This window comes from Allobosea sp., from assembly GCF_051860145.1.
Lineage (GTDB): Bacteria > Pseudomonadota > Alphaproteobacteria > Rhizobiales > Beijerinckiaceae > Allobosea.
The window spans coordinates 111,395-313,666 of the sequence record NZ_JBHYEM010000001.1 but is presented as its reverse complement, the minus strand read 5'-3'; the positions used below and the strand labels follow the sequence as shown (position 1 = coordinate 313,666).

The window sequence follows — 202,272 nt, the reverse complement described above, 5'->3', positions numbered from 1 at the left end:
CCTTCAGCGTTTCGACGCCGTAGCGCGCCACCAGGTCGTCGAGCCCGCGCCGGCCGAGCGCGAAGACATTGGTCATCGCCGCGAGATCGCCGAGCAGTTGCTGCGGCAGGCGGACATTGGCGGTGATCATCGCCACGACCGCCTCGTTGCGCCGCCCCTCCTCGTAGAGGCGCAGCGGCGGGATGATGATGCCTTCCTGGTGAATCTCGCGCGCCGTCGGGGCCCAGCCGCCGGGCACGCTGCCGCCCATGTCCATCCAGTGGCCGGTATTGGCGAAGAGCGCCAGCAGCTTGCCGTCGACGAAATGCGGCGAGACCAGCACCACGTCGTTGAGATGCGTGCCGCTGAGATAGGGATCGTTGGTGATCCAGATGTCGCCCGGCCGGAAGCCGCCTGCCTTCTCGGCGATCGGGATCAGCCGCTGCACGGTGAACTGCATGTTGGCCAGGAACATCGGCAGGCCGTAGCCGCCCTGCGCGATCGTCTCGCCCGTCACCGGGTCGTAGAGGCCATGCGCGCAGTCGTTGGTCTCGGAGATGATCGGCGAGAGCGCCGCCCGGATGAGATGCAGGTCCATCTCGTCGGCGATCTGTTCGAGGGCGCCGCGAACCACGGCAAGCGTCACCGGATCCATGTCAGGCCACCTCGATCAGGATGTTGCCGAAGGCGTCGACGCGCGCGGCCATGCCGGGCTCGACGACGCTGGTGGTGTCCGCCTGCTCGATGATGGCAGGACCATCGAAGGTCATGCCGGGCGCCAGGTCGGCCCGGTCATAGATCGGCGTGGCGCGCCAGCCGCCGAAATAGACCTCCCGGCTTGCCCTCAGTGGCGCGGGCCGCCGCTCCAGCGGGCTCGGCGAGCCGACCGGCTTGGCGCGCACGCCCAGCACCGCGGTCTTGAGGCCGACGAGCACGACGGGGATCTCGCCCAGGATGTTGCCGTATTCGAGCCGGTAGGCCTCCTCGAAGGCCTGCACCATGCGGGCATGGTCCCAGGACGGGTCGACGGCCGTGCGCAAGGTGTGGATCTGGCCGAGATAGGACATCTCGGCCGCGTGGGTGGCGGCGACGGAGTCGAGCTGCGTGCCGCTGCCGGCGAGGCGGGCCTCGCCATCCTCGCGCTGGCCGAGGAGCACGTCCCGGATGAAGCCGGGTGCGATCTCCGACAGGGGCGTCTCGACGGTCTGGGACAAATCGTAGCGCAGGTCGGCGACGGCGCAGCCCAGCGCGCAGAGCACGCCCGGATGAGGCGGCAGCAGCATGGTGCGGATGCCGACCTCGCGCATGATCGCGGCGCCATGCAGCGGACCGGCCCCGCCGAAGGCGACGAGCGCGAAGCTGCGTGGATCATGGCCCTGCTCGACCGTGAGCAGGCGCGTGCGCCGCGCCATCACATGGTTGATGATGGTCAGGATGGCTTCGGCCGTCTCTTCCACGCCGAGGCCGAGCGGCTCGCCCAGCCCCGCCATCGCGGCGCGGGCGCCCTCGATGTCGAGCCGTGCCAGATGCTTCATGCCGATCGGATGGTCGGCGTTGATCCGGCCGAGCACCGCATTGGCGTCGGTGACGGTCGGCTCCTTGCCGCCGCGGCCGAAGCAGACCGGGCCAGGCACGGCGCCGGCGCTGCGCGGCCCCACCTGGAGCGTGCCGCCGCGGTCGAGATAGGCGATCGAGCCGCCGCCGGCGCCGATGGTGTGCACGTCGATCATCGGCAGGCGCAGCGGGATGCGGAAGTCGAGCTCGGTGGTTTCGGCAATGCGCGGCGCGCCGTTGACCACCACGGCGACGTCGTAGCTGGTGCCGCCCATGTCGCCGGTGATGACATGGCTGAAGCCGGCTTCGGCGGCGAGCCTGGCCGCCGCCATCACGCCTGCGGCGGGGCCGGAGCGAACGATGTTGGCGGCGCGCTCCTGCAATTGCCCGAGCGGGATGAGCCCGCCATTCGACTGCATCACCAGGGTCTGGTGGCCGAAGCCGAGCTCGCCGAGCTTGCCGGCGAGATTGCGGGCGTAGCGGGAGACCAGGGGCTGCAGATAGGCCTGGACCGTGGCGGTGCTGGTCCGCTCGAACTCGTAATACTCGCGCACCACGTCGCTGGAGATCACGATCTCCCAGTCCGGGTTGGCGGCCTGGACGATCTCCCGGGCCCGCCGCTCATGGGCCGGGTTGGCATAGGCGTGCAGGAAGGAGATGACGATCGCATCGACCTCCTCCATCGCCAGGGCGGCCGCGAGCCGCGCGAGGCCGGCCTCGTCGAGCGGCGTCAGCACCGTTCCGCGATGGTCGAGGCGCTCCGCCACCTCCCAGCGCATCTCGCGCGGGATCAGCGGCTGCTGCACGCCGGTGAGGCCATACATGCGCTGCCGGTCGCGGCGGCCGAGCTCGAGGATGTCGCGGAAGCCCTGCGTGGTGATCAGCGCGCAACGCGCCCCGCGACGCTCGATCACGGCATTGGTCGCGATCGTGGTGCCGTGCAGGATCACGTCGAGCGAGGCCGGCGCGCCCTCGGCCGCCTGCAGCGCGTCGATCAGGCCGCGGCTCGGGTCGTCGGGGGTCGAGGGCACCTTGAGCACGGCGTCCACGCTCACCCCGTCGCCGGAATAGAACAGGTCGGTGAAGGTTCCGCCGACATCGATGCCCACGATCCCGCCCATCTCAGTGCTCCGTCCTGGAGAGGCGCGGAAGGGCCGCGGCGATGGCGGCGTCGTCCCAGCCGAGGCGCGCCTTCAGCACGGCGGCCGTATCGGAGCCGAGCTCGTGGCTCGGCTCCAGCTGGCGGCGCGGGACGCCGGCATAGCGCAGCGGCGAGTTCTGGACGACGATGCGGCCGAGCGTCGGATGGTCCTGCCATTGCAGCGATCCGCGCGCATGCATGTTGGGATCGTTCACGACCTCCTCGAGATCGCGCACCGGGGCGCAGGGCACCTTGCTCGCCATCAGCGTCTGGAACGCCTCTTCCTTGGTGCGGCGGCTGGTCCAGTCGGAGACGAGGGCATCGACCTCGTCCATGGCGGCGACGCGCTGCTTCAGGCTGCCGAAGCGCGGGTCGTCGGCGAGCTCCGGCCGGCCCATCGTGCGGACCAGCGAGCGCCAGTGGACGTCGCCGACGCAGATGATCGCGAGCCAGCCGTCGCTGGTCGGGTAGACGTTGTAGGGCGCCTCGGCGAGGCCGCCATGGCGGTTGCCGGTGCGCGGCGGCGGCGAATTCTCGACGCCGCGCTGGCCCCAATACATGCCGAGGCTGGAGCTGAGCGCCGGGTAGACGGCATCCTGCATCGCGACCTCGAGCCGGCGGGCGGTGCCGGTGCGCTCGCGCTCGAACAGCGCCGTCGCGATGGCGCCGTAGAGATGGACGCCGGCGAAGAAGTCGCAGAGCGCCGGGCCGGCCTTGACCGGCGGCCGGTCGGGATAGCCGGTCGTGCTCATCACCCCGGCCATCGCCTGGACGGTGAGGTCCATCGCCGGGTAGCTTTTGTAGGGGCCGTCGCTGCCGAAGCCGGAGCTGCAGGCATAGATCAGCCGCGGGTTCAGCGCCTGCAAGGCATCGGCGCCGAGTTCGAGGCGCTCCATCGTGCCCGGTGCGTAATTCTCGACCAGCACGTCGGCCTCGCGCACGAGGTCGCGCAGGACGGCCTTGCCCTCGGCGCTCTTGAGATCGAGCACCATGCATTGCTTGCAGCCGTTGAGCATCGCGAAGGGCAACGCAGCGCCGCCGACCACGCCGCGCCGGCGCAGGGGCTCGCCGCCCGGCGGCTCGATCTTGATGACGGTCGCGCCCGCCGCCGCCATCAGGAAGGTGGCATAGGGGCCGTTATAGATCTGGCTCAGATCGATCACGACGATGCCGTCGAGCGGCTGCCGCGTCGGATCGGGCTGGTGGTCGACTGCGCTCACGACGCGCGCCCCTGTCTGGCCTGGCGGCGGAAGGCGGACCAGCGATGGACCGGCCACATGTCCTGGTCCTCGCCATGGCCGGGCTTGCCGTTGATCGTCCAGGCGATCAGGCCGTTGCTGTCGATGAAGCTGTGGCGGTTGATGACGATGCCGCTCATGCGCTCGCCGACGGCGAGGAGATCGCGGCCGAACTCGTCCTTGGCCTCGATGGTGATGCGGGTGACCCAGCCCTGCTCGGGGTCGCGCTCGACGATGCGGCGGCCCGAGACGAGATCGCTGATCTTGCCATCGCGGATCATGAAGCCATAGGCGACCGGGTCGGCCTCGTCGTTCCATTTGGTGACAGCCAGGAAGGCGTCGTCGGGCGAGGCGATGCCGGTGACATAGGCGCTCTTGCCCGGCCGGTGCTCGGGACGCGGCCCCCAGCTGCGGTCGCGGATGGCGTAGCAGTCGATCGGGATCGTCTCGCCATGCAGCACGATCTCGCCGGTGACCCGGCCGAACTGGTCGAAATGGTTGAGGTTCTTGAAGGAGGAATCGCCCTTGCGCAGCGGGCGCGCCGGCATCACCGCATCGAATTGCAGGTCGAGCTTGAGCAGGTCCGCATCCTCGAAGCCGAGCCTGTAGCGCGTCAGCGGCTCGAGAGCCTTGATGCTGACGCCAGTGGGCAGCGTGATGTCGGTGAGGTCCTGGTCCTTCGGCAGGCGCAGGGCCGTGTAGTTGGCGGAGTAGGGCACCTCCCAGGGTACAGAGGCGGTCTCGTCCCAGACCCAGCAGCCGCCGGCGATGGTGCCGATATTCGGCCGCGCCATGCTGTAGAGCCAGCCGCCGAGCTTGCGCTCTGGCTTGCAGAAGGCGAACCAGGCCGTCTCCGTCTCCCACCAGCGATCGCTCATCTGGTCGAAATGGAAGCTGTCATCCTTGGCCGTGAAGGGCGTGGCGAGGGCGGCGTCAGACATGGGCGGTTCCGGTATCGGTCAGAGGGGGGAAATCACGGTCGGCGAGGCCGCCGGAGGACGAAGCTGCAAGCTCGGCGTCGCGCGCCGCGCTGCCGGCGAAGAAGGCGAGCGCGGTCGCAAACGGCACGCGGCCTTCGCGCAGGGCTGTACTGAGCGCGGCGCGACCGGCCTCCACCGTCCTGGGGCGGGCGCCGACCACGTCGGCGAGAGCGGCGAGTTCGGTATCCTCGACGACCTGGCCGAAGCGATCGCATTCGCGCAGGTATTTCACGACCTTGGCGGTGTTCTTGGCCGCAGCCACGACGGCCGGATCGTCGCTGACCGCGGCGATGTCGTGCCGGAGCTCGCGCAGCACATAGTCGAACAGGCTGCTGCGCTCGGTGTCGGGCGCCTGCAGGCGGGGCTGTGGCGCCAGCGTTGTGGCCGTCGCCTCGGCGAGTGCCGTCACCAGCAGCCGCCGGTTCAATGCCCGCGAGACGATCGAGTTGCCCGGCAGACCGGTCACGTTGCGGTGGCGGATGATCACGACGCGGGTCGAGACGAAGACGCGGTGATAGCGGATGCGGTCGAGATCCGGCGCTGTCCCCATCGCCGCGCCATATTCATGGATGCGGGCGACGAAATCCGGCACCGGCTCCATCACGCAGCGCATCGAGAACCAGGCCAGATCCTCCATCGGGTCGCCGGGATGGGCGAGCTCCCAGTCGAGCAGGGCGGTGAGATGACCCTCATCGAACAGGAAGTTGCCGGGCCCGGCATCGCCATGGACGAGCACGGGGCGCCCGGGCGGGTCCGGGACATTGGCATCGAGCCAGCTCAATGCGAGGTCGATCAGCGGGTCCTGCCGGCCGGTCTCTTCATACATGCCGCGCCAGGTCGCGAGTTCCCGGCGCACGCAGTCCGCTATTGTCGAGGACGCATCGAGGCCGGGAATCTCGAGACCCGTGACGGGCGTCCTGTGGAGCGTCGCCAGCGCCTCGACGAATTCGCGGGCGATGGTCTCGCGCGCCTGCTCGTCCTTGACCCGGCGATAATCGGCGCGGCCCGGCGCCCGCTCGGTGAGGATGGCCTGGCTGTCCGGGTGGATGGCGATGAGCTTGGGGGCGGGGACGCCGCTGCCTCGCAGCGCGCGGTAGAATTCCGCCTCGCGCCAGACGGTATAGGGCTCCGCCGAGGGCGGCCGCGGCGGCTGGTAGCGCAAATAGAGCTCGGCCTGCGCGCCGGCCGGCGAACGAACGTCGACCGCCCAGGACCGGCAGCGATTGCCGCCGCTGATCTGCTGCCAGGTCGTGACCGAGCCGCCGGTCTCGCCCTCGATCCACGCGCGCAGCTCGTCCGGGCTTGCCGGCCGTCCTGCGGCGGTTCGATGCGATGCGACCGGCCGATGATCCGGCTCTTTGTCCACCTTGGCGCGTCCCTTCCCTTGATCGCCGCCACGATAAGAGGCTCGACAAGCCGGTGCAACTAAATTATCAGACCAATGAAAAGAACGATGAATTGAGGAACGCAGCGGATGGCAGGTCTCTATTTCGACGAGCTGAGTGTCGGACAGCTGTTCCGGCACGAGATCCGCCGCACCGTCACGGAGGCGGACAATGTCTGGTTCAGCGCCGTCACGCATAACCCGGCCTATCTGCATCTCGACGAGGAGTACTGCCGTACCCAGACCGAGTTCGGTCAGCGGCTGGTCAACAGCGCCTTCACGCTCGGCCTGATGGTCGGCATCTCGGTCGGCGACACCACGCTGGGGACGGCGGTGGCCAATCTCGGCTGGGACGAGGTGCGATTTCCCAAGCCGATCTTCCATGGCGACACGATCCGGGTCGAGACCGAGGTGCTCGAGCTGCGCGAGAGCCGGTCGCGCCCCGAGGCCGGCATCGTCGTGTTCCTGCATCGCGCCTATAACCAGCGCGACGAGCTCGTCGCGCATTGCAAGCGCTCCGGCCTGCAGCGGCGGAGGCCACAGGCATGAGCCTGCGCTCCTTCCTCTTCGTCCCCGGGGACAGCGAGAAGAAGCTCGCCAAGGGTGCGGGTGCCGGCGCCGATGCGCTGATCCTCGACCTGGAGGATTCGGTCGCGCCCGCCCGCAAGGCGCTGGCGCGAGACATGGTGCGCGACTATCTCGCAGCGCCTCGCTCCGGCACGCCCGAGCTCTGGGTGCGGGTGAATCCGCTGGCCGACGGCGGCCTCGACGATCTGGTCTGCGTCGTGCGGGCCGCCCCGGACGGGATCGTGGTCCCGAAGGTCGATGGGCCCGCCGATCTGGTGCGGGTCGGCCATTTCCTCGATGCGCTGGAGAAGCGGGACGGCATCGGCAAGGAGATCCGCCTGCTGCCGGTCGCGACCGAAACGCCGAGGGCCCCGTTCGGGCTGGCGCATTACCACGACACGCCGTTGCCGCGGCTCTACGGGCTGACCTGGGGCGCCGAAGACCTCAGCACGGCGCTGGGTGCCAGCACCAACCGGGATCCCGAAGGCCGCTGGGCCTTCACCTACCGCATGGTGCGCTCGCATTGCCTGCTTGCGGCCAAGGCCTGCGGCGTGGCCGCGATCGAGACGCTCTATGCCGATTTCCGCGACGATGCCGGCCTGCGCGCCGACTGTGTCGAGGCGTCGCGCGAAGGGTTCACCGGGCGCATCGCCATCCATCCCGACCAGGTCGCCAGCATCAACGAGGCGTTCTCGCCGTCGCAGGCCGAGATCGCTCATGCGGAGCGCGTCGTCGGCGTCTTCTCGGCGAGCCCCGGCATCGGCGTCGTCGGGCTCGACGGCAAGATGCTCGACATCCCGCATCTCCGGCAGGCCGAGCAGGTTCTGGCGCGGGCGGCCGCGATCGCCGCCCGGCGCGGAACGCCGGTATGACGCTGATCGGCGCCCCTGCCATCCGGACGGGCACGGCATGCCGGGTCGGCGACCCCGCCGATCTCGTCAGGCTGCTGTCGCCGGGAGAGCGCATCCATTTGCCGGGGTCCGGGGCGGAAGTGCCGGCGCTGGTCGAGGCGCTCTGCGCCGGTGACGCGCCGCCCTTGAACGTGACCGGAAGCTTCGTGCCGGGCATCAATCCGACGCCACTGGAGCGCTTCCCGCAGGGCGCGAGCTATACGAGCAGCTTCGCCCACCCGGCGGCGCCGGGCTTGCAGACCGGGGCGCGCTTCCGGCATCTGCCGATGTCCTATGGCGGCTTCGCCTCCTATCTCGCGAGCCAGTCCTTCGATGTCGGGGTGGTGCATGTCTCGCCGCCCGACGCGCGCGGCATGTGCTCGCTCGGCGTCGCCGTCGAGTTCACGCCGATCGCGCTGCGCAACTGCCGGCGCATCTTCGCGGTGGTCAATCCGCGCATGCCGCGGATTGCCGGCGCCGAGACCTTCGACCTCGCGCGCGCCGACGTCGTTGCGGAGACCGATGCGCCCTTGCGCGAATATGATGTCGGCGCGCCCACGGCACTGGCCTCGCGCATTGCCGAACGCGTCGCCGGCTTCGTCGATGACGGCGCGACGCTGCAGGTCGGCCTCGGCAAGACCCCCGATGCACTGATGCACAAGCTTGCGGACCGCCGCCGCCTGCGGTTGCATTCGGGCATGCTGTCGGACGCGACGCGCCTCCTGGCCGAGAGCGGCAGCCTGGATCCGGCATGGCGCCATATGAGCTGCGTTCATGTCGGCACGGCCGCCTATTACGACTGGCTCGCCGGGCGCGGCGAGTTCCGGGTCAGCGCCTGCGACGTGACCCACGCCCCCGCGACGCTGGCCGGCCTGCGCAAGCTGGTGGCCGTGAACTCGGCGCTCAGCGTCGACCTGTTCGGCCAGGCCAATCTCGAGATGCTCGACGGCCGGATGGTCAGCAGCGTCGGCGGCGCGGCGGATTTCGCCCATGCGGCAAGCCTCAGCGCCGATGGCGTCAGCATCATCGCGCTGCCGGCGACGGCGGGTCGCAACGGCGTCTCCCGTATCGTTCCGCGGCTGGACGGCGTCTGCTCGCTGCCCCGTCATGCGGTCGATGTCGTGATCACCGAGCACGGCGCGGCCGACCTGCGCGGCGCGAGCGTGATGGAGCGCGCCGAGCGCCTGATCGCCATCGCTGCGCCCGCGCATCGCGGTGCGCTTCAGGATTGCTGGAAGGATATCGCAGCCCGCCTGTGAGCTGCGCAGACAACGAGGGACTAAGGACATGAAACGCGCCGAGAAAGTCATCATCAGCTGCGCCATCACGGGGTCGATCCACACCCCCAGCATGTCGCCGCATCTGCCGGTGACGCCGGACCAGATCGCCGAGGGCGCCATCGGCGCGGGCAAGGCCGGCGCCGCCATCCTGCACCTGCATGCGCGCGATCCGCAGACCGGCCGCCCGACCCAGAATCCGGAGGTCTTCAAGCAGTTCCTGCCGGCGATCAGGCAGGGCTGCGACGCCATCGTCAACATCACCACCGGCGGCGGGCTGGGCATGACGCTGGACGAGCGCCTGGCGGCGGCGAAATGGGCGCAGCCCGAGATCGCCTCGATGAACATGGGCTCGTTCAACTTCAACATCTCGGGCGCGAGCGGGCGCATCGCCTCGTTCAAGAACGAGTGGGAGAAGCCCTATCTGGAGATGACCAAGGACTTCATCCTCTCCAACACCTTCAGCCAGATCGAGCGCGGCATGACCGAGCTCGGCGACCTCGGCACGCGCTTCGAGTTCGAATGCTACGATGTCGGCCACCTCTACAACCTGGCCCATTTCGCCGAGCGCGGCTTGGTCAAGCCGCCTTTCTTCGTGCAGGCGATCTTCGGCATCCTCGGGGGTATCGGGCCGGAGCCCGAGAACCTGATGCACATGAAGGCGACGGCCGACCGGCTGTTCGGCAACGACTACTATCTCTCGATCCTCGCGGCGGGCCGTCACCAGCTCCCCTTCGTCACCATGGGGGCGATCCTCGGCGGCAATGTCCGCGTCGGACTGGAGGACAACCTCTATCTCGGCAAGGGCCAACTCGCGCCGTCCAACGCCGACCAGGTCGCCAAGATCCGCCGCATCCTCGAGGAGCTCTCGCTCGAGATCGCCACGCCCGACGACGCCCGCCGCATGCTCGGCACCAAGGGCGCGGCCAACGTCGCCTTCTGAGGAGATCCCGATGCCGACCGACATCCCCGCCTATTCGACGCCGGGCGAGAACCGCCAGGTCCTGCTGACGAGCCGCCCTGCCGGCGTGCCGCAGGCCAGCGACTTCACGCTCGCCAGCAGCCCGGTGCCCAGGCCCGGCCCGGGCGAGTTCCTGGTCCGAACCATCTATCTCTCCGTCGATCCGGCGCAGCGCGGCTGGGCCTCGGCCGAGGCGAATTATTCCGCGCCGGTGCCGCTAGGGGGCCCGATGCGGGCTCTCGCCGTCGCCGTCGTGGTCGAGAGCCGGCATCCCGACTTCACCAAGGGCCAGTTCCTCTATGGCTGGTTCGGCTGGCAGGATTATGCAGTCGCGACGCCGCAGCAGGTGATCCTGCGCGCCACGCAGGACCTGCCGCTGACCGCCTTCGGCAGCCTGCTCGGCATCAACGGCATCACCGCCTATCTCGGCTTGACCGAACTCGGCCGCCCGAAATCCGGCGACACGCTGGTGGTCTCGACCGCGGCCGGCTCGGTCGGCAGCTTCGTCGGGCAGATCGGCAAGAGCCTGGGCTGCCGCTGCGTCGGTCTCACGGGCGACGACCGCAAGGTCGCGCTGTGCAAGGAGCGCTATGGCTACGAGGTCGCACTCAACTACAAATCCGGCGGGCTCGACGAGGCCGTGGCTGCGGCCGCGCCGGACGGCATCAACGTCTATTTTGACAATACCGGCGGCACGATCCTCGACACGGTCCTGCGCCGCATGGCGGTGGCGGGGCGGATCGTCCAGTGCGGCACGGCCTCGATCGGATCGTGGAACCCACCACCGTCCGGGCCGCGCAACGAGCGCGAGATCCTGACGCGGCGGCTCGTCTGGAGCGGCTTCGTCATCTTCGACCATATGTCGCGTTACGGCGAAGCCGCCGACGAGCTGGCGCGGCTCTGCCGGGCCGGAATCCTGAGCTTCGACATCGACCTGGCCGAGGGCATCGAGCAGGCGCCGGGCGCGATCGCCTCGCTCTATGCCGGCGAGAACCTCGGCAAGAAGCTGATCTATGTCGGCTGATCGCCGACACATCCCGGAGAGCGCAATGGATATCCAGCTCAGCGAAGACCAGAAGGCCATCGACGCGAGCGTGCGCCAGATCTGCGCCGAGTTCGACGATGACTATTGGACGCGCTGCGAGGAGGAGAGCACCTTCCCGACCGAATATTACGATCTGATGGCGCAGAATGGCTGGCTCGGCATCACCATGCCCGAGGAGGTCGGCGGCGCGGGGCTCGGCGTCACCGAGGCCGCGATCATGATGCATGCGGCGACATCGAGCGGCGGCGGCTATTCGGCGGCCTCCGCCATCCATATCAACCTGTTCGGCCCGCATTCCATCGTCGTGCATGGTTCGCCGGAGCAGAAGCAGCGCTGGCTCGTGCCGCTGGTCAAGGGCGAGCAGAAGGCCTGTTTCGGCGTCACCGAGCCCGATGCCGGGCTCGACACCACCAGCATCAAGACCTTCGCCAAGAAGCAGCCGGGCGGCTATCTCGTCCATGGCCGCAAGATGTGGACCTCGACCGGGCAGGTCGCCGACAAGATCCTGCTTCTGACCCGCACCACGGCGAAGGAGGACAGCAGGAAGCCGACCCAGGGCATGACGCTGTTCTACACCGACCTCGACCGGGCCAAATGCGAGGTGCGCCGCATCCGCAAGATGGGCCGCAACGCGGTCGACTCGAACGCGGTCTTCATCGATGGGCTCTTCATCCCGGAAGAGGATCGCATCGGCGAGGAGGGCAGGGGTTTCGAATACCTGCTCGACAGCCTCAATCCCGAGCGCATCCTGGTCGGCATCGAAGCGGTCGGGCTGGGCCGCGACGCGCTGAATCGCGCCGCCCAATACGCCAAGGACCGCGTCGTGTTCGGCCGGCCGATCGGCAAGAACCAGGGCATCCAGCATCCCCTGGCGGAAGCCTGGACCTATCTCGAATCGGCTTACTGGATGCTGATGCGTGCCGCCTGGCTCTACGATAACGGCCAGCCCTGCGGGGCGGAGGCGAATGCCGGCAAGTTCCTCGGCGCCCGCGCGGCGTTCGATGCTGCGACCAAGGCCGTGATGACCCATGGCGGCATGGGCTATGCCCGCGAATACCAGGTCGAGCGGCTGTTCCGGGAAGCGATCCTGCCGCGGATCGCCCCGGTGACCGAGCAGCTCATCCTGTCCTTCATCGCCGAGCGGGTGCTGGGCCTGCCCAAATCCTACTGACGGCAAGAGCCGGGTCGTCTGCGCAGGCCAGGTCGGCGCTCACGGCGCCAGAACGGGCCGGTGCCGATCATCCCTGTCACCCGCGGTCGGCCTGCGGATCGAGCCAGTCGCGCAGCCAGTCGCCAAGCAGGTTGACGCCGAGGACCGTGAGCATCAGCGCGATGCCCGGCAGTGTGATGATCCACCAGGCGCTGGCGATATAGGTTCGCCCGTCGGCGAGCATCCGGCCCCAGCTCGGCGAGGGCGGCTGTATGCCGAGGCCGAGGAAGCTGAGGCCCGCCTCGAGGACGATGGTGCGCGCCAGTTCCAGCGTCGCCACCACCAGGATCGGGGTGAGGATGTTGGGCAGGATGTGGCGGGCGAGGATGCGCAGATGGCTCGCCCCGATCGAGCGGGCCGCCTGGATGAACTCGCGCTCGCGGACGGTCAGAACCTGGCCGCGCACGATGCGGGCGTAGCGGACCCAGCTCGTCAGCGCCAGCACGGCGATCAGGTTGTGCAGGCTGGGGCCCAGCGCGGCGACGACGAGCAGCGCCAGCAGCATCAGCGGAAAGGCGAGCTGGATGTCGACGAGCCGCATCAGGATGCGGTCGCTCCAGCCGCCGAAATAGCCGGCGATGAGGCCCAGGAAGACGCCGATGATGCCGCCGAGGATCACCGCCGAGCCGGCCACCATTAGCGTGACGCGGCTGCCGGTGACGATGCGGCTGAGAATGTCGCGGCCGAGCTGGTCGGTGCCGAAGGGATGCGGGCCCAGGCTCGTCCAGGAGATCGTCGGCGCCAGCATCCGGGCGCGCAGATCGCCGCGCACCGGGTCCGGCAGGCCGAGCCAGGGGCCGGCAAGGGTGAGCCCGATCAGGACGAGGATCAGCACGCCGCCGAGGATGCCGAGCCAGTTCCGGCGCTGGCGGCGAAGCATCGCACGAAGGCTCATGCCGAATGCCCGATGCGCGGGTCGATCAGCGTGTAGAGCAGGTCGACCAGCAGGTTGATGGCGACGAAGATCGTCGCGACCACCGCCACGCCCGCCTGCACGACCGGGAAGTCCTTGGTCTCGATCGCCTGCACGATCAGCCGGCCGACGCCGGGCCAGCCGAACACCGTCTCCGTCACGGCCGCGCCGCCGAGCAGCTCGCCGGCGAGGATGCCGATCATCGTCACCACCGGGATCAGCGAATTGCGCCCGACATGCCAGGTGAAGACCTGGCGTGGCGGCAGGCCCTTCGCCCGGGCGGTGCGGACATAGTCGTCGCGCATCACGTCGAGCATCGAGGAGCGCAGCAGGCGGGCGATGCTGGCCGTGGTGAAGCAGGCGAGCGTCAGGGCCGGCAGGACGAGATTCTGCCAGGAACCGTAGCCGCCGGTCGGCAGCCAGCCGAGATGCACGGCGAAATACAGGATCAGCATGATGCCGAGCCAGAAGGACGGCGTCGCCTGGCCGAGCAGGGCGACCAGCAGGACGAAGGCCTCGAGCACCGTGCCGCGATAGATTGCCGCCAGCGCCCCGGCCAGGCCGCCGATCAGCACGCCGATGACGAGGGCCGAGCCGGCGAGCAGGGCCGTCGCCGGCAGGCGCTCCAGCACCACCGAGAGCGCGGGGCGGCCATATTGGAAGGACTGGCCGAATTCGCCGCGCAGGATGTTGAACAGGAAGGTCAGGTATTGCTGCAGCACCGGCTGGTCGAGGCCGAGCTGAACCCGCAGCTCCTGCAGCTGGTCCTCGTTGGCGCCGATCGGCAGCAACAGCACGGCGGGGTCGCCGAGCAGGCGCGAGACCACGAAGACGACGGTGACGACGCCCCAGATCGCGATCAGGCCTTCGCCCAGCCGCGTTGCGAAATGTTGGGTCGTTTTCGAGGTGCCACCCATCGCGCGCGACGCTTCCTCAGAGCTCGAGGCCGTAGATCTCGGCGGCCGCCTGCCGCGAGATGCGCTCCTCGCGCAGGTCGCGCTCGACCAGCGCCCGGTCGCGCTTCCGGGGATCGCCGAAGCCGCCGCCGCCGGCCGCGACCATGCCGACCGACTGGCCGGGCTGGAGCATGCCGACCCGGCGCTCCAGCGGCTGCGCGCCCGGCGAGAGCTCGACGCGGGCCGTGCTGCCCGGCTCGCCGCCGAACAGGCCGAAGGGCGGCACGATGCTGTTGGTGCCGCCGGCCGAGATGCGCGCGACATGGTCGAGCATCCGCACGCGGCGGCGCAGCGTCATGCCGCCGCGGAACTCGCCGGCACCGCCGGAATCCTGAACCAGCTCGTAGCATTCGACCATCACCGGATGCTCCGTCTCCAGCGCTTCGATCGGCAGGTTGGCGGTGTTGGTCGTATTGACCTGCACGCCGTCGAGCCCGTCCTTGTGGGCGCGCGCGCCCATGCCGCCGCCATGCATCTCGTTATAGACGTAGAAGCGGCCGGTGCGCGGATGGATGCCGCTGGTGGTCAGGAGCGTGCCGCCGGTCGAGGCGGCGGCGACGCGGTCCGGCACGATCTGGGCCATGGCCGCGAAGATCATGTCGACCAGACGCTGGCCGATATCGGTGCGGCTGTAGACCGCGGCCGGCGGCGTCGAATTCAGGACGCTGCCGAGCGGGGCCGAGACATGGATCGGCCGGTGGAACCCGGCATTGGCGGGCACGTCGGGGTCGACGATGCCCTTGACCGCGAAATAGACCGTCGCCAGCAGCGCCGTGTAGACCATGTTGATCGGCGCGCGCACCTGCGGCGGCGCATCGGGGAAGTCGATCGCGATCTCGTCGCCCTTGACCTCGATCACGACCTGCAGATCCAGCACGCCGTCGATCAGGTTGCTGTCGAAGTCGTGGCGGAAGCGATAGGTGCCGTCAGGGATCGTGGCGATGCCGGCGCGCGTGCGCCGCTCGGTATAGTCGAGCACCTGGGCGCCGGCGGCGCTGACCGTGTCGCGGCCATATTTGTCGCAGAGCGCCTGGTAGCGCTGCACGCCGAGGCGGTTGGCCGCCATCTGCGCCCGGAAATCGTTGATGCGCTCGCGCGGAACCTGGCAGTTCAGCAGGATCAGCGCCATCAGGTCGTCTTGCAGCACGCCCTCGCGATAGAGCCGGACGGGCGGGATGCGCAGGCCTTCCTGGAAGATATGGGCATGGCCGCGGTCGACGAAGTCCGAATGGTGGGCGAGGTTCGTCACCCAGGCGACGAGCTCGCCGCCATGGAAGATCGGCTCCATGAAGACGATGTCGTTGAGATGCGTGCCGCCGCCGGTATAGGCGTCGTTGCCGACGAAGACGTCGCCGGGCTTCACGCTCGCAAGGTCGTGGTTCTTGAAGACGTGCTCGGCGATGCCGAGCAGCGAGCCGAGATGGACCGGGATGTGCTCGGCCTGGGCGATCGTGCGCCCCTGCGCATCGAAGAGCGCGGTCGAGCAGTCCTGGCGCTCCTTGATGTTGGTCGAATAGGCGGCGCGGATGATCGCCTTGCCCATCTCCTCGACGATCGTCGTCAGGGCGCTGCCGATGACCTCGACCGTGATCGGGTCCAGCGTCGGGGTCTTGACGGTGTCCAGCATGGTCAGCCCTCGATGATCAGGTTGAGATAGGCGTCGACCGTCGCGGTCTGGCCGGGCAGGACGAGCGTGGTCGAATCCATCTGGTCGAGGATCGCCGGGCCTGGGACGCGATGGCCGGGGCCGAGCTGCTGGCGGTCATAGATCGGGCAAAGCGTGAAGCCGCCGGCCTCGGGCAGCCAGACCTCGCGCCTGTCGACGATCGCGGCTTCGGCCGGCCCCGTCGCCGGAGCCTGGGGCTTCAGGTCGACCTTGGGCACGAGACCGACGGCCTCGACGCGCAGCGTCGTGACCTGGACCGGCTCTTCGGCGGCGATATAGCCGTAGACCTGTTTGTGGGCCCGCTCGAAATCGGCGCGCAGCCCGGCGATGGCTGCCGCATCGATCGCGCCGCTCGGGCAGGGCACGGTGAGCTCATAGCCCTGGCCGCCATAGCGCATGTCGATCGAGCGGATGACAGAGCGCCGCTCGGCCGCAATCGCCTCCTGCTCGAACCATTCGGCGGCGCGCAGCTCCAGCCCGGCATAGCCCTGCTCGATGCTGCTCGCGCCGTCGAGGCTCAAGGGCAGCAGGCGGGTGAGCGAAAGGTTGGTGCGCAGGTCGGTGAGCAGCAGGCCGAGCGCGCACATGATGCCGGGATATTTCGGCACGACGAGGCGCGGGATGTCGAGCTCGCGGGCGAGGCGGGCGGCGTGGATCGGTCCCGCGCCGCCGAAGCCCAGCATGGCGTAGTCGCGTGGATCATAGCCGCGCTCGACCGAGATCACGCGGATCGCCTTGGCCATGTTGGCGATGACGACGCTGATGATGCCTTGCGCCGTCTCCATCAGATCCATGCCCAGCCGGTCGGCAAGGCGGCCGATAGCGGCCCTGGCGCGGGCCTGGTCGATCTTCATGCGGCCATTGAGGAGATGGGTCGGATTGAGCACCTGGAGCACGACATTGGCGTCCGTGACGGTCGGCTCCTCGTTGCCGCGTCCATAGCAGACCGGCCCGGGATCGGCAGCGGCCGAGCGCGGGCCGACCTTGAGCAGGCCGCCGGCATCGATCGCGGCGATCGAGCCGCCACCGGCGCCGACCGTGTGGATGTCGAGCATCGGCAGCTTCAGCGGATAGCCGTGCACGGTGGCATCGTTCGACATTTGCGGCCGGCCGCGATCGATCAGCGAGACATCCGTCGAGGTCCCGCCCATGTCGAAGGTGATGAGGTTGTCGAAGCCGGCGAGCCGGCCGACCGAGAGCGCGCCGATGACGCCGGCGGCAGGCCCCGACAGCACGGTGCGGGCCGGGAAGTTCTGCGCCACCTCCGAGGAGATCACGCCACCATTGGATTGCGTCAGATGCGGGCGGGCCGCGATGCCGATCTCGGCCAGGCGCGGCTGCAGCCGCGACAGGTAGGACTTCATGATCGGCCCGAGATAGGCGTTCACGACCGTGGTCGAGAGCCGCTCATATTCGCGGAATTCGGGCGCGACCTCATGCGAGATGCTGACGAAGGCGTCCGGCATCTCCTCGGCCAGGATCTCCTTGACGCGCTTCTCGTGAGCCGGCTCGACGAAGGAGAACAGGAAGCAGACAGCGACCGAGGTGATGCCCTCGGACCTGAGCTTGCGGGCGGCGGCGCGCACCTCGTCCTCGTCGAGCGGCGTCAGGATGCTGCCGTCGAAGAGCACGCGCTCGGAGACCTCCAGCCGCTTGTCGCGGCTCGCCAGGATGCGCGGCTTCTCGGTCTGGAGATCGTAGAGCGAATCGCGCTTCTGACGGCGCAGCTCCAGCACGTCGCGGAAGCCCTTGGTGGTGATCAGGCCGGTCTCGGCGCCGCGGCCGACGATCAGCGCATTGGTCGCGACCGTGGTGCCATGCCCGAAATAGACGACATCGACGTCGCCGCCCGCGACCTTCGCGACTTCCCCCACGCCCTGCTCGACGCCGCCGGCGATGCCGAGCGAGGGATCCTGCGGTGTGGACGACACCTTCCAGACATGGATGTCGCCATTGCTCTCGTCGAACATGCAGACATCGGTGAAGGTGCCGCCGGAATCGACGCCGACGCGCAGCCTGATGGCGGATTGGTCCTGAACGGTCATGAGGTGGTCGCGATCCGGTTCGGTCGATGAGAGGCAAAGAGGCCGTGCGGCGGGCGTTTAGCCCGCCTCGCTCCATGCCCGGCGGTTGGCTTCAGCGCGGCTTGATGTCGATGGCGCGGACCCAGTCGTCGCCACGCGCCTGCCAGTCGATCGCCTTCGACTGCGCGTAGGTGATCGGCGTGAAGAACAGGAAGACCGAGGGCGAGGCCTCGCAGAGTTCCTTGGTCAGTTCCTTGTAGAGCGCCGTCCGCTTCGCCGGGTCGTTGGTCGAGCGGGCCTCCTTGGCGCGGGCCGTGAAGGCGTCGTTGTCCCAATAGGCCTGGGGATTCTCCTTCTCCCAGAAATTGAGCAGGCCGCCGGCATCGAGCGTCGGCCAGCCCAAGCCGAAATAGGCGGCGTCGCCGAGATTCTTGGCGACGATGTACTTGTTCATCCAGGCGCCGAACTCGATCTCGCGCAGATTGACCGTGACGCCGATCTCGCCGAGCTGCGAGGCGACGACCTGGGCGATGTCGGAGGCTTGGAGATAGCGCCCCGTCGGAATCTCCAGCTCCATGGTCAGGCCCTTGGCGAAGCCGGCCTCGGCCAGGAGCTTCTTGGCCTGCGCGGGATCATAGGGCACCGGCTTGAGGTCGGGATTGTAGCCGAAATAGGCCGGGGAGAGCGGCTGGCAGTGACTGATCTCGCTCAGGCCGTTGAGCAGGCCGTCATTGATGGCGGTCCGGTCGATGCCGTGGTTGAGCGCGCGCCAGAGCTTGGGATTGTCCTTGAAGGGCGGGCGCTTGGCGTTGAGCTTGAGGAACATGCCGCGCGTGCCCGGGACGGCGCTCGCCTCGGCCCGGCCGCTATCCTTGATGCGTGCGATCTCGGAGGTCGGAAAGGCGGTGATGAGGTCGATATCGCCGGCCAGCAGGGCCGAGATCCGCGAGGAATCCTCCGGCATCATGCGGAAGGTCACGGTGTCGAAGGCAGGCTTCTCGCCCCAGTAGTCCTTGCGTGCCTTGAGTTCGACCCGGTCGCCGCTGGCGAAGCGCACCAGCTCGTAGGGGCCGCTGCCGAGCGCCGTGACCGACGGATTGTTCTCGGCCGTCCATTTCGGCGGCATCAGCAGGAACATCGACATCTGGTCGGGCATGTCGGGATAGGCGGTCTTGGTGGCGAACTCGACGACCGTCGGCGAGATGACCTTGACCTCGCTGATCGAGGCGAACCAGGGCTTGTTGCGCGCGCCCGTCTTGGGGTCGAGCACGCGCTCGACATTCCATTTCACCGCCTCGGCATCGAGTTTCTCGCCATTCGAGAAGGTCACGCCCTCGCGCAAGGTGAAGCGCCAGGCATTGTCGCCGATCGGCTCCCATTTCGTCGCGAGCCCGGGCCGGAGCTTCATGTCCGGGCCACGGTCGACCAGCGGCGTATAGATATGGGCGGCGACGCTGAGATCGGTGCCGACCGTCGTCGATTTGTCGGGGTCGAGCGTGTTGACGTTGCTCGGCAGCGCGATGCGCAGGTCGCGGGCAGCGGCGTCGCCGGGGCCGAGGAGGACGCCGCACAGGGTCAGTGCCAGCACTGAGGCGCCGAGCTTGGAAGACAGGTTGTTGAACATGACGATCCCCTTGACCTGATTTTGGCGCCAATCTTGAATTCGTGATTGGCATCTGTCAATATCCTTTGCGCGCCACGCTCTGCCCAACGACTGGGCAGGACTGTCATGGCCGCCCCGGCTTGCGTCCGGCACAGGTTCCGGCGCAGAAGGATTTTCAGGCGATGCCCCTCGGAATCGCGTCGGATATGGAACAGGAAGGGCGCGGGATACGGTCGATGAGCGTCGACGACAGGACAAAGCTGACCAGCGGCGGTGCGAGTGCGGGCAGGGCGCGCCAGCTCGCCGCACTGATCGAGAGGGATATCAGCACCGGCCGCCTCAGCGCCGGATCCTGGCTGAAGCAGGTCGACCTGGAGGCGCAGTACGGCGCCTCGCGCCTCGATATCCGCCAGGCGCTCGACCGGCTGGAGGAGAAGGGCTTCGTCAAGCTCGAAACCAATCGCGGCTACCGCGTCGAGGAGTTCGACAGCGCCCGTTTCCGCAATGTCGTCTCGATCCGCGCGATCCTGGAGGTGGCGGCGGCCGAGGAGGTGATGAAGCATATCGACGATGCCGGGCTCGCGCGTCTCGACCATCAGGCCGGCCGGTTTGCCGAGGCCGTCGCCTCCGGCACGGTCGTCCAGCAGGAGGAGACCAACCGCGCCTTCCATTCGGTCATGCTCGAGTTCTGCCCCAACCGCGATCTCGTCGCGATGATCTTCGATCTGCGCAGCCGCGTGCCGGTCACGCTGACGCGCGAGAAGAACACGGCGACGCTGCTCGCGCAGACCGCGCGCGACCATTACGACATCGTCGAGCGGCTGCGGCAGCGCGACAAGCCCGGCCTGACGGCCGTCGTCCGGCGGCATGTGCTGGCCGGCCTCGAGATCATCTGAGCCGGAACGGGGATTTCCAATGCGCGTCGCGATCATAGGTTCGGGCGGGATCGGGCGCGGCTATGCCGCCTATCTGGCCGGCCAGGGCCACCAGCCGGTGATCTGGTCCCCGAGCGGCGCCGCGCTTGCCGATTTCGCCGGCAATGCGCCGCTGACGGTCACGGGCAAGATCGAGGGCTCGCTGCCGCTCGCTGTCGCGCCCGACTGCGCCGGGGCCGTCGACGGGGCGGAGGTCGTCATCGTCGCGGTCCAGGCCAATGGCTTCAAGCCTGCGCTCGACGAGCTCGCGCGGCATCTCGGCGCCGGCCAGGCGGTGATCATCAGCGCGCATTGTTCCTTCGCCGCGCTCTACCTGCATCGGCTGCTGGTCGAGCGTGGGCTCGATCTGCCGATCGCCGCCTGGGCGACGACGGCCCTGACCGCGCGCAAGAGCGGGCCGCGCAGCGTCCACATCTCCGGCATCCGGGCGAAGCTCGACGTGGCGACGCTCCCGGCGCGGCTGGCCGGGCAGGGGCTCGGCATTTGCAGGGCGCTGTTCGGCGACCGTTTCGAGCCGCGCGAGGACGTGCTCGCGATCATGCTGAGCAATCTCAACCCGCCGGCCCATATGGCCAACATGCTCGGCAACCTGACCCGCGCCGAGAAGGGCGAGGACTGGCCGAATTACGGCTCCATCACGCAAGGCGTCGGGCGCATCGTCGATGCCATGGATGTCGAGCGTCTGACGCTGGCGAAGGCCTTCGGCCTTTCCGTGCGCAGCGTGCAGGACCATTATGTGCATTCATTCGGGGTCGCGCCCGGCCCGGTCGGCGAGATGGCGGCCGCGGTCTATGCGACGCGGCCGGAGCTGCTCGGCCCCAAGACGCTCGACACCCGCTTCATCACCGAGGACGTGCCCTTCGGCCTCGTGCCGCTGGAGCTGCTCGGCGCGGTGGCCGGCGTGGCTATGCCGCTGCATCAGGCGGGCATCGCGCTGTTCGATGCGATCTGCGGCCGCGATTTCAGGGCCGAGAACGATATCCTGCCCGCGCTCGCCCTCGGTTCACTCGATCCTGCGGCGCTGCATCGGCTGCTCCGCGACGGCTGCTGACCGGCTGACCTTGAGACGGGCATCGCTTGCTGCCGAGTCTTCACGACCTTCGGCCTCGTGCGGTTTCCGATCAATCCGTCATCGCGAGCGAAGCGACGCGATCCAGGGCGCTCGACGGCCCTGGATTGCTTCGTTGGCGAAGCCTCCTCGCAATGACAGCCTATTCTGAGCAGAAAGCTCAGCCAGCTCAGCGAGGCAGCTCGCCGCGCCGCGCCGTTGCCAGCACGCCCGCCACGGCCTCGTCGGAAAGGCCGTAATCGGCCTTGGCCATCTCGGCGGAAATGTAGCCGAGCGCCAGGTCGCGCTCGACGCTGCGCTGGTCCCGTTCGCCGGGCGCGCCGTAGCCCGCGCCGCCGGGAAAGGCCATGACGACCTTGCGGCCTTGCGGCACGAACTGCTTGCCCTTGCCCTTCATCTTCGTGCCATCGTCGAGCGCGATGGTGGTCGGCGCGCCGGCGCCGCCGCCGCGGCGGCCGCGAGCCGGGTGATGGACGCGGTCGAACATCGCCTGGATGTCGAATTCGTATCCCGCCCAGGCGCCAACCTCCATGTGCTGGCCGAGCCCGCCGCGATGGCGGCCGGTTCCGCCGGAATCGGGCCTGAGCTCCTTGCGCCACACGATGACCGGCCCGACCTGCTCGGTCGCCTCGACCGGCATCGTCATCACGCCCGACGGGAAGGCCGTCGCGCTCATGCCGTCGAGCGACGGGCGCGCGCCCGAGCCTCCCGAATTGAAGGTCAAGACTTCGGCGCGAACAGCGTCCTCGGGAGCGGGCCCGTCGCTGCGCGGACGCAGCGAGACCTGGAAGTTGCAGAGGCTGCCCGCACCTTCGGCGGGAACCACGCCGGGCAGGATCTTGTCGAGCGCGTCATAGATCGTGTCGGGCACCATGTGCCCGATGATGTGGCGCAGCGCGACGGGCGCCGGCCATAGCGCGTTCACGATCGTATGGTCCGGCGCGACGATCCGGAAGGGCTCCAGCGACGCGGCATTGTTCGGAATCTCGGGCGCGATCGCGCATTTCAGCGCGTAGCAGGTATAGGCCTTGGTATAGACGAGCGGCACGTTGATGCCGTTCTTGTCGACGCCCGACGTCCCCGCCCAGTCGCAGAGCACGCCGTCCGGCTCGATCGAGATCTTCACGTGCAAATCGATGGGCCGGCTATAGCCGTCGATCCGCATATGGCCTTCGGCCTGCGCCCGCGGCAGCGCCGCGATCTTGTCCAGCGTCGCCTGCCGCGAGTTCGTCAGGATGAACTCCGAGATGCCGGCGAGATCGGCGAGCCTGAACTCGACCATCATGTCGATCAGGCGGCGATGCCCGATCTCGTTGCAGGTCGCCAGCGCATAGATATCGCCGACGAGCTGGTCCGGCTCGCGGACATTGCCGCGAATGATCGTGACGAGCGTCTCGTTCACGGTCCCACGGTCGACGAACTTCATGATCGGAACATGAAGCCCTTCCTCGTAGACCGAATTGCCGTCGGCTCCGAAGCCGCGGCCGCCGACATCGACGACATGCGCCGTGCAGGCGAAGAAGCCGACGAGGCGGCTCTGGTGGAAGGACGGGCTGACGATGGTGATGTCGTGCAGGTGACCGGTGCCCTCCCAGGGGTTGTTGGTGATGTAGACGTCGCCCTCGCAGATGTTCTCCCGCCCGATCCGGCGGATGAAATGCGCAACGGCATCGGCCATGGCGTTGACATGGCCCGGCGTGCCGGTCACGGCCTGCGCCAGCATCTCGCCCTTCTCGTTATAGACGCCGGCGGAGAGGTCGCCGGCCTCGCGCACCGAGGTCGAGAAGGAGGTGCGGATCAGCGCCTGCGCCTGTTCCTCGACGACCGAGATCAGGCGGTTCCACATCACCTGATAGGCGACTTTCGAGATCTCAGACATGAGCCACCTCCTTCCGGTCCGCCTTGTGCGGGGCGGGTGATTGTTCCTCCAGGCGGATATCGATGCAGCCGTCGTTCAGCGTGACGGCCACCCGGCTCGAGGGCAGGACGATGGTGGTCTCCTCCTCCGTGACCACGGCCGGACCGCGGAGAGCGCTGCCGGCCGGCAGGTCCGCGCGATCATAGGCGTCGGCCTCGACCTGCCGTCCAAGCCCGGCATCGAAGATCCTGCGCGCAGCTTGAGACGATGCTGCCCGCGTCCCGCTGAGTGCCTCGACCGCCGTCACCGGCGTCGGCGGGGTATGAGCGTTGACCGACCATACCGTGATCTCGGCCTCGAGGCCCTTCACCGTGCGGCCGAACAGATTGACGTATTCCCGCTCGAAGCGCTGCAGGATGACGGTGGGATCGGCGGCGCGCGCCTCTTCCGGCGTCAGCGTCACCGGGATTTCCCAGCCCTGGCCGGCATAGCGCATATAGATCTTGTATTCGGTCAGGATCTCGCCCTCCCAGCCGCAGGAGCGGACGACGCGAGTCGCCTCCTCCTCCATCTCGTCGAAGAGCCGCGTCACGCGCTGCGTGTCGAACCGCGCCAGCCGCATGAACAACGTCCGGTTCGCCTCGAAACTGAACGGCGCCCGCAGGAAGCCGATGGCGGAGCCGACGCCGGCGCCGGGCGGCACCAGGCAGCGCGAGATGCCGAGCTTTTCGCAAAGCCGGCCGGCATGCAGGGGAGCGGCTCCGCCGAAGGCGATCATCGTATAGTCCGACAGGTCCTCGCCGTTCTCGACGGCATGGACGCGGGCCGCATTGGCCATGTTCTCGTCGACGACCTCGGCGACGCCCCAGGCGCTTTCCAGGGCATCCATGCCCAGCCTGCCGCCGATCTCTGCTTCGAGCGCGCTGGCGGATTCGTCCGAAAACAGCGGGATCGTCCCGCCCGCGAAATTCTGCGGGTCGATCTTGCCGAGGATGACGTCGGCATCCGTGACGGCCGGGCGCTTGCCGCCACGGCCGTAGCAGGCCGGTCCCGGCTCGGATCCGGCGCTTTCCGGCCCGACCCTGATCTGGTTCATCGAGTCGACATGGGCGAGGCTGCCGCCGCCGGCGCCGATCTCGACCATGTCGATCACCGGAATCGAGATCGGCATGCCGGAGCCCTTCTTGAACCGGTAGGTCCGGGCCACCTCGAAGACGCGTGCGGTCTTGGGAGTGTAGTTCTTGATCAGGCAGATCTTCGCCGTCGTCCCGCCCATGTCGAAGGAGAGCACCTTCTTCAGCCCGTGCCGGGCCGCGATATCGGCCGCGAAGACCGCGCCGCCCGCGGGGCCGGATTCGACCAGGCGCACCGGAAACTCCGAGGCGCTTTCCAGCGAGATGATGCCGCCGCCCGAATGCATCAGGAAGATCGGGCAGGAGGCTCCCTCATCCGCGAGCCGCCCCTTGAGCCGCACGAGATAGCTCTTCATCAGCGGCTTGATGAAGGCGTTGGCGATCGTCGTGTTGAAGCGCTCGTATTCGCGCATCTGCGGCGAGACTTCCGAGGACAGCGAGATCATCACGCCGGGCAGCCGCTCAGCGAGCACGTCGTGGATCATCCGCTCATGCGCGTCGTTGACGTAGGAGTGGAGCAGCCCGACGGCGACGCTATCGTAGCCGGCCTCGCGCAATTCCTCGGCGAGCGCCTCGACCTCGGTGCGCTCGAGCGGCACGAGCACCTGCCCGCGCGCGTCCATGCGCTCCTTCACAGTATAGCGCCGGTTCCTCGGCAGCAGGGGCTCGGGCAGCGTCAGGTTCAGGTCGTATTGTTCGAAGCGGCTCTCGGTCCGCATCTCGATGACGTCGCGAAAGCCCTCGGTGGTGATGAGGGCGGTCTTCGCGCCGCGCCGCTCGATCAGCGCGTTGGTCGCCAGCGTCGTGCCATGGATGATCTGCCCGATGGTCGAAGCGGCGATGCCGGCCTTGGAGCAGACGCGGTGCATCCCTTCGACGATGGCGTCTTCCGGCGCGGCATAGGTGGTCAGGACCTTGGTCGAGAACCTCTGCCCCTCCTGCTCGAGCACGACATCCGTGAAAGTTCCGCCGATGTCGACGCCCAGGCGGCCCCCGAAAATGGACATGGCTGCTTCGCCTCCGTTGCTTGATCGAGGGAGGATAGAAATGGGCGTCTATGTCGTCGAATTATTATTATCTATGCTATTCGATACAGATTATTTATCGAGAGCCAGGCCATCGCGACGCGTCAGTGATGCCGGGCGGCACGGTCCCCCGCGAGCTCCGCCGAGCGCTTGAGCAGGAAACTGGCCGGCGTGTGGGCGAAGGAGGCCGTGAAGACGAGCGCGCTCGGCTTCCACGCATACGGGATCTCGATCAGCTCCCCGGAGGCGAGCGGCTTTTCCACCAGCGTATACGGCAAAGGCGCGATCCCGAGGCCATCGATGGTCATTTGAAGGCAGGCCGACAGGCTGCTCGACGGCACGATCCGCACGGGCTTTTCCCAGAGCTCGCGGAAATGCGCGGAAAGCTCGACGAAATGGCGCGTGTTGCGGGCATGGGTGAGGATCGTGTGGGCGGCCAATGTCGCGATGTCGGAGCCGGAGGGTGCGAGCCGGGGCGAAGCGACCCAGACATAAGGAACCGAGCCGAGGTCGGCATTGCTGATGTTGAAGTTCGAGATCGGGCCATTCAGGAGGCACAGGTCCAGCGCCCTCGAAACGAGCTCCTCCCTGAGGTTGATCGTGAGATCGACCTTCAGCTCGACATCCACGTTCGGAAAGACCTGCCGCAGGTCGAGCAGGTAGTCGCGCAGCCAGGTCTGCGCGATGAGCTCGGCGACGCCGAGCCGAAGGATGCCGACCTGCTGGTCCGAGCGGATGGATTGCTGCGAGAATTCCTCCGAAGCGATGAGAACCCGTTCGGCATGGGCCAGCAGGGAATGCCCGATCGGCGTCAGCGCGACCGAGCCCGAGTCGCGATAGAACAGCCTCACGCCCAGCACCGACTCGAGTTGCGAGATGCGCACCGAGATATTGGGTTGCGTCGTGTTCAGGCGCTCTGCCGTCCCTCTGAAGCTGCCGAGCTTGGCCACCCAGACGAAGCTTTCGAGCTGCTTCAGGGTCCAGTTCGGCATCACCCCTCCAAAGAGACATCAGGCGGCGCGCAAATGTTGAGCCGTCGCCACTCTTGATAAAGAAAATGCATTGCGAAAACAGCAAAATTCAATTGGCAGCTATCGAAAGAACACGTTGGACTGCTGTTAGCCGGCCTTGGCGCCCTGGCCGGGCCACCAAGTGAGAGAACCCGTGCGGATTCCAGTCCGTTCCGAGGCAAAAAAGAGGGAAACGATGAACCGCAGAACTCTGATTGCAGCCGCCGTCTTTGCGACGAGTGTCGCCTTGACCGTGCCCGCTTTCGCCCAGACGAGCTGGACGATGGCCTCCGGCTATCCCGAGAGCAGCTTCTTCACCCAGAACATCCGGCAGATGATCAAGGAGATCGAGGAGAAGAGCGGCGGCAAGCTCAAGATCGACCTGCGCTCCAATGACAGCCTGATCAAGCTCGATGCGATCAAGCGTGCCGTTCAGTCGGGCCAGATCCAGATCGGCGAGATCCGTCTCGGCGTCTATGGCAACGAAGCGGCCATGTACAATCTCGACAACATCCCCGGTGTCGCGACGACCTACGATCAGGCCACCAAGCTGACCGAGGCCCAGCGCCCGTTCTTCGATGCGATGTTCAAGAAGAACGGCCTGCGCGCCATCACCTATGTCGCCTGGCCGGGCCAAGGCTTCTACACCAGGCAGCCCCTGGCCGCGCTTGCGGATCTGAAGGGCCAGAAACTGCGCATCTATTCGAAGCAGACGCAGATCATGGGCGAGAAGCTCGGCATGGAAGCCCTGATCCTGCCGTTCGCGGAAGTGCCCCAGGCCTTCTCGACCGGCATGATCCAGTCGCTCTGGACCAGCGCCCAGACCGGGACCGACGTCCAGATCTGGGACTATGTCAAGCACTTCACCTATACCGGCACGATGCACAACAAGAACGCGATCCTCCTTAACGAGCGCGCCTTCCGCCAGCTCGACGAGGCGACGCAGAAGGTCGTGCTCGAAGCCGGAGAGGCCGCCACCAAGCGTGGCTGGGACCTGTCCAAGAAGGCCAGCGAGGAACGCGAGAGCGTTCTCAAGAGCCATGGCGTGACGATCGCTCAATCGCCCAAGGACGTGCTCGACGCCATCGAGGGCGCCGGCAAGGGCATGGTGGCCGAATGGCTGAGCGCCGCGACTGCCGAGGAGAAGGCCGTCTACGAGACCTATCAGAAGAGCCTCAAGTAAAACCGGCCTTCGCGAGACGTCCGTCTTGAGCAACCACGGTCAGCGGGGGGTGTCCGGCATGCGGCGGACTCTGGATAGATTCTACGAGGCCTGCGGCTATCTGGCCGCGGCCTTCATGATCGGCATCGCAGTTGCGATCGTGGCTCAGATCGTCGCGCGCATGCGCGGCGTGACGCTCGACGCCACGGAGGCGGCCGGACTGTGCCTGGCGGCATCGACCTTCTTCGGCCTCGCCCATACCTTCAGGCGCGGCGCGCATGTGCGCATCAATCTGATCGTCGACAGACTGCCGGTCCGGTTTCGGCGCGGCGTCGAGATCTTCAACTGCCTGCTCGGCGGGGTCGTGGTCTCGTTCCTCGCCTGGCATGTCAGCCAGTTGGCGATTCAGTCCTACCAGTACAACGACATCAGCCCCGGGCTGCTGGCCATGCCCTTCTGGATTCCGCAGACGGGCGTCGCCGTGGGCGTGATCGCTTTCGCGGTCGCGCTCGTCGACGAATTGTTCTGGCTGCTCACCGGCGGTCGGCCGCGCTACGAGGCGCCCGACGAGATCGGCCTCGACAAGCCCGTGGCATAGGGAACGCGTGATGGATCCGATCGTTCTCGCCTCGCTGGTTCTCGCCGGCTCGCTGCTCCTGCTGCTGGCAAGCGGCGTCTGGGTTGCCCTGTCACTGCTGACCGTCGGCATGGTGCTGATGGGCCTCTTCACCACCGCTCCGATGGGGTCGCTGATCGCCTCGACCCTGTGGGACTCGAGCTGGGGCTGGGCCCTGACCTCGCTGCCGCTCTTCATCTGGATGGGCGAGATCCTGTTCCGCTCGAAATTGTCCTCGGACATGTTCCAGGGCCTGGCGCCCTGGGTGTCGCGGCTGCCGGGGCGCCTCCTGCATGTCAACGTGCTGGGCTGCGGAATCATGGCGGCGGTCGCTGGCTCCTCGGCCGTGACCTGCGCCACGATCGGGCGGATCAGCGTGCCGGAGCTGGAGAAGCGGCATTATCCGCTCAACATGACGATCGGCACCTTGGCCGGCTCCGGCACGCTCGGCCTGCTGATCCCGCCTTCGATCATCATGATCGTCTATGGCGTGACGGCCGAGGTCTCGATCGCCCGGCTGTTCATCGCCGGCGTCCTGCCCGGTCTGCTCCTGATGTGCCTCTTCATGGGCTACACGGCGATCTGGAGCATGCTCAATCCGGACAAGATGCCGCCTGCGGACCCGCCGGTGCCCTTCCTGGAGAAGGTCTACCGGTCGCGGCGGCTGATCCCGGTCGCGCTCCTGATCGGCTCCGTGGTCGGCTCGATCTATGGCGGCATCGCAACGCCGACCGAAGCCGCGACCATCGGCGTGATCGGCGCGCTCATCCTCGCCGCCGTCGGCGGCGGGCTCAGCCGCAAGAGCTTCATGGAAAGCCTGATGGCGGCCATGCGCACCTCCTGCATGATCTCCTTCATCATCGCCTGCGCGGCTTGCCTGACGATCGCCGTCGCTTTCGTCGACATCCCGCGCTCTCTCGCGAGCTGGGTCGATGCGATGCAGCTTTCGCCCTATGCGCTGCTGGCGGTGCTCGCGATCTTCATGCTGATCCTGGGCTGCTTCCTCGAGGGCATCTCGATCATCGTGCTGACCTCCTCGGTGATGCTGCCGATGGTGCAGGCCGCGGGAATCGACCTCTTGTGGTTCGGCATCTTCGTGGTGGTCCTGATCGAGGCCGCGCAGATCACCCCGCCCGTCGGCTTCAACCTCTTCGTGCTTCAAAGCATCACGGGCAAGGATATCCTGACCGTGACGAAGGCCGCGATCCCTTACTTCTTCGTGCTGATGCTGCTGCTGGTCCTGATCACGGTCTTCCCGCAGATCGTCACGGCGCTGCCGAAGATGATGACGAGCTGATCGGCCGGACAACGAGGCCGCAAGGGAGGAGCCGGCCGCGCCTCCCGCGGAGCAACGTGCCGTTGATCCCGACATGCGGATCGTCGGTTTGAGCCTGAACTTGCTCGCGTCGTCGCGAACGTGATTATGTTCGGGCAGATGGCTGACAATCGTCCTGGGCCGCATGTGGTGATCGTCGGAGCCGGCTTCGGCGGCCTCGAGGCGGCACGCGATCTCGCGAGCGCGCCGGTGTCGATCACGATCGTCGATCGGCGCAACCATCACCTGTTCCAGCCCTTGCTCTACCAGGTTGCGACGGCTTCGCTTGCGACATCGGAGATCGCGTGGCCGATCCGCTCGCTGCTTCACAGGCACAAGAACGTCACGACCCTGCTCGGCAGCGTCGTCGGCGTGGATGTCCAGGAGAAGCAGGTCCTGCTGGACGGCGAGGAGCCGGTCCCTTTCGACACGCTGATCCTGGCGACGGGCGCCCGCCACGCCTATTTCGGGCATGACGAATGGGAGCCGCATGCGCCCGGCCTGAAGACGCTCGAGGACGCGACCAGGATCAGGCGGCGCATCCTGGCCGCATTCGAGCAGGCCGAATGGGAGACGAGTGAGGCCGAACGCGCAAAGTTCCTCACCTTCGTGATCATTGGCGCTGGGCCGACCGGCGTGGAGCTCGCCGGCACGATCGCGGAACTCGCCCATGACACGTTGCGCGGCGATTTCCGCAAATTCGACACGCGCAGCGCGCGCGTCGTCCTCATCGAGGCCGGGCCCCGGATTCTCTCCGGTTTCAGCGAGGATCTCTCGGCCTACGCGCAGCGGGCGCTGACGCGTCTCGGGGTCGAGATCAAGCTGGGACACGCCGTTTCCAAATGCGGCGAGGCCGGCGTCGAGCTCGGTGGGGAGTTTCTCCCGGCCAAGACGATCCTCTGGGCGGCCGGAGTCGCTGCGTCCGCCGCCGCGGATTGGCTGCACGTGCCGGCCGATCGCGCAGGCCGGGTTCTCGTGGAGCCCGATCTCACGGTGCCGGGACATCCCGACATCTTCGTGGTCGGCGACACCGCTCATGTCGAAGGCGCGGACGGCAAGCTCGTTCCCGGCATAGCGCCGGCGGCCAAGCAGGAGGGCCGCTATGCTGCCCGTGTGATCAAGGCGCGGCTGCGGGGCGCTGCCGCGCCACAGCCCTTCGCCTACAAGAACGCCGGCAATCTTGCGACGATCGGCAAGCGCGCCGCCATTGTCGATTTCGGCTGGATCAAGCTGAAGGGCCGCCTGGCCTGGTGGGCCTGGGGCATCGCCCATATCTACTTCCTGATCGGTCTGCGCAACCGCCTGACCGTCGCCCTCAACTGGCTCTGGATCTATATCAGCGGCCACCGCAGCGCTCGCCTCATCACGCAAGGCGACACGAGGAAGGGCAAGGAGCCGACCTAGAGCCGGCCTAAGCGGGCGGAGCTGCCGTCGAAGCCCTGACGACGATGCCCAACGGCTCCAGCCGTTCCCGCTCCTGCTGCAAGTCGAACTCGATGCTGTCGATCAGCCGGTGCGTGGCGCGCTGGCCGAGGCTTTCGAACGGGTATTGGACGGCCGTGATCGCCGGCACCTGCATCGTCGCGAGCGGCCCGTCGAGCAGGGCGATGACCGAGAGGTCGCGCGGCACGGACAGCCCCATCTGCCGGGCCGCCGCGATGATGCCCGCGGCGACGATGGTGTTCGCCGCGCAGACGGCGGTTGGTCGCGTGCCGGCTGCCGCGACGATGCGCTCGAAGGCCGCGCCCGCTTCGGCCCAGCCATAATTGCACTCGCCGACCATGCTGGCCTCGAAGGGCAGGCCCGCCGCGGCGAGCCCGGCCCTGAAGCCATCGAGGCGCTTGCGCCCGGCATATTGGTGGAGCGGCCCCGAAACATGGCACAGGCTGCGATGGCCGAGCGCCGTGAGATGCTCCACGGCCTGGGCCGTGCCCGTCTCGTAATCGACGATGATCGAGTCGTTGCGCTCGTCGAGCTCGCGGTTGACCAGGACATAGCGGATCGACTGACGGCGCAGCCCCGCGACCAAGCTCGGGTCGCTGACCGTGGTGAGCAGGATGCCGTCGACGCGGTTGCCCTCGATCAGGCGGCGATAGAGCTCGGTATCGGGCTGGTCCTTGTCGGCCAGCGAGATGAAGAGGGAATAGCCCCGCTCGATCGCCGCCTTCTGCGCGCTGCGGATGATCGTGCCGAAGGCCGGGTTGTCGATCTCGGGAACCACGATCCCGATCATGTGCGAGCGCTTCAGGCGCAGCGCGCGAGCCCGGACATCCGGCCGGTAGCCGAGCTGTTCGGCGGCATCGAGGATGCGCTGGCGCGTCTCGCCCCGGACCGCGAGCGTCGCTTCCCCGCTCATCACCCGCGACACGGTCGATTTCGCGACGCCGGCGAGGGCGGCGACATCGTCGAGCCGTGGCACCGGTGCGGCCTTGTCCATCCAGCAGAATCCTCGCCTGTCGCGAATTCCCGGCAGCGGGCCTCGCCGCGACGAGGAAGTGCACGGCTCGCGCCCGCTTGACAAGGTCGGGTTCTAGCACATAGCGTTAAGGAAATCGATTTCCTAAATCGATTTCCCAAGCCAATCGCGAGACGAGCCCATGCATCTGCTTCCTGGCGTCCTCCTGCGCCGCGATCCCGCGGCGGATGTCGCGCCCGTCGTCTTCGACGTGCCTCGCAGCGGCACCTGGTACCCGTGCGACTTCCGGCCGGACGCGCCGTTCCAGGATGTGCATCGCTCGGTCTCGATGCATCTGGGCGAGCTCTACGACGTCGTTCCGCAGAGCGGCGCGACCTTGCTCTACGCGCTCTTCCCCAATGCCTATGCGGATGCCAACCGGCACGAGACCGATGTCGATCCCGAACTGCTCGCCGATGAATGGCAGGGCCCGGGCGTGCTTGCGCCGACCGTCAAGTCGAAGCTCGGCATCGGCCTGATCCACAGCCTGGCCGGCGACGGGCCGCTCTATCAGCGCAAGCTCGCCGCCGCCGATATCCGCAACCGGATCGAGAACTACTTCCTGCCCTATCACGACGAGCTGGCGCGCATCATCGCCGCCCATCGCGCCGCCGCGGGCGTCAGCTACCATGTCAGCTGCCACAGCATGGCCTCGATCGGCGGCCGTTCGACGCTCGATCGCGGCGAGCAGCGCTCCGATTTCGACATCGGCGACCTCAATGGCGCGAGCTGCGACCCGGAATTCTCCGAGCTCGTCGTCTCGACGCTCCGCGGGTTCGGCTACAAGGTCACCGCGAACTTCCATTACGCCGGCGCCGAATGCATCCGCCGGCATTCCGATCCCGCAGCCGGCCGCCACAGCCTGCAGATCGAGCTCAATCGCAAGCTCTACATGAACGAGGCCGAGTTCACGAAGACGGCCGGCTTCGCCGAGGTGCAGACGGCGATCGTGACGCTCGCCGGCGCCATTCGCGACTATGCAACGGCCAAACGCCGGGCGTGAGCCGGCGATACGGCTTTCAAGAAAAGAACGGGGATCATCATGAGATCATGGCTCGGTATCGCCCTGTCGGCGTCCTGCCTCGCATTCGCCAGCCCGGTCTGGGCCCAGCCGAAGGATGCGCTGGTCGCGACGCTCAACAGCAACGTCAACCATCTCTATCCCGGCCGCGGCACCACGGCCGAGGAATACAATGTCGCCGTCCTGCTCTTCAACGGCCTGGTCCGCATTACCGAGGACCTGAAGCTCGAGCCGGAGCTCGCGACCTCCTGGTCCGCCAATGCCGATGCGACGGAATGGACCTTCAAGCTCAGGGAGGGCGTCAAGTTCCATAACGGCAAGCCCTTCACCGCGGAGGACGTGGTCCACACCTTCGCCTGGCTCGCCGACCCGCAGCTGGCCTCGCGCGCCCGCTCCACGGCCGAGATGGTCAAGGCCATCGAGACGCCCGATCCGCACACCGTCAAATTCGTGCTCAAGGAATCCTACGGATCCTGGCCGGAGATGCTGATCGAGCGCCATCTGAAGATCGTCCCGGCCGGCGTCACCATGGAGCAGATGTCGGTGAAGCCGGTCGGCACCGGGCCCTTCATGTTCGAATCCTATACGCCCGGCGACAAGCTGACCGCGACGAAGAACCCGGATTATTGGGAACAGGGCCTGCCCAAGCTGAACCGCGTGACCTTCCGGGTCATGCCCGAGGACGCGGCGAAGATCGCGGCGCTCAATGCCGGCGACATCGACATCCTCTGGAACGTTCCGCTCGAGGCCATTGGTGAGCTCTCGGCCTCCAAGGCCCTCAAGGTCGACGCCGTTCCCACCGGAACCTGGGACGGCATCGTCATGAACAACGAGCTCAAGCCCTTCAACGACGTGCGCGTCCGCCGCGCGGTCCTGAAGGCGCTCGACAAGCCAAAACTCGTCCAGTTCGCGCTGTTCGGCCAGGGCGCCGCGACGCATACGCCGATCCCGCCGAACCACCCGTTCTTCGACAGCTCCCTGCCGCTGACGCCGGACATCGCCGGCGCGCGCAAGCTCCTGGCCGAGGCCGGTTATCCCAAGGGCTTCGAGATCACGCTCAACGCGCCCGTCGGCCGCCCGACCCGCGAGCGCGCCGCGGTGGCGCTGCAGCAGATGCTCCGGCCGGCCGGGATCAACGTCAAGCTCGAGCGCGTGCCCTATAGCCGCTGGGGCGCGACCGTCGCCGGCAAGGCGCCCTTCTACATGGACGGCTATCTCTCGCGCCCGACCATCGATACCTCGACCTATCCCTGGTACCACAGCAGCGGCTCCTGGAATAACCAGATGTGGCACTTCAAGAGCGAGCGCATCGACGCGGTGCTCGACAAGGCCAGGCGCACGACCTCGCCCGACGAGCAGAAGGAGCTCTATCGCCAGTTCCAGGGCTATGCGCTCGAGGATGTGCCGGGCGTGGTGATGTATGTCATCAACTTCGCCACCGCCTACAAGACCGGCCTGAAGGGCTACCGCACCCATCCCTATTCCTGGATGGATCTGCGCCAGGCGCATTTCGAATAGCGCTGCCCGCTAACGAGCGATTGCCCGATCCATGACCGGCTATGTGCTGAAGCGGCTGCTCTCCATCGTCCTGACGATGGCGGTGATGTCCGTCCTGATCTTCTGGATCACGCAGGTGATGCCGGGCAATGTCGCCTATATGATCCTCGGCGACTTCGCCTCGGCCGAGGACGTCGCCACGCTGGAGGCGAAGCTCGGCCTCAACGACCCGGCCTATGTGCAATATCTGCGCTGGGCCAGCGGGCTATTGCATGGCGACCTTGGCCGCTCGCTGGTGATGGACCGGCCGATCGCGCCCATCCTCTGGGACGCCGTTGGCAAGTCGGCGATCCTGGCCGGGATCTCGATCGGCCTCGTCGCCCTGCTCGGCATCTGGCTCGGCGTCTATGCCGGCGTTCGCCATGGCAAGACGGCCGACCACGTCGTCTCCGTCACCACCTATGTCAACATTGCGGTGCCGGAATTCCTCTGGGCCATCGTCATCATCATGATCTTCGCCGGCTATCTCAACTGGTTCCCGGCCACCGGCTACAGCGATCTCTCGAACGGCGTCGGGGCCTGGGCGCGCCACCTGATCCTGCCGATCTTCACGCTGGTGACCGGCCTGATGGCGCATGTCTCGCGGCTCACGCGCTCGAGCATGATCGACACGATGCAGAGCCAGTATGTCCGCGCCGCCCGGGCGCGCGGCCTGCCCGAGAGCCTGGTCATCCGCCGTCACGCGCTGCCGAACGCATTGCTGCCGACCATCACGGTGCTGGCGATCGATGTCGGCATCATGATGGGCGGCATCGTCGTGGTCGAGACGATCTTCTCCTATCCGGGGCTCGGCCGGCTCTTGATGTTCGCGATCCAGAACATGGACGTGCCGCTCCTGCAGGCCTGCATGATGGTGATCACCTTCGTCTATGCCGCATCGAACCTCGTCGCGGACCTGCTCTACGCCTTCCTCAATCCCAGGGTCCGCTATGGCCGAAGCAGCAATGACTGACGCCCCGCGCCGCCGCCGGCGGGTGCCGCTGAGCCTCGTCTTCGGGGCGGGGCTGCTGGCGGCCATCATCGTCCTGGCGCTCGCCGGACCGGCGCTCTCGCCCTACGATCTCGACGCCATGCAGCTCGATGTCAGGCTCGCCCCGCCGAGCGCCGCCCATTGGCTCGGCACCGACGAATTCGGGCGCGACGTGCTGAGCCGCATCCTGAACGGCGCGCAGACCTCGCTTGTCATGGGCTTTGGCGCGACGCTGGTCAGCCTCGCCTTCGGCGTGCCGCTCGGGCTCGTCGCCGGCTATTACCGCGGCGTCGTCGACGAGACGATCATGCGCGTCGTCGACATCATGATCTCGCTGCCGCCGATCATCCTCGGCCTGCTGATCCTGTCGGTGACCTCGCCGAGCCTGTGGAAGACGGTCCTGGCCGTCGGCTTCGTCTATATCCCGATCATCACGCGCCTGACCCGCAGCGTCACGCTGGAGGTCGCGGGCGAGGAATATATCCAGGCGGCGGAGGCCCGGGTCGAGAGCGGCTGGTACATCCTCTTCCACGAGATCCTGCCCAATGCCTGGCCGCCGATCATCGTCGAATCGGCCCTGCGCGTGACCTTCGCCATGCTGCTCGCGGCGGCGCTCAGCTTCCTTGGGCTCGGCGTCCAGCCGCCGGCCTCGGACTGGGGCCTGATGATCGCCGAGGCCCGGCCCTTCATCAATTCCGCGCCCTGGATCGCCTGCGCGGCCGGCGCGGCGCTTTGCGTCACGGTGATCGCGATCAACCTGTTCGGTGACGGCTTGCGCGAGGCGCTCGATCCGCGCCTGTCGAGGAAGCGCTGATGTCCGCGCCTGCGCTCGAGGTCAAAGGCCTCTCGGTCAGCTTCGCCGCCGATGGCGGCCGCACCCGCGTCCTCCATGAGGTCGACATGACGGTCGGGCGCGGCCGCGCGCTCGGCGTCGTCGGCGAGTCGGGCTCGGGCAAGAGCACAGCGGCGCTCGCGGTCCTCGGCCTGCTCGACAAGAACGCGGCCGTCGACGCCGGCCATGTCCTGCTCGACGGCGAGGATCTCTATGCCAAGAGCGACGAGGAGCGCCGGGCGCTGCGCGGCGGCAAGGTCAGCATCGTCTTCCAGGACCCCTTCACCACGCTCAACCCAGCGATCCGGGTCGGCAAGCAGATCGCCGAGCCGCTGATCATGCATCGCGGCATGAGCGAGGCGCAGGCGCGGGCGGAGACGCTGAAGCTCTTGTCCGAGGTCGGCATTCCCGATCCCGCCCGCATGGCCGCGAGCTATCCGCATCAGCTCTCCGGCGGCATGAAGCAGCGCGCGCTGATCGCCAGCGCGCTCGCCTGCGAACCCGACCTCCTCATCCTCGATGAGCCGACCACCGCGCTCGACGTCACCGTCGAGGCGCAGATCCTCGATCTGCTCGACGAGCTGCGTCGGAAACGCGACCTCTCGCTGCTCTTCATCAGCCATAATCTCGGCGTCGTCTCGCGCATCTGCGACGATATCTGCGTGCTCTATGCCGGTCGCGTGGTGGAGCAGGGGCGGACCGACACCGTCCTCTCGCAGCCGCGCCATCCCTACACCAAGGGGCTGCTGGCCTCGCTGCCGGCGCTCTCAGTCGAACGCCGCCGGCTCGAGCCGATCCCGGGACGCCTGCCCGACGCGCGCGTCGTCCCGGCCGGCTGCGTCTTCGCTCCGCGCTGCCATTTTGCCACAGCGCGCTGCGAGGCCGAGCCGCAGCAGCTCCTGGCGCAGGACAACGGCAGCCGAAGCCGCTGCTGGCGCTCGGCCGAGCTCGCCGGCACGGCCTGGCGCAGCGGGGAGGCCGCGGCGATCCTGCTCCGGCCCTCGCCCCCTGCCGACGCGGTCAAGCTGATCGAGGCGCAGGAGATCGAGCGGACCTTCCGCAGCGGCGGGCCGCTCGACGGCCTGTCCTTGCGCTTCGACGGCTGGAAGCCGCGGCTGAGCTTCGGGCAGGCGCCGTTCCGGGCCGTCGACAAGGTCTCGCTGACCATCCATGCCGGCGAGATCGTCGGGCTGGTCGGCGAAAGCGGTTCGGGCAAGACCACGCTGGGGCGCTGCCTGATCGATCTGGTCTCGCCGAGCGCGGGCGAGGTCCGGATCGATGGCGAGAAGCTGCTGAGCGCCTCGCGGCGACGCAAGCGCGAGCTGCTCCGCAACGCGCAGATCATCTTCCAGAATCCGGATTCCTCGCTCAACCCGCGCAAGCCCGTGCGCGAGATCCTGGCGCGGCCGCTCGAGCTCCTCGGCCTCGACAAGGCCGCCCGCGAGCGCCGCGTGCACGAGCTGCTCGACCTCGTCAGGCTCGACGCCCGCTATGCCGAGCGCTACCCGCATGAGATGAGCGGCGGCGAGAAGCAGCGCATCGGCATCGCCCGGGCGCTCGCGACCAAGCCGCAATTCATCGTTTGCGACGAGGCCGTCTCGGCGCTGGACGTGTCGGTGCAGGCCTCGATCCTCAATCTCCTGCTCGATCTGCGCGACGAGTTCGGCCTGGCCTATCTCTTCATCACCCATGACCTCTCGGTCGTGTCCTACGTCTCCGACCGCATCTGCGTCATGCGTCGCGGCGAGATCGTCGAACAGGGCCGCACCGAGGCGATCCTCGAACGGCCTGCGCATCCCTACACCGCGTCCTTGCTGGCGGCGGTGCCGAGGGTTCGTCAGCTCGAATCCGGCGTTTCGGCGTCGTAGCCTGACGCCCTCATCGCCGCCGCTGCCGCCTGCGCCGCGAGCCGGGGCGCCTGCGGAGCATCTTCACCAGCATCACGACAAAGGGGAGCAGCATATTGGCAGCGTTCGGTTGTGGAATGTCCTGCGCCCGATCCTTCCGCCTCTCGGCGGCGGCCTTGTGGCGAGACACCACACCGACCGTGGCGCCCGCGCGGCGATTTTGCGCGCGATCGCGAGCCCTGCGCTGACGCCGATGCCACCATCCCCCCGCGTTCCTTCCAGCCGCGCCCGATCCTTGTTGTAATGGGCCCGGCGGCGACTCGGCCGCGGGGAGGAACGATAATGGCCAAAGGCCTGCGCAAGGGGCTGACCAGCTATGGCGACGAGGGTTTTGCGCTGTTCCTGCGCAAGGCCTTCATCAAGGCGATGGGCTATTCCGACGACGCGCTGGAGCGCCCGATCGTCGGCATCACCAACACCTTCAGCGACTACAATCCCTGCCACGGCAACGCGCCGGCCCTGATCGAGGCGGTGAAGCGCGGTGTCATGCTCTCGGGCGCCATGCCGATGGTGTTCCCCACCATCTCGATCCATGAAAGCTTCGCCCACCCGACCTCGATGTTCCTGCGCAACCTGATGGCGATGGACACCGAGGAGATGATCCGGGCCCAGCCGATGGATGCGGTCGTCGTCATTGGCGGCTGCGACAAGACGTTGCCGGCGCAGATCATGGCAGCCGCGAGCGCCGACCTGCCGACCGTGGTGGTGCCGGTCGGCCCGATGGTGGTTGGCCACCACAAGGGCGAGGAGCTCGGCGCTTGCACCGATTGCCGGCGGCTCTGGAGCGCGCACCGCGCCGGCGAGATCGACGAGGCCGAAATCGACACGGTCAACGGCCGCCTGGCGCCCTCGGTCGGGACCTGCATGGTGATGGGCACGGCTTCGACCATGGCCTGCATCACCGAGACGCTTGGCCTGTCGCTGCCGATGAGCGCGACGATTCCCGCCCCCCATGCCGAGCGCATCCGGCTGGCCGAGGCGAGCGGCGCGGCCGCCGCGCGCCTGGCGGTTTCCGGCGGCCCGCGCCCCAGCGAGCTGCTGACGCCGCGCGCCTTCCGCAATGCGGCGGTGGTCATGCAGGCGATCGGCGGCTCGACCAACGGCGTCATCCACCTGACCGCGATCGCCAACCGCACGCCGCATCGCTTCGACCTCGCCATGCTCGACGAGATCGGCCGCGAGGTCCCTGTCCTGGTCGACCTCAAGCCCTCCGGCGCGCATTACATGGAGCATTTCCACCATGCCGGCGGCGTGCCCAGGCTGCTCGCCCAGCTCGGCGAGCTGATCGATCTCGACGCCGGCACGGTCACTGGGGGCACGTTGCGCGATGTCGTCGCCACAGCCGAGGAGGTGCCGGGGCAGGATGTCATCCGGCCGCGATCCGCACCGATCAAGCCCGAGGGCTCGATGGCGGTGCTCTACGGCAATCTCGCGCCGGGTGGCGCCGTCATCAAGCAGGCGGCCGCTTCCGCGAGGCTGCTGCAGCATACCGGCCGGGCGCTGGTGTTCGATTCGGTCGTCGACATGGCGGCCCGGATCGACGATCCCGATCTCGAGGTTTCCGCCGATGACGTCCTCGTGCTGCGCAATACCGGCCCGAAAGGCGCGCCGGGTATGCCGGAGGCCGGCTACTTGCCGATCCCGAAGAAGCTCGGCCGCCAGGGCGTCAAGGACATGGTCCGGATCTCGGATGCTCGGATGAGCGGCACGGCCTTCGGCACCATCGTGCTGCATATCACGCCGGAATCCGCGATAGGCGGCCCGCTGGCGCTGGTTCAGAGCGGCGACCTGATTCGCCTCGATCTCGCCGGCCGCCGCATCGAACTCCTGATCGAGGAGAGCGAGTTCGCGCGCCGTCGCGCCGCGTTGCAGTCCGCATCATCTCCGCCGCTGCCGGCCCGCGGCTATGCGCGCCTGTTCCAGCAGACCGTGACGCAGGCCGACGAGGGCTGCGATTTCGACTTCATGGTCCGGCCGCGCGGCGAGACACCCTGACTCGCCGCGATCTCGCCGCCGCGGGGTATCTCGCCGCCTTCAGGCGCCGAGGAACTTGAAATGGCCGAAGCCGCGATAGGACGATTCCAGGATGTCGACGCCGCCGCGCTCGCGCAGCGTCTCGGCGACCGCGAGACCGAGCGCGACCGCGCGCCCGGGCTCGTCGTCATCGGCAGCGACGAGCTTCTGCCGGCCATCGATCGAGGTGATCTGCGCATGCAGCGCCAGGCGTCCGTCCTTCCAGGTCGTCGCCGCGCCGACGGGCAGGCTGCAGCCCGCGCCGAGCGCGTGCAGCATCGTCCGCTCGCAATCGACCTCGGCGCGGATCCTGGGATCCTCGATCTCTTTCAGCAGCGCCAGGAGCTGCGCGTCGTCGTCCCTGGCCTGGATGCCGAGCGCGCCCTGCCCGACGGCATGGGGGAAGAGCTGCGGGTCGAGCAGCTCGAAGGTCGCTTTCGCCAGTCCGAGGCGCTGCAGCCCGGCCTGCGCCAGGATGACCGCGTCGAGACCGTCCTCTCCGTCGATCTTGGCGAGCCGGGGGCCGACATTGCCCCTGATCGGCACCACCTCGACATCGGGCCGCAGGCTCAGGATCTGCGCGCGCCGGCGCAGGGAACCGGTGCCGACCCGCGCGCCCTGGCGCAAGTCGTTCAGGGCCGCGCCGCACAGGACGTCGCGGGGATCCTCGCGTTCCGGCACGGCCGCCAGGACGAGGCCCTCCCGCAGCGTCGTCGGCAGGTCCTTCAGCGAATGCACGACGATGTCGACCTCGCGGGAGACGAGCTGCTCCTCATGCTCGGTCGAGAACACGCCGATGATGCCGAACTGGTGGAACTCGGAGACGCGGTCGCGGTCGGCCATGGTCGCGATCGGATGCAGCGAGAACTCGGCCTCGGGATGCTTCGCCTTGATCAGCCCCATGACATAATTGGTCTGTGCCATCGCGAGGGGGCTGCGCCGCGTGCCGATCTTGAGATGCATCGGAAACTCTGTCCAGGCTGGAAGCTGCCAGCCTCCGTTGATGAGCGCCGCTCTATATCAGGGCTGGCCCCGCACCGCGAGTGCGGCGTTGCATCGCTCCATCTTGGCAGGCGCGGCTGTCCGATTGACAGCCCGGAGCCTGCTCCTCTACCATCCCATAATAGCGTGCCTTATTCCATAATAATGAAATATCAGGAAAGGGAAACGCTGACCTTGGCAGGAGGAGAATGCGACATGCGGGACGTTGTCGAAAGCAAGCGAAATCTCATCAAGGGTGGCCTGATCGGCGGGCTTGCCCTGGCCGCGGCGGCGAGCTCGGCCCGGCAGGCTGCGGCGCAGTCCGCCCCGACCAGCCTGCTGCGCACGGTCCTCGATCGCGGCAAGCTGATCGTCGGCACTGGCTCGACCAATGCGCCCTGGCATTTCGAGGACGAGAAGGGCCAGCTCGTCGGCATGGACATCACCATGGGGCGCATCCTGGCCAAGGGCCTGTTCGACGATGACAAGAAGGTCGAGTTCGTTCGCCAGGACGCGGCCCAGCGCATCCCCAACATCAATACCGGCAAGGTCGACATCGTCATCCAGTTCATGACCATGTCGCCGGCGCGCGCACAGCTGATCGCGTTCTCCCGGCCCTATTACATCGAGGGCATCGCGCTGCTGACCCGCCCCGACAGCGAGAAGAAAACCTTCGACAGCCTGCTCAAGGCCGGCTCCTCCACGCGCGTCTCGATCCTTCAGAACGTCGATGCCGAGGCGTCGGTGAAGAAGGTCCTGCCGCAGGCCAACGTGATGCAGCTCGACAGTCAGGCCAACGTCATCCTGGCGCTCGATTCCAAGCGCGTCGACGCCGCCGCCGTCGATCTGTCGACCGTGTGGTGGCTGGCGAAGCGGCACCCGGACAAATACGCCGATGCCGGCAAGTCGTGGAACTCGATGCTCTACGGCGCCGGCATGCGCCAGGGCGATCCGGACTGGGTGCGCTTCGTCGACACGACCTTCGGCATCGCGATCTACGGTCACCAGAACGAGATCTACGACGCGGCGATCAACGATTATTTCGGCCTGAAGCCGCCCGTGCGCGAACCGGGCCTGCCGCGCTTCTGACGGCAGCGATCCGCCGCCGCCCCGATCGACCGGCGCGCGCCGCAAGCGCGCCGTGAGGTCGAGGCGGCGCTTGCTTGTCCCGCGAGGCAGCACTTCGGCATGGCCAATTATCACTTCAACTTCGCGATCGTCTGGCGCTACGCCTCAAAACTGTTCGAGGGGCTGCTGCTCAGCATCGAGCTCGCGGCTGCGACGATCGCGATCGGCATGGCGATCGGCCTGGTTCTCGCGCTGATCGAGCTCGACGGCCCGCGCTGGGCGAAGCCGCTGATCAGGGCCTATGTCGAGTTCATCCGCAACGTGCCGCTGCTGCTGCTAGTCTATCTCGTCTTCTACGGCGTGCCGAGCGCGATCGACCTGCAATATGACGCCACCACCTCCTTCGTGGCGACGCTCGCGATCTATTCCGGCGCCTATCTGGTCGAGATCCTGCGCGCCGGGCTGGAGGCGGTGCCGCGAGGCCTGATCGAAGCCGGCAAGGCGATCGGCCTGACGCCGGCGGGCGTGCTCGTCCATGTCCGGCTGCCGACGGCCTTGCGCATCGCCCTGCCGTCGCTATCGAACACCTATGTCTCGCTGTTCAAGGACACTTCGATCGCCTCGGCGATCGCCGTGCCCGAGCTGGCCTATGGCATGCGCTGGATCGAGACCCAGACCTTCCGCACGGTCGAGGTCTATCTGCTCGCAACCCCGATCTATCTCGTCACCAGCTACGCCATCCTGCTGCTGCTGCGGCTGGCCGAGCGCCGCTACGCGATCGCGCGGTGAGGCCATGACGCTCTTCCTGCAAACCATGCCCTTCCTGCTCGACGGCCTGCGCATCACGCTGCTGGTCTCGGTCAGCGTCGTCCTGCTCTCGCTGGTGATTGGCATCCCGCTCGGGCTCGCCCTGGTCTTCGGGCCGCTCTGGGCGCGTTTTCCGATCCGGCTCTACGCCGATTTCGTCCGCGGCGTGCCGATCCTGGTGCTGCTCTATTTCGTCTATTACGGGCTGCCGGCGATCAAGGTGAACCTGCCCAGCCTCACCGCCGCGATCGTGGCGCTGACCGCCTTCAAGACGGCCCAGATCATCGAGATCACCCGCGGCGCCTTCCAGTCGATCCCGGTCGGGCAGACCGAGGCGGCGAAGACGATCGGGCTCGGCCTCTTCGACCGCTTCGTCTACGTGCTCGCGCCCCAGGCGGTGCGGCGCTTCCTGCCGCCTTTCGTCAACAGCGTCGTCGACACGATCAAGGGCTCGTCGCTGGTCTCGCTGCTCGGCATCGTCGATCTGATGCTCTCGCTGCAGCAGGTGATCGGGCGGACCCATGTCGCGCTGCCGCTCTATGTCATGGGCGCGCTGATGTATTTCGCCATCAATTTCCCGCTCTCGGTCCTCAGCCGGCGGCTCGAGAAACGCTTCATCTGAGCGGAAGGATGATCATGGCCGAGTCCACGTCCGAACCGGTGATCCGCATTGCGGGCGTCACGAAATCCTTCGGCTCCCATCAGGTGCTGAAGGGCATCGATCTCGATGTCGCCAAAGGGCAGGTGATCGCCATCATCGGCCCCTCCGGCAGCGGCAAGACCACGCTGCTGCGCTGCATCAACTTCCTCGAGGAGTATGACGGCGGCTCGATCCGGATCGACGGCGTCGAGGTCGGCTATACCGAGGCCGGCGGGCGTCGCCGCCGGCGCAGCGACCGCGAGCTTGCCGGCATCCGCGTCGATGCCGCCATGGTCTTCCAGCAGTTCAACCTCTTCCCGCATCTCACGGCGGCGCAGAACGTCATGCTCGGGCTGGTCAAGTCGCGCAGGAAGAGCAAGGCCGAGGCGCGGCAGATCGCCGAGAAATGGCTGGCGCGGGTCGGGTTGTCCGCCAAGCTCGACGCGATGCCCGCACAGCTCTCCGGCGGCCAGCAGCAGCGTGTCGGCATCGCCCGCGCCGTCGCGATGGAGCCGAAGGTGCTGCTGCTCGATGAGATCACCTCGGCGCTCGATCCCGAGCTCGTCGGCGAGGTGCTGGCCGTCGTCCAGGAGCTCGCTGCCGAGGGGCGGACCATGATCCTCGTCACCCATGAAATGGCCTTCGCGCGCGAGGTCGCCGACCGCGTCGTCTTTACCGATCAGGGCCATGTCGTGATCGACGCGCCGCCGAAGGCCGTGTTCGACGAGCAGCCGAGCGAGCGCCTGCGGGCGTTCCTGTCGCGCTTCGCCGGCTTCCGGGCTGCGACCTGATCCCGTTCCTTAGCCCAGCCTTCCCGTCACACTGTCATGTCGAGTTCGCCGATGTCTTCCCCCTCCGATGAAGCCGGATCGCCTTATGAGAGGCTGGCCAGGCTCGGCCTCGAATTGCCGCAGGTGCCGGAGCCGATCGGCAATTTCACCACCCATGTCCAGGAGGGGCAGCTCGTCTATCTCTCCGGCCAGGGCCCGACCCATGCCGACGGGCGCCTGCATGCCGGCAAGGTCGGCGCCGATGTCAGCGTCACGGAGGCCTATCAGCACGCGCAGCTGACCGGGCTCAACCTGATCGCGGTGCTGCACGCGGCGCTCGGCGACCTCTCGCGGGTGCGCCGCATCGTCAAGGTGCTCGGCATGGTCAATGCCGCGCCGGATTTCTGCGATCACCCGGCCGTCATCAACGGCTGTTCGGACCTCTTCCTCGCGGTCTTCGGCGAGGCCGGGCGCCATGCCCGCTCGGCGGTAGGCTTCGGCTCGCTGCCGCGTCAGATCACCGTCGAGATCGAAGCCGTCATCGCCGTCTCATGAGCCTATTGCCGGAAATTCCAGCCCAGGCTCGCTTCGATGCGGCGGGCCGCGCCGCGCACCGCGTCGCCGAAGCGCGCCGGATCCTCGATCACGCGGAACTCCGGCAGCACGACGGAGATGGTGATGACGCAATTGCCGTCATTGTCGCGGACCGGGGATGCGACGCAGGCCACGGCATAGTCGGATTCGCCTGCCTGGACGGCGAGGCCGGCGGCCAGCGCCTCGCTCGACTGCTCCGCGAGCAAAGCGGGGTCGATCGTCGCCTTGCCCGTCGGCGAGCTCTTGGCGCAGCGACGGAACAGCGCGACGCGCTCGTCGAAATCGAGATGGGCGACGAGGAGCCGGCCCGAGGCCGTCCAGTTCAGCGGCACGCGCGTGCCGACGCGCGAGGTCACCTTGAAATGGCCCGGTCCCTCGGCCATCGCCTCGACGACCATCATGTCGCCGTCGCGCCCGCAGATCTGCACGGTCTCGCCGACCTCGCGGCAGAGCACATGCATCTCATGCGTCGCGATCGTGATCGTCTCCAGATCGCGGGCATAGGCCAGGCCGTAATGGTACAGCTTGGGGCCGAGCCAGACCGCGCTGCCGTTACGGGACAACAGGTCCCGGGCGACCAGTTCGTCGATGATGGCGTAGACCGTGGAGAGCGGCGCGCCCACGGCATGGGCGATGTCGTAGCCGGTCGTCGGCCGCCCCGTCTCCTGGAGATAGTCGAAGATCTGGATCGAGCGCTCGATGCCGCTGACCCGGGCCCGGCGCGGCTTCTCGGCCATCGGCGCGGACGGCACCCGAATCTCGCTGTCCTTCATTGGCCCGCTCCTTGTCCTGCGATTGCGCAGACCGATTATCGTAACCGCGCTCCCGGAGGAACGCCATGAACAAGCCAGACATCCGCGACGCGCTCGGCCTGCGGCCGGTCATCAACGTATCAGGCACGATGACCGCGCTCGGCGCCTCCATCGTCGTGCCGGAGGCGATCGCCGCGATGGCGGCCGTCCTGCCGCATTTCGTCGAGGTCGACGAGCTTCAGAAACAGGCGAGCAAGGTGATCGCCCGGCTCTGCGGGGCGCAAGCGGGTTTCGTGACGGCGTCCTGCTCGGCCGGCATCACGCTCGCCGTTGCCGGCGCGATGACCGGGGACGACCTCCTGGCGGTGGAGCGCCTTCCGGACGCGACCGGCCTGAAGGACGAGGTCCTGATCATGACGGGGCATATGGTGAGCTATGGCGCTCCTGTCGAGCAGGGCATCAGGCTCGCCGGCGCGAAGGTGGTGCCGGTCGGGCAGGCGACCAGCGCGCGTGCCTATCAGCTCGAGGGTGCGATCAGCGAGCGCACCGCCGCGGCGGTCTATGTCGTCTCGCATCACACCGTCCAGTACGGGCAGATCCCGCTCGACGAATTCGCCGCGATCTGCCGGGCGCGCGGGGTTCCGGTCATCGTCGACGCGGCCTCGGAATATGACCTCGAGGGTTTCCTGGCGGCGGGCGCCGATATCGCGCTCTATTCCTCGCACAAGTTCCTCGGCGGGCCGACGGGCGGCATCGTCGCCGGTCGCAAGGACCTGGTGCGCGCCGCCTTCCTCCAGAATGGCGGCATCGGCCGCGGCATGAAGGTCGGCAAGGAGAGCGTCGTCGGCACGATCGCGGCGCTGGAGGCCTGGGAGCGGCGCGACCATGCCGGCATCCGCGAGCGCGAAAGCGCGGCGCTGGCGCTCTGGCGCGACCGGCTGGCCGACAGGCCGGGCGTGCGCGCCGAGATCGTGCCGGACCCGACCGACAATCCGCTCGACCGGTTGATGGTCTCGGTCGAGCCGCAGGAGGCCCATATCACCGCCTGGGACCTGGCCGACGCTCTCGCTCGCGGAAAGCCGCCCGTCATCGTGCGCGACCATGAGGTCGAGCACGGCTTCTTCTATCTCGATCCCTGCAATCTCCATCCCGGCCAGGAGAAGCAGGTCGCCGACCGGCTCGCTGAAGAGCTCGATGCGGCCCGCCGCAGCAACGAGGTCATCGCCACGCCCCTGCAGGACCGGCGCAACCGCCGGCGCGCCTATCTGAAGCGCTGGCCCGATTGAGGTTGGCGGGGCTCAGACCGCCTGCCTGACGAAATGGCCGGCCGCGACCTCGACCAGTGCCTCGGCCGGCGGCGTCCAGTCGAGCTTGCGGATCGGGCTCGGGATCTCGTCGATGGCGAGCTCGCGGCGTAGCCCGCGCCGCGCCGGGTCCGGTACCGGCACGGCCGAGAGCAGCTTGCGCGTATAGGGATGCTGCGGATCGGCGAAGACGGCCTCGCGCGGGCCGAGCTCGACGATCTCGCCGAGATACATCACGGCGACGCGGTGGCTGACCCGCTCGACCACCGCCATGTCGTGCGAGATGAAGAGATAGGCGAGGCCGAACTCGGCCTGCAGGTCGAGCATCAGGTTCAGAACCTGCGCCTTGACCGAGACGTCCAGCGCCGAGACCGCCTCGTCCGCCACGACGAGCTTGGGCGAGAGCGCCAGCGCGCGGGCGATCGCGAGCCGCTGGCGCTGGCCGCCGGAGAACTCGTGCGGATAGCGCACGCCCATGTCGGGCGAGAGCCCGACCCGGCGCAGCAGCTCGGCGACGCGCTCCTTCGCCTCAGTGCCCTGCGCCAGTCCGTGCACGAGGATCGGCTCGGCGATGGCCGCGCCGACGCTCTTGCGCGGGTTGAGGCTGGCGAACGGATCCTGGAAGATCATCTGCATGTCGCGGCGGACATTGAGCAGGTCGGCCTTGCCGAACCCGGTGACGTCGCGCCCCTGGAAGCGCACCGTCCCCGAGGATGGTTCGACCAGCCGCAGGATCGAGCGCCCGGTCGTCGACTTGCCGCAGCCGGATTCGCCGACCAGCGCCAGCGTCTCGCCGCGCTGCAGCGTGAAGGAGACGTTCTCGACCGCATGCACCATGCCGCGCAGCCGCCCGAGCACGCCGCCGCGAATGCCGAAGCGCGTCGTCAGGCCGGATATCTCGAGCAGCGGCGCCTCGTCGGCCTTGACCGTGTCCGCGGCCTCGACCGGCTTGCCCCGGACCTCGCCATTATCCGGGTCGATATGCGGGAAGCGCAGCGGGCGCCCATGTCCCTCCATGTCGCCGAGCTTGGGCACGGCGGCGAGCAGCGCCTTGGTATAGCCATGCACCGGCGCGTTGAAGACCTGGGCGGAGGGCGCATCCTCGAGCTTGCGGCCCTTCCACATCACCACGACGCGGTCGGCGATCTCGGCGACGACGCCCATGTCGTGGGTGATGAAGAGGACGGACATGCCCTCCTCGTCCTGCAGGGTCTTGATCAGCTCGAGGATCTGCGCCTGGATCGTCACGTCAAGCGCCGTCGTCGGCTCGTCGGCGATCAGCAGCTTCGGCTTGCAGGCGAGCGCGGTCGCGATCATCACGCGCTGGCGCATGCCGCCGGAGAGTTGGTGCGGATAATTGCCGAAGCGGGTCCTCGCGGAGGGGATGCGGACCTTCTCCAGCATGCGCAGCGCCTCGGCGGCGGCCGCCCTCTTGTCGAGCCCGCGATGATAAAGCAGCGCCTCGCTGATCTGGTCGCCGACGGTCAGGACCGGGTTCAAGCTCGTCATCGGCTCCTGGAAGATCATCGCGACATCGTTGCCGCGGACCTTGCGCATCTCCTCTTCGGAAAGCTTCAAGAGGTCGCGGCCTTCGAGCGCGATCCTGCCCTCGATTCGGCCGTTGGCGGCCGAGACCAGCCGCATGATCGAGAGCGCGGTAACGCTCTTGCCGGAGCCCGATTCGCCGACGATCGCGACGGTCTCGCCCGGCGCGACCTCGAAGCTCAGGTCCTCGACGGCCCAGCGCCATTGCCCGCCGACACGGAAGGCGGTCTGCAGGTTCGCGACGGAGAGGACGGGGCCGCTCATCGCTCGCCCTTCAGCTTGGGGTCGATCGCGTCGCGCAAGCCATCGCCGAGGATGTTGAGCGCGAAGACGATGATCAGGATCGCGAGGCTCGGCGCCAGCACCAGCCAGTAGCTGTCGAGGATGTTCTCGAAACCCTCGCGGATCATGCCGCCCCAGGTCGGGATCGGCGGCTTCACGCCGAGCCCGATGAAGGCCAGCGACGCCTCGGTGCGGATCGCGCTGGCGAGCCAGAGCGAGGCCATCACCAGGATCTCGGGAAAGATGTTGGGCAGGATGTGCCGCGCCATGATCCGCGCGTCCGAGAAGGCGAGCGCGCGGCCGGCCTCGATATAGTCGCGCTCCTTCACTGTGATGGTCGGGGCGCGGGCGATGCGGGCGAAGGAGGGGATCGAGGTCAGCGCGATCGCGATCGTGATGTTCTCCATCGAGGGGCCGAGCATCGCGACCAGGATCAGCCCGAGGATGAGCGAGGGGAAGGCGAGCAGGATGTCCATCGCCTGCATCACCACCACGTCGAAGCGCCCGCCATACCAGCCGGCGAGGACGCCGATCAGCGAGCCGACGACCATCGCGATCACGGTCGAGGCGAAGCCGATCACCAGCGAGATGCGCGCCCCGTAGAGCAGGCGCGAGAGGATGTCGCGGCCGAAATAATCGGTGCCGAGATAATAGTTCTCGTGCGGCGGCTGCAGCTTGGACAGGATGTTCTGCTCGAGCGGGTCATGCGGCGCGATCACCGGAGCCAGCACGGCGGCCAGGATCACGAGCACGACGATCGCGAGCCCGACCCAGGAGGTCTTGTTGGCGTTGAAGGCGCCGATCGTCGCCTTGAGCCAGCGCAGTCGCGGCGGCGCGGCAGGGCCGGCATCGTGGACGGAGGCGCTCATGACAGCTTCACCCTGGGATCGGCGAGGGCATAGGTCAGGTCGGTCGCGATGTTCACCAGCACGACGATCAGGGTGTAGATCACCATCATGCCCTGCAGCATGGTGTAGTCGCGCTGGTTGAGCGCGCCGACGATCAGCTTGCCCAGCCCCGGCCGGTTGAAGACGATCTCGGTCAGCACCGAATTGCCGATCAGGATGCCGAGATACAAGCCCACGATGGTGATCACCGGGATCAGCGCGTTGCGCAGCGCGTGCCGCCAGATCACGACGCGCCAGGGCACGCCCTTGGCCCGGGCGCTGCGGACATAATCCTCCTGCATCACCTCCAGCATGGCCGAGCGCGTCACGCGGGTGATGTAGGCCGCCATGATCAGCCCGAGATTGAGCGCGGGCAGCGTCATCGCCTGGAACCAGGCCGAGAACGAGCCTTGGCCGGCGCTGATCACCGGGAACCAGCGCAGCATGATCGCGAAGAGGATGAGCAGGATGATCGCCGAGACGAAGGGCGGGAAGGACAGCCCGATCAGCGAGGCGATCCGGGTCACGTAGTCCGGCATGCGGTTGCGGTTGATCGCGGCCCAGACGCCGAGCGGCACGCCGAGCAGGATGCCGAGGATCAGCGAGACGATGGTCAGCTCGATCGTCCAGGGCAGGACGGCGAGCACCTCCTGGATCACCGGCCGGCCGGTGACGAGCGAGACGCCCCAGTCGCCCTGCAGCGCGCCGTAGAGAAAGCTCCAATATTGCTCGAGCAGCGGCGCGTCGAGGCCGAGCCGCGTGCGCATCGCCGCGATCGCGGCGGCGTCGGCCTGGTCGCCGAGAATGACCTGCGCCGGATCGCCGGGCACGATCCGCACCACGACGAAGACGAGCGAGAGCACGGCCCAGAGCGTGACCACCGCGAAGCCGAGGCGTTTGACGAGAAAGGCGCCCATGATGCCGCCGCTATGCCGGAGAAGGGGAGCGGCCGCGGACCGGCCGCTCCCGAACGCTCACTTGGTGAAACGCGTGGTCTCGAGGACCGGCGGGCCCAGGTTCAACGAGGCCTTGAGCTCGTAGCCGAGGTCGAGGCTGTCCTTGTAGGCCCAGAGCTGCATCATCTCGTTCACCGGGATCGCGCAGACCTGCGCGATGATCTTCTCCTGCGCCGTCTTCCAGAGCGCCAGCTGCTTGGCCTTGTCGGTCTCCGAGCGGGCCTGGTCGATCTCGGCATCGGCGACGTTGCAATGCGAGAAGTTCGTCACCGCGGTCGGCGTCTTCACGATCGAGCGCGAATGGAAGAACTGCGTCAGGTAGACGTCCGCCACCGGGAAGCGCGCCGCCTGGAAATGCACCACCTGCGACAGGTCCTGGCGGATCTGCTGGTGGAAGGTGGCATGCTCCACCGGCTGGATCTCCAGCGTGATATTGGCCTTCTTGAGCAGCGCCTGCACCGCTTCGGTGAAGCTCAGCATCGAGGGCAGGGTGGTGTTGATCGCCTTGATCGTCACGCCGTTGGGGAAGCCCGCTTCGGTCAGCAACGCCTTCGACTTGGCGAGGTCGAAGGGCAGCAAAGCCGCCTTCTCGTCCGTGCCGAGATAGCCCGACGGCACCACCGAGACGGCCGGGCGCGAGATGTTCTTGCCGCGGAACTGCCAGATCGCGTTGCGGTCGATCGCATGCGCGATCGCCTGGCGGACCTTGAGGTTGTCGAGCGGCGGCTGGCTCATGTTGAGATGCAGCACAGACATCTCGGCGGGGCCCATCGCCACCACCTTGACGCCGGGGATCGCCTGCATGCGATCGACCCAGGCCTGCTCCTGCCGGCCGAGCATCATGTCGAGCTCGCCGGCCTGGAAGGCGAGGTCGCGCGAGGAATCCGACGGGATGAAGCGGTAGAGGATCTCCGTCAGCTTCGGCTTGCCGCGGAAATAATTCGGGTTGGCGACGAGCTTGGCATATTGCTGCGGAACATATTCCTGGAACATGAACGGGCCGGTGCCGACCGGCTTCTTGGCGAAGCCATCCTTGCCCAGTTCCTCGGCGGCCTTCTTACAGACCATGTTGCCGCCATGGTAGTTCATGACGATGCCAAGCAGGCTCGGGATCGCCTGTTTCAGCGTGATCTTGACCGTGTATTTGTCCGGCGCCTCGACCTTGTCGAAGGCGGTGTAGTCGGAGGAGAAGGCCGAGCTTTCCTTGGTGGCGGCGCGGTTCAGCGAATAGACCGCGTCCTCCGAGGTGAACTCGCCATAGCCGTGATGGCACTGCACGCCCTGGCGCAGCTTGAAAGTCCATTCCTTGCCGTCGGTCGAGGAGGTCCAGCTCTCGGCGAGATCGGGCTCGATGAATTCGGGCGAGAGCTCGCCCGGCTTGATCCGGACGAGGCCGTTGAACATCCAGTTCAACAGGGCCTTGCCCGGCGTGCCGGAATTGATGTGCGGATCGAGCACGCCGGCATCGGCGCTTTGCATGCCGACGGTCAGCACCGTCTTTTGCGCCAAGGCCGGGCTCGCCAGCAGGGCGCTGGCCAGCATGGCGGCGAGGAGGGTTCCGGTTCGTTTCATGGCATTCCCCTGCGTTTTTATTTAAGTCTCGACTTGTGCCGATGGTGCGATCGGGCAGGGCGGGATCTCTGGGGATCGCGACGCCTCGTCCGGGTTTTCGATGCCTTCTAGAGCGTATCCTCCAGCCTGCAATTGACCAGCAGTTCCGCCACCGAGGCATTGTTGGGCAGCGCGAGCACGGTGGCAACCAGCCTCGCGAGATCCTCCGGCTGGGTCATCTCCGCCGGCGCCAGCGCCTTGCTGTAGGCCGTCATGTCGCTTGGCACGAAGGAGGGGCAAAGCGCGGTGGCGCGCACGCCCTTGTCCCAGGCGATGCGGCGCGCGGCATGGTTCAGCGCGATCATCGCATGCTTGGTCATGTTGTAGGCGATATGGTCGTTGCGCACGCGTTTGCCCGACATCGAGGCGACATTGACGATGCGGCCCGTGCCGCTCGCTTCGAGATGCGGCAGCGCGCAATGGATCAGGTTGAGCGGGCCCTTGCAGTTCGCCGCCCAGATCGCGTCGAGCGCGGCCTCGTCTGGGTCGCGCAGCGTCATCGCACTGTGCATCCCGGCATTGTTGACCAGACCGTCGATCCGCCCGAAGCGCGCCGCAGTGGCCTCGACCCAGGCGCGATGGCTCGCCCAGTCGCCGGCATCGTAGCGGCCGATATGGATGCGGTCCTGCTCCCAGCCCGCGCTCAGGCTCTCGAGCGAGGCGAGATCGCGCCCGCCCAGGCTCAGGCTGTAGCCCTCAGTGTAGAGCGCCTCGGCGACGGCGCGGCCGATGCCGCGATTGGCGCCGGAGATCAGGATCACGCGTCCGTCGGGGGCGAGCATTGCGGGCGGTTCCTTCAGCCGTGCAGCGTCAGGTTGGCAGGGGTCGCCGTGCGGCCGGCGAAACGGCCAAGCCGGAACGAGGACAGATCGAAGCGCGGCTGCCGCGACAGCGCAAGATCGGCCAGGATTTCGCCGGTCACCGGCCCGATCCCGAAACCGTGTCCGGAGAAGCCGGCGGCCAGGATCAGCCCCTCGACGCCGGTATGGGCGTCGATCGCCGGCAGCGCGTCCGGCGTCAGGTCGATCAGCCCGCCCCAGATCCGAGAGACGCCGGCATCGGCGAGCGCCGGCAGCACCTGCGTCACGCGTCCGATCAGTGTCGCGACGTCGGCTGCGCGCGGCGCCAGCAGGTCCGGCGTCCAGCGCGTCGGCTCATGCGGCCAGGTGCCGATCCCGGTGGTGACGCGCAACCGTCCGTCGATCTCCTGCCGGCCGGCGGCGTCGGCATTGGCGACGCCGAAGACCTGCTCGAACAGCGGCGGCAGCGGCACGGTCTGCAGCACGCAGACGAGCCGGATCAGCAAGGGCAGTTCGAGGCCGAGCGGCTTCAGGAGTTCCGGCGCGTGGATGCCGGTCGCGAGGATGACGCGCCCGGCCGCGACGGTCTCGCCCTCAGCCGTCTCGACGCCGGTGATCCGGTCGCCGCTACGCGTCAGAGCACGCACCACGACGCCTTCGCGGATCTCCGCGCCATGGCGTTGGGCGGCCGCGGCATAGGCCAGCACCGCCGGCACCGGGTCGGCATGGCCGTCACCGGGGCAAAGCGAGGCGGCGAGGATCGATGGCGCGATGGCCGGCGCGACCGCGCGGATCGCAGCATTGTCGGGCAGATAGTCGATCTCGAGGCCGAGCTGGCGCTGCTGGGCCACCAGCTCGCGAATGGTCTCGACCTCGGCCTCGGTTCGGGCAAGGCGCAGGTTGCCGCGGCGGCGATAGCCGGTCGGCGCGCCGAGCTCCTCGTCGAGCCCGCCCCAGCGTTCGACGGCGGCCCTTGCCAGCGGCAGCTCGGCCGGGTCGCGCCCGGATTGCCGGACGCCGCCGAGCGTCCAGCCCGAGGCCATCGCCGCCAGGACGCGGGCCTCGAACAGGGTCACCGAATGGCCGGCCCGCGCGATCTCGTAGGCGGCGGCCGCGCCGCTGATCCCACCTCCGACGATGACGACATCCGGCATGGGCCAGGCCGCCTCAGGAGAGGTCGACGCTGATGCGCTTCTCGGGCTCGTCCGGCTTGCGGCGCTTATAGGCCGTGACCTCGAACTCGACCTTGAGCTCGGGCTGGCCGAGCGGCGTGCAGGTCGTGGTGTTGGCCGGGTCGATGCCCCTGAACTTGCGGCCGACGACGGCGCCGACCGCTTCCATGTCGGCGATGTCGGGCACGAAGACCTTGATCGCCACCACGTCCTTCAGCGAGGCGTCGACGGCGGCGAGCGCGCCCTCGATGTTGCGGAAGGCCTGCTCGGCCTGGCCCGCGGCGTCCGAGGCGATGGCGCGGGTCTTGTAGTTCCGGCCCGCCGTGTTGGAGACGAAGATCATGTCGCCGGCGACCACCACCCGCGAATAGCTGTTCAGGTCCTCGAATTTGCTCCCGGATTTGACTTTGATGATCTCACTCACGGGGCTCTCCTTCAGGCACGGCAGGTGGTTCGATTGGTATATACCATTCGAGCTGCCTGCCGCTGTCAAGGATCGCCGCAGCGGGTCGGGGCAAGTCGGTCTGGAATGATTGCCTCGGCAACGAATGGCGCGGAGGTCGATGCTCTTCGGTTTGGCCCATGCAGGAAAAGTCTTCCCCACCGCGATGCTGGCCGAAGCTAAAGGAACCGTGCGGAAAGCGAATTGACAGGCTGGTATATACCAATCCATGCTGAACCAAGGCCAAAAAACAAGGGGATATCCGATGACGATGATTTCGCGCCGTACCCTGCTTGCCGCCGGAGCCAGCCTGCCGCTGGTCCATGGTTCCGCCTTTTCCCAGACGCCGGCGAAGAAGGTGCTGCGCTTCGGCCTGTCGAGCTTTCCGCCGAGCCTGCAGCCCTGGGTGCATACCGGCACCGCGGCGCTGACCGTGAAGCTCCTGATCTTCCGTGGCCTGACCGGCTTCGACGAGAAGGGCGAGGTCCGGCCCGAGCTGGCCGAGTCCTGGACCCAGGACGGCCCGACCGGCTGGATCTTCAAGCTGCGCCAGGCGCATTTCCACAATGGCAAGCCGGTCACGTCCGAGGACGTGAAATGGACGCTGGAGCAGATCGCCGCGCCGAACTCCACCGGCTTCCTGAAGGCCGAGTTCGGCGGCATCGAAAAGATCGAGACGCCTGACCCGCGCACCGTGCGCATCGTCATGAAGCAGCCGACGGTGACGCTGCCGATCTGGCTCGCCAGCCCGCATGCGCCGATCATCGCCAAGGATTCGATCGAGGGTCGCGGTCTCGGCGTCGGCGCCGGACCCTTCACGATCAAGGACCAGGAGCGCGGCGTCTCGATCGAGGTCGCGGCCTTCGACAAATATTACAAGCCGGGCCTGCCCAAGCTCGCCGGCATCAAGCTCACCGCCTATGCCGACGAGAACCTGCGCGTCGCGGGCCTCCAGGCCGGCGATATCGACATGATCGAATATGTGCCCTGGCAGCACATGGCGGCGATCGAGAAGGATCCGCGCCTCAAGCTCGACGCCGCCAACGGCCCCTTCATGGGCCTGAACTTCAACGGCACCACCGGCCCGTTCAAGGATGCGCGGCTGCGCCAGGCCGTGGGTTTCGCCATCCGGCGCGAGGAGATCGTCCAGGCCGCCTTCTATGGGCGCGGCACGCCGCTCCAGGGCATCCCGATCCCCGATACCAGCCCTTATTACGACGCCGGGCGCGCCAAGTTCTGGAGCTATGATCCCGACCGCGCTAAGAAGCTGCTGGCCGAGGCCGGCATGGCGAAGGGCTTTTCCTGCACGCTGCTCTCGACAGCGCAATACGGCATGCACAAATCGACCGCCGAGGTCGTCCAGGCCCATCTCGGCGAGATCGGCATCGACGTGAAGCTCAACCTGCCGGACTGGGCCTCGCGCGTCGATCTCGGCGCCAAGGGCCGCTACGAGTTCTGCGTCCAGGGCACCACCGCCGACAACAACGATCCCGACGGTCTCGCCCCGTTGCTCGACGGCGACCTGCCGCCCAACATCTCGCGCAGCTTCGGCCTGCCGACGCCCGAGATCCACGCGCTCTTCGCCAAGGGCCGCGCCGAGTTCGACGTCGCCAAGCGCAAGGCGATCTATGCCGAGCTCGAGAAGCTCGCGCTCGAGCAGGCGCCGCTGGTCGGCCTCGCCTGGCGCTCGCAGGGCTATGGCATGGTCAAGGGCATCACCGGCTTCAAGGGCCTGCCGGGCGGCACCAACTTCTTCTCGGCCTATTCGATGGAAGAGACCGCGCTGGCATAAGCGCAGCGCCCGTCATTGCGAGGAGCGCAGCGACGAAGCAATCCAGGGGTCGGTCAGCGAGCCCTCCTGGATTGCTTCGCTGACGCTCGCAATGACGGTGCTTCATCCCGCCGCCCGCGCCGTGCGCTCCAGCCGGGCGAAGCGTTCGAGCCGGAACGGCTTCATGTCGACCATCGGCGTCCGGCCCGAGACCAGGTCGGCGATCAGCCGGCCGGCGCCGGGGCCGATGCCGAAGCCGTGGCCCGAAAAGCCGCTGGCGATGAAGAAGCCCGGCAGGCGCGGCACCTCGCCGATCACCGGCACCGCGTCGGGCGTGGCGTCGACATAGCCGCCCCAGGCCTGCGCGACCTTCATGCCGGCGAAGGCCGGGAAGGCCGCGATCAGGTTGGTCTGCGCCGATGTCAGGATCGAGTCGACGGGCGCCGGATCGAGCACGCGCGTCTGCTCGAACGGCGTGACCTCGTCGAGCGCCCAGCGCCGCGGCGTCTTGAGTTCATCGAGGAAGCGTCCGCTCAGCCGCAGCTTGAGTTCCTTGCGCTGCTTCAGCAGGGACGGCGCGAAATCGCCGAACAGCCGAAACGAATCCGGCACGATCTCGGCGCTGCTCGCGCCGCGATGGGCGACGGTGTAGCCGCCGTCCTGGCGCTTGCGGAAGGCGAAGTCGGAGCCGCCGACGGCATGGCTCGGCGGGCCGTCGAGCGGTTCGGTTCGCAGCACCGAGCCGAGCACCTTGAGCTGCGGGAAATCGATGCCGAGATTGCCGAGGAAGAGCCGCGACCAGGCGCCGCCGGCCAGCACCACCTGCGAGCAGGCGATCGTGCCGCGTTCCGTCACCACGGCGCTGACCCGGCCGGCCCTGGTCTCGATGCCGCGCACGGCGCAGCGCGTCAGCACCGTGCCGCCATGGCGGCGCAGCGCCCGCGCCATCGCCGGAACGGCCTTTTGCGGCTCGGCCCGCGCGTCGCTCGGCGTGAACAGCGCACCGGCGAAGGTGCGCTTGACGCCGGGCGCGACGTTCTCGATCTCGCGCGAACTCAGCAGCCGGGAATCGAGCTGGTACTGCTTGGCATGGTCGAGCCAGGCCTCGTGCTGGGCCAGCGCCGCCGGCGTGTCGGCGACATAGACGATGCCGGAACGGGTGAAGCCGGTATCGCCGCCGACCAGCTTGTCCATCTCGGACCAGAGCCGCATGCTCTCCAGCCCGAGCGGAATCTCGCCGGGATCGCGGCCCATGATCCGGACCCAGCCCCAGTTGCGGCCGGATTGCTCGTGGCCGACCTCGCCCTTCTCGCAGACCGTGACGGAAACCCCGTCCTTGGCAAGGAAGAGCGCGGTCATGATGCCGATGATGCCGCCGCCGATGACGACGACGTCGCTGCTCGCGGGCAGGCTGGTATCGGGATCGATCGTCTCGATGGTGATGCCCATCACACGCCCTCCCGGGTCGAAGGAAGCGGTCCGGCCTCGGGCCGGAAGCGAGACGCGAGCATAGCCATGGCTGGTCCTAGGGCGTGGGCGTTGAATTCCGGAAGACGACGTGGTGCGGGTGGTTGACCGATCTCATGTATTCGATCGGCCGGCCCTCGCCGTCACGCGCGACGAGCCTCAGCAGCAGGGTGGGGGAGCCCGGCTTGATCAGCAGCAGGCGGGCCTCTAGATCGGTCGCGGTGCCGACGCCGATCTCGCGCTCGCGGGCGCTGGCTTCGACGCCGTAGCGCTCGCGCAGCAGCCCGTAGAGCGATTGCCCGGCGACGAGGTCTTCGGCGACCAGTCCGGGAAAGCGCGTCGCCGGCAGGTAGCTGGTCTCGATGCAGAAGGGCTCGTCATTCACGCTGCGCAGCCGGCGGAACATGATCAGGTCGGAGCCGGACGCGATGTCGAGCCGGCGTGCGATGCTGTCGGTCGCGGTCTCCTCGCCGAAATGCAGCAGCTTGTTGCCGGGATTGCCGCCGGCATTGCGGATGATGCGGGTGATGCCGAGGCTGGACTGCACCTCGATCGGGCGCGTCACCTGGACCAGCGGGACGCGGGTGCCGCTGGTGCCGTTGCGCTCCAGCACGTTGCGGTCGACCAGCTTGTCGATCGCCTTGCGCACGGTCATCCGGTTGATCCCGAGCGTGTCGGCGAGCGCCCGCTCGGACGGCACGCGGTCGCCGGGGCCATAGTCCGGACCCGCGACGAGGTCGAGCAGGTAGTCCTGCACCTCGACATAGATCGGCTTGGCCCGTTTCGCGGGTTCGCGCATGGCTGGCGTCTCTCGCAACCTTCTCGTTTCCGCATATAGCGGGGAATGTCTCGGCTCCACATCCCGGATTCACAGAAGCACGCGATTCGCGCGCTGGCGAGATAGGCGATGGGCGGATTGGACTATGCTTGACAGGAATTGGTATAGGTGATTGGTATATACCAATTCTTCGCCGCCTGCAATTCATCGCTGCCGGAAACCGACGCTTCCCATGTCCATCGCTTTCGACCGCGCCCGCGTTCATGAGGGCTTCGCGCAGACCCGCGCCGCCGTTCCCGCCGCCTATGCGCTGGGTCGCCGCCTCGCTCCCGAGATCGACCGGATCTATCTCGTCGCCTGCGGCTCGGCCAATCGCGCCATGCTCGGCATCAAGTACTGGCTCGAGCATTATTCGCCGGGCATCGAGGTGCGCCGCTATTTCCCGGCCGAGCTGATGGCGATCGATCCGCCGCGGCTGGATGGCCGCACACTGGTCCTGCTGGCCTCCAAGTCGGGAACCACGCCTGAGACGGTCGCAGCCGCCGCCTTCCTGAAGGACAGGCCCTGCAAGGTCGTCGCCTTCAGCCAATATGCCGACAAGCCGCTGGCGCTCGCCGTGCCGCAGCATTTCATCGTCGGCGACACCAGCGAATCCTTCGCCGCGATGTTCATGCTGATGCAGGCGCTGGTCGGCGGCGTCATGAACGCGAAGGAGGGCTGGGCGCTCGGTGACAAGCTCGTGTCTTCGCTCGACGCGCTGCCGGCGGCGATTTGCGATGCGGCCGAGCAGAACGAGGAGCGGGCCGCGACGGACGCGCGCCTCTACGCCAAGGATCGCAATTTCTACCACGTCGCCTCGGGGCCGGGCTTCACCACGGCTTATGTCTTCGGCGTCTGCATCCTGATGGAGATGCTCTGGCTGCACAGCTATCCGATCGAGGCCGCCGAGTTCTTCCACGGCCCCTTCGAGATCATCGACCGGCAGACGCCGCTGATCCTGATCACCGGCGAGGATCCGAGCCGGCCGCTGATGGAGCGGGTGACGAGCTTCTGCGACACCCATGCCGAGCGCGTGATGAAATACGATTCCCGCGATTTCGCCATGACCGGGATCGCGCCGGAAATCCGCCCGATCGTTGCGCCCTATATCCTGCAATCGGCGCTGAAGCGGATGGCGGCGCATCTGTCGGTGCTGCACAACCAGCCGCTTTCGACCCGCCGCTACATGTGGAAGGTCGCCTACTGATCAGGCGCGCCGGGAAGCGACCAAGGAACCGCCCATGACCCACAGCCTGCTCGGGCTCGGCGACAACACGGTCGACACCTATGTCGATCGCGCGTTGCAGTTCCCTGGCGGCAATGCGGTCAATGTCGCGGTGCTGGCCCATCGCCTGGGCGCGCAGACGGGCTATCTCGGCTGCCTGGGCTCGGACGAGGCCGGCATGCTGCTCGTCGATGCGCTGCGCGCGGAGGGCGTCGACACCAGCCATTGCCGCATCTGCCCCGGCGACAATGCCCGCGCCTTCATCGGCCATGACGGTAATGACCGCCGCTTCCTGCGCTCGCAGCGTGGCGTGCGTGGGCAATGGGGCGGCTTCTCGCCGGCCGATCTCGCCTATATCGCCGGCTTCGACCTGGTGCATGCGAGCGTCTACAGCGAGCTCGACGCCGATCTCGCGACACTGCGTCCCGCGATCCGCCGCTTCTCCTACGATTTCTCCGAGCGCTGGACCGACGCCAATCTGACGGCGACGCTGCCTGTTCTCGACATCGCCTTCCTGTCCTTCCCCACCGGGTCCGACGCAGAGTGCCAGAATCTCGCTCGCCGCTGCATGGAGGCCGGGCCGGGGCTCGTGGTGGTGACGCGGGGCGAGCGCGGCTCGCTCGCCCTGGCGGGTGGGGTATTCCATCACCACGGGGTCACGCGCGCCGAGATCGTCGATACGCTGGGTGCCGGTGACGGTTTCATCGCCGCGTTCCTGCTGGCCCTACTGGCTGGGCGGGACGCGCCGGAGGCGCTTGCCGCCGGCGCCGGCAATGCCGCGGCGGTCTGTGCCTATCAGGGTGGATTCGGCCATGGCGCGCCATGGTCTGCTGCCGCGGAGATCGCGGCCTGTTGAACGGGAGGTTTTGAGCTCATGGCCTGGCGTATCGGGATCGACTCCGGCGGTACCTTCACCGATGTCTGCCTCTTCGACGATGCGAGCGGGCAGGTCGCGGTCTGGAAGGTGCCCTCGACGCCGGACGACCCGTCCCGCGCCATCGCCCGCGGCACGCAGGAGGGCACCGAGCGCGTCGGCGCGAAGCCGAGCGAGGTGGTCTATTTCGGCCATGGCACCACGGTTGGCACCAATGCGTTGATCCAGCATCGCGGCGTCAAGACCGGGCTCATCACCACCGACGGTTTTCGCGACCTGATCGAGATCGGCCGCCAGAAGCGCCCGGACCTCTACGATCTCCAGGCCGACAAGTCGCCGCCGCTGGTCACGCGCGACCTGCGTTTCGGCGTATCCGAGCGCCTGCGCCATGACGGTTCGGTCGAGACGCCGCTCGACGAGGAGGGGGTGCGCCAGGCGGCGCGCGAGCTGAAGGCGGCGGGCGTCAAATCCGTCGCCATCGGCTTCCTCTACGGTTTCGTCCGGCCCGAGCATGAGGAGACGGCACGGCGCATCGTCGCCGAGGAATTCCCCGAGGCCTTCATTTGCGCCTCGCATGAGGTCGCACCCGAGTTCCGCGAATACGAGCGCATCTCGACCGCGGTGGTGAACGCCTATCTCGGCCCGGTGATGCAGGGCTATATCCGTCGCCTCGCCGAGCGCCTGAAGGAACTCGGCGTCACCACGACGCCGCATCTGACCCAGTCCAATGGCGGCGTCATCGGCTTCGACATGGCGGCGCGCCTGCCGGTGCGCACCGTGCTGTCGGGTCCCTCGACGGGCGTCGTCGCGGCGCAGGCGATCGGCGCCATGACCGGCATCGAGAACCTGATCACCTTCGACATGGGCGGCACCTCCTCGGATGTGGCGCTTCTCCGCGGCGGCGAGGCCAAGCTCGCCAGCGAGGCCAATGTCCACGGCTACCCGATCAAGGCGCCGATGCTCGACATCCACACGGTCGGCGCCGGCGGCGGCTCGATCGCGGCGATCGATTCCGGCGGCCTGCTCAAGGTCGGCCCGCGCAGCGCCGGCGCCGATCCCGGCCCCGTATGCTACGGCCGCGGCGCGACCGAGCCGGCCGTCACAGACGCCAATGTCGTGCTGCAGACGCTGAACCCGACGCATCTGCTCGGCGGCCGCATGCCGATCGACCAGGCGCTCTCGAAACAGGCGATCGGCCGCATCGCCGGGGAGCTCGGCCTCGACCTGATGGCGACCGCCCAGGGCATCATCTCCGTCGTCACCGCCAATATGGCGAAGGCGATCCGTGTCATCTCGGTCCAGCGCGGGCATGATCCGCGCGACTATGCGCTCGTCGCCTTCGGCGGAGCCGGCCCGCTCCATGCCGCGCGGCTGGCCAAGGAGCTGGAGATGAAGCGCATCGTGGTGCCGCGCAATCCCGGCATCGGCTGCGCGCTCGGCCTGCTGCTGACCGATCTGCGCGCCAATTTCGCGACGACCCGGCTGGCGGTGCTGGCCGACGGGATCGTTCCGAGCATGGCCGAGATCTTCGCCGGCCTCGAAGCCCAGGCCGAGCACTGGTTCGCCGAGGAGAAGGTCGCGCCCGGCGACCGGCAGCTCCGGCGCACCGCCGATCTGCGCTATCACGGCCAGAATTACGAGCTCGCCATCGACGTGCCGGACGGGCCGATCACACCCGCCACGATCAAGGCCCTCGCGGACGGCTTCGCGCAGGCGCATAAGCGGCTCTACGGCTTCGTGGCCGAGGGCGAGGCGGTGCAGCTCGTCACCTATCGCGTCGAGGCCATCGGCTTCGTGCCCAAAGCCGAGTTCCGGCCTGAGCCCGATGCAGGGCCCGATGCTTCCGGCGCGATCGTCGGCCGGCGCGAGGTCTGGTTCCCGGAGGCGGGCGGCTTCGTCGATTGCCCGATCTATGATCGCGAGGTGCTCAAGTCCGGCAATCTCGTCGAGGGGCCGGCGATCATCGAGCAGATGGATGCGACGACCGTGCTGTTGCCTGGCATGACCGCTTGCGTCGAGCCCTATCTCAACCTGATCCTGGAGACGCCGTGATGAACGCCCCCACACCCGTCACCGTCGATCCGATCACCGTCGAGGTCATCGGCTCCGCCTTCTCCTCGATCACCGAGGAAATGGGCGAGGCTTTGGTCAAGGCGAGCTATTCGACCAACATCAAGGAGCGGCGCGACTGCTCGACCGCGCTCTTCGACATCGAGGGCAACACGCTCTGCCAGGCCGAGCATATCCCGATGCATCTCGGCTCCTTCATCGGCATCATCCCGCATATCCTGAAGCGCCATCCCGTCTCGGAGATGAAGCCGGGCGACGTCTTCATCGGCAACGACGCCTATGAGGGCGGCGGCACCCATTTGCCCGACATCGTCCTGGCCGAGCCGGTCTTCCATGACGGCGAGATGGTCGCCTGGGCCGTCAACACCGCCCATCATTCCGATTTCGCCGATCGCGGCCACGCCCATATCTACCAGGAGGGCCTGCGCATCCCGCCGATCCGGCTCTATGATGGCGGCCGGTTGATGAAGGACGTGCAGGAGCTGATCCTGCTCAATTGCCAGGTGCCGCGCGAGCGCCTCTCGGACCTGCGCGCCCAGATGGCGGCGAACCGGCTCGGCGTCGAGCGCGTCAGGGCGCTTTGCGACAAATACGGCCGCAGCACCGTGCTCGCCGCCGGCCGGGCGCTGCAGGACTATGCCGAGCGCAAGATGCGCGCCGGCATCGCCTCGATTCCCGACGGCGTCTACCGCTTCTCGGATCGCTTCGACAACACCGAGCTCGACCAGGACATGGAGTTCTCGATCGAGATCACGGTAGCGGGCGAGGAGATGACGCTCGCCTTCGAGAGCCCGCCGCAGGCGCGGGCCGGCTTCAACATGGTCTATACCGCGCTGCTCTCGACCGTCTATTACGCGGTCAAGACGGTGGCCGACCCGACCATTCCGCCCAATGCCGGCCTCGCCCGGCCGCTGACGATCACGGCGAAGGAAGGCACGGTGCTGAACTGCCTGCATCCGGCGGCGGTCAACGGGCGCATCGCGCCCTGCCAGCGCGTCGTCGACCTGATCCACGGCGCATTGGCCCAGGCGGTGCCCGAGCGCGTCATCGCCGCTTGCTCGGGCGCGGTGGCCGCGGCGACCTTCATGGGCGCGATGCCCGGCAGCGGCGATCTCTGGGTCTATCTCGAGACGATCGGCGGCGGCTCCGGCGCGCGCATCAACAAGGACGGGCTGGACGGCGTGCATGTCCACATGACCAACACCTCGAACCTGCCGGTCGAGGCGCTGGAGGTCGAATACCCGCTGACCCTGCTGCGCTACGAGCTGGTCGACGGCTCGGGCGGGCGCGGCCGCCAGCGCGGCGGCATGGGCCTGCGCCGGGTCTACCGGGCCGAGGCACCCTGCCGGCTCAACATCGACAATTCGCGGCTGAAGTCGCAGCCCTGGGGCCTCGCCGGCGGCGAGCCGGGGCAGGGCGGCTCGTTCTCCTTCAGCGCGGGCGTCGCGCCCTTCCACATGGGCGACGGCTCGCTCGAGCCCGGCCAGATCGTCGAGATCGTCACGCCCGGCGCCGGCGGCTATGGCCCGCCGGCAGAGCGCGACCCTGAGGCGCAGGCGCGCGATCTTGCCGAAGGGCGTCTAGCGCGCGCCTGACACCCCGCCGCATCGGTGCCGCGGCTTTCGGGTTGCGGGTCGGAAGGCGCCAGGTGCGATTCTCAAAAAAATTCGCCGCCGCTCCTGGGGAGACGGCGGCGAAGTCGGGGAGGAACCGTGGGTAGCCTCTCAGGCCAATGCGGCCATCCGATGGCTCAGCAATTTCGCCGTGAAGAATGCGTAATCCCGTCCAAATCGCGGGCCAGTCTCGGGCTCCAGGCGGGGAGAGAGACCATGATCCAACGCAGAACCTTTGCCATCGCGACGCTCGTCATGGCGCCGCTCGCCATCTTCTCCGGCGCCGCCTTCGCCCAGTCGACCGAGATCGAACCCAATGACGGGCGCTTGCGCCCGCCGGAGATCGTGCCCGAGGAACCGACGCAGCTGGAACGGCCGATGCAGCCGGAGCGCCGGCTGGAAGCTGAAGACATCGGCGAGGACGAGGCGGTGCGCATCGCCCGCGACGAGGGCATGGTCCGGATCGAGCGCATCCGAGAAGGCCGTCGCGGCTGGGTCATCGTCGGCATCGACCATAACGGCGACGACATGCGCATCATCCTGAACCATCAGGGTGAGATCATCGACATCCAGCGCGAGTAGCGCGGCTTCGGCTCACCGTCATTGCGAGGAGCGAAGCGACGACGCAATCCAGAGGGTTGCGCGAGGCCTCCTGGATCGCTTCGCTTCGCTCGCGATGACGGTCGGGATCAGAAAGGCCGGTTAGTCTTGGCTCGGAAACGCGCCGTCATCCAGGCTTGCCCCCGGATGACGGCGTGATTCCTTGTAAAATTGGTGTGCTCTATGCCGCGTTCGATTGCGGCGTGGCGTCGAGATAGCTGCGCTGGAAGGTCTCCATCACCGTTCCCACCATGTCGCGCGCGACATGGAGCTGGTCCTCCTGGAAGGCGAGCGCGCGCGGCGAGTTCAGCACGATCTCGTAGCTCGGGAAGTAGTCGACGAAGTCGAAGCGCCGGAAGAGCTCTTCCGTGACCGTGCGCAGCAGCGATTTCGAGGCGCTGTTGGCGACGATGACGTCGGTGTCCTTGAAGGTCGCGCCGAGCGGCACCGGCGAGACGGTGACGACGAAGCGCATCTCCGGATGGCAATGCTCGCGGATCAGCGCGATCGAGGAAAGCATATCCTCGAGCGTCGCCTCGTAGCCGTAATCGATGAAGCGGAAGCGCTCCGGCATCCGCGCCAGCCAGGCCGGGCCGGGATGCATATTCATCGCGATGCCGGTCTCGGCGTCGAGCCAGGTCTCGGTCAGGCCGAGCGTGAAGAAGCAGATGCGCGCTTCCTTGATCCGGGCGGTGGCCGCGGTCAGCTTCGCGCGGTTGGCGAGCGCCGTCTCCTTGTCGAGCAGCCTGAGCCCGCTGGCATGCGGATCGAACCACTGGCCGGGCGCGAGCTCGATCAGCCCTTCGTCCGGATAGGTTTCGTTGAGCAGCACGCGCTTCAGCTCATGCGTCATCGAGCGCACCGAATATTTGTTCAGCGCGCCGCGGCTGAGCGTGCCGCGCGCCGCGCCACCGCCGCGACCGGTCGCCTCGTCCCAGGTCTCGAAATGCTCGGCCGGCACGCCATGGCCCTTCAGCAGCAAAGGCAGGCCGCGCATCATCAGCACGTTCTCGACCTCGCGCGCGAAGCAGGAGCCCATGGTGAAGATCGGCCAGGACGGGTCGATCTGGAATTTCGGCTTGTGCTCGACCTCGAGGAAAGAGCCCGTGGTCAGGCGTGTCTTGGCCATGCGGTCGGGCTTGCCCGACATCCAGCCGCGGGCCGAATTGCCCCGCATGACGGAAAGCGCGGTTCCCGCGTCGTATTCGATCTTCATCGTCGACTCCTGCCGCTAATGGGGGCCGTCGGCATGCCGCCGCGACCCTCCTCGAAACAATCTCTGGGAGTTCCCGGGATGCCTGCGCTCCCCGGAAACGGTGATGCGGATTGGCACGGGGCGCAGCGCCTCGTCTGGGGGCGCGGCGCGGAACAGGGAGGCGAGCGCCTCGGCCAGCCGTGAGATCAGGGAGCTGGGCATCTGTCGCATCTCCTCTTTCACATCCGGTGCGGAACGCCATTCAGATCGAGAAAATCCCGCATCCGGTCATAGGATTGCGCATAGGAGCGGGCGAAGGCGTTGAGCGGCGCATCCTGATAGACCGCGCGCCAGCCGCCCTCGGCGATCGCGGCCTCCGGCACGACGGGGATCTTCAGCGTCTCTGCCAGCTCCTGGCTGCGCGTGTCATAGGCGACGAGCACGCCCGGCACGCCATGGGCGATCGCCGGCAGCACGCCATGCACCCGGTAGCCGACGGCGAGGTCGAGCCCCTGCGCGAATTGGTCGTAGCGCTCGACATCGAAGAAGCTGAATAGCTGCTTCTCGTAGATCGTTCGCATCCGGGCATCGTCCGGGCCGCTCCACCAGCCCGTGTGCACGAACTCGGCCACGGCCTTTGCTTTGGCCGCCTCGTCGCGCAGGAAGAAGGCCTTCTCCTCCTGCTCGCCATGCGAGCTCATCACCATGTCGCTCTGGTCGTCGACCTTGAGCAAGGCCGCCTTCTGCTGGCGCAGATAGGCCTCCGGATCGGCGGTGTAGGTCGGGTCCGCCTCGCGCCGCAGGCTGAAGGCGACCTTGCGGATCTCGCGCTGGTCCGGGATCCGGATCGCGAGGTCGCGCTTGCGGGTCCGGAAGATCGAGGGGCAGCCGACGACCGTGACGTTGCCGATGCCGTTCTGGCGCAGGGTCTCGGCGCTGAAGGCGCCGCGCACGCCGATCGAGGCGCAGCGCTCGCCGACGATCTGCCAGAAGCGCTTCGATTTCTCGGGCAGCTGGATGGCGCGGTTCTGGCTCGCCTGTGCGCCGACGCCGATGGCGTAGACCGGCAGCTTGACCCGCTCCAGCACCTCGATGGCGCGGAACCACTCCATCTTCTCGTGGATGAAGTTCGAGCCGCGCACGAAGACATAGTCGAACTCGCTGGCGTAGCGCTCGATATCGGCCTCGGTCGGGCTCATGATCTTCATCGGCTCGAGATGCGCGTAGCGCAGCAGCTTGAGCGTCGAGTCGTAGACGATCATGTCGCCGATATTGAAATACTCGGACAGCAGCTTGTCCATTGGCGCGCGATACCAGCGCACCTTGTCGTGCTCGTAGACTTCGCCGGCCGGATAGATCACCAGCGCGCGCAGCTTCTTCTCGGTTGCGATCGGCGCCAGGCCGGAACCGGGCGCTACTTTTCCGGTCTCCGCGTCGAGCACGGAAATCTCGCGCGGCCGGTTCTCTCCGAGCCGCGGCAGCGGGATCGTCAGCTCCGCGCTCGCCGCGTCGCCGGCGATGGCGGCGCCGGGATTGATGGTCGCGTAGTCCTGTCCGTCCAGCCGCAGGCGCAGGCCCGGCCAGCCGCCATCCGGCCGCCGGGCGACGGAAACGACGATTTCATTCGTGGTGGCGCGCAGTATTTTCAAGGCTGGTCCTTCACGATGCGGACCTTGATCCGGACGAGATCGCGGTCTGGCCCGATCCTGCAGTCCTTCACCCGCATCTTGGTCATGAACAGGAACGCCTCGTCTCCGGTCGTCTCGAAATTGCGTGATTTCGAGCTTGGATCGGCGAGCGAGCCGTAGGCGTAGCGGGTGCGGTCGGCGCAGTTCTTGCTCCACATCGTCGGATGGACGACGAGCGTCTGCAGCGGCGACCAGGTCTTCAGGTCCTTCGACCAGCTATAGGCGACACGCCCGCCGGCGATGCCCTGGCTCGGGTCCGGCCCGAGATGGAAGATGGAGAGGAATTGTCCGCTCGGCTCGTGGCGGGTGATCGAGCCGACCGTGGTCGGCAGCACCTTGAGCGGCTGGCACGGCTCGGCCTGGTCCGTGTTCTCGCGATAGGGATCGCGGGCGCGCAGCACGAAATCCTTGCCGTCGAAGCCGCGCCAGGAGGTCGGGTCGTCGATCTTGGTGCTGCGGAACAGGCAGACGCCGCGCTTCTGGCCCTCGCCGCCGGTGGTCGCGATCAGCGCATACCAGGCGCCGTCATGCTCGATGATGTTGGACGGGTTGAAGAAGCCGCGATGGCGACCCTGGTCGACATCCTGCCGGAAGCCCGGCGCGGCCACCAGGGTCGGCGGCGAGCTGTTGGTGAAGTGCTGCCCGCCATCGCGCGATTGCGCCGCGGTCACGACATTGTACCAGCAGCTCATCGCGTCCTTGAACTGGCAGGCGCCGGCATGCTTGTCGGCATGGTATTCGTCGTGGACCAGTGCGAAGACGTCGCGGCCATTGCGCGTCCAGGTCGCCGCGATCCAGCTCTTGTCGCTGAACTGGCTCGGGTCGGCGCTGTTCTTCGACTCGAAGGAGACCGAGCAGGAGGTCGTGATCCGGTCGAGTCCGGCGCCGATCAGCGGGCGGTTGCGGTAGTTGCTGGCGAAGGCCACGACCTCGCCGCTCGCATCGCGGAAGGCGCGCAGCGGCGCGTCCGGGATGTGCCATTCCTCGCAGCGCTGGCGCGACCAGGCATAGACGGTCTCTTCCTTCGCATCGGGCACGACCTCGACGCGGTAGCCCGGCGCCTGCGCCGTGGCGGCTGCGGGCGAGGCGAGCGCCAGCAGCGTTGCCAGCGTCCTCGCGATTTCGTGCCGCGCTGCCATCACGCGACCTTGCGCTCGGCTTCGGCGGCGGGCGGCGGGGCGGCCTTCGCCGTCTCCGGCCCGATCATCTTGGTGTCGACCTTGTTCTCGACCAGGAAGGCGCGCATCGCCGCGTAGACCTGGCCATAGGCGGCGTTGAACTTGTCGAACAGCGCCTGCTCCCAATGCTCCTCGAGCCGGAACTCCCGGCCGGAGAACACGTCGAAGCTCGGGATCTTGAAGGTCTCGGCGAACTCGACGGTGCGGCTGTCATAGGTGAAGTAGATCGACGGCGTGCCGTTGGCGAGCGCCATCAGGTTGCCGTGCAGGCGGTAGCCGAGCACGAGGTCGAGCCGGCGCACGAGCTGCTCGTAATCGGCGACCGAGTCCGAATAGAACAGCCGCTCGCGGTAGAGCCGCTCCATCTCGGCATCGAGATACCATTCATTGGCCCAGCCGTTCTGCCGGAGCGCCGCGATCGCCGCCTCCTTCTGCTCCGGCGTCCCCAGCGCCAGCATCTTCTCCTCGATCTCGCCTTGCGCCATCAAGGTCGCGTCGAAACGCCCGGCGAGCGATTTCACCAGGTCGCGGTGGAAGGTCAGGTAGCGCTTGATGTCCTGGGCATAGGTCGGCGAGACCTCGCGCCGCAGCGTGAGGCCGATCGTCTTGACCGCGTCGAGCGCCGGCAGACGGATCGCGAGATCGGGGCGATTGGCCCGGAAGGCGGTGGGGCAGCCGATGATGCGGACATTCTTGATGCCGATCTCGTTGAGGATCTCGGCCGAATAGACGCCGCGCACGCCCATCGAGGCGGTCGAATCCGCCATCAGCCTGAGCACCGTCTTGGTGTCCTCGCTGAGCTCGAGCTTGCCGCTGACCGGCGCCTGCGCGCCGATGCCGAATGCGATCACCGGAATCTTGAGCCGGCGCAGCACCTCCGGCGCCTGCTCCCACTCCATTTGCGAATGGACATAGTTCGAGCCGCGCAGGAAGACGTAGTCGTATTCCGCGTTCAGCCGGTCTACCTCCGCCGGATCGAACCGCGCGATCGACAGGACGTCGAGCTTCTCGAAATTGAGCAGCTTCAGCGAGGAATCGAAGACGAAGGCGTCGCCGATATTGTGATAGTGGTCGATATGGCTGGCGAGGTTGGCATGGTCGTACCAGCGCACATTGTCATGGTCATAGACCTCCCCGGACGGGCTCATGACGAGGATGCGGGCCATGGTGTCTCCCCTGGTTTTTCCGTTGGTTTCTTCTGGCATCAGGCGATCATCGGCGTCGCCGCGCGGCTCGCCGGCATCGGTATGCCGCGCTGCTCGATCAGGCGCTGATAGAGCGCGATGTGCTGTGCGGCGCATTCGACATGGGTCAGCGGCGGCGTGATGCCGGCGCGCAGGCGCGGCCAGAGATCCGGCTCGCTCAGCGCCCGTGTCATGCAGTCGACCAGGTCTTCCGGGCTGCCCGAGCGGAAATGCAGGCCGTTGACCTCGTCGACGATCTTCTCGGCCATGCCGCCGATATTGCTCGAGAGGATCGGGCGGCCGTGGAAGAAGGCCTCCTGGATCACGATCGGTGAGTTCTCCCACCAGACCGAGGGCATAACCACCCAATCGACCGAGCGCATCAGGTTCGGCATCTCGTGGTTCTGGAAGGCGCCGCAGAAGCGCACGCGGCGCCCGGCGCTCTCCACCAGTTCCGCGAATTTCTGCTTGTAGGCCTCCGGCTGGCGCTCGAGATTGCCGCCATAGACCAGAAGGATCGAGTCCTCGCCCCAGACCGAGTCGGGAATGCGGGTTACCGCGTCGATCAGCACGTCGGCGCCCTTATAGGGCGTGAGCTGGCCGAAATAGGCGAAGCGCGAGCGCCGGGAGGTCTTGTCGGGCAGCGGCCGCGGCGGAGCGGCCTCGGCGACGTCGATGCCGTTCTCGATCACGCTGAAGCGGTCGGCAGCGAGGCCCCAGTCCTGGTAGCGGTCGGCCAGGAAGCGGCTCGGCGAGACGAAATGGTCGGCGAGGTTCAGCATGCCCCGGATGAAGGTCTCGCGCGCCAGGAAGCGGCCGGGCGCGATGTCGGGGAAGCAGGCGTTGCAGTCGGTCGGCGAGGCCCGGTAGCAGAGCTTGAAGGCGCCGGTCTTCACCATCTGGCCGTGGTGGTGGCAGATCGAAAGATACTCGTGGAAGGTCACCACGATCAGCGCATCGGGCAAGGTGTCGCGCACCGCGAACAGGCATTCCAGCCCGAGCCCGATGAAATGGTGGAAATGCACCACGTCGGGCTTCAGGTCGCGCAGCACCCGGACGAAATCGCGCTCGATCTCCTCGGTATTGCGGTTCGAGAGCAGGAAGTGGTCGTATTCCTCGGCGTAATAGAGCAGCTCGCCGCCGCGCTGGCGCAGGCTCATCAGCGCCGTGCCGGCATGGCGCGGCGTCGGCGCGCCGACGCGCGCCAGATAATGCGTGTCGATGCCTTCGGCCGCCTGCAGGCCCTTGTGCAGGTTGTAGGAGGCGATCTCGGCGCCGCCGAGAGACAGGGTCGGATGCCCATGGGATACTACGAGTACGCGCATCATCACCCTCGCATGTTCGAGACGGCCAGCGCCCAGCGGCGGTCGAAGCTGGCGCGATCGGCGAGCTGGGCGAGCGTCACCAGATGTGGCCGCGCCATCTCACCGTCCTCGACGACATAGATCTCGACTTCGGGCACCCAGACCGAGGGGGAGCCGTTCATCCGGAGCTTCAGGCAGAGATCGAGGCCCTTCTCCGCCGTCGTGAAATAGTTGCGGGCGAAGCCGCCGGCCTCGATGAAGGCGGCGCGCGACAGCACGCAGCATTCGGTCGCCCCGGCCGCGACCTCCATCGGGCCGAGATTGCCGATGGCGTCGAGCGGATAGCCGACGAATCGGTTGAAAACGCGGCGGCCCGCGCCCTCGCCCTCCATCCAGGCGCCGGCCCAGCGGATCGAGTTGTCCTCGAACAGCAGCGTCGGGCTCGCCACGCATTGGCCGCCGCGCGCCTTGAAGGCGCGTTCGAGCCGGCCGAGCCAGCCCGGCATCCTGATCTGCGCCGCCCCGGAGAGCAGCGCGATCGTCTGGAAGCGGCAGGCCCGGGCGCCGGCCTCCATCGCGTCGCAGGCATCCTCGACCCCGTCGACGAGGGCGAGGCGCACGGAGAGGCCGTAGAACTTGGCGAGCCGGCGCGCCTCGGCGCCGATCCGGTCGAAGCTTTCGGCCGGCACCGCCAGCACGATCGGCACCGGCCGCACTTCCGGATCGATCGCGAGCAGCGCGAAGAGCGAGGAGAGCTCGCGCTGGCGGTGGTCGAGGCCGATCACCAGCCCGAGCGCGGCATCGGCCTTGAAGTCGCCGAGGTCGAAGGTCTCGACCACGCGGGGCGGCGCGATCTCGGCCGCCTGCAGGGCAGGTGCGATCTGGCGCTCGACGACCGCGGTCGCGGTCGAGGATTTCGGGTCGAGCAGGCCGAAGACGCGCTCCAGCGTCCGGCGCGGCTGGCCGCGTCCGGCCTCCAGCGGCAGGAAGGCCGGGCCCGAACCCTCGATCTCGAATTCGAGATAGAGCGGCTGGCCGGGCTCGGGCACCAGTTTCGGCGCGAAGACGATGAAGCCGTGGCTGTTGCGGCGCGCGCCGAGCATATGGGAGAAGCGCGGATCCTCGGCGAAGGCGGCCGCCACGTCCGGCCGCGAGACGCGCGTCCAGAGCCGGTCGATCACGCAGGACTGGCTGCCCGACCGCAAGGTCACGGCGCTGACATGCCGGTCGGGATCGAACATCCAGCCGATGATCAGCGTGCCGGAGCTCTCGACGATGGTGGCGTCGTCGATCCCGGCGCGCACCGGGGCTTCCAGCAGGGCGACCGTGTCGCGGCCGTCGAAGCGCTGCGAGGCGCGCCGGAGCTTCTCGGCCGTGCCCTGGGGCGCGCTGCCGCGTTGCAGCCCGTCGCGCAAATGGCCCGGAACCGTGATCGGCTCGAGCAGGACATGGCGCTCATAGACGTCGAGCGCCCGCCAGCCGTCATTGGCGCGGAAGAACAGCCGCTCGATCTCGCTGGGGTGGCGGATCTCGCATTCCTCCAGCAGGCCGAAGAAGCCGCGCGCGCCGTCGCCGAGGTCGTCGCGCTCGAAGGTCCCGGCCTCGAGCACGGCGAAGGACAGCCCGGCATGGGCGATCAGCAGCTTGGTGCGCCCGGCCGAGAAATCGGCGGTCCAGCCCTGGACGAAGACGCCGTCGTCGATCGGGCCCATCACCTCGACGAAGCCGCCGGGCTTGGCGATCGATTGCAGCAGCATCGCCGCCGCGCGCAGGCGGCGCGGATTGGGCTTGCCGGCGAGCAGGATCTCGAGCAGCCCATCGACCACGGTCGGGAAGGCCTGGCCCGCATCATCGGCGAGGGCGGCGAGGAAGGATTGCAGCGGCAGGGGCTTCGGCGAGAGCACGAGCCGCAAGGGGCGGCCCGGCCGGCCGAGCAGCAGGGCGCCGGAGCCGCTGCGGTCCGTCGCCGGGGCAGGCGCCAGGCAGAGGAAGCCGATGGCCGCCCCGGCTTCCGCCTGCGGCCGGCGCCAGGTCAGCGCCATGGTCTCGGCCTTGTTGCGCGGATTGCCGTCGACCGCGACCGGCACCTTGCCGGGCATCGCGTCGCAGACGCTCATCACAAGAATCGCGTTCTCGCCGAGCGGCGTCCAGGCGACGGTCGGCGCCGGGCTGAGCCGGGTCTGTTCGGGCACGATGACTTCGCTCATCGTCTCACCCGTTCACCAGCGTCAGCGCCAGCGTCGCGAAGGACAACAGCGCCGCGAGGCCCGAGAGCGAGCCGAGCAGCACAATGGCCTGGCGCATCGGCCGCTGGGCTTCCTTGCGGATGGCGATCAGCCGGTCGTCGAAGCTGCGCAGGGTCGCGTCGAAGCGCAGCTGGAAGACATCGAGCTCGGCGAGGCGCTCGGTGATGCGGTCGGCGCGGGCGGCCTCGGCCGCTTCGTCGCGCTGCACGCCGCCGGCCGTCATCCGCGCACTCATCTCGTCGAGCTTCTCGACGAGTTCCTTCTGGGCGAGCTGGCCGCGCCGGTTCAGCGCGATCAGCGCCTCGACCCGGTCGAAGAACCGCGCGAGCGGCACTGCGATCGCGGCCTCGGCGGCGAGCTCGGCGGGAGGGGGCAGCCTGAGCTCGAGTTCGATAGCCGTGCTCGGCGAGACGCCGATGATGGTCAGGCGCTCGCGCGCCGCCACCGTCTCGTCGTTGAGTTCCATCGAGAAGGCGTGGCGCCCGTCGCCGATGCCGTTGCGTCTCAGGTCGATGCGGCTCTGGTCGGCTTCGGCCTCGGTGACCGTCCGTCCGTCGAGCATCAGCCGGATCTTGAGACGTTCCTCGGGCCGGGCCTCGTCCCAGATCCAGCCATGCAGCCGGTTGCCGTCGAGCGCATCGACGCGGCCGTTCAGCCGCGCCGGGACGATGTTGGGCAACCGCTCGGTTCCGTCGGGGTCGCGCAATGTGGTGCTCATGCTGCCTCCGCGAGTTTGAGCCTGTCGAATAGGGTGAGGTGGGCGTTGGCGCAGTCGGCGATGGTCGGCGGCGGCTTGATGCCCTCGACCAGGCGGTCCCACAGGCCTTTTTCCTCGACCGCGCGCCTGAGCGTGCGGGCAAGCAGATGCGGGTCACCCGGGCGGACATGCAGCCCGTCGATCTCGTCGCGGACCATTTCCGCCATGCCGCCGATGCCGCTGGCGATCACCGGGCGGCGGTGCTGGAAGGCCTCCTGGATGACGAGCGGGGCGTTCTCCCACCAGATCGAGGGCATCACCACCCAGTCGATCTCGCTGATCAGCTCGGGCAAGTCCTCGCGCCGATAGGGGCCGCAATGCGTGACCGCGCCGCCGGCCGCCGCGAGAGCCGTCTCGAAGGCGGCGACGAAGGCGTCGCTCTGGAACGGCGCGCCGCCATGGATGCGCAGCTCGAAGCCGCGCAAGCCCGACTCCTGAAGCAGCGCCGCTGCCTTGGTCAGCTCGAGCACGCCCTTCCAGGGGTTGAGATTGCCGAAATAGCCGAAGCTGGCGCGAGCGCCGCGTTTCGTCCGATGCGGCACGGCCTCCCGTGCCGGCAGGGCGTTGGCGATCACCTCGATCCGGTCGCCGGCGAGGCCCCAGTCGATATAGCGCTGGCGCAGGAAATGGCTCGGCGCGACGAATTGGTCGACAGCCGCGAAATGCGTCTTCAGGAAGCGCTCGCGCAGCAGGAAGCGGTCGGAGCCAATCTCGGGGAAGCAGGCCCGGCAGCGCGCCGGCGAGGCGGCGGTGCAGCGTTCCTTGTCGGTCGGCCGCATCATCAGCCCGTCATTGTGGCAGATCGGGTAATAGTCGTGCAGTGTCATCACGATCCTGACGCCGGGCAGGAGCCGACGCGCCAGGGTCAGGAACTCGGCGCCGATCAGGACGAGATGGTGGACATGGATCACGTCCGGCCGGAACTCCTCGATGAGCCCGCCAAGATCCTGCAGCGTGCCGTAATGGTCGATCTGGCTCAGGTAGAACCGGTCGAAATGGCCGCTCCACAACAGGATGTCGCCGTCGGGCCCGGTCGCCTGCAGCGCCGTGCCGGGATGGGCCTCGCGATGGATCGCGTTGGTCGCGCCGAGGAACATCACCTCGCAGCCCTGCTCGCGATAGGCGCCCGCGAGGTCATGGGCGAGGATCTCGGTCCCGCCCGGATGCAGGTCCGGGTGGTTATGTGCGACGACGAGGATGCGGCGCGTCATGAGCTGCGTTCCGGCTTGGTGGCGATCAGCACGTCCTGGTAATGCGCGGCATTGATGCCGCGCCAATGGCCGGGACGCAGGCTCTCGACCAGGAGCCCGGTCTCCTGTGCCCGCGCCAGCAGGAACTCCTCCTCGATCCCGGCCGCGGCGAGCGGGGCCTCTTCGATCGCGTACCAGCCGGGCCCGTCGCGCCAGCGCTTGAACTTGAGGCGTTCCTGGCCCGTGGGCTGGCCGGCGATGGCGAAGGCCGTCAGGAACAGCCGCCCGCCGGGCGCGAGCAGGCGCGCCGCCTCGTTGAGATAGACGGTGAGCTCCTCCGGCGGCAGATGCGTGGCGACGGAGATCATCGTGATGAAGTCGAAATTCTGGTTGGGAAAGCCGAACTGGACCTCGGTGCCGGGCAGGGAGCCTTGCGGGTTGTAGAGCGGGTGAGCGATGTCGAGCCGCTGGAAATGGAAGCGCGGATAGACCGGCGTGATCGTCTGGGCGCACCAGAGGATGCCGTCCATCACCGGGTCGACGCCGTCATAGCTGCCGCGCTCGGGGTCGAGATACTGGGTCAGCGGCACCGCCATGCGGCCGATGCCGCAGCCGATGTCGAAGATGCGCTCGGTCGGCTTCAGCCGGCCGATCCGGACGAAATGGCCGAGGAACTCCGCGCCGATGGCGCGATAATCGCCATCGCCGACAAAAATGCTCTCCGCCGGAGGATGCGGCAGGAAGCGGTTGCTCCGGACATGGTCGAGCAGCCAGTCGAATTCCTGGCCGGGGCCGCCGGGAGCTGTCTCCTGACTGGGTTCGATGGGTCGCAGCGCTACGGTCGCCGTCATGCAGCGGTTGCCCTCCTGAGGACGTCGCGGGTGGGAAGCTCGGTTGATTCACGCGGGGCGGCGGCCTTGCGCGGCAGCGCGGCGTCGCCATTCATCAGCGCCTCGATCTCGCCGTTCCAGCGTTGCGTCTGCAGCCAGGCATTGTGCTGGGAGGCGACGCCGCGGGTATAGTCGAGACTCTTCGAGATCGACTGGCGCTCGAGATGGTAGAGCGAGACGCCGGGCACGTATTTGATGCCGAAGCCGGCCTGCCGGATCTTCAGGCAGAGGTCGCTATCCTCGTAGTCGCCGATGACATAGCTCTCGTCGAACCCGCCGACCTCCTTGAACAGCGCGCGCGGCAGCAGGACGCAGGCGCCGGTGACGCCGGGCACCAGCTTTTCGACATTGGCGGGCGGGTAGTTGCCCGGCATGCCCTTGAAATAATGATGGTTGAGCCAGCTTCCGTGGCGGTCGCGCTTGAACAGCAACCCGGCATGCTGCAGCGAGCCGTCGTCATAGAGCAGCTTCGGCCCGACGGCGCCGACGCGTCCGCGCCGGTCGAGCTTGCGGGCGAGCGCCGGCAGCCAGCCGGCTTCGGTCGGGATCACGTCCGAGTTGACCATGGCGAGCGTCTCGCCGCGGGCAGCTTCGGCGCCGGCGTTGCAGGCGGCCGAGAAGCCGCCATTGCGGCCCATCACCACGAGCTGCATCGGCAGGCCATAGGCGAGATGCAGGCCGCCGAGCAGATGCGCGACCTCGCCCTCGTGCTCGGGGGAATCGAGCACATAGATCAGCTCGGCCTTCTCGGTGAACCAGGGGTCGCCGGCAAAGGCGGAGACCTGGATGCGCAGGAAGTCATAGACGCGGTAGAGCGGGATCACGACGGAGGCGACGGGTCGCGCCGGCGGCGTGCCGATCGTCCTGACGCGCGGCGCCGGCAGGCTGGCGCGCAGCTCCGCCTGGCAGGCGGCGAGCACGGGCGCCAGGCTGCGCTCCAGGATCTCCGCGGTGAGATGCTGAGGCGGGATCGAGGCCAGCGCGCGGGCCCGGATGCCGGCCGCGTCGGCCGGCTGCAGGTTCGGGCGCAGGAACAGCGAGGTGCCCGATTTCAGCTTCAGCTCGCAGCGCGGCTGCAGGACGGGCGCCCCGGACGCATAGCCCGGCACCAGCGCGAGAAACCCCGTCGCGGCCCTGTGGTCGCCACCCGGCTCGGCCGGCGGGAGCAGCGCCGGAAAGCGCTCGACCCGCTCGATGATCGGGCTCGGCTCGCCCTCGCCGCGATGCACGAGGATCTGTTCCAGCAGGCCGTCGCGGTCGGAATACCAGCCGCCGAGCAGGAGGCCGGCGGAATTGCAGACGGCGAGATCGAGCTCCGCCGAGGGCAGGTCGTCGCGTCGGCGCACGCTCTGCACCGGCAGCGGAAGGCGCTTCTGCATCTCGATCGCCAGCAGGCGGCCCTGTTCGGACGATTTGGCCAGTTGCTCGACGAGCCAGCCGCGCAGGTCGTCCCGCTCGCTCGCCTTGCTGGCCCACCAGCGCGCCAGCGTCGGCGCCGAGGCGCGCTCGGGCAGGGCGCGGACGATCAGACCGATATCGGTCTGCAGGACGAGGAGGCCGGCGCTGCGCGGCGCGACCTCGTCGACGATCAGGTAGAGCGAGCGCCGCGCGTTCCGGTCGGGCTTGCCGAGCCGTGGGCGCGAGGCGATGCGCGAGAGATTGGCCTGTCCCAGCCAATAGGCGGTCTTGACCGAGCCGAGCCGTCCGGGAACCGAGGATTCGAGCAGGATCTTGCCGTCGGGCAGGGTGGCAGCCGGAGAGGCCGGCGCGGGCTTGCGCGACAGGGCGAGCAGGAACTGGCGCAGGAAGCCGAGATAGGCCGTGGTCTCGCGCAGGCTGAACAGCGTCGGCCAGGTGTCGATCAGCGCGGTCGCCAGCGCGATCCGGCCGGACGGCGCCAGGTCGCGCACGATCTCCGGCGCATCGGCCATGGCGTGGATGAATTCGGGGTCGAAGGCGACGGCCTGGTCGGGGCCGAGATTGCCGCCGGACAAGGTGGCGATGATGTCGTCATGGCCGGCATGGCGGAAGATGCAGACGATGCGCGTGCGTCCGTCGCTGAGGCCGAGCGTCAGCGAGGCCGAGGAGACCCGGCGCTCCCGGCTCGCCAGCGAGACGGCCTGCCGGTCGGCGAGCGGCCCGTCGAGCGTCCAGCTCAGCAGGAACACCGCGCCGCACAGCCGAAGCAGCTCGGGATTGGACGCCTGGTCGGCGGCCATTTGGGTCGGGGCGATCGTCAGCATGGCGCAGATTCCGACTGGAAGGGTGCGACGCCGGCCGCGGAGGCCGGCGTCGCGAGGTCGTTACGCGACGGTGAAGTAGGAACCCGGATCGCTCTGGATGTCCTCGGCGGTGACGCCGACCAGGGTCAGCGTGTCGCCGTTGCCGAGATCGACCACGGCGTTGCCGCCGACGGTCGTGGCACGCGCGGCGACGTCGTCGGCCGAGGAGACGCCCGTGCCGTTGATGTCGGACGCGATCTGCAGCATGTCCGAGCCGGCCTCGAAATCGAGGACGAGGTCGTTGCCGCCGCCGCCGTTGAAGACGAACGTGTCGGCACCCGCGCCGCCAGACAGGATGTCGTTGCCCTGACCGGCGAAGAGCACGTCGTCGCCCGCGCCGCCCTGCAGGATGTCGTCGCCCTGGCCGCCGACGAGCACGTCATTGCCGTCGCCGCCCTGGAGCACGTCATTGCCCTGGCCGCCCTGGAGGATGTCGTCGCCGACACCACCCTGGAGCACGTCATCGCCCTGGCCGCCCAGCAACACGTCATTGCCGGCGCCGCCTTGCAGGATGTCGTCTCCCTGACCGCCGGAGAGGACATCGTCGCCCTCGCCGCCGAACAGCGAATCGCTACCCTCGCCGCCGAAGAGCACATCGTTGCCCTCGCCGCCGAAGATGCTGTCATCGCCATTGTCGCCAAAGATCAGGTCGTCCCCGTCCTCGCCGAAAATGGTATCGTCGCCGCCGCCGCCTTTGACGAAATCGTCGCCGGCGCCGGCATGAACCACGTCACTGAAACGGGTCCCGATCAAGAAGTCATCGAATGCACTGCCTTCGATCGTGGCCATTATCACCTCCTAGGCGATTGAATGCGCCCGCGGGTCGGCTCGAATTGCCATCACCCGAATAAAGGGCGCCGTTCCGATGACAGGCGAAAGGCCTATCATCGCTCGACATACATGAGAGTAGACAATATGTGCAGCGCAGCAAGCGTTTTATTGTGACTTTTTTGCGATGCAAAAAGATTTATAATCTATATCAGCGCACTTAAATTTGATAGTCGATCAAAGTAAGTTCGAAATTCGAAATATATACTTATGGAAATTGATATTAGATTATTGTGGCGATTCTTTGAGCAGAATAATTAAGATTTTTAACTATCAATCCTCTCTGAAGGCGCGGTTGAAGCTGTCGGTGAACGGCGACAGCAGGTAGTCCATGGCGCGGCGCGAGCCGTTCACGACCAGCACCTCGGCCGCCATGCCGGCATGGAGCGAGACGTTGTTCTCGGCCAGGGCTTCCGGCGTGATCTCGGCGCGGGCGATGAAATAGGCGGCGCCGGTCTTCTCGTCGACGAGCTGATCGGCGGCGATATAGGTGACCTTGGCGATCAGCGGCGGCATCAGCCGGGCGTTGAAGGCGGTGAGCCTGATCCGGGTCTCGGCCCCGAGCTTGATCGAATCGATGTCGCGCGGGTCGATCTTGGCCTCGACGACAAGTGGCTCGTTCTCGGGCACGATGTCGAGGATGGGCTCGCCCGCCGCAATCGCGCTGCCGGCGGTGCGTGTGCGGATATTGACGACGATGCCCTCCTGCGGCGCGATGACGACGAGGCGGCGCAGCACGTCCTCGGCCTGGACGATGCGCTCGACCACTTCCGAGAGGAGGAGCTGCGAGTCCTGCAGCTCCTTGGCGATGTCGCCCTGGCGTTCGAGGCCGATCGAGATGATCTCGAGATTCGCGCCGGCGACGGCCTGTTCGGCCTTGGCCTTGCGCGCGGCGGTCTCGCCGGCGCGGCCGGCGAGCTCGCTTTGCTTGGTCTGGAGCTCGACGAGCTGGCTGCGCTTGGCGTAGCGCTTCTCATAGAGGTCGGCGACCGTGCGCACCTCGTCGTCGATCAGGCTGCGCTGGTAATGCGTCGCCGCGATCTGGGCCTGGAGCGCCTCGGTCTCGGCCTGGTGCTGCTCGATCACGCGCTTCTGGATGCTGATCTTGCCCTCGTAGACCTGGGCGCGGGCCTGGAAGAGCTTGCGCTCGGCGGTGACGACCTCGCGCGCGATCGGCGTGCCCGCCATCTCGAGATCGTCGGGAAAATCGATCCCTGCCGCGTTGTTCTGCTCGGCCCTGAGCCGGGCCAGCTTCGCTTCCAGACCGACCCGCTTGCCGTGGAGCTGCTGCAGCTCGGCGCGCTGGCGCGCATCCTCCAGACGCAGCAGCGGCTCGTCCTTGGCGACGCGGTCGCCCTCCAGCTTCAGCAGCATCTTCAGGATGCCACCTTCGAGATGACTGACGGTCTTGCGCTTGCTGTCGACGATCACCGTGCCTTGGGCGACGGCGGCGTTGTCGAGCCGCGCCGTCACGGCCCAGGCGCCGAAGCCGCCGAAGCCGATCGCGATCGCGCCGACGCCGGCGAGCATGAGATTGCGCAGCGAGGGCATGCGCTCCTCGGGCTCCTCGGTCGCCGGCGTGACCGGGACGAGGGCACGGCTGGAGCTTCGCAGGGCCGGGAACTTGCTCATGCCGGGGTCCTCGCCGTGGCTGCTTCACGGATCTGGCCGGCCTGCTCCTGGCGCTTCGGCTCGATCTCGACCAGGCCGCCGGGCGTGATCATGCCGGCGATCGCCGAGCGCGGCCCGAACTGGGCGATCCGGCCCTCGCGCAGCACCAGGATCTTGTCGACGACCTGCATCACCGAGGGACGATGCGCGATCAGGATGACCATGGCGCCCGATTCCCGCGCCGCGTTGATGGCGCGGATCAGGCTCTGCTCGCCCTCGGCGTCGAGATTGGCGTTGGGCTCGTCGAGCACCAGCAACCGCGGCGAGCCGTAGAGCGCCCGCGCCAGGCCGATGCGCTGGCGCTGGCCGCCCGAGAGCTTGAAGTCGCCGTCATTGACGCTGGTGTCGTAGCCGAGCGGCATCCGTCCGATCAGCTCGTGCACGCCGGCGATCCGGGCCGCCTCAAGGATCCTCTGGGGATCGGGCTGCTGCATGCGTGCGATGTTCTCGGCGATCGAGCCGTTCAGCAGGGAGACCGATTGCGGCAGGTAGCCGACCATCGCGCCGAACGAGGCGCGCTCCCAGAGATAGACATTGTGGCCGTCGAGATAGACGCCGCCGACATTCGGCTTGAGCACGCCGACCAGGAGCCGCGCCAGCGTCGATTTGCCGGCGCCGGATGGCCCGACCACGCCGAGCACCTCGCCCGGCGAGAGCGTGAAGGAGATGCTCTTGATCACCGTCTGCTCGGAGCCGCCCGGCGCATAGACGACGCGGTCGATCACGAGGTCGCCCTCGGTCGGTGGGTTGGCCGTGGTCTGGCGCTGCGACGAGCGCAGCAGCAGGAGCTCGCGCACCCGCTTCCAGGCCGCGGCCGCCAGCACCCATTGCCGCCAGTCGGAAATCATCGAATCGAAGGGGGCGAGCAGGCGCCCGAGCAGGATGCTCGCCGCCATCAGCGTGCCGATCGTGACCTCGTTCTTGATGGCCAGGGTCGCACCGGTTGCATAGATCGCGAGCTGCATCGTCATGCGCGAGCTGCGGGTTACCGCTGCGATGAACTTGCCGCGGCGGGTGCCGAGGTCGAGATGCTCGATCATCGCCACCTGCCGGCCGCGCCAGCGCTTGGCCAGGGCCGGCAGCATGCCCATCGCCTCGATCGTCTCGGCATGGCGCAGGCTGGAGCCGACATCGTTGATGCTGGCGACGCCCTCCTCGTTGGCCTCTTTCAGGACACGCCGGGTGAGCACGTCCGAGAGCACGCCGAGCAGCAGCAGGATGATCAGCGAGATCGCGCCGACGAGCCCATAGACCGGATGGAAGGCGAAGAGGACGGCCAGGAAGATCGGCGACCACATCGCTTCGAGCGGGGTCGCGATCGCGGAGCTCGCAATGAAATAGCGGATGTCGTTGAGGTCGCGGATCGCTTGCGTCGCCTGGGCCGAACCCTGTTCGAGCGAGGAACTGACGGCCGCTTCCAGAGCTGGTAGATTGAGCCGGCGCGCGAACAGGCTGGCCATCGTCTGGAAGGTCAGCGAGCGGATGAACTCGATCGCGCCGTAGAGCACGAGTGCCCCTATGGCGATCACAAGCAGCATGGTGAGCGTGTCGAAGCTGCGGCTGACGATGACGCGCTCCTGCACCTGCAGCATGAACAGCGGCACGGTCAGCAACAGGAGGTTGATGCAAAGACTCAGGAAGGCCGCATAGCCGAGACCGCCGGCAAAAGAGCGCTGGAGTTCACGGACCAAACTGTCGGGCGCCGAGGCTGCGGCCTTCATGCATGTCTCCGTTGCGGGTGGACTTGTGTCAGCCAGCGCGATACCCAGCCTTTGCTCAAGCAAGATGGCTGACGACGACGCGATGGGCTTATTAGCATGTCACGCAAGCTGTGTCGCAAATATGACAGATAAAGAGTCGAATATCTTGGAATAAAATCGTAAAATATGGCCAGAATGCGCGATATTTCGAATTTTGAAACAGTTTATACGTAACAAAAAATTGCTACATTCTTAGTTTTGAGGTATCGCGGCTGGCATGTGCTTTGCGTGTAGGCTAATCGACTCCAGAAGGGGATATCCGCGGGCGGGGTGCCCATTTTGAAACCAGGCGGAGTAGAGAATGCATTCGAAACCGCATTTCAGCGATCAATTCCTAGGCACGGCGCTTAACGGCCAGCATGGCAGGACGGAACGGCGGGCCGATTCGGACAACGGGGCTTCAAGAAATCTGGTCTCCCAGCTCGACCTTGCCCGCATGATCGAGAGGGTCAGCAGGCGCTTCCTCGATTATCTGCGCCTGGAGCTGACCCGGCTTGGCGTCGATGACATCTCGCCCTCGCAGGTGATGGTGCTGCTGACGATCGGCACCGGTGAGATCGCGGTCCGCGACCTGCTCGATCGCGGTTATTATCTCGGCTCCAACGCGTCCTATAATCTCAAGCAGCTCGTCGAATGCGGCTATCTCGATCGCGGCGCCTCGCCCCGCGACCGCCGGCTGGCCAGGATTTCGCTGTCTCCGAAAGGCCAGCTTCTCTGCGAGCGGCTGCGGCTGCTCGACGAAAGCAACCAGTTCGGGCTGAGCCAGGATCTCGATCTCGAGCCGGATATGCAGACCACCTATGACACCTTGCGCCGCCTCGAGCTCTGGTGGGGCGATGCCTTGCGCTATGGAGGGGTTCTGTTCGCGTCATGCGCGTCCTATTCATTCATCGCTCAGGATCTGGCCAATTCGCTCATCTGATCGGGCGCCTCCTCGGCGAAGGCGCCGAGGTGACCCTCGTGACGGAACGCGTCGAGGCCGCTCGTCCTGGTCTCAGCCAGATTCCCTACACCGTCGGCAGGACCGAGACGGCGAGCCCCAGCCTCGCCGCGACGGAGTATCATGTCATGACCGGCGAGGCCGTGGCCTCCGCCCTGCGGCGCCTGCGCCGGGACGAGCGGCCGGACGTGATCGTCGGCCATACCGGTTGGGGCGGGCTGCTCTTCGTCAAGGACGTGCTGCCCGATACGCCCGTTCTAGGTTATTGCGAATATTACTATAACGGCCAGAATTCCGATTTCGATTTCGACCCGGCGGACGATGCCTCCGAGGCGCACCGGATGCGGCTGCGCATGCGCAACGCCGCCCAGCTCGTGACCCTGCAGGCGATCGACGCCGCCTATACCCCGACCCGCTGGCAGCACCGCCAATATCCCCAGAGCCTGCGCGACCGCATCGCCATTTGCCATGACGGCATCGATACGCGGCTGTGCCGGCCGAATGCCGCCGCCGAATTCACATTGCCCGATGGCCGGGTGCTGCGGGCCGGCGACGAGGTCGTCACCTTCGTCGCGCGCGATCTCGACCCCTATCGCGGCTACCCGCAATTCATGCGCGCAGCAGCACTGGCGGCGCGGGCGCGGCCCGATGCGCTCTTCGTCGTCGTCGGTGGCGATGGCGTCGGCTATGGCCGTCCGCGCGAGGATGGCCGCCTCTGGCGCGAGGTCATGGCGCAGGAGGCAGGCCTCGGCGAGCGCATGGTCCATATTCCCTGGCTGACGCATGACGAGCTGATCCGCCTGTTCCAGGTCTCGGCGACGCATGTCTATCTGACCGTGCCCTTCGTGCTGTCCTGGTCGCTTCTCGAGGCGATGGCCTGCGGCTGCCTGATCGTGGGCTCGCGGACGCCACCGGTGCAGGATGTCATCGCCGATCGCCGCAATGGCCTGCTGGCGCCCTTTCACGACGCGGCGGCGCTTGCCGGCACGATCGCCGGGGCGCTGGCCCGGCGTGGCGAGGCGGGCGGCCTGCGTGAGGCGGCGCGCGCCACGGTGCTGGCGAAGTTCGAGCTGGAGGCCTGCCTCGATCGCCAGACCGGCTTCATCGAGCGGCTTGCGGCGCAGAACGATCTGCGTGCGGCGGAAACCGCCTGGGCCGAGGCCGGCTGAAGGCCCCGCCGCCGGCGGGAAGCGCTGCCGGCGCCTTACTGGATCGTCGCTCCGTGCGACCGCTGGTAGGTCATCGCCTCGGTGATAAGGCGTCCGCGGCGCATGGGCCGCAAGCCGGCCTCCTGCCAGCCATCGGCCGTCATCAGCCGCGCCACCATGCCGTGGATGCGCTTGGGATGCGCGTCGGGGTCGTCGCTGAGCCAGAGCCCCCAAGATTCCTCGATCAGGCTGACCAAAGGCTCGAGTGGCGGATCGCCGCGCTCGGCCGCGTATAGCAGCGCGGCACAACCTGCGGGCGACGAAATGATTTCCCAGATCTCGAGCGGCTCCGTTCCCCTGTTCATGATTCTTGGCCTTTCCCTCTGCCCGCTAATATCGGGCTTGATCTGCCCTACATTGATACTACTGCATGCGCCCACCCCCGGATGCAGAATGCAGAACTATACTGCAACGCCGTTGAGGAAGGAAAGTGCGACGTGCTTTCGCAGCCTCGCTAAAAGGTCTCATGCGCCGGGATGCGCTCGGGCAGCCGGCGATCGAGGCGTCACAATCGCTTGAGGAAGCCGCTGGGTGTCTGGCCGGTGACTTGCCGGAAGGCATGGGCGAAGGCGGCCGCTCCGGCAAAACCGGCGTGATGCGCGGCCTGGGCGATCGAGGCCCCTGCCGAAAGCCTGTCGATCGCGCCGACGATTCGGGCCCGCTGGCGCCAAGCCTTGTAGGTCAGCCCGGTCTCGTCGGGAAACAGCCGGCTGATCGAGCGCGCCGAGGTTCCCGCCCGCCTTGCGATCTCGTCGATGGCGAGTCGCATGGCAGGGTCACCGAGCGCGATATCCGCGACGCGGCGGCCGGCTCCCCCGCCTGGCAGCGGCAGGAAGGTCGGCGCATCCGGCGTCTCGGTGAGTTCGTGCAGGATGAGCCGCGCGATCAGCTCCGCCCGCTCGCTCGCCGGCTCGCAGTCGAAAAGGGTCAGGATCAGGGCGCGCAGCAGCGGCGTCACCTGGAGGGCGAAGGCGCGGTCGAGCATTTGCGCCGGCGCCCAGCGCCGGCAGGCCGCCGCCTCGAAATACAGCGTCCACATCTCGACATCGGCGACCATGTCGAGCGCGTGCGACAGGCGCGGTGGCACCCAGACGGCGAGTTGCGGCGGCACCAGCCAGCGCCCGCTCTCGGTCCTGACCTGCATCGTGCCGGAGACGGCGAAGATCAGCTGCGCCTCGCGATGGGCGTGCAGGCCGAGCGCGGTGCCGCGCGGATAGATGCGGCGCAAGGTGCTGAAAGGGGCCGGCATCGTCGGAATGGCGTCTCTGCGATCGATTTTGGCATCACGTCGATATCACGCCGGATTACCATGCCGGCGAGGAGATCGCCATGAACCGCCCCGCGACCGTGCTCGCCTATGTCAACGCCGCCCATTTCATCGATCACTACGCGATGCTGGTCTTCCCGGCGGCGCTGATCGTGATGGCGCCGGTGCTCGGCTATGACTATGGCGAGCTGCTGCCCTATGCGACGCCGGGCTTCGTCGCCTTCGGCGCCGGCTCGCTCCTGACCGGCTGGCTCGGCGATGTCTGGAGCCGCCGCCATATGATGCTGATCTTCTTCATCGGCATCGGCCTGGCGCTGATCTGCGTCGGCTTCGCGGCGACGCCGCTGCAGTTCGGATTCACGCTCTTCCTCGTCGGCGCTTTCGCCGCGATCTACCACCCCGTCGGCACGGCGATGATCGTCGCCTATGCGCCGCGTCTCGGCCGCGAGATCGGGCGCAACGGCGTCTTCGGCAATCTCGGCGTCGCCTCCTCGGCGCTCGCGACCGGCCTGCTCGCGCAATATCTCGGCTGGCGCGCCGCCTTCATCGCGCCAGGCCTCGCCTCGATCGCGATCGGCATCGCCTTCGCCCGCGCCGTCGTCCACGAGAGCCGCGAGGGTCACAAAGCGGCAACCGCGGCCTCTCGCGTGCCGAAGGAGGCGATGTGGCGCGTGCTGGCGGCGCTGGTCATCACGGTGCTGGCGAGCTCGACCGCCTTCAACGCGGTCACGGTCGCGCTGCCGAAACTCTTCGCCGAGCGCCTCACTGAGCTCACCACCAGCCCGGCGCTGCTCGGCCTGATCGCGGCCGGCGTCTATGTCTTCGGCGCCCTGGCGCAATACACGATCGGTGGGCTGATCGACCGGCACGGCCTGCGCGCCGTCTTCCTGCCGCTCTGCTTCCTGCTGGCGCCGGCGCTCTATCTTTCGGCGATCCTCTCCGGGCCGGCGCTGCTGGTGGCCTCGGTCCTGGTCATCATCGCGCTCTTCGGGCAGGTCACGATCAACGATGCCATGGTCGGCAAATACACCAGCGACCGCTGGCGTTCGCGCGCCTATGCGGCCCGCTATTTCATCGGCTTCACGGCGGCTGGCGGCGCTGTCGCGCTCGTCTCGATGCTGCACGCGCAGGGCGGCTTCACGCTCGCCTTCCAGGTCCTGGCGGGGCTCGGCCTGATGGTGATCGTCGGCGGATTGATCTTCCCGGCCGAGCGCGCCCCGGAGCTAGAGGCGCAGGCGGCCGAATAAACGGCCGTGCCGCGCTACCAGTAGGTGGTGATGGCGTCGATATCGGGTCGCTTCCGCTCGCCGAGCGCTTCCCGCGCCGTGCCGATATGCACGATCCCGGCGATTTTCTCGGCTTCGGAGAGCCCGAACAGGGCATGCATGCCGGGGCTGTAGGCGACCCAGCCTGTCAGCCAGGTTGCGCCATAGCCGAGAGCCTGAGCGGCGTGGAGCAGGTTCATGCAGACGGCGCCGGCCGAGAGCTCCTGCTCCCAGGCGGGAATGCGCGCCGTGGTGTCGCTGCGGCTGACGACCAGCACGATCGCCGGGGCATAGGTCAGCGAGCGGCCGACGATCGCGCTGAATTTTGCGCGCTTTTCGGGATCCATCGCCGTGTTCTCGTCGGCGTAGAGCCGGCAGGCCGCCTCGCTCGCGCGCTTGCGCGCCTCGCCCGCGATCACGACGAAACGCCAGGGTTCGAGCCCGCCATGATCGGGCACGCGCGCCGCGATCGTCAGCAGGCGGCGAAGCTCGCTTGAGTCCGGTCCCGGTTCGGCGAGCGCGGTCATGCCGACGGACCGGCGCTCCTCCAGCAGGCGCAGCAGCGCCTCGCCGTCCTGCGGTTTCGGCACCGTGATGGCGGCGGCCTGGCTCTGGGTCATTCCTCGTCCTTGCTCATGAGCGAGCGCTCAGGCCCGCCCGGCCACGCGGGCCAGCCGCAGGTCGGTCACCGGCGCCGGCTGGGCCATTCGCGCCATCGCGACCTGGAGGGCCTCGATATCCTGCTCCAGGCTCGGCCGCCAGCCGCAGGGGCAGGCGTCCTCATGGCGGTGCGCGTCGGCCACCTCCTGATAGATCGATCCGAGCGCCTCGGCGGCGAGCGCCATCACCGTCATCGGCGCGAGCCGCGACTCGTGCAGCATGTCGCAGAAGGCCGTCATCACCACTTGCCGCAGCGTGGCGCGGGCAGCCTCGGTATCGTCGTCGGTGGTGATCTCATGCGGCATGGTGAGCAGCCCTCCGCCTGTTGCCATGCTGGTCCTCCGGCGCGAAATCGCCGGCCGCGCTTTCGAGCGCCACTGTGATCAGGTCGACGAGACGCTGCATCCGTGCCGGCAGCGCCTGATAGGCGGCCGGGCTCGCATTCGCCGGCCCTTTCGCGAAGGCGAGCGCCTGGCGCAGCTCGAGCGGCGTCGCTCTGGTCCGCAAGGTTTCCCGGATGATGAGCTCGTCGCCCCGGCCGATCGCCGCGACGACATCGGGTGCAGAAATCTCGCGCATATCGAAACCTTGCTCCGCCGAATCGATCGAGGCCCCCGAGATAGGGGCGATGGGACGTCCATGCAAGTATCTGTTTTTATTAGATAAATGGAATAGTTCGAAACTGGAGCCTCGTCTGGCCGCGCCTCGGTCCGCTCCATTCACCCACGGTTCATCGGGTCCGCGACAGGCTCATCGCCGGCAGGGGGTACGCAGCACACGGGAAAACCGGGCGCGGATGCCTGCCGTGCGGGGGATCATTGTTCTTGCTGAAGCTCGTCGACGGGCCGGGTCCAATTGCGCAACCGCCGACCGATCGGCAGGTCGCGCGGCGCTTTGCCGCCTTCACCAGGGGGTACTGGCAGGGGCCGACCGCCGGCCGGGCCTGGTTCTGGACGCTCTCGCTGGCGGCCTCGATCATCGTCAGCGTCTTCGTCAACGTCACGGTCAACCGCTGGAACGGCTGGTTCTTCGACGCGCTCGAGAAGAAGGATGGCGAGAGCGCGCTGATCGCCATGGCGGTCTTCCCGGTGCTCGCCGCGATCGTCGCCGGCATCGGCGTCGCCATCCTGGTGACGCGCGAGACGCTGCAGGTGCACTGGCGGCAATGGGTCACCGCCAAGCTCGCCGATAGCTGGGTCGGCGATCGGCGCTTCTTTCGCTTGAGCCTGTCGAACGACGAGCCGGCCAATCCCGAATACCGCATCGCCGACGATGTGCGCTGGGCGACCGAGCCGCTGGTCGATTTCGCCATCGGCCTGCTCTCGGCCGTCATCACCATCGTCATGTTCATCGAGATCCTCTGGGAGATCGGCGGTGCGCTGACGCTGCCGGCAGCGGTCGGCGCCTTCACGATCCCGGCCTATCTGGTGCTGGCCGCGATCCTCTACGCCGTGCTGGTCTCGCTGCTGATCACCGTCGTCGGCCGCCGCCTGCCCAGCCTCGTTGCCGCCCGCAACGAGGGCGAGGCCCGGCTGCGCTTCGCCCTGATGCGGATCCGCGACCATGGCGAGCCGATCGCGCTCGGCCGGGCCGAGGCCGGCGAGCGCCGCGCCGTCGCGCGCACCTATGACAGCCTGGCCCAGCGCTGGCTCGCCATGATCCGCCAACGCGGCCGGCTGACCTGGATCACCAATGGCAGCGGTGCGCTCGTGCCGGTCGTGCCGCTTTTGCTGGCGGCGCCGAAATATCTCTCGGGCGAGATGTCGCTCGGCGGCGTCGTCCAGGTCGCGGCCGCTTTTGTGGCCGTGCAGAACGCCTTCAACTGGGTGCTCGACAACTTCATGCGCATCGCTGAGTGGCTGGCGGCGGCGCGACGGGTCAACGAGCTCGCCGATGCGCTCGAGCGCATTGAGCGCGACCCGCCCGCCGACCATCTGACGCTGACATCGAGCACTGATGGCCTGCTGCACCTGGACGACGTCACCTTGACCGACCGCGATGGCCGCACGCTCGTCGCCGGCATCGGCTTCTCCTTGCCGCCGGGCGCCACCATGCATGTCTCGGGCGAGCTCGGGCTCGGCAAATCGGCGCTGATCCAGGCGCTTGCCGGGCTCTGGCCCTGGGGCCGCGGCGAGCTTGCGTTGCCGGCAGCGGCGCGGGTGACCGTCGTTCCCCACAGCCTGCATCTGAGCGAAGGCAGCCTGCGCACGATTCTCGATACGGCGCTGATGCTGCCGGGCGACGCGCTGGCCGATGCCCTGCGCCGCTATGGTCTTTCCGCGCTCGTGTCCTCCCTCGACGAGCATCGCGACTGGGGCAAGCTGCTCGCGACCGGAGACCGGCAGCGCCTGGCGCTCGCCCGCGCCGAGCTCGAAGCGCCCGACATGCTGCTGCTCGACGAATCTACGAGCGCGCTCGAGATCGACTCGGCGCTCGCACTCATCGCCGAACTGCGCGCCGCGCGGCCGGACGCGATCATCCTGCTGATGGGCCAGAGCCCCGGTTTCGCCGAGGCCGCCAGCCACCATCTCGTGATGAAGCGGGCTGGCGGCGTCGCGCGCATGGCGGGCCATGACAATCCGCGGCCGGTCCGCGCCGAACCGGCCGCGCCATGATCTCGCAGGTCCTCAGGATGAGGGCTGACACTCTCCACGGCCTTCTGGCCGGTCATTTCATTACGGAGCTGATCGCATGCTGAACATCTGGGACGTCTATTGGGGCCTGCGGGTCGAGCAATGCCCCTGCGACGTGCATTTCGTCGAATGGCTCGAGGAGCAGGGCCTCACCGGCAAGCGCATCTACCATTTCGGCACGGGCGGGCACCATTATATCGGCATCCGCTGCGCCGAGCCGGAGCTCGACTGCACCGTGCTCGGCATCACCGCCTCGCCCAAGGAATATGATGCCTTCGTCAAGCTGGCGATCGACAACCCGGCGATCACCAAGAGCTACTGCGCCTATTTCGGTGACATCTACACCAGCAACGCAAAGCTGCTGCCGCGCTTCGACATCGTCACCCTGTTCCATTCCTGCGAGTTCCGCAGCGAGAAGAACGACGCCTATGGCGCGCTCACCGATCTTCAGGTGATGCAGCTTTTCACCGATCAGACCGATATCGGCGGCCATATCCTGTTCTATACCGGCTCCTTCGCCTATGCCGCTGCCGAGCCGGTCATTGCCGAATGGGCGAGCTCGCGGCCGGTCGAGGAGGTCGAGGGCTTCAAGACCCTGCGCGTCTTCCGCAAAACGGGCTGATGGGCCAGCTCGGAACCCGCTTCAAAATGGGCCGGCCGCATGTTAGGGCTGGTCCCGCAACTCGTTCGAGAAAGGGGGGCTGCGTGATCACGTTCTTTCGTCACCATCGTCAGCGCGGCCCCGTTCAGGCCCTGCAAGCAAGCTTGCAGGGCTGACCCCGAGACGATCCCTCACAGGTTCTCTTTCCGGTCTGCCCTTCGTGGTGGCGCGGCGCTGAGCGTCAAGGCTCCGGCGCACGACCCACCGCCCAATCCATCGAGCTGACGCCGCAAAAAGGCATCCGCATCCCGCAGGCCGCGAAGCGCTTGTCCGGAAGGCGGCTGAGGCTCGGGCAGTCCAGAGAACGACAATGGCTTTGATCAACGCTCGTAAGCTCGGCGTCACGCTTGGTGCGCCGCTGTTCGCCAATCTCAACCTGACGATCGGCGCGGGTGACCGCCTCGGTCTCGTCGCCGCCAATGGCCGGGGCAAGTCGACGCTGCTGCGCTGCCTCGCCGGCTCGCTCGAGCCGAGCACGGGCGAGATCACGCGCTCGCGCGGTCTGCGCGTCGGCCATGTCGAGCAGGACATCCCGGCCGCGCTGCTCGCCTTGCCCTTCTACGATCTCGTCCTTCGCGCCCTGCCGCGCGAGCAGGCCGAGACGGAGGCCTGGCGCGTCGATGTCGCGCTGGAATCGCTGGAAATCCCGGTGGCGTTGCGCCGGCGGCCGTTGTCGCAATTGAGCGGCGGCTGGCAGCGCTTCGCCCTGCTGGCGGCCGCCTGGGTCACCGATCCCGACATGCTGCTGCTCGACGAGCCGACGAACCATCTCGATCTCGCCCGCATCCGCCAGCTCGAAGACTGGCTGAACGGCCTGCCGCGCGACGTCCCCGTGGTGATCTCGAGCCATGACCGCGCCTTCCTCGACGCCGCGACCAACCGCACGCTGTTCCTGCGGCCCGAGAACTCCCAGCTCTTCGCGCTGCCCTACACGCGGGCGCGCGCCGCGTTGGACGAGGCCGACGCCTCCGACGAGCGCCGCTACCAGCGCGACGTCAAGGCGGCGCAGCTTCTGCGCCGGCAGGCGGCCAAGCTCAACAATATCGGGGTCAATTCCGGCAGCGACCTTTTGGTCGTGAAGACCAAGCAGCTCAAGCAGCGGGCCGAACGTCTGGAGGATGCCGCGCGGCCCGGCCATCACGAGCGCTCCGCCGGAGCGATCCGGCTCGCCAATCGCGGCACCCACGCCAAGGTGCTGATCACGCTCGACGATCTGACGGTGGAAACGCCCGACGGGACGCCGCTGTTCCGGACCGGCAAGCGCTGGATCAGCCAGGGCGACCGCATCGTGCTGCTCGGCAGCAATGGCGCCGGCAAGTCGCGCCTGGTCGAGCTCATCCGCGCCGCGGTCGCGAACCCCGAGGCCGCGGCCGCGGCGATCAGGGTCACGCCCTCGCTGGTGCTCGGCTATGGCAGCCAGAGCCTGTCCGAATTCGCCGAGGGCGACACGCCGCATGGCGTGATCACGCGCCGCTTCGATATCGGCGACCAGCCGGCGCGCAGCCTGCTGGCCGGCGCCGGCGTCGCCGTCGACATGCAGGAGCGCCGCCTCAGTGCGCTCTCCGGCGGCCAGAAGGCGCGCCTCGCCATGCTGGCGCTGCGCCTGGCCGAACCGAATTTCTACCTGCTCGACGAACCGACCAACCATCTCGACATCGAGGGCCAGGAGGCGCTCGAGGCCGAGTTGATGGCGCGCGAGGCGAGCTGCCTTCTGGTCTCGCATGACCGCAGCTTCGTCAGGGCGGTCGGCAACCGTTTCTGGCTGATCGAGAACCGGCGCCTGACCGAGATCGAGAGCCCGGAGGCGTTCTTCTCCGCCACTGGCGGCGGGGAACCGTGACCGCGAACCCCACGCCCTGCGCCAGCCTCATGGCGCGCATTCAGCGCGCTCTCCCGGCTTGTGGATCGCAGCCGAGCCGCTATCTGTCGGGGCGGGCGCCTGGCGCCCTCCCGCCCGCAATCGGCGCGAGCTGTGATCCGGCCCCGCGCGCAACCGACCATGAGAGAGCATGTCGTTCGGCCCGCATGAGCCAGGAATGCCCTTGCGACGGCGCAGCCGCTGGTGGTGGCTGGGTCCGCTGGCCAGCATCACCATCTTCTGCGCCTCGCTGGCCGTGCTCTGGATCATCATCCGGGAGATGGAGCCGGGCCAGGTCGCCGGCGCCTTCGCCGATGCCAGCCGCCGCCAGATCGGGCTCGCGCTCGCTTTCACGGCGCTGAGTTATTTGCTGCTCACCGGCTATGACAAGCTGGCGCTGCGGCGGCTCGGGCTGACGATTCCGTACCGGACCACCGCGCTCGCCTCCTTCACCAGCTATTCGGTCTCCTTCACGCTCGGCTTTCCGCTCGTGACCGGCGGCACGGTGCGCTACTGGATCTATTCGGCCAAGGGCGTGCGCGCCTCGGAGGTGGCGAGCCTGACCGTGATCGCCGGCCTGACCTTCTGGCTCGGCCTCGGCGCCATCCTGTGCGCCTGCCTGCTTTATGCCTCCGAATCGGTCGCCATGCTGGCGCGCACGGCGCCCTGGGTCGTCCAGGTCGTCGGCGCCGTCGCGGCGCTCGCCATTCTCGGCTATCTCGTCTGGGTCTCGACCGGCGAGCGCACCTTCCGGGTCCGCGGCTGGAACCTGCCGCTGCCCGGCCTCGGCATCACGCTGGGCCAGATGTTCCTCGGCGCCTGCGAGGTCGCGGCCGCGGCCGCGGTGCTGTTCGTGCTGCTGCCGGGCGGGCACAATATCGAGTACCCGACCTTCCTCGCCGTCTATGTCTTCGCCTGCCTGATCGGCATCGCCAGCCATACGCCGGGCGGGCTCGGCGTCTTCGAGGCGACGATGCTGGTCGCGCTGAATCGCCTGCCCTACGAGCACGTGCTCGGCGCGCTGCTGCTCTTCCGCATCATCTACTACCTGCTGCCCTTCATCCTGGCGCTCGTCCTGCTGGCGCTGAACGAGATGATCCGCCGGATCAAACGGCACGACGTCTAGGGCCAGCCGGCCCCTCAGAACATCGCGGGTTCATGCGCCTTGGCCCGGTTGATGAACCAGACGTCGATCGCGACGGCCTCGGCCTTGTCGTTGCGGAAGACGTCGCCGAACTCGTAGGGCACGAAGCCGAGCGGCGACAGGAAGCTGATCAGCTCGTGGAGCAGGGGCGTGTTGCTGCCATAGCTCCGCTGAAGCCAGGTCTCGAGCATCAGGAACTTCACACCCGGGAGCGTCTGCCTTGCGCCTTTCAGCGCAGCCAGTTCGCCGCCCTGGATGTCGATCTTGAGCAGGTCCGGCGCCGCGCACATCCGCGAGGCGACGATCGAGTCGATCGAGCGGACGGGGACCTTTACGGGCTTGATATGGTCGGCTCCCGCAATCGCCAGGGTCGTGCTGGCGACGGGGTCGTCATAGATGTTGATCTTGATCGAGCCGTCCTTCTCGCCGATGGCGATGGGATGAAGATGGGCGTCCTGGTGGATGCCCTTCAGGTATCCCAGGATCTCGCGATAGCTCGGATTGATCTCGGCAAGCGGCTCGAAGACCTCGAAGCGGGACTCCGGCAGCACTTTCGACATGATGTTGACCCAGGCCCCGTTGGAGCCGCCGACATCGTAGACGACCGGAAAATTGTAGCCCAAAGCCCTGATGGCGCGCCCGACCTGAGCGTCCATGTCACCATAACTCATGCAATTGATCCCTATCCCGCTTCGGAAAGAGCCGCGGCCCGCCGACTTTGCCTCAGGCGAAGAACAGTGCCGCCTGGACCTCCGCTACGGTCAGCGCAGCATAACCGTGGACCTGGAACGAGTAATAGCCCGAGCCCTGAGCGATATAGCCGATCACGTCGGTGCCATACTGGGTCAGATAGACCGAGCCGCTATAGGCTGTCGGCAGGATGATATAGTCCTGCACCCCGCCGGCCTTGAAATCGGCGATATAGTCGGCGTCTCCCGCCCTGACATCGAAGCTCAGGTTGAAGTAATCCAGCCCGCCGACATTGTAGTCGCCGTAGAACGTGTCGTTGCCGATATAGCCGCCGAGCGCATCCGAGCCGTTGCCGCCAAGCACGGTGTCGTTGCCGCCGCCCGAGAAAATGGTGTCGTTGTCGGCCCCGCCATCGATATAGTCGTTGCCGTTGCCGGTCGCGATCGTGTCGTTGCCGGCCTCGCCGAGCGCGCTGATCGCGTTGCCCAGGCCGGAATAGATCGTGTCGTTGCCGCTGCCGCTATAGGCCACGTCGGTGCCCTGATCGGCCCAGATCAGGTCGTTGCCGGCGCCACCGCGCAGTGTGTCATTGCCTTCGCCGCCGATCAGCGTGTCGTTGTCGTCGCCGCCATCGAGCAAGTCGTTGCCGCGGCCGCCATCGATATAGTCGTCGCCGGCGCCGCCATAGAGGCCGGCGAGATAGGTGCGCGTTTCGCCGTAGAAATGTGCGACGGTGATGACGACGTTCGTGTCGCTGCTGTCGCCGCCATAGATGACATCGTTGCCGTCGAAGCCGTAGATGGCATCAGTGCCATCTCCGCCTTCAAAGTAATCGTTTCCGGAGATTTCGTTCGCAGTAGGCTGGCCGCCAGCCGGAGGGAAGAGAAATTGGCCTCCCGCCAGGAGGTCACTGCCTTCGCCGCCATAGATATTGTCGGATAGGCGATCGCCGAACGCCAGATCGTTACCGTCGCCGCCATAGAGGTTTCCATACCCATTGTCGTTATTTATGAATATATAATCGCTTCCCCGCCCACCTTCGACGACGTCGAGCCCGCCGATGTTCGACGCCAATGTGTCGTTGCCGTCGCCGCCGTAAAGATAGTCGTACCCTGTCGTCACCGTGTCGTTGCCCGTCGTTCCCATGTAAGTGGCCATGACAATGTCCCCTCATTCTTGGGCAGCCCGTGCCCTTGATCGTCGAGACGGTTCCCCGGCGGGCGAATGCCCGCTCAGCGACGTCGCCGCGGCGATCTAGCCACAGTCGCCGGCTCCCGCCGTCCTTCATTTGGAGGATGGAGGTGCTGGTTTCGGTGGTCGCCGAGGGATGGCCGGCGAAGGGAGCGGCGCCGGCCGGAGAGGGCGCCGCTACGCGATCAGCTCTCGCCGCCGTCGTTCAGGTAATCCGCGGCGGCGAGCACGATGCCGGTGTCGGTCAGGCCGATCGCCTTCTCGTCCTTGTCCTTGTAGGGAACGGCGTGGAGGACGTGGCGGATGGTGTTGAGCCGGGCGCGGAACTTGTCGTTGGCGCGGATCACGGTCCAGGGCGCCCATTCGGTCGAGGAGCGCGCCAGCATCTGCTCGAAGGCGCGCGAATAGGCATCGAAGCGCGGGATCGCCTCGAAATCGATCGGCGAGAGCTTCCAGCGCTTCAGCGGGTCGTGCCAGCGCGCATGCAGCCGGCTCATCTGCATCTCGCGGCCGATGGTCAGGAAGAGCTTGATCAGCCGCACGCCGTCGCGCACCAGCATGCCCTCGAAGGCGGGCGCCTCGCGCAGGAAGGCGTCGGTCTCCTCGACGCTGCAGAACTCCATGGCTCGCTCGACGCCGGCGCGGTTGTACCAGGAGCGGTCGAAGAACACGATCTCGCCGGCCGTCGGCATCTGCGCCGCATAGCGCTGGAAATACCATTGCCCCTTCTCGGTGTCGGAGGGCTTCGACAGCGCCACGACCCGTGCCTGGCGCGGATTGAGATGCTGGGTGAAGCGGGCGATCGTGCCGCCCTTGCCGGCGCCGTCACGCCCCTCGAAGACCAGGACGATGCGCTCGCCATGCTCGCGCGCCCAGCTCAGCAGCTTCAGGAGCTCGATCTGCAGCGGCTCGAGCTCGCGCTCGTAGTGCTTGCGCTTCATGCGCTTGTCGTAAGGATAGTCGCCGCTGCGGAAGGCCGCCTCGGCGATCGCCTTCGACAGCTCCTTGGCCTCGATATCGAAGCCGGCCGCTGCCTTTGCGCTCCGTTTCGCGGTCGTTGGCGCCTTCGCGCGCTTGGTCTTCGCCGCCGGCGGAATCGCCCGCCTCGCCTTGTTTCCGGACGCTGCCTTCGCCATCCCAGTCTCCTGTGCTGACGCAAGCTAGCCTGCGGTCCCGCTGAAAGGAACGGCCGGAATCGACCTGCGTGTCGGCGCGCGCGATTGGCAGCGCGCCTGCCGCGCCCTATGAGGGCGCCAGCGCCACCCGCGGAGCCTGTTTGCATGGCCGATCTCGTCGATCCTCAAGCCCCGGTCACCGCAGCGCTGGTGGAGGCGCTCGGCGCTGCGGTCGTCCTGCTCGACGCGCAGGGCGTGGCGCAGGCGCTGAGCCCGGCCATGCGGGCGCTCATTCCCGCGCTCGAGCGCGGCCAGCCGCTGACGCTCGTGCTGCGCGACCCCGATCTGATCGACGCGATCGAGCAGGCCGCGCGCCAGGGCGGGCGCCGCGTCATCGAGCTGATCGAGCGCGTCCCCGTCGAGCGCACCTTTCGCATCCATATCGCCGCGCTCAAGGGCACGGGCTGGCGCAGCCCGGTGCTGCTGACTTTCGAGGATCTCAGCGAATTGCGCGTCACCGAGCGCATGCGCGTCGATTTCGTCGCCAATGCCAGCCACGAGCTGCGCACGCCGCTCGCCTCGCTGCTCGGCTTCGTCGAGACCCTGCAAGGCCCGGCCCGCAATGATGCCGGCGCGCGCGACCGCTTCCTGACGATCATGCGCGAGCAGGGCCTGCGCATGGCCCGCCTCGTCGATGACCTGCTCTCGCTCTCGCGCATCGAGCTGCGCGCGCATCTTGCGCCGGAAACCCCCGTCGACCTTGCCGGCATCTCGCGCGAGATCGTCGACTCGCTGACCTTGATGGCGCGCGAGCGCAAGGTCACGCTCCGGCTGGTGATGCCGGAGCAGCCGGTCAGGGTCGCGGGCGATCGCGACGAATTGCTGCGGCTGATGGAGAACCTCGTCGAGAACGCGATCAAATACGGCCGCGAGGGCGGCGAGGTCATGATCGAGGTCGCCGATGGCGCGAGCGAGGCCAGCGTCAGCGTCCGCGACGACGGGCCGGGCATCGCGCCCGAGCATCTGCCGCGCCTGACCGAGCGCTTCTACCGGGTCGACACGGCCGCCAGCCGCGAGGCCGGCGGCACGGGCTTAGGCCTCGCCATCGTCAAGCATATCGTGCTGCGCCATCGCGGCCGGCTGACGATCGAGAGCGCTCAGGGCGAGGGCGCGACCTTCAGGGCGATCCTGCCGCGTCTGGGGACGAGTTGACGCAGCGGCGGCTAACGTGACGGTCTGTCATCTGTCTGTCATATGCAGGGTGTTCTAGCGGGCCTGCCAAAGACTGCGACCCAGACGAGGACTCCTCAATGCGCAAAATTCTCATTCTCGCGGCTGCGACGATCGGCTTGGCCGGCGCTGCTCAGGCCGCCGATATCACCGGCGCGGGCGCGACCTTCCCCTTCCCGATCTATTCGAAATGGGCCGAGGCCTATAAGAAGGAGACCAATATCGGTCTCAACTACCAGTCGATCGGCTCGGGCGGTGGCATCCGCCAGATCAAGGCGAAGACCGTCGCCTTCGGCGCGACCGACGCGCCCCTCAAGGGCGAGGACCTGACCAAGGACGGCCTCATCCAGTTCCCGACCGTCATGGGCGGCGTCGTCCCGGCGATCAACGTCGCCGGCGTCGAGGCGGGCAAGCTCAAGCTCACCGGCCCGATCCTCGCCGAGATCTATCTCGGCACCGTCAAGAAGTGGAACGATCCCAAGATCGTCGCGCTGAATGCCGGCGTGACCCTGCCGGATGCCAATATCAACCCGGTCTATCGTTCGGACGGCTCGGGCACGACCTTCGTCTTCACCGACTACCTCTCCAAGGTCTCGGCCGACTGGAAGTCGAAGGTCGGCACCAACACCTCGGTGCAATGGGCTGTCGGCATCGGCGGCAAGGGCAACGAGGGCGTCTCGGCCTCGGTCAAGCAGGTCGCCAACTCGATCGGCTATGTCGAATACGCCTATGCCAAGCAGAACAAGCTGGCCCATGCCCTGGTCCAGAACGCCGACGGCCAGTTCCCGGCGCCGGACGACAAGGCCTTCCAGGCCGCCGCCGCCAATGCCAACTGGCAGGAAGCCCCCGGCTTCGGCATCTCGCTGAACAACCAGAAGGGCGCCAACGCCTGGCCGATCACCTCCGCCACCTTCCTGCTCGTGCACGCCAAGCCCGAGAAGCCGGAAGAGGTGCAGTCCGCGCTCAAGTTCGTCGACTGGGCCTTCAAGAACGGCGACAAGCTCGCCCTCGATCTCGACTACGTGCCGCTGCCGGCCAAGGTCAAGGACGAGGTCCGCGCCGCCTGGAAGGGCGTCACCGACCCGGCCGGCAAGCCGATCTTCTGATTGCCGACCAAAGCGAGGCGGGAGCTTGTTCCCGCCTCGCCATTCTGCCTGAGACCCTGATTTCCTCGTGCTTCTTCTGCGACCGGAGTAACCACGGATGGCTGCCGTGACAGATCAGATGGCCGCGCCCGGCGCGCCCGCCATTCGCCGCACTCCAAAAGGCACTTTCGATCTCGTCTTCCGCAATGCCAGCCTGCTGGCCGCGCTCTTCGTGCTGGTGCTGCTCGCCGGCATCATGCTGTCGATGGTCATTGGCGGCTGGCCCGCCTTCCGCGAATTCGGCTTCGGCTTCATCACCTCCAGCGTCTGGGACACCCAGAACGAGCAATACGGCGCCTGGCCGGCGATCGTCGGCACCTTGTCGACCGCGCTGATCGCGCTCGTCATCGGCGTGCCGCTCTCGCTCGGCATCGCCGTCTATCTCACCCAGCTCGCGCCGGCCTGGTTCAAGCGCCCGGTCTCGACCGCCATCGAGCTGCTCGCCGCCGTACCCTCGATCATCTACGGCATGTGGGGGCTTTTCGTCTTCGTGCCGCTCTTCGCGGCCTATGTGCAGATCCCGGTCTCGAACATCGTCGAGGGCATCCCGCTCGTCGGCACCGTGCTGTATTCGCGCTCGCCCTCGGGGCTCGGCATCCTGACGGCGGGCATCATCCTCGCCTTCATGATCATCCCCTTCATCGCCTCGATCACGCGCGACATGCTCGAGCAGATCCCCTCGGTGCTGCGCGAGAGCGCCTACGGCATCGGCGCCACCACCTGGGAGGTGGTTCGCCATGTCCTGGTGCCGCAGGCCGGCGTCTCGATCATCGGCGCGATCATGCTGGGGCTCGGCCGCGCGCTCGGCGAGACCATGGCCGTGACCTTCGTCGTCGGCAACGCCAACCGGCTCTCGGCCTCGATCATGGACCCGGGCTCGACCATCGCCTCGCGCATCGCCAACGAGTTCAACGAGGCGCTCGGCCTGCAGCTCAACGCGCTGATCGCGCTCGGCTGCATCCTCTTCTTCGTCACCTTCGTCGTCCTCGTCATCGCGCGCATCCTTGTGTCGCGCGTCAAGGCTTACTGAGCGGGTCCCGACCATGAGCATGACGACAACCCCGACCCCCCGCCCGCTGCCCCACGCGCCCTGGGGCCGCGTCCGCCAGTCGCGCCGCACCGCCGACAAGGCGATGAGGGTCATCGCCACCGGCTTCACCTTCCTCGCCATCCTCGTGCTGTTCTGGATCCTCGGCATGCTGATCGTGAAGGGCGTCGGCGGGCTTTCGCTCGCCACCTTCACCCACATCACGCCCGGCCCCGGCAGCGAGGGCGGCGGCCTCGCCAACGCCATCGTCGGCTCGGTGGTGCTGACCTTCCTCGGCATCGCCGTGGCGACGCCGATCGGCGTGCTCGCCGGCACCTATCTCGCCGAATACGGCAAGGGCTCGAAGCTCGCCGACCTGATCCGCTTCATCAACGACATCCTGCTCTCGGCGCCCTCGATTCTGATCGGCCTCTTCGTCTACGTCATCCTGGTCGAGCCCTTCCGCGGCTATTCCGGCTGGGCCGGCGGCGTCGCGCTCGGCATCATCGCGATCCCGGTCATCGTGCGCACCACCGAGGACATGCTGCGCCTCGTCCCCGGCTCGCTGCGCGAGGCCGGCTCGGCGCTCGGCGCGCCGCCCTCCGTGGTCATCACCAGCGTCACCTGGCGGGCCGCGAAATCAGGCATGGTCACCGGCATCCTGCTGGCGCTGGCCCGCATCGCCGGCGAGACCGCGCCGCTGATCTTCACCGCGCTGAACAACAATTTCTGGTTCTCGCCCAATCTTTCGGGCGGCGTCTCCAACCTGCCCGTGACGATCTACCAGTTCGCCTCCGCCCCTTACGAGAACTGGCAGCAGCTCGCCTGGGCCGGTTCGCTGATCATCACCGTCTCGATCCTGCTATTGTCGCTCATCGCCCGCCGCATCGTGCGCGGCGGCAAATGAGCGGCCAACCCTCGTCGCGTTCGATCTGAAGGATGAAGTCGATGCTTTCGACGCTGGAACTGAGCCCGCAATCGCTCGATGCCGAGGCGCCCGTCCGGATCGCGGTCAAGAACCTCGATTTCTACTACGGCGAGCACAAGGCGCTGAAGAACATCAATCTCGATTTCCGCGATCGGCACGTCACCGCGCTGATCGGCCCGTCGGGCTGCGGCAAGTCGACCCTGCTGCGCATCTTCAACCGCATCTATTCGCTCTATCCCGAGCAGCGCGCCACCGGCGAGGTCATGCTCGACGGCCGCAACGTCATCTCGAACCAGGTCGACGTCAACGAGCTGCGCTCGCGCATCGGCATGGTCTTCCAGAAGCCGACGCCTTTCCCGATGTCGATCTACGACAATGTCGCCTTCGGCATCCGGCTCTACGAGAAGCCGCCGAAATCCGAGCTCGACGACCGCGTCGAGGGCGCCCTGCGCCGCTCGGCCCTGTGGGACGAGGTCAAGGACAAGCTGAAGAGTTCCGGCATGGGCCTGTCGGGCGGCCAGCAGCAGCGCCTCTGCATCGCCCGCACCATCGCGCAGAAGCCCGAGGTGATCCTGTTCGACGAGCCGACCTCGGCGCTCGACCCGATCTCGACCGGCAAGATTGAGGACCTGCTCGAGCAGCTCAAGAGCGATTTCACCATCGTCATTGTCACCCACAACATGCAGCAGGCGGCGCGCATCTCGCAGTACACCGCCTTCATGTATCTCGGCGAGGTGATCGAGTTCGACGCCACCAACACCATCTTCATGAACCCGCACAAGAAGCAGACCCAGGACTACGTCACCGGCCGCTTCGGCTGAGCCTGACGGTTCTCCCAATCTGCTTTGCCGACAAAGGACATGCCGCGATGACCGATCACATCGTCCGCTCTTACGACGCCGATCTCGAAGGGATCCGCCGCAGCCTCGCCGAGATGGGCGGCATGTCCGAACGCATGCTGGGCGATTCCACCGTCGCCCTGGTGCGCCGCGACACCGCGCTGGCGCAGAAGGTCATCACCGCCGACCAGCGCCTCGACAATCTCCAGCGCGAGGTCGAGGAGAAGGCGGTCCTGACCATCGCCCGGCGCCAGCCGCTCGCCAACGACCTGCGCGAGCTGATCTCGGCGATCCGCATCGCCGCCGATATCGAGCGCGTCGGCGATCTCGCCAAGAACATCGCCAAGCGCGCCGTCGCCATTGCCGGCCAGTTCCAGCCGCCGCAGCGCGCCGTGGTCGGCCTCGAGCATATGAGCCGGCTGGTTCAGGCCCAGCTCAAGGACGTGCTCGACGCCTATGCCGCCGGCAACGAGCAGAAGGCGATGGAGGTCTGGCGCCGCGACGACGAGATCGACGCGCTCTACACCTCGCTCTTCCGCGAGCTCCTGACCTATATGATGGAAGATCCGCGCAACATCACCTTCTGCACGCATCTCCTGTTCTGCGCCAAGAATGTCGAGCGCATCGGCGACCACACCACCAACATCGCCGAGACGATCCATTATCTCGTGACCGGCGAGACCCTGGATACGGCTCGCCCCAAGCTCGACACCACCAATATTCTCCTGGACGCCGTACCCGGCAAATGAGCCGGCACGGCCTGGCCTTTGGATCTGCTGAGACATGCCCGCACGCATCCTGATCGTCGAGGACGAGGAGCCGCTCACCCTGCTCCTGCGCTATAATCTCGAAGCCGAGGGCTTCGAGGTCGACAGCGTCGCCCGCGGCGACGACGCCGAGCTGCATCTGCGCGACCACACGCCCGATCTCGTCCTGCTCGACTGGATGCTGCCCGGCCTCTCCGGCATCGAGCTCTGCCGCCGCCTGCGCGCCCGGCGCGACACCGAGCGCGTGCCGATCATCATGCTGACCGCCCGCGGCGAGGAGACCGAGCGGGTGAGGGGGCTGGCCACCGGCGCCGACGACTATGTCGTCAAGCCCTTCTCGCTGCCCGAGCTGATCGCGCGCATCCAGGCGCTGCTGCGCCGCGCCAAGCCCGGCCATGTCGTCGGCCTGCTGGCGGCGGGCGATCTCGAGCTCGACCGCACCACCCGCCGCGTCCGCCGCAACGGGAGCGAGCTGCATCTCGGCCCGACCGAGTTCCGCCTGCTCGAATTCCTGATGCAGGCGCCGGGCCGGGTCTATTCCCGCGCACAGCTCCTCGACGCCGTCTGGGGCCGCGACGTCTATATCGACGAGCGCACCGTCGACGTCCATGTCGGCCGGCTGCGCAAGGCGATCACGCCCGACAACGCCAAGGACCCGCTGCGCACCGTGCGCGGCGCCGGCTACGCCTTCGACGAGACCTTTGCGCGGGGCTGAGCCGCCGGCCTCGCTTCGTTTCGATCACGCGAACCCCCGTCATGCTCGCCCTCGTGGCGAGCATCCATGTCTTGAACGGCTGCCGCTGGCGAAGACGTGGATGGTCGGGACAAGCCCGACCATGACGAGGAGGGTTCGCGTCGCGATCGCCCTTGACCTGCGAGACCTCCGGCTGCAAGCCGGGCCGATGCAAAGCAAAACGATCGCCATCATCGGAGCTGGGCCCTCCGGCCTGATTGCGGCCGAGCGCCTCGCCGAGGCCGGCCATCTCGTCACGCTCTACGATCGCATGCCCTCGCCGGCCCGCAAATTCCTGTTGGCCGGGCGCGGCGGGCTCAATCTCACCCATTCCGAGCCGCTGGACCTGTTCCTGTCGCGCTATCGCGAGGCGAGAGACTGGCTCGAGCCGGCCATCCGCGCCTTCCCGCCCCAGGCGCTGCGCGACTGGGCCGACGGGCTCGGCCAGGACAGCTTCATCGGCAGCAGCGGGCGCGTCTTTCCGCGGGCGATGAAGGCCTCGCCGCTGCTGCGCGCCTGGCTGCGCCGGCTCGATGGACTCGGTGTCACTTTCGCGTCGGGCCATCACTGGACCGGCTGGGCCGATGACGGCGCGTTGCTGTTCCGCAACCACGATGGCGCCGAAATCCAGGCCCGGCCCGCCGCGACGCTGCTGGCGCTCGGCGGCGCGAGCTGGCCGCGGCTCGGCTCGGATGGCGGTTGGGCGCCGCTGCTGGCCTCGCGCGGCGTTGCGCTGTCTCCGCTCAGGCCGGCCAATGGCGGCTTCACCGTCGACTGGTCGCCAATCATGCGCGAGCGTTTCGCTGGCGCGCCGCTGAAACGCATCCTCATCCGCTTCGCCGGCGAAGAAGCGGCGAGCGAGGCGATGGTCGATGCCGGGGGGCTCGAAGGCGGCGCGGTCTATGCGCTGTCGGCGCCGATCCGCGAGGCGATCCTGCGCGAGGGCAGGGCGACCGTCACCATCGATCTGCGGCCCGACCAGGATGGCGCCCGGCTCACCGAGCGCCTCGCCCATCGCGGCAAGGGCGTGACGCTGAGCAACCATTTGCGCAAGGCCGGCGGGCTGTCTCCCGTCGCGATCGGGCTGCTGCGCGACGCCGCAAAGGGCCCGCTGCCGCAGGATGCCGCGGCGCTCGTCGCGCTGGTCAAGGCCGCGCCGTTGACGCTGACCGGCCTCATGCCGCTCGAGCGCGCCATTTCCACCGCCGGCGGCATCGCCGCATCCGAGCTCGACGCGCAATTCATGCTGAAGCGCCTGCCCGGCACCTTCGCCGCTGGCGAGATGCTCGACTGGGAGGCGCCGACCGGCGGCTATCTGCTGCAGGCCTGTTTCGCGACCGGCGTCGCGGCGGCGGCCGGGATCGAGGCCTGGCTGGCCGGCGGATGAGCGCTCCCGCTCAGCCGATCGCGACGATCTCGACCTCGGCCGTGCCGATCATCACTGTATCGCCGACGCGCTTGCCCATCAGCGCCCGGGCCAGCGGCGAGACGAAGGAGAGCGTGCCCTGCGTCGGGTCGGCCTCGTCCTCGCCGACGATGCGCCAGGTCTGGTGCCGGCCGTCGGCGCGGTCGATGGTCACGGCGGCGCCGAAATGGACCTCGTCCGGGTCCTCGGGCGGCGGCACCAGCTCGGCATTGGCGCGGCGCGCCGTCCAGTAGCGCAGCTCGCGGCCGGCATGCGAGATCGCCGCGCGGTCCTGCGTCGCCTGGGCCTGCGCATGCGCATCGTGCCACTGGGCCAGCTCGGCTTCGATCTGCGCCAGGCCTTCGGGCGTCACCAGATTGGCATGGGGCGAGATCGGACGGTCAGGCAGGTCCTCGAAGGCTTCGCCGCCCTCGGGCTCCTTCACGAATGCGCGGCTCATGCTGAGCTCCCCTTTTTGTCGGTTCTTGTTCGTCGCCAGATCCTGCCACTGCGCCCGCACCAGAGGGCCGGCGATTCCCTGAATATGGGGATCGGATACCGCAGGGGGCAAGATCGCTGCGCCAGCGTCCGCCCGGGCGCATGATGAGCCTCGAACGCTGCCGCCGCAACGTTTCGTCGTGCAGATGTGCAGCCGGTCGTGTTCTGCTCAGCCGCTCGCGACCAGACGGCGCGTGAAGCTGCGCCCGCCATCACCGGTCGAGACCTCGCCGACGCGGGCGAGGGAGATCAGGATGGCCCGGACAGCGCCCTTGATCCGGATGCCCTGTGCGAAGCCGAGCGCGATCTGCGCTTCGTCGAGCGGGGCCGAGGATGCGGCCAGGGCCGCCAGCACCGCCGCGACGCGTTCGACCGGCGCGGCCGGGAAGCTCGGCTTGACGCGCGCGGGCTCCGCCGGGGCGAGTTCCACCGCCTCGATCTGCTCGCCGCCCTTGCCGTCGCGGGCGAAGCGCGGCCGCTGGTAGTCAGGCCGGAGCCAGCGCATCTCGCCGCGCGCTTCCTCCCGCCCCCGCTCGCGATTGAGCGCGACAAGCCGGGCGAGGATGTCGTCCGTGCCCAGATCGGCCGGCCAGCCATAGGCGGCAGCCACGGCGGCATCGACCGCGTCGTGGTGCTCGTTGATGATCAGCACCAGCCCGCGATCGCGCATGCCGGCTTCGGCGCTGGTCAGGACGCGCTCGGCGCGGATGGCATCCCGCATGTTGTAGAGCTTGGTCAGGGTCAGGTCGGGGTGGTCCTCGAGCACCTGCTTGCGCAGGGTGTCGAGCGCCTCCGCCGGTTTGCGGATCGCTTCTTTTTGCGTTTCGCTCGCCTCCGGAAAGGGGAAGGGGTCGAAGCAGCGCGACTTGGAGTAGCGCGGCCCGTCCTCGAGGGTTCCACCCTGATGCAGGCACCAGATCATATGGACCTGCGACGACAGCACGCCGAGATGGAAGGCGTCGGAAACTCCGACCGCGACCAGCATGTTGTCCGGCAGGATGCTGCTGTCGAGAAACTGGAAGACGCGGTGCTTGGCGGTCTCGACGGTGACGATGTAGCGCTGGAGGCCTGCAAGCGCGGGTCGCAGCTCGCGCCGAGGCTCGCCAAAGATCCACCAGACGTCGCGATAAGCTGGGCGATTATTGCCGTCGCGCCCGTTCTTTCCCTCTTTCACCATGAGTTTGAGGTGCTGATACACCTCCGGGAACCGCGCCCGCACGTCCGTGGCCGCGAGCCCGAACAAGTCGATCACCATCGCGCCGCGTTGTCGGCCTGTCAGGTCGCGGCCATTGCGATAGGGCCGGATATGGGCTTCTAGTCCCGGCCGCCTGCCGAGGCCGAGCGCTTCCGCCTCGCGAGCCGAGACGATGAAGCCCGCGCCATGCAGCTTGACGCCAGGCGAACTCAGGCCTTCGTTGGCCAGCAATGGCTTTGACCGCGTGACATCGACGCCGACCGTGAGATCGGCATTGATCCGTCCCCGTTTCTCGCTGAGCTCGATGTCCGGCTGGTCGCTGTCGAGCGCCGCCTCGGACACGACCTTGCGCAATCTTCCCTCGTGACGCCCGGCTGCTGCGACGGTCATCGCGATGCGCACTGCCGCCGCGTCCTTGCCGGCCTTCGTCCAGGGATGGTCCGGGACCGCGAGCAGCAGCGAGATCGGCGTCCTGCCGTTCAGGTGCCGCTCGACGACGCGGCGCTGAAACACCTGCGTGATCGAGTTGGTGGTGACGAAACCGAAGCGCTGGAGCACCGTTCCAGGCCGCGTCAGCAGTTCCGCCGCCCGATCCCACCAATACATCACCAGGTCGGCGCTCTCGTTCATGCGCGGGTGCGCGGCCCATAGGGCTTCGGCATAGGCGTCGCCGAGACGAGCCCGCACGTCCTTGCCGCCGATGAAAGGGGGATTGCCGACGATGAACTCGGCCTCGGGCCAGTCCGGCCGGCGCGGATTCGGCAAAATCTCGCGGCCGCCGATCCATTGTGGCACCGGCCAGCCGTCCCAGCTCAGCACGGCGTCGCGGCGGTAGATATGGTCGAGCCGTTCGAGGATCGGCTCGCGCGGAGCGAAGCCGCGCGTCCGGAAATGCCACTGCAAATGGCCGATCCAGAGCACGAGGTCCGCGATCGCCACGGCGCGCTTGTTCATGTCCATGCCGAGGAATTGGTGCGGGCCGACATAATGCGCCCCGAAGCCGCCAAGCTGCTCGCGGCTGCCCAGCTCGCTCGCGGCGTCGAGCACTTCGCCTTCGAGCTTCTTCATCAGTTCCTGCGCGACATGCAGGAAATTGCCGGTGCCGCAGGCCGGATCCAGCACGCGGGTTCCGCAGAGCGTCTCGTGGAAGCGCTCGACCAGCGCCAGAGCGGCTTTCTCGTCGCCATGGTCGCGTGCCCGTTGGGCGGCGCCGAGCACCGCACGCCAGCCCTCCCGAAACGGCCCGATCACGGTCTCGACGACCAGCCGCTCGACATAGGCGCGCGGCGTGTAATGTGCCCCGAGCCGCGCACGCTCGTTCGGATCGAGCGCCTGTTCGAGCAAGGTGCCGAAGATCGCCGGTTCGACCTCCTTCCAGTCGTGCTCGGCCGCGGCCAGGAGTTCGCCGAGCTCTTCCCGCCCGAGCGGAAAGACCTTGGCATCCTCGTAGAGCTTGCCGTTGAAGCGCTTGATCAGCGTTCGCGTCGCTGTCGAGTAGCCGCCCTTGTCCATCGCTTGCCACAGGTTGGAAACGAGCGGCATGAACGAGGCAGGACTCGCCACGCATTCCTGCAGCAGCGACTTGAAGGCGCCTCGCGGAATCAGCTCGACATCCTCCGCGAACATCGTGAACAGGCAGCGCATCAGGAACAGCGCCACCTCCTCCGGATCGTGCTTCCTCTCGAGCACCTTGGAGACCGCCGCCAGCCGCGCTGCGATCTGCCGGGTGACGCGCGCCGCCTGCCGCGCCGGATCGAGGCTGTTGGGCTCGTCCCAGATCGCCTTGACGCGTTTGCAGATATCCGGATCGCGCAGGTCCTCGAGATAGGCCCGATAACTCTGGCGGTCGGGGAACTGGACATAGTTCTTTCCGTAACCGGTGAAATCCGCGAAGAACTCGAAACAATGGCCGACATCGCAGACGATCAGGAAGATCGGCCAGCCATGCGAGGCCGGCAGCGCCCGCGCATAATCCGCCGCCTGCCTTCGCGCATGCAGCGCCTGCACGTCCCAGCTGCGATCGGCGCCGCGCCGCCCGCGCGGACCGGCCGGGGCCGGCTCCGCCATCGGCAGCTCGCCCTGCGCCGGCAGAATTTCCTTCGTCTGCCCTTTCAGCCGGCTCTGCTTCGCCTCCAGGACGAAGGCGCCCTTCTTGTAGAGGTCGATGCGGCCGGTCGAGGCAGCGCCGTCGATATCCCGGAATTTGACCGGATATTCGAAGCGGTAGCTCACCGCCTCGGGGTCGCTCGTCGGCGGCTGCGGCTGATCGACGCCGATCAGCGCGCAGAACTCGTTGAGGAACTGGGCATAGGCCGCCCGCTCCGCTCCCTCCGATACGCGCCAGCGCGCGATGAAGGCCTCGACCTCCGCGCCGGCTCGCTCGACCTCGCCCCCCGACATGGTCGCCTCAATAATTGAGTTGTTATTTAAATTCAATCAAAGGTTGTATTTGCGCTCCTGTCAACTCCTGTCAGCTATGCGCCCATCCAGGCACGCACCCTCTCGCTTCGGCCGCAAACTGCCCCCATATTGGCGCCATGCCGAAAAGCCCCGACACCGCCGACAAGTCCCCGGCCAAACCCGCCGCCGCCAAGTCCTCTGCTGCGAAGACTGCCGCGAAGAAGCCGGCCAGCGCCCGCACGCCGAACTCCAAGGCGTCGAAGCCCGAGCTGAAGCCGCTCGAGGGCTATCTCGCCGATCTGCTCAATCCCGCGATCAACCGCGGCAAGGCGGTGCCGGGCGGTGCCTCGGGCTTCAGCGACCAGCCGCAGGCCGGCTATGAGGCGCGGCCGGGCGCGGGCGCGGAGGGGAAGCCGCGCAAGCTCTCGAAAAAGGCCGATTCGGCCTTCGATCCGGAGAGCGACAGCGCCGCCTCGCTGACGGCGAAGTCGCTGCAATCCCTGCTCGAGACCGGCAGCCCCTTCATCGATCCCGGCCGGCCCTGGATGCCGCATCGTCCGGCGCGGCCGGAGAAGTCGGAAGGCGGCATCAGCTTCCGCATGCAGTCGGATTTCGAGCCGGCCGGCGACCAGCCGGTCGCGATCGCCGATCTCGTCGACGGCGTGCGCCGGCAGGAGCGCGACCAGGTCCTGCTCGGCGTCACCGGCTCGGGCAAGACCTTCACCATGGCGCAGGTGATCGAGAAGACGCAGCGCCCGGCCTTGATCCTGGCGCCGAACAAGACCCTGGCCGCGCAGCTTTACGGGGAATTCAAGAGCTTCTTCCCCGACAATGCGGTCGAGTACTTCGTCTCCTATTACGACTATTACCAGCCCGAGGCCTATGTGCCGCGCTCGGACACCTATATCGAGAAGGAATCCTCGATCAACGAGCAGATCGACCGCATGCGCCACTCGGCGACGCGCTCGCTGCTGGAGCGCGACGACGTCGTCATCGTCGCCTCGGTCTCCTGCATCTACGGCATCGGCTCGGTCGAGACCTATACGGCGATGACTTTTGCCATCAAGCTCGGCGAGCGCATCGAGCAGCGCCAGCTCATCGCCGATCTCGTCGCCCTGCAATACAAGCGCACGCTCGGCGATTTCGCCCGCGGCACCTTTCGCGTCCGCGGCGACGTGATCGAGCTGTTCCCGGCTCACTATGAGGACCGCGCCTGGCGCATCGGCCTGTTCGGCGACGAGGTCGAGAGCATCTCCGAGTTCGACCCGCTCACCGGCCAGAAGACGGCGGACCTCGAGTTCGTCAAGGTCTACGGCAATTCGCACTACACCACGCCGCGCCCGACGCTGACCCAGGCCGTGAAGTCGATCAAGGAGGAGCTGAAAGCCCGCCTCGACGAGCTCAACCGCATGGGCCGCTATCTCGAGGCGCAACGGCTCGACCAGCGCTGCACCTTCGACATCGAGATGATCGAGGCCACCGGCTCCTGCAACGGCATCGAGAATTATTCGCGCTATCTCACCGGCCGCAAGCCGGGCGAGCCGCCGCCGACCTTGTTCGAATACCTGCCCGACAACGCGCTGGTCTTCACCGACGAGAGCCATGTCACCGTGCCCCAGATCGGCGGCATGTACCGGGGCGACTTCCGCCGCAAGGCGACGCTGGCCGAATACGGCTTCCGCCTGCCCTCCTGCATGGACAATAGGCCGCTGCGCTTCGAGGAATGGGACGCGATGCGCCCGCAATCGGTGCATGTCTCGGCCACGCCCGGCGGCTGGGAGATGGACCGCACCGGCGGCGTCTTCACCGAGCAGGTCATTCGCCCGACCGGGCTGATCGACCCGCCGGTCGAGGTTCGTCCGGCCAAGCACCAGGTCGCCGACCTGCTCGACGAGATCGGCGAGGTCACGGCCAAGGGCTATCGCAGCCTCGTCACCGTGCTGACCAAGCGCATGGCCGAGGACCTGACCGAATATCTGCACGAGAACGGCGTGCGCGTGCGCTACATGCATTCCGACATCGACACGATCGAGCGCATCGAGATCCTGCGCGATCTGCGCCTCGGCGCCTTCGACGTGCTGGTCGGCATCAACCTGCTGCGCGAGGGCCTCGACATCCCGGAATGCGGCTTCGTCGCCATTCTCGACGCCGACAAGGAGGGCTTTTTGCGCTCCGAGACCTCGTTGATCCAGACCATTGGCCGCGCCGCCCGCAATGTCGACGGCAAGGTCATTCTCTATGCCGACCATGTCACTGGCTCGATGGAGCGGGCCATGGCCGAGACCAGCCGCCGCCGCGAGAAGCAGACGGCCTGGAACGAGGCCAATGGCATCACGCCGCAAACCATCAAGCGCGCCATCGGCGACATCCTGGGCTCGGTCTACGAGCGCGACCATGTCACGGTCGACAAGGGCCTGGTCGACGCGCCCATCGCCGGCCACAACCTCAAGGCCGCGCTGGCCGATCTCGAGAAGCGCATGCGCGAGGCTGCCGCCGACCTCGAATTCGAGACCGCCGCGCGCCTGCGCGACGAGATCAAGCGCCTGCAGGCGACCGAGCTCGCCATCGCCGACGACCCGCTGGCGCGGCAGGGCGATGTCGAGGCCAGCGCCGGCAAGTACAAGGGCGAGCGCAGCTATGGCGCCAGCGCCAACCTGCCGACGCGGGCCCGCAAGCCGACCGACGCCGACATGGGCCCGCATAACTGGGGCGGCGGCGAGGGCCGGCCGAAGGCGAGCGTGGCAAGGCCGCGCAAGCCGGGACTGGACGAGATGGGCCCGGTGCCGGAGTCACGGCCGTTGGGGGCTGGGGAGGAGCGCGGGAGACGGAGGGGGCGGCGGTAGCGCGCGAGCGGGGGGCCTTGCCGCATCCCCCGTCGCTAACTGCGCCGGACTTCTGCCGACGTTTGTCTAGACATCAGGGCCAGTCCTCTTATCGAGAATACCGCCGAGGGAACTCCACGATCTTACCGCTCTCCACATCCACGGCTCTAATGCCAGATTTAAGGACAGCAAGTTCTGGCGCGGGAGCTATCTCGAAGAATCCTGCTTCCACTCCCGCAATACGCTCGATTTCGTTCACTGGAAGCGCAAGCATAGCGCGGATCGAAGATTTTGAAAGAATGCCCTCCTTGGTCAACACTTCAATGGCCCTTCGAAGCATTCTTGGTTTTTCAAGTTGCATTTCGCCAAATCGATCAAATGGCTCAGATAGACGGCCTCGCCAACCACGACGAGTCATGTTTCTGTAAAGCACAGAACGCTCCTCATCTCCTATCAGGCCTAAGTCATGGGCACGGTAAATCATTGCGCCAATTGACATGCCCCAACGTCGTTTTAGTGAACAAAAATAATCGAGGGTAGGCGCGCGAACCTCGAAACGAAATGCGCTTTCGGGAAACAAGAAGGCGCCGGCAAATCGATGCGCCTGCTGCTCTATGATCTTAAATAAATGAGGGTCTCGTGATTGCTGAAGAGTCACGTTCTTATGCAGTACCGCATGACCGAGTTCGTGCGCAGCATCGTACCTCACCCGCACTGGGCTAATCTCGTGCGAGTTTATCCCGACAAACATGCGTTGTAGTCGAGGCGATCGGAAGAAGAATCCGTCCTGCTTGTCGGAGTCAAAATCCATCATCAAAACAGGGATGCCTGCATTCTCTAACGCCAAAAGCACATCTGGAATCGGAAGATCCCAAAGTTTCCAATGGTGCCGGAGATTGACGGCAGCTTGTTCAATATCAGAGTCTTTGTACAAGCGGAAATCTGGTGGAAGCTGCAAATCAGGAAGCTCGTTAAGCGGGAAATCGACCTCTCGCTCCAGGAAATCGAAAACTTCGAGTAGCCAAACCATTCTTTGCTCAGTCATCTCACGAGCGAGTTTGGTCTCGGCCGCACGACTGCGCCAGAAGACAACTTCAGGACGCTCATTCCATTCTGGCTTCACGAAAAAGTCGCTGGGGAAGTTCAGATGCTTTGCAAGTAGGTCGAGCTTGTCAGCCTGGGGCTTATCAACTCCGTCCTCGTATCGCGCGATGGCAGTGCCGGTGACGCCAACCAGATCGGCCAGAGCGTTCTTAAACAAGCCCCGCGCCAGCCGAGCCTCCCGTAGACGAGATCCACGAAATGACTGGATACCAACCTTCATCTCAACCGGCTTCCTTGAAAACATTCTTCCGCTTTGGGGTTATGATGACTTGATCTGCTTGGTAACCATCGACCGGTGAAGCTGCTGGCAACGATACCCCCGCCTCGCGTCCGAACATTGCGACCGTGTGAAGATCAATTCTTTGCACCCATTGCTGATAGCTCGCGTCTGGTAACGCCAGCATAAGGTTCCCAAGAACCGTATCGGCCTTGTTGAACACCTTTCCAGCGGGGCCATGAAGGAGAACCGCGAGTGTGGAACCTGCCCAGTCCGGGCGCGGTGGCCGGTCCCCTAAATCAAGTTCAAGCTGGCACGTATAAGCGAGTGTCTCCGCAAGCGCTCGCTTGTAGTCAGCAGTCGAAGGGTGGTCATCGAAGCCGATAATCGACTCCTGGATGAGTGTAACTCGACCAACTTTCAGAAGCACCTTGCTCTGTCCATTGCACGCCAATCGCATCACCTCGAACGGAACGCCGAATTTTTGTGCGCAATCGATGAGCGCCGAGTTTACGACAGACGCGCGGCGCCTATTGAATTCTTCCGCAGCCCAACCACTGGCATCTGCCGGTAGGCGCCTTAATTCCTCGAACAAGTTGGGATAGCCCCATCCCACTTTAACCGCGAGCGCCTCAAGAAAATCGCTGTCAATGTCACGAAGCAATCCAAGCGCGTCTTCTCGAGACCGAATCACCCAGCAAATCCTCCAACGGCCGAACGGATGAAGGTATAGGTCGTTTTTCTCATAAAAGTCAAGTTATGAGTATCTCACGGCTGCGGTGTTAAGCGTGTAGTGACTGTGATGATACGCCCTATATCTCTCCCATGACCGTCCCGCCTGAATTCGTCCATGCCTCGCGCGATTTCGACCGTTTCCTGCTCGATGCGCGCGAGACGCTGGGCCACGCCACCACGCACCAGACCTGGTATTCCGTGCTCGGCGTCTTCGTCACCTTCCGGGCGCGGCTCTCCGTGCCGCAGGCGGTGGCCTTCGCGCAGGCGCTGCCGCCGCTGCTCGGCGCGATGTTCTTGTTCGAATGGGACCCGACGCAGGAGCCAAGACCCTTCACGCCGCGCGCCGAGCTGGCCAGGGAGGCGAAAGCCTTCCGCATCGAGCACAGTTTCCTGCCCGACAGCGCGATTGAGGATGTCGCCGCCGCGCTCCGGCGCCATGTCGACCGCCGCGAGTTCGAGCGCTTGCTGGCGGAGCTGCCGCCGGAGGCGCAGGCGTTCTGGGCGGTGGCGGAGTAGGGCGCGGGGAACCCTCGTCATTCTCGGGCGGAGCGCAGCGCAGACCCGAGAATCTCTGGCAGGATGAGGCATCCTTGGCTCTCCTTCACGAGATGCTCGGGTCAAGCCCGAGCATGACGGCCGCGACGGGAATAGCCGGCCCGCCTTATCCCCGTCCCTTCCACCTCCCCTATAATCGCGCCCATCCCATCCCCGAGGGGCAGCCATCCGGAGGCATGTCGTTTGGCGGGGTGGGTGCGGCGCCTGCGGGCGAGGGTTGCGCCTCGCTCCCGGGAGGCTTCGGGAACCGTCCTGGGGGTACTACGGCCCCTGCGCGAGGAGCTCGCTAGATGCGCCGGCTCACACTGGCGCGAGAGAAGCGCGGCCCGGAGCTTTCAAATCGCCGTCTGGCGGAGCGCCACGGGGCGTGCGGATGGTGGCTCAATCCATCCGCGCCGCGTCCTGGCTCAACGGACGCGGACCGATACCCCCGCGCCTCGCGGCGCTCCGCTGCCCCTCACTCTCGAAGCGCCCGCGTGCAGGCACGTGGGCGGGGGTGACGCGTGGGCGCGATCCCTTCTCCCCTCGGGGGAGAAGGTGGCCCGGCGAAGCCGGGTCGGATGAGGGAAGGACGGCATGAGAACGCGATGACGGCTCACCCGGTAGCACTTCCCTCATCCCCTGCCGGACCTTCTCCCCCGAGGGGAGAAGGAGGCACGCTCCCAACGCAGTTGTGATCAACCCGCTGCAACCGCGCTCCGGTTTCGTGGTTTGATGGGCGAGCGCCGCTTTGCGGCGCGCAACGGGGAGACACACGCATGACGCCGAACCGCCGCTCCGTCCTCGCTTTCGGGCTCGTCGCCATCGCCGGCCCGGCGCTGGCGCATCATGGCTGGTCCTGGGCCGAGGGCGAGCAGATGACGCTCACCGGCACCATCCAAAAAATCTCGATGGCGCCGCCGCATCCGATGCTGATGGTCGAGGCGCAGGGCAAGCTCTGGCAGGTCGATCTCGGCAATCCGAGCCAGACCGAGCGCTCCGGCTTCCGCGGCGACAGCGCCAAGCCCGGCGATCAGGTGACCGCGCTCGGCAACCGCCATCTCGACAAGGAGAAGGCGCATATGAAGGCGGTGCGCATCACCATCGCCGGCAAGAATTACGACATGTATCCGGAGCGCATCCGCACGAACTGACGCGCCGCCATGGGCATCGTCGAGGCGCTGGGGCATTGGCCGGGCGCGCTGCTGCTGCAGCGCTCCGGCACGGCCTATCTGTTCGTCAACGCCGCGCATATCCTCGGCATCGGCCTGCTGCTCGGCGCGATCCTGCCGCTCGACCTGCGGCTCATCGGCGTCATCCGCGGCGCGCCGTTGGCGGCGATCGGCCCCTTCCTGGTGCGGGCGGCCGGTTTCGGCCTGGCGCTCGCCCTAGTGACGGGGTTCTGGCTGTTCACGGTCAAGCCGGGCGAATATCTCGCCAATCCCGCCTTTCTCTGGAAGCTCGGCCTGCTGGCGCTGGCGCTCGGCAATGTCGCGCTCCAGCACCGCGGCGAGGCCTTTCGGCAGGCGCTGGCGCAGGGGCGGCCCTCGCCGCGCATCCGGGCCGGCGCGCTGGCCTCGTCTTCGCTCTGGCTCGCCGCACTGGTGGCGGGCCGCTGGATCGGCTTCGTCTGATGCAACGAAAAAGGCCCGGCCTTTCGGCCGGGCCCCGTATCGGGCGAATGCTCACCAGCGGTCGTAGCGCTCGTAATGGTCGCGATAGCGGCGGCCATGCGCCGGAGCCCAGGGCGGCGGACCGCCATAGCGCCGGCCGTAGCCGTAGCCGCCGCCGTGGCGATAGCCGCGATCGCGATAGCCGTAGCGCTCCTGCCGGTCCAGATTGCGCTGGATCTCCCACATGCGGTGCTCGCGATTGTGCCTGACATAGCTGGTCTCGAGCTTGTCGAGCCCGGCCGAGCCGGAGAAGGTCTCGCTCGCGGCCGCCGGTGCGATGGCGGCCGGTGTGATGACGGCGCCCAGCGACAGGGCCGCGGCGATCAGAAATTGGCGCATGGATTCCTCCTTTGCCTGCGTTGGTCCCAGTAGAACCGTCCGGGTTGCAACCCAGGCTGAACGGAAAAGTTCGGTCCCGTTCATCTTCGGGCAGGGCGCGATACGGCCTCACTCGCGATGGAAGAGCCGGCGCAGGCTGTGCTTGGCGGCGTCGAGCGTGCGGCGCTTCTCGGCCGGCAGGTTCTTGCCGGCGCGGTTGATGTAGAAGGTCAGCATCGACATCGCCGAGCGGTACGGGCTCGATTTGCGCCGCCGGCTATGCTCGGCCGAGCGTTTCAGCGAGCGCGCGATCCGGCGCGGGTCGTTCGAGGTGAAAACCGATCTCTCCAGCTCGAGCGCGTCGCTCGCCTTCGTCACCCGGCCTGACCATTTGCGTTGCGGTGTCGTCATCGTGAGCCTCCTTCAGGCGTTCGGTCCGCCCTCGATCTCGGTGGCGAAGGCCAGCGCCACCTCGAACTCGGCCGGCTTGAAGCATCTGACCTCGACGAAAGGGATGACCGGATTGGCGAAGGAGACCAGCGTCTCGATCCAGCCCTTGTCGGTGACCACCGCCTCGCGCGGAAAGCGCTTCCATTCGAGGATCTTGCCGAAGCCGTAGCGGGCGTCCTTCAGCCCGGCGCCAATGGTCATGTCCTCGAAGCCGGTGAGGTCGACGAGCAGGCCGATCTTCTCGTGGCGCGTCAGCCTGGCTTCGAGATCGGCGACGAGCGCGTCGAAATCTTCCGCCGTCACCGTGCCGGAAAGGCGATAGGCGCCGACATGGTCGGGCGCGGCGAGAATCGCGAACATGGCGTGGCTCCTGCGGGCGTGCTGCCTGAGGAACGCATGAGCAGGGTGGAGGTTTCGCGGCCATTGCGCTGCCGCATCGCGGCGCTACTCTGCGCGCAAACGGAGGGAATGCCATGGCCGAAGAGCTCGTCTTCTACACCAACCCGCAATCGCGTGGCCGCATCGTGCGCTGGATGCTCGAGGAGGTCGGCCAGCCCTATCGCACCGAGATCGTCGGCTTCGGCCCGCCGATGAAGGGCGCGCAGTACAAGGCGCTGAACCCGATGGGCAAGGTGCCGGTGCTGAAGCATGGCGACATGATCGTCACCGAATGCGCCGCGATCTGCGCCTATCTCGCCGACGCCTTCCCGCAGGCCGGGCTCGCGCCGGCGCCGGGCAGCAAGGAGCGCGGCCCCTATTACCGCTGGCTCTTCTTCGGGGCCGGGCCGACCGAGGCGGCGGTGACCAACAAGGCGCTCGGCGTCGAGGTGCCGAAGGAGCGGACCGGGATGGTCGGCTACGGCTCCTTCGCCGATGTGATGGATACGCTCGAGGCGGCGGTGACGCAGGGCGAATACCTGGTCGGCGACAGGTTCAGCGCGGCCGACGTCTATCTCGGCGCGCAGATCGGCTGGGGTCTGCAATTCGGCTCGATGGAGCGCCGCCCGGCTTTCGAGGCCTATGCCGCGCGCATCCAGGCGCGCCCCGCCGCGATCCGCGCCAACGAGATCGACAACGCGATCATCGCCGAGCAGCAGAAGGCGGCGCAGTAGCGTGCCCCACGCTGGGCGCATGCCGAACCCGGCTCGCGGCCGGGTTGTTGCGTTGCGGGAGATCGCCTAATCCTGCGCAAATCGGCCGGCTATCTCGCCGGCCGCTCCCGTCTCGCGCGGGATGACCCGGGCCTTCGCCCGGCTGCAGGCTGACATGACCGACAAGACAGACCCGACCCTGCCGCGCCACGGCATGGGCTTCTATCCCTTCGTGGCGATGATGGCCGCCCTGATGGCGACCAACGCGCTGGCGATCGACGCGATGCTGCCGGCCCTGCCGCAAATCGGCGAGGCGCTTGGCATCCACGAGCCCAACGAGCGGCAATGGATCGTCACCAGCTACCTGCTCGGCTTCGGCGTCGCCCAGATCGTCTATGGCACGCTGTCCGACCGCTTCGGCCGGCGCCCCGTGCTGCTCTTCGGGCTCGTCGTCTATGTCGTGGCCAGCGTGCTGTCGGCCTTCTCGACCAGCTTCGCCATGCTGATGCTGGCGCGGGTGGTCCAGGGCGTGGGCGCGGCGGCGACGCGCGTGCTCGCGGTCTCGATCGTGCGCGACTGCTATTCCGGCCGCGACATGGCCCGCGTCATGTCGCTGGCGTTGATCGTCTTCCTCGCGGTGCCGATCCTGGCGCCCTCGATTGGCCAGGCGATCCTCTGGGTCGCGCCCTGGCGCTGGATCTTCGGCGTCCTGACCGCCTTCGGCGCGGTGGTGATGCTCTGGGCGGCGATTCGCCTGCCCGAGACCCTGCACGAGGAGGATAGGACGCCGATCAAGCTCGCCAGCATCGTCGCCGCCTTCCGCACGGTGCTGACGACGCGCATCGGCGTCGGCTACATGCTGGCGATGACCTTCGTGCTCGGCGGACTGTTCGGCTTCATCAACTCGGCGCAGCAGGTCTTCGTCGATGTCTTCAGGGCGCCGGAATGGTTCACCACCATCTTCGCGCTGATCGCGGCCTGCATGGCGGCCGCTTCGCTGCTGAATTCGCGCATCGTCGGCCGGCTCGGCATGCGCCGGGTCTCGCATGGCGCGCTGCTCGGCTATATCGCGCTGACCAGCCTGCACGCGATCCTGGCGCTGAGCGGGCACGAATCGCTCTGGACCTTCGCGCTGCTGCAGGGCGGCACGATGTTCGCCTTCGGCCTGCTGGCGCCGAATTTCGGTGCGATGGCGATGGACCCGCTCGGCCATGTCGCCGGCACGGCTTCCTCCGTGCAGGGCTTCGTCACCACGGTCGGCGGCGCGCTGCTCGGCTTCTATATCGGCCAGCATTTCAACGGCACGGTGGTGCCGCTGACGCTCGGCTTCTCGCTCTGCGGCCTGGTCGCGCTGGCGATCGTGCTGGTGGCTGAGAAGGGAAGGTTGTTCCATCCGGCTGCGGGGCGCAGCTAGGAAAGGATGCGGGCCTTTGGGGCTTCTCTCGCCCCGTCACCGCCGCCTGGTGGCGACGGGCATGCCGGGAATCGTCTTCAGTCCAAGTAGATCGATAGAGATTCGCGTTGGCTCGGGAAGCGACGCCGCCGATCGGCTTCCCGTGGTAGTTCGGCGTCAGACCGTCTTGAGATTGACGGCTGAGGACTTGCCGGTCTTGCGATCGGCCTCGAGATCGAAGCTGATCTTCTGGCCTTCGTTCAGGCCACGCAGGCCCGAGCGCTCGACCGCGCTGATATGGACGAAAACATCGCTCCCGCCCGCGTCAGGCGTGATGAAACCATAGCCCTTGGTTTCGTTGAACCATTTCACGGTACCCGTGCTCACGTGCTATCCCTTCGGTCGCTATCCGGACCGGCACATGCCGGCCCAGGCGGTACTGTAGGGTCGAAGATGCGCGCGTGGCAATGATGCACCGCAAAACCGCAATCGCGCCCGCAAAAAGCCCGATGCCTATGATCGCCCGCCATCGACTGAAAGCACCTGTCCGGTGATCCAGCCGGCCTGCTCGCCGAGGAAGAACAAGGTGGCCTGGGCGATGTCGTCCGGCGTGCCCAGCCGGCGCGTGTGGATGCTGTCGAGCAGGCGCTTCTGGCCCTCTGCACCATAGCTCTGCCATTGCCGCTCGGTTGCGGGGTTGGAGCGCACGAAGCCCGGCGCGACCGAATTCACCGTGATGCCGTGCGGGCCGAATTCCCAGGCGAGCTGCTTCGTCAGCCCGACCAGCGCATGTTTCGCGCTCGCATAGGCCTGGATGCCGGTCAGGCTCGGGCGCAGGCCGGCGCCGGACGAGATCGTGACGATGCGGCCGTAGCGCGCCTGTTTCATCATCGGCGCGGCGGCCTGCGCCAGGAAGAAGGCGGCATCGACATTGGCCGCGAAGATCGCGCGCCAGTCGGCTTCGGCGATCTCCTCGATCGGCCGGCCGACCTGGCCGCGCACGCCGCCGGCGGCATGAACGAGCAGGTCGAGCCTGCCGCTCTCGGCCGCGATGCGCGCGATCAGGGCCTGCGCGGCCTCCGGCGTGCCGAGGTCGGCGGCATGGGCCTGCGCGCCGATGGCGGCGGCGGTCTCTGCCACGCCGTCGGCATCGATATCGGCCAGATGAACCCACGCCCCGGCCGCGGCCAGCGCGGCGGCGATGGCGCGGCCGATGCCCTGGGCGCCGCCGGTGACCAGCGCGACGCGGTTGTCGAAGCTCAGTTGCATCGGTCGATCAGCACCTTGAGCGTGTCGAAGGAGAGCGGCCGCCGGCCGTCCTCGATCTCGTGGATCAGCGCGACCAGGGTCTCGAGCGCCGGTGTGGCGACGCCGGCCTCGCGGCCGAGCGCGGCGATGACGCCGATTTGCGGGTCGACCTCGGTCTTGCGCTTGCGCACAGCGAGGTCGCGCCAGATGCCGGAATGGGTCTTGGCCGTCTTCGAGGTGTAGTCGGCGAGCCAGGCTATCGCGGCGATCTGTGGATATTCCGGCCGGCCGGGCGCGAATACCATCGGATCGAACTCGCCGAAGCCGAGCGAGGCGACGCCGCGCGCCGCTGCGACCGCGCCGACCTCGCGCCCGAGCGCGAGCCAGACCGGCAGGCGCCGCGGGTCGCTGAAATTGGCCGACATCGAATCCTCGGTCAGCGCCGTGGCGAACAGCATCGCGCCGTAGGCGAGCTTGCCCCAGAGATAGCCCCAGATATTGTCGGTGAGCACGGCGTCGGGCTCGAAGATGCGCATCAGCCGGTGCATCTCCAGGGCGCGGGGCGTCAGCGCCCCGTCGAGCTCGCCGACGACGACCGCGCCGCGATTGCCGTAGAGGATCTCGCCCGGTCCGTGCCAGTCGGCGCCGAAATTGACGAAACAGCCCATCGTGCGCGCCGCGCCCACGCGCTCGGCGATCGCCAGCTCGTTGAGGCCGTTCTGGGCCGAGAGCACGAAGCCGTCCTCGGCCAGATGCGGGGCCAGCGCCGAGAGCGACGCGTCGGTTGCCCCGGCCTTCACGGCCAGCACGATCCGCTGATAGGTCCCGGTCAGCTCGGCCGGCGTGACGGCCGGCACGACCTGGCGGAACTCCTCGATCGGGCCGGTGATCGCAAGGCCGGTCGTCCGGCAGGCCTCGACATGGTCGGGGACGATGTCGACGAGCAGCACCGGAATGCCGGCGCGCGCCCAATAGGCGCCGAGCGTGCCGCCGATCGCGCCGGCGCCCCAGATCAGGATCGGTTCGGGCGCGCTCATGGGGCGGGCTCGGCCTGGCCGGCGAGCTCGACATCGCCATGGGTGGCGACATGGACGAAGCCGTCGGGCGTGACCCAGCCGCGATACATGCCTTCGGAATTATAGGGGGCGACGATCGCGCCGTCGGCGCCGATGGCGACGAGACCGGCGCCGACCTTGTGCGCGGTGAGCTCGGCGATCGCCTTGTCGGTGGCGTCCGCGAGGCTGAGGCCGGAATAGGCCATCAGCGACGCGATCTCGTGGCCGATGCAGTAGCGGATGAAATATTCGCCCTTGCCAGTGCCCGAGACCGCGCAGCGCCCGTCGCGGGCATAGGTGCCGGCGCCGATGATCGGCGAGTCGCCGACGCGGCCGGGGGGCTTGTTGGTGTAGCCGCCGGTCGAGGTCGCCGCGGCGAGATGGCCCTCGACATCGCGCGCCACGGCGCCGACCGTGCCGTGCTTCTCGGCCTCGCTGGCTTCGGAAGCGGTTCCGACCAGCTCGCGGATCTTCATCGAGGACAGGTTCTTGCGCCGGCGTTCGGTCGAGAAATACTCGTTCTCGACCATGTCGAGGCCCTCGGCCTCGGCGAAGCTGTCGGCGGCGGCGCCTGCGAGCAGCAGCGGGTCGCCGCGGCGCATCAGGGTCTTGGCGGCGCTGATCGGGTTGCGGATGCGCTTGACGCCGCAAAGCGCGCCGGCGGCGAGCGTCTCCCCGTCCATGATCGACGCATCGAGCTCGTGTTCGCCGTCGCTGTTGAACGCCGCGCCGTGCCCCGCGTTGAAATGCGCCGAATTCTCCAGCACCAGCACGGCCGCCTCGACGGCATCGACGGCGGAGCCTCCCTTGGCGAGGATCGTCCAGCCTGCCCGCAGCGAGCTGGCGAGATCGGCCTTGGCTTCGGCCCATTCCTCCTCGGACATCTCGGCCTTGGGCAAGGTGCCGCAGCCGCCATGGATGGCCAGAGCGATAGGGGAGGTGGTCATCGGGTTTTCCTGGTGCGTGTCCCGCTCTCCCGTCTGGGAGAGGTCGAGCCGTGATAGGCGGAAGGGGAGAGCAGGCGGCGGGGCACTTACCCCAGCTCATGGCCTCGCGGCTAGTCTCTCCTTGCATGCCGGCTACCCGGTCGATGCGTTGCCGCCCCGCTCCGGCTCACGACCGGAAGCGGGGAACGGCGGGTCCCGACCTTATTTCTTGGCGGGTTTGATATCCATCGCCAGCGTGTCCTCGTCCACACGCGGCGCGATCGTGACTTTGTCCTTCTGCATCGCCCAGGCCGAGCCGACGGCGACGATCGGCAGGCGCGGCCGGTCCTTGGCGACGATGGCGTTGGCCTCGGCCAGGAACTGGTTGCGCTTGGCCTCGTCCATCTCGACCGCGGCGTCCTCGATCAGCTTGTCGAGCTCGGCGTTCTTGTAGCCGAGCACGTTGAAGGCGCCGAGCTTCTTGGCCGGATCGTTGGAATGCACCACGGACGAGAGCGTGTAATTGGCCTCGCCGGTCAGCGTGCCCCAGCCCGACATCGAGATCGAGAACTCGGCGCGCGTCCGGGCCGGGAAGAAGACCGCGCCCGGCTGGGCGTTGGCGTTCACCTCGATGCCGATCCGCGCCAGCATCTGCGCGATCGAGGTGCCGACCTGGCGGTCGCCGGGCAGGCGGTCATTGGTGAAGGAGAAGGTCACCTTGAAGCCGTTGGGGTAACCCGCCTCCTCCATCAGCTTCTTGGCCTTGGCGAGGTCGGGCTTCAGCGCCGGCAGCGACGTGTTGTAGCCGGCGATATCGGGCGTCACGAGCTGGTTGACCGGGGCGCCGAGCCCCTCCATCGCGATCTCGACCAGCGCCGGCCGGTCGATGGCGAGATCGATGGCCTCGCGCACCCTGGCGTCCTGCAGCGGGTTCTTCGGCAAAGGCGAGCCATCCTTGGCGCTGATCTGCGGGGACTTGTCCCGCATGTCGAGCTCCATGTTGAAGACATAGACGGTGTCGATGGTCGCGACCGTGAGCTTGGCGTCGCGCTTCAGCGTCGCGACGTCGGAGGCGGGCGCGCGCACGATGATGTCGACCTGGCCGGCCTTGAGCTGGGCGACGCGGGCGGCGTCGTTCGGCAGTTCCTTGCGCAACACGCGGGCCCAGGGTTGCTTCTCGCCCCAGAACCCGTCGAAGCGCTCCAGCACGAGCTGGTCCTTCGGCGTCCAGGAGACGAATTTGTAGGGGCCCGTGCCGATCGCCGCCTTGCCGGTGTTGAAGGCCTCGTTGGCATTGTCCTTGGTCAGCCCGGCGGCCGCCTTGTGGGAGACGATGAAGAGCCGGATGAAATCGTTCGGCAGGTTCGGCGCCGGCCCGTCGGTGATGATGTGGACGGTGAGCGGATCGACGATCTTCACCTCCTTGACCCGGCGCACATAGATCGTCGTCGGGTTCGGGCCGGCGACCATCGGGATGCGCTCGATCGAGAACTTCACGTCCTCGGCGGTGAAGTCGGAGCCGTCATGGAACTTGACGTTCGGCCTGAGCTTGAACTCCCAGGTCGAGGCGTCGATCGCCTTCCAGCTCGTGGCGAGCCTGGGCTCGATCTGCAGCTTGTCGCCGGACCAGGTCAGCGTGTCGAAAACATGTTTCAGCGCCTCGGCATGGGTGCCGGTCGCGGTGTAGTGCGGGTCGATCGATTCCGGGCCGGCGCGCACGCCGATGGTCAGCGTCTGGGCGAGCGCGGCCCCGGAGACCGCGGTGCTGAGCACGGCTGCGAGTGCCAGCATGCGAAAAGACGATGCGAGTTTCATGACGGCTTCCCCTGGATGTTTGGTCGGGGGGCGGCAGACGCTTCGGCCGGACCCGACGGGCGGTTCTTGGTGTCTATCGCCGTGGGATCGCGCTCTCCCGGCACGACTCCACGGCGCTGCGGGCTCGAACGTCCTCCCGTTCAGCTCTGGGGCTCGAGATCGGCCGGCCAGTTCGGCGAGGCGATGACGAGCTTGTCCATCAATTCGCAAAGCTGACGCTGCTCGGCGTCCGTCAGCGCCGCCAGCATGCTGCTCTGCTGCTGCACCATCAGCGGCATCGTTTCCTCGAAGATGGCGCGGCCGGCGGGCGTCAGATGCAGCACGAAGCTGCGCAGGTCGTAGCGGTCGGTCTCGCGCTTCAGCAGGCGCCGGGTCAGCAGCTTCTGGATCGCGCGGCTCAGGGTGTTCTTGGGCAGGCCGGAGGAGGCCACGATGTTCTTCGCCGCGACACCCTCTTTCAACCCGACCGCGTAAAGCGCAACGAATTCCGGGCGCACCAGGCCGTAGCGCGTCTCGATCCAGCGATAGACCGGGTCGTTGAAGCGGAAGGCGATGAAATTCAGCCGGAACGACAGCCAGCAGGGATTGTCCCAGAGCTTGGTGACGGTGAGCGGATCGAGATCGCGCAGCGCGGCCTCGCGCTCGTGGTCGACGCGCGACAGCGAGGTCGGAGCGCGGCGCATGAACAAGCTCCCATTTGGTTCCAAATGGAACTTGACGGTCTTCCGGGCGGGAGTCAAGGATGGCGCAGTCATCGGGAAAAGCAAGGAACGGGCCGTGCGCGTCGCGCAGATGAACTGGATGCAGGTCGAGGCACAGGCGGCGCGTGACGACCGCTGCGTGCTGCCGCTCGGCTGCGTCGAGCAGCACGCCTATCTGAGCCTCGCCACCGATACGATTCTTGCCGAGAAGGTGGCGAACGAGGCGGCCGAGCCGCTGGAGGTCCCGGTCTTCCCGGTGCTGGCCTATGGCATGACGCCCGGCTTTGCCGCCTATCCGGGAACCGTCTCGCTGCGGATGAGCACCTATGTCGCGCTGATCGAGGACATGCTGGAGGGGGTCTACCGCTCCGGCTTCCGCCGCATCGTCCTGGTCAATGGCCATGGCGGCAACGCGCCCGTGATGACCTTCTGCACCGAATGGATGGGCCGGCGCCCCGATGCCAGCGTCAAGCTGCATGACTGGTGGGCCGGCCCGCGCTTCCAGGCGGCGGTGAAGGCGGTCGATCCCGCCGCCTCGCACGCCTCCTGGATGGAGAATTTCCCCTGGACCCGACTCGACGGCGTCGCGCTGCCGGACGGCGTCAAGCCGCCCTTCGACCGCGCGCGCTATCAGGCCGCCAACCCGGCGAAGAAGCGCGAGATTCTCGGCGACGGCAATTTCCACGGTCGCTACCAGCGCTCGGATGAGGAGATGCTGAGCCTCTGGCAGGTCGGGGTCGAGGAGACCCGCGCGGTGATCGCGGAGGACTGGCCGTGACCCCTCGCAGCGACTGCATCGCCCGATGCTAGGCCATGTCATCGAGCGCGCCCTCCAGGCGCTGCTGGTGATGCTCGTCATGTCGGCGCTGGTCTTCATCGGCGTCTATGCCATCGGCAACCCGATCGACGTCCTGATCGGCCCCGATGTCAGCCAGGACATCAGGCTCGAGACCATCGCCCGCTACGGGCTCGACCGGCCGCTCTGGGAGCAGTATTTCACCTTCCTCGGCCGCGTGCTCCACGGCGATTTCGGCCGTTCCTTCGTCTTCGGCATGCCGGTGCTCGATCTCATCCTGTCGCGCCTGCCGGCAACGCTGGAGCTGACGCTCGCGGCGGTCATCGGCGCGGCCCTGATCGGCGTGCCGGCAGGCATCTATGCCGGCTATCGGCCCGACAGCCTCCTCGCCAAGATCATCATGGCGATCTCGATCCTCGGCTTCTCGGTGCCGACCTTCTGGATCGGCCTCGTGCTGATCATCACCTTCGCCGTCGAGCTGCAATGGCTGCCGGCCGGCGGGCGCGGCGAGACGGCGAGCCTGTTCGGCATCGAATGGAGCTTCCTGACCCTGAACGGGCTCAGCCATCTCCTTTTGCCTGCGCTCAACCTCGCCTTCTTCAAGCTCGCGCTGATGACCCGGCTGGCGCGTGCCGGCACCCGCGAGGTCATGCTGACCGACACGGTGAAATTCGCCCGCGCCGCGGGCTTGTCGGAATGGACCGTGCTGCGCCGGCATGTGCTGCGGCTGATCGCGATCCCGCTCGTCACCGTCTTCGGCCTCGAATTCGCCTCGACGCTCGCCTTCGCCGTCGTCACCGAGACGATCTTCTCCTGGCCCGGCATCGGCAAGCTGATCATCGATTCGATCACCTCGCTCGATCGGCCGGTGATGGTCGCCTACCTGATGCTCGTCGCCTTCGTCTTCATCACCATCAATTTCCTCGTCGACCTCACCTATGTCGCGCTCGATCCGCGCCTGCGGAAGGCCCGCGCCTGATGAGTCCAGCCTCGCCGCTCGCTCGCTTCTGGGCCGAATTTCGCGAGAGCAAGGTCGCGCTCGCCGCCCTTGCCGTGGTCGTCCTGATGATCGGCGTCGCCGTGCTGGCACCCTGGATCGCGCCGCAGAACCCCTACGACCTCGCCAACCTGCCGCTGATGGATGCGCGCCGCCCGCCCGGCTATGTCGGCTCCAGCGGCTACACCCATATCCTCGGCACGGATTCGCAGGGGCGCGACCTGTTCTCGGCCATTCTCTACGGCCTGCGCATCTCGCTGCAGATGGGGCTCATCGCCGGCACGGTCGCGCTGACCCTGGGCGCCACCCTCGGCATCACCGCGGCCTATCTTGGCGGCCGCTGGGAGGCGTTCATCATGCGCGTGGTCGACCTGCAGCTCGCCTTTCCGGCGATCCTGCTCGCGCTGGTGATCTCGGCGCTGCTCGGCCAGGGCAAGGCCCAGCTGATCGCGGCGCTGGCGGCCGCCCAATACGCCTATTTCGCCCGCACCGCCCATGGCGCCGCCGCTGCAGAGCGCGGCAAGGATTATGTCGAGGCCGCCTTCTCGGTGCCCCTACCGGCCCGCCGGGTGGTCTGGCGCCATATCCTGCCCAACTGCCTGCCACCGCTGATCGTGGTGGCGACGGTCCAAGTCGCCAACGCGATCGCATTGGAGGCGACGCTCTCCTTCCTCGGGGTCGGCCTGCCGGTGACGGAGCCCTCGCTCGGCATGCTGATCTCGAACGGCTTCCAGTACATGCTGTCGGGCCGCTACTGGATCTCGATCTATCCCGGCCTCGCCCTGATCGCCCTGATCGTTGCCATCAACCTCGTCGGCGACCAGATCCGCGACCAGGTCAATCCGAGGCTGAAGCGATGAGGGGGCATGCGACCACGCTGCGAACGAACTCCGAGCACACCCCTCCCCCTTGTGGGGAGGGGCAGGGGTGGGGGGCGAGCGACTGGGTGAGCGCTCACCAGGCGGAACGCCCCCCATCCCCATACCCTTCCCCACAAGGGGGAAGGGAGGCGCACGCTCGTCCAGTGGAGCGCCCATCGTCATGACCGACGCGCCTCTCCTCGAAGTCACCGACCTCGTCACGCATTTCCACACCCGCGCCGGCGTGGTGAAGGCGGTCGACGGCGTCTCCTTCGCGCTCGCGCGCGGCGAGGTCATGGGGCTCGTCGGCGAATCCGGTTCGGGCAAGAGCATTACCGGCTTCTCGATCATCGGCCTGATCGATCCACCCGGCCGGGTCGAGAGCGGCTCGATCAAGCTGGAGGGGCGCGAGCTTCTCGGCCTGCCGGCGGCGGAACTCCGCGCCATTCGCGGCAAGGCGATCTCGATGGTCTTCCAGGACCCGCTGATGACGCTGAATCCGGTGCTCACCATCGGCGCGCAGATCCTGCTGGCGCTGGAGGCGCACGAGAAGGTCTCGGCGCAGGAGGGTCGCCGGCGCGCCATCGCGGCGCTTGCCCAGGTCCGGATTCCCGAGCCGGAGGCCAAGGTCGATTTCTATCCGCACCAGTTCTCCGGCGGCATGCGCCAGCGCGTCGCCATCGCGATCGCGCTGCTGCACAAGCCGAAGCTGATCATTTGCGACGAGCCGACGACCGCGCTCGACGTCTCGATCCAGGCCGAGATCCTGGCCGAGATGAAGGAGCTCGTCGCCGCGCTCGGCACGGCGCTGATCTGGATCAGCCACGATCTCGCGACGGTCGCGACGATCGCCGGCAAGGTCTGCGTCATGCGCCATGGCAGGATCGTCGAGGCCGGTCCGGTCCGCGAGGTACTGACCCGGCCGCAGCATCCCTATACCCAGGCCCTGCTCGATTCCCTGCCGTCCCGCGCCAGGCCCGGCCAGCTCCTGGCGCGTGGCGCCGGCGTCACCGATGCAGCCCCGCCGCCGCGTCTTGCGACGGGCGAGCGCCACGCACCGACGCCGGACGCGCCCTATTTCACCATGGAGCTGGTCAGCAAGCGCTTCGAGGAGCGGCCCGGCCCCTTGCGTCTGCTGCTGCAGAAGGTCGGGCTGCGCGGGGCGTCGCATGGCGTCCAGGCCGTCGATTCCGTCAGCCTGACGGTGACACGCGGCGAGGCGCTCGGTCTCGTCGGCGAATCCGGCTCCGGCAAGTCGACGCTCGGGCGCATGGCCGCCGGCATCTATGCGCCGGACGCCGGCACGGTCCTGCTCGACGGTGGGCGGGTGATGAGCGTGGGCGAGCGGCCGCACAAGGTGACGACCCGCATCCAGACCATCTTCCAGGACCCATTCGCCTCCCTGAACCCGCGCATGCGCATCGGCGACGCCATCGCCGAAGGGCCGGTGGCCCATGGCATCGTGACCAAGGCCGGTTCGGGCGAGTATGTCCGGCAATGGCTGGCCGCGGTCGGGCTCGATCCGGCCTTCGCCGAGCGCTATCCGCATCAGTTCTCCGGCGGCCAGCGCCAGCGCGTCGCGATCGCCCGGGCGCTGGCGATGCAGCCGGACGTCGTGATCTGCGACGAGCCGGTGGCCTCGCTCGACGTCTCGATCCAGGCGCAGATCATCAATCTGCTGATCCGCCTGCGCGCCGAACTGGACCTGACGCTGGTCTTCATCTCGCACGACCTCTCGGTGGTGCGCCATCTCTGCGACCGGGTGGCGATCATGTATCGCGGCTGGATCGTCGAGGAGGGGCCGGCGGGCGAGATCTACGACAATCCGCAGCACGACTACACGAAGCGCCTGCTCGCCGCCGTGCCCGTGCTGCCGACGCCATGAGTTTTTGCACCCGTCGTCATTCCGGCCGCAGCGAAGCCGAGCGCCGGAATCCGTCGTAGGGTTCCCGCTCTACGACGGGTTCCGGAGCTGCGCCGCTTGAGCGGCTTGTCCGGAATGACGGTGTGTTCGAACCGAGAACAAGGAGGCACTGCAATGGCCGAACTCGAACCCTGGCAATGGCCGGAAGAGACCTGGCGCGCCAAGGTCGACCGCGTCCGCGCCGGCCGCAACCTCAAGCCGGCCAGGTGGAAGAACGGCGCCCGCTGCGCGGTGGCGCTCTCCTTCGACGTCGACCACGAGACCAATGAGCTGCGCGACGGCGGCGCGTCGGTCGGCCGGCTGTCCTGGGGCCAGTATGGCAACCGCGCCGGCATGCCGCGCATCCTGAACCTGATGGCGAAGGAGCAGATCCAGGCGACCTTCTTCGTGCCGGCGGTGACCGCGCTGCTTTATCCCGACGAGCAGCGCCGGGTGATCGCCGAAGGCCACGAGATCGGGCTGCATGGCTGGATCCACGAGGTCAACACTGCCGTGCCGCCGGCAGCCGAGCGCGAGCTGCACCTGCGCGCCGCCGACACGCTGGAGAAGGTCACCGGCGTCAGGCCGGTCGGGATGCGCACGCCGTCCTGGGATTTCTCGGAGGTGACGCTGAGCGTCGAGCGCGAGCTCGGCCTGCTCTACGACTCGTCGCTCTTCGCCGATGACGATCCCTACGAGATCGTCGAGAAGGGCGAGGCCACCGGCATGGTCGAGCTGCCGGTGGAGTGGATCCGCGACGACGCGGTCTATTTCAACATGAACCGCTTCCAGGCGCTCAGGCCCTATACCGCGCCCGAGGCGGTGTTCGACATCTTCCGCCGCGAGTTCGACGGCGCCTATGAGGATGGCGGGCTCTTCCTCCTGACCATGCACCCCCATGTCATCACCTACCGCTCGCGCTTCTGGATCCTCGAGGAGCTGATCCGGCACGCCAAGGCGAAGGGCGATTGCTGGTTCGCGAGCCATGCCGAGATCGCGGCCTATGTGAAGCAGGAGGCGGGTCTCTAGCGCTCGGCAGGGCAAAGGCGCGTGCAGCAAGGGAGCGGGCAGGGTTCCGGGAACCCTGCCCGATTTCGGCCGTTTTCGGTTCATGGCGGGTTCAGTGCGCGGGCGCACTGTTGCGCCAAATCCTCAATAAGGAAACGGACCCCATGACGCGCACCAAGAGCTGGCTCCTGATCGGAACCGTTCTCCCTGGCCTGACCCTGTCGCAGGCCGGCTTCGCGATCGAGCCGGGCCAGCCATTCCCGCAAATCGCGCAAGCGCCGCCGGCTTCGTCCGATGACGCGCCCGACCAGCGTCGCCGGCAGCGCCCGCAAGGTGCGCCCGGCGGTCCGGCCGAGACCCGGCCCGAGCGACCGCGCCCTGCGCCTGGAGCGCCCGGCGCTCCTCCGGCCGTGCAGCGGCCAGCGGCACCGGCCGCTCCCGGGGCGGCGCCACCGGCCCAGCGTCAGCCCACCCCGGCCCCCACCGCACCGCGCCCCGCGCCGCCGACAGGCGCGCCGCCCGAGCCGCGTCGCGATCCGCCCATGCCGCGGGCTGTCCCACCGATCATGGCGCCCGGCGCGCAGCAGCCCGGCAGCCCGCCGGCGACGCGTCCGCAGCCCGTTCCCGGTCAGCCGCCGGCCGTCCGGCCGCCGCCGGTGACGGCGCCCACGCGTCCGACGCCCGTTCCGCCCGCAGTGACCGCTCCGAGCGCGCCCGTTCCGCCGGCTGTGCCCACGGCTCCGCGTACCGCGCCAGCGCCGCAGACCGGCCAGCCGCCCGGCGCTCCTCCGTCGGCTCGCCCGCCGGGCACGCCGCCCGGCCAGCCGCCGGCTGCGCGGCCCACCCCCGTGCCGCCCGCGACGGCGCCCGGCCAGACCCAGGCGACGCCGCCCGTGACGACCCCAGGCCAGCCGCCCGCCGCGCGTCCCGGCCAGCCGCCCGGCGCTCCGCCGCAGCCCGGCCAGCCGCCTGCGGCTCAGCCCGGCCAGCCCGGCGTTCCCCCGGTGGCGCGCCCGCCGGGCACTGCGCCCGGGACGGCGCCGCAACCCGGCCAGCCTCCTGCCGCTCAGCCCGGTCAACCCGGCGTTCCCCCGGTGGCGCGTCCGCCGGGCACTCCGCCCGGCATCCCCGGCCAAACCCAGGCCACGCCGCCAGCGCCGCAACCCGGCCAGCCGGGCGCCCGTCCGCCCGGCACGGGGCCCGCGCAGCCGGGTCAGACCGGCGTGCCGCCGGGCCAGCCCCCGATCGCCCGCCCGCCGGGGCAGCCCCAGCCCGGCCAGCTCCAGCCGCAGGTCACGCCGCCGCCCGGCCAACCCGGCGTGCCGGGCCAGCCGATGGCCCCCGACAGGCAGGGTCGCCGTGGCGGCATCGGCCTTGGCGGCGCGGCTGCGATCGGCCGGCGTTCTCGGCGGCATCATGGCGACCCAGGGCGCCGACCGGCTCGACGACGTGCGCGGCCGGCGCGAGGAGCGCCGCGAGGGCGACGTCACCATCATCCGCGAGCCCGGCCGCACGATCATTCGTGGCGACGACGACCGCTATGTCATCCGTCGCGACGAGGACCAGCGCTTCCGCGATCTCGGCTGGCAGGGCCGCACCGAGCGCCGTGACGGCGAGACGCGGACCGTGTTCGAACGTCCCGACGGCACCCGCGTCGTCACGGTCACCGACGAGGATGGCCGCCTGATCAGGCGGACCCGCTTCGATCGCGACGGGCGCGAGGTCGTGATCATCGACAATACGCGCCGCGATGGTGGCCGCCCCAGCTTCGCCGAGGAGGTCGTCGTGCTCGAACAGCCGCCGCTGCGGATCCCGCGCGAGCGCTATGTCGTCGACGCCGACCAGGCCGACGAGCGCCTGATCTACGAGACGATCATGGCCCCGCCGGTCGCACCGCTGCCGCGACGCTACACGCTCGACGAGGTGCGCTACTCGCCCGACCTGCGCGCCCGCATGCGCAGCGTCGATATCGACACGATCACCTTCGAGACGGGGTCGTGGGAGGTCTCGCAGGGACAGGCGCAGCGCCTGTCGGTGATCGCGGCCTCGATCCGGCAGGCCTTGCAGAGCTCGCCGAACGAGGTCTTCCTCGTCGAGGGCCATACCGACGCCGTCGGTCCCGATGTCGACAACTTGTCGCTGTCGGATCGCCGGGCGCAGTCGGTCGGCGAAATCCTGACCCGCGACTTCCAGGTGCCGCCGGAGAACCTGACGACCCAGGGCTATGGCGAGCAATATCTCAAAGTGAACACGCAGGAGGCCTCGCGCGAGAACCGGCGCGTGACGCTCAGGCGCATCACCCCACTGCTCACCGGCCAGAACCAGCAGTGAGGCAAGAGACGAGGCGGCGTTGCGGCGCCGCCTCGTCTTGCTCAGACCTCCTCGATCCAGGCACGCAGTCGCGCCACCGCCGAACGCTTGCGGCCGGTGACGAAGCGGGAGGCGTCGAGGTCGAAGCGGACCCCCAATTCCCGCTCCGCCTGTTTCAGCCAGCGCGGAAAAGCCTGGAGATTGCCGGCGCCGAGCGGCGTGATCCCAACATCGTTCCGGAGCACGCTGCCGTTGCGTTCGTCGAAACGGCTATGATTGCCGCTGTCGATGATGCCGAGCGACCAGTCGAATTCGGGCATGGGTCGCAGCGACAGCGAGAGCAGGTATCCGGAGCCGCCGGCCTCTGGGATCGCGCATCCGATCACCCAGTCGTCGCCGTCGAGGCCGAGATCGAGCGCCTTCGCCAGGGCCATGCTCTCGCTGCCGGTGCGGCGCGCGCGCTCGGCCTGCGACAGGCGATCGATCAGGGCGATGAATTCCGGCTCGGCCGGCTGCGCCAGGGGCAGGGCGGCTTCGGCATGGCCGAGCAGGATGGAATGGTGTTCGTCCTGTCGCGGCAGGTTCAAGCCGCCGTCGAGGAAATCCCGCAGCAGCGCGACGCGGGCGCCCGGCGTCAGCAGCACGATCAGGACCATGCCCCAGAAGCCGAGCTCGGTGACCCAATAGCCGTCGTCGCGCTTGTCATGCCGGTAGTTGAGATGGCGTAGCGTCGCGAGCAGGCGTTCGCCCTCACCGGTGAAGGCGGCGAAATTCTTGGCCTTGGCGCGCTGCCCCGGCAGATGGCTGAATTTGCAGACATAGTTCAACAGTTTGAGACGCTGCTTCAGCTCGGCGGCATTCGCTGTCGGTCCGCCCGCCACCGAGCCGTTCTCGTCGAAGCCGAAGATCCAGAGCAAAGGCAGGGGCTTGGCGAGCACGGCGGGCTGGCTCTGCTTCGGCGGCAGCAACCTGCGGTAAGCCTGTTGCAACGTGGCGAACTCGGCCTGCGGCACGGCTGTGAGAGCGTTCCTCTCGTATGCGAGGAACTGCCGCAACATCTCGCTCGCCCCGTCCTTGTCGGTCATCGCTTTCCAGCCGGTATCGCGTCACATCACCTGGCGGCGACTATCGCAACCGCGTGCGGCATGGGCAATTCCGGCACCGCGCTGGAACCAGCCTCGCCTGTGCCGGTTGTTCCAACAGGCCGGTCATGGCTGCCGGCCCGACTGGAGGGGTGGCATGCGCAAGACCCAATGGCTCCTGATTGCCCTGATATTAGCGGGTCTCGTTGCGGCCGAGGCCGTCGCGGCGCAATCGCCGCCGCCGCAACAGCGCCAGCAGCGCGCACCAGGCGTGCCGATGGCGCCGAATGCAGGCGAGGTGCAAAAGGTCGAGCCGCGCTCCGATCGCGTCGAGGCGACGCGGGAGCGCGAGCGGTTGGCGCGAGACCGTTCGGGGCCGCCGAACCCGAGCCGCGAAGTGCCGATGCCGAAGCCGGTGCCGTCGATCATCGCACCTACTCGGTAGCGCTCGCGGTTTCGGATTCAGATTTGCGTAAGGCTCGCCGCCTATGCTCGCGGCGAGGAGCATCGACATGAGCGATTCCGTTGCCATTGCGCAGGCCTTCGTCGCGACGCAGGCCGCCACCACGCGCCAGGCCCTGCAGACCGAGATGGTGAAGCAGCAGGCCGACGCTGACCAGGCGCTCGTGGCGATGCTGCAGCAGAGCGCCGACATGCAGAAGGCAGCCCTCGCCGAGGGCCAGGGCCAGAATCTCGACATCTTCGCCTGAAGTATCCGTCATTTGCGGGAAGGCCTCCGCTCGGCGCAATGTCGCGGCGGCATGGCCGCTGCTCTGTTGCCGGCTTGCGCATCGCCGCCGGCACGCCTACCTTCCGCGCTGTTCCGAGGGGTGCTCGCAAGGGCTGAGATGGCGATAAGCCGAACCCGTCGAACCTGATCCGGGTCATACCGGCGGAGGGACTGGAACGCGGCATGGGCCCTACCCGTATCCGCAGACAGCGACTGGACCGCTTCTAAACCCGGATCTCCTGAACCTTGGACCAAGGAGGAGATCCCATGAACGCCCACACCAAACCGCAGAAGAACAGCGTCAAGACCGCGCCGCAAACGGTGACGACCGGTCCGATCATCGGCTCGCGCAAGATCTATGTCGCGCCGCCCGAGCATCCCGAAATGCGGGTCCCGTTCCGCGAGGTGCAGCTCACCACGGATTCCGAGCCGCCGGTGCGGATCTACGACCCCTCCGGCCCTTTCACCGAGACCGACGTCTCGATCGACCTCAATGCCGGCCTGCCGCAGCCGCGCCGGGCCTGGCTCGACGCCCGCGGCTTCCAGACCGTGCCCGGCCGCACTGTGACCGCCGCCGATAACGGTCATATCGGCGAGGAGCATCTCGTCCCGTCCTGCCCGGCGCAGCGCCCGATCCTCGAGGCCAGGCCCGGCCAGATGGCGACGCAATACGAGTTCGCCCGAGCCGGCATCATCACCCCCGAGATGATCTACGTCGCCCATCGCGAGAATCTCGGCCGGGCGGCGATGCTGGAGGGCGCGAAGGAGCGCCATGCCGATGGCGAAAGCTTCGGCGCCTCGGTTCCCGAGTTCGTCACGCCCGAATTCGTCCGCGAGGAGATCGCGCGCGGCCGCGCCATCATCCCGGCGAACATCAACCATCCCGAGCTGGAGCCGATGGCGATCGGCCGCAACTTCCTGGTCAAGATCAACGCCAATATCGGCAATTCGGCCGTCACCTCCGGCGCGGCCGAGGAGGTCGAGAAGCTGGTCTGGGCCATCCGTTGGGGCGCCGACACGGTCATGGACCTCTCGACCGGCCGCAACATCCACAACATCCGCTCCTGGATCCTGCGCAACTCGCCGGTGCCGATCGGCACGGTGCCGATCTATCAGGCGCTGGAGAAGGTCGGCGGCGACCCGATCAAGCTCGACTGGGAGGTGTTCAAGGACACGCTGATCGAGCAGGCCGAGCAGGGCGTCGACTATTTCACCATCCATGCCGGCGTGCGCCTGCCTTACGTGCCGCTGACGGCGAACCGCGTCACCGGCATCGTCTCGCGCGGCGGCTCGATCATGGCGCGCTGGTGCCTGGCGCATCACAAGGAGAGCTTCCTCTACGAGCGCTTCGACGAGATTTGCGACATCATGCGCAAATACGACGTCTCCTTCTCGCTCGGAGACGGCTTGCGTCCGGGCTCGATCGCCGACGCCAATGACCGTGCCCAGTTCGCCGAGCTGGAGACGCTGGGCGAGCTCACCAAGGTCGCCTGGGACAAGGGCTGCCAGGTGATGATCGAGGGCCCCGGCCATGTGCCGATGCACAAGATCAAGGAGAACATGGACAAGCAGCTGCGCGAATGTGGCGAGGCGCCGTTCTATACCTTGGGCCCGCTGACCACCGACATCGCGCCGGGCTATGACCACATCACCTCGGGCATCGGGGCGGCGATGATCGGCTGGTATGGCTGCGCCATGCTCTGCTATGTCACGCCGAAGGAGCATCTCGGCCTGCCGAACCGCGACGACGTCAAGACCGGCGTGATCACCTACCGCATCGCCGCCCATGCCGCCGATCTCGCCAAGGGCCATCCGGCCGCGAAGATCCGCGACGACGCCGTCTCCCGCGCCCGCTTCGACTTCCGCTGGGAGGACCAGTTCAACCTGGCGCTCGATCCCGACACGGCGCGCTCCTTCCATGACGAGACCCTGCCGAAGGACGCCCACAAGGTCGCGCATTTCTGCTCGATGTGCGGGCCAAAATTCTGCTCGATGAAGATCACGCAGGATCTGCGCGCCGAGGTGCTGGCGATGGGCGAGAATGAGCGCGCTGCGCTCGAGGGCATGGCCCAGCAAGGCATGGCGGAGAAGTCGCAGGAATTCCTCGCCAAGGGCGGCAATCTCTATTTGCCGGCCGCCGAATGAGCGCGACAGTGACCGCTGACCGCCTCGACGCGAAAGCCGTCGCGGCGGTGCTGAGGCGCGTGGCGGAAGGCCGGCCGCGCGTGCAGTGCCTGACCAATACGGTGGCGCAGAACATCACCGCCAACATGCTGCTCGCCTTCGGCGCGATCCCCTCGATGGCGATCCATGTCGACGAGGTCGCGGCGATGGCGGAAGGCGCCGGCGCGATCCTGATCAATATCGGCACGATCAATGCCGAGAGCGAGCTCGCCATCCCCAAACTGCTCGAGGTGGCGCGCGATCGGGCTAAGCCACTCGTCTTCGACCCGGTCTTCGTCGAGCTCTCGCCCTTGCGCCGGCATGTGGCGCGCGAGGTGCTGCGGCTCTCGAACATCGTCGTGCGCGGCAACGCCACCGAGATGGCCGCGCTCGAAGCCGATCTCGAGGCGGCACGCGACCGCGACCTGACCCTCGTCACCACCGGCAAGGTCGATCGCATCACTGGGGCGACCGGGACGCTGTCCGTCGCCCATGGCCACCCGCTGATGACGAAGGTCACCGGCGTCGGCTGCGCGGCGGGCGCCCTGATCGCCGCCTGCTGCGCGGTCGAGAAGGACCCGGTCGTCGCGGCCGCAGTGGCCCTGACCGCCTATGGCATCGCCGGCGAGATCGCGGCGGAGCGGGCGAGGGGGCCGGGCAGCTTCGAGCCGGAGCTGATCGACGCACTGGCGAATCTCGACGAAGCGACCCTGCGGGCGCACATGGGAGAGCGGTCATGAGCGTCGATATCCGCCTCTATGGCATCGTCGATCCGCAGATCGCCGGCGGCCGCTCGCTCGCCGATCTGGCACGCGCCGCCGCCGAAGGTGGCGCGACGCTGATCCAGCTTCGTGCCAAGACCGAGACGACGCGCGAGATGGTGCGCGAGGCCCGCGCCATCCGCTCGGCCCTGCACGGCACCCATGTGCCGCTGCTGATCAACGACCGGGTCGATGTCGCGCTGGCGTCGGGCGCCGACGGCGTCCATCTCGGCGCCGACGACATGAAGCCGAACGACGCTCGCCGCCTGCTCGGGCCGCGCGCCATCATCGGCGCGACGCTGAAGCACGAGGACGAGCTCAAGGAGCTGGCGGCGGCGAAGATCGACTATGCCTGCATCGGCGGCGTCTTCCAGACCGCGCACAAGGACAATGCCGACGCGCCGCTCGGGCTCGACGGCTTCGCGGCCCTGCGCCGGAAAGCCGCGTCGGTGCTGGGATCCCTGCCGGTCGGCGCCATTGCCGGCATCACGGCGGCCAATGCGGCCTCGGTGATCGAGGCCGGCGCCGATGGCGTCGCGGTGATCGGCGCGCTCTTCGTCCAGGACGATGTCGAGGCGGCCGCGCGCGAATTGCGGGCCGTGATCGAACGGCTTCTGCCGACCGTCGAGGAGACGCCGGTCGGCGCCTGATCCCGGCCGGCAATGCCGCGCGCGCAGCCCCGCTAGGAGGCGCCGGCCCCTTGCCTCGCGGCGCTCGCTCCCGCATGAACGGCGGAACCAAGAGGGAGCGCCCGCCATGACGAACTACGTGATCGATCCGCCCGCCATCAGCGCGGTGCCGGTGGCCGGCGGCGGTCTCTTTCCGGTCCGGCGGGTCTTCTGCGTCGGCCGCAACTATGCCGAGCACACCCGCGAGATGGGCGGCGACCCCGACCGCGAGGAGCCGTTCTTCTTCTCCAAGCCGGCCGACGCGCTCGTCATCAACGGCGCCGACATGCCCTATCCGAGCAAGACCAAGGACCTGCATCACGAGATGGAGCTGGTCGTCGCGATCGGCACCGGCGGCAAGGACATCCCCGAGGCCGAGGCGCTGGCCCATGTCTATGGCTATGCCGCCGGGCTCGACATGACCCGCCGCGACCTGCAGGGCGAGGCCAAGAAGGCCGGCCGCCCCTGGGACATGAGTAAGGGCTTCGACCAGTCAGCGCCGATCGGCGAGATCGCGCCGGCGAGCCATAGCGGCCACCCCAGCGCCGGCAAGATCGAGCTCACCGTCAATGGCCGCGTGCGCCAGAGCTCCGACCTCTCCAAGCTGATCTGGAGCGTGCCCGAGACCATCGCCTATCTCTCCGGCCTGGTGGCGCTCGCGCCCGGCGACCTGATCTTTACCGGCACGCCGGAAGGCGTCGCCGCAGTCGAGCGTGGCGACGTGCTGGAAGGCGAGATCGCCGGCATCGGCACCGTGCGTGCCCGGATCGTTTGAATTAGCTCCCAAGGAATTGTGAACATGCGCCTGACCCCCGACGCCGCCGGCGTCTATCCCATCGCGCCGACGCCCTTCAATGCCGATGGCAGCGTCGACTGGACCAGCACCGACCGGTTGTTCGAGTTCTATGCCGGCATCGGCTCGGACGGCGTCACCGTGCTCGGGATCATGGGCGAGGCGCCCAAGCTCGAGCCGGAGGAATCGGTCGGCCTGGTCAAGCGCGCCGTGGCGAAGATGGGCGGCAAGCCGATCATCGTCGGCGTTTCGGCGCCCGGCTTCGCCGCGATGCGTTCGCTGGCGCGCCAGGTGATGGCTCTCGGCGCCGGCGGCGTGATGATCGCGCCGCCGCCAAGCCTGCGCACCGACGACCAGATCGTCGGCTATTACGCGCAGGCGGTCGAGGCGATCGGCACCGACATCCCCTTCGTCATCCAGGATTATCCGCTGACGCTCTCGGTGGTGATGACGCCGGCCGTGATCCGCCGCATCGTCCAGGACAATCCCTCCTGCGTGATGCTGAAGCATGAGGATTGGCCGGGGCTCGAGAAGATCTCGACCCTGCGCAAGTTCCAGGCCGACGGCTCGCTGCGCAAGATCGCGATCCTGACCGGCAATGGCGGCCTCTTCCTCGATTTCGAGATGGAGCGCGGCGCCGACGGCGCCAATACCGGCTACGCCTTCCCGGAGCTGCTGATCGACGTGGTGCGCTTCAGCAAGGAGGGCAAGCGCGACGCGGCCCATGACATCTTCGACGCGCATCTGCCGCTGTTGCGCTACGAGCAGCAGCAGGGCGTCGGCCTCGCCGTCCGCAAATACACGATGATGAAGCGCGGCATCCTGGCCAGCGACGCCCAGCGCAAGCCGGGCGCCGGCCTCACCGCCGCAGCGAAGGCCGAGGTCGACTACCTGCTGGCGCGGCTGGCAAAGCACGATCCGCGCGCGAAGGTGTGAAGCGAGCGCGCCTCTTCCCTTCTCCCCCTGCGGGAGAAGGTGGCGCGAAGCGCCGGATGAGGGGTCGCGCGCGCCCTTTCCGCGTCATGGTCGGGCCTGTCCCGACCATCCACGTCTTCGTCTATCGAATGCCGTATTCAAGACGTGGATGCTCGCCACGAGGGCGAGCATGACTCGAAGGTCGCGTGACCCCTCATCCGTCTCGGCTTCGCCGAGCCACCTTCTCCCGCAGGGGGAGAAGGGAAGCGCGCTGCCTGGTTGATCCTCAGTGATGCTTGTGCTCGGCCGCCCCGGACGAGCCCTTGGCGCCGATGCCCTCGACCTTGAATTCGACCTCGACGGTGCCGGCCTTCTCGAAGGTCAGCGTCGCCTTGAGGCGCTCGTCCTGCTTCAGGGGCTGCTTCAGCTCCTGGAACATGATGTGGAAGCCGCCGGGCTTGAACTCGACCTTGGCGCCTGGCGGTATCTCGATGCCCTTTTCCAGCTCGCGCATGGTCATGACGCCATTGTTGACCGCCATCTCGTGGATCTCGCCACGGCCGGCAAAGGGGGCCGAGACCGAGACCAGCCGGTCGGGCGTCGTGCCGGTATTCTCGATCGAGAGATAGCCGCCGCCGACCTTGGCACCGGCCGGCGTGGCGCGCGACCAGGGATGGTCGATCTTCAGCGGGCCGGCCTTGTAGTCATGGGCGAAGGCGGTGGTGCCTGCGAGCGCGAAGGCGATCGCGGCGAGATAATGAACGGGCTTGTGCATCGGAAAGGTCCTGAAAAGGGAACATGGCCGTTCGCGAACGGCCAGAAGGCCCGGATTCCTGCGGCGGAGCCGTCGAGGAGCGCGGGGAAAGCGGCAGGCTTCTAGCTGCGGGCCGGCGGCGCGCGCGATTGCGGCAGGCCGAGACCGATGCCCGGCAGAACGCCCGTCTCATGCTGGGCCGGCTGGGCGAGCGTGACGGCGATCCGCAGGCTTGCGGGTTGCAGTGCGCCCGGCGGCGCGGCGACGACCGGGTTGGCCGGGCAGCCCTGGCAATGCAGCTGGCCTTGCTGCGGCTGCGGGCTCTCCGGATCGGCCGCAGGCTGTCCCGAGCACAGCGTCGCGGCCGCCAATGCCGGATGCGCTGCCAGCACGAGCGTTGGCGCAAGCCCGGCAGCTAGCACGGCGAGCCCATAGAACGCCGCCAGCCAGGCTCCGAGACCGGAGCGGCGCAGGCGCGCGAGCAGGGGGGCGAAAGCCGACATCAGGCGACATGGCGCGCCGGCCCGCCATCCGTCAAGCCGCCTGCTGTCGCAGGACGAGGCCGAGGCTGCGCGACGAAAGATTCTGCTGTTTCCCGGCTTCGGCCGGAAAGCTTCGTATCGCTCGTCGTGTTTTTTTAAAAGAACGATCGGGTTGACAAACAGGATGCCTCGGACCAGATTGAAGCCGTCGCCGGACTTGGGTTCCGGCGTCCGCGGAGATTTGAGCGAGCAGCTTGCGCCGCGTCACCAAACGCTAAAGCGGAGTTTGACATGACGATTTCGATCCTGCCCCGACCAGCCGCCGCCAGGCTTCCGGCCGCCTGCTGTTGTCGAATGACGATCCTGAACTGAACGACTGCCCGCGCTGCCGGGCTCCTTTTCCAGTCAGATCCCATTCGAGCGCCGTTTCAGCGGCGAAAGGCACGCCATGTCCACGCATTCACAAAGCTATGTCATCGAGATCGGCGAGACCCAGGTCGGGCTCGTCAACCGCCGCGCCGACGAGCGCTTCTTCACCTTCATTTCCGCCTCGGCGGCATTCGGCGCCCTCGAGGGGCATCGTTTCGCGACGCCGGGCGCCGCCGAGTCCGCGGCCCGTCAGCTCGCGAAGCCGCGCGCCGGACACAGATTGCGGCTGGCGTCATGACGGGGGAGCGCAGCACGGCCCTCGGCGCCCTCCGCGTCCATCTCGCAGCGTGGTTCGAGCGGGCCTTTCCGGCCGAGCTCGGCCAGCCGCCGCGCGCGGCGTGGCCGGTCGGGGATGACGAGGAAGCCCGCGAGGCGCGCCGCCGCTCGATCCACGACGTGACGCGCGAACAACTCGGGATCAGTCACTGGTCCTGCCACACCCATTTCTGAGGTCATGATGAACGCCCCATTCAGGCCCGACGCCTTCAGCGTCGGCGCCGTTCCCATCCCCATTGCCGAAGCGGCCATCCGTTTCGAGAAGGTCGGCAAGGTCTTCCCGACCCGGCGCGGCCAGGGCGCCGTCACGGCGCTCGAAGGCATCGATCTTTCCGTGCCGCGCGGCGCGATCCTCGGCGTGATCGGCCGCTCCGGCGCCGGCAAGTCGACGCTGATCCGCCTCGTCAACGGGCTGGAGCGGGCGAGCTCCGGCCGCATCCTGCTCGAGGGCGAGGACGTCACCGGGCTGACCGAGGCGGGCTGGCGGGCGCGCCGGCGCTCGACCGGCATGATCTTCCAGCATTTCAACCTGCTCTCCTCGCGCACGGTCTTCGACAATGTCGCGCTGCCGCTGGAGATCGCCGGCACGCCCAAAGGCGAGATCATCGCCCGCGTCGCCAGGCTGCTCGATCTCGTCGGCCTCGCCGACAAACGCGGGCGCTATCCGGCCGAACTTTCCGGCGGCCAGAAGCAGCGCGTCGGCATCGCCCGGGCGCTGGCGACCGACCCGAAAGTCCTGCTCTGCGACGAGGCGACCTCGGCGCTCGATCCCGAGACGACGCAGTCGATCCTCGCCCTGCTCAAGCGCGTCAACCGCGAGCTCGGCATCACCATCCTGCTGATCACCCACGAGATCCCGGTGATCAAGGAGATCTGCGACCGCGTCGCGGTGATCGAGGGCGGCCGCATCGTCGAGGAGGGCGAGACCTTCGCCGTCTTCACCCGGCCGCGGCATCCGACGACGGCGCGCTTCGTCGAGACCGTGACCGGCGTCGAGCTGCCGCCCCATCTCACTGAGCGGCTCCGCACCGAGCCGCGCGAGGGCGACAATGCGCTGCTGCGCATCACCTTCACCGGCGAGAACGCCACCGCCCCGGTGATCAGCCGGCTGAGTTCGGTGGTTGGCGTCGACGTCAACATCCTGGCGGGCCGCATCGACGCCATTGCCGGGCAGCCCTTCGGCAGCCTGCTCGTCTCGGTGCCGGCGCGCGATCCGGAATACTCGGCCGTGCTCGGCGCGCTGAAGAGCCTCGAACTCAAGGCGGAGGTCCTCGGCCATGTCTCCTGAACTGATCCGCCTCATCGTCCAGGCGACCGGCGACACGCTGCTGATGGTTGCGGTCGCCGCGGGGCTCGGCACCGTGCTCGGCCTGCCGCTCGGCGTCTTCCTGGCGACCAGCAAGCGCGGCGAGCTCTTCGCGGCGCCCGCCGTGAACGCCGTGCTCGGGGTCGTCGTCAACGCCACGCGCTCGACGCCCTTCATCATCCTCGTCGTCGCGATCATCCCGTTCACCCGGCTGATCGCCGGCACCTCGATCGGCACCAATGCCGCCATGGTCCCGCTCACCCTTGCGGCGACGCCCTTCATCGCGCGCCTGATCGAGGGCGCGATCCGCGAGGTCGACCAGGGCCTGGTCGAGGCCGCTCGCGCCATGGGCGCGAGCCCGCTGCAGATCGTACGCAAGGTGCTGGTGCCCGAGGCGCTGCCGGCGATCACGCTGGGCCTCACGCTCGCCATCGTCAGCCTGGTCGGCTTCTCGGCCATGGTCGGCGCCGTCGGCGGCGGCGGGCTCGGCGATCTCGGCATCCGCTACGGCTACCAGCGCTTCATGCCCGACGTGATGGCGATCGTCGTCGCCGTGCTGATCGTCCTCGTCCAGACCGTGCAGAGCATCGGCGACCGCCTGGCGCGGCGCCTCAACAAGCGCCTGCGCCACGCCTGAGCCTTCCCGTTCAACCGTTCACCACCCGCAAGGAAACACCATGTCCATCACCACCCGCCGCGCCGCGCTCCTGTCTTCGCTGGCCTTAAGCCTCGCGCTCGCAGCCCCCGCGCTCGCCCAGCAGAGCCAGGTCGTCCGCATCGGCGTCTCGCCCGGCCCCCATGCCGAGATACTCGAGAAGGTGAAGCCGCTCGCCGCCAAGAAGGGCCTCGACCTCAAGATCATCGAGTTCTCCGACTATGTCGTGCCGAACCAGGCGCTCGACGCCGGCGAGCTCGAGGCCAATTCCTTCCAGAACCAGCCCTATCTCGACAACCAGGTGAAGGATCGTGGCTTCAAGCTCGTCAATGTCGGGCTCACCGTGAACTTCCCGCTCGGCATCTACTCGGCCAAGTACAAGAGCTGGGCCGAGGTGCCGGACGGCGCCACGGTCGCGATTCAGAACGATCCGACCAATGGCGGCCGCTCGCTGCTGCTCCTGCAGGACAAGGGCGTGATCAAGCTCAAGGACGGCGTCGGCTTCAAGCCGAGCGTCGCCGACATCACCGAGAACCCGAAGAAGCTGAAGATCATCGAGATCGAGGCCGCCCAGACGGCGCGCTCGCTCGCCGACGTCGCCGCAGCCGCGATCAACACCAACTACGCCGTCGACGCCAAGATCGAGCCGACCTCGGCGATCCTGCGCGAGGACCCCAAGGGCCCCTATGTCAACCTGATCGCGGTGCGCGCAGTCGACAAGGACAAGCCCTGGGTCAAGGCGCTGCTCGAATCCTACCACACCCCCGAGATCAAGGCCTTCGTCGCCGAGCGCTTCAAGGGCTCCGTCCTCGCCGGCTGGTGACCGCTCCCTCCCACCTGGTCACCAAGATGCGGCCAGGCACCTTCACCCCGGATGCGCGAGCGTCCGGGGTTTTTTGTTGGGATCGGCGTCAGGCGAGGTTGGCGCGCAGGTAGTTGATCAATGCGCGCAGCTTTGGCGCGAGGTTTCGCCGGCTGGGGTAATAAAGGTAGAAGCCGGAGAAGCGCGGACAGTATTCTTCGAGGATCGGCACCAGCTCACCGCGTTCGATCGCCGGGCGGAAGCTCTCCTCCATGCCGAAGGTGATGCCGGCGCCGGCGATGGCGAGCTTGATCATCAATGCCATGTCGTTGGTCGTGATCTCGGGTGAGACGGCGACGGCGAACTCCTTTCCTCCCTCGCCGAACTCCCAGCGATAGGGCGCGACCTTCGGTGCGGGCCGCCAGCCGATGCAGCGATGGGCCGCAAGCTCGCGCGGATGGCCGGGCGCGCCGAACCGCTCCAGGTATGACGGCGAGCAGACGGCTGACTGGCGCTGGTCGCCCGACACGGGGACCGCGATCATGTCCTGCTCGATCACCTCGCCGAGCCGCACACCGGCGTCATAGCCCTCGGTGACGATGTCGAACTCCTCGTCCGTCACCGTGATGTCGAGCTGGATGTCCGGACAGGCGGAGGTGAACCCCGCGAGGAGCGGTCCCGCGAGGAAGGTCTCGGCGATCGACGAGACGGCGAGGCGCAACAGCCCGCGCGGTCGTCCGCGCAGGCTGGCGGTGGTCTCGATCGCAATCCTGATCTCGGCGATCGCCGGCGCCAACGATGCGTTGAGGCGCTCGCCCGCCTCGGTCAGGCTGACGCTGCGCGTCGTCCGCTGGACGAGCGCGATCCCCAGAATCTCCTCGAGCCGCCTGATCGTCTGGCTCACGGCCGAACGCGTGACGCCGAGCCGGTCCGCTGCGGCGCGGAAACTCCTCTCCTCGGCGACCAGCGTGAACACCGCAAGCGCGTTCAGATCCGGATTCATTGGTTAGTATGTCTTTCCAGGCTGGAGAGCTGTCGACGGCTTATCGCGACAATGGCCTGCCTCTACCGTCCTGCCAACTCCGACGGACGCGGAGAAGCAGAGGAGAAGCCGGATGGCTCCCGACGAGGTTCGTCCCCCAGCAAACGAGGAGGTCAACATGACCATGTCCACGCACGCTCCACTGCGCACTGCGGCGGCGGCCCTGCTTTTCGCCGCGCTGCCGGTGCCCACCATGGCCGAGACGACCGAGGAGCGGCGCAAGCGCGGCGACACCGTCGTCAGGAGCCTCAACAACGGCGTGACCCAGCCGACGCTCGAGCGCATGCGGCAGGAGTTTCCCTTCCTGGCGGACGCGACCGAGGCCTACGCGCTCGGCGATGTCTGGTCGCGGCCCGGCCTCGACAGCCGCACGCGCCAGCTCGCTGCGGTCGCTGCCTTCGCGGCCACCGGCCACACGGCCTTCATGAAGGTCCATGCCGGCTATGCGCTCAATATCGGCGTGTCCGAGAACGAGCTGAAGGAGATCATCTACATGGTCACCGTTCCGGCCGGCTTCCCGCGCGCGATCACGGCGTCGCAGGCGCTGTCGGAGCTCTTTGCCGAGCGGCGTGCCACGCCGGCGGGCAAGCAGTAGGAGGGCGCCTTGAAAGAGCTTCCGCTGCTGGCACTTTCCGCTCTCCTCAGTTTTTCGTTCATGCCAATCGACAGGGCTCACGCGCAAATGACCGCACAATCCCAGACGCGACCACAGCCGGCGCAGAGCCACCCTTATGTCGGCATGTGGGTGACCTCCGACGGCCATATCCGGCATGAGCTTCTGCCGAACGGTCGCTACGACGAGGCAAGGGGCTCCAGGGAGAGCGCCTATCGGGGCCGCTACGAAGTTCGTGGCACCCATATCGACTACTGGGACGATACCGGCTTCACCGCCGACGGCACATTCGTCGACGAGGACACGCTGCACCATGGCGGCATGGTGTTCCGGCGAACGAGGTGAGCTTATCGATGGGTCGCAGCGTCATGTTGCAGCGCCTTTATCGCCGAGCGCTACAAGGAGACTCCGTCCTCGCGCGTTCTCCCGCCGTCAAACGCGCCGCAAGCCGGCGGCGCCCCATTCGGTCTCGAAGGCCGCCAGGGTGTCGAGATTGGACATCGGGTCACGAACGTCGTCGACGACGCGAAATTCGAATGAAGCGCGGTCTCGCGTGAAGGTGCAGCGCGTGTAGCCGTGACGTTGAGCGTCGACGAACTGGATATGCGGATTGTCCGGAAGCGATTCGATATACCCCTTGTGATCGCCCAGGCGCGAGCTGATGGTCCCGCAGACGATATGCGCCGCCACGGCCTCCGAGCGCAGATCCTGTTGCCGGGATGGCACGTTCGAGGCGACGAAACCGTGGATATCGCCGCCGAGGACGACGGTGTCGCGGCTCGGTCGCGCGGCGATGAGGTCGACGACGCGCTGATGCGCCGCCGCGTAGCCGCCCCAGCCGTCGGTGGAGAAGCCGATCCCGGATTTCATCTTGCGCTCGAAGGGCGAGAACATGAGCTGCTGCCCGAGCAGCAGCCAGCGTGCGCGAGCCGGCTCGGCAAGGCAGCGCGCCAGCCAGCTCTCCTGGTCCAGCCCGAGCATAGTCCGCTCCGGGCTGAACGCATCGGCGCATTCGGCGGCCGATACCAGGCGGCTCCGGTCGAGTTTTGGCGCCGGCGGCGGGCAGGCGAGCGGCGAGCGATATTGCCGTTCGTCGAGCATGACGAGGTCGATCAGGTCGCCGAAGGCCAGGCGCCGATAGAGGAGCGCGTCCGGCCCGAGCGGGCGCTGCGCGTTCCTCAGTGGCATGTGCTCCCAATAGGCCTGATAGGCCGCAGCACGCTGCCGCAGGAACGTCGCCGTCGGAGGCCGGCCGGGAGCATGGTTCCCGGCATAGTCGTTCTCGACGTCGTGATCGTCCCAGATCGCGATCCAGGGAAAGGCGGCATGCGCCGTCTGGATCGCCGGGTCGGTCTTGTACCAGGAATGCATCCGGCGATAGTCGGCCAGCGTCTTCGGGACATCGATGGGAACGTCGCGGACCTTCTGCTTGACGGCGGCCTGGCTCGATGACGGAGCCTCGTAGATGTAGTCTCCCAGATGCAGGACGAAATCGAGGTCGTCTTCGGCCATCCGATGATAGGCCGCCCAGTTCCCGTACATCCAGTGCTGGCATGCGGCCGCGGCGAAGCGCAGGCGCGACACCTGTTGTCCTGGCGCAGGCGCGGTGCGGGTTCTGCCGACCGGGCTCTCGGTGTTCTCGGCGCGAAAGCGGTACCAATAGGAGCGCCCGGGTTCGAGGCCGCCGACCTCGACATGCACCGAATGCGCGAATTCCGGCATGGCCAGGGTGACGCCGGTCCGCACGACATCCCGCAGGCGTTCGTCGCGTGCCACCTCCCAGACCACCTCGACGGGCGCCTCGCCCATGCCGCCATCGGCCGCGAGCGCATCGCGGACCAGCCGCGTCCACAAGACGACGCCGTCCGGCCACGGATCTCCCGAGGCGATTCCCAGCTTGAAGATGCCGTCCGGGGACGCTCGGACCGGGGTCGTTGCCAGAGAGGTCGACAGGCCGATGCCAATGGCTCCTGCGAGCGTATCGCGGCGCGTATAGGACGTCATGATCGTTGCCTCCGATGGATCGATCGTCTGCAGGTGTCCCCACAGGACGCTGCCAATGCCATCGGAGTGAGACAAATAGATTTATGAAGGTGGATAGATAGAAAAAGCCGATGTGATCAACGCCACCCTGGAGCGCCTCACTCTGCCTGGCGCGCGGCGGGGCCGGATCGGAGATGCTGACGGTCGAGAGCCAGGGCAACAAGGCTCGCGACGATTTCGACAAGGGTGCCCGGATGGGGCGGGCGCTCCTCCGGATCGAACGCCAGCCCGATGACGGCCCGGCTTCCCGCAGACGTCATCACCGGCCAGAAATCGAAGCGCGAGGCATCGAACGGGTAGATGTCCGCCACCGAAACCTTGCCCGTCGTCAACGACGACCGCGCCGCCTCGATATCCACGTCGCGAGGCTCGATCTTGCCGCGCCGCTCGACGAAATCGACCGAGGTCTCCGACATCGCCATCACGACGACGGGGACTTGGAAAAGCGCTTCGAGCGCATCGGCGGTGCTGGAGAAGATCGCCCTCGGGTCGACGGCTGCGACGATGTCCCGGCTATAGGACTGCACGACCGCGGCCTGCCGCCGTCCAAGCGCCGCATCGTCCGCCCTGTGCCGGGCAGTCGATGCCACGGCGCTCGCAACGACGCCGACGACAAAGAGCAGCCCGATCGCCCAGATATTGGCGGGGTCGTCGACGCGAAGCGTGAAGCGCGGCTCGGTCAGGAAGAAATTATAGGAAAGGGCCCCGAGGATCGCCGCGCCCAGCGAGGGGCCAAGGCCGAAAGCGACGGCCGCGATGAGCACGGGCACGACAAAGACAAGGGACAGGTTCGGGATCGTCACCGCGCTGTCGAGCCCGACAGCCACCACCGTTGCCATGGCCGTCATCGCGAGCGCGACGAGATAGCGAACGACGAAAGGAGCGTTGAACAGCTGCAAGGCCGGCAGCGTGCCGGGCTCTGGCAGGAGCTTGAACTCTTCCGGAGACCTCTGGGCGCTCATTGCGACGTTCCTCATGCCGGTGCTCGTCCGCACCATCGGTACGCCGGCATTGCTCGGCAGCGCTCTCAGCCTTCGCCTAATGGGGGGCCGTGAAATAGATCTGCAGAGCCAGGACGCCGGCGAGCAAAAGCAGCAGGACGAAGGACTGCAGCAGGTCGCGCGCGATACCGTCGAACGGCCTGCTGCGGCGTGTGGCTTGATATACCGCCTCGCGCCGCCGCCTCAAAGACGCTTCGCAGGTGACCATTCCAACCTCCGCCACGAGACCGCGGATGATCGGTCATATCGGCATAAGCCCGCCATACGATCCGCCGAGGGGACGCATAAGGCCGGCGTAAGGTCTTTTCGAACCGCACAGATGGCCTGAACGCTCCCCGCCTATGCGGCGGAACCTGATTGAGCGCGCGGCGATCGATGGGCCGGGGCAAGTCGTCGAGCGCGTATCTGAGCTCCTCTACCAGTGACGACGACGCCGCGACCAACGAGCTCCCGCCGTCATCGGCCGGAACGTGCGCGCCTCTCGGGCAGACGTCATCCCGCTGGCCCTTATGAAACGCTTATGGAGGAGCGCGCAGAAGCACATCGAAAACATGCCGGGCGCAGAATAGCTGCTGGGCGCACATGGCGGGCGGTCGCCGCTCCATGGGCAACCGGTTTCCCTCGGAGCATAATGCGGCGATGAACGAGCAGTTTCAGCCGGGCACACTGGCCAAAGACCTGGCCTTACACGAGGCCGGGGTCGTCGCCGCGAGCGTCTACGCGGGCGGGCGCAAGGTCGCGGAGCTCAGCAGCATCGAGGAAGCCGCCGCCTGGCATGAGCGCCCGGATCACGTGGTATGGATCGGCCTCTTCGAGCCGTCCGATGAGCTGCTCGGCCGGATCCAGCGCCAGTTCGACCTGCATGAACTCGCCATCGAAGATGCCCACAACGCCCATCAGCGGCCCAAGGTCGAGCAATATGGCGACGCTCTCTTCGTGGTCGCGCGCACCGCCCAGATGGTCGAGGGCCGGATCGCGTTCGGCGAGACGCATCTCTTCGTCGGGCGTGGCTACGTCGTCTCGGTCCGCCACGGGGCGTCGCGCTCCTACGGCGCCGTGCGCCAGCACTGCGAGGCCTGTCCCAGGACACTCGCGCACGGGGCGGACTACATCCTCTATGCCGTCCTCGACTTCATCGTCGACGATTACCGGCCGGTGCTGGACAGCATCACCGCCGAGGTCGACGCCATCGAGGACCGGGTGCTGAAGCGCACCCTGTCCAAGACGCGCGTCGAGCGCCTCTATCTTCTCCGTCGCGATCTCCTGCGCCTGCGCACGGCGGTCGTGCCGCTCGTCGATGTCTGCCGCCGCCTGGAGCATGCCGAGGTCAAGCCGCTCGACCCCGAGATGCAGCCGCTCTTCCGCGATGTCACCGACCATGTCCATCGCGTCGAGGAGGAGATCGACAGCTTGCGCGAGGTGCTGGCCTTCGCCTTCGAAGCCAGCCTGATGATCGGCCAGGCGCAGCAGACCGAGACGACCCGGCACCTTGCCGCCTGGGCCGCCATCCTCGCGGTTCCGACCGCGATCGCCGGCATCTACGGCATGAATTTCGAGCACATGCCGGAGCTGAAATGGCAGTACGGCTACTTCGGGGTGATTGCGGCCATCGTCGTCATTTGCGGCAGCCTGTACTGGCGCTTTCGCCGTAACGGGTGGCTGTAGGCGGAGAATGGCCGCCGCGCGATGATCGGCGGCCTGCGTGCGCGGCGCGCTCGAGATGCCGGTGCAAGGGTCCACGGCAGACCCGAGTTCCCGTCCCCCTCACTCGGCCGCCATCTCCTGCAGCTTCTCCACCCGCACCGCGCAGACCTTGAACTCCGGGATCTTCCCCAGCGGGTCGAGCTGCGGGTTGGTCAGGAGGTTCGCCGCCGCTTCGACATAGGCGAAGGGGATGAAGACGAGGTCATGCTGCAGCGCTTCGTCCGCGCGCACGGGGAGCGCAATCCGGCCACGGCGCGTCGTCACCAGCGCGGTCTCGCCGGCGAGCAGGTCGAGCTGGCGCATCAGGAAGGGGTGCATCGAGATCGTCGGCGCCGGCTCCAGCGCGTCGAGCACGCTGGCGCGCCGCGTCATCGCGCCGGTATGCCAATGCTCGAGCTGGCGGCCGGTGGTGAGATAGAGCGGGTAGTCCTCGTCCGGCACCTCGGCCGCGCTGAGTCCGCTCGCCGGCACCAGCCTGGCGCGCCCGCTCTGTGTCGGGAAGGCGTCGGCGAAGACGATCGACTGGCCCGGATCCTCCGGCGACAGGCTCGGATAGGCGACGGCGTCCTCGCGCTCGAGCCGCTCCCAGGTGATGTTGGCGAATGAGGGCATCGCCAGGGTCATCTCGGCGAAGACCTCGCGCGGATGGCCATAGCCCCAGTCGAGGCCGAGCTTCTCGGCCATTTGCGTGATGATCTCGAAATCGCGTCTCGCCTCGCCGGGCGGAGCGAGGGCCGGGCGGCCCATCTGCACCTGCCGGTTGGTGTTGGTGACGGTGCCGGTCTTCTCCGGCCAGGCCGAGGCCGGCAGCACGACATCGGCGAACATCGCCGTCTCGGTCAGGAAGATGTCCTGCACCACGAGATGGTCGAGGCAGGCCAGGGCGTGGCGGGCATGGTTGAGGTCGGGATCGGACATCGCCGGGTTCTCGCCCATGACATAGAGCCCGCGGATCTCGCGCCGGTCGATCGCGTCGATGATCTCGACGACGGTCAGCCCCGGCTGCGGGTCGATCTTCGTGCCCCAGAGGTCCTCGAAGCGGGCCCGCACGGCGGGGTCTGTCACGCTCTGGTAGTCGGGCAGCACCATCGGGATAAGTCCGGCGTCGGAGGCGCCCTGGACGTTGTTCTGGCCGCGCAGGGGATGCAGGCCGGTGCCCGGCCGCCCGGTCTGGCCGCAGAGCATGGCGAGCGAGATCAGGGCGCGGGCATTGTCGGTGCCGTGGCTGTGCTGGCTCACCCCCATGCCCCAGAAGATGATGGCGCGTTCGGCCCGGGCATAAAGCCGCGCGACCGTGCGGATGGTCTCCGGCGCAATGCCGGTGATCGGCGCCATCGCCTCGGGCGGATAGGCGTCGAGATGGGCCTTGAGGCGCTCGAAACCCTCGGTCTGGGCCTCGACGAACTGGCGGTCGTGCAGGCCTTCCGCGAGAATGACATGCATCATCGCATTGAGCAGCGCGACGTCGCTGCCCGGCCGGAACTGCAGGAGATGCGCGGCGTGCCGCTTCAGCGCCGTGCCGCGCGGATCGAGCATCACGAGCTTGGCGCCGCGCTTCACAGCCTGCTTGAAATAGGTCGCGGCGACCGGATGGTTCTCGGTCGGATTGGCGCCGATGATGACGATCACATCGGATGTCAGCGCCTCGTTGAAGGCGGCGGTGACCGCGCCCGAGCCGATGCCTTCCATCAGCGCCGCGACCGAGGAAGCGTGGCAGAGCCTGGTGCAATGGTCGATATTGTTGTGGCCGAAAGCCTGGCGGATCAGCTTCTGGAAGAGATAGGCCTCCTCGTTCGAGCCCTTGGCCGAGCCGAAGCCGGCGACGCTGCGCCCGCCATGCTCGCGTTTCAGCTTCAGGAAACCCTCGCTCGCCGCAGCGAGCGCCTCGTCCCAGCTCGCCTCGCGGAAATGCGTCAGCAGGTTCGCCGGGTCGACATTGACGCCCTTGGGCGCGCCCTCGCGGCGGATCAGCGGCCGGGTCAGCCGCAGCGGGCTCGCGACATAGTCGAAGCCGAAGCGGCCCTTGACGCAGAGCCGGTTCTCGTTGGCCGGGCCGTCGCGACCCTCGACATAGGCGATCGCCCCGTCACGGACCTTGAACGAAACCTGGCAGCCGACGCCGCAATAGGGGCAGACGCTGGCGACGCTCTCGTCGGCGCCGCGGCTGCCGACCTGCGTCGCCATGTCGAGGATCGATTTCGGCATCAGCGCCCCGGTCGGGCAGGCCTCGACGCATTCGCCGCAGCCGACGCAGGTCGAGGCCCGCATCGCGTCGTCGAGATCGAAGACCGGCCGGTGCGCCTCGCCGCGAAAGCCCATGCCGATGACGTCGTTGACCTGGACCTCGCGGCAGCCGCGCTCGCACAGGCCGCAGGCGATGCAGGCATCGAGATTGACCGCCATCGCGGGGTGCGACAGGTCCTGATGCGGCGGATGGATGCCGTCCTCGCCATTCCAGCGCGAGGGGAAGCGGCTCACCGCGACGCCTTGTGCGTCGGCGAAGCTCCAGAGGGGCGAGGCGGCGTCATGCGCGCTCTCGCGGGGCGGCTGGTCGGCGACGAGCAGCTCCATCACCAGCTTGCGGGCGCTGATGGCGCGCTCCGAGGCGCTGGTGACCTTCATCTCCGGCGCGGGCTTGCGGATGCAGGAGGCGGCGAGCACGCGCTCGCCCTCGATCTCGACCATGCAGGCGCGGCAATTGCCGTCCGGCCGGTAGCCCGGCTTCGGCCGGTGGCAGAGATGCGGGATCGTGGTGCCTTCGCGCTGTGCGACCTCCCAGATCGTCTCGTCGGGCCCGGCCTCGACCGCGTGGCCGTCGAGCGTGAAGCGGATGGTGCCGGTCATCCCGCCACCTCCGGGAAGAAGCGCAGGATGCTGCGCACCGGGTTCGGCGCGGCCTGGCCCAGCCCGCAGATCGAGGCGTCCCGCATCACCTGGTCGAGATCGCCGAGCAGGGCCTTGTCCCAGCGCGGCGCCTTCAGCAGCCTATGCATCTTCTCCGTCCCGGCGCGGCAGGGCGTGCATTGCCCGCAGCTCTCATGAGCGAAGAAGGCGAGGAGGTTTTGCGCCACCGCGCGCAGATCATCCTGATCCGACAAGATGACCACGGCATGGCTGCCGATGAAGCAGCCATGCTTGTCGAGCGTGCCGAAATCGAGCGGCTCCTCGGCGAGGGTGGCCGGCAGGATGCCGCCCGAGGCGCCGCCCGGCAGATAGCCGGCGAGGCGATGGCCTGGCGCCATGCCACCAGTGAGCGCGATCAGCTCCTTCGCGGTCGAGCCCGCCGGCGCGACGACGACGCCCGGCCGCGCGACACGGCCGGAGACCGACCAGGAACGGAATCCCTTGGCCCCGCGCACACCTTGGGCCGAAAACCAGTCCGGCCCCCTCTCGACGATGTCGCGCAGCCAGAACAAGGTCTCGACATTGTGGTTCATCGTCGGCCGGCCGAACAGGCCGCGCTCGGCGATGAAGGGCGGCCGGTGGCGCGGCAGGCCGCGCTTGCCCTCGAGGCTCTCGATCATCGCGCTCTCTTCGCCGCAGATATAGGCGCCGGCGCCGCGACGCAGCACGATGAAGCCGGGCGGGCAGATCGCAGCCGCCTCCAGCGCCGCGATCTCCTCTCCGAGCAAAAGATGCAGATGCGGATACTCGTCGCGCAGATAGAGGTAGATGCGCTCGGCCTGGACGGCCCAGGCCGCGACCAGCGCGCCCTCCAGCATGCGATGCGGGTCGCGCTCCAGCCAGTAGCGGTCCTTGAAGGTGCCGGGCTCGCCCTCGTCGGCATTGATCGTCATCAGGCGCGGGCCGGGGAAGGAGCGCACGCTCTGCCATTTCTTGCCGGCCGGGAAACCGGCGCCGCCGAGCCCGCGCAGGCCGGCATCGGACAGAAGCGCGATCAGCTCGTCCGGGCTGCGCTCGCCCGCCCGGCAGGCGAAATGCAGGCGATAGCCGCCGGCGGCGCGGTAGGCGTCGAGCCGGACCGCGCGCGGCAGGATGGGATCGCGCTCGTCCAGCCGAGCCACCTCGGCCAGGCCCGCGGCATCGACATGGCCGAGCCCGTTCCTGCCGACCATCGCGGCAGGAGCCTCGGCGCAGCGCCCGATGCAGGGCGCGCGCAGCACCCGGATGCGGTCGGGGTCGACCGCTCCCTGCAGCCCGGCGATCACGGCTTCGGCGCCCGCCATCATGCACGACAGCGAATCGCAAACGCGGATGGTGAGCGGGGCAGGGACGGTCTCGCCGTCCTTGACGATGTCGAAATGGTGGTAGAACGAGGCGACCTCGAAAATCTCGGCCTCCGAGAGGCGCATCGCCTCGGCCAGCGCCTTGAGATGGCGCGCCTGCAGCGCCCCGTAGCGGTCCTGGATCAGATGGAGATATTCGATCAGGCGGTCGCGGCTCGGCTCTTCGCCGGCGAGCAGGGCCCGGATCTCGGCCAGCGCCTCATGGTCGAGCGCGCGCCCCTTGGGCGTGAAACGCGGCCGCCGGGCGCCTGCGTCGCGCCTCGGCCCGCTTGGATCGGCCATTGTCATGCCGTTTATATGTCCTCCCGTTGCGGGAGAGATGAGCCGATGTCGCCATGCGCCGCAAGGCGGCGGCGCGACGCATCGGGTCGCGTAAACGACAGATCGCCCCCCGGCATTGCCGGAGGGCGTCATGGTGAGCGGCTGATATCAGGCGAAGCTGGCGGCGCTGCTCGAGCGCTTGAGGCCGATCACCTCGAGCTCGGTGACCACCGCGACCGCCGCCGCCTGGGCGAGCACGAAGGCGATGCCGAGGCCGCTCGGCGAAAACCAGCCGGCGACGAGGATCAGCAGGCTGTCGGCGACCCAGAGGATGTTGACGCCGATTACTGCGTAGATCGCGAGGCGCGGCAGGCTCGCCCGGCTGGCAAGAAAGGCGAGCGCGGCGGCGCAGGGCAGCAGCACGAGGCCCGCGCCCCTCAGGAAAGCCTCGGGGAAGCCGAGCAGGCCCGAGAGCGGCGCTGCCGCGAGCGAGAGCAGAAGGCCGGTGGCGGCGCAGGCGGCGGCGTCGAGGGCGAGCGCGTTGCGCAGGAAACGGGAGGACTGGATCATCGACATGGCTTGGTCTCCTGTCTGGGCCGCGTCCGGTGTCCGGTCGGGGCCGTTGCTGATGGAGGCCATGCTGACGCCGTCATGGCGGCGGGTCGATTAAGCGAGAGGTAATTGGAACCGGGCGGACGCGCCGCTAGAGTCAGGACCATGAACAGGCATCACCAGCCGACCGTCGGCCATCTCATCCGCGACTGGCGCCAGCTGCGCCGGCTCAGCCAGCTCGATCTCGCGCTCGAGGCCGAGATCTCGCAGAAGCATCTCAGCTTCATCGAGAGCGGGCGCTCGGCGCCGAGCCGCGACATGGTCCTGCACCTCGCCGAATATCTCGGCGTGCCGCTGCGCGAGCGCAATGCGCTGCTGCTCGCGGCCGGCTATGCGCCGGTCTATCTCGAGCGCTCGCTCGAGGATCCCGGCCTCCAGGCCGCCAAGGCGGCGATCGATCTCGTTCTGAAGGGCCATGAGCCCTATCCGGCGATCGCGGTCGACCGGCACTGGACGCTGCTGGCCGCCAACGGCGCCGTCGCGCCGCTGCTCGGAATCGTCGCGGATGCCGATCTGTTGCGCCCGCCGGTCAACGTGCTTCGCCTGAGCCTGCATCCGGGTGGGCTCGCGCCCTTCATCGCCAATCTCGGCGAATGGCGGGGCCATCTGATCGCGCGCCTGCGCCAGCAGATCAGGGCGACGGCCGACCCGGTCCTCGCCGATCTCCTGGTCGAGCTCCTGACCTATCCCGCGCCGCCGCAGCCCGTGCGCAAGGGGCATGTGGCGGACAGCGAGACTGAGGCGGCCATCGTCGTGCCCATGCAGTTGAAGCTCGGCGATCGGACGCTGTCGCTGATCTCGACCACCACGGTCTTCGGCACGCCGGTCGACATCACCTTGTCCGAGCTGGCGCTGGAAACCTTCTTCCCGGCGAATGCGGAGACGGCCGAAGCGCTGCGGGCGCTGGCTGCGGCGTAGAATTCGTCATGCTCGGGCTTGACCCGAGCATCTCGGGACGGAAGAGCGCCCTATCCTGCCAGAGATTCTCGGGTCAAGCCCGAGAATGACGTGTCCTCCGGAACCTTTGCCCGTTTCGCCCGTTGTTTTCACACAAGCCGCTGATGCGGCGTGGTTTTTTTGAGAGGAACGATCCCATGGGCAGCACCGCCGACAAGATCAAGGGCATGGCCAACGAGGCTACCGGCAACGTCAAGCAGGCGGCCGGCAAGGCGATGAACAAGCCCGGCCTTCAGGCCAAGGGCATCGCCCAGGAACGCAAGGGCGAAGCCCAGCAGGCGGTCGGGAAGACCAAGGATGCGGTGAAGAAGGTGGTCGACAAGGCCTGACGCGAGTCAGCGACCTCGATCGAAGAAAGGGCGGGTGACCTCAGGGGTCGCCCGCCCTTTTCTTTGCGTTTCGAAGCCCTCATCCTGAGGAGCGATCGCAGATCGCGTCTCGAAGGATGCTCCAGCGGTTTACTGGATCATCCTTCGAGACGCCGCTGCGCGGCTCCTCAGGATGAGGGCTGGAAATACCGGCTCAAGCCGCCCCGCCGCTGATGCCGCCGAGGAAATCCTTGACCCGGCCGAAGAAGCCGGCGGTCTCGGGATGGGTCGAGTGCGAGCATTCGCGCTCGAATTCCAGCAGCAGCTCGCGCTGGCGCGCGGTCAGCTTCTGCGGGGTCTCGACCACGACCTCGATATAGAGGTCGCCGACCTCGCGCGAGCGCAGCACGCTCATGCCCTTGGCCTTGAGCCGGAACTGCTTGCCGCTCTGGGTGCCTTCCGGGATCTTCACCCGCGCCTTCTCGCCGGTCAGCGTCGGCACCTCGATCTCGCCGCCGAGCGCCGCCGAGGTCAGGCCGAGCGGCACCCGGCAGAACAGGTCGGCGCCGTCGCGCTGGAAGATCGCGTGCGGCTTGATCGAGAGGAAGATGTAGAGATCGCCCGCCGGCCCGCCGCGCAGCCCGGCCTCGCCCTCGCCGGCGAGGCGGATGCGCGTGCCGTCCTCGACGCCGGCCGGGATGTTGACCGAGAGCGTGCGCTCGCGCGTGACGCGGCCGGCGCCCGAGCAGTTCTTGCAGGGATCGTCGATGACCTCGCCGCGCCCGCCGCAGGTCGGGCAGGTGCGCTCGACCGAGAAGAAGCCCTGATTCGCCCGCACGCGGCCATGGCCGCCGCAGGTCGGGCAGGGGCGAGAGGTCGAGCCCGGCTTGGCGCCGGTGCCGGTGCAGGCTTCGCAAGCGATCGAGGTCGGCACCCGGATCGAGGCGTTCTTGCCGGCGAAGGCCTCGTCGAGGCCGATCTCGAGATTGTAGCGCAGGTCGGCGCCGCGTTCGCGGCCATTGGCGCCGCGTGGCCCGCCGCGCCCGCGCGCATCGCCGAAGAAGGAATCGAAGATATCCGACATGAAGTCGGAGAAATCGGCGCCATTGCCGGGGCCGGCGCTGCCATTCTCGAAGGCGGCATGGCCGTAGCGGTCATAGGCGCCGCGCTTCTGGCCGTCGGCGAGGATCTGATAGGCCTCGTTCAGCTCCTTGAACTTGGCCTCGGCCGCATGATCGCCGGGGTGGCGGTCGGGATGGCACTGCATCGCGAGCTTGCGGAAGGCGCCTTTCAGCTCCGCATCGCTCGCGGTCTTCGAGACGCCGAGAACCTCGTAATAGTCGCGCTTGGACATCAGGTCGGCCCTCCGGCCTGACGTCGAAAGACCATGCGGTAGAGCATGATTGCCAAGTCCATCATGAATTTCAAAACCAGGGGCGCTAGCGGCACCGCCCAGATTCCTGGGTTATCGCGAAAAAATTCGATCGTCCTAGTCACCGGGCTGAACACATAAGTCCAATCGGGCATCACCACGATCGTCTGGCGCGGATGCTCCATACGGGCAATCCAGAGTTCTCCGCCTCGATCGGCTTGCTGCAGTTCCGCTAGTGACATGTCCAGCTGGGCGAAGAAAGGCTTTCCACGCAGTTCAGTTTCGATACGAACGCGACGGCCATACTCCCATCCCACATACTGGCCGGAGAGTGCGGCACGCTCCGTTTCAAAGTCATCACAGTTGATGAACTGGCGAACGAGGACTCTTTCCTTCCCGATCCTATGGTTCAGGATGCAGATTCGTTCGACAGTCCTGATCAAGGCCTTCTGACCGTTCACGTAACGGATCGACAAGGCGAAGATTGCGAAGCCCAGCGGGACCACAGCGGTCAAAATCACCGCGACGGCCACGGTCGCGTACGGAAACGTCCGGGAAGAAGGGCGACCGACTGGCGAAGGCGGAAGATTGCCGCCGGACGTTCCCACGTTCCAATCTCCCCCATGGCCATGACCGGATAGCGATAGCTATCCGGCCCCCAGCTCGCACTGGAAGAAGATGCGCGATTACGCGCTCTTCTTTTTGTCGTCGTCGCTGACATCCTTGAAGTCGGCGTCGATGACGTCGTCCTTCTTGGCCTCGCTGGACTCGGCTTCGCCGCCCTCGGCTGCCGCGCCTTCGGTCTGGCTCGCCGCGTACATGGCTTCGCCGAGCTTCATCGAGGCCTGCATCAGGTCGGTCGTGCGCGAGGTGATGGTCTCGGCATTGTCCTCGGGCAGGGCCGCCTTGAGTGCGTCGAGCGCGGTCTCGATCGCCGTCTTGTCGGCGGCGGAGACCTTGTCGCCATAGTCCTTCAGCGACTTCTCGGTCGAGTGCACGAGGCTCTCGCCCTGGTTCCTGGCCTCGACCAGCTCGCGGCGCTTCTTGTCCTCGGCGGCGTTCGCCTCGGCGTCCTTGACCATCTTCTGGATGTCGGCCTCGGAGAGACCGCCGGACGCCTGGATGCGGATCTGCTGCTCCTTGTTGGTGGCCTTGTCCTTCGCCGTCACCGAGACGATGCCGTTGGCGTCGATGTCGAAGGTCACCTCGATCTGCGGCATGCCGCGCGGCGCCGGCGGAATGCCCATCAGGTCGAACTGGCCGAGCATCTTGTTGTCGGCCGCCATCTCGCGCTCGCCCTGGAAGACCCGGATCGTCACCGCGCCCTGGTTGTCCTCGGCGGTGGAGAAGACCTGGCTCTTCTTGGTCGGGATCGTGGTGTTGCGGTCGATCAGACGCGTGAAGACACCACCCAGCGTCTCGATGCCGAGCGAGAGCGGGGTCACGTCGAGCAGCAGCACGTCCTTGACGTCGCCCTGCAGCACGCCGGCCTGGATGGCGGCGCCGATGGCGACGACCTCGTCCGGATTGACGCCCTTATGCGGCTCCTTGCCGAAGAACTGCTTCACCACCTCCTGCACCTTCGGCATGCGCGTCATGCCGCCGACGAGGACGACCTCGTCGATCTGGCCGGCCGACAGGCCCGCATCCTTGAGCGCCTTGCGGCAGGGCTCGATGGTGCGCTGGACCAGATCCTCGACCAGGCTCTCGAACTTGGCGCGCGAGAGCTTGATGGCGAGGTGCTTCGGCCCCGAGGCGTCGGCGGTGATATAGGGCAGGTTGATCTCGGTCTGGGCGGTGGTCGAGAGCTCGATCTTGGCCTTCTCGGCCGCCTCCTTCAGGCGCTGCAGGGCGAGCTTGTCCTTCTTCAGGTCGATGCCCTGCTCGCGCTTGAACTCCTCGGCGAGATACTCGACGAGGCGCATGTCGAAATCCTCGCCGCCGAGGAAGGTGTCGCCATTGGTCGACTTCACCTCGAAGACGCCGTCGCCGATCTCGAGGATAGAGACGTCGAAGGTGCCGCCGCCGAGGTCATAGACCGCGATCGTGCCGGTGGTCTTCTTGTCGAGCCCGTAGGCGAGCGCGGCCGCGGTCGGCTCGTTGATGATGCGCAGCACCTCGAGCCCGGCGATGCGGCCGGCATCCTTGGTGGCCTGGCGCTGGGCGTCGTTGAAATAGGCAGGCACCGTGATGACCGCCTGGGTGACGGGCTGGCCGAGATAGGCCTCCGCGGTCTCCTTCATCTTCGTCAGCGTGAAGGCGGAGATCTGCGAGGGCGAATAATCGGTGCCGTCGGCCTCGACCCAGGCGTCGCCGGTCGAGGACTTCTTGATCTTGTAGGGGACGAGATTCATGTCCTTCTTCGTCATCGGATCGTCGAAGGTCCGGCCGATGAGGCGCTTGATGGCGAAGAAGGTGCGCTCAGGATTCGTCACCGCCTGGCGCTTGGCCGGCTGGCCGACCAGCCGCTCGCCGTCATCGGTGATGGCGACGATGGAAGGCGTGGTGCGCGCGCCCTCGGAATTCTCGATGACCTTGGGCGTGGACCCCTCCATCACTGCAACGCAGGAGTTGGTCGTGCCGAGGTCGATACCGATTACTTTACCCATGGACGGGATCCCTTTCGATTGAGCAGATCGCCGGCCTGCGACGCATTCCACGCCGCCTGCCGGCCCATGGACCGGCTCGCCCCCGCCTGTCGCGGCGAACGAAACCGGCATTCCACGTTACGCGGTCGTCAAACCGCCTCTTGGCGGCGTATATAGTGAGGGTGTTCCCACCCTTGCAAGACACGGAGCCGGATTAAGAATCGGGCGATGGAGCGGATGGGGCGGGCACCGATCGGCGGCGCATCATTGCTGCGGAGTGTTGCGCCGCTGCTCTTGCGCGTGCGTAATCGGCATTTCATGCAGAAGATTGCGTTTCCAGTTCCACGGCGCCCAATGCTGACGAGACCCGGCCGCACTGCTTTCAAGATCTTCGCGATGCTGGCGGTTGCCGGCCCGGCTGGTCTTGCGCAGGCGCAGCCGCTGCAATTGCCCGGCGCGCAGCCCTTCAACGCGCCGGGAGCGCATCAGGCGCCGCCGCCGGGAGCAGCGAGCAAGCCGCGCGAGCCCCGCGCTCCCTCGATGCCGGCGATCAGGCTGCCCACCGAGGAATCGATCGCCGGGCGGGTGCTCCGGCGCAATGGCGGCTTCGGCGAGGCCGTCTTCGACAAGACAGCCTCGGGCTATGGGCTCAAGCTGAATGCCGCCGGTTTCCAGGTCGACAACCTGACCGAGCCCTGCGCCATCTCCTTCGGCGACGCGCCCCTGCCGGTGACGGCGGTCGGCCGCCCGGCCGGTGTGCCGCGCTACAAGCTCGAAGCCTCCGCCTGCCCGATCGTCTTCGACGTGCTCGACGGCGCTTTCCTCGTGGTCGAGCCGGTGCAGCCCTGCGTCATCGAGGCGGCGGCCTGCCGGGTCGATGCGCGCGGGCTCTGGGGGCCGGATGCGCGCAATCTCACGGCGCGCTCCCGGGAGATCGAGGCCGACCGCGGCAAGGCCGAGCGCGCGGTGCGCGAGGGCTATCGCGCGCTCACCGCCAAGTCCGATCCATCCGACCAGCGGGCGATCGCGCGCGAACAGGCGGGCTTCACCTCGGAACGCGAGCTGATCTGCCGCGATTTCCAGCGCGAGGGCGCGCTCGGCTTCTGCGCGGCGCGCATCACCGAGGCGCGGGCGGCCTCGATCCGGGCGCGGCTCGGCCTGCCGGAGCCGAAGCCCGAGCGACCGCGCCCGGCGCGCCCCGCCGTCGCTCGCCCCGCTGCGCCGCCTCCGGCCCCGCCGACGCAGTGACGGCGGCGCCGGTCACGCCTTGGGCAGGTCCGGCACCTTGTAGGCGGTCGTCGCCTTGATCCGCTCCATGGCGAAGCGCGAGGTGACGTTCTTCAGCGGGATCGTCTCGATCAGCCTTTTGTAGAAGCCGTCATAGGCGGCCATGTCGGCGACGACGACGCGCAGCATGTAGTCGACATCGCCGGCCATCCGGTAGAATTCCATCACCTCCGGCATCGACGCGACCATCTGCGCGAATTTTTCCAGCCAGGGGCCGGAATGGTCGGCGGTCTCGATCTGGACGAAGACGGTCAGGCCGAGACCGATCTTCTCCGGCGCCACCAGCGCGACGCGCTTGGTGATGACGCCATTGGCTTCCAGCCGCTGAATCCGCTTCCAGCACGGCGTCTGGGAAAGCCCGACGCGGTCGGCGAGTTCCGCGATCGAGATATTGGCGTCGTTCTGCAGGACAGTCAGGATCTTACGGTCGATCGCATCCATTCTCTCGGCCTATCTGTGCGAGGAAAATTCTCACTGCAAAATGCATCATGAGAGATTTTTCTTCTTTTTGATGTCGCTAACTTGTATTTAGATAGAAAATCCTTTTATCAACAGTCAATAGGCCACAAAACACGTTCTATTCTGGGAAATTGCCATGGACCGTCGTCAGTTCCTGCTCTCCGGCTCGTCGCTGCTTGCGGCAGCGCCTTTCGCAAGCGCCCGAGCCCAGGCAGGCGCGACCGCCCGCGTCGGCTACATCCCGGTCATCGGCACGGCGCCGATCTTCGTCGCCAACGGCGAGGGCTGGCTCAAGGAAGCCGGCATCAGCGCTGCCTTCACGGTCTTCGAATCCGGGCCGAACATGATCCAGGCCCTGGCCTCGGGCACGATCGACCTCTATGTCGCCGGCATCGCGCCGCTCGCCGTCGCCCGCTCGCGCGGCGTCGACATCCGCGTCGTCGCCGCGACCGCGATCGCCGAGAACGTCTTCGTCGCGGCGCCGGCGCTGGCCAAGTACTTCACGCCGGGCACGGCTCCTGCGGCCGCCTTCAAGGCGCACAGGGCCGCGAGCGGCAAGCCTGCCCGCCTCGCGACGCAGCCGGCCGGCTCGGTGCCGAACACCACCTTGCAATACTGGCTCTGGGAGGTCGCCAAGGCCGACAAGGCCGATGTCGAGGTCGTGCCGATGGGCATCGACGCGACCCAGCAGGCCGTGCTCGCCGCCGCCGTCGAGGGCGCCATCGTGCGCGAGCCGGCTCTCACCATCATCCAGTCCCGCAATCCCGGCATCAAGCTGGTCGCCGGCGGCGAGGAATTGTTCCCCGGCCAGCCGGGCACGGTCGTCGCCGCATCGGGCGCCTTCGTCACGAAGAACCCCGACGCCGTGCAGAAGCTGGTCAACGGCCTCGTGCGCGCCGCCGACCTGCTCGTGAAATCGCCGGAGAAGGCCGCGCCTCATGTCGGCGCCGCGCTCGGCAAGGGCATCGTCGATCCGGCCTTGATCAAGCAGGCGCTGGTCTCGCCCGCGAGCAAGTTCGAGATCGACCCGCGCAAGATCATCGAGCCGGCGCGCGCGATGCAGGCCTATCAGGTCAAGCTTGGCTCGCTGGAGAAGGAGCTGCCCTTCGACGGCTTGTTCGAGACGCAGTATTACGAGCGCGCCATCAAGAATCTCTGACAACCGGCGGCTAACTTGACCTCATTCAGGGCTCCGGCCCTCGCCCTTGCCGGGCTGATCGCCTTCCTCCTGCTCTGGGAGGCGATTCCGCATTTCGGCCTGGTCAATCCTGCCTTCCTGCCGGGCCCGAGCGTCCTGCCGGCCGCCTTCTGGCGCGAGGTGACCTCCGGCGCCTGGCTCTCGGCGATCGTCGGCTCGCTCGGCCATTATTTCACCGGGCTGATCCTCGGCTCCGGGCTGGGCGTCGCCGCCGGCGTGCTCGTCGGCATGTCGCGGCTCGCCGAGGAGGCGACCGCCTGGGTCGTGCGCGTGCTGCGGCCGATCCCGGGTCTCGCCTGGGTGCCGTTCGCGATCATCTGGTTCGGCGTCAATCCGGCGGCGGCGGTCTTCATCATCGCCATCGGCGTGTTCTGGATCGCCTTCTTCGCGGCGCAGGGCGCGATCCGCGGCGTCGACCGCGATCTCATCGAGGTCGCCGACGCCTTCGGCTTCCGCTCGCCCTGGCAGCGGCTCGTCAAGATCCTGCTGCCGGCGGCGCTGCCCGGCATCCTCGTCGGCCTGCGCACCGCGCTCGGCCAGGCCTGGATGGCGGTGGTCGCGGCCGAGATCTTTGGCGTCGCCGGCGTCGGCCAGCGCATGATGCAGGCCTCGAGCCTGCTCGCGACCGATATCGTGGTGATCTACATGCTGACCATGGCCGCGCTCTACGGCCTGCTCGACACCGCTTTCGTCGCCTTCCAGAACTGGGTGCTGCGATGGAAAGCGTGATCGACATCCGCCAGCTCTCGCTGACCTTCACCCGCGACGGCCAGGCGACCGAGGTGCTGCACGAACTCGATCTCCAGGTCGCGCGCGGCGAGTTCCTCGCCATCGTCGGGCCTTCCGGCGTCGGCAAGTCGACCTTGCTGCGCGTCGTCGCCGGCCTCGCCAGGCCGAGCGGCGGCGAGGTCGTGATCCATGCCAGGGACGGCACCCGCCGCCCCGTCGCGCTGGTCTTCCAGGATTCGCGGCTGCTGCCCTGGCGCAAGGTGATCTCCAATGTCGGCTTCGGCCTGGAGGGGCAGGTGCCGCGCGCGGCGCGTCTCGCGAAGGGCCAGGAGATGCTCGATCTGGTCGGCCTCGGCCCGCTCGCCCAGCGCTGGCCGCACCAGCTCTCCGGCGGGCAGCGCCAGCGTGTCTCGCTGGCCCGGGCGCTGGCGGTCGAGCCCGAGATCCTGCTGATGGACGAACCCTTCTCGGCGCTGGATGCGCTCACCCGCGAGACGCTGCAGGACGAGCTGATCCGGGTCTGGCGCGAAACCGGCAAGACCGTGCTCTTCGTCACCCACGATATCGACGAGGCCGCCTATCTCGCCGACCGCGTCGTCGTGCTGTCGGGGGCTCCGGGCCGGATCATCGCCGAGCACCGCATCGACGCAGCCCGCCCGCGCCGCCGCGGCGCCGATGCCGAGGCCGAGATCGTGCGGGCGGTGCGGCTCGGGCTGGGCGCGGATGTCGTGACGGACGGCGCGGCGATCTGACCGGCCACCGTCATTGCGAGCGTAGCGAAGCAATCCAGAGGTCTCGCGCAGTTCCCTGGATTGCTTCGTCGCTGCGCTCCTCGCAATGACGGAGAGCTACTTCCCCTCCGCGAACACCTTGAACGCCTCGCCATAATCGGGATGCCAGCGCGAGAGCGGCGGGCGGTTCTCCACGATGTCGCCGATCGCCCAGAGCATGCGCCGCTCGTCGAGCGCGCGCGGCGTGTCGTTGTCCGGGCAGAGGATGTAGAAATCGCCGGCCCTCAGCCGCTCCATCATGAAATCGACGGTCTGCTCGGGCGTCCAGGCGCCGTCCGGCTTCTCGAGGCGCCCCTTGGCGGCGAGCGGGGTGAAGACGAAGCCGGGGATCAAGAGATGCGCGCTGACGCGGCAGCCCTTGGTCTGGCGCAGCTCATGCTGCAGCGCCTCGGTGAAGGCCTTCACGCCGGCCTTCGAGACGTTATAGGCCGGGTCGCCCGGCGGCGTGGTGATGCCCTGTTTCGAGCCCGTGTTGATGATCAGGCCGGGCTTGCCGTTCGCGATCATCTCGGGCGCGAAGATCTGGCAGCCATGCACGACGCCGCCGAGATTGACGGCGAGGACCTGATCCCAGGTCCCGTTCGCGCCGAAGATCGTGCTTCCCGGCTGGATGCCGGCATTGTTCATCAGCACCTGGACGCTGCCGAAGCGCAGGGTGACCTGTTCATGCAGCGCGCGGATCTCGTCCGGCCGTGCGACGTCCGTCGGCACCGCCAGCACGTTCTCCTCGCCCGCGATCGTCGCCAGCACCTGGCCGGCGGCGCGCAGGGCCTCGCCATCGCGATCGGCGATCGCGACCTTCATGCCTATCCCGGCGAAATATCGCGCCGCGGCAAAGCCGATGCCGGACGCGCCTCCCGTGACGACGGCGACATGCGAGGGGGAGAGGGCGGCGAGATCGATCGACGGCATGGCGACGGCCTTTTCGAATCGGGTTGGCGAGGCGGCACCTAATGAGCGGGGCAGGGCGACATCATGGCGCGCTGCATCATTTCCGGAACTGCCCGAAGAAGACCCGTTCACATGGCATCACTGGCTTGTCATTGGCGTCCGGTGGCGAACTGAGGCAATTGAGCGGTGGTATCTGTGGATCTGACGACGGAATCTATGGGCGAGCGCATCACCTTCGGCTTTCTGCGGCGCGGGCTTCTGGCCCTGGCGCTGCTTGTCCCCGGCGCTGCGCTCGCTGCCGAATCCGCGCCCGTCACCAGCCCCCGCGTCACTGCGACGCTGCTCTCGAGCCGCGACACGGTGGCGCCCGGCGAGCGCTTCCAGGTCGCGCTGGTCCAGAAGATCGCCAAGGGCTGGCACACCTATTGGGCCAATCCCGGCGATTCCGGTGAGCCGACTCGGATCGACTGGAGCCTGCCCGCCGGTTTCTCCGCCGGCGAGATCCAGTGGCCGGCGCCCAAGGCGCTGCCGGTCGTCCCGCTGGTCAATTTCGGCTTCGAGGGCGAGGTTCTGCTCCCGGTCGAGATCGCGGTTCCTGCGGACGCAAAACCCGGCGACCGGCTTTCGCTGAAGGCGAACGCCACCTGGCTGGTCTGCGAGAAGATCTGCATTCCCGAGGAAGGCGCCTTCACCCTCGACCTCGCGGTCGGCCAGAGTGCGATCGCCGACGAGGCTGCGCAGTCCCGCATCGAGGCCGCCCGCGCCGCGCTGCCGCAGCCGGCCGGCTTCAAGGCGAGCCTGAAGGCGGAGGGCGACGGGCTCGCCCTGACGCTGCCGGGATTGGGCAGCGCCAGCGACCTGCGCTTCTTTCCGCTCTCCGACACGCTGATCGAGCATGCCGCGGCGCAGCCTGCGACAGCGGGCGCTGACGGCGCGGTGCTGCAGCTCACGCGCTCGGGCGCCTTCAAGGTCGAGACGGCCGAGCTTTCAGGCGTCGTCACCTATCGCGAGGCCGGCGCGCCGCGCGCGCTCACCCTCGTGGCCGATGTCGATCCGGCGCTGGTGACGGCCGCGACCGCCGCTCCCGCAGGCTCGGTTCCGGCGGTGGTGCGGATGCCGACGCCGCCCGAGAGCGACCTGACACTGTGGGCGGCGCTCGCCTTCGCCTTCGCCGGCGGGCTGATCCTCAACCTGATGCCCTGCGTGCTGCCGGTGCTCTTCATCAAGGCGCTCGGCTTTGCGCAACTGGCGCAGGCGAACCGCTCCGAGGTCCGCGAGCAGGGGCTGCTCTTCCTGTGCGGCGTGCTCTCGACCTTCATTCTGCTGGCCGCCGCCGTGATCGGGCTCGCCGCGCTCGGCACCAGCGTCGGCTGGGGTTTCCAGCTGCAATCGCCGCCGCTGGTGATCGCGCTCGCGGTGGTCATGGTGCTGATCGGCCTCAACCTGCTCGGCGCCTTCGAGGTCGGAGGCTCGGTGCAGGGCGTCGGCCATGGCCTGGCCTCGGGCGGCGGCCGCATGGGCGCCTTCATGACCGGTGTGCTCGCCGTCGTCGTCGCGACGCCCTGCACGGCGCCCTTCATGGGCGCCGCAATGGGCTACGCGGTGACCCAACCGCCCCAGACCGGGCTCGCCGTCTTCCTCGCGCTGGCGCTCGGCTTCGCCGCGCCGGTCGTGGCGCTCTCCTTCGCGCCGGGCTGGCTCCGGCTGCTGCCGAAGCCGGGCCGCTGGATGGTCGTCCTCAAGCAGGCCTTCGCCTTCCCGATGTTCGCGACGGCGATCTGGCTGGTCTGGGTCGCCTCGGTCCAGGCCGGGCCGGGCGGGGTGCTGGCGGCACTGGCTGCGATCCTCGCCGCTGGCTTCATCGTCTGGCTGCTGCGCATCGGCCGTGGCGCGCAGCTGCGCGGTCGCGTCGTAACAGTGGCGCTCGCCTTGCTCGTCGCAGGCGGCGCCGGGGCCTTCGTCCTGCAGAGCGCCGTGCCCAATACGGCCGCGCAGGCTGAGGGCGGCGATCCGCAGGCCTGGTCGCCGGCGCGCGTCGCAGCGCTGCAGGCGGAAGGCCGGCCGGTCTTCGTCAACTTCACCGCCGCCTGGTGCATCACCTGCCTGGCGAACGAGCGCGTCGCGCTGTCGCGCCAGGAGGTGAAGGACGCCTTCGCCTCGCTGAACGTCGCCTCGCTCAAGGCCGACTGGACCAATCGCGACGCCACGATCGCCGCCGCACTCGCCGAGCATGGCCGCGCCGGCGTGCCGCTCTATTTGTTCTATCCCGCGGCCAAGGGCGGGCAGGCCGAGATCCTGCCGCAGCTCCTGACCACCGACATGCTGGTCGAAGCCGCGGCGCGCGCCGCCGGCCGGGAGGCGAAGACCGCCGCCAACCGCCCCTGACGTCCCCCTGCAAGTCCACCTGAGAAGACGGAGACAGACATGAAAGCCATGACCAGACAGACTTTCATCGCCGGCCTTGCCTTTGCGGGTCTTGCCTTTGCAGGGCTTGCCCTCGCCGCGGGCGCCGCCCTCGCCCAGGGCGCGGCCAAGCCCGGCGCGCCGGCGCCGGCCTTTTCGGTGGTCGACGCCGACGGCAAGACGCAGAAGCTCGCGGACTATGCCGGCAAGACGGTGATCCTCGAATGGACCAACCATGACTGCCCCTATGTCCGGAAGCACTACAACAGCGCCACCATGCAGACCTTGCAGAAGGACATGGCCAAGGAGGGCGTCGTCTGGCTCTCGGTCATCTCCTCGCCGGTCGGCGAGCAGGGCCATGTCGACGGCGCCAAGGCCAAGGAGCTGACGGCCTCGCGCGACGCCGCCCCGGCCGCCATCCTGCTCGATCCGAAGAGCCAGATGGCGCGCGCCTACGGCGCCCAGACGACGCCGCACATGTACATCATCGATCCCAAGGGCACGCTCGCCTATGCCGGCGCGATCGACGACAAGCCCTCGTCGAGCGCCTCCAGCCTCAACGGCGCCAAGAGCTATGTGCGCCAGGCGATGGCCGAGCTGAAGGCCGGCAAGCCGGTCTCGGAGGCGGCGACCAAGGCCTATGGCTGCGTGGTGAAATACGCACCGGTGAGCTGAGGCGCTGTCGTCATTCTCGGGCGGAGCGCAGCGCAGGCCCGAGAATCTCCTTCAAGAGATGGTCGGCTCAAGGCCGACCATGACGCTGGAATTTACTTCCGCCCGAGCCTTGCCCCGCTCGTCGCGTCGAAGACATGGACGCGGTCGGGATCGACCGCGACCCACAGGCGCTTCGATTCCTTGGCGACCTCTCCGGTCGCCGCCTGCATGACGAAGGGCAGGCCGGCGAGCTGGCCGTGGAAGAGCTGCGTCGCCCCTAACTCCTCGACGAACTCGACGTTGAAGGGCAGGGAGCCGGCCTGGCCCTCGGAGGCGATCTCGATATCCTCCGGCCTCAATCCCACTTCGACCTTTGTCCCGGCCGGCAGGTCCTGCTGCAGGTCGCGCGCTTCGAGGAGCGCCTCGCCGAGCGCGACGATGCCGGGCCCGTCGATCGCAGCCGGCAGGATGTTCATCGGCGGCGAGCCGATGAAGGTCGCGACGAACTTGCTCGCCGGCTTGCGGTAGACATCGGCCGGCACGCCGATCTGCTCGACCTGCCCGCCATTCATCACCACGAGCTTGTCCGAGAGCGTCATCGCCTCGACCTGGTCATGCGTAACATAGATCGCGGTGACGCCGAGCGCGCGCTGCAGCTTCTTGATCTCGACCCGCATCTGCACGCGCAGCTTGGCGTCGAGGTTCGAAAGCGGCTCGTCGAACAGGAAGACCTGGGGCTTGCGCACGATGGCGCGGCCCATGGCGACGCGCTGGCGCTGGCCGCCCGAGAGCTGGCGCGGCCGGCGCTCCAGCAGGTTCTCGATCGCCAGGATGCGGGCCGCTTCCTTGACGCGCTTCTCGATTTCGTCCTTGGGCGTCTTACGGTTGCGCAGGCCATAGGCCATGTTGTCGTAGACGCTCATATGCGGATAGAGAGCGTAGTTCTGGAAGACCATGGCGATGTCGCGATCGGCCGGCTCGATCCGGTTGACGACCTTGCCGCTGATCGCGACCTCGCCATCCGAGATCGTCTCCAGCCCCGCCACCATGCGCAGCAGCGTGGACTTGCCGCAGCCCGACGGGCCGACGAGCACGCAGAAGCCGCCATCGGGAATGTCGAAGGACACGCCCTTCACGGCCTCGACGCCGCCGGCATAGATCTTCTTGACGTTGGTGAGGGTGACCTGGGCCATGTGCGGGTTACTTCTCGGTTTCCACCAGGCCCTTCACGAAGAGCCTCTGCATGGCGATGACGACGAAGACGGGGGGCAGCATCGCCAGCATCGCGGTCGCCATGGCGAGCTGCCATTCGGTGAGCGCGTCGGCGGTGACGATCATTTTCTTGATGGCGATGACGATGGTCTGCATCGAGTCCTTGGTGGTGATCAGCAGCGGCCAGAGATACTGGTTCCAGCCATAGATGAACTGGATGACGAACAGCGCCGCGATCGTGGTGAGTGAGAGCGGCACCACCGTGTCCTTGAAGAACTTGAACGGCCCGGCGCCGTCGATCATCGAGGCCTCGAGCAATTCGTCCGGGATCGTCATGAAGAACTGCCGGAACAGCAAGGTGCCGGTCGCGGACGCGATCAGCGGCACGGCCAGTCCCTGATAGCTGTCGAGCATGCCGAGATCGGAGACGACCTTGAAGGTCGGGAAGATGCGGACCTCAACCGGCAGCATCAGCGTGACGAAGATGATCCAGAACGCCGTCATCCGGAACGGGAAGCGGTAATAGACGATCGCATAGGCCGAGAGCACCGAGATGAAGATCTTGCCGAGCGCGATCGCCATCGCCATCACGAAGGAGTTGAACATCATGATCGCGACCGGCTCGCGCGTCGTGCTGGAGGTGCCGACGAAGAGGATGCGGTAGTAGTTCTCGAAGAAATGCGGGCCGGGATAGAGCGGCAGCTGCCCGTTGATGATGGTCGAGGCGTCCCAGGTCGAGGCGACGAAGGTCAGCCAGACCGGGAAGGCGACGATCAATACGCCGATCGTCAGGATGACATAGGCGAGGATATCGCCGAAGCGCCGGTCTTCGACCATCAGGCCGCTCCTCCATGGTCGCGCGCAAGCCCGGCGAGCGCATCGGCACAGGCGTTGAGAAAAGCCTCGCCCTTCTCCCTGCCCGCCCGCCGGGCGTCGCCGATCACGCCGGTCTCGGTCATCTCGCGGAACGGCCGGTAGCGCCCGACATTCGGGCGGGTCAGCGCCGCGAGATCGGCGCCGAGCATGCCGAAAGCCTCGGGCAGGCGCTCGGTTCGGACCGTCTCGGGCGCCAGCACCATCATCATCGAGGTCTCGACCTCGCAGGCATGCAGCACGCTGACCTGGTCCTGCATGAAGGGCGCCATCGCCTCCTGCGCCAGGGTGAAATAGGTGGTGCCGAGGATGCGAAGCGAGGTCTCGCGCGCGAAATCCGGCAGGAAGGCGGCGAGCGCGGCGATGTTGCCGCCATGGCCGTTGACGATGATCACCCGGCTGAAGCCATGCCGCTCGATGCTCTTCAGCAGCGCCAGCAGCACGGCGCGATAGGTCGGGATGTCGAAGGTGAAGGTGCCGCCAAAGGCCATGTGATGCTCGGCCATGCCGCACCACAAAGTTGGCGCGACCACGACCTCGATATCGTCGGCGCGCTCCGCCGCCGCCTTGCAGACGCCCTCGCACAGGATGGTGTCGACGCCGACGGGAAGATGCGGCCCGTGCTGCTCCATCGAGGCGATCGGCAGGATGACCACGGCGTCGGCCGCGGCCTTGGCGCGCAGTTCCTCGGCGGTCAACTCCTTCCACATCACGGAGGCCATCAGTTCCGAGCTCCGTTTGTTCTATCCTCAGCCCTCATCCTGAGGAGCGGACGAAGTCCGCGTCTCGAAGGATGCTCCAGCACCCTCTCGAGCATCCTTCGAGACGCCGCTTCGCGGCTCCTCAGGATGAGGGCTGAGCTTGGCATAGCCCGCATCAGTAATTCACCTTGCGCTCGATGAAGCGGAACTGGATCGCGGTCATCGCGATGACCATGACCAGCAGGATCACCGACTGCGCCGCCGAGCCGCCGAGATTGGAGCCGCCCTTGCCGTCGGAATAGACCTTGTAGACCAGCGTCTCGGTCGCCCCCGAGGGGCCGCCGCCCGAGATCGTGTCGATGATGCCGAAGGTGTCGAAGAAGACGTAGACGATGTTGACGACGAGCAGGAAGAAGGTCGTCGGCGAGAGCAGCGGGAAGACGATGGTCCAGAACCGGCGCATCGGCCGCGCCCCGTCGATCACCGCCGCCTCGATCACGCTCTTTGGGATCGATTGCAGGCCGGCGAGGAAGAACAGGAAATTGTAGCTGATCTGCTTCCAGGTCGCAGCCAGGATGACCAGCGTCATCGCGTCGTTGCCGTTGAGGCGCGGATTCCAGTTCACGCCCAGTTGCTGCAGCCCGCGCGCCAGCATGCCGAGGGAAGGGTCGAACATGAAGATCCAGAGCACGCCGGCGATGGCGGGCGCTACCGCATAGGGCCAGATCAGCAGGGTCTTGTAGATCTCGGCGCCCCTGATCTGCCGGTCGGCCATCACGGCGAAGAGCAGGGCGATCGAGAGCGAGAGCACGCAGACGAAGGTGGAGAAGATCGCCGTGTTGAGGAAGGCCCTGAAATAGCCCGGGTCGGCGAAGAGGTCGCGATAGTTCTCGAACCAGACGAACTGCGTCGAGGTGCCGAAGGCGTCCTCCAGCAGGAAGGACTGCCAGACCGCCTGGCTCGCCGGCCAGTAGAAGAAGACGATGGTGATCGCGAGCTGCGGCAGGAGCAGCATCAGCGGGATCATCAGGCTGCGGAAATGGGCGTTCTTCTGCATGAAGGCGGGGAGCCTGTCTCGTCGCTTTGGTCAATCTGGAAACGGCGTCATCCCGGGCGAGCGTAGCTCGACCCGGGATCCATGCCGCAACGGTTCAGGCATGGATCCCGGATCTGCGCTTCGCTACGTCCGGGATGACATCATGGTTGTGGCGGGGCTCAGCGCGAGGCCGTCCGCTCGAACTGGCGCAGCGCCTGGTTGCCGCGCTCCACCGCCGCGTCGAGCGCTGCCTTCGGCGTCTTCTGCCCGTTCAGCGCCGCCTCGATCTCCTCCGACCAGATGTCGCGGATCTGGACGAGGCCGCCGAAGCGCAGGCCGCGCGAGTTCTCGGTCGGCTCCTTGTTGGTGAGCTCGAGGATCGGCGTCTCGAGATAGGGCTTGTCCTTGTAGAAGCCGGAGGACTTGACCTTCTCATAGGCCGCCTTGGTGATCGGCAGATAGCCGGACTCGGTATGCAGCTTCACCTGGCGGTCGACGTTCGAGAGGAAGGTGAAGAACTTGGCGACGCCCTTGTATTCGTCGGCCTTCTTGCCGCCCATCACCCAGAGCGAGGCGCCGCCGATGATCGAGTTCTGCGGCGCGCCCGGCACATCCGGATAATACGGCATCGGGGCGTTCGCCCAGTCGAACTTGGCGTTCGCCTTGACGTTGCCGAAGAAGCCCGACGAGGTCAGGAAGATCGGGCATTCGCCCGAGGTGAAGCGGCCCTCGCCATTATTGGTGCGGCCGGAATAATCGTAGGTCTTGTCCTTCTGCAGCTCGACCAGGTTGGTCAGATGCTTGACGAAGGCCGGGCTGTTGAAGTTCAGCACCGTGTCGAAACCGTCGAGCCCGTTCGCCTTGGTCGCGATCGGGATGTTATGCCAGGCGCCGAACTGCTCGATATTGGCCCAGGTCGCCCAGGCGTTCGAGAAGCCGCACTTATCCCAGCCGGCGGCCTTCAGCTTCTTGGCCGCCTCGAACACCTCCGGCCAGGTCTTGGGCGGCGCGTCGGCGTTCAGGCCCGCCTTCTTGAAGGCATCCTTATTGTACCACATCACCATGCTCGACGAATTGAACGGCATCGAGAGCATGTCGCCCTTGGCGGTCGAATAATAGCCGGTGATCGCCGGCAAATAAGCCTTGGGGTCGAAAGCCTCGCCGGCTTCCTTCATCAGCTCGTGCACGGGCTTCACCGCGCCCTTGGCCGACATCATCGTGCCGGTGCCGACCTCGAAGACCTGCAGGATATGCGGCGCGGTGCCGGCCCGGAAGGCGGCGACGCCGGCGTTCAGCGTATCGGGATAGGAGCCCTTATAGGCCGGGACGACCTTGTAGTCCTTTTGCGAGGCGTTGAACTCCTCGGCCAGCTTGACCACGACGTCGTTATTGGCGCCGGTCAGCGCGTGCCACCACTGGATCTCGGTCTGCGCGGCGGCGGGCACCGTCCCCGCCAGCGTCAAAAGCGCGGCCGAAATCATCAAACGCGATCTGGATGTCATCTCGTCTCTCCCTTCCGCCCCGGCTTGCGGGCGGTTCTTGTCGTTGGTGCGCAAGCTAGCATGAAGGACTGGTGACGTTTCAATGACAATCACACGACATGCGTGCCATGCCCGATCAATGCCCCTGCACGCGTATTCGCCCCCTTGCGCATTACCGGCGAAGCGGCTGTTCTCCCCCGCGACCTTCATCGTGGCAATTCCACCAATGGACGAACGATCATGCCTGAGCTTGCCCTGACGCCCCGGAACACCTTGCCGGCCGATGCCGCGAAAGCGGCGCTCGCCGGCCGTGTCTGGCGGCCCGATGTCGAAGGCCCGGCGGTCGTCGTTCTGCGCGGCGATGATCTGGTCGACATCACAGGCGCCTTCGCCACGATGCGCGATCTCTGCGAGACGTCCGACCCGGCCGCGGCCCTGCGCGCTGCGAAGGGCGAGACGATCGGCAGCCTCGCCGCGATCCTCGCCAACACGCCGCCGGACGTCCGCGACGCGGGCAAGCCCTGGCTGCTGGCGCCGCTCGACCTGCAGGCGGTCAAGGCCGCCGGCGTCACCTTCGCCGTCTCGATGCTGGAACGCGTCATCGAGGAGAAGGCGCGCGGCAATCCGGCCGCCGCCGCGACCATCCGCACCGAGATCGGCAAGCTCATCGGCGACGATCTCTCCAAGCTGAAGCCCGGCTCGCCGGAGGCGATGCATCTCAAGGAGGTGCTGATCAAGCAGGGTGCCTGGAGCCAGTATCTCGAGGTCGGCATCGGTCCCGATGCCGAGATCTTCACCAAGGCGCCGCCGATGTCGGCGGTCGGCACCGGCGTCGATGCCGGCCTGCACCCGGCCTCGACCTGGAACAATCCCGAGCCCGAAATCGTCCTGATCGTCGCCTCGACCGGCACGATCGTCGGCGCGACCCTCGGCAACGACGTCAACCTGCGTGATGTCGAGGGCCGCTCGGCGCTGCTGCTCGGCAAGGCCAAGGACAACAATGCGGCAGCGGCGGTCGGCCCCTTCATCCGCTTCTTCGATGCCGGCTTCACGCTCGACCATGTCCGGAACACGACGGTGACGCTGACCGTCGAGGGGCCGGACGGGTTCAGGCTCGAAGGCTCGTCCTCGATCGCCAAAATCAGCCGCGACCCGGCCGATCTCGCCGGGCAGATGCTCAACCCGAACCACCAATATCCTGATGGCGCAGCGCTCTATCTCGGCACCATGTTCGCGCCCATCAAGGATCGCGACACGCCCGGCGGCGGCTTCACCCATAAATACGGGGACATCGTCACCATCGCCGCACCGGAGCTCGGCGCGCTGACGAACCGCATGCGCCGCACCGATGAATGCGAGCCCTGGACGTTCGGCGCCTCGCATCTGATGCGCAACCTGGCGAAGCGCGGCCTGCTGTGAGCGGCAAGGGCGTCCTCGTCTACGGCGAGGCGCTCGTCGATATCGTGCCGGCGACCGAGGGCCGCCGGGCCGAGGCCGTCCTGGGCGGTTCCGGCTACAACACGGCGCTGACGCTGGCGCGCTGCGGCGCGAAGGTCGCCTATAATGCCAGCCTGTCGCGCGATACGATGGGCAAGCGTTTCCGCGTGCGCATGGCCGAGGAAGGCATCGACCAGCGCTTCGTGAGCGACTGCGACGCGCAGACGCCGTCCGCCACGGTGGAGTCGATCGACCACGACGGCGCGGCGAGCTATCGATTTCGGCTGAGCGGCACGGCCTTCGACGTTGCGCCACCCGAACCCGCGGACCTCTCCGATTTCGCGCATCTGCATGTGACGTCCTTCGGCGCGACGCTTGGCGTCTCGGGGCAGGCGGCGTTGGCGCTGATGCGCCGGGCGCGCGAGGTGGGGCTCAGCGTCAGCTACGATCTCAATATCCGCCTGCCCGTCTTGCCGCCGCCCGATCAGGCGCGGAGCGCCATCGAGGAGCGCGTGCCGTTCTGCGATCTGGTGAAGCTCAGCTATGACGACGCGGTGGCTGTCGATACGGGCTCTGGCCAGGACTACGAGCGCTGGTTCGCCGGCGGACTGCCGCTCGTCCTGAGCACCTCGGGTGATCACGGCGCTGATCTATATCTGGCCTCTGGCGGGATGATCTCGGCTTTCGTGCCTGCTTCCGAGGTCGTCGACACGATCGGCGCCGGCGACAGCTTCATGGGCGCCTTCCTCGCCTCGCTCTGGCAGAATGGCGGCCTCGGTCCGCTCCTGCGCGACCTGCCCGAGGAGATCTCGGCCTCGGCCATGGATTTCGCCTGCCGGGTCGCGGCCGAGACCTGCGGCGAGCGCGGCTGCAAGCCGCCGCGCCTCAAGCCGAAGCCGCCCTATGACTGACGGAACCAAGCCGATGCGCCTGAGCTATCTCGACTATCACACCTGCGGCGAGCCGGTGCGCATCGTCACCGGCGGCTATCCGGAACTCACCGGCGCGACCATCCTCGACAAGCGCCGGCAGGCGCGCGAGCGCCACGACGATCTGCGCCGGGCGATGATGCTCGAGCCGCGCGGCCATGCCGGCATGTATGGCGTCATCCCGGTCGTGGCGAGCCATCCGGAGGCCGTCTTCGGCGTGCTCTTCACCCATAACGAGGGCTATTCGACCATGTGCGGCCACGCCACGATCGCGCTCGGCCGCTACGCGATCGAGCGCGGGCTGGTGCCGCCGATCGAGCCGGTGACGCGCTTCGCCATCGAGGCGCCCTGCGGGCTGCTTCGCCTGGCTTGCGAAGTGCGGGATGGCAAGGTTGGCGAAGTTCGCTTCGAGAGCGTGCCGGCCTTCGTCCAGGCGCGCGACCGCATCGTCGCGGTGCCGGGCTTCGGAGACGTCACCACCGACATCGCTTATGGCGGCGCCTTCTACTGCATCCTGCCGGCCTCGCGTTTCGGGCTCGATCTGTTCGAGACGCCCGTGGAAAAGCTGACCGAGGCGGCCGCGGCGCTGACCGACGCGGTCCGTGCCGGGCCGCCGATCACCCACCCGAGCGAGCCCGATCTCGGCTTCCTCTATGGCACCATCGTCACCGACGAAGCCGGGCCGGAGGAGACGAGCTTCAATCTCTGCATCTTCGCCGAGCGCCAGATCGACCGTTCACCGACCGGCTCCGGCGTCACCGCGCGCATGGCGCTCGATCATGCGAAGGGGTTCGTCCAGCCGGGGCAGGCGCGGCTCTTCCGCAGCATCACGGGCGGGACCTTCTCGGGCCGTGTCGTCGGTCCGGCGGAGTATCCCGCCGATGGCGCCGTGACGGTCGAGGTCGGCGGCGTGAGCCATCTCGCGGGCGAGGGCGTGTTCATCATCGAGGCTGACGATCCGCTCGGCCTCGGCTTCGAGCTGCCGGCGCGCTTCTCTGAGATCGCGGCGCCATAGCCGCGTTCAATCGGGGCGGCGGAAATTCACCACGACGGTGCGCCAGTGCTTATAGGCTTCGGCGTGGCGTTTCAGCCCGGCATAAGGCTCGCAGCGGCGGACGGCCCGCAATGCGCTCGTGGCCAGCAGCGTGAAGCCCGGCTCGTCCTTGGGGTTGAGGAGGACCGGGTCGCGCGCCAGCGAGCCGTCGCGGCGGAATTCCAGGCGCAACTGCACGACATCCTGCGCGCTTCCCGCGCCAGGCGGGATATTCCAGCATCGGACGATGCTGCCGTGCAGATAAGTCGCTACGGTTGCACTCATCGCCCGCTGGGCGGTTTCCTGGGCCTCGGCGCTCTGAAACTTTGCGCCCGCGAGGGCGAGCGCCACGAGCGCGGTGCGCCATGGTCCGGAAAGCGATCGTCGGGTCACGCGTTTTCGCTCCTTAGAGCCGGATGACTTCAGTTGGAATCGCTTTGCGGTTCCAACTGAAGTCATCCGGCTCTCAACAATAGGTTAGAGCAGGATCGATGCGAAAAACCGGTTCCCACTTTTTCGCATCCTGCTCTAGCAGAGCCGATGCGAAGCGGCGACGTGGGCGGGGCGGCGGCTCAGGCCGCCACCTCGCCCGTCTGCCCGGCTTCCCAGCCGAGGATGGCGCGCTTGCGCGTCAGGCCCCAATGGTAGCCGGTCAGCGCGCCGGACTTGCCGATGACGCGGTGGCAGGGCACCACGAAGGAGATCGGGTTCTTGCCGACTGCCGCACCGACCGCTCGCGCCGCCGTGGGCTTGCCGATATGGCTGGCGACGTCGCCATAGGTCGTGGCGCAGCCGACCGGGATCCGCAGCAGCGTCTCCCAGACCCGCACCTCGAAATCGGTGCCGATCAGCACGACCCGCAGCGGCGTCTCGGAGCTCCAGGCCTTGGGATCGAAGATCCGTCCAGCATAGGGCCGCGTCGAAGCCGGGTCGAAGCGGTAATCGGCATGGGGCCAGCGCCGCATCATGTCGGCCAGCGCCTCCGCCCGGCCGCCGACGACCTTGCCGCCATCGACGCTGGTCGAGACCCAGCCTAGTCCCGCGAGACCGCGCTCGGTGGCGACGATCAGCGCTTCGCCGAAGGGCGAGGGATGGAAGCCATAGGAGAGCTTGAGTCCCTCGCCGCCGGCTTTCCATTCGCCCGGCGACATCGCCTCATGGGTGACGAAGAGATCGTGCAGCCGGCCGGGGCCGGACAAGCCGACCTCGTAGCTCGTGTCGAGGATGCTCGCCGAGGAGGCGAGCAGGCCCTTGGCGTTGTCGAGCGTGATCGCTTGCAGGAAGGCCTTGGGCGTCAGCCCGCACCAGCGCCGGAAGAGATGGTGGACGTCGGTCGGCGTCGCGCCGGCGGCATCCGCGATCGCCTCGATCGTCGGCTGCTGCCGCCAGTGCTCGGTGATATAGGCCAGGATGCGCCGCACGGTGTCATAGTCCGAGCCCGGCGCGGCAATCGGGAAATCCGCCTCGGCCGGCATGGCCTGCGCCGCGCGGGCGAGCACGGCGTTGGAGAAGCGGGTCGGGGTCATCGCCGTTTTCATCGAAGCTTGAGCCATCATGGTGGTGGACCTCGTGTCTGTCGTCATGACACGAATTTAGAAATCCCACGGTGCCGTCACCACCCGAAAGCTGGCAAGCTCGCCAGCAGCGATTCCCCGGGGATTATATCTCATGTCTGAGCTCGCGGAGGGCATTGCCGGGCTTTACCAGCGCCACGCGCTCGCCTTCGACGCCGCCCGCGGAAAATCGCTGTTCGAGCGGCCCTGGCTCGAGCGCTTCCAGGCGCTGCTGCCGCCGGGCGGGTCGATCCTCGATATCGGCTGCGGCTCGGGCGAGCCGCTCGCGCGTCATTTCGTCGAAGCGGGTTATGCCCTCACGGGGATCGATGCCTCGCCGCCATTGATCGAGCTCTGCCGGGCGCGTTTCCCGGAGCATGGCTGGTTGGTCGCCGATATGCGAACCCTGTCGCTCGGCCGAAGGTTCGATGGCTTGCTTGCCTGGGACAGCTTCTTCCATCTCACGCCGGTGGATCAGCGCAGCATGTTTCCGGTCTTCGCGGCGCATGCCGCGCCGGGCGCGGCGCTGATGTTCACCAGCGGCCCGAGCGAGGGCGAGGCGATCGGCTCCTTCGAGGGCGAGCCGCTCTATCACGGCAGCCTGGCTCCGCAGGAATATCGGACGCTGCTCGACCGTCACGGTTTCGATGTCGTGGCTCATGCCGTCGAGGACCCGAATTGCGGCGGGCACACCATCTGGCTGGCGCGAGCGCGATAGCGCCGGTCAGGCTGGCGGGGACCCGTCCAGGAAGCGCTGCAGCTTCTTGCGGGTCAGGCGCTGGTTGTTGCGGTGCCACTCGTCCTGCGTCGCGAAGACCGGCGAGGTCTCGTCCCAGCCGCTGCAGGAATAATCCGACTGCTCGGCGAAGAAGGCGATGAAGGCCTCCTGCGACGTCCATTCGGCGATGGCTTCGCCGGGATGCCAGCCATCCAGGATGTCGCAGAGCTTCACGCCCGCCTCGGTGCGGATCAGCCCATGGCCACAGAAATCGCGGTGGAACTCGTGGATCAGCCCCTCACCGATGGGGCATCGCATCAGCTTGCGCCAGACCTGCTCCGCCAGCACCGGCCCGAATAGCGCCCGGTCGAGCTTGTCGCGCAGGATGAGCCCATAGGCGCGCACGTTCTTCTCGCCTTCGGAGAGCGCTTCGGGGGCGGTTGCTTTCCGGCTCGGCGCGATTGCGACGATCAGGACGAAGGCGATGACCGCCAGCGTCAGCAGCGGCACGATGGTGGCCGCCATTCAGGCTTTTCCGAAATCCGGGCCGCGCCGTGCCTTGGCCAGTGCCGTTCCCAGCGCCTCGGCAAAGCCTTCCCGCTCATCCGGCGAGAGGGCGCTGCCGACCGGCACGCTGCGGCCGCGGGAGACCAGGCTGAGCCCCAGCAGGCCGTAATCCTCGTCCTGCTCGCGCTCGAGCTTGGTCCAGGCCGGATTGGAGCGCCAGATCGCTTCCTTGCCGCGATGCGAGACCTTGCGCAGCAGCACTTCGAGCGGCGTCACCACGATGCGCTCGAATGCCCGCGCCGCGCGGAAATTGAGCTTGAAGGCGATGAACAGCGCCAGGATGTCGAGGCCGAAGAAGCCGGCGACCGGCCAGGCGCCGAGCACGACGAAGGGGATCGAGGACACCACGCTGGCGAGACAGACCAGCGTCATCACGATGCGAAAACCGCTCTGGCCGAGCGAGCGATGCGGCGTGATCGTGGCGTCGAAGACGGGGCGCTCGGAGGCGTCCGTCCGCTCCTCGCCGCGATAGCCGTAATCATGCTTGCCGCCGCTCATCCCGCGATTATAACGCCGGGATGAGCGACAGGAACAGGCCCATGGGCCGCAAGCCAGGGCCGGTGAGGATCACGACGCCGAGACCGCGCGACGCGGCCGGCATCCGCGAGATCTTCGAGCGTTTCCAGGCCGCCAATCCCGAGCCCAAGGGCGAGCTCGAGCATATCAACGCCTTCACCTTGCTGGTCGCGGTGGTGCTCTCGGCCCAGGCGACCGATGCCGGCGTCAACAAGGCGACGCGCAAGCTCTTCGCGCTCGCCGACACGCCGCGGAAGATGCTGGAGCTCGGCGAGGAGCAGGTGCGCGAGCTGGTCAGGACCATCGGCCTCTACCGCACCAAGGCGAAGAACGTCATCCTGCTCAGCGAGAAGCTGATCGCGGAATTCGGCGGCGAGGTTCCGACCAGCCGCGAGGCGCTGGAAAGCCTGCCCGGCGTCGGCCGCAAGACTGCCAATGTCGTGCTCAACGTCGCCTTCGGAGAGATCACCCATGCGGTCGACACCCATGTCTTCCGCGTCGCCAACCGCCTGCGCATCGCGCCGGGAAAGAATGTGCTGACCGTCGAGCTCGGGCTGGAGAAGGCCGTGCCCCCCGAATATGGCCGGCACGCGCATCACTGGCTGATCCTGCACGGGCGCTACACCTGCAAGGCGCTCAGGCCCGAATGCGGCCGCTGCCTGCTCAACGATCTCTGCGATTCGCCCGACAAGCGCGTGACCTGACCGGCGGCAAAAGACCCGCCGTCTTGCGGCGGCGGGTCGTAGCATCGTGTCGCGGAGCGGCCGGTCAGGCCGTCGCGTGCGGCTCATGCCGATAGTCCCAGACCGCCCAGGCCGAGACCGCCGCCGTCAGCACGCCCAGGATCATATGGGTCCAGAACGCGTTGAAATTGCCGGTGAAGCCGAGCATCCAGGGCGAGGCCATCAGCCAGAGGCCGAGCACCAGGTTCACCCACTCCTCCCATTCGGCGAAGACCGAAAGCGCCGCGACGGCCACCAAGGCGAGCACCACGGCGACGATCCAGGCGTTTCGCGTGGGCATGGTGTCGCCCACGAAGCCGACGATCCAGGGAGAGATGAACAGGCATGCGGCGATCAGGAGATTGAACAAGTCCTGCGGCCGCCGGCCATTCGTATTCGCGGTCAACATGATCACCTCCATGAGTGTCGATCATCCGAACCACTATGCCTTGCGCCCGAAAGCGCTTGGTGATCAGTAATTTAATACTGCAGGCGCGCCAGTTCAAGATCGGTACGCACAAACGTGAATGGCCGGCGCGAGGCCGGCCATGACGTTGACAGCGCTGCTGCGCCAGAAAACTTACTTGACCACGACTTGGGAGGCCCAAGCCTGGCAGATGCGTTCACTTGGCGTCGAGCAATTCCTTCACCGAGAGCAGGACGAGCTCGTTGTCATCGGCCTTCTTCGGGTCGCGCGAGGAGGAGAAGGGCAGGTTGTTGTCGTTGCCGACGACGATGACGCCGTTGGCGCGATCGACGACATCGACATTCTCGATGGTGAAGAAGGGGAAGGGCAGCACGCCGTCGATGGCGCCCTGCTTCGCCTTGCCGTCCGGATCGGCGATCTTCATCAGGTCGATATAGCCGACCTTGCGCACGAGCTTGCCGACATTGGCGTCGGTCATCTCGATCTTGACGATGCGCTTGAACTTGGCGAGGTCGTGGAAGCAGTCTGGGCCCTTCTGGCCAGCGGCGCAGGCGCGGTCGGCGGTGCCTTCGCCGTTATCTCTTTCAATAATGAGCGCTGTAGTGCTGTCGATCATGTTGAAATCGCCGATGGCGAGGCCCTTCTGCTCCAGCGGGAAGAACCAGGAGCGGCCGGTCCACTTCTCGTTCTGCACGTCGAATTCGAGGATGCGCAGCACTTCCTTGCCGTCGACCTCCTCGTTGCCCTTGGTCTCGGCGTTCCAGAGCGGGCCCTCCAGCAGCGGGTAGAGGAAGCGCCCGTCCGGCGATTGCGCCATGCCCTCATAGCCCTTCGAGCGGCGGACATTGAACTCGACCGGCAGGTTGGGCGCGCCGGGCGTGGTCACGGCGTAATGGTCGGGCGAGCGCGCGGGCTTGCCGTCGACCATGGTCTCGAACACAGCCTCGACCTTGCCGTTGGCGTCGGTGCGGATCAGGTAGGGGCCGAATTCCTCGGCGATCCAGATCTTGTCGCCGACCGGCTGGATCGACTCGGGATCGAAATCCGCGCCGGTCAGGTAACGCTTCTCGGTGCCCTCGTGGACGATGCGGAACGGCACCTTCTTGTCGGGGTCGTGCAGGAAGGTGGTCGCGCTGCGCTCGATCTTGCCCCCGGTGAAATCGGCCTTGAGGCGGTGGAAGAACAGCATCGCGTCGGGCGAGTTCGCCTTGGCGCCGAAGCCGTTATCGGTCAGCACCAGGAACTCGCCATTGCCGAGCGAGCGGATGCCGGAGAAGCCCTGCACCGGCTGCCCGGCGAAGGGAGTGGAGAGGCCGGTCGGGCGCCCGCCCGAGGTGCCCATCACGGTGCCGACCTGCTCGACGCGCTTGCCCGGCGTCGTGAACTTGCCCGAGACCTTGAGATCGGCCGGGGCGTCGGCCGGGGCGGGGATGATGGTGTTGGCCGGCAGCAGCGCATGGCCGAGAAGCTTGGCCGAAAACTCCTTAGGCGCGTCCTGCGCGCCGGCGAGCATGGTCGAGGACAACAGCAGGGCTGCGGCGAGGGCAAGGCGCATGGGACACTCCGGCGCTGGATGAGACGCGCCGGATTGACCCTGCAGCGTTTCAGCCCGACGACAGCGGCGTGACGGTTGGGTGACGTATCGTCGGCTTCGCCTCAATAGCCCCGCGTCGGGTCGACCATATGTTCCAGCGGCTCGCCGGCCTGCAGCCGCCGGATCTGCGCGGCGATCAGGGTCGCGATCGCCTCCGGCTCCGACATCGCCGCGTTATGCGGCGTCACCGTCACCGACGGGTGGCTCCAGAGCGGCGAATCCGCCGGCAGCGGCTCGCTCTCGAACACGTCGAGCGCCGCGCCCTTCAGCGTGCCGGCGTCGAGCGCGGCGAGGATGTCGGCCTCGACCTGCAGCCCGCCGCGCCCGGCATTGATCAGGAACGGCCCGCCGAGCCGGCCGTTCTGCGCCAGCGCCGCGAAGAGATCGGCATTGAGCATGCCGCGGGTGTCGGGCGTCAGCGGCAGCAGGCAGACGAGGATGTCGGTGCGGCCGAGGAAGGCGAGCATGCCGTCGGAGCCCGCGAAGGTCACGAGGCCGTCGACGTCTTTCGGCGAGCGGCTCCAGCCGGCGACATCGAAGCCGATGATCTGCAGCTTGCGCGCCGCGTCGAGCCCGAGCTCGCCGAGCCCCATGATGCCAACCCGGACCGAGCGCGCGGCGGGCTGGTGGCGGTCGTCGTCCCAGGACTTCGCCAGCTGCTGGCGGTCGTAGCGGCGCTGCTGGCGCAAATGCATCAGGCAGTGCAGCACGACATATTCGCTCATCCGCGCCGTCAGGTCGGGATCGACCACGCGCGCGATCGGCACCTCGGGCAGCCGGGAATCGGCGAAGATATGGTCGACGCCGGCGCCGAGCGAGAAGATCGCGGCGAGGTTGGGCAATCCGGCGAGGCTGCCTTCGGGGTGCTTCCAGCTCGCGACATAATGCACGGCGCGCCGGTCGAACGGCTCGCCCAGCGTCACGACCGGGAGCTCCGGCAGGAGCGCGGCAAAGCGCTCGCGCCAGTCCTCGACATGCCATCCGGTCATCGCAACGAGCAGGGTCATGATTGCGTCGTCTCCGTAATGCGTTCGGCGATCAGCGGGCCATGGCCGGCTCCGTCGTCGCCGAGGGAATAAGCGCGCCGCAGCCGGGCCTCGGCTGCGCTGAAACCGGCCTCGTCGCGGGCATGGACGATCGCGAGCGGCCGGTCCGGCCCGACCCTGTCGCCCAGCCCGGCCAGCTCGGTCAGCCCGACGGCGTGGTCGACCGGATCCTGCGGGCGCGTCCGCCCGCCGCCCAGCGCCACCACGGCGAGGCCGACGCCGCGCGTGTCGCTCGTCTGCACGATTCCGGCCCTCTGCGGATAGGCCGGTCTGACGATCGGCGCCGCGGCAAGATGCCGCTCGGAAGCGTCGAGCAGGTCGGCAGGCCCGCCGAGCGCGGCGACCATCCGCGCGAAGCACTCGGCCGCAGCCCCGCTGGCGAAGGCGGTCTCGACTCGGCGCCGGGCGTCCTCGGGGTCGCTGGCGAGCCGGCCGAGCAGCAGCATCTCCGCGGCGAGCGCCACCGTCACCTCGTGGAAGCGCGGCTCGCGCCGCCGCCCGGTCAGGTGGTCGAGCGCATAGGCGACTTCGAGCGCATTGCCGGCGGCCGAAGCCAGCGGCTCGCTCATGTCGGTCATCAGCGCCGTCGTTGGCAGGCCGGCGCCATTGGCGACGGCAACGAGCGCCTGAGCCAGGTCCCGGGCCTTGCCGAAATCGGGCAGGAAGGCCCCCGAGCCGAATTTCACGTCCATGGCGAGGCCAGAGAGCCCGGCGGCGAGCTTCTTCGACAGAATCGAGGAGACCAGAAGCGGGATCGTCTCGACCGTCGCCGTGACGTCGCGGATGGCATAGAGGCGCTTGTCGGCGGGAGCGAGATCGGCGGTCTGGCCGATGATCGCGCAGCCGGTCTCGCGCACCACCTTGCGGAACAGGGCGAGGTCGGGCTGCGTCGCATAGCCCGGCACGGCGTCGAGCTTGTCGAGCGTGCCGCCGGTATGGCCGAGGCCGCGCCCGGAGATCATCGGCACATAGCCGCCGCAGGCCGCGACCGCCGCCGCCAGCGGCAGGCTGACCGTGTCGCCGACGCCGCCGGTCGAATGCTTGTCGAGCGCCGGGCCGGGCAGGTCGTCCCAGTTCAGCACCGTGCCTGAATCGCGCATGGCGAGCGTCAGCGCGACGCGTTCGCCCTCGTCCATGTCGCGGAAGAACACCGCCATGGCGAAGGCCGCCGCCTGTCCCTCGCTGACCGAGCCGTCGGTCAGCCCGGCGACGATCTGGCGGATATCGGCCGCGCCAAGCGTGTCGCCGTCGCGCTTGGCGGCGATGATCTCCTGCGGCAGCCGCATCAATAGGCTCCGTCGATGCGTTCGCCGGCGGTCTTGCCCTCGATGATGTCGACCAGCACCTGATGCAGTCCGCTGGCGCCGAAGCGGAAGGTCGCGGGCCGCGCCCAGTCCGGCCCCATGATGCGGTCGGCCAGATCGAGATAGGCGCTCGCATCCTCGAGCGTCCTGATCCCACCTGAGGGCTTGATGCCGACCGGCTTGCCGGAGGCCTTGATCACGCCCAGCATCGTCTCGACGGCCGGCAGGCTGGCCGAGCGGGCGGTCTTGCCGGTCGAGGTCTTGATGAAATCGGCGCCGGCGGCGATGGCAAGTTCGGACGCCGATTTCACCGCACCGAGATCGGGATATTCGCCGGTCTCGAGGATGACCTTCAGCAGCTTGTCGCCGCATTGGTCCTTGGCGCTCGCGACCATCTCGCGGGCGATATCGCTATCGCCTTCGAGGAAGGCGCGCCAGGGCAGCACGAGGTCAATCTCGTCGGCGCCGTCGCCGAGCGCCTCCGCGACGTCGCCGGCGGTGAGCGCGCAATTGCTGCCTCCGGCCGGGAAATTGACCACGGTCGCGATCTGCACGGTGGAGTCCCGCAGGGTCTGGCGCGCCACGGTGACGAAGCGCGGCCAGATGCAGATGGCCGCGACCGGGCCGGGCGTCGCGACGGCGCGCGCGCAGAGCTGCAGGGTTCCCGCCTCGCTGGCCTGGTCGGAGAGATCGGTCAGGTCGAGCAGGGCGAGCGCGCGGGCTGCGGTCTCAGTATCGGTCATGGCGTCTCAGAGCTCCGTCAGGAAGGCGCGCAGCAGACGGCGCAACCCGGCCGAGGCGCCCGCCGCCACATCGCGCGTCTCACCATGGCTCGGGGCGCCGCCATGCAGCCCCGCCGCCATATTGGTGATCACCGAGATGCCGGCAACCCGGATGCCGTGACGCCGCGCCAGGATGACCTCCGGCACGGTCGACATGCCGACGAAATCCGCGCCCAGCACCCGTGCCATCCTGATTTCGGCCGGCGTCTCGAAGCTTGGCCCGGAAAACCACATATAGACGCCCTCGCTGAGATTGATGCCGGCGGACGCTGCGGCCTTCCTGAGCCTGGCGCGCAGATGCGGGTCATAGGCATCGACCATCGGCACGAAACGCCCGTCGCCGGTGTCGCCGATCAGCGGATTCAGGCCGTTGAGATTGATATGGTCGCTGATCAGCGCCAGCCCGCCCGGCCGCATCTCCGGCTTCAGCGACCCGGACGCATTGGTCAGGATCAGCGGCGGCGATCCGAAAGCGGCCAGCATGCCGATCGGCACGCGCATCGCGGCGGGATCGCCGGTCTCGTAATAATGCGCCCGGCCCTGGAAGATCAGGACCTGCCGGCCGTGCAAGGTGCCGTAACAGAGCGTGCGGGCATGGCCGGAAACCGCGCCCTCCGGAAAGCCCGGGATCTCCGAGAACGGGATGGTCACGGGATCGACCATGTCGTCGACGATGCGGCCGAGCCCGGTGCCGAGCACGAGGGCGCAATCGACCGCGCCGGTGACGCCGTGATCGACCAGCATCTGCGCCGCCTTGTCGAAGCTCGGATCGGCCGCCATCACATGCCCCGGCATTGCGTTTCGGCGCCGCGGGCGAAGGCCCGCTGTCACGCAAATCAGGCCGGCAAATTGGCTGGTCCGAACGAGGCTGGCAACAGCTCGGCGAGGGAAAAGCGGGCGCGGACGCCCTCCGGCCCGGCGATCAGGATCGGCGTCTCCGGCGTCGCGAATTCGCGGATGCGCTGGCGGCAGGCGCCGCAGGGCGTGACTAGCGCCTCGCCGTCGCCCAGCACCAGGACGGCCCGAATGGCGCGGCCGCCGCCGGCGATCATCGCCGAGATCGCGCCGGCTTCCGCGCAGGCGCCCACCGCATAGGAGGCGTTCTCGACATTGCAGCCGGCATAGATCGCGCCGTCATCGGCGAGCAGGGCGGCACCGACCCTGAAGCGCGAATAGGGCGCATAGGCCTGCCGCTGCGCAGCCTTGGCCACGGCGAAGAGGGCGTCCAGATCGGGCTCGGTCTCGGCCATGATGGGGTCAGCGCTCCTTGACATAGGGCAGGCCGGACGCCTTCGGCGGCGTCGCCCTGCCGATGAAGCCTGCGAGCAGGATCACGGTCAAAAGATAGGGCAGGGCCTGGATCATTTGCACGGGCACCTGCCCGATTCCCGGCAGGACGACGCCCTGCAGGCGGATCGCGATGGCGTCGAGCAGGCCGAAGAGCAGGCAGGCGCCGAGCGCCGGCCAGGGCCGCCAATTGGCGAAGATCACGGCGGCGAGCGCGATGAAGCCCTTTCCCGCCGTCATGTGAGGCAGGAAGGCCGCCGATTGCGAGACGGCGAGATAGGTGCCGCCCAATCCGCACAGCACGCCGCAAATGACGACCGCGCCGTAGCGCAGCCCGGCGACCGAGATGCCGGCGGTGTCGACGGCGGCCGGATTCTCGCCGACGGCGCGCAATCTCAGGCCGAAGCGCGTGCGCTTCAGCACGAAGGCGGTCAGCGGCACGCAGAGCAGCGCCAGATAGACCGGTGCGGCATGGCCGGAGATCACCTCGTCATAGATCAGGCCGAGGATCGGGACGTGCTCGCGCATCGCTGCCGCCAGCGGCAGCGTCAGGTCGCCGAAGCGCGCGCCGCCCTCCAGCGGCGGCGTCCGCCCGCCCTGCTGGTACCAGGCATTGCCGAGCACGACGGTGACGCCGGCCGCCAGCATGTTGATGGCGACGCCCGAGACGATCTGGTTGCCGCGCCAGGTGATCGCGGCGAAGCCGTGCACCAGCGAGAGTGCGACCGAGGCGAGGATGCCGGCGCCCAGTCCCACCCAGGCCGAGCCGGTCGCGAAGGCTGCGACCGCCGAGGCGAAGGCGGCGACCAGCATCTTGCCTTCCAGCCCGATATCGACGACGCCCGAGCGCTCGGACCAGAGCCCGGCCATCGCCGCGCAAAGCAGCGGAATCGACAGCCGGATCGTCGAATCGAGAATGACGGCGACGGTTGTGAGCCAGTCCATCGCTAGCTCCTCACCGTCATTGCGAGCGCAGCGAAGCAATCCAGGATGTCTCGCGCAATCCCTCTGGATTGCTTCGTCGCTACGCTCCTCGCAATGACGGAATTCGCCGGCCGGACCATGCGCTAGCCCTTCCGGACCAGCAGGAGGCCAGTCGCGACGAACCGGCGGAAGAGCCCGTCGAGCGCGCCGGCGAACAGGATCACGACGCCGCCGATCACCACGACCATGTCGCGGGTGATGCTCGGCTTGTCGAAGGAGAGCTCCGCCCCGCCCTGGTAGAGCACGCCGAAGAGAAGCGCGGCCAGCGCGACGCCGACCGGGTGACCCCGCCCCATCAATGCCACCGCGATGCCGACGAAACCGTAGCCGGCGGTGAAATCGAGCAGCAGCCGGTGCTGCACGCCCATCACCTCGTTGACCGCGAGCCCGCCGGCGAGCGCGCCGGAGATCGCCATGGCGATCATGGTGGTGCGGGCCGGCGAGATGCCGGCATAGGCGGCGGCGCGCGGATTGGCGCCGACGGTGCGGATGGCATAGCCGAGCCGCGAGCGGTAGATCAGCGCCCAGACCGCGACGAGCGCGGCGAGCGCCAGGAGGAAGGCGCTGTTGAGCGGCGTCGCAGGTAGTTTCACGCCAAGCGGCGCCAGCAATTGGTGCATCGGCGTCAGCACGGCGTGGCTGGCGAATTCCGGCGTTTCGGCCTGCATCGAGCCCGGCTTGCCGATCACGTTCACCAGCAGGTAGACGCTGAGCGTCGCCGCCAGGAAGTTGAACATGATCGTGGTGATCACGACATGGCTGCCGCGCGTCGCCTGCAGCCAGCCCGGAACGAAGCCGTAGAGCGCCCCGCCTGCCGCCGCCGCCAGGATGGCGAGCGGAACGAGGACAATGGCGGGCAGCGGCGCCAGCCAGAGGCAGGCGAGCGCGACGAAGATGCCGGCGATCGTCGCCTGGCCCTCGCCGCCGATATTGAACAGCCCGGCATGGAAGGCGACCGCGACGGCGAGCCCCGTGAAGATGAAATTGGTGGTGTAGTAGAGCGTGAAGCCGATCCCCTCCAGGCTTCCGAGCGCGCCCCTGAGCAGCAGCGCCATCGCCTCCAGCGGGCTCTCGCCGATGCCGAGCACGACGAGCCCGGCGACAGCGAGCGCGGCAACGACGCTGACCAGCGGGACGAGCCCCGCATCGGCCCAGCGCGGCAGCTCGATCGGTGCGGCGCTCATGGATAACAAGGCTCTTCGACGGGAAGGCGCGGGAACCCCTCCCCCTTGTGGGGAGGGGAAGGGGTGGGGGGCGAACGACCGGGTGAGCGCTCGCCAGGTTGCACGCCCCCCATCCCGCTCCCTTCCCCACAAGGGGGAAGGGACGAGCCGGACCTTCGAACGAGTGACAGCTCCATCACGCCGCCGCCTCGCTCACCCCGGCCATCAGCAGGCCGAGATCGCGCTCGTCGGCGGCGTCGGCCGCGCGTTCGCCGGTGATCCGGCCGCCGCACATGGCGAGGATGCGGTCGGACAGCGCCATCACCTCCTCGAGTTCGACCGAGACCAGCAGGATCGCGACGCCCGCGTCGCGCAAGGCGATCAGCCGGCGATGGATGAACTCGATCGCGCCGATATCGACGCCGCGCGTCGGCTGTCCGACGAGCAGCACCTTGGGCGCGCGCTCGATCTCGCGGGCGAGCACGATCTTCTGCTGGTTGCCGCCGGAAAATTTCCCGGCCCTGAGATGCGGATCGGCCGGGCGCACGTCATAGGCCGTCATCCCCGCGAGCGCGTGGGCCGCGATCCGGGTGGGGGAGAGGAAAGGGCCGGGCCCGAAGGCGGCGTCGTCCTGATAGCCGAGGATGCTGTTCTCTGCGGCGGGAAAGGCGGTGACCAGCCCGGTCCGCTGCCGGTCCTCGGGGATATGCATCAGGCCGAGGCTGCGCAGATGGGCCGGTGTCCGGTCGGACGCGCTCAGGATGCGGCCGTCGAGGCGAATGACGCCGCGCGACGGCTGGACCAGTCCCGCCAGCACGTCGAGCAGCTCGCTCTGGCCATTGCCGGCGACCCCGGCAATGCCGACGATCTCGCCCTCATGCAGGGTGAGGCTCGCTTCGCTCAGCCGCTCGACGCCGCGCTCGTCGCTGACGCTGAGCCCGGCCGCCTCCAGCACCGGCTTGCCGCGCGGGCGCGGCGTCTTCTCGACCCGCAGCAGCACGCGCCGCCCGACCATCGCCTCGGCCAGCTCGGGCGGCGAGGTCGCGGAGGTGGCGAAGCACGCGATCATCTCGCCGCGGCGCATCACCGAGACCGTGTCGGTCGCCGCCATGATCTCGCGCAGCTTGTGCGTGATCAGGATCACGGTCTTGCCCTGCGCCTTCAGCGCCCGCAGCAGGCAAAAGAGCTGGTCCGCCTCCGGCGGCGTCAGCACCGCCGTCGGCTCGTCGAGGATCAGGATCTCGGCGCCGCGATAGAGCGCCTTCAGGATCTCGACGCGCTGCTGGAAGCCGACCGAAAGCTCGCCGACCACGGCATCGGGATCGATCGCGAGGTCGTAATCGCGGGCGAGGCGGGCGAGTTCCGCGCGTGCGGCGGCGAGGCCTCCCTTGAGCAGGCCGCCGCCCTCGGCTCCGAGCACGACGTTCTCGACCACGCTGAGCGGCTCGACCAGCATGAAATGCTGGTGGACCATGCCGATGCCGGCGGCGATCGCATCGGCCGGGCTGCGGATCCGCACTGGGCGGCCATTGATCCTGATCTCGCCGGAATCGGCCTCGTAGAAGCCGTAGAGGATCGACATCAGCGTCGACTTGCCGGCGCCGTTCTCGCCGACGATGCCATGGATCGAGCCGGCGGCGACCGTCAGCGAGACGTCCTTGTTGGCCTGGACCGGACCAAAACTCTTGCTGATCCCGCTGAGCGCGATCGCCGGGGCGCGCTCGTCGCTCATGGCGTGATCACCATGCCGTCAAAGGCCCGCTCCTCCGGCAGAGGCGCCTCATGCGCCAGCATGGCGGGGCTCATATGGGTCAGGATGATGCGCGGCGTCGCGAGCTCGCCGCGATGGGCGGCCAGCGAGCGGTAGTCGAGATGGTTCGTCAGCACTTGGTCATAGGTGTAGCACTCGACCAGCAGCGCGTCGGCTCCGGCCGCCAGCGGGATCAGCGCTTGCGTCCAGGCCGTATCGCCGGAGAAGGCGAAGATCTTGCCGTCTCGCGCCAGCCGATAGCCCTGGCAGGGTCCGGCGCGCTCGTCATGCACCATCGGGAAGGCCTCGACGGAAAAGCCCGCGAGCGTCGCGGGCGCCTCCGGCGTCACCTCGACGAACGAGATCGGGAAGCGCCAGCGATTGCTCGAAGAACCCGGAAAATCGGCCTCCAGCGCATGCAGCGCGCGGTGCTCGACACCGACGGGCCCGGCAATGGTCAGCGTCTCGCTCCGGCGCGAGAGAAATTGCGCATCGAGCAGGAAGGCGGGCAGTCCGCCGAAATGGTCGCCGTGGAAATGCGTGAAGAGCAGGGTCGAGATCGGATTGCGCGCGATGCCGGCCTTGTTCAGCGCCACCAGGCTGGTGGCGCCGCAATCGAGCAGCATCCGGTCAGTGCCGGCCTCGACATGCAGGCAGGTGTTGAAGCGCCCGCCGGAGCCGAAGGCGTCGCCCGAGCCGAGGATGGTGATCTTCATGGCGAGACACCCGCGGCGCAAGGCCGTCCCCGCAAGGCGGAGAGGCGCGGCGTCGCTTCGGCCGGGGACCGCAAAAAGGTCACCTCACATCGTGCATTTCGAATCCGACATGTAGTCGTGGACCTTGACTGTCCCGGCGATGATCTCCTCGCGCGCCTTGTCGGCGGCGGCCTTCATCTCGGGCGTGATCAGCGCGCGATTGGCATCGTCGAGCGCCCAGGCGATACCGTCCTCCTTCAGCCCGAGCACCGAGAGCCCGGGCTTCCAGCTGCCGTCGCGGGCGGCCTTGAAGGAGGCATAGGTCGCAACGTCGACGCGCTTCAGCATCGAAGTCAGCACCTTGCCGGGCTGCAGGCCGTTCTGGTTGGAATCGACGCCGATGCCGAGCTTCCCGGCGTCGGCGGCGGCGCGCAGCACGCCGATCCCGGTGCCGCCGGCGGCGTGGTAGATCACGTCGGCGCCGCGGTCGATCTGCGACTTGGCGAGCTCGCCGCCCTTGACCGGGTCGTTCCAGGCGGCCGGGGTCGAGCCGGTCATGTTCTGGAAGATCTCGGCGTCCTTGTTGGCCGCCTTGACGCCCTGGGCATAGCCGCAGGCGAATTTGCGGATCAGTGGGATGTCCATGCCGCCGACGAAGCCGACCTTGCCGGTCTTCGAGGCCATGCCGGCGAGCAGCCCGACGAGATAGGAGCCCTCATGCTCCTTGAACACGATCGACTGCACGTTGGGCAGCTCGACCACCATGTCGATGATCGTGAATTTCAGGTCGGGAAACTCGGCCGCGACCTTCTGCAGCGCGGTCGCCTGCGAGAAGCCGACGGCGACGATCGGCGAATGGCCGTCGCGCGCGAAGCGGCGCAGCGCCTGCTCGATCTGCGCCTCGTTGGTCGGCTCGAAATCGCGGAAGGCGACGCCGGTCTCCTGCTTGAACTTCTCCGCGCCGTTATAGGCGGCCTCGTTGAAGGATTTGTCGAACTTGCCGCCCTTGTCATAGACGACGGCCGGCTTGATGTCGGTCTGGGCCAGTGCCGCGACTGCCGAGAAGGCGGCGCCGGCCAGCGCCAGCGCGAGAGTTCTCACCCGCATGATTAGCTGTCCCCTGTTGAACGCGCGGCGCGGTTCGCCCGCCTTTGCCTGGCGACACGATGGCATGGCTTGCCGGCATGGCCAAGCGGCTCTGCGGATGGCGCATCCTGCCTTGCCACGGCCATGATTGCCCAAGCCCGCGGATCGGCTTAACCCTTGCCGCATGGGCCTGAACGACGACGAGATCGAACGCTATGCGCGCCATCTGGTGCTGCCGGAGATCGGCGGGCCGGGCCAGGCGCGGCTGAAGGCCACGAGCGTGCTGGTCATTGGCGCGGGTGGGCTCGGCGCGCCGCTGCTCCAGTATCTGGCAGCGGCCGGCGTCGGCATGATCGGCATCGTCGACGACGACCATGTCTCGCTCTCCAACCTGCAGCGCCAGACCATTTTCGGCAGCGCCGATCTCGGCGTGCGCAAGGCGGTGGCGGCGGCGGGTTTCATCAAGCGGCTCAACCCGCATGTCGCGGTCGAGGAGCATGTCACCCGCATCGACGCCCATAATGCCCGCGCCATGGTCGCCTTCTACGACGTCGTCGCGGACGGCTCCGACAATTTCGAGACGCGCTATGCCGTCTCGGACGCCTGCTTCCATGAGAAGAAGCCGCTGGTCACCGCTGCGCTCGGCCGCTTCGACGGCTCGCTGACCACCTTGCGGCCGCATGAGAAACGCGCGGACGGACGGCCGAACCCGACCTATCGCTGCCTGTTCCCCAGCCCGCCGCCGCCCGGCACCGTCGCGCCCTGCGCTGAGGCCGGTGTGCTCGGCGCGCTCTCCGGCGTGATGGGCTCGCTGATGGCACTGGAGGTGATCCGTGCGGTGACCGGCTTCGGCGAGCCGCTCGTCGGCAGGCTCCTGCTCGTCGACGCCATGACCATGCGCTTCGACATGATGCGCTATGACTGGGACGGGGCAAATCCGCTCAACGGGACGGGGGCCAGCGCTGGCGGTTAGGCCGCGCGCCCGACCTTGGGCAAGCCCATCCTTAACTCGTCTGGCTAGAGCGTTCTGCGATCACGGAATCCGAAAAATCTCCATCATCCCGGGCAAGCGGCTTTGGCCGCGCCGACCCGGGATCCATGCCGGAGCGCAAACTGTGAAGGTTCCGGCATGGATCCCGGCGCTACGCGGCGCTCCGGCCGGGATGACCTCTGCATTTTCTGAACGCCGGATAGCTGAGACGAGCGGCTCCCTACCTCTTCGCCTCGATCACGTCCCAGACCTGCGCCGCGATATCCGGCCCGCCGAGCTTCTTGATGGCGCGCACCCCGGTCGGCGCGGTGACGTTGATCTCGGTCAGGTAGCCGTTGATCACGTCGATCCCGACCAGGATCAGGCCGCGTTCCTTCAGCACCGGGCCGATGGCCTCGCAGATCTCGAGCTCGCGCTTCGACAGGTCGGTCGGCGCTGCCGCGCCGCCGCGCACCATGTTGGCGCGCAGGTCGCCCTCGGCCGGCACGCGGTTGACCGCGCCCGCCGCCTTGCCGTCGACTAGGATGATGCGCTTGTCGCCGGCCGAGACCTCCTTCATGAAGCGCTGGACGACCCAGGCCTCCTTGAAGATCCCGGAGAAGAGGTCGAAGAGCGAGCCGAAATTCGGGTCGCCTTTGCCGGTCTTGAACACGGTCGCGCCGCCATGGCCGTAGAGCGGCTTCATGACGATCTCGCCATATTCCTCGCGAAAAGCCTCGATCTCGGCCCGGTCGCGGGTGATCAGCGTCGGCGGCATCAGCTCGGGGAAATGCGTGACCAGGATCTTCTCGGGCGCATTGCGCACCTGCGCCGGGTCGTTGACCACCAGCGTCTTCGGATGGATGCGCTCCAGCATATGGGTCGAGGTGATATAGGCCATGTCGAAGGGCGGGTCCTGCCGGAGCAGGATCACGTCGAGGCTGGAGAGGTCGGTGCGCTCCTCCGCGCCCAGCGTGAAATGGTCGCCCTCGACGTCGCGGACCTCGACCGGCCGGATCGGCGCGGTGACCTTGCCGTCGCGCAGCGAGAGCTTGTCCGGCGTATAGGTGAAGAGCCTGTGGCCGCGCCGTTGCGTCTCCAGCATCAGGGCGAAACCCGTATCGCCTGCGATCTTCACGCGTTCGATCGGGTCCATCTGGATGGCGACGGCAAGGGTCATGGGGCAGGCTCCTGTTGCGCGGCCTCATATCGGCCGGCCCCCCGCGCCAGCGCAAGAGGGCGGCTGCGCGTCACAGGATCAGCTCGAAGGCGCCCGGCACATGGCGCGGCCGGCGCCAGGGCGCGAGGAAGACGGCGTCGGCCCGCAAATGGTGCTCCATCGCCCAGGGATTGCGCGCCAGCCACTGCCGGATGCGGGTCTCGACCAGCCGGCGCTTCTCCGGGGTGATCGCGATCAGGGCGTCGTCGAGCGCACCGCGCGCCTTGACCTCGACGAAGGCAATGGTGCGGCCGCGCTTGACGATCAGGTCGATCTCGCCGCCCTTGCCGCCGAAGCGGCGCGCCAGCAGACGATAGCCCTTGGCGCCGAGCCAGAGGATCGCCAGCCACTCGCCGCGCCGGCCGGTGATGCCGGAGCGCCGGGCCCTCTGGCTGCGCACACCGCTGGTCACGGTTCGCGCGTAAGTTCGAGCGCCCGCGCATAGACCTTGCGGCGCGGCTGCCCGGTCTCGGCCGCGACCTGCGCCACGGCCTCCTTGAGCGAGAGTCGGCCGAGCGCCTCGCCCAGCCGCGCATCGATCACATCCTCCGCCGGCAGCAGCGATTCCGCGCCGGGCGGCCCGATGATCACGACGATCTCGCCGCGTGCCTCCTCGGCCTCGCCGTAATGCGCCGCCAGCTCACTGAGCGCGCCGCGCCGCACGGTCTCATGGAACTTGGTCAATTCACGCGCCACCGCCGCCGGTCGCGCGCCCAGCACGGTGGCCGCGTCCGCCAGCATCTCGGCGAGCCGGCGCGGCGATTCGAAGAAGACGAGCGTGCCGGGAATGACGGCGAGCTCGGTCAGCCGGCCGCGCCGCGCCGCCGATTTCGGCGGCAGGAAGCCCTCGAAGAAGAAGCGGTCGGTCGGCAGCCCGGCCAATACCAGTGCCGCCAGCACGGCCGAGGGGCCGGGGATGCCGGTGACCGGCAGGCCCTCGGCCACGACATCGGCGACGAGCTTGTAGCCGGGGTCCGAGACCAGCGGCGTGCCGGCATCGGAGATCAGCGCGAGCCGCCCACCCTCGCGCAGCTTCGCCAGCACCTTCGGCCGCATCTGCGCCGCGTTGTGCTCGTGATAGGGCAGGAGCGGCGTCGAGATGCCGTAATGCGCCAGCAGCGTCTTCGAGGTGCGGGTATCCTCGGCCAGCACAGCGTCGGCCGCGGCCAGTGTCGCCAGCGCCCGGAACGAAATGTCGCGGAGGTTGCCGATCGGCGTCGCGACGATATGCAGGCCGGGCGCCAGCGGCTCGGCCTCGGCGCGCAGTCCGAAGGCGGTGTAGCTTGCGGCGCGTGGCGGCGCGGATGAGGAGGGGGACGAGGTCGACATCGGCGCACGCTGCCACAGCCGTCGCGCTCGCGCCACGCGCGCCTGCAGCTTTGACGCGTCGCAATTGCGGCAAGACAGAGTTAACAACTTGAAAATACCATGCCGGGCTGGCAGGAAGTCCTTCGGTCGGGGGACTGCAAGCCGGATAGGGCCTGGAAAAGGGCCGCATTCCCCTGTGCTCGACTGGAGATGTCCCGTGCGGCTTCAACGGCTCCCCCTCCCGGTCCCGCGGCTGCGAATGGCGGCGCTGGCTTTCGGCCTCTCGATCGGGCTCGCATCCTGCAGCGGAGGCACCTCCGGCCTGCCCGGTTTCGACAGCGGCGCGACGACGCCGACCGGGCAGACGCAAGCGCCGACCGGCCAGACCATCGGCACTGGCAAGGTCAAGGTCGGGCTCGTCCTGCCGCTCTCGGCGGCGGGGCAGGGCGCGACCGTCGGCAATTCCCTTAAGAACGCGGCCGAGATGGCGCTGGCCGAATTCCCCGGTGCCGACCTCACCTTGCTGGTCAAGGACGATCGCGGCTCGCCGGAAGGCGCCCAGGCGGCGACGCAGGAGGCCCTGCGCGAGGGCGCCGAGCTGATCATCGGCCCGCTCTTCGCGCCCTCGGTCCAGGCGGCGGCTCAGGCGGCACGCGGCGCCAACCGCCCGGTCATGGCCTTCTCCAGCGACACCAACGTTGCCTCGCGCGGCGTCTATCTCCTGTCCTTCCCGCCCGAGAACGACGTCAACCGCGTCATTGCCTATGCCTCGGCGCAAGGGCGCAAATCCTTCGCGGCGCTGGTTCCGGACACCGCCTATGGCAAGGTCGTCGAGGCCGCGTTCCAGCAGGCGGTGGCCGACCGTGGCGGCCGCGTCGTGGTGATCGAGCGCTTCGGCGCCGACCAGAACAGCATGCGCGCCTCGGCCCAGCGCATCATTCCGGCCCTGCAGCAGGCCGATGCGCTCTTCGTGCCGGCGGCGGCGGACTCGATGCCGGCGCTCGGCCTCGCGCTCCAGCAGGCCGGCTACGATCCGGCCAAGGTCAAGCCGCTCGGCACCGGCGTCTGGAACGATGCCGGCGTCGCCCGCGTGCCGGCGATCCAGGGCGGCTGGTTCGCCTCGCCCGACACGGCCGGTTTCAATGCCTTCGCCGGGCGCTACCAGCAGCGCTTCAACAGCGCCCCGACCCGCACCGCGACCTTGGCCTATGACGCGGTCTCGCTGGCGGCGGCGCTGGTCAGGACGCAGGGCAGCCAGCGCTTCTCCGAGTCGGTTCTGACCAATTCGCAAGGATTTGCCGGCGCCGACGGCGTCTTCCGCTTCCGCCCCGATGGCCGCGTCGAGCGCGGGCTCGCCGTTCTCGAATTGCGCAACGGCCAGATCGTCACGGTCAACGCCGCCCCACGCGATCTCGGCCCGCCGACGCAGTAGGGAAGGGCGCGTCATTCTCGGGCGAAGCGCGGCGCAGACCCGAGAATCTCGGCCAGGAAGAGCACCCTCTTGTCATGAGATGCTCGGGTCAAGCCCGAGCATGACGGTTGGCCGTCTCAGGCCGCCAGATCCGCCACCACGGCGTCCAGAACCAGCGCGCCGTCCGGCGTGGCTGCGAGCTTGCCGCCGAGCTTGTAGGTCAGCAGGCCCTGGTCGACCAGGCTGTCGACGCGGCTGGCCTTCAGCGTGCGCCCGGCCAGCGCGTTGAACGTCGCCGGGTCGATGCCCTCGACCAGACGCAGCCCCATCAGCAGGTATTCGTCGCCCTGCGCCTCTGCATTGAGGCGCTCGTTCTCGATCAGCGCGTCGCCGTCGCGCTCGACGCGTTCGAGCCAGGTCTCGGGGCGCTTCTCGGTCGATTGCGCCATGCGCCCGTCCGACGTCACCAGCCGGCCATGGGCGCCCGGGCCGATGCCGGCATATTCGCCATAGCGCCAATAGACCAGGTTGTGCCGGCATTCGGCGCCCGGCCGCGCATGGTTCGAGATCTCGTAGACCGGCAGGCCGTGTTTCGCCGTGGTCTCCTGCGTCGTCTCGTAGAGCGCGGCGCCGACCTCGTGGTCGGGCACTTTCAGCTTGCCCGCCCTGAACAGGGCGTCGAAAGCCGTCTCCGGCTCGATGGTGAGCTGGTAGAGCGAGAGATGCTCGGCGGCGTGGCTGATCGCCAGCTCGAGTTCGGCGCGCCACAGCGCCGGCGTCTGCTCGACCGAGCGGGCATAGATCAGGTCGAAGGAATAGCGCTCGAAATAGCGCCGGGCGATCGCGACGGCGTCGAGCGCCTCCTGCGTCGTGTGCATCCGGCCGAGCGATTTGAGGTCGGCATCGTTCAGCGCCTGCACGCCGAGCGAGACACGATTGACACCGGCGGCGCGAAAATCCTGGAAGCGGCCAGCCTCGACGCTGGTCGGGTTCGCCTCGAGCGAGACCTCGCAATTGCGATCGATCGCCCAATGCTCGCCGATGGCGTCGAGGATCGCGCCGACCGTGCGACCCTCCATCAGCGAGGGCGTGCCGCCGCCGAAGAAGATCGAGGAGACCGTACGGCCGGGGGCGAGGGCTGCGCGATGCACGATCTCGCGCCGGAAGGCCGCGACATAGCGGGCCTGGTCCGGTGGTGTGTGCCGGACATGGGAGTTGAAGTCGCAATAGGGGCATTTGGCCAGGCAGAA

The 202,272-nt window shown here is 67.6% G+C and carries 187 protein-coding genes and 1 riboswitch (1 of these 188 running past the window's edge); of the genes, 87 read left to right on the top strand and 100 right to left on the bottom strand.

The features are described from left to right. The 5 genes from ACTIF2_RS01460 to ACTIF2_RS01440 form a co-directional block, all read right to left on the bottom strand. On the bottom strand, nt 1–634 hold a 634-nt coding region (locus ACTIF2_RS01460; protein WP_439495237.1), incomplete at its 3' end, for a hydantoinase B/oxoprolinase family protein. 1 nt (nt 635) lies between these two features. After that, nucleotides 636–2,654 (bottom strand): hydantoinase/oxoprolinase family protein, encoded by a 2,019-nt coding sequence (locus ACTIF2_RS01455; protein WP_439495236.1) that lies wholly within the window; start codon nt 2,652–2,654, stop codon nt 636–638. A 1-nt stretch (nt 2,655) separates the two neighbouring features. Next, entirely contained in the window at nt 2,656–3,894 is a 1,239-nt protein-coding gene (locus ACTIF2_RS01450; protein ID WP_439495235.1) for a CaiB/BaiF CoA transferase family protein, read from the bottom strand. Next, complete coding sequence (locus ACTIF2_RS01445) at nt 3,891–4,853, bottom strand: DUF7065 domain-containing protein (RefSeq protein WP_439495234.1); 963 nt, start codon at nt 4,851–4,853, stop codon at nt 3,891–3,893. Before ACTIF2_RS01445 ends, ACTIF2_RS01450 begins: the two co-directional genes overlap by 4 nt. Further along, complete coding sequence (locus ACTIF2_RS01440; protein WP_439495233.1) at nt 4,846–6,258, bottom strand: phosphotransferase family protein; 1,413 nt, start codon at nt 6,256–6,258, stop codon at nt 4,846–4,848. Before ACTIF2_RS01440 ends, ACTIF2_RS01445 begins: the two co-directional genes overlap by 8 nt. A 108-nt stretch (nt 6,259–6,366) precedes the next feature. Between ACTIF2_RS01440 and ACTIF2_RS01435 the strand changes: the two genes are divergently transcribed. The 6 genes from ACTIF2_RS01435 to ACTIF2_RS01410 are packed head-to-tail and all read left to right on the top strand — an operon-like array spanning nt 6,367 to nt 12,187. Next, nucleotides 6,367–6,825, top strand: coding sequence for a MaoC family dehydratase (locus tag ACTIF2_RS01435; protein ID WP_439495232.1), 459 nt, complete (start codon nt 6,367–6,369; stop codon nt 6,823–6,825). Further along, nucleotides 6,822–7,715 (top strand): HpcH/HpaI aldolase/citrate lyase family protein, encoded by an 894-nt coding sequence (locus ACTIF2_RS01430; RefSeq protein ID WP_439495231.1) that lies wholly within the window; start codon nt 6,822–6,824, stop codon nt 7,713–7,715. Before ACTIF2_RS01435 ends, ACTIF2_RS01430 begins: the two co-directional genes overlap by 4 nt. Continuing rightward, nucleotides 7,712–8,992, top strand: coding sequence for an acetyl-CoA hydrolase/transferase family protein (locus ACTIF2_RS01425; RefSeq protein WP_439495230.1), 1,281 nt, complete (start codon nt 7,712–7,714; stop codon nt 8,990–8,992). Before ACTIF2_RS01430 ends, ACTIF2_RS01425 begins: the two co-directional genes overlap by 4 nt. A 28-nt stretch (nt 8,993–9,020) precedes the next feature. After that, nucleotides 9,021–9,953 (top strand): 3,5-dioxohexanoate:acetyl-CoA acetone transferase, encoded by a 933-nt coding sequence (kce, locus tag ACTIF2_RS01420; protein WP_439495229.1) that lies wholly within the window; start codon nt 9,021–9,023, stop codon nt 9,951–9,953. Nucleotides 9,954–9,963: 10 nt separating this feature from the next. After that, the gene (locus tag ACTIF2_RS01415; protein ID WP_439495228.1) at nt 9,964–10,995 is read left to right on the top strand and encodes an NADP-dependent oxidoreductase; all 1,032 of its coding nucleotides are present in this window, start codon (nt 9,964–9,966) and stop codon (nt 10,993–10,995) included. Between the two features lie 25 nt (nt 10,996–11,020). Further along, entirely contained in the window at nt 11,021–12,187 is a 1,167-nt protein-coding gene (locus ACTIF2_RS01410; protein WP_439495227.1) for an acyl-CoA dehydrogenase family protein, read from the top strand. Nucleotides 12,188–12,263: 76 nt separating this feature from the next. On the opposite strand, the gene ACTIF2_RS01405 is transcribed toward ACTIF2_RS01410, so the two are convergent. The 5 genes from ACTIF2_RS01405 to ACTIF2_RS01385 all read right to left on the bottom strand — a co-directional run bounded on the left by ACTIF2_RS01405 (nt 12,264) and on the right by ACTIF2_RS01385 (nt 19,409). Then, complete coding sequence (locus ACTIF2_RS01405) at nt 12,264–13,121, bottom strand: ABC transporter permease (protein WP_439495226.1); 858 nt, start codon at nt 13,119–13,121, stop codon at nt 12,264–12,266. After that, entirely contained in the window at nt 13,118–14,056 is a 939-nt protein-coding gene (locus ACTIF2_RS01400) for an ABC transporter permease (protein WP_439495225.1), read from the bottom strand. Before ACTIF2_RS01400 ends, ACTIF2_RS01405 begins: the two co-directional genes overlap by 4 nt. A 16-nt stretch (nt 14,057–14,072) precedes the next feature. Beyond that, entirely contained in the window at nt 14,073–15,722 is a 1,650-nt protein-coding gene (locus ACTIF2_RS01395) for a hydantoinase B/oxoprolinase family protein (RefSeq protein ID WP_439495224.1), read from the bottom strand. 2 nt (nt 15,723–15,724) lie between these two features. Further along, on the bottom strand, nt 15,725–17,806 hold the full coding sequence (locus ACTIF2_RS01390) for a hydantoinase/oxoprolinase family protein (RefSeq protein ID WP_439495223.1): 2,082 nt from the start codon (nt 17,804–17,806) through the stop codon (nt 15,725–15,727). A 91-nt stretch (nt 17,807–17,897) separates the two neighbouring features. Further along, complete coding sequence (locus ACTIF2_RS01385) at nt 17,898–19,409, bottom strand: ABC transporter substrate-binding protein (protein WP_439495222.1); 1,512 nt, start codon at nt 19,407–19,409, stop codon at nt 17,898–17,900. A 215-nt stretch (nt 19,410–19,624) separates the two neighbouring features. Here ACTIF2_RS01385 and ACTIF2_RS01380 point away from each other — a divergent pair, with 215 nt between their 5' ends. Together ACTIF2_RS01380 and ACTIF2_RS01375 are read left to right on the top strand one after the other, a co-directional pair. Further along, a complete protein-coding gene (locus ACTIF2_RS01380) occupies nt 19,625–20,284 on the top strand; it encodes a GntR family transcriptional regulator (protein WP_439495221.1) in 660 nt (219 codons plus the stop codon). Between the two features lie 19 nt (nt 20,285–20,303). Next, the gene (locus ACTIF2_RS01375; protein ID WP_439495220.1) at nt 20,304–21,374 is read left to right on the top strand and encodes an NAD/NADP octopine/nopaline dehydrogenase family protein; all 1,071 of its coding nucleotides are present in this window, start codon (nt 20,304–20,306) and stop codon (nt 21,372–21,374) included. A 187-nt stretch (nt 21,375–21,561) separates the two neighbouring features. Here ACTIF2_RS01375 and ACTIF2_RS01370 read toward each other — a convergent pair whose 3' ends face one another. From ACTIF2_RS01370 to ACTIF2_RS01360, 3 genes are all read right to left on the bottom strand, one after another. Beyond that, nucleotides 21,562–23,271 (bottom strand): hydantoinase B/oxoprolinase family protein, encoded by a 1,710-nt coding sequence (locus tag ACTIF2_RS01370; protein WP_439495219.1) that lies wholly within the window; start codon nt 23,269–23,271, stop codon nt 21,562–21,564. Next, nucleotides 23,264–25,390, bottom strand: coding sequence for a hydantoinase/oxoprolinase family protein (locus tag ACTIF2_RS01365; RefSeq protein ID WP_439495218.1), 2,127 nt, complete (start codon nt 25,388–25,390; stop codon nt 23,264–23,266). The genes ACTIF2_RS01370 and ACTIF2_RS01365 overlap by 8 nt, the downstream gene beginning before the upstream one ends. A 122-nt stretch (nt 25,391–25,512) precedes the next feature. Then, nucleotides 25,513–26,400, bottom strand: coding sequence for a LysR family transcriptional regulator (locus ACTIF2_RS01360; protein WP_439495217.1), 888 nt, complete (start codon nt 26,398–26,400; stop codon nt 25,513–25,515). Between the two features lie 214 nt (nt 26,401–26,614). On the opposite strand from ACTIF2_RS01360, the gene ACTIF2_RS01355 reads away from it, so the two are divergent. From ACTIF2_RS01355 to ACTIF2_RS01340, 4 genes are all read left to right on the top strand, one after another. Beyond that, nucleotides 26,615–27,601, top strand: coding sequence for a TRAP transporter substrate-binding protein (locus ACTIF2_RS01355; RefSeq protein ID WP_439495216.1), 987 nt, complete (start codon nt 26,615–26,617; stop codon nt 27,599–27,601). 58 nt (nt 27,602–27,659) lie between these two features. After that, nucleotides 27,660–28,178 (top strand): TRAP transporter small permease, encoded by a 519-nt coding sequence (locus tag ACTIF2_RS01350; protein WP_439495215.1) that lies wholly within the window; start codon nt 27,660–27,662, stop codon nt 28,176–28,178. 10 nt (nt 28,179–28,188) lie between these two features. Next, nucleotides 28,189–29,493 carry a TRAP transporter large permease gene (locus ACTIF2_RS01345; RefSeq protein WP_439495214.1) on the top strand — a complete coding sequence of 435 codons (1,305 nt, stop codon included), beginning with the start codon at nt 28,189–28,191 and terminating at the stop codon, nt 29,491–29,493. A 138-nt stretch (nt 29,494–29,631) separates the two neighbouring features. Then, nucleotides 29,632–30,915 (top strand): NAD(P)/FAD-dependent oxidoreductase, encoded by a 1,284-nt coding sequence (locus ACTIF2_RS01340; RefSeq protein ID WP_439495213.1) that lies wholly within the window; start codon nt 29,632–29,634, stop codon nt 30,913–30,915. A gap of 7 nt (nt 30,916–30,922) precedes the next feature. Here ACTIF2_RS01340 and ACTIF2_RS01335 read toward each other — a convergent pair whose 3' ends face one another. Continuing rightward, nucleotides 30,923–31,948, bottom strand: coding sequence for a LacI family DNA-binding transcriptional regulator (locus ACTIF2_RS01335; RefSeq protein WP_439495212.1), 1,026 nt, complete (start codon nt 31,946–31,948; stop codon nt 30,923–30,925). A 160-nt stretch (nt 31,949–32,108) separates the two neighbouring features. Here ACTIF2_RS01335 and ACTIF2_RS01330 point away from each other — a divergent pair, with 160 nt between their 5' ends. From ACTIF2_RS01330 to ACTIF2_RS01305, 6 genes are all read left to right on the top strand, one after another. Beyond that, nucleotides 32,109–32,969, top strand: a complete 861-nt coding sequence (locus ACTIF2_RS01330) for an N-formylglutamate amidohydrolase (RefSeq protein WP_439495211.1) — start codon at nt 32,109–32,111, stop codon at nt 32,967–32,969. Nucleotides 32,970–33,008: 39 nt separating this feature from the next. Continuing rightward, on the top strand, nt 33,009–34,505 hold the full coding sequence (locus ACTIF2_RS01325; protein WP_439495210.1) for an ABC transporter substrate-binding protein: 1,497 nt from the start codon (nt 33,009–33,011) through the stop codon (nt 34,503–34,505). Between the two features lie 31 nt (nt 34,506–34,536). Continuing rightward, complete coding sequence (locus ACTIF2_RS01320; RefSeq protein ID WP_439495209.1) at nt 34,537–35,496, top strand: ABC transporter permease; 960 nt, start codon at nt 34,537–34,539, stop codon at nt 35,494–35,496. After that, a complete protein-coding gene (locus ACTIF2_RS01315; protein WP_439495208.1) occupies nt 35,489–36,328 on the top strand; it encodes an ABC transporter permease in 840 nt (279 codons plus the stop codon). Before ACTIF2_RS01320 ends, ACTIF2_RS01315 begins: the two co-directional genes overlap by 8 nt. After that, nucleotides 36,328–38,214 carry a dipeptide ABC transporter ATP-binding protein gene (locus ACTIF2_RS01310; protein WP_439495207.1) on the top strand — a complete coding sequence of 629 codons (1,887 nt, stop codon included), beginning with the start codon at nt 36,328–36,330 and terminating at the stop codon, nt 38,212–38,214. Before ACTIF2_RS01315 ends, ACTIF2_RS01310 begins: the two co-directional genes overlap by 1 nt. Nucleotides 38,215–38,535: 321 nt before the next feature. Beyond that, nucleotides 38,536–40,248 carry an IlvD/Edd family dehydratase gene (locus ACTIF2_RS01305; protein WP_439495206.1) on the top strand — a complete coding sequence of 571 codons (1,713 nt, stop codon included), beginning with the start codon at nt 38,536–38,538 and terminating at the stop codon, nt 40,246–40,248. A gap of 39 nt (nt 40,249–40,287) precedes the next feature. Here ACTIF2_RS01305 and hemC read toward each other — a convergent pair whose 3' ends face one another. Next, nucleotides 40,288–41,229 carry a hydroxymethylbilane synthase gene (gene hemC, locus ACTIF2_RS01300; protein WP_439495205.1) on the bottom strand — a complete coding sequence of 314 codons (942 nt, stop codon included), beginning with the start codon at nt 41,227–41,229 and terminating at the stop codon, nt 40,288–40,290. Nucleotides 41,230–41,463: 234 nt separating this feature from the next. Here hemC and ACTIF2_RS01295 point away from each other — a divergent pair, with 234 nt between their 5' ends. The 5 genes from ACTIF2_RS01295 to ACTIF2_RS01275 all read left to right on the top strand — a co-directional run bounded on the left by ACTIF2_RS01295 (nt 41,464) and on the right by ACTIF2_RS01275 (nt 45,087). Beyond that, nucleotides 41,464–42,336, top strand: coding sequence for a transporter substrate-binding domain-containing protein (locus tag ACTIF2_RS01295; protein WP_439495204.1), 873 nt, complete (start codon nt 41,464–41,466; stop codon nt 42,334–42,336). Between the two features lie 99 nt (nt 42,337–42,435). Next, on the top strand, nt 42,436–43,104 hold the full coding sequence (locus ACTIF2_RS01290; protein WP_439495203.1) for an amino acid ABC transporter permease: 669 nt from the start codon (nt 42,436–42,438) through the stop codon (nt 43,102–43,104). Nucleotides 43,105–43,108: 4 nt separating this feature from the next. Further along, on the top strand, nt 43,109–43,744 hold the full coding sequence (locus ACTIF2_RS01285) for an amino acid ABC transporter permease (RefSeq protein WP_439495202.1): 636 nt from the start codon (nt 43,109–43,111) through the stop codon (nt 43,742–43,744). 14 nt (nt 43,745–43,758) lie between these two features. Beyond that, entirely contained in the window at nt 43,759–44,553 is a 795-nt protein-coding gene (locus ACTIF2_RS01280) for an amino acid ABC transporter ATP-binding protein (RefSeq protein WP_439495201.1), read from the top strand. 51 nt (nt 44,554–44,604) lie between these two features. Then, nucleotides 44,605–45,087 (top strand): RidA family protein, encoded by a 483-nt coding sequence (locus ACTIF2_RS01275; RefSeq protein ID WP_439495200.1) that lies wholly within the window; start codon nt 44,605–44,607, stop codon nt 45,085–45,087. A 2-nt stretch (nt 45,088–45,089) separates the two neighbouring features. Here ACTIF2_RS01275 and ACTIF2_RS01270 read toward each other — a convergent pair whose 3' ends face one another. After that, nucleotides 45,090–45,899 carry an IclR family transcriptional regulator gene (locus ACTIF2_RS01270; protein ID WP_439495199.1) on the bottom strand — a complete coding sequence of 270 codons (810 nt, stop codon included), beginning with the start codon at nt 45,897–45,899 and terminating at the stop codon, nt 45,090–45,092. 65 nt (nt 45,900–45,964) lie between these two features. Here ACTIF2_RS01270 and ACTIF2_RS01265 point away from each other — a divergent pair, with 65 nt between their 5' ends. After that, a complete protein-coding gene (locus tag ACTIF2_RS01265; protein ID WP_439495198.1) occupies nt 45,965–47,164 on the top strand; it encodes an aminotransferase class V-fold PLP-dependent enzyme in 1,200 nt (399 codons plus the stop codon). A 12-nt stretch (nt 47,165–47,176) separates the two neighbouring features. Here the strand turns inward: ACTIF2_RS01265 and ACTIF2_RS01260 are convergent, their stop codons facing one another. The 7 genes from ACTIF2_RS01260 to ACTIF2_RS01230 form a co-directional block, all read right to left on the bottom strand. Continuing rightward, nucleotides 47,177–48,991: an ABC transporter ATP-binding protein gene (locus ACTIF2_RS01260; protein ID WP_439495197.1), complete on the bottom strand. Its 1,815-nt coding sequence runs from the start codon at nt 48,989–48,991 to the stop codon at nt 47,177–47,179. Next, nucleotides 48,988–49,878, bottom strand: coding sequence for an ABC transporter permease (locus ACTIF2_RS01255; protein ID WP_439495196.1), 891 nt, complete (start codon nt 49,876–49,878; stop codon nt 48,988–48,990). The genes ACTIF2_RS01260 and ACTIF2_RS01255 overlap by 4 nt, the downstream gene beginning before the upstream one ends. Continuing rightward, nucleotides 49,875–50,813 carry an ABC transporter permease gene (locus ACTIF2_RS01250; protein WP_439495195.1) on the bottom strand — a complete coding sequence of 313 codons (939 nt, stop codon included), beginning with the start codon at nt 50,811–50,813 and terminating at the stop codon, nt 49,875–49,877. The genes ACTIF2_RS01255 and ACTIF2_RS01250 overlap by 4 nt, the downstream gene beginning before the upstream one ends. Before the next feature lie 57 nt (nt 50,814–50,870). Continuing rightward, entirely contained in the window at nt 50,871–52,424 is a 1,554-nt protein-coding gene (locus ACTIF2_RS01245; RefSeq protein ID WP_439495194.1) for an ABC transporter substrate-binding protein, read from the bottom strand. Nucleotides 52,425–52,531: 107 nt separating this feature from the next. After that, the gene (locus ACTIF2_RS01240; RefSeq protein WP_439495193.1) at nt 52,532–53,245 is read right to left on the bottom strand and encodes an SDR family NAD(P)-dependent oxidoreductase; all 714 of its coding nucleotides are present in this window, start codon (nt 53,243–53,245) and stop codon (nt 52,532–52,534) included. A gap of 14 nt (nt 53,246–53,259) precedes the next feature. Next, nucleotides 53,260–54,417, bottom strand: a complete 1,158-nt coding sequence (locus ACTIF2_RS01235) for an NAD(P)/FAD-dependent oxidoreductase (RefSeq protein ID WP_439495192.1) — start codon at nt 54,415–54,417, stop codon at nt 53,260–53,262. A 13-nt stretch (nt 54,418–54,430) separates the two neighbouring features. Next, complete coding sequence (locus ACTIF2_RS01230; RefSeq protein ID WP_439495191.1) at nt 54,431–54,859, bottom strand: RidA family protein; 429 nt, start codon at nt 54,857–54,859, stop codon at nt 54,431–54,433. A gap of 283 nt (nt 54,860–55,142) precedes the next feature. Here ACTIF2_RS01230 and ACTIF2_RS01225 point away from each other — a divergent pair, with 283 nt between their 5' ends. After that, complete coding sequence (locus ACTIF2_RS01225; RefSeq protein ID WP_439495190.1) at nt 55,143–56,669, top strand: ABC transporter substrate-binding protein; 1,527 nt, start codon at nt 55,143–55,145, stop codon at nt 56,667–56,669. A 102-nt stretch (nt 56,670–56,771) separates the two neighbouring features. Here the strand turns inward: ACTIF2_RS01225 and ACTIF2_RS01220 are convergent, their stop codons facing one another. Then, a complete protein-coding gene (locus ACTIF2_RS01220; protein WP_439495189.1) occupies nt 56,772–58,100 on the bottom strand; it encodes an NAD(P)/FAD-dependent oxidoreductase in 1,329 nt (442 codons plus the stop codon). A gap of 73 nt (nt 58,101–58,173) precedes the next feature. Further along, a complete protein-coding gene (locus tag ACTIF2_RS01215) occupies nt 58,174–58,914 on the bottom strand; it encodes a GntR family transcriptional regulator (protein ID WP_439495188.1) in 741 nt (246 codons plus the stop codon). Nucleotides 58,915–59,125: 211 nt separating this feature from the next. Between ACTIF2_RS01215 and ACTIF2_RS01210 the strand changes: the two genes are divergently transcribed. From ACTIF2_RS01210 to ACTIF2_RS01190, 5 genes are all read left to right on the top strand, one after another. Beyond that, nucleotides 59,126–60,139 carry an SIS domain-containing protein gene (locus tag ACTIF2_RS01210; RefSeq protein WP_439495187.1) on the top strand — a complete coding sequence of 338 codons (1,014 nt, stop codon included), beginning with the start codon at nt 59,126–59,128 and terminating at the stop codon, nt 60,137–60,139. A gap of 34 nt (nt 60,140–60,173) precedes the next feature. After that, nucleotides 60,174–61,013, top strand: coding sequence for a PfkB family carbohydrate kinase (locus tag ACTIF2_RS01205; RefSeq protein WP_439495186.1), 840 nt, complete (start codon nt 60,174–60,176; stop codon nt 61,011–61,013). Nucleotides 61,014–61,031: 18 nt separating this feature from the next. Continuing rightward, a complete protein-coding gene (locus ACTIF2_RS01200; RefSeq protein ID WP_439495185.1) occupies nt 61,032–63,083 on the top strand; it encodes a hydantoinase/oxoprolinase family protein in 2,052 nt (683 codons plus the stop codon). Further along, nucleotides 63,083–64,696, top strand: coding sequence for a hydantoinase B/oxoprolinase family protein (locus tag ACTIF2_RS01195; protein WP_439495184.1), 1,614 nt, complete (start codon nt 63,083–63,085; stop codon nt 64,694–64,696). The genes ACTIF2_RS01200 and ACTIF2_RS01195 overlap by 1 nt, the downstream gene beginning before the upstream one ends. Nucleotides 64,697–64,930: 234 nt before the next feature. Further along, nucleotides 64,931–65,296: a hypothetical protein gene (locus ACTIF2_RS01190; RefSeq protein WP_439495183.1), complete on the top strand. Its 366-nt coding sequence runs from the start codon at nt 64,931–64,933 to the stop codon at nt 65,294–65,296. 199 nt (nt 65,297–65,495) lie between these two features. Here the strand turns inward: ACTIF2_RS01190 and ACTIF2_RS01185 are convergent, their stop codons facing one another. The 13 genes from ACTIF2_RS01185 to ACTIF2_RS01125 form a co-directional block, all read right to left on the bottom strand. Beyond that, the gene (locus ACTIF2_RS01185) at nt 65,496–66,530 is read right to left on the bottom strand and encodes a GSCFA domain-containing protein (protein ID WP_439495182.1); all 1,035 of its coding nucleotides are present in this window, start codon (nt 66,528–66,530) and stop codon (nt 65,496–65,498) included. A gap of 218 nt (nt 66,531–66,748) precedes the next feature. Next, nucleotides 66,749–68,158, bottom strand: a complete 1,410-nt coding sequence (locus tag ACTIF2_RS01180) for a polysaccharide pyruvyl transferase family protein (RefSeq protein ID WP_439495181.1) — start codon at nt 68,156–68,158, stop codon at nt 66,749–66,751. Next, complete coding sequence (locus ACTIF2_RS01175) at nt 68,155–69,336, bottom strand: hypothetical protein (protein ID WP_439495180.1); 1,182 nt, start codon at nt 69,334–69,336, stop codon at nt 68,155–68,157. Before ACTIF2_RS01175 ends, ACTIF2_RS01180 begins: the two co-directional genes overlap by 4 nt. Continuing rightward, nucleotides 69,336–70,541, bottom strand: coding sequence for a polysaccharide pyruvyl transferase family protein (locus tag ACTIF2_RS01170; protein ID WP_439495179.1), 1,206 nt, complete (start codon nt 70,539–70,541; stop codon nt 69,336–69,338). Before ACTIF2_RS01170 ends, ACTIF2_RS01175 begins: the two co-directional genes overlap by 1 nt. Nucleotides 70,542–70,579: 38 nt before the next feature. Further along, nucleotides 70,580–71,887 carry a glycosyltransferase family 4 protein gene (locus ACTIF2_RS01165; RefSeq protein WP_439495178.1) on the bottom strand — a complete coding sequence of 436 codons (1,308 nt, stop codon included), beginning with the start codon at nt 71,885–71,887 and terminating at the stop codon, nt 70,580–70,582. Further along, nucleotides 71,887–74,070, bottom strand: coding sequence for a glycosyltransferase family 2 protein (locus ACTIF2_RS01160; RefSeq protein ID WP_439495177.1), 2,184 nt, complete (start codon nt 74,068–74,070; stop codon nt 71,887–71,889). The genes ACTIF2_RS01165 and ACTIF2_RS01160 overlap by 1 nt, the downstream gene beginning before the upstream one ends. Before the next feature lie 4 nt (nt 74,071–74,074). Then, nucleotides 74,075–74,827: a hypothetical protein gene (locus ACTIF2_RS01155; RefSeq protein WP_439495176.1), complete on the bottom strand. Its 753-nt coding sequence runs from the start codon at nt 74,825–74,827 to the stop codon at nt 74,075–74,077. After that, nucleotides 74,824–76,077 carry a glycosyltransferase family 4 protein gene (locus tag ACTIF2_RS01150; protein ID WP_439495175.1) on the bottom strand — a complete coding sequence of 418 codons (1,254 nt, stop codon included), beginning with the start codon at nt 76,075–76,077 and terminating at the stop codon, nt 74,824–74,826. Before ACTIF2_RS01150 ends, ACTIF2_RS01155 begins: the two co-directional genes overlap by 4 nt. Then, complete coding sequence (locus ACTIF2_RS01145) at nt 76,074–76,907, bottom strand: class I SAM-dependent methyltransferase (protein WP_439495174.1); 834 nt, start codon at nt 76,905–76,907, stop codon at nt 76,074–76,076. Before ACTIF2_RS01145 ends, ACTIF2_RS01150 begins: the two co-directional genes overlap by 4 nt. Next, a complete protein-coding gene (locus tag ACTIF2_RS01140) occupies nt 76,904–79,189 on the bottom strand; it encodes a glycosyltransferase family 2 protein (RefSeq protein WP_439495173.1) in 2,286 nt (761 codons plus the stop codon). Before ACTIF2_RS01140 ends, ACTIF2_RS01145 begins: the two co-directional genes overlap by 4 nt. A gap of 60 nt (nt 79,190–79,249) precedes the next feature. Next, entirely contained in the window at nt 79,250–80,017 is a 768-nt protein-coding gene (locus tag ACTIF2_RS01135) for a calcium-binding protein (RefSeq protein ID WP_439495172.1), read from the bottom strand. A 312-nt stretch (nt 80,018–80,329) separates the two neighbouring features. After that, nucleotides 80,330–81,688, bottom strand: a complete 1,359-nt coding sequence (locus ACTIF2_RS01130; protein WP_439495171.1) for an HlyD family type I secretion periplasmic adaptor subunit — start codon at nt 81,686–81,688, stop codon at nt 80,330–80,332. Beyond that, complete coding sequence (locus tag ACTIF2_RS01125) at nt 81,685–83,448, bottom strand: type I secretion system permease/ATPase (RefSeq protein WP_439495170.1); 1,764 nt, start codon at nt 83,446–83,448, stop codon at nt 81,685–81,687. Before ACTIF2_RS01125 ends, ACTIF2_RS01130 begins: the two co-directional genes overlap by 4 nt. Nucleotides 83,449–83,923: 475 nt before the next feature. Here ACTIF2_RS01125 and ACTIF2_RS01120 point away from each other — a divergent pair, with 475 nt between their 5' ends. Beyond that, a complete protein-coding gene (locus ACTIF2_RS01120; RefSeq protein ID WP_439495169.1) occupies nt 83,924–84,409 on the top strand; it encodes a MarR family transcriptional regulator in 486 nt (161 codons plus the stop codon). 29 nt (nt 84,410–84,438) lie between these two features. After that, nucleotides 84,439–85,596: a glycosyltransferase gene (locus tag ACTIF2_RS01115; protein WP_439495168.1), complete on the top strand. Its 1,158-nt coding sequence runs from the start codon at nt 84,439–84,441 to the stop codon at nt 85,594–85,596. 35 nt (nt 85,597–85,631) lie between these two features. Here the strand turns inward: ACTIF2_RS01115 and ACTIF2_RS01110 are convergent, their stop codons facing one another. Further along, a complete protein-coding gene (locus ACTIF2_RS01110; protein WP_439495167.1) occupies nt 85,632–85,940 on the bottom strand; it encodes a hypothetical protein in 309 nt (102 codons plus the stop codon). 200 nt (nt 85,941–86,140) lie between these two features. Then, nucleotides 86,141–86,884, bottom strand: coding sequence for an AraC family transcriptional regulator (locus ACTIF2_RS01105; protein ID WP_439495166.1), 744 nt, complete (start codon nt 86,882–86,884; stop codon nt 86,141–86,143). Between the two features lie 80 nt (nt 86,885–86,964). Between ACTIF2_RS01105 and ACTIF2_RS01100 the strand changes: the two genes are divergently transcribed. Next, nucleotides 86,965–88,149, top strand: coding sequence for an MFS transporter (locus ACTIF2_RS01100; RefSeq protein ID WP_439495165.1), 1,185 nt, complete (start codon nt 86,965–86,967; stop codon nt 88,147–88,149). A gap of 14 nt (nt 88,150–88,163) precedes the next feature. Here the strand turns inward: ACTIF2_RS01100 and ACTIF2_RS01095 are convergent, their stop codons facing one another. From ACTIF2_RS01095 to ACTIF2_RS01085, 3 genes are read right to left on the bottom strand one after another with little or no spacing between them, the layout of a single operon-like run. Beyond that, nucleotides 88,164–88,787: a nitroreductase family protein gene (locus ACTIF2_RS01095; protein WP_439495164.1), complete on the bottom strand. Its 624-nt coding sequence runs from the start codon at nt 88,785–88,787 to the stop codon at nt 88,164–88,166. A 27-nt stretch (nt 88,788–88,814) separates the two neighbouring features. Next, the gene (locus tag ACTIF2_RS01090; RefSeq protein ID WP_439495163.1) at nt 88,815–89,159 is read right to left on the bottom strand and encodes a hypothetical protein; all 345 of its coding nucleotides are present in this window, start codon (nt 89,157–89,159) and stop codon (nt 88,815–88,817) included. Next, the gene (locus tag ACTIF2_RS01085) at nt 89,122–89,406 is read right to left on the bottom strand and encodes a hypothetical protein (protein ID WP_439495162.1); all 285 of its coding nucleotides are present in this window, start codon (nt 89,404–89,406) and stop codon (nt 89,122–89,124) included. The genes ACTIF2_RS01090 and ACTIF2_RS01085 overlap by 38 nt, the downstream gene beginning before the upstream one ends. A 245-nt stretch (nt 89,407–89,651) precedes the next feature. On the opposite strand from ACTIF2_RS01085, the gene ACTIF2_RS01080 reads away from it, so the two are divergent. The 4 genes from ACTIF2_RS01080 (at nt 89,652) to ACTIF2_RS01065 (ending at nt 95,105) form a co-directional block, all read left to right on the top strand. Continuing rightward, nucleotides 89,652–91,442, top strand: coding sequence for an ABC transporter ATP-binding protein/permease (locus ACTIF2_RS01080; RefSeq protein ID WP_439495161.1), 1,791 nt, complete (start codon nt 89,652–89,654; stop codon nt 91,440–91,442). A gap of 76 nt (nt 91,443–91,518) precedes the next feature. Beyond that, nucleotides 91,519–92,082 carry a hypothetical protein gene (locus ACTIF2_RS01075; RefSeq protein ID WP_439495160.1) on the top strand — a complete coding sequence of 188 codons (564 nt, stop codon included), beginning with the start codon at nt 91,519–91,521 and terminating at the stop codon, nt 92,080–92,082. 349 nt (nt 92,083–92,431) lie between these two features. Beyond that, the gene (locus ACTIF2_RS01070) at nt 92,432–93,961 is read left to right on the top strand and encodes an ABC-F family ATP-binding cassette domain-containing protein (protein WP_439495159.1); all 1,530 of its coding nucleotides are present in this window, start codon (nt 92,432–92,434) and stop codon (nt 93,959–93,961) included. 196 nt (nt 93,962–94,157) lie between these two features. Continuing rightward, nucleotides 94,158–95,105: a lysylphosphatidylglycerol synthase domain-containing protein gene (locus tag ACTIF2_RS01065; protein ID WP_439495158.1), complete on the top strand. Its 948-nt coding sequence runs from the start codon at nt 94,158–94,160 to the stop codon at nt 95,103–95,105. A gap of 14 nt (nt 95,106–95,119) precedes the next feature. Here ACTIF2_RS01065 and ACTIF2_RS01060 read toward each other — a convergent pair whose 3' ends face one another. From ACTIF2_RS01060 to ppk2, 3 genes are all read right to left on the bottom strand, one after another. After that, entirely contained in the window at nt 95,120–95,794 is a 675-nt protein-coding gene (locus ACTIF2_RS01060) for an FkbM family methyltransferase (RefSeq protein ID WP_439495157.1), read from the bottom strand. Nucleotides 95,795–95,846: 52 nt separating this feature from the next. Beyond that, nucleotides 95,847–96,971 carry a calcium-binding protein gene (locus ACTIF2_RS01055; protein WP_439495156.1) on the bottom strand — a complete coding sequence of 375 codons (1,125 nt, stop codon included), beginning with the start codon at nt 96,969–96,971 and terminating at the stop codon, nt 95,847–95,849. Between the two features lie 218 nt (nt 96,972–97,189). After that, on the bottom strand, nt 97,190–98,140 hold the full coding sequence (gene ppk2, locus ACTIF2_RS01050; protein WP_439495155.1) for a polyphosphate kinase 2: 951 nt from the start codon (nt 98,138–98,140) through the stop codon (nt 97,190–97,192). Nucleotides 98,141–98,284: 144 nt separating this feature from the next. Here ppk2 and ACTIF2_RS01045 point away from each other — a divergent pair, with 144 nt between their 5' ends. From ACTIF2_RS01045 to ACTIF2_RS01010, 8 genes are all read left to right on the top strand, one after another. Next, nucleotides 98,285–99,331, top strand: coding sequence for an ATP-binding protein (locus ACTIF2_RS01045; RefSeq protein WP_439495154.1), 1,047 nt, complete (start codon nt 98,285–98,287; stop codon nt 99,329–99,331). 98 nt (nt 99,332–99,429) lie between these two features. Next, entirely contained in the window at nt 99,430–100,455 is a 1,026-nt protein-coding gene (gene pstS, locus ACTIF2_RS01040) for a phosphate ABC transporter substrate-binding protein PstS (protein ID WP_439495153.1), read from the top strand. A gap of 97 nt (nt 100,456–100,552) precedes the next feature. Beyond that, nucleotides 100,553–101,524, top strand: coding sequence for a phosphate ABC transporter permease subunit PstC (gene pstC, locus ACTIF2_RS01035; protein ID WP_439495152.1), 972 nt, complete (start codon nt 100,553–100,555; stop codon nt 101,522–101,524). A gap of 19 nt (nt 101,525–101,543) precedes the next feature. Beyond that, complete coding sequence (gene pstA, locus ACTIF2_RS01030) at nt 101,544–102,428, top strand: phosphate ABC transporter permease PstA (RefSeq protein WP_439495595.1); 885 nt, start codon at nt 101,544–101,546, stop codon at nt 102,426–102,428. A gap of 41 nt (nt 102,429–102,469) precedes the next feature. Then, nucleotides 102,470–103,270: a phosphate ABC transporter ATP-binding protein PstB gene (gene pstB, locus ACTIF2_RS01025; protein ID WP_439495151.1), complete on the top strand. Its 801-nt coding sequence runs from the start codon at nt 102,470–102,472 to the stop codon at nt 103,268–103,270. Between the two features lie 47 nt (nt 103,271–103,317). Beyond that, on the top strand, nt 103,318–104,037 hold the full coding sequence (phoU, locus tag ACTIF2_RS01020) for a phosphate signaling complex protein PhoU (RefSeq protein ID WP_439495150.1): 720 nt from the start codon (nt 103,318–103,320) through the stop codon (nt 104,035–104,037). Between the two features lie 34 nt (nt 104,038–104,071). After that, nucleotides 104,072–104,770, top strand: a complete 699-nt coding sequence (gene phoB / locus ACTIF2_RS01015) for a phosphate regulon transcriptional regulator PhoB (protein WP_439495149.1) — start codon at nt 104,072–104,074, stop codon at nt 104,768–104,770. Between the two features lie 187 nt (nt 104,771–104,957). Beyond that, a complete protein-coding gene (locus ACTIF2_RS01010) occupies nt 104,958–106,175 on the top strand; it encodes a TIGR03862 family flavoprotein (protein ID WP_439495148.1) in 1,218 nt (405 codons plus the stop codon). Between the two features lie 10 nt (nt 106,176–106,185). Here ACTIF2_RS01010 and greA read toward each other — a convergent pair whose 3' ends face one another. Both greA and ACTIF2_RS01000 read right to left on the bottom strand, forming a co-directional pair. Then, nucleotides 106,186–106,653, bottom strand: a complete 468-nt coding sequence (gene greA / locus ACTIF2_RS01005; RefSeq protein ID WP_439495147.1) for a transcription elongation factor GreA — start codon at nt 106,651–106,653, stop codon at nt 106,186–106,188. Nucleotides 106,654–106,860: 207 nt separating this feature from the next. Next, on the bottom strand, nt 106,861–110,286 hold the full coding sequence (locus ACTIF2_RS01000) for a class I SAM-dependent DNA methyltransferase (RefSeq protein WP_439495146.1): 3,426 nt from the start codon (nt 110,284–110,286) through the stop codon (nt 106,861–106,863). A 137-nt stretch (nt 110,287–110,423) separates the two neighbouring features. Here ACTIF2_RS01000 and uvrB point away from each other — a divergent pair, with 137 nt between their 5' ends. Then, nucleotides 110,424–113,129, top strand: coding sequence for an excinuclease ABC subunit UvrB (uvrB, locus tag ACTIF2_RS00995; protein WP_439495145.1), 2,706 nt, complete (start codon nt 110,424–110,426; stop codon nt 113,127–113,129). Nucleotides 113,130–113,217: 88 nt separating this feature from the next. Here the strand turns inward: uvrB and ACTIF2_RS00990 are convergent, their stop codons facing one another. Together ACTIF2_RS00990 and ACTIF2_RS00985 are read right to left on the bottom strand one after the other, a co-directional pair. Next, nucleotides 113,218–114,432 carry an XRE family transcriptional regulator gene (locus ACTIF2_RS00990; RefSeq protein WP_439495144.1) on the bottom strand — a complete coding sequence of 405 codons (1,215 nt, stop codon included), beginning with the start codon at nt 114,430–114,432 and terminating at the stop codon, nt 113,218–113,220. 1 nt (nt 114,433) lies between these two features. After that, nucleotides 114,434–115,123, bottom strand: a complete 690-nt coding sequence (locus ACTIF2_RS00985; RefSeq protein ID WP_439495143.1) for a hypothetical protein — start codon at nt 115,121–115,123, stop codon at nt 114,434–114,436. Between the two features lie 131 nt (nt 115,124–115,254). On the opposite strand from ACTIF2_RS00985, the gene ACTIF2_RS00980 reads away from it, so the two are divergent. From ACTIF2_RS00980 to ACTIF2_RS00970, 3 genes are all read left to right on the top strand, one after another. Then, on the top strand, nt 115,255–115,680 hold the full coding sequence (locus tag ACTIF2_RS00980) for a DUF2267 domain-containing protein (RefSeq protein WP_439495142.1): 426 nt from the start codon (nt 115,255–115,257) through the stop codon (nt 115,678–115,680). Nucleotides 115,681–116,477: 797 nt separating this feature from the next. Then, nucleotides 116,478–116,852, top strand: a complete 375-nt coding sequence (locus ACTIF2_RS00975) for a DUF6152 family protein (RefSeq protein ID WP_439495141.1) — start codon at nt 116,478–116,480, stop codon at nt 116,850–116,852. 9 nt (nt 116,853–116,861) lie between these two features. Next, on the top strand, nt 116,862–117,332 hold the full coding sequence (locus ACTIF2_RS00970) for a DUF2214 domain-containing protein (RefSeq protein ID WP_439495140.1): 471 nt from the start codon (nt 116,862–116,864) through the stop codon (nt 117,330–117,332). Nucleotides 117,333–117,383: 51 nt separating this feature from the next. On the opposite strand, the gene ACTIF2_RS00965 is transcribed toward ACTIF2_RS00970, so the two are convergent. The 3 genes from ACTIF2_RS00965 to ACTIF2_RS00955 form a co-directional block, all read right to left on the bottom strand. Then, on the bottom strand, nt 117,384–117,710 hold the full coding sequence (locus tag ACTIF2_RS00965) for a hypothetical protein (RefSeq protein WP_439495139.1): 327 nt from the start codon (nt 117,708–117,710) through the stop codon (nt 117,384–117,386). A 108-nt stretch (nt 117,711–117,818) separates the two neighbouring features. After that, nucleotides 117,819–118,100, bottom strand: a complete 282-nt coding sequence (locus ACTIF2_RS00960; RefSeq protein WP_439495138.1) for a DUF3175 domain-containing protein — start codon at nt 118,098–118,100, stop codon at nt 117,819–117,821. Between the two features lie 12 nt (nt 118,101–118,112). Next, the gene (locus tag ACTIF2_RS00955) at nt 118,113–118,499 is read right to left on the bottom strand and encodes a SpoIIAA family protein (protein ID WP_439495137.1); all 387 of its coding nucleotides are present in this window, start codon (nt 118,497–118,499) and stop codon (nt 118,113–118,115) included. 113 nt (nt 118,500–118,612) lie between these two features. On the opposite strand from ACTIF2_RS00955, the gene ACTIF2_RS00950 reads away from it, so the two are divergent. Then, nucleotides 118,613–119,251 (top strand): glutathione S-transferase family protein, encoded by a 639-nt coding sequence (locus tag ACTIF2_RS00950; protein WP_439495136.1) that lies wholly within the window; start codon nt 118,613–118,615, stop codon nt 119,249–119,251. A 154-nt stretch (nt 119,252–119,405) separates the two neighbouring features. Further along, complete coding sequence (locus tag ACTIF2_RS00945; protein WP_439495135.1) at nt 119,406–120,644, top strand: multidrug effflux MFS transporter; 1,239 nt, start codon at nt 119,406–119,408, stop codon at nt 120,642–120,644. 156 nt (nt 120,645–120,800) lie between these two features. Here ACTIF2_RS00945 and ACTIF2_RS00940 read toward each other — a convergent pair whose 3' ends face one another. The 6 genes from ACTIF2_RS00940 to ACTIF2_RS00915 form a co-directional block, all read right to left on the bottom strand. Beyond that, nucleotides 120,801–121,010, bottom strand: a complete 210-nt coding sequence (locus ACTIF2_RS00940; protein WP_439495134.1) for a cold-shock protein — start codon at nt 121,008–121,010, stop codon at nt 120,801–120,803. Nucleotides 121,011–121,136: 126 nt separating this feature from the next. Beyond that, nucleotides 121,137–121,892 (bottom strand): SDR family NAD(P)-dependent oxidoreductase, encoded by a 756-nt coding sequence (locus ACTIF2_RS00935; RefSeq protein ID WP_439495133.1) that lies wholly within the window; start codon nt 121,890–121,892, stop codon nt 121,137–121,139. Next, nucleotides 121,883–122,908 carry a ketopantoate reductase family protein gene (locus ACTIF2_RS00930; RefSeq protein WP_439495132.1) on the bottom strand — a complete coding sequence of 342 codons (1,026 nt, stop codon included), beginning with the start codon at nt 122,906–122,908 and terminating at the stop codon, nt 121,883–121,885. The genes ACTIF2_RS00935 and ACTIF2_RS00930 overlap by 10 nt, the downstream gene beginning before the upstream one ends. Continuing rightward, on the bottom strand, nt 122,905–123,873 hold the full coding sequence (locus tag ACTIF2_RS00925; protein WP_439495131.1) for an isoaspartyl peptidase/L-asparaginase family protein: 969 nt from the start codon (nt 123,871–123,873) through the stop codon (nt 122,905–122,907). Before ACTIF2_RS00925 ends, ACTIF2_RS00930 begins: the two co-directional genes overlap by 4 nt. A gap of 201 nt (nt 123,874–124,074) precedes the next feature. Then, on the bottom strand, nt 124,075–125,667 hold the full coding sequence (locus tag ACTIF2_RS00920) for an ABC transporter substrate-binding protein (RefSeq protein ID WP_439495130.1): 1,593 nt from the start codon (nt 125,665–125,667) through the stop codon (nt 124,075–124,077). Between the two features lie 140 nt (nt 125,668–125,807). Next, entirely contained in the window at nt 125,808–126,350 is a 543-nt protein-coding gene (locus ACTIF2_RS00915) for a MarR family winged helix-turn-helix transcriptional regulator (RefSeq protein ID WP_439495129.1), read from the bottom strand. Between the two features lie 94 nt (nt 126,351–126,444). On the opposite strand from ACTIF2_RS00915, the gene ACTIF2_RS00910 reads away from it, so the two are divergent. The 5 genes from ACTIF2_RS00910 (at nt 126,445) to ACTIF2_RS00890 (ending at nt 131,953) form a co-directional block, all read left to right on the top strand. Next, complete coding sequence (locus ACTIF2_RS00910; protein ID WP_439495128.1) at nt 126,445–127,146, top strand: creatininase family protein; 702 nt, start codon at nt 126,445–126,447, stop codon at nt 127,144–127,146. A 25-nt stretch (nt 127,147–127,171) separates the two neighbouring features. Beyond that, nucleotides 127,172–128,143, top strand: a complete 972-nt coding sequence (locus ACTIF2_RS00905) for an ABC transporter permease (protein ID WP_439495127.1) — start codon at nt 127,172–127,174, stop codon at nt 128,141–128,143. Continuing rightward, a complete protein-coding gene (locus tag ACTIF2_RS00900; RefSeq protein WP_439495126.1) occupies nt 128,143–129,021 on the top strand; it encodes an ABC transporter permease in 879 nt (292 codons plus the stop codon). The genes ACTIF2_RS00905 and ACTIF2_RS00900 overlap by 1 nt, the downstream gene beginning before the upstream one ends. 181 nt (nt 129,022–129,202) lie before the next feature. Beyond that, nucleotides 129,203–130,906, top strand: a complete 1,704-nt coding sequence (locus ACTIF2_RS00895) for a dipeptide ABC transporter ATP-binding protein (RefSeq protein WP_439495125.1) — start codon at nt 129,203–129,205, stop codon at nt 130,904–130,906. 153 nt (nt 130,907–131,059) lie between these two features. Continuing rightward, nucleotides 131,060–131,953 (top strand): polysaccharide deacetylase family protein, encoded by an 894-nt coding sequence (locus tag ACTIF2_RS00890; protein WP_439495124.1) that lies wholly within the window; start codon nt 131,060–131,062, stop codon nt 131,951–131,953. A gap of 1,192 nt (nt 131,954–133,145) precedes the next feature. On the opposite strand, the gene ACTIF2_RS00885 is transcribed toward ACTIF2_RS00890, so the two are convergent. Further along, on the bottom strand, nt 133,146–133,301 hold the full coding sequence (locus ACTIF2_RS00885; RefSeq protein WP_439495123.1) for a hypothetical protein: 156 nt from the start codon (nt 133,299–133,301) through the stop codon (nt 133,146–133,148). On the opposite strand from ACTIF2_RS00885, the gene ACTIF2_RS00880 reads away from it, so the two are divergent. Then, a complete protein-coding gene (locus tag ACTIF2_RS00880; RefSeq protein ID WP_439495122.1) occupies nt 133,292–134,263 on the top strand; it encodes an OmpA family protein in 972 nt (323 codons plus the stop codon). The genes ACTIF2_RS00885 and ACTIF2_RS00880 overlap by 10 nt on opposite strands. Before the next feature lie 41 nt (nt 134,264–134,304). On the opposite strand, the gene ACTIF2_RS00875 is transcribed toward ACTIF2_RS00880, so the two are convergent. After that, nucleotides 134,305–135,327 (bottom strand): hypothetical protein, encoded by a 1,023-nt coding sequence (locus tag ACTIF2_RS00875; RefSeq protein ID WP_439495121.1) that lies wholly within the window; start codon nt 135,325–135,327, stop codon nt 134,305–134,307. 154 nt (nt 135,328–135,481) lie between these two features. Between ACTIF2_RS00875 and ACTIF2_RS00870 the strand changes: the two genes are divergently transcribed. From ACTIF2_RS00870 to ACTIF2_RS00840, 7 genes are all read left to right on the top strand, one after another. After that, a complete protein-coding gene (locus tag ACTIF2_RS00870; RefSeq protein WP_439495120.1) occupies nt 135,482–135,769 on the top strand; it encodes a hypothetical protein in 288 nt (95 codons plus the stop codon). A gap of 67 nt (nt 135,770–135,836) precedes the next feature. Continuing rightward, on the top strand, nt 135,837–136,034 hold the full coding sequence (locus ACTIF2_RS00865) for a hypothetical protein (RefSeq protein ID WP_439495119.1): 198 nt from the start codon (nt 135,837–135,839) through the stop codon (nt 136,032–136,034). Between the two features lie 106 nt (nt 136,035–136,140). After that, nucleotides 136,141–136,243, top strand: a riboswitch (TPP riboswitch). Between the two features lie 78 nt (nt 136,244–136,321). After that, nucleotides 136,322–138,199 carry a phosphomethylpyrimidine synthase ThiC gene (gene thiC, locus ACTIF2_RS00860; protein ID WP_439495118.1) on the top strand — a complete coding sequence of 626 codons (1,878 nt, stop codon included), beginning with the start codon at nt 136,322–136,324 and terminating at the stop codon, nt 138,197–138,199. A gap of 8 nt (nt 138,200–138,207) precedes the next feature. After that, nucleotides 138,208–138,957: a hydroxyethylthiazole kinase gene (locus ACTIF2_RS00855; RefSeq protein ID WP_439495117.1), complete on the top strand. Its 750-nt coding sequence runs from the start codon at nt 138,208–138,210 to the stop codon at nt 138,955–138,957. Beyond that, entirely contained in the window at nt 138,954–139,628 is a 675-nt protein-coding gene (gene thiE, locus ACTIF2_RS00850) for a thiamine phosphate synthase (RefSeq protein ID WP_439495116.1), read from the top strand. The genes ACTIF2_RS00855 and thiE overlap by 4 nt, the downstream gene beginning before the upstream one ends. Before the next feature lie 106 nt (nt 139,629–139,734). Beyond that, nucleotides 139,735–140,421, top strand: coding sequence for a fumarylacetoacetate hydrolase family protein (locus ACTIF2_RS00845; RefSeq protein ID WP_439495115.1), 687 nt, complete (start codon nt 139,735–139,737; stop codon nt 140,419–140,421). Nucleotides 140,422–140,445: 24 nt separating this feature from the next. Beyond that, nucleotides 140,446–141,375 (top strand): dihydrodipicolinate synthase family protein, encoded by a 930-nt coding sequence (locus ACTIF2_RS00840; RefSeq protein WP_439495114.1) that lies wholly within the window; start codon nt 140,446–140,448, stop codon nt 141,373–141,375. A 265-nt stretch (nt 141,376–141,640) separates the two neighbouring features. Here the strand turns inward: ACTIF2_RS00840 and ACTIF2_RS00835 are convergent, their stop codons facing one another. Both ACTIF2_RS00835 and ACTIF2_RS00830 read right to left on the bottom strand, forming a co-directional pair. Next, nucleotides 141,641–142,129, bottom strand: coding sequence for a copper chaperone PCu(A)C (locus ACTIF2_RS00835; protein ID WP_439495113.1), 489 nt, complete (start codon nt 142,127–142,129; stop codon nt 141,641–141,643). 101 nt (nt 142,130–142,230) lie between these two features. After that, nucleotides 142,231–142,611, bottom strand: a complete 381-nt coding sequence (locus tag ACTIF2_RS00830; protein ID WP_439495112.1) for a hypothetical protein — start codon at nt 142,609–142,611, stop codon at nt 142,231–142,233. A gap of 427 nt (nt 142,612–143,038) precedes the next feature. On the opposite strand from ACTIF2_RS00830, the gene ACTIF2_RS00825 reads away from it, so the two are divergent. The 5 genes from ACTIF2_RS00825 to ACTIF2_RS00805 are packed head-to-tail and all read left to right on the top strand — an operon-like array spanning nt 143,039 to nt 146,079. Continuing rightward, entirely contained in the window at nt 143,039–143,257 is a 219-nt protein-coding gene (locus ACTIF2_RS00825; RefSeq protein WP_439495111.1) for a hypothetical protein, read from the top strand. Further along, nucleotides 143,254–143,469, top strand: a complete 216-nt coding sequence (locus tag ACTIF2_RS00820; RefSeq protein WP_439495110.1) for a hypothetical protein — start codon at nt 143,254–143,256, stop codon at nt 143,467–143,469. Before ACTIF2_RS00825 ends, ACTIF2_RS00820 begins: the two co-directional genes overlap by 4 nt. A 7-nt stretch (nt 143,470–143,476) precedes the next feature. Next, nucleotides 143,477–144,583 (top strand): methionine ABC transporter ATP-binding protein, encoded by a 1,107-nt coding sequence (locus tag ACTIF2_RS00815; protein WP_439495109.1) that lies wholly within the window; start codon nt 143,477–143,479, stop codon nt 144,581–144,583. Next, the gene (locus ACTIF2_RS00810; protein WP_439495108.1) at nt 144,573–145,238 is read left to right on the top strand and encodes a methionine ABC transporter permease; all 666 of its coding nucleotides are present in this window, start codon (nt 144,573–144,575) and stop codon (nt 145,236–145,238) included. Before ACTIF2_RS00815 ends, ACTIF2_RS00810 begins: the two co-directional genes overlap by 11 nt. A gap of 40 nt (nt 145,239–145,278) precedes the next feature. After that, complete coding sequence (locus ACTIF2_RS00805) at nt 145,279–146,079, top strand: MetQ/NlpA family ABC transporter substrate-binding protein (RefSeq protein ID WP_439495107.1); 801 nt, start codon at nt 145,279–145,281, stop codon at nt 146,077–146,079. An 88-nt stretch (nt 146,080–146,167) separates the two neighbouring features. On the opposite strand, the gene ACTIF2_RS00800 is transcribed toward ACTIF2_RS00805, so the two are convergent. Next, nucleotides 146,168–147,061: a LysR family transcriptional regulator gene (locus ACTIF2_RS00800; RefSeq protein WP_439495106.1), complete on the bottom strand. Its 894-nt coding sequence runs from the start codon at nt 147,059–147,061 to the stop codon at nt 146,168–146,170. 163 nt (nt 147,062–147,224) lie between these two features. On the opposite strand from ACTIF2_RS00800, the gene ACTIF2_RS00795 reads away from it, so the two are divergent. Together ACTIF2_RS00795 and ACTIF2_RS00790 are read left to right on the top strand one after the other, a co-directional pair. Beyond that, nucleotides 147,225–147,695 carry a carboxymuconolactone decarboxylase family protein gene (locus ACTIF2_RS00795; protein ID WP_439495594.1) on the top strand — a complete coding sequence of 157 codons (471 nt, stop codon included), beginning with the start codon at nt 147,225–147,227 and terminating at the stop codon, nt 147,693–147,695. A gap of 60 nt (nt 147,696–147,755) precedes the next feature. Then, the gene (locus ACTIF2_RS00790) at nt 147,756–148,058 is read left to right on the top strand and encodes an Atu4866 domain-containing protein (RefSeq protein ID WP_439495593.1); all 303 of its coding nucleotides are present in this window, start codon (nt 147,756–147,758) and stop codon (nt 148,056–148,058) included. 87 nt (nt 148,059–148,145) lie between these two features. On the opposite strand, the gene ACTIF2_RS00785 is transcribed toward ACTIF2_RS00790, so the two are convergent. From ACTIF2_RS00785 to ACTIF2_RS00775, 3 genes are all read right to left on the bottom strand, one after another. Beyond that, nucleotides 148,146–149,717 (bottom strand): alkaline phosphatase D family protein, encoded by a 1,572-nt coding sequence (locus ACTIF2_RS00785; protein ID WP_439495105.1) that lies wholly within the window; start codon nt 149,715–149,717, stop codon nt 148,146–148,148. A 137-nt stretch (nt 149,718–149,854) separates the two neighbouring features. Beyond that, nucleotides 149,855–150,718, bottom strand: a complete 864-nt coding sequence (locus tag ACTIF2_RS00780) for a DUF4118 domain-containing protein (RefSeq protein ID WP_439495104.1) — start codon at nt 150,716–150,718, stop codon at nt 149,855–149,857. Nucleotides 150,719–150,794: 76 nt separating this feature from the next. After that, the gene (locus ACTIF2_RS00775; RefSeq protein ID WP_439495103.1) at nt 150,795–150,965 is read right to left on the bottom strand and encodes a hypothetical protein; all 171 of its coding nucleotides are present in this window, start codon (nt 150,963–150,965) and stop codon (nt 150,795–150,797) included. A gap of 431 nt (nt 150,966–151,396) precedes the next feature. Between ACTIF2_RS00775 and ACTIF2_RS00770 the strand changes: the two genes are divergently transcribed. Continuing rightward, nucleotides 151,397–152,422 carry a magnesium and cobalt transport protein CorA gene (locus ACTIF2_RS00770; protein ID WP_439495102.1) on the top strand — a complete coding sequence of 342 codons (1,026 nt, stop codon included), beginning with the start codon at nt 151,397–151,399 and terminating at the stop codon, nt 152,420–152,422. 99 nt (nt 152,423–152,521) lie between these two features. On the opposite strand, the gene fdhF is transcribed toward ACTIF2_RS00770, so the two are convergent. The 3 genes from fdhF to ACTIF2_RS00755 form a co-directional block, all read right to left on the bottom strand. Next, a complete protein-coding gene (gene fdhF, locus ACTIF2_RS00765) occupies nt 152,522–155,305 on the bottom strand; it encodes a formate dehydrogenase subunit alpha (protein ID WP_439495101.1) in 2,784 nt (927 codons plus the stop codon). Then, a complete protein-coding gene (locus ACTIF2_RS00760; protein ID WP_439495592.1) occupies nt 155,302–156,990 on the bottom strand; it encodes an NADH-ubiquinone oxidoreductase-F iron-sulfur binding region domain-containing protein in 1,689 nt (562 codons plus the stop codon). The genes fdhF and ACTIF2_RS00760 overlap by 4 nt, the downstream gene beginning before the upstream one ends. Nucleotides 156,991–157,137: 147 nt before the next feature. Then, nucleotides 157,138–157,545 (bottom strand): hypothetical protein, encoded by a 408-nt coding sequence (locus ACTIF2_RS00755; protein WP_439495100.1) that lies wholly within the window; start codon nt 157,543–157,545, stop codon nt 157,138–157,140. 141 nt (nt 157,546–157,686) lie between these two features. Between ACTIF2_RS00755 and ACTIF2_RS00750 the strand changes: the two genes are divergently transcribed. Beyond that, a complete protein-coding gene (locus ACTIF2_RS00750; RefSeq protein ID WP_439495099.1) occupies nt 157,687–158,499 on the top strand; it encodes a helix-turn-helix domain-containing protein in 813 nt (270 codons plus the stop codon). Between the two features lie 176 nt (nt 158,500–158,675). Further along, nucleotides 158,676–158,867 (top strand): CsbD family protein, encoded by a 192-nt coding sequence (locus ACTIF2_RS00745; RefSeq protein ID WP_439495098.1) that lies wholly within the window; start codon nt 158,676–158,678, stop codon nt 158,865–158,867. Between the two features lie 193 nt (nt 158,868–159,060). On the opposite strand, the gene dnaJ is transcribed toward ACTIF2_RS00745, so the two are convergent. The 3 genes from dnaJ to dnaK form a co-directional block, all read right to left on the bottom strand. Further along, nucleotides 159,061–160,200, bottom strand: coding sequence for a molecular chaperone DnaJ (gene dnaJ / locus ACTIF2_RS00740; protein ID WP_439495097.1), 1,140 nt, complete (start codon nt 160,198–160,200; stop codon nt 159,061–159,063). Further along, nucleotides 160,200–160,826, bottom strand: a complete 627-nt coding sequence (locus tag ACTIF2_RS00735) for a hypothetical protein (protein ID WP_439495096.1) — start codon at nt 160,824–160,826, stop codon at nt 160,200–160,202. The genes dnaJ and ACTIF2_RS00735 overlap by 1 nt, the downstream gene beginning before the upstream one ends. A gap of 78 nt (nt 160,827–160,904) precedes the next feature. Further along, entirely contained in the window at nt 160,905–162,827 is a 1,923-nt protein-coding gene (dnaK, locus tag ACTIF2_RS00730) for a molecular chaperone DnaK (RefSeq protein WP_439495095.1), read from the bottom strand. A gap of 333 nt (nt 162,828–163,160) precedes the next feature. On the opposite strand from dnaK, the gene ACTIF2_RS00725 reads away from it, so the two are divergent. Next, nucleotides 163,161–164,054: a hypothetical protein gene (locus ACTIF2_RS00725; protein WP_439495094.1), complete on the top strand. Its 894-nt coding sequence runs from the start codon at nt 163,161–163,163 to the stop codon at nt 164,052–164,054. Between the two features lie 12 nt (nt 164,055–164,066). Here the strand turns inward: ACTIF2_RS00725 and ACTIF2_RS00720 are convergent, their stop codons facing one another. Continuing rightward, complete coding sequence (locus tag ACTIF2_RS00720; protein WP_439495093.1) at nt 164,067–164,534, bottom strand: Lrp/AsnC family transcriptional regulator; 468 nt, start codon at nt 164,532–164,534, stop codon at nt 164,067–164,069. A gap of 154 nt (nt 164,535–164,688) precedes the next feature. On the opposite strand from ACTIF2_RS00720, the gene ACTIF2_RS00715 reads away from it, so the two are divergent. The 3 genes from ACTIF2_RS00715 to ACTIF2_RS00705 are packed head-to-tail and all read left to right on the top strand — an operon-like array spanning nt 164,689 to nt 167,231. After that, entirely contained in the window at nt 164,689–165,711 is a 1,023-nt protein-coding gene (locus ACTIF2_RS00715; protein ID WP_439495092.1) for an ABC transporter substrate-binding protein, read from the top strand. A 15-nt stretch (nt 165,712–165,726) separates the two neighbouring features. Then, the gene (locus tag ACTIF2_RS00710) at nt 165,727–166,479 is read left to right on the top strand and encodes an ABC transporter permease (RefSeq protein WP_439495091.1); all 753 of its coding nucleotides are present in this window, start codon (nt 165,727–165,729) and stop codon (nt 166,477–166,479) included. Further along, the gene (locus ACTIF2_RS00705; RefSeq protein ID WP_439495090.1) at nt 166,467–167,231 is read left to right on the top strand and encodes an ABC transporter ATP-binding protein; all 765 of its coding nucleotides are present in this window, start codon (nt 166,467–166,469) and stop codon (nt 167,229–167,231) included. Before ACTIF2_RS00710 ends, ACTIF2_RS00705 begins: the two co-directional genes overlap by 13 nt. Nucleotides 167,232–167,327: 96 nt before the next feature. Here the strand turns inward: ACTIF2_RS00705 and ACTIF2_RS00700 are convergent, their stop codons facing one another. Next, a complete protein-coding gene (locus ACTIF2_RS00700; protein WP_439495089.1) occupies nt 167,328–168,182 on the bottom strand; it encodes an SDR family NAD(P)-dependent oxidoreductase in 855 nt (284 codons plus the stop codon). A 195-nt stretch (nt 168,183–168,377) separates the two neighbouring features. On the opposite strand from ACTIF2_RS00700, the gene ACTIF2_RS00695 reads away from it, so the two are divergent. Both ACTIF2_RS00695 and ACTIF2_RS00690 read left to right on the top strand, forming a co-directional pair. Then, nucleotides 168,378–170,546 carry a protein-disulfide reductase DsbD family protein gene (locus ACTIF2_RS00695; protein ID WP_439495088.1) on the top strand — a complete coding sequence of 723 codons (2,169 nt, stop codon included), beginning with the start codon at nt 168,378–168,380 and terminating at the stop codon, nt 170,544–170,546. 48 nt (nt 170,547–170,594) lie between these two features. After that, nucleotides 170,595–171,239, top strand: coding sequence for a redoxin domain-containing protein (locus ACTIF2_RS00690; RefSeq protein WP_439495087.1), 645 nt, complete (start codon nt 170,595–170,597; stop codon nt 171,237–171,239). A 92-nt stretch (nt 171,240–171,331) separates the two neighbouring features. On the opposite strand, the gene ACTIF2_RS00685 is transcribed toward ACTIF2_RS00690, so the two are convergent. The 5 genes from ACTIF2_RS00685 to ugpB all read right to left on the bottom strand — a co-directional run bounded on the left by ACTIF2_RS00685 (nt 171,332) and on the right by ugpB (nt 176,521). Further along, a complete protein-coding gene (locus tag ACTIF2_RS00685; protein ID WP_439495086.1) occupies nt 171,332–172,411 on the bottom strand; it encodes a sn-glycerol-3-phosphate import ATP-binding protein UgpC in 1,080 nt (359 codons plus the stop codon). Between the two features lie 7 nt (nt 172,412–172,418). Continuing rightward, entirely contained in the window at nt 172,419–173,267 is an 849-nt protein-coding gene (gene ugpE, locus ACTIF2_RS00680) for a sn-glycerol-3-phosphate ABC transporter permease UgpE (RefSeq protein ID WP_439495085.1), read from the bottom strand. Then, nucleotides 173,267–174,025 carry a creatininase family protein gene (locus ACTIF2_RS00675; RefSeq protein ID WP_439495084.1) on the bottom strand — a complete coding sequence of 253 codons (759 nt, stop codon included), beginning with the start codon at nt 174,023–174,025 and terminating at the stop codon, nt 173,267–173,269. Before ACTIF2_RS00675 ends, ugpE begins: the two co-directional genes overlap by 1 nt. A 154-nt stretch (nt 174,026–174,179) precedes the next feature. Further along, nucleotides 174,180–175,061, bottom strand: coding sequence for a sn-glycerol-3-phosphate ABC transporter permease UgpA (gene ugpA / locus ACTIF2_RS00670; RefSeq protein ID WP_439495083.1), 882 nt, complete (start codon nt 175,059–175,061; stop codon nt 174,180–174,182). Between the two features lie 158 nt (nt 175,062–175,219). Continuing rightward, nucleotides 175,220–176,521: a sn-glycerol-3-phosphate ABC transporter substrate-binding protein UgpB gene (gene ugpB / locus ACTIF2_RS00665; RefSeq protein ID WP_439495591.1), complete on the bottom strand. Its 1,302-nt coding sequence runs from the start codon at nt 176,519–176,521 to the stop codon at nt 175,220–175,222. Between the two features lie 240 nt (nt 176,522–176,761). On the opposite strand from ugpB, the gene ACTIF2_RS00660 reads away from it, so the two are divergent. From ACTIF2_RS00660 to ACTIF2_RS00650, 3 genes are read left to right on the top strand one after another with little or no spacing between them, the layout of a single operon-like run. Further along, nucleotides 176,762–177,940 (top strand): fumarylacetoacetate hydrolase family protein, encoded by a 1,179-nt coding sequence (locus ACTIF2_RS00660; RefSeq protein WP_439495082.1) that lies wholly within the window; start codon nt 176,762–176,764, stop codon nt 177,938–177,940. Then, nucleotides 177,937–178,869, top strand: coding sequence for a PfkB family carbohydrate kinase (locus ACTIF2_RS00655; RefSeq protein ID WP_439495081.1), 933 nt, complete (start codon nt 177,937–177,939; stop codon nt 178,867–178,869). The genes ACTIF2_RS00660 and ACTIF2_RS00655 overlap by 4 nt, the downstream gene beginning before the upstream one ends. Continuing rightward, entirely contained in the window at nt 178,862–179,902 is a 1,041-nt protein-coding gene (locus tag ACTIF2_RS00650; protein WP_439495080.1) for a proline racemase family protein, read from the top strand. The genes ACTIF2_RS00655 and ACTIF2_RS00650 overlap by 8 nt, the downstream gene beginning before the upstream one ends. A 6-nt stretch (nt 179,903–179,908) precedes the next feature. On the opposite strand, the gene ACTIF2_RS00645 is transcribed toward ACTIF2_RS00650, so the two are convergent. Together ACTIF2_RS00645 and ACTIF2_RS00640 are read right to left on the bottom strand one after the other, a co-directional pair. Further along, the gene (locus tag ACTIF2_RS00645; RefSeq protein ID WP_439495079.1) at nt 179,909–180,313 is read right to left on the bottom strand and encodes a hypothetical protein; all 405 of its coding nucleotides are present in this window, start codon (nt 180,311–180,313) and stop codon (nt 179,909–179,911) included. A 179-nt stretch (nt 180,314–180,492) separates the two neighbouring features. Continuing rightward, nucleotides 180,493–181,395 carry a methylated-DNA--[protein]-cysteine S-methyltransferase gene (locus ACTIF2_RS00640; protein WP_439495590.1) on the bottom strand — a complete coding sequence of 301 codons (903 nt, stop codon included), beginning with the start codon at nt 181,393–181,395 and terminating at the stop codon, nt 180,493–180,495. Between the two features lie 193 nt (nt 181,396–181,588). On the opposite strand from ACTIF2_RS00640, the gene ACTIF2_RS00635 reads away from it, so the two are divergent. After that, the gene (locus ACTIF2_RS00635; RefSeq protein ID WP_439495078.1) at nt 181,589–182,191 is read left to right on the top strand and encodes a class I SAM-dependent DNA methyltransferase; all 603 of its coding nucleotides are present in this window, start codon (nt 181,589–181,591) and stop codon (nt 182,189–182,191) included. 6 nt (nt 182,192–182,197) lie between these two features. Here ACTIF2_RS00635 and ACTIF2_RS00630 read toward each other — a convergent pair whose 3' ends face one another. Together ACTIF2_RS00630 and ACTIF2_RS00625 are read right to left on the bottom strand one after the other, a co-directional pair. Beyond that, nucleotides 182,198–182,716 (bottom strand): hypothetical protein, encoded by a 519-nt coding sequence (locus tag ACTIF2_RS00630; RefSeq protein ID WP_439495077.1) that lies wholly within the window; start codon nt 182,714–182,716, stop codon nt 182,198–182,200. Next, nucleotides 182,717–183,256: a DUF2244 domain-containing protein gene (locus ACTIF2_RS00625; protein WP_439495076.1), complete on the bottom strand. Its 540-nt coding sequence runs from the start codon at nt 183,254–183,256 to the stop codon at nt 182,717–182,719. 20 nt (nt 183,257–183,276) lie between these two features. Here ACTIF2_RS00625 and nth point away from each other — a divergent pair, with 20 nt between their 5' ends. Beyond that, nucleotides 183,277–183,978: an endonuclease III gene (nth, locus tag ACTIF2_RS00620; protein WP_439495075.1), complete on the top strand. Its 702-nt coding sequence runs from the start codon at nt 183,277–183,279 to the stop codon at nt 183,976–183,978. A 64-nt stretch (nt 183,979–184,042) separates the two neighbouring features. Here the strand turns inward: nth and ACTIF2_RS00615 are convergent, their stop codons facing one another. The 12 genes from ACTIF2_RS00615 to ACTIF2_RS00560 form a co-directional block, all read right to left on the bottom strand. Next, a complete protein-coding gene (locus ACTIF2_RS00615; RefSeq protein ID WP_439495074.1) occupies nt 184,043–184,405 on the bottom strand; it encodes an SPW repeat protein in 363 nt (120 codons plus the stop codon). 214 nt (nt 184,406–184,619) lie between these two features. Further along, the gene (locus ACTIF2_RS00610; RefSeq protein ID WP_439495073.1) at nt 184,620–185,978 is read right to left on the bottom strand and encodes an esterase-like activity of phytase family protein; all 1,359 of its coding nucleotides are present in this window, start codon (nt 185,976–185,978) and stop codon (nt 184,620–184,622) included. A gap of 101 nt (nt 185,979–186,079) precedes the next feature. Beyond that, on the bottom strand, nt 186,080–187,024 hold the full coding sequence (locus ACTIF2_RS00605) for a 2-hydroxyacid dehydrogenase (protein ID WP_439495072.1): 945 nt from the start codon (nt 187,022–187,024) through the stop codon (nt 186,080–186,082). Further along, complete coding sequence (gene deoA / locus ACTIF2_RS00600) at nt 187,021–188,349, bottom strand: thymidine phosphorylase (RefSeq protein ID WP_439495071.1); 1,329 nt, start codon at nt 188,347–188,349, stop codon at nt 187,021–187,023. The genes ACTIF2_RS00605 and deoA overlap by 4 nt, the downstream gene beginning before the upstream one ends. Beyond that, complete coding sequence (deoC, locus tag ACTIF2_RS00595) at nt 188,349–189,110, bottom strand: deoxyribose-phosphate aldolase (RefSeq protein ID WP_439495070.1); 762 nt, start codon at nt 189,108–189,110, stop codon at nt 188,349–188,351. The genes deoA and deoC overlap by 1 nt, the downstream gene beginning before the upstream one ends. A gap of 6 nt (nt 189,111–189,116) precedes the next feature. Further along, nucleotides 189,117–189,929 (bottom strand): purine-nucleoside phosphorylase, encoded by an 813-nt coding sequence (locus ACTIF2_RS00590; protein WP_439495069.1) that lies wholly within the window; start codon nt 189,927–189,929, stop codon nt 189,117–189,119. Nucleotides 189,930–189,985: 56 nt separating this feature from the next. Beyond that, the gene (locus ACTIF2_RS00585) at nt 189,986–190,399 is read right to left on the bottom strand and encodes a cytidine deaminase (protein WP_439495068.1); all 414 of its coding nucleotides are present in this window, start codon (nt 190,397–190,399) and stop codon (nt 189,986–189,988) included. Nucleotides 190,400–190,406: 7 nt separating this feature from the next. Then, the gene (locus ACTIF2_RS00580) at nt 190,407–191,381 is read right to left on the bottom strand and encodes an ABC transporter permease (protein ID WP_439495067.1); all 975 of its coding nucleotides are present in this window, start codon (nt 191,379–191,381) and stop codon (nt 190,407–190,409) included. Nucleotides 191,382–191,503: 122 nt separating this feature from the next. Next, the gene (locus tag ACTIF2_RS00575) at nt 191,504–192,604 is read right to left on the bottom strand and encodes an ABC transporter permease (protein WP_439495066.1); all 1,101 of its coding nucleotides are present in this window, start codon (nt 192,602–192,604) and stop codon (nt 191,504–191,506) included. A 175-nt stretch (nt 192,605–192,779) separates the two neighbouring features. Then, on the bottom strand, nt 192,780–194,315 hold the full coding sequence (locus ACTIF2_RS00570) for an ABC transporter ATP-binding protein (protein WP_439495065.1): 1,536 nt from the start codon (nt 194,313–194,315) through the stop codon (nt 192,780–192,782). Then, on the bottom strand, nt 194,312–195,049 hold the full coding sequence (locus ACTIF2_RS00565; RefSeq protein ID WP_439495064.1) for an MBL fold metallo-hydrolase: 738 nt from the start codon (nt 195,047–195,049) through the stop codon (nt 194,312–194,314). Before ACTIF2_RS00565 ends, ACTIF2_RS00570 begins: the two co-directional genes overlap by 4 nt. Before the next feature lie 84 nt (nt 195,050–195,133). Beyond that, entirely contained in the window at nt 195,134–196,135 is a 1,002-nt protein-coding gene (locus tag ACTIF2_RS00560) for a BMP family lipoprotein (protein WP_439495063.1), read from the bottom strand. 163 nt (nt 196,136–196,298) lie between these two features. Here ACTIF2_RS00560 and ACTIF2_RS00555 point away from each other — a divergent pair, with 163 nt between their 5' ends. Then, on the top strand, nt 196,299–197,087 hold the full coding sequence (locus ACTIF2_RS00555) for a HesA/MoeB/ThiF family protein (protein WP_439495062.1): 789 nt from the start codon (nt 196,299–196,301) through the stop codon (nt 197,085–197,087). A 238-nt stretch (nt 197,088–197,325) separates the two neighbouring features. Here the strand turns inward: ACTIF2_RS00555 and gshB are convergent, their stop codons facing one another. The 3 genes from gshB to rsmI all read right to left on the bottom strand — a co-directional run bounded on the left by gshB (nt 197,326) and on the right by rsmI (nt 199,632). Next, nucleotides 197,326–198,264, bottom strand: a complete 939-nt coding sequence (gshB, locus tag ACTIF2_RS00550) for a glutathione synthase (RefSeq protein ID WP_439495061.1) — start codon at nt 198,262–198,264, stop codon at nt 197,326–197,328. A 70-nt stretch (nt 198,265–198,334) separates the two neighbouring features. Continuing rightward, complete coding sequence (locus ACTIF2_RS00545) at nt 198,335–198,715, bottom strand: YraN family protein (RefSeq protein WP_439495060.1); 381 nt, start codon at nt 198,713–198,715, stop codon at nt 198,335–198,337. Then, entirely contained in the window at nt 198,712–199,632 is a 921-nt protein-coding gene (gene rsmI / locus ACTIF2_RS00540) for a 16S rRNA (cytidine(1402)-2'-O)-methyltransferase (protein WP_439495059.1), read from the bottom strand. Before rsmI ends, ACTIF2_RS00545 begins: the two co-directional genes overlap by 4 nt. A gap of 238 nt (nt 199,633–199,870) precedes the next feature. Here rsmI and ACTIF2_RS00535 point away from each other — a divergent pair, with 238 nt between their 5' ends. Next, entirely contained in the window at nt 199,871–201,043 is a 1,173-nt protein-coding gene (locus tag ACTIF2_RS00535; protein WP_439495058.1) for a penicillin-binding protein activator, read from the top strand. Between the two features lie 116 nt (nt 201,044–201,159). Here the strand turns inward: ACTIF2_RS00535 and hemW are convergent, their stop codons facing one another. Then, nucleotides 201,160–202,272 carry the 3' portion of a radical SAM family heme chaperone HemW gene (gene hemW / locus ACTIF2_RS00530; RefSeq protein ID WP_439495057.1) on the bottom strand. It continues 90 nt past the right edge of the window, so the window shows 1,113 of its 1,203 coding nt (coding positions 91–1,203); its start codon lies off the right edge, out of view; the stop codon is at nt 201,160–201,162.

What these genes read in the sequence shown, in the direction of transcription:
- ACTIF2_RS01160 (WP_439495177.1), bottom strand. Translation starts at nt 74,070, where the DNA reads ATGAGCGAAGTCATCGTGCCCGAACAGACCCGGCTCAGCCCGGCGCCG.
- phoU (WP_439495150.1), top strand. Translation starts at nt 103,318, where the DNA reads ATGACCGATCACATCGTCCGCTCTTACGACGCCGATCTCGAAGGGATC.
- ugpB (WP_439495591.1), bottom strand. Translation starts at nt 176,521, where the DNA reads ATGATTTCGGCCGCGCTTTTGACGCTGGCGGGGACGGTGCCCGCCGCC.
- ACTIF2_RS01355 (WP_439495216.1), top strand. Translation starts at nt 26,615, where the DNA reads ATGAACCGCAGAACTCTGATTGCAGCCGCCGTCTTTGCGACGAGTGTC.
- ACTIF2_RS01010 (WP_439495148.1), top strand. Translation starts at nt 104,958, where the DNA reads ATGCAAAGCAAAACGATCGCCATCATCGGAGCTGGGCCCTCCGGCCTG.
- ACTIF2_RS01280 (WP_439495201.1), top strand. Translation starts at nt 43,759, where the DNA reads ATGGCCGAGTCCACGTCCGAACCGGTGATCCGCATTGCGGGCGTCACG.
- ACTIF2_RS01390 (WP_439495223.1), bottom strand. Translation starts at nt 17,806, where the DNA reads ATGACCGTTCAGGACCAATCCGCCATCAGGCTGCGCGTCGGCGTCGAT.
- ACTIF2_RS00690 (WP_439495087.1), top strand. Translation starts at nt 170,595, where the DNA reads ATGACCAGACAGACTTTCATCGCCGGCCTTGCCTTTGCGGGTCTTGCC.
- ACTIF2_RS01320 (WP_439495209.1), top strand. Translation starts at nt 34,537, where the DNA reads ATGACCGGCTATGTGCTGAAGCGGCTGCTCTCCATCGTCCTGACGATG.
- ACTIF2_RS01170 (WP_439495179.1), bottom strand. Translation starts at nt 70,541, where the DNA reads ATGGCCCGCATCCTCGTCATGAGCCCGTCCGGGGAGGTCTATGACCAT.
- ACTIF2_RS01310 (WP_439495207.1), top strand. Translation starts at nt 36,328, where the DNA reads ATGTCCGCGCCTGCGCTCGAGGTCAAAGGCCTCTCGGTCAGCTTCGCC.
- ACTIF2_RS01075 (WP_439495160.1), top strand. Translation starts at nt 91,519, where the DNA reads ATGCTGAACATCTGGGACGTCTATTGGGGCCTGCGGGTCGAGCAATGC.
- ACTIF2_RS00915 (WP_439495129.1), bottom strand. Translation starts at nt 126,350, where the DNA reads ATGCGCCGCGCTCCGACCTCGCTGTCGCGCGTCGACCACGAGCGCGAG.
- uvrB (WP_439495145.1), top strand. Translation starts at nt 110,424, where the DNA reads ATGCCGAAAAGCCCCGACACCGCCGACAAGTCCCCGGCCAAACCCGCC.
- deoA (WP_439495071.1), bottom strand. Translation starts at nt 188,349, where the DNA reads ATGCGGCTGCCGCAGGAGATCATCGCCGCCAAGCGCGACGGCGACACG.
- ACTIF2_RS01290 (WP_439495203.1), top strand. Translation starts at nt 42,436, where the DNA reads ATGGCCAATTATCACTTCAACTTCGCGATCGTCTGGCGCTACGCCTCA.
- ACTIF2_RS00975 (WP_439495141.1), top strand. Translation starts at nt 116,478, where the DNA reads ATGACGCCGAACCGCCGCTCCGTCCTCGCTTTCGGGCTCGTCGCCATC.
- ACTIF2_RS00720 (WP_439495093.1), bottom strand. Translation starts at nt 164,534, where the DNA reads ATGGATGCGATCGACCGTAAGATCCTGACTGTCCTGCAGAACGACGCC.
- ACTIF2_RS01100 (WP_439495165.1), top strand. Translation starts at nt 86,965, where the DNA reads ATGAACCGCCCCGCGACCGTGCTCGCCTATGTCAACGCCGCCCATTTC.
- rsmI (WP_439495059.1), bottom strand. Translation starts at nt 199,632, where the DNA reads ATGTCGACCTCGTCCCCCTCCTCATCCGCGCCGCCACGCGCCGCAAGC.
- ACTIF2_RS00755 (WP_439495100.1), bottom strand. Translation starts at nt 157,545, where the DNA reads ATGTCGATGATCCAGTCCTCCCGTTTCCTGCGCAACGCGCTCGCCCTC.
- ACTIF2_RS00560 (WP_439495063.1), bottom strand. Translation starts at nt 196,135, where the DNA reads ATGCGGGTGAGAACTCTCGCGCTGGCGCTGGCCGGCGCCGCCTTCTCG.
- ACTIF2_RS01380 (WP_439495221.1), top strand. Translation starts at nt 19,625, where the DNA reads ATGAGCGTCGACGACAGGACAAAGCTGACCAGCGGCGGTGCGAGTGCG.
- ACTIF2_RS00935 (WP_439495133.1), bottom strand. Translation starts at nt 121,892, where the DNA reads ATGCAACTGAGCTTCGACAACCGCGTCGCGCTGGTCACCGGCGGCGCC.
- ACTIF2_RS01360 (WP_439495217.1), bottom strand. Translation starts at nt 26,400, where the DNA reads ATGCCGAACTGGACCCTGAAGCAGCTCGAAAGCTTCGTCTGGGTGGCC.
- gshB (WP_439495061.1), bottom strand. Translation starts at nt 198,264, where the DNA reads ATGACCCTTGCCGTCGCCATCCAGATGGACCCGATCGAACGCGTGAAG.
- ACTIF2_RS00535 (WP_439495058.1), top strand. Translation starts at nt 199,871, where the DNA reads ATGGCGGCGCTGGCTTTCGGCCTCTCGATCGGGCTCGCATCCTGCAGC.
- ACTIF2_RS01110 (WP_439495167.1), bottom strand. Translation starts at nt 85,940, where the DNA reads ATGAACAGGGGAACGGAGCCGCTCGAGATCTGGGAAATCATTTCGTCG.
- ACTIF2_RS00805 (WP_439495107.1), top strand. Translation starts at nt 145,279, where the DNA reads ATGTCCATCACCACCCGCCGCGCCGCGCTCCTGTCTTCGCTGGCCTTA.
- pstC (WP_439495152.1), top strand. Translation starts at nt 100,553, where the DNA reads ATGGCTGCCGTGACAGATCAGATGGCCGCGCCCGGCGCGCCCGCCATT.
- ACTIF2_RS00970 (WP_439495140.1), top strand. Translation starts at nt 116,862, where the DNA reads ATGGGCATCGTCGAGGCGCTGGGGCATTGGCCGGGCGCGCTGCTGCTG.
- ACTIF2_RS00835 (WP_439495113.1), bottom strand. Translation starts at nt 142,129, where the DNA reads ATGCACAAGCCCGTTCATTATCTCGCCGCGATCGCCTTCGCGCTCGCA.
- ACTIF2_RS01405 (WP_439495226.1), bottom strand. Translation starts at nt 13,121, where the DNA reads ATGAGCCTTCGTGCGATGCTTCGCCGCCAGCGCCGGAACTGGCTCGGC.
- ACTIF2_RS00810 (WP_439495108.1), top strand. Translation starts at nt 144,573, where the DNA reads ATGTCTCCTGAACTGATCCGCCTCATCGTCCAGGCGACCGGCGACACG.
- ACTIF2_RS01045 (WP_439495154.1), top strand. Translation starts at nt 98,285, where the DNA reads ATGGCCGATCTCGTCGATCCTCAAGCCCCGGTCACCGCAGCGCTGGTG.
- ACTIF2_RS00905 (WP_439495127.1), top strand. Translation starts at nt 127,172, where the DNA reads ATGCTAGGCCATGTCATCGAGCGCGCCCTCCAGGCGCTGCTGGTGATG.
- ACTIF2_RS00585 (WP_439495068.1), bottom strand. Translation starts at nt 190,399, where the DNA reads ATGGCCGAGACCGAGCCCGATCTGGACGCCCTCTTCGCCGTGGCCAAG.
- ACTIF2_RS01185 (WP_439495182.1), bottom strand. Translation starts at nt 66,530, where the DNA reads ATGAAGATCGAATACGACGCGGGAACCGCGCTTTCCGTCATGCGGGGC.
- ACTIF2_RS01105 (WP_439495166.1), bottom strand. Translation starts at nt 86,884, where the DNA reads ATGCCGGCCCCTTTCAGCACCTTGCGCCGCATCTATCCGCGCGGCACC.
- ACTIF2_RS00775 (WP_439495103.1), bottom strand. Translation starts at nt 150,965, where the DNA reads ATGGTCACCTGCGAAGCGTCTTTGAGGCGGCGGCGCGAGGCGGTATAT.
- ACTIF2_RS00820 (WP_439495110.1), top strand. Translation starts at nt 143,254, where the DNA reads ATGACGGGGGAGCGCAGCACGGCCCTCGGCGCCCTCCGCGTCCATCTC.
- ACTIF2_RS00610 (WP_439495073.1), bottom strand. Translation starts at nt 185,978, where the DNA reads ATGCGCCTTGCCCTCGCCGCAGCCCTGCTGTTGTCCTCGACCATGCTC.
- ACTIF2_RS00605 (WP_439495072.1), bottom strand. Translation starts at nt 187,024, where the DNA reads ATGACCCTGCTCGTTGCGATGACCGGATGGCATGTCGAGGACTGGCGC.
- ACTIF2_RS00715 (WP_439495092.1), top strand. Translation starts at nt 164,689, where the DNA reads ATGGACCGTCGTCAGTTCCTGCTCTCCGGCTCGTCGCTGCTTGCGGCA.
- ACTIF2_RS01175 (WP_439495180.1), bottom strand. Translation starts at nt 69,336, where the DNA reads ATGGCAGCGCGGCACGAAATCGCGAGGACGCTGGCAACGCTGCTGGCG.
- ACTIF2_RS00900 (WP_439495126.1), top strand. Translation starts at nt 128,143, where the DNA reads ATGAGTCCAGCCTCGCCGCTCGCTCGCTTCTGGGCCGAATTTCGCGAG.
- ACTIF2_RS00555 (WP_439495062.1), top strand. Translation starts at nt 196,299, where the DNA reads ATGGGCCTGAACGACGACGAGATCGAACGCTATGCGCGCCATCTGGTG.
- ACTIF2_RS00790 (WP_439495593.1), top strand. Translation starts at nt 147,756, where the DNA reads ATGCCAATCGACAGGGCTCACGCGCAAATGACCGCACAATCCCAGACG.
- ACTIF2_RS00930 (WP_439495132.1), bottom strand. Translation starts at nt 122,908, where the DNA reads ATGAGCGCGCCCGAACCGATCCTGATCTGGGGCGCCGGCGCGATCGGC.
- ACTIF2_RS01295 (WP_439495204.1), top strand. Translation starts at nt 41,464, where the DNA reads ATGCGGGACGTTGTCGAAAGCAAGCGAAATCTCATCAAGGGTGGCCTG.
- ACTIF2_RS01130 (WP_439495171.1), bottom strand. Translation starts at nt 81,688, where the DNA reads ATGAGCAAGTTCCCGGCCCTGCGAAGCTCCAGCCGTGCCCTCGTCCCG.
- ACTIF2_RS01070 (WP_439495159.1), top strand. Translation starts at nt 92,432, where the DNA reads ATGGCTTTGATCAACGCTCGTAAGCTCGGCGTCACGCTTGGTGCGCCG.
- ACTIF2_RS01445 (WP_439495234.1), bottom strand. Translation starts at nt 4,853, where the DNA reads ATGTCTGACGCCGCCCTCGCCACGCCCTTCACGGCCAAGGATGACAGC.
- pstA (WP_439495595.1), top strand. Translation starts at nt 101,544, where the DNA reads ATGACGACAACCCCGACCCCCCGCCCGCTGCCCCACGCGCCCTGGGGC.
- ACTIF2_RS00885 (WP_439495123.1), bottom strand. Translation starts at nt 133,301, where the DNA reads ATGCCGCCACGGCGACCCTGCCTGTCGGGGGCCATCGGCTGGCCCGGC.
- ACTIF2_RS01260 (WP_439495197.1), bottom strand. Translation starts at nt 48,991, where the DNA reads ATGAGCGGCCCCGTCCTCTCCGTCGCGAACCTGCAGACCGCCTTCCGT.
- ACTIF2_RS00770 (WP_439495102.1), top strand. Translation starts at nt 151,397, where the DNA reads ATGAACGAGCAGTTTCAGCCGGGCACACTGGCCAAAGACCTGGCCTTA.
- ACTIF2_RS00950 (WP_439495136.1), top strand. Translation starts at nt 118,613, where the DNA reads ATGGCCGAAGAGCTCGTCTTCTACACCAACCCGCAATCGCGTGGCCGC.
- ACTIF2_RS00890 (WP_439495124.1), top strand. Translation starts at nt 131,060, where the DNA reads ATGGCCGAACTCGAACCCTGGCAATGGCCGGAAGAGACCTGGCGCGCC.
- ACTIF2_RS00640 (WP_439495590.1), bottom strand. Translation starts at nt 181,395, where the DNA reads ATGCCGGCCGAGGCGGATTTCCCGATTGCCGCGCCGGGCTCGGACTAT.
- ACTIF2_RS01000 (WP_439495146.1), bottom strand. Translation starts at nt 110,286, where the DNA reads ATGTCGGGGGGCGAGGTCGAGCGAGCCGGCGCGGAGGTCGAGGCCTTC.
- ACTIF2_RS01315 (WP_439495208.1), top strand. Translation starts at nt 35,489, where the DNA reads ATGACTGACGCCCCGCGCCGCCGCCGGCGGGTGCCGCTGAGCCTCGTC.
- ACTIF2_RS00660 (WP_439495082.1), top strand. Translation starts at nt 176,762, where the DNA reads ATGCCTGAGCTTGCCCTGACGCCCCGGAACACCTTGCCGGCCGATGCC.
- ACTIF2_RS00865 (WP_439495119.1), top strand. Translation starts at nt 135,837, where the DNA reads ATGAGCGATTCCGTTGCCATTGCGCAGGCCTTCGTCGCGACGCAGGCC.
- ACTIF2_RS00980 (WP_439495142.1), top strand. Translation starts at nt 115,255, where the DNA reads ATGACCGTCCCGCCTGAATTCGTCCATGCCTCGCGCGATTTCGACCGT.
- ACTIF2_RS00990 (WP_439495144.1), bottom strand. Translation starts at nt 114,432, where the DNA reads ATGAAGGTTGGTATCCAGTCATTTCGTGGATCTCGTCTACGGGAGGCT.
- ACTIF2_RS01135 (WP_439495172.1), bottom strand. Translation starts at nt 80,017, where the DNA reads ATGGCCACGATCGAAGGCAGTGCATTCGATGACTTCTTGATCGGGACC.
- ppk2 (WP_439495155.1), bottom strand. Translation starts at nt 98,140, where the DNA reads ATGGCGAAGGCAGCGTCCGGAAACAAGGCGAGGCGGGCGATTCCGCCG.
- kce (WP_439495229.1), top strand. Translation starts at nt 9,021, where the DNA reads ATGAAACGCGCCGAGAAAGTCATCATCAGCTGCGCCATCACGGGGTCG.
- ACTIF2_RS00760 (WP_439495592.1), bottom strand. Translation starts at nt 156,990, where the DNA reads ATGGCCGATCCAAGCGGGCCGAGGCGCGACGCAGGCGCCCGGCGGCCG.
- ACTIF2_RS01210 (WP_439495187.1), top strand. Translation starts at nt 59,126, where the DNA reads ATGTCCATCGCTTTCGACCGCGCCCGCGTTCATGAGGGCTTCGCGCAG.
- ACTIF2_RS00960 (WP_439495138.1), bottom strand. Translation starts at nt 118,100, where the DNA reads ATGACGACACCGCAACGCAAATGGTCAGGCCGGGTGACGAAGGCGAGC.
- ACTIF2_RS01235 (WP_439495192.1), bottom strand. Translation starts at nt 54,417, where the DNA reads ATGCCGGATGTCGTCATCGTCGGAGGTGGGATCAGCGGCGCGGCCGCC.
- ACTIF2_RS00825 (WP_439495111.1), top strand. Translation starts at nt 143,039, where the DNA reads ATGTCCACGCATTCACAAAGCTATGTCATCGAGATCGGCGAGACCCAG.
- ACTIF2_RS00675 (WP_439495084.1), bottom strand. Translation starts at nt 174,025, where the DNA reads ATGGCCTCCGTGATGTGGAAGGAGTTGACCGCCGAGGAACTGCGCGCC.
- ACTIF2_RS00750 (WP_439495099.1), top strand. Translation starts at nt 157,687, where the DNA reads ATGAACAGGCATCACCAGCCGACCGTCGGCCATCTCATCCGCGACTGG.
- ACTIF2_RS00650 (WP_439495080.1), top strand. Translation starts at nt 178,862, where the DNA reads ATGACTGACGGAACCAAGCCGATGCGCCTGAGCTATCTCGACTATCAC.
- ACTIF2_RS01245 (WP_439495194.1), bottom strand. Translation starts at nt 52,424, where the DNA reads ATGAAACGAACCGGAACCCTCCTCGCCGCCATGCTGGCCAGCGCCCTG.
- ACTIF2_RS01410 (WP_439495227.1), top strand. Translation starts at nt 11,021, where the DNA reads ATGGATATCCAGCTCAGCGAAGACCAGAAGGCCATCGACGCGAGCGTG.
- ACTIF2_RS01400 (WP_439495225.1), bottom strand. Translation starts at nt 14,056, where the DNA reads ATGGGTGGCACCTCGAAAACGACCCAACATTTCGCAACGCGGCTGGGC.
- ACTIF2_RS01265 (WP_439495198.1), top strand. Translation starts at nt 45,965, where the DNA reads ATGAACAAGCCAGACATCCGCGACGCGCTCGGCCTGCGGCCGGTCATC.
- ACTIF2_RS01325 (WP_439495210.1), top strand. Translation starts at nt 33,009, where the DNA reads ATGAGATCATGGCTCGGTATCGCCCTGTCGGCGTCCTGCCTCGCATTC.
- dnaJ (WP_439495097.1), bottom strand. Translation starts at nt 160,200, where the DNA reads ATGTCCAAGCGCGACTATTACGAGGTTCTCGGCGTCTCGAAGACCGCG.
- ACTIF2_RS01205 (WP_439495186.1), top strand. Translation starts at nt 60,174, where the DNA reads ATGACCCACAGCCTGCTCGGGCTCGGCGACAACACGGTCGACACCTAT.
- ACTIF2_RS01275 (WP_439495200.1), top strand. Translation starts at nt 44,605, where the DNA reads ATGTCTTCCCCCTCCGATGAAGCCGGATCGCCTTATGAGAGGCTGGCC.
- ACTIF2_RS01055 (WP_439495156.1), bottom strand. Translation starts at nt 96,971, where the DNA reads ATGGCCACTTACATGGGAACGACGGGCAACGACACGGTGACGACAGGG.
- ACTIF2_RS00895 (WP_439495125.1), top strand. Translation starts at nt 129,203, where the DNA reads ATGACCGACGCGCCTCTCCTCGAAGTCACCGACCTCGTCACGCATTTC.
- ACTIF2_RS01195 (WP_439495184.1), top strand. Translation starts at nt 63,083, where the DNA reads ATGAACGCCCCCACACCCGTCACCGTCGATCCGATCACCGTCGAGGTC.
- ACTIF2_RS00780 (WP_439495104.1), bottom strand. Translation starts at nt 150,718, where the DNA reads ATGAGCGCCCAGAGGTCTCCGGAAGAGTTCAAGCTCCTGCCAGAGCCC.
- ACTIF2_RS01150 (WP_439495175.1), bottom strand. Translation starts at nt 76,077, where the DNA reads ATGACGCGCCGCATCCTCGTCGTCGCACATAACCACCCGGACCTGCAT.
- nth (WP_439495075.1), top strand. Translation starts at nt 183,277, where the DNA reads ATGAGCGACAGGAACAGGCCCATGGGCCGCAAGCCAGGGCCGGTGAGG.
- ACTIF2_RS01335 (WP_439495212.1), bottom strand. Translation starts at nt 31,948, where the DNA reads ATGGACAAGGCCGCACCGGTGCCACGGCTCGACGATGTCGCCGCCCTC.
- phoB (WP_439495149.1), top strand. Translation starts at nt 104,072, where the DNA reads ATGCCCGCACGCATCCTGATCGTCGAGGACGAGGAGCCGCTCACCCTG.
- ACTIF2_RS00845 (WP_439495115.1), top strand. Translation starts at nt 139,735, where the DNA reads ATGACGAACTACGTGATCGATCCGCCCGCCATCAGCGCGGTGCCGGTG.
- ugpA (WP_439495083.1), bottom strand. Translation starts at nt 175,061, where the DNA reads ATGCAGAAGAACGCCCATTTCCGCAGCCTGATGATCCCGCTGATGCTG.
- ACTIF2_RS00590 (WP_439495069.1), bottom strand. Translation starts at nt 189,929, where the DNA reads ATGGCGGCCGATCCGAGCTTCGACAAGGCGGCGCAGATGCTGGTCGAT.
- ACTIF2_RS00685 (WP_439495086.1), bottom strand. Translation starts at nt 172,411, where the DNA reads ATGGCCCAGGTCACCCTCACCAACGTCAAGAAGATCTATGCCGGCGGC.
- ACTIF2_RS01120 (WP_439495169.1), top strand. Translation starts at nt 83,924, where the DNA reads ATGATCGAGAGGGTCAGCAGGCGCTTCCTCGATTATCTGCGCCTGGAG.
- ACTIF2_RS01270 (WP_439495199.1), bottom strand. Translation starts at nt 45,899, where the DNA reads ATGAAGGACAGCGAGATTCGGGTGCCGTCCGCGCCGATGGCCGAGAAG.
- ACTIF2_RS00965 (WP_439495139.1), bottom strand. Translation starts at nt 117,710, where the DNA reads ATGCGCCAATTTCTGATCGCCGCGGCCCTGTCGCTGGGCGCCGTCATC.
- ACTIF2_RS00785 (WP_439495105.1), bottom strand. Translation starts at nt 149,717, where the DNA reads ATGACGTCCTATACGCGCCGCGATACGCTCGCAGGAGCCATTGGCATC.
- ACTIF2_RS00580 (WP_439495067.1), bottom strand. Translation starts at nt 191,381, where the DNA reads ATGGACTGGCTCACAACCGTCGCCGTCATTCTCGATTCGACGATCCGG.
- ACTIF2_RS00705 (WP_439495090.1), top strand. Translation starts at nt 166,467, where the DNA reads ATGGAAAGCGTGATCGACATCCGCCAGCTCTCGCTGACCTTCACCCGC.
- ACTIF2_RS00870 (WP_439495120.1), top strand. Translation starts at nt 135,482, where the DNA reads ATGCGCAAGACCCAATGGCTCCTGATTGCCCTGATATTAGCGGGTCTC.
- ACTIF2_RS01455 (WP_439495236.1), bottom strand. Translation starts at nt 2,654, where the DNA reads ATGGGCGGGATCGTGGGCATCGATGTCGGCGGAACCTTCACCGACCTG.
- thiC (WP_439495118.1), top strand. Translation starts at nt 136,322, where the DNA reads ATGAACGCCCACACCAAACCGCAGAAGAACAGCGTCAAGACCGCGCCG.
- ACTIF2_RS01430 (WP_439495231.1), top strand. Translation starts at nt 6,822, where the DNA reads ATGAGCCTGCGCTCCTTCCTCTTCGTCCCCGGGGACAGCGAGAAGAAG.
- ACTIF2_RS01285 (WP_439495202.1), top strand. Translation starts at nt 43,109, where the DNA reads ATGACGCTCTTCCTGCAAACCATGCCCTTCCTGCTCGACGGCCTGCGC.
- ACTIF2_RS01240 (WP_439495193.1), bottom strand. Translation starts at nt 53,245, where the DNA reads ATGCTCGCCCCCGACGGACGCGTGATCCTGATCTCCGGCGCCAATCGC.
- ACTIF2_RS00575 (WP_439495066.1), bottom strand. Translation starts at nt 192,604, where the DNA reads ATGAGCGCCGCACCGATCGAGCTGCCGCGCTGGGCCGATGCGGGGCTC.
- ACTIF2_RS01125 (WP_439495170.1), bottom strand. Translation starts at nt 83,448, where the DNA reads ATGAAGGCCGCAGCCTCGGCGCCCGACAGTTTGGTCCGTGAACTCCAG.
- ACTIF2_RS00815 (WP_439495109.1), top strand. Translation starts at nt 143,477, where the DNA reads ATGAACGCCCCATTCAGGCCCGACGCCTTCAGCGTCGGCGCCGTTCCC.
- ACTIF2_RS00615 (WP_439495074.1), bottom strand. Translation starts at nt 184,405, where the DNA reads ATGTTGACCGCGAATACGAATGGCCGGCGGCCGCAGGACTTGTTCAAT.
- ACTIF2_RS00840 (WP_439495114.1), top strand. Translation starts at nt 140,446, where the DNA reads ATGCGCCTGACCCCCGACGCCGCCGGCGTCTATCCCATCGCGCCGACG.
- ACTIF2_RS01415 (WP_439495228.1), top strand. Translation starts at nt 9,964, where the DNA reads ATGCCGACCGACATCCCCGCCTATTCGACGCCGGGCGAGAACCGCCAG.
- ACTIF2_RS01200 (WP_439495185.1), top strand. Translation starts at nt 61,032, where the DNA reads ATGGCCTGGCGTATCGGGATCGACTCCGGCGGTACCTTCACCGATGTC.
- fdhF (WP_439495101.1), bottom strand. Translation starts at nt 155,305, where the DNA reads ATGACCGGCACCATCCGCTTCACGCTCGACGGCCACGCGGTCGAGGCC.
- pstB (WP_439495151.1), top strand. Translation starts at nt 102,470, where the DNA reads ATGCTTTCGACGCTGGAACTGAGCCCGCAATCGCTCGATGCCGAGGCG.
- thiE (WP_439495116.1), top strand. Translation starts at nt 138,954, where the DNA reads ATGAGCGTCGATATCCGCCTCTATGGCATCGTCGATCCGCAGATCGCC.
- ACTIF2_RS01370 (WP_439495219.1), bottom strand. Translation starts at nt 23,271, where the DNA reads ATGTCTGAGATCTCGAAAGTCGCCTATCAGGTGATGTGGAACCGCCTG.
- ACTIF2_RS00920 (WP_439495130.1), bottom strand. Translation starts at nt 125,667, where the DNA reads ATGAAACTCGCATCGTCTTTTCGCATGCTGGCACTCGCAGCCGTGCTC.
- ACTIF2_RS01155 (WP_439495176.1), bottom strand. Translation starts at nt 74,827, where the DNA reads ATGAGCACCACATTGCGCGACCCCGACGGAACCGAGCGGTTGCCCAAC.
- ACTIF2_RS01140 (WP_439495173.1), bottom strand. Translation starts at nt 79,189, where the DNA reads ATGCTGACGATCGCCCCGACCCAAATGGCCGCCGACCAGGCGTCCAAT.
- ACTIF2_RS00955 (WP_439495137.1), bottom strand. Translation starts at nt 118,499, where the DNA reads ATGTTCGCGATTCTCGCCGCGCCCGACCATGTCGGCGCCTATCGCCTT.
- ACTIF2_RS01095 (WP_439495164.1), bottom strand. Translation starts at nt 88,787, where the DNA reads ATGACCCAGAGCCAGGCCGCCGCCATCACGGTGCCGAAACCGCAGGAC.
- ACTIF2_RS01345 (WP_439495214.1), top strand. Translation starts at nt 28,189, where the DNA reads ATGGATCCGATCGTTCTCGCCTCGCTGGTTCTCGCCGGCTCGCTGCTC.
- ACTIF2_RS01385 (WP_439495222.1), bottom strand. Translation starts at nt 19,409, where the DNA reads ATGTTCAACAACCTGTCTTCCAAGCTCGGCGCCTCAGTGCTGGCACTG.
- ACTIF2_RS00745 (WP_439495098.1), top strand. Translation starts at nt 158,676, where the DNA reads ATGGGCAGCACCGCCGACAAGATCAAGGGCATGGCCAACGAGGCTACC.
- pstS (WP_439495153.1), top strand. Translation starts at nt 99,430, where the DNA reads ATGCGCAAAATTCTCATTCTCGCGGCTGCGACGATCGGCTTGGCCGGC.
- ACTIF2_RS01215 (WP_439495188.1), bottom strand. Translation starts at nt 58,914, where the DNA reads ATGCGCGAACCCGCGAAACGGGCCAAGCCGATCTATGTCGAGGTGCAG.
- ACTIF2_RS00625 (WP_439495076.1), bottom strand. Translation starts at nt 183,256, where the DNA reads ATGAGCGGCGGCAAGCATGATTACGGCTATCGCGGCGAGGAGCGGACG.
- ACTIF2_RS01425 (WP_439495230.1), top strand. Translation starts at nt 7,712, where the DNA reads ATGACGCTGATCGGCGCCCCTGCCATCCGGACGGGCACGGCATGCCGG.
- ugpE (WP_439495085.1), bottom strand. Translation starts at nt 173,267, where the DNA reads ATGGTCGAAGACCGGCGCTTCGGCGATATCCTCGCCTATGTCATCCTG.
- ACTIF2_RS01065 (WP_439495158.1), top strand. Translation starts at nt 94,158, where the DNA reads ATGCCCTTGCGACGGCGCAGCCGCTGGTGGTGGCTGGGTCCGCTGGCC.
- ACTIF2_RS01090 (WP_439495163.1), bottom strand. Translation starts at nt 89,159, where the DNA reads ATGGCAACAGGCGGAGGGCTGCTCACCATGCCGCATGAGATCACCACC.
- ACTIF2_RS00700 (WP_439495089.1), bottom strand. Translation starts at nt 168,182, where the DNA reads ATGCCGTCGATCGATCTCGCCGCCCTCTCCCCCTCGCATGTCGCCGTC.
- ACTIF2_RS01365 (WP_439495218.1), bottom strand. Translation starts at nt 25,390, where the DNA reads ATGTCCATTTTCGGGGGCCGCCTGGGCGTCGACATCGGCGGAACTTTC.
- ACTIF2_RS01305 (WP_439495206.1), top strand. Translation starts at nt 38,536, where the DNA reads ATGGCCAAAGGCCTGCGCAAGGGGCTGACCAGCTATGGCGACGAGGGT.
- ACTIF2_RS01225 (WP_439495190.1), top strand. Translation starts at nt 55,143, where the DNA reads ATGACGATGATTTCGCGCCGTACCCTGCTTGCCGCCGGAGCCAGCCTG.
- ACTIF2_RS01165 (WP_439495178.1), bottom strand. Translation starts at nt 71,887, where the DNA reads ATGATGCGCGTACTCGTAGTATCCCATGGGCATCCGACCCTGTCTCTC.
- ACTIF2_RS01375 (WP_439495220.1), top strand. Translation starts at nt 20,304, where the DNA reads ATGCGCGTCGCGATCATAGGTTCGGGCGGGATCGGGCGCGGCTATGCC.
- ACTIF2_RS00830 (WP_439495112.1), bottom strand. Translation starts at nt 142,611, where the DNA reads ATGTCGGCTTTCGCCCCCCTGCTCGCGCGCCTGCGCCGCTCCGGTCTC.
- greA (WP_439495147.1), bottom strand. Translation starts at nt 106,653, where the DNA reads ATGAGCCGCGCATTCGTGAAGGAGCCCGAGGGCGGCGAAGCCTTCGAG.
- ACTIF2_RS01340 (WP_439495213.1), top strand. Translation starts at nt 29,632, where the DNA reads ATGGCTGACAATCGTCCTGGGCCGCATGTGGTGATCGTCGGAGCCGGC.
- ACTIF2_RS01145 (WP_439495174.1), bottom strand. Translation starts at nt 76,907, where the DNA reads ATGACGGCGACCGTAGCGCTGCGACCCATCGAACCCAGTCAGGAGACA.
- deoC (WP_439495070.1), bottom strand. Translation starts at nt 189,110, where the DNA reads ATGACCGATACTGAGACCGCAGCCCGCGCGCTCGCCCTGCTCGACCTG.
- ACTIF2_RS00725 (WP_439495094.1), top strand. Translation starts at nt 163,161, where the DNA reads ATGCTGACGAGACCCGGCCGCACTGCTTTCAAGATCTTCGCGATGCTG.
- ACTIF2_RS00795 (WP_439495594.1), top strand. Translation starts at nt 147,225, where the DNA reads ATGTCCACGCACGCTCCACTGCGCACTGCGGCGGCGGCCCTGCTTTTC.
- ACTIF2_RS01085 (WP_439495162.1), bottom strand. Translation starts at nt 89,406, where the DNA reads ATGCGCGAGATTTCTGCACCCGATGTCGTCGCGGCGATCGGCCGGGGC.
- ACTIF2_RS01250 (WP_439495195.1), bottom strand. Translation starts at nt 50,813, where the DNA reads ATGGGCGCCTTTCTCGTCAAACGCCTCGGCTTCGCGGTGGTCACGCTC.
- ACTIF2_RS00925 (WP_439495131.1), bottom strand. Translation starts at nt 123,873, where the DNA reads ATGACCACCTCCCCTATCGCTCTGGCCATCCATGGCGGCTGCGGCACC.
- ACTIF2_RS01330 (WP_439495211.1), top strand. Translation starts at nt 32,109, where the DNA reads ATGCATCTGCTTCCTGGCGTCCTCCTGCGCCGCGATCCCGCGGCGGAT.
- ACTIF2_RS00875 (WP_439495121.1), bottom strand. Translation starts at nt 135,327, where the DNA reads ATGACCGACAAGGACGGGGCGAGCGAGATGTTGCGGCAGTTCCTCGCA.
- ACTIF2_RS00945 (WP_439495135.1), top strand. Translation starts at nt 119,406, where the DNA reads ATGACCGACAAGACAGACCCGACCCTGCCGCGCCACGGCATGGGCTTC.
- ACTIF2_RS00695 (WP_439495088.1), top strand. Translation starts at nt 168,378, where the DNA reads ATGGGCGAGCGCATCACCTTCGGCTTTCTGCGGCGCGGGCTTCTGGCC.
- ACTIF2_RS00635 (WP_439495078.1), top strand. Translation starts at nt 181,589, where the DNA reads ATGTCTGAGCTCGCGGAGGGCATTGCCGGGCTTTACCAGCGCCACGCG.
- ACTIF2_RS01395 (WP_439495224.1), bottom strand. Translation starts at nt 15,722, where the DNA reads ATGCTGGACACCGTCAAGACCCCGACGCTGGACCCGATCACGGTCGAG.
- ACTIF2_RS00565 (WP_439495064.1), bottom strand. Translation starts at nt 195,049, where the DNA reads ATGAAGATCACCATCCTCGGCTCGGGCGACGCCTTCGGCTCCGGCGGG.
- ACTIF2_RS00570 (WP_439495065.1), bottom strand. Translation starts at nt 194,315, where the DNA reads ATGAGCGACGAGCGCGCCCCGGCGATCGCGCTCAGCGGGATCAGCAAG.
- ACTIF2_RS01255 (WP_439495196.1), bottom strand. Translation starts at nt 49,878, where the DNA reads ATGAGCGCCTCCGTCCACGATGCCGGCCCTGCCGCGCCGCCGCGACTG.
- ACTIF2_RS01350 (WP_439495215.1), top strand. Translation starts at nt 27,660, where the DNA reads ATGCGGCGGACTCTGGATAGATTCTACGAGGCCTGCGGCTATCTGGCC.
- ACTIF2_RS01435 (WP_439495232.1), top strand. Translation starts at nt 6,367, where the DNA reads ATGGCAGGTCTCTATTTCGACGAGCTGAGTGTCGGACAGCTGTTCCGG.
- ACTIF2_RS00800 (WP_439495106.1), bottom strand. Translation starts at nt 147,061, where the DNA reads ATGAATCCGGATCTGAACGCGCTTGCGGTGTTCACGCTGGTCGCCGAG.
- hemC (WP_439495205.1), bottom strand. Translation starts at nt 41,229, where the DNA reads ATGCATCTCAAGATCGGCACGCGGCGCAGCCCCCTCGCGATGGCACAG.
- ACTIF2_RS01190 (WP_439495183.1), top strand. Translation starts at nt 64,931, where the DNA reads ATGATCCAACGCAGAACCTTTGCCATCGCGACGCTCGTCATGGCGCCG.
- ACTIF2_RS00630 (WP_439495077.1), bottom strand. Translation starts at nt 182,716, where the DNA reads ATGGCGGCCACCATCGTGCCGCTGCTGACGCTGGCGGTCATCGCCTTC.
- dnaK (WP_439495095.1), bottom strand. Translation starts at nt 162,827, where the DNA reads ATGGGTAAAGTAATCGGTATCGACCTCGGCACGACCAACTCCTGCGTT.
- ACTIF2_RS01060 (WP_439495157.1), bottom strand. Translation starts at nt 95,794, where the DNA reads ATGAGTTATGGTGACATGGACGCTCAGGTCGGGCGCGCCATCAGGGCT.